General features: G+C 41.6%; 254 protein-coding genes, 1 tRNA gene and 2 other annotated features (2 of these 257 running past the window's edge). Of the genes, 200 read left to right on the top strand and 55 right to left on the bottom strand.

Annotated elements, in window-relative coordinates; genetic code table 11:
* The 7 genes from BK582_RS12075 to BK582_RS12105 all read left to right on the top strand — a co-directional run.
* A protein-coding gene (locus BK582_RS12075; RefSeq protein ID WP_139368239.1) for a respiratory nitrate reductase subunit gamma crosses the window boundary here: on the top strand, window positions 1-499 show its end. The gene continues 650 nt to the left of window position 1, outside the view; the window shows 499 of its 1,149 coding nt (coding positions 651-1,149); its start codon lies off the left edge, out of view; it ends in the stop codon at window positions 497-499.
* On the top strand, window positions 496-2,622 hold the full coding sequence (gene fdhF, locus BK582_RS12080; RefSeq protein WP_078595282.1) for a formate dehydrogenase subunit alpha: 2,127 nt from the start codon (window positions 496-498) through the stop codon (window positions 2,620-2,622). Before BK582_RS12075 ends, fdhF begins: the two co-directional genes overlap by 4 nt.
* Window positions 2,623-2,646: 24 nt before the next feature.
* Window positions 2,647-3,189, top strand: coding sequence for a 4Fe-4S dicluster domain-containing protein (locus BK582_RS12085; RefSeq protein ID WP_078595283.1), 543 nt, complete (start codon window positions 2,647-2,649; stop codon window positions 3,187-3,189).
* Window positions 3,190-3,223: 34 nt separating this feature from the next.
* A complete protein-coding gene (locus BK582_RS12090) occupies window positions 3,224-3,763 on the top strand; it encodes a Rieske 2Fe-2S domain-containing protein (RefSeq protein ID WP_078595284.1) in 540 nt (179 codons plus the stop codon).
* Window positions 3,756-4,007 carry a hypothetical protein gene (locus BK582_RS12095; protein WP_078595285.1) on the top strand — a complete coding sequence of 84 codons (252 nt, stop codon included), beginning with the start codon at window positions 3,756-3,758 and terminating at the stop codon, window positions 4,005-4,007. Before BK582_RS12090 ends, BK582_RS12095 begins: the two co-directional genes overlap by 8 nt.
* Before the next feature lie 42 nt (window positions 4,008-4,049).
* Window positions 4,050-5,345, top strand: coding sequence for a NarK family nitrate/nitrite MFS transporter (locus BK582_RS12100; RefSeq protein WP_078595286.1), 1,296 nt, complete (start codon window positions 4,050-4,052; stop codon window positions 5,343-5,345).
* A 341-nt stretch (window positions 5,346-5,686) separates the two neighbouring features.
* Entirely contained in the window at window positions 5,687-6,397 is a 711-nt protein-coding gene (locus BK582_RS12105) for a Crp/Fnr family transcriptional regulator (protein WP_078595287.1), read from the top strand.
* A gap of 83 nt (window positions 6,398-6,480) precedes the next feature.
* Here the strand turns inward: BK582_RS12105 and BK582_RS12110 are convergent, their stop codons facing one another.
* A complete protein-coding gene (locus tag BK582_RS12110) occupies window positions 6,481-7,029 on the bottom strand; it encodes a hypothetical protein (RefSeq protein ID WP_078595288.1) in 549 nt (182 codons plus the stop codon).
* A 219-nt stretch (window positions 7,030-7,248) separates the two neighbouring features.
* On the opposite strand from BK582_RS12110, the gene BK582_RS12115 reads away from it, so the two are divergent.
* The 8 genes from BK582_RS12115 (at window position 7,249) to fabF (ending at window position 13,637) form a co-directional block, all read left to right on the top strand.
* A complete protein-coding gene (locus tag BK582_RS12115) occupies window positions 7,249-7,971 on the top strand; it encodes a YwiC-like family protein (RefSeq protein WP_078595289.1) in 723 nt (240 codons plus the stop codon).
* Between the two features lie 118 nt (window positions 7,972-8,089).
* Window positions 8,090-8,269, top strand: coding sequence for a YjzC family protein (locus tag BK582_RS12120; RefSeq protein WP_078595290.1), 180 nt, complete (start codon window positions 8,090-8,092; stop codon window positions 8,267-8,269).
* Window positions 8,270-8,457: 188 nt separating this feature from the next.
* Entirely contained in the window at window positions 8,458-9,234 is a 777-nt protein-coding gene (locus tag BK582_RS12125; protein ID WP_078595291.1) for a hypothetical protein, read from the top strand.
* A 182-nt stretch (window positions 9,235-9,416) separates the two neighbouring features.
* On the top strand, window positions 9,417-9,590 hold the full coding sequence (locus BK582_RS26980; RefSeq protein ID WP_167553095.1) for a hypothetical protein: 174 nt from the start codon (window positions 9,417-9,419) through the stop codon (window positions 9,588-9,590).
* 158 nt (window positions 9,591-9,748) lie between these two features.
* Window positions 9,749-10,708 (top strand): BMP family ABC transporter substrate-binding protein, encoded by a 960-nt coding sequence (locus BK582_RS12130; RefSeq protein WP_078595292.1) that lies wholly within the window; start codon window positions 9,749-9,751, stop codon window positions 10,706-10,708.
* 42 nt (window positions 10,709-10,750) lie between these two features.
* On the top strand, window positions 10,751-11,086 hold the full coding sequence (locus BK582_RS12135; RefSeq protein WP_078595293.1) for a hypothetical protein: 336 nt from the start codon (window positions 10,751-10,753) through the stop codon (window positions 11,084-11,086).
* A gap of 327 nt (window positions 11,087-11,413) precedes the next feature.
* Window positions 11,414-12,346 (top strand): beta-ketoacyl-ACP synthase III, encoded by a 933-nt coding sequence (locus BK582_RS12140; protein ID WP_078595294.1) that lies wholly within the window; start codon window positions 11,414-11,416, stop codon window positions 12,344-12,346.
* Between the two features lie 52 nt (window positions 12,347-12,398).
* Window positions 12,399-13,637 (top strand): beta-ketoacyl-ACP synthase II, encoded by a 1,239-nt coding sequence (gene fabF / locus BK582_RS12145; RefSeq protein ID WP_078595295.1) that lies wholly within the window; start codon window positions 12,399-12,401, stop codon window positions 13,635-13,637.
* 56 nt (window positions 13,638-13,693) lie between these two features.
* On the opposite strand, the gene BK582_RS12150 is transcribed toward fabF, so the two are convergent.
* Window positions 13,694-14,413, bottom strand: a complete 720-nt coding sequence (locus BK582_RS12150; RefSeq protein ID WP_244895380.1) for a Crp/Fnr family transcriptional regulator — start codon at window positions 14,411-14,413, stop codon at window positions 13,694-13,696.
* Between the two features lie 275 nt (window positions 14,414-14,688).
* Here BK582_RS12150 and BK582_RS12155 point away from each other — a divergent pair, with 275 nt between their 5' ends.
* The 4 genes from BK582_RS12155 to BK582_RS12170 all read left to right on the top strand — a co-directional run bounded on the left by BK582_RS12155 (window position 14,689) and on the right by BK582_RS12170 (window position 18,697).
* The gene (locus BK582_RS12155; RefSeq protein ID WP_078595296.1) at window positions 14,689-15,498 is read left to right on the top strand and encodes a DUF2268 domain-containing putative Zn-dependent protease; all 810 of its coding nucleotides are present in this window, start codon (window positions 14,689-14,691) and stop codon (window positions 15,496-15,498) included.
* A 170-nt stretch (window positions 15,499-15,668) separates the two neighbouring features.
* The gene (locus BK582_RS12160) at window positions 15,669-15,866 is read left to right on the top strand and encodes a YuzI family membrane protein (RefSeq protein ID WP_331249377.1); all 198 of its coding nucleotides are present in this window, start codon (window positions 15,669-15,671) and stop codon (window positions 15,864-15,866) included.
* Window positions 15,867-15,943: 77 nt separating this feature from the next.
* Window positions 15,944-16,702 (top strand): YjbA family protein, encoded by a 759-nt coding sequence (locus BK582_RS12165; RefSeq protein ID WP_078595298.1) that lies wholly within the window; start codon window positions 15,944-15,946, stop codon window positions 16,700-16,702.
* 399 nt (window positions 16,703-17,101) lie between these two features.
* On the top strand, window positions 17,102-18,697 hold the full coding sequence (locus BK582_RS12170) for an IS1182 family transposase (RefSeq protein ID WP_078593299.1): 1,596 nt from the start codon (window positions 17,102-17,104) through the stop codon (window positions 18,695-18,697).
* A 191-nt stretch (window positions 18,698-18,888) separates the two neighbouring features.
* Here the strand turns inward: BK582_RS12170 and trpS are convergent, their stop codons facing one another.
* Together trpS and BK582_RS12180 are read right to left on the bottom strand one after the other, a co-directional pair.
* Entirely contained in the window at window positions 18,889-19,878 is a 990-nt protein-coding gene (gene trpS, locus BK582_RS12175; RefSeq protein WP_078595299.1) for a tryptophan--tRNA ligase, read from the bottom strand.
* 53 nt (window positions 19,879-19,931) lie between these two features.
* Window positions 19,932-20,102: a binding site (T-box leader), on the bottom strand.
* A gap of 126 nt (window positions 20,103-20,228) precedes the next feature.
* Window positions 20,229-21,308 carry a YkvI family membrane protein gene (locus BK582_RS12180; RefSeq protein WP_078595300.1) on the bottom strand — a complete coding sequence of 360 codons (1,080 nt, stop codon included), beginning with the start codon at window positions 21,306-21,308 and terminating at the stop codon, window positions 20,229-20,231.
* Window positions 21,309-21,524: 216 nt separating this feature from the next.
* Between BK582_RS12180 and BK582_RS12185 the strand changes: the two genes are divergently transcribed.
* Together BK582_RS12185 and BK582_RS12190 are read left to right on the top strand one after the other, a co-directional pair.
* Complete coding sequence (locus BK582_RS12185) at window positions 21,525-22,676, top strand: dicarboxylate/amino acid:cation symporter (protein WP_078597981.1); 1,152 nt, start codon at window positions 21,525-21,527, stop codon at window positions 22,674-22,676.
* Between the two features lie 103 nt (window positions 22,677-22,779).
* On the top strand, window positions 22,780-23,337 hold the full coding sequence (locus tag BK582_RS12190; protein WP_167553096.1) for a peroxiredoxin family protein: 558 nt from the start codon (window positions 22,780-22,782) through the stop codon (window positions 23,335-23,337).
* Window positions 23,338-23,430: 93 nt separating this feature from the next.
* Here BK582_RS12190 and BK582_RS12195 read toward each other — a convergent pair whose 3' ends face one another.
* Together BK582_RS12195 and BK582_RS12200 are read right to left on the bottom strand one after the other, a co-directional pair.
* Entirely contained in the window at window positions 23,431-24,435 is a 1,005-nt protein-coding gene (locus tag BK582_RS12195) for a sodium:calcium antiporter (protein WP_078595302.1), read from the bottom strand.
* Between the two features lie 304 nt (window positions 24,436-24,739).
* Window positions 24,740-25,291: an HD domain-containing protein gene (locus tag BK582_RS12200; protein ID WP_078595303.1), complete on the bottom strand. Its 552-nt coding sequence runs from the start codon at window positions 25,289-25,291 to the stop codon at window positions 24,740-24,742.
* Between the two features lie 350 nt (window positions 25,292-25,641).
* On the opposite strand from BK582_RS12200, the gene BK582_RS12205 reads away from it, so the two are divergent.
* The 4 genes from BK582_RS12205 (at window position 25,642) to spxA (ending at window position 28,751) form a co-directional block, all read left to right on the top strand.
* Window positions 25,642-26,853: a putative glycoside hydrolase gene (locus BK582_RS12205; protein ID WP_078595304.1), complete on the top strand. Its 1,212-nt coding sequence runs from the start codon at window positions 25,642-25,644 to the stop codon at window positions 26,851-26,853.
* Window positions 26,854-27,156: 303 nt separating this feature from the next.
* Entirely contained in the window at window positions 27,157-27,714 is a 558-nt protein-coding gene (locus BK582_RS12210; RefSeq protein ID WP_078595305.1) for a GNAT family N-acetyltransferase, read from the top strand.
* 98 nt (window positions 27,715-27,812) lie between these two features.
* Window positions 27,813-27,941, top strand: a complete 129-nt coding sequence (locus tag BK582_RS28080) for a hypothetical protein (protein WP_255243554.1) — start codon at window positions 27,813-27,815, stop codon at window positions 27,939-27,941.
* A gap of 408 nt (window positions 27,942-28,349) precedes the next feature.
* Window positions 28,350-28,751, top strand: a complete 402-nt coding sequence (gene spxA / locus BK582_RS12215) for a transcriptional regulator SpxA (protein ID WP_078595306.1) — start codon at window positions 28,350-28,352, stop codon at window positions 28,749-28,751.
* A 69-nt stretch (window positions 28,752-28,820) separates the two neighbouring features.
* Here spxA and BK582_RS12220 read toward each other — a convergent pair whose 3' ends face one another.
* Window positions 28,821-29,504 carry a YjbE family putative metal transport protein gene (locus BK582_RS12220; RefSeq protein ID WP_078595307.1) on the bottom strand — a complete coding sequence of 228 codons (684 nt, stop codon included), beginning with the start codon at window positions 29,502-29,504 and terminating at the stop codon, window positions 28,821-28,823.
* Window positions 29,505-29,834: 330 nt separating this feature from the next.
* Between BK582_RS12220 and mecA the strand changes: the two genes are divergently transcribed.
* Window positions 29,835-30,491: an adaptor protein MecA gene (gene mecA / locus BK582_RS12225; RefSeq protein WP_078595308.1), complete on the top strand. Its 657-nt coding sequence runs from the start codon at window positions 29,835-29,837 to the stop codon at window positions 30,489-30,491.
* An 85-nt stretch (window positions 30,492-30,576) separates the two neighbouring features.
* Here the strand turns inward: mecA and BK582_RS26490 are convergent, their stop codons facing one another.
* Window positions 30,577-30,816: a hypothetical protein gene (locus tag BK582_RS26490; RefSeq protein ID WP_139368240.1), complete on the bottom strand. Its 240-nt coding sequence runs from the start codon at window positions 30,814-30,816 to the stop codon at window positions 30,577-30,579.
* 502 nt (window positions 30,817-31,318) lie between these two features.
* Here BK582_RS26490 and BK582_RS12230 point away from each other — a divergent pair.
* Window positions 31,319-32,536: a competence protein CoiA gene (locus BK582_RS12230; protein WP_078595309.1), complete on the top strand. Its 1,218-nt coding sequence runs from the start codon at window positions 31,319-31,321 to the stop codon at window positions 32,534-32,536.
* A 209-nt stretch (window positions 32,537-32,745) separates the two neighbouring features.
* Window positions 32,746-34,560, top strand: a complete 1,815-nt coding sequence (pepF, locus tag BK582_RS12235; protein WP_078595310.1) for an oligoendopeptidase F — start codon at window positions 32,746-32,748, stop codon at window positions 34,558-34,560.
* Between the two features lie 633 nt (window positions 34,561-35,193).
* On the opposite strand, the gene BK582_RS12240 is transcribed toward pepF, so the two are convergent.
* From BK582_RS12240 to BK582_RS12255, 4 genes are all read right to left on the bottom strand, one after another.
* Entirely contained in the window at window positions 35,194-36,114 is a 921-nt protein-coding gene (locus BK582_RS12240) for a ClpXP adapter SpxH family protein (RefSeq protein ID WP_078595311.1), read from the bottom strand.
* A gap of 30 nt (window positions 36,115-36,144) precedes the next feature.
* Window positions 36,145-36,525 carry a globin domain-containing protein gene (locus BK582_RS12245; RefSeq protein ID WP_078595312.1) on the bottom strand — a complete coding sequence of 127 codons (381 nt, stop codon included), beginning with the start codon at window positions 36,523-36,525 and terminating at the stop codon, window positions 36,145-36,147.
* 249 nt (window positions 36,526-36,774) lie between these two features.
* A complete protein-coding gene (locus BK582_RS12250; protein WP_244895381.1) occupies window positions 36,775-37,452 on the bottom strand; it encodes a lytic transglycosylase domain-containing protein in 678 nt (225 codons plus the stop codon).
* Window positions 37,453-37,547: 95 nt separating this feature from the next.
* Entirely contained in the window at window positions 37,548-38,147 is a 600-nt protein-coding gene (locus BK582_RS12255) for a CYTH domain-containing protein (RefSeq protein WP_244895382.1), read from the bottom strand.
* A 242-nt stretch (window positions 38,148-38,389) separates the two neighbouring features.
* Between BK582_RS12255 and BK582_RS12260 the strand changes: the two genes are divergently transcribed.
* From BK582_RS12260 to BK582_RS12275, 4 genes are all read left to right on the top strand, one after another.
* The gene (locus BK582_RS12260) at window positions 38,390-38,779 is read left to right on the top strand and encodes a UPF0738 family protein (RefSeq protein WP_244895383.1); all 390 of its coding nucleotides are present in this window, start codon (window positions 38,390-38,392) and stop codon (window positions 38,777-38,779) included.
* 76 nt (window positions 38,780-38,855) lie between these two features.
* Window positions 38,856-39,491 carry a GTP diphosphokinase gene (yjbM, locus tag BK582_RS12265; protein WP_078595314.1) on the top strand — a complete coding sequence of 212 codons (636 nt, stop codon included), beginning with the start codon at window positions 38,856-38,858 and terminating at the stop codon, window positions 39,489-39,491.
* 24 nt (window positions 39,492-39,515) lie between these two features.
* The gene (locus BK582_RS12270) at window positions 39,516-40,310 is read left to right on the top strand and encodes an NAD kinase (RefSeq protein ID WP_078595315.1); all 795 of its coding nucleotides are present in this window, start codon (window positions 39,516-39,518) and stop codon (window positions 40,308-40,310) included.
* Window positions 40,311-40,312: 2 nt separating this feature from the next.
* Window positions 40,313-41,221 (top strand): RluA family pseudouridine synthase, encoded by a 909-nt coding sequence (locus BK582_RS12275; RefSeq protein WP_078595316.1) that lies wholly within the window; start codon window positions 40,313-40,315, stop codon window positions 41,219-41,221.
* Between the two features lie 491 nt (window positions 41,222-41,712).
* Here BK582_RS12275 and prpE read toward each other — a convergent pair whose 3' ends face one another.
* Window positions 41,713-42,450 carry a bis(5'-nucleosyl)-tetraphosphatase PrpE gene (gene prpE / locus BK582_RS12280; RefSeq protein WP_078595317.1) on the bottom strand — a complete coding sequence of 246 codons (738 nt, stop codon included), beginning with the start codon at window positions 42,448-42,450 and terminating at the stop codon, window positions 41,713-41,715.
* A gap of 647 nt (window positions 42,451-43,097) precedes the next feature.
* Between prpE and fabI the strand changes: the two genes are divergently transcribed.
* A complete protein-coding gene (gene fabI, locus BK582_RS12285; protein WP_078595318.1) occupies window positions 43,098-43,877 on the top strand; it encodes an enoyl-ACP reductase FabI in 780 nt (259 codons plus the stop codon).
* 391 nt (window positions 43,878-44,268) lie between these two features.
* Window positions 44,269-44,622: a DUF1360 domain-containing protein gene (locus BK582_RS12290; RefSeq protein WP_167553098.1), complete on the top strand. Its 354-nt coding sequence runs from the start codon at window positions 44,269-44,271 to the stop codon at window positions 44,620-44,622.
* 103 nt (window positions 44,623-44,725) lie between these two features.
* On the opposite strand, the gene BK582_RS12295 is transcribed toward BK582_RS12290, so the two are convergent.
* Complete coding sequence (locus BK582_RS12295) at window positions 44,726-45,379, bottom strand: hypothetical protein (RefSeq protein ID WP_078595320.1); 654 nt, start codon at window positions 45,377-45,379, stop codon at window positions 44,726-44,728.
* Window positions 45,380-45,550: 171 nt separating this feature from the next.
* Window positions 45,551-46,231 carry a BMQ_0737 family morphogenetic spore coat protein gene (locus tag BK582_RS12300; protein ID WP_078595321.1) on the bottom strand — a complete coding sequence of 227 codons (681 nt, stop codon included), beginning with the start codon at window positions 46,229-46,231 and terminating at the stop codon, window positions 45,551-45,553.
* 182 nt (window positions 46,232-46,413) lie between these two features.
* Here BK582_RS12300 and BK582_RS12305 point away from each other — a divergent pair, with 182 nt between their 5' ends.
* From BK582_RS12305 to BK582_RS12310, 3 genes are all read left to right on the top strand, one after another.
* A complete protein-coding gene (locus BK582_RS12305) occupies window positions 46,414-46,938 on the top strand; it encodes a hypothetical protein (RefSeq protein ID WP_078595322.1) in 525 nt (174 codons plus the stop codon).
* A gap of 132 nt (window positions 46,939-47,070) precedes the next feature.
* Window positions 47,071-47,208 carry a hypothetical protein gene (locus BK582_RS26985; protein ID WP_167553099.1) on the top strand — a complete coding sequence of 46 codons (138 nt, stop codon included), beginning with the start codon at window positions 47,071-47,073 and terminating at the stop codon, window positions 47,206-47,208.
* A 78-nt stretch (window positions 47,209-47,286) separates the two neighbouring features.
* Window positions 47,287-47,535, top strand: a complete 249-nt coding sequence (locus tag BK582_RS12310; protein WP_078595323.1) for a hypothetical protein — start codon at window positions 47,287-47,289, stop codon at window positions 47,533-47,535.
* A 181-nt stretch (window positions 47,536-47,716) separates the two neighbouring features.
* Here the strand turns inward: BK582_RS12310 and BK582_RS12315 are convergent, their stop codons facing one another.
* Window positions 47,717-49,099, bottom strand: coding sequence for an MFS transporter (locus BK582_RS12315; protein ID WP_078595324.1), 1,383 nt, complete (start codon window positions 49,097-49,099; stop codon window positions 47,717-47,719).
* A gap of 282 nt (window positions 49,100-49,381) precedes the next feature.
* Between BK582_RS12315 and BK582_RS12320 the strand changes: the two genes are divergently transcribed.
* Window positions 49,382-49,714: a metal-sulfur cluster assembly factor gene (locus tag BK582_RS12320; protein ID WP_078595325.1), complete on the top strand. Its 333-nt coding sequence runs from the start codon at window positions 49,382-49,384 to the stop codon at window positions 49,712-49,714.
* Window positions 49,715-49,787: 73 nt separating this feature from the next.
* Here BK582_RS12320 and BK582_RS12325 read toward each other — a convergent pair whose 3' ends face one another.
* The gene (locus BK582_RS12325; RefSeq protein WP_078595326.1) at window positions 49,788-50,141 is read right to left on the bottom strand and encodes a winged helix-turn-helix transcriptional regulator; all 354 of its coding nucleotides are present in this window, start codon (window positions 50,139-50,141) and stop codon (window positions 49,788-49,790) included.
* A 121-nt stretch (window positions 50,142-50,262) separates the two neighbouring features.
* Between BK582_RS12325 and BK582_RS12330 the strand changes: the two genes are divergently transcribed.
* The 30 genes from BK582_RS12330 (at window position 50,263) to BK582_RS12485 (ending at window position 73,492) form a co-directional block, all read left to right on the top strand.
* Window positions 50,263-51,102 (top strand): STAS domain-containing protein, encoded by an 840-nt coding sequence (locus tag BK582_RS12330; protein ID WP_078595327.1) that lies wholly within the window; start codon window positions 50,263-50,265, stop codon window positions 51,100-51,102.
* A gap of 158 nt (window positions 51,103-51,260) precedes the next feature.
* Window positions 51,261-51,620, top strand: a complete 360-nt coding sequence (locus BK582_RS12335; RefSeq protein ID WP_078595328.1) for a hypothetical protein — start codon at window positions 51,261-51,263, stop codon at window positions 51,618-51,620.
* Window positions 51,621-51,903: 283 nt separating this feature from the next.
* Entirely contained in the window at window positions 51,904-53,568 is a 1,665-nt protein-coding gene (locus BK582_RS12340) for an AMP-binding protein (protein ID WP_078595329.1), read from the top strand.
* Between the two features lie 579 nt (window positions 53,569-54,147).
* The gene (locus BK582_RS12350) at window positions 54,148-54,981 is read left to right on the top strand and encodes a hypothetical protein (protein WP_078595331.1); all 834 of its coding nucleotides are present in this window, start codon (window positions 54,148-54,150) and stop codon (window positions 54,979-54,981) included.
* A gap of 19 nt (window positions 54,982-55,000) precedes the next feature.
* Window positions 55,001-55,840, top strand: coding sequence for an SAF domain-containing protein (locus BK582_RS12355; RefSeq protein ID WP_078595332.1), 840 nt, complete (start codon window positions 55,001-55,003; stop codon window positions 55,838-55,840).
* Window positions 55,837-56,964 (top strand): CpaE/TadZ family protein, encoded by a 1,128-nt coding sequence (locus BK582_RS12360; RefSeq protein WP_078595333.1) that lies wholly within the window; start codon window positions 55,837-55,839, stop codon window positions 56,962-56,964. Before BK582_RS12355 ends, BK582_RS12360 begins: the two co-directional genes overlap by 4 nt.
* Before the next feature lie 26 nt (window positions 56,965-56,990).
* Window positions 56,991-58,337 (top strand): TadA family conjugal transfer-associated ATPase, encoded by a 1,347-nt coding sequence (locus BK582_RS12365; protein WP_078595334.1) that lies wholly within the window; start codon window positions 56,991-56,993, stop codon window positions 58,335-58,337.
* Window positions 58,334-59,266 carry a type II secretion system F family protein gene (locus BK582_RS12370; protein WP_078595335.1) on the top strand — a complete coding sequence of 311 codons (933 nt, stop codon included), beginning with the start codon at window positions 58,334-58,336 and terminating at the stop codon, window positions 59,264-59,266. Before BK582_RS12365 ends, BK582_RS12370 begins: the two co-directional genes overlap by 4 nt.
* Window positions 59,267-59,269: 3 nt before the next feature.
* Window positions 59,270-60,211: a type II secretion system F family protein gene (locus BK582_RS12375; protein ID WP_078595336.1), complete on the top strand. Its 942-nt coding sequence runs from the start codon at window positions 59,270-59,272 to the stop codon at window positions 60,209-60,211.
* A gap of 82 nt (window positions 60,212-60,293) precedes the next feature.
* Window positions 60,294-60,527 carry a hypothetical protein gene (locus tag BK582_RS12380; protein WP_078595337.1) on the top strand — a complete coding sequence of 78 codons (234 nt, stop codon included), beginning with the start codon at window positions 60,294-60,296 and terminating at the stop codon, window positions 60,525-60,527.
* Between the two features lie 81 nt (window positions 60,528-60,608).
* A complete protein-coding gene (locus tag BK582_RS12385; protein ID WP_078595338.1) occupies window positions 60,609-61,001 on the top strand; it encodes a TadE/TadG family type IV pilus assembly protein in 393 nt (130 codons plus the stop codon).
* Window positions 60,994-61,791, top strand: coding sequence for a pilus assembly protein TadG-related protein (locus BK582_RS12390; RefSeq protein ID WP_078595339.1), 798 nt, complete (start codon window positions 60,994-60,996; stop codon window positions 61,789-61,791). Before BK582_RS12385 ends, BK582_RS12390 begins: the two co-directional genes overlap by 8 nt.
* 46 nt (window positions 61,792-61,837) lie before the next feature.
* A complete protein-coding gene (locus BK582_RS12395) occupies window positions 61,838-63,262 on the top strand; it encodes a hypothetical protein (RefSeq protein WP_078595340.1) in 1,425 nt (474 codons plus the stop codon).
* A gap of 15 nt (window positions 63,263-63,277) precedes the next feature.
* Complete coding sequence (locus tag BK582_RS12400) at window positions 63,278-63,589, top strand: hypothetical protein (RefSeq protein ID WP_078595341.1); 312 nt, start codon at window positions 63,278-63,280, stop codon at window positions 63,587-63,589.
* Between the two features lie 30 nt (window positions 63,590-63,619).
* Window positions 63,620-64,474, top strand: coding sequence for a hypothetical protein (locus BK582_RS12405; protein WP_078595342.1), 855 nt, complete (start codon window positions 63,620-63,622; stop codon window positions 64,472-64,474).
* 36 nt (window positions 64,475-64,510) lie between these two features.
* Entirely contained in the window at window positions 64,511-64,822 is a 312-nt protein-coding gene (locus BK582_RS12410; RefSeq protein ID WP_078595343.1) for a hypothetical protein, read from the top strand.
* Window positions 64,823-64,887: 65 nt separating this feature from the next.
* A complete protein-coding gene (locus BK582_RS12415) occupies window positions 64,888-65,178 on the top strand; it encodes a hypothetical protein (RefSeq protein WP_078595344.1) in 291 nt (96 codons plus the stop codon).
* Between the two features lie 203 nt (window positions 65,179-65,381).
* Entirely contained in the window at window positions 65,382-65,684 is a 303-nt protein-coding gene (locus BK582_RS12420; RefSeq protein WP_139368242.1) for a hypothetical protein, read from the top strand.
* Between the two features lie 45 nt (window positions 65,685-65,729).
* On the top strand, window positions 65,730-66,587 hold the full coding sequence (locus tag BK582_RS12425; RefSeq protein ID WP_078595346.1) for a hypothetical protein: 858 nt from the start codon (window positions 65,730-65,732) through the stop codon (window positions 66,585-66,587).
* A 186-nt stretch (window positions 66,588-66,773) separates the two neighbouring features.
* On the top strand, window positions 66,774-66,932 hold the full coding sequence (locus tag BK582_RS26990; RefSeq protein ID WP_169910989.1) for a hypothetical protein: 159 nt from the start codon (window positions 66,774-66,776) through the stop codon (window positions 66,930-66,932).
* Window positions 66,933-67,079: 147 nt separating this feature from the next.
* A complete protein-coding gene (locus tag BK582_RS12430; RefSeq protein WP_078595347.1) occupies window positions 67,080-67,370 on the top strand; it encodes a hypothetical protein in 291 nt (96 codons plus the stop codon).
* Between the two features lie 86 nt (window positions 67,371-67,456).
* Window positions 67,457-67,768 carry a hypothetical protein gene (locus BK582_RS12435; RefSeq protein ID WP_078595348.1) on the top strand — a complete coding sequence of 104 codons (312 nt, stop codon included), beginning with the start codon at window positions 67,457-67,459 and terminating at the stop codon, window positions 67,766-67,768.
* A 65-nt stretch (window positions 67,769-67,833) separates the two neighbouring features.
* Entirely contained in the window at window positions 67,834-68,124 is a 291-nt protein-coding gene (locus BK582_RS12440) for a hypothetical protein (protein WP_078595349.1), read from the top strand.
* A 1,433-nt stretch (window positions 68,125-69,557) separates the two neighbouring features.
* Window positions 69,558-69,848 carry a hypothetical protein gene (locus tag BK582_RS12450; RefSeq protein ID WP_078595351.1) on the top strand — a complete coding sequence of 97 codons (291 nt, stop codon included), beginning with the start codon at window positions 69,558-69,560 and terminating at the stop codon, window positions 69,846-69,848.
* A 584-nt stretch (window positions 69,849-70,432) separates the two neighbouring features.
* Entirely contained in the window at window positions 70,433-70,720 is a 288-nt protein-coding gene (locus BK582_RS12460; protein ID WP_078595353.1) for a hypothetical protein, read from the top strand.
* 44 nt (window positions 70,721-70,764) lie between these two features.
* Entirely contained in the window at window positions 70,765-71,052 is a 288-nt protein-coding gene (locus tag BK582_RS12465; RefSeq protein ID WP_078595354.1) for a hypothetical protein, read from the top strand.
* An 815-nt stretch (window positions 71,053-71,867) separates the two neighbouring features.
* On the top strand, window positions 71,868-72,152 hold the full coding sequence (locus BK582_RS12470; RefSeq protein ID WP_078595355.1) for a hypothetical protein: 285 nt from the start codon (window positions 71,868-71,870) through the stop codon (window positions 72,150-72,152).
* Between the two features lie 148 nt (window positions 72,153-72,300).
* Window positions 72,301-72,591 carry a hypothetical protein gene (locus BK582_RS12475; protein WP_078595356.1) on the top strand — a complete coding sequence of 97 codons (291 nt, stop codon included), beginning with the start codon at window positions 72,301-72,303 and terminating at the stop codon, window positions 72,589-72,591.
* 42 nt (window positions 72,592-72,633) lie between these two features.
* On the top strand, window positions 72,634-73,089 hold the full coding sequence (locus BK582_RS12480) for a hypothetical protein (RefSeq protein ID WP_078595357.1): 456 nt from the start codon (window positions 72,634-72,636) through the stop codon (window positions 73,087-73,089).
* 13 nt (window positions 73,090-73,102) lie between these two features.
* Complete coding sequence (locus tag BK582_RS12485) at window positions 73,103-73,492, top strand: hypothetical protein (protein ID WP_078595358.1); 390 nt, start codon at window positions 73,103-73,105, stop codon at window positions 73,490-73,492.
* A gap of 148 nt (window positions 73,493-73,640) precedes the next feature.
* On the opposite strand, the gene BK582_RS12490 is transcribed toward BK582_RS12485, so the two are convergent.
* A complete protein-coding gene (locus BK582_RS12490; RefSeq protein ID WP_078595359.1) occupies window positions 73,641-73,736 on the bottom strand; it encodes a YjcZ family sporulation protein in 96 nt (31 codons plus the stop codon).
* A 218-nt stretch (window positions 73,737-73,954) separates the two neighbouring features.
* Here BK582_RS12490 and BK582_RS12495 point away from each other — a divergent pair, with 218 nt between their 5' ends.
* Together BK582_RS12495 and BK582_RS12500 are read left to right on the top strand one after the other, a co-directional pair.
* Complete coding sequence (locus tag BK582_RS12495) at window positions 73,955-74,701, top strand: sulfite exporter TauE/SafE family protein (RefSeq protein ID WP_078595360.1); 747 nt, start codon at window positions 73,955-73,957, stop codon at window positions 74,699-74,701.
* A 106-nt stretch (window positions 74,702-74,807) separates the two neighbouring features.
* The gene (locus BK582_RS12500) at window positions 74,808-75,410 is read left to right on the top strand and encodes a YpjP family protein (protein ID WP_078595361.1); all 603 of its coding nucleotides are present in this window, start codon (window positions 74,808-74,810) and stop codon (window positions 75,408-75,410) included.
* A gap of 24 nt (window positions 75,411-75,434) precedes the next feature.
* On the opposite strand, the gene BK582_RS12505 is transcribed toward BK582_RS12500, so the two are convergent.
* A complete protein-coding gene (locus BK582_RS12505; protein WP_078595362.1) occupies window positions 75,435-76,160 on the bottom strand; it encodes a nucleotidyltransferase domain-containing protein in 726 nt (241 codons plus the stop codon).
* Between the two features lie 179 nt (window positions 76,161-76,339).
* On the opposite strand from BK582_RS12505, the gene BK582_RS12510 reads away from it, so the two are divergent.
* From BK582_RS12510 to BK582_RS12530, 4 genes are all read left to right on the top strand, one after another.
* Window positions 76,340-76,543: a hypothetical protein gene (locus tag BK582_RS12510; RefSeq protein ID WP_169910991.1), complete on the top strand. Its 204-nt coding sequence runs from the start codon at window positions 76,340-76,342 to the stop codon at window positions 76,541-76,543.
* 16 nt (window positions 76,544-76,559) lie between these two features.
* A complete protein-coding gene (locus BK582_RS12515) occupies window positions 76,560-76,853 on the top strand; it encodes a spore coat protein (RefSeq protein WP_078595363.1) in 294 nt (97 codons plus the stop codon).
* A gap of 226 nt (window positions 76,854-77,079) precedes the next feature.
* On the top strand, window positions 77,080-77,700 hold the full coding sequence (locus tag BK582_RS12525; RefSeq protein ID WP_244895384.1) for a peroxiredoxin: 621 nt from the start codon (window positions 77,080-77,082) through the stop codon (window positions 77,698-77,700).
* A gap of 81 nt (window positions 77,701-77,781) precedes the next feature.
* The gene (locus BK582_RS12530; protein ID WP_078595366.1) at window positions 77,782-78,402 is read left to right on the top strand and encodes a spore coat protein; all 621 of its coding nucleotides are present in this window, start codon (window positions 77,782-77,784) and stop codon (window positions 78,400-78,402) included.
* 115 nt (window positions 78,403-78,517) lie between these two features.
* Here BK582_RS12530 and BK582_RS12535 read toward each other — a convergent pair whose 3' ends face one another.
* Window positions 78,518-79,453: an acetamidase/formamidase family protein gene (locus BK582_RS12535; protein ID WP_078595367.1), complete on the bottom strand. Its 936-nt coding sequence runs from the start codon at window positions 79,451-79,453 to the stop codon at window positions 78,518-78,520.
* A 144-nt stretch (window positions 79,454-79,597) separates the two neighbouring features.
* Here BK582_RS12535 and BK582_RS12540 point away from each other — a divergent pair, with 144 nt between their 5' ends.
* The gene (locus tag BK582_RS12540) at window positions 79,598-80,797 is read left to right on the top strand and encodes a M14 family metallopeptidase (protein ID WP_078595368.1); all 1,200 of its coding nucleotides are present in this window, start codon (window positions 79,598-79,600) and stop codon (window positions 80,795-80,797) included.
* A gap of 70 nt (window positions 80,798-80,867) precedes the next feature.
* On the opposite strand, the gene BK582_RS26995 is transcribed toward BK582_RS12540, so the two are convergent.
* A complete protein-coding gene (locus BK582_RS26995) occupies window positions 80,868-81,026 on the bottom strand; it encodes a hypothetical protein (RefSeq protein ID WP_167553103.1) in 159 nt (52 codons plus the stop codon).
* Window positions 81,027-81,328: 302 nt separating this feature from the next.
* Window positions 81,329-82,183, bottom strand: a complete 855-nt coding sequence (locus BK582_RS12545; RefSeq protein WP_078595369.1) for a hypothetical protein — start codon at window positions 82,181-82,183, stop codon at window positions 81,329-81,331.
* Window positions 82,184-82,368: 185 nt separating this feature from the next.
* Here BK582_RS12545 and BK582_RS27650 point away from each other — a divergent pair, with 185 nt between their 5' ends.
* From BK582_RS27650 to BK582_RS12575, 7 genes are all read left to right on the top strand, one after another.
* Entirely contained in the window at window positions 82,369-82,509 is a 141-nt protein-coding gene (locus BK582_RS27650) for a hypothetical protein (protein WP_218190723.1), read from the top strand.
* A 152-nt stretch (window positions 82,510-82,661) separates the two neighbouring features.
* Complete coding sequence (locus BK582_RS12550; protein ID WP_078595370.1) at window positions 82,662-83,834, top strand: LL-diaminopimelate aminotransferase; 1,173 nt, start codon at window positions 82,662-82,664, stop codon at window positions 83,832-83,834.
* Window positions 83,835-84,015: 181 nt separating this feature from the next.
* Window positions 84,016-84,531, top strand: a complete 516-nt coding sequence (locus BK582_RS12555; protein WP_078595371.1) for an acyl-CoA thioesterase — start codon at window positions 84,016-84,018, stop codon at window positions 84,529-84,531.
* 171 nt (window positions 84,532-84,702) lie between these two features.
* Complete coding sequence (locus tag BK582_RS12560) at window positions 84,703-85,746, top strand: ABC transporter substrate-binding protein (RefSeq protein WP_078595372.1); 1,044 nt, start codon at window positions 84,703-84,705, stop codon at window positions 85,744-85,746.
* Between the two features lie 164 nt (window positions 85,747-85,910).
* Window positions 85,911-86,924: a FecCD family ABC transporter permease gene (locus tag BK582_RS12565; protein ID WP_078595373.1), complete on the top strand. Its 1,014-nt coding sequence runs from the start codon at window positions 85,911-85,913 to the stop codon at window positions 86,922-86,924.
* Complete coding sequence (locus BK582_RS12570) at window positions 86,917-87,951, top strand: FecCD family ABC transporter permease (protein ID WP_078595374.1); 1,035 nt, start codon at window positions 86,917-86,919, stop codon at window positions 87,949-87,951. Before BK582_RS12565 ends, BK582_RS12570 begins: the two co-directional genes overlap by 8 nt.
* A gap of 208 nt (window positions 87,952-88,159) precedes the next feature.
* Complete coding sequence (locus tag BK582_RS12575; RefSeq protein ID WP_078595375.1) at window positions 88,160-88,972, top strand: ABC transporter ATP-binding protein; 813 nt, start codon at window positions 88,160-88,162, stop codon at window positions 88,970-88,972.
* A 115-nt stretch (window positions 88,973-89,087) separates the two neighbouring features.
* On the opposite strand, the gene BK582_RS12580 is transcribed toward BK582_RS12575, so the two are convergent.
* Window positions 89,088-89,570, bottom strand: a complete 483-nt coding sequence (locus BK582_RS12580) for a hypothetical protein (RefSeq protein ID WP_078595376.1) — start codon at window positions 89,568-89,570, stop codon at window positions 89,088-89,090.
* A gap of 17 nt (window positions 89,571-89,587) precedes the next feature.
* Window positions 89,588-89,908, bottom strand: coding sequence for a DUF2325 domain-containing protein (locus BK582_RS12585; protein ID WP_078595377.1), 321 nt, complete (start codon window positions 89,906-89,908; stop codon window positions 89,588-89,590).
* A gap of 323 nt (window positions 89,909-90,231) precedes the next feature.
* Between BK582_RS12585 and BK582_RS27810 the strand changes: the two genes are divergently transcribed.
* The 17 genes from BK582_RS27810 to BK582_RS12655 all read left to right on the top strand — a co-directional run bounded on the left by BK582_RS27810 (window position 90,232) and on the right by BK582_RS12655 (window position 100,316).
* A complete protein-coding gene (locus tag BK582_RS27810; protein WP_244895385.1) occupies window positions 90,232-91,461 on the top strand; it encodes a coiled-coil domain-containing protein in 1,230 nt (409 codons plus the stop codon).
* Complete coding sequence (locus BK582_RS27815; protein WP_244895386.1) at window positions 91,458-91,688, top strand: 3D domain-containing protein; 231 nt, start codon at window positions 91,458-91,460, stop codon at window positions 91,686-91,688. Before BK582_RS27810 ends, BK582_RS27815 begins: the two co-directional genes overlap by 4 nt.
* A 69-nt stretch (window positions 91,689-91,757) precedes the next feature.
* On the top strand, window positions 91,758-91,883 hold the full coding sequence (locus BK582_RS12595; RefSeq protein ID WP_078597989.1) for an SDR family oxidoreductase: 126 nt from the start codon (window positions 91,758-91,760) through the stop codon (window positions 91,881-91,883).
* A 151-nt stretch (window positions 91,884-92,034) separates the two neighbouring features.
* A complete protein-coding gene (locus tag BK582_RS12600) occupies window positions 92,035-92,310 on the top strand; it encodes a hypothetical protein (RefSeq protein WP_078595378.1) in 276 nt (91 codons plus the stop codon).
* 901 nt (window positions 92,311-93,211) lie between these two features.
* Complete coding sequence (locus BK582_RS12605; protein WP_420841227.1) at window positions 93,212-93,673, top strand: hypothetical protein; 462 nt, start codon at window positions 93,212-93,214, stop codon at window positions 93,671-93,673.
* Window positions 93,674-93,747: 74 nt separating this feature from the next.
* Window positions 93,748-93,948: an XtrA/YqaO family protein gene (locus BK582_RS12610; protein WP_078595379.1), complete on the top strand. Its 201-nt coding sequence runs from the start codon at window positions 93,748-93,750 to the stop codon at window positions 93,946-93,948.
* Window position 93,949: 1 nt separating this feature from the next.
* Window positions 93,950-94,585, top strand: coding sequence for a hypothetical protein (locus BK582_RS12615; protein ID WP_078595380.1), 636 nt, complete (start codon window positions 93,950-93,952; stop codon window positions 94,583-94,585).
* Window positions 94,586-94,708: 123 nt separating this feature from the next.
* On the top strand, window positions 94,709-95,170 hold the full coding sequence (locus BK582_RS12620) for a hypothetical protein (protein ID WP_078595381.1): 462 nt from the start codon (window positions 94,709-94,711) through the stop codon (window positions 95,168-95,170).
* A complete protein-coding gene (locus tag BK582_RS12625) occupies window positions 95,097-95,576 on the top strand; it encodes a hypothetical protein (RefSeq protein WP_139368244.1) in 480 nt (159 codons plus the stop codon). Before BK582_RS12620 ends, BK582_RS12625 begins: the two co-directional genes overlap by 74 nt.
* Before the next feature lie 85 nt (window positions 95,577-95,661).
* Complete coding sequence (locus BK582_RS27000; RefSeq protein ID WP_169910993.1) at window positions 95,662-95,820, top strand: hypothetical protein; 159 nt, start codon at window positions 95,662-95,664, stop codon at window positions 95,818-95,820.
* A gap of 12 nt (window positions 95,821-95,832) precedes the next feature.
* On the top strand, window positions 95,833-96,159 hold the full coding sequence (locus tag BK582_RS12630) for a hypothetical protein (protein WP_078595383.1): 327 nt from the start codon (window positions 95,833-95,835) through the stop codon (window positions 96,157-96,159).
* Between the two features lie 13 nt (window positions 96,160-96,172).
* Window positions 96,173-96,598: a DUF722 domain-containing protein gene (locus BK582_RS12635; RefSeq protein ID WP_078595384.1), complete on the top strand. Its 426-nt coding sequence runs from the start codon at window positions 96,173-96,175 to the stop codon at window positions 96,596-96,598.
* Window positions 96,599-96,764: 166 nt separating this feature from the next.
* Entirely contained in the window at window positions 96,765-97,037 is a 273-nt protein-coding gene (locus BK582_RS26495) for a DUF1385 domain-containing protein (protein WP_139368245.1), read from the top strand.
* 54 nt (window positions 97,038-97,091) lie between these two features.
* Entirely contained in the window at window positions 97,092-97,439 is a 348-nt protein-coding gene (locus BK582_RS12640; RefSeq protein WP_078595385.1) for a hypothetical protein, read from the top strand.
* A gap of 84 nt (window positions 97,440-97,523) precedes the next feature.
* Window positions 97,524-98,162 (top strand): hypothetical protein, encoded by a 639-nt coding sequence (locus BK582_RS12645; protein WP_078595386.1) that lies wholly within the window; start codon window positions 97,524-97,526, stop codon window positions 98,160-98,162.
* 78 nt (window positions 98,163-98,240) lie between these two features.
* Window positions 98,241-98,969, top strand: coding sequence for a phage terminase small subunit (gene terS / locus BK582_RS12650; protein ID WP_078595387.1), 729 nt, complete (start codon window positions 98,241-98,243; stop codon window positions 98,967-98,969).
* A gap of 486 nt (window positions 98,970-99,455) precedes the next feature.
* Window positions 99,456-100,316 (top strand): hypothetical protein, encoded by an 861-nt coding sequence (locus tag BK582_RS12655; RefSeq protein WP_078595388.1) that lies wholly within the window; start codon window positions 99,456-99,458, stop codon window positions 100,314-100,316.
* A 298-nt stretch (window positions 100,317-100,614) separates the two neighbouring features.
* Here the strand turns inward: BK582_RS12655 and BK582_RS12660 are convergent.
* Window positions 100,615-100,690 (bottom strand) — tRNA-Val (locus tag BK582_RS12660).
* Window positions 100,691-101,482: 792 nt separating this feature from the next.
* Between BK582_RS12660 and BK582_RS27555 the strand changes: the two genes are divergently transcribed.
* Together BK582_RS27555 and BK582_RS12670 are read left to right on the top strand one after the other, a co-directional pair.
* Window positions 101,483-103,003, top strand: coding sequence for a hypothetical protein (locus tag BK582_RS27555; protein ID WP_139368246.1), 1,521 nt, complete (start codon window positions 101,483-101,485; stop codon window positions 103,001-103,003).
* 251 nt (window positions 103,004-103,254) lie between these two features.
* Entirely contained in the window at window positions 103,255-103,950 is a 696-nt protein-coding gene (locus BK582_RS12670) for a response regulator (RefSeq protein WP_078595389.1), read from the top strand.
* Window positions 103,951-103,953: 3 nt separating this feature from the next.
* On the opposite strand, the gene BK582_RS12675 is transcribed toward BK582_RS12670, so the two are convergent.
* Entirely contained in the window at window positions 103,954-104,151 is a 198-nt protein-coding gene (locus BK582_RS12675) for a hypothetical protein (RefSeq protein ID WP_078595390.1), read from the bottom strand.
* A gap of 120 nt (window positions 104,152-104,271) precedes the next feature.
* A complete protein-coding gene (locus BK582_RS12680) occupies window positions 104,272-104,844 on the bottom strand; it encodes a phosphatidylglycerophosphatase A family protein (protein ID WP_078595391.1) in 573 nt (190 codons plus the stop codon).
* A 302-nt stretch (window positions 104,845-105,146) separates the two neighbouring features.
* Between BK582_RS12680 and BK582_RS12685 the strand changes: the two genes are divergently transcribed.
* The 4 genes from BK582_RS12685 (at window position 105,147) to BK582_RS12700 (ending at window position 108,412) form a co-directional block, all read left to right on the top strand.
* On the top strand, window positions 105,147-105,662 hold the full coding sequence (locus BK582_RS12685; protein WP_078595392.1) for a YjcG family protein: 516 nt from the start codon (window positions 105,147-105,149) through the stop codon (window positions 105,660-105,662).
* 3 nt (window positions 105,663-105,665) lie between these two features.
* Window positions 105,666-106,091, top strand: coding sequence for a GNAT family N-acetyltransferase (locus tag BK582_RS12690; protein ID WP_078595393.1), 426 nt, complete (start codon window positions 105,666-105,668; stop codon window positions 106,089-106,091).
* A gap of 857 nt (window positions 106,092-106,948) precedes the next feature.
* A complete protein-coding gene (locus tag BK582_RS12695) occupies window positions 106,949-108,124 on the top strand; it encodes an MGDG synthase family glycosyltransferase (protein WP_078595394.1) in 1,176 nt (391 codons plus the stop codon).
* A 51-nt stretch (window positions 108,125-108,175) separates the two neighbouring features.
* Window positions 108,176-108,412, top strand: coding sequence for a hypothetical protein (locus tag BK582_RS12700; protein ID WP_078595395.1), 237 nt, complete (start codon window positions 108,176-108,178; stop codon window positions 108,410-108,412).
* Between the two features lie 205 nt (window positions 108,413-108,617).
* On the opposite strand, the gene BK582_RS12705 is transcribed toward BK582_RS12700, so the two are convergent.
* The 8 genes from BK582_RS12705 to BK582_RS12740 all read right to left on the bottom strand — a co-directional run bounded on the left by BK582_RS12705 (window position 108,618) and on the right by BK582_RS12740 (window position 114,820).
* Complete coding sequence (locus BK582_RS12705) at window positions 108,618-109,751, bottom strand: bifunctional cystathionine gamma-lyase/homocysteine desulfhydrase (RefSeq protein WP_078595396.1); 1,134 nt, start codon at window positions 109,749-109,751, stop codon at window positions 108,618-108,620.
* A complete protein-coding gene (locus tag BK582_RS12710) occupies window positions 109,748-110,677 on the bottom strand; it encodes a PLP-dependent cysteine synthase family protein (protein WP_078595397.1) in 930 nt (309 codons plus the stop codon). The genes BK582_RS12705 and BK582_RS12710 overlap by 4 nt, the downstream gene beginning before the upstream one ends.
* A 9-nt stretch (window positions 110,678-110,686) precedes the next feature.
* Complete coding sequence (locus BK582_RS12715; protein WP_078595398.1) at window positions 110,687-111,160, bottom strand: S-ribosylhomocysteine lyase; 474 nt, start codon at window positions 111,158-111,160, stop codon at window positions 110,687-110,689.
* A 13-nt stretch (window positions 111,161-111,173) separates the two neighbouring features.
* Window positions 111,174-111,821: a class I SAM-dependent DNA methyltransferase gene (locus BK582_RS12720; RefSeq protein ID WP_078595399.1), complete on the bottom strand. Its 648-nt coding sequence runs from the start codon at window positions 111,819-111,821 to the stop codon at window positions 111,174-111,176.
* A gap of 423 nt (window positions 111,822-112,244) precedes the next feature.
* Window positions 112,245-112,994 carry an oxygen-insensitive NADPH nitroreductase gene (gene nfsA / locus BK582_RS12725; RefSeq protein WP_078595400.1) on the bottom strand — a complete coding sequence of 250 codons (750 nt, stop codon included), beginning with the start codon at window positions 112,992-112,994 and terminating at the stop codon, window positions 112,245-112,247.
* 110 nt (window positions 112,995-113,104) lie between these two features.
* Window positions 113,105-113,440: a YppG family protein gene (locus tag BK582_RS12730; RefSeq protein WP_078595401.1), complete on the bottom strand. Its 336-nt coding sequence runs from the start codon at window positions 113,438-113,440 to the stop codon at window positions 113,105-113,107.
* A gap of 16 nt (window positions 113,441-113,456) precedes the next feature.
* Window positions 113,457-113,885, bottom strand: coding sequence for an Hsp20/alpha crystallin family protein (locus BK582_RS12735; RefSeq protein WP_078595402.1), 429 nt, complete (start codon window positions 113,883-113,885; stop codon window positions 113,457-113,459).
* 248 nt (window positions 113,886-114,133) lie between these two features.
* Window positions 114,134-114,820: an ATP-binding cassette domain-containing protein gene (locus BK582_RS12740; RefSeq protein WP_078595403.1), complete on the bottom strand. Its 687-nt coding sequence runs from the start codon at window positions 114,818-114,820 to the stop codon at window positions 114,134-114,136.
* Between the two features lie 325 nt (window positions 114,821-115,145).
* Between BK582_RS12740 and BK582_RS12745 the strand changes: the two genes are divergently transcribed.
* From BK582_RS12745 to BK582_RS12770, 6 genes are all read left to right on the top strand, one after another.
* Entirely contained in the window at window positions 115,146-115,571 is a 426-nt protein-coding gene (locus tag BK582_RS12745; RefSeq protein ID WP_078595404.1) for a universal stress protein, read from the top strand.
* 95 nt (window positions 115,572-115,666) lie between these two features.
* Window positions 115,667-116,782, top strand: a complete 1,116-nt coding sequence (locus tag BK582_RS12750) for a mechanosensitive ion channel family protein (protein ID WP_078595405.1) — start codon at window positions 115,667-115,669, stop codon at window positions 116,780-116,782.
* Window positions 116,783-117,081: 299 nt separating this feature from the next.
* The gene (dapD, locus tag BK582_RS12755) at window positions 117,082-117,801 is read left to right on the top strand and encodes a 2,3,4,5-tetrahydropyridine-2,6-dicarboxylate N-acetyltransferase (protein WP_078595406.1); all 720 of its coding nucleotides are present in this window, start codon (window positions 117,082-117,084) and stop codon (window positions 117,799-117,801) included.
* A 20-nt stretch (window positions 117,802-117,821) separates the two neighbouring features.
* The gene (locus BK582_RS12760; protein WP_078597992.1) at window positions 117,822-118,949 is read left to right on the top strand and encodes an N-acetyldiaminopimelate deacetylase; all 1,128 of its coding nucleotides are present in this window, start codon (window positions 117,822-117,824) and stop codon (window positions 118,947-118,949) included.
* A gap of 581 nt (window positions 118,950-119,530) precedes the next feature.
* The gene (ltrA, locus tag BK582_RS12765; protein WP_078597867.1) at window positions 119,531-120,769 is read left to right on the top strand and encodes a group II intron reverse transcriptase/maturase; all 1,239 of its coding nucleotides are present in this window, start codon (window positions 119,531-119,533) and stop codon (window positions 120,767-120,769) included.
* Window positions 120,770-121,136: 367 nt separating this feature from the next.
* The gene (locus BK582_RS12770) at window positions 121,137-121,391 is read left to right on the top strand and encodes a YkuS family protein (RefSeq protein WP_078595407.1); all 255 of its coding nucleotides are present in this window, start codon (window positions 121,137-121,139) and stop codon (window positions 121,389-121,391) included.
* Between the two features lie 218 nt (window positions 121,392-121,609).
* Here the strand turns inward: BK582_RS12770 and BK582_RS12775 are convergent, their stop codons facing one another.
* A complete protein-coding gene (locus tag BK582_RS12775) occupies window positions 121,610-122,452 on the bottom strand; it encodes a mechanosensitive ion channel family protein (RefSeq protein WP_078595408.1) in 843 nt (280 codons plus the stop codon).
* 265 nt (window positions 122,453-122,717) lie between these two features.
* Between BK582_RS12775 and BK582_RS12780 the strand changes: the two genes are divergently transcribed.
* The 4 genes from BK582_RS12780 (at window position 122,718) to BK582_RS12790 (ending at window position 124,665) form a co-directional block, all read left to right on the top strand.
* A complete protein-coding gene (locus tag BK582_RS12780; protein ID WP_078595409.1) occupies window positions 122,718-123,263 on the top strand; it encodes a peroxiredoxin in 546 nt (181 codons plus the stop codon).
* Window positions 123,264-123,366: 103 nt separating this feature from the next.
* The gene (locus BK582_RS12785; protein ID WP_078595410.1) at window positions 123,367-123,813 is read left to right on the top strand and encodes a redoxin domain-containing protein; all 447 of its coding nucleotides are present in this window, start codon (window positions 123,367-123,369) and stop codon (window positions 123,811-123,813) included.
* 1 nt (window position 123,814) lies between these two features.
* Window positions 123,815-123,976 carry a hypothetical protein gene (locus BK582_RS27655; RefSeq protein WP_218190724.1) on the top strand — a complete coding sequence of 54 codons (162 nt, stop codon included), beginning with the start codon at window positions 123,815-123,817 and terminating at the stop codon, window positions 123,974-123,976.
* 23 nt (window positions 123,977-123,999) lie between these two features.
* A complete protein-coding gene (locus BK582_RS12790; protein ID WP_078595411.1) occupies window positions 124,000-124,665 on the top strand; it encodes a potassium channel family protein in 666 nt (221 codons plus the stop codon).
* Between the two features lie 105 nt (window positions 124,666-124,770).
* Here BK582_RS12790 and rnjA read toward each other — a convergent pair whose 3' ends face one another.
* The 4 genes from rnjA to BK582_RS12810 all read right to left on the bottom strand — a co-directional run bounded on the left by rnjA (window position 124,771) and on the right by BK582_RS12810 (window position 128,615).
* Window positions 124,771-126,435, bottom strand: coding sequence for a ribonuclease J1 (gene rnjA, locus BK582_RS12795; RefSeq protein WP_078595412.1), 1,665 nt, complete (start codon window positions 126,433-126,435; stop codon window positions 124,771-124,773).
* Between the two features lie 2 nt (window positions 126,436-126,437).
* Entirely contained in the window at window positions 126,438-126,647 is a 210-nt protein-coding gene (locus BK582_RS12800) for a DNA-dependent RNA polymerase subunit epsilon (protein ID WP_078595413.1), read from the bottom strand.
* A 709-nt stretch (window positions 126,648-127,356) separates the two neighbouring features.
* On the bottom strand, window positions 127,357-127,938 hold the full coding sequence (gene def / locus BK582_RS12805; RefSeq protein WP_078595414.1) for a peptide deformylase: 582 nt from the start codon (window positions 127,936-127,938) through the stop codon (window positions 127,357-127,359).
* Window positions 127,939-128,429: 491 nt separating this feature from the next.
* Entirely contained in the window at window positions 128,430-128,615 is a 186-nt protein-coding gene (locus tag BK582_RS12810) for a hypothetical protein (RefSeq protein ID WP_078595415.1), read from the bottom strand.
* A gap of 218 nt (window positions 128,616-128,833) precedes the next feature.
* Between BK582_RS12810 and BK582_RS12815 the strand changes: the two genes are divergently transcribed.
* The 5 genes from BK582_RS12815 (at window position 128,834) to lpdA (ending at window position 134,928) form a co-directional block, all read left to right on the top strand.
* A complete protein-coding gene (locus tag BK582_RS12815; protein WP_078595416.1) occupies window positions 128,834-129,484 on the top strand; it encodes a YkyA family protein in 651 nt (216 codons plus the stop codon).
* A gap of 564 nt (window positions 129,485-130,048) precedes the next feature.
* Complete coding sequence (gene pdhA, locus BK582_RS12820; RefSeq protein ID WP_078595417.1) at window positions 130,049-131,137, top strand: pyruvate dehydrogenase (acetyl-transferring) E1 component subunit alpha; 1,089 nt, start codon at window positions 130,049-130,051, stop codon at window positions 131,135-131,137.
* Between the two features lie 3 nt (window positions 131,138-131,140).
* Window positions 131,141-132,118, top strand: coding sequence for an alpha-ketoacid dehydrogenase subunit beta (locus tag BK582_RS12825; RefSeq protein ID WP_078595418.1), 978 nt, complete (start codon window positions 131,141-131,143; stop codon window positions 132,116-132,118).
* A 90-nt stretch (window positions 132,119-132,208) separates the two neighbouring features.
* Window positions 132,209-133,519, top strand: coding sequence for a dihydrolipoamide acetyltransferase family protein (locus BK582_RS12830; protein WP_078595419.1), 1,311 nt, complete (start codon window positions 132,209-132,211; stop codon window positions 133,517-133,519).
* Between the two features lie 2 nt (window positions 133,520-133,521).
* Complete coding sequence (gene lpdA, locus BK582_RS12835; RefSeq protein ID WP_078595420.1) at window positions 133,522-134,928, top strand: dihydrolipoyl dehydrogenase; 1,407 nt, start codon at window positions 133,522-133,524, stop codon at window positions 134,926-134,928.
* 336 nt (window positions 134,929-135,264) lie between these two features.
* On the opposite strand, the gene BK582_RS12840 is transcribed toward lpdA, so the two are convergent.
* Window positions 135,265-135,657 (bottom strand): YbbN family protein, encoded by a 393-nt coding sequence (locus tag BK582_RS12840; protein ID WP_078595421.1) that lies wholly within the window; start codon window positions 135,655-135,657, stop codon window positions 135,265-135,267.
* Between the two features lie 385 nt (window positions 135,658-136,042).
* Window positions 136,043-137,560, bottom strand: coding sequence for a glycine betaine uptake BCCT transporter (locus BK582_RS12845; protein WP_078595422.1), 1,518 nt, complete (start codon window positions 137,558-137,560; stop codon window positions 136,043-136,045).
* Window positions 137,561-137,904: 344 nt separating this feature from the next.
* On the opposite strand from BK582_RS12845, the gene BK582_RS12850 reads away from it, so the two are divergent.
* The 4 genes from BK582_RS12850 to BK582_RS12865 all read left to right on the top strand — a co-directional run bounded on the left by BK582_RS12850 (window position 137,905) and on the right by BK582_RS12865 (window position 140,308).
* Window positions 137,905-138,825: a polysaccharide deacetylase family protein gene (locus BK582_RS12850; RefSeq protein ID WP_078595423.1), complete on the top strand. Its 921-nt coding sequence runs from the start codon at window positions 137,905-137,907 to the stop codon at window positions 138,823-138,825.
* 238 nt (window positions 138,826-139,063) lie between these two features.
* Entirely contained in the window at window positions 139,064-139,516 is a 453-nt protein-coding gene (locus BK582_RS12855) for a hypothetical protein (RefSeq protein ID WP_078595424.1), read from the top strand.
* A 133-nt stretch (window positions 139,517-139,649) separates the two neighbouring features.
* Entirely contained in the window at window positions 139,650-139,949 is a 300-nt protein-coding gene (locus BK582_RS12860; protein WP_078595425.1) for a DUF3055 domain-containing protein, read from the top strand.
* Between the two features lie 227 nt (window positions 139,950-140,176).
* Window positions 140,177-140,308, top strand: coding sequence for a GapA-binding peptide SR1P (locus BK582_RS12865; RefSeq protein ID WP_078595426.1), 132 nt, complete (start codon window positions 140,177-140,179; stop codon window positions 140,306-140,308).
* Between the two features lie 125 nt (window positions 140,309-140,433).
* Here BK582_RS12865 and BK582_RS12870 read toward each other — a convergent pair whose 3' ends face one another.
* On the bottom strand, window positions 140,434-141,930 hold the full coding sequence (locus BK582_RS12870) for an aminotransferase class I/II-fold pyridoxal phosphate-dependent enzyme (protein WP_078595427.1): 1,497 nt from the start codon (window positions 141,928-141,930) through the stop codon (window positions 140,434-140,436).
* 352 nt (window positions 141,931-142,282) lie between these two features.
* Between BK582_RS12870 and BK582_RS12875 the strand changes: the two genes are divergently transcribed.
* Window positions 142,283-142,591, top strand: coding sequence for a UPF0223 family protein (locus BK582_RS12875; RefSeq protein ID WP_420841228.1), 309 nt, complete (start codon window positions 142,283-142,285; stop codon window positions 142,589-142,591).
* A 296-nt stretch (window positions 142,592-142,887) separates the two neighbouring features.
* Here BK582_RS12875 and BK582_RS12880 read toward each other — a convergent pair whose 3' ends face one another.
* Window positions 142,888-143,508 carry a YktB family protein gene (locus tag BK582_RS12880; RefSeq protein WP_078595429.1) on the bottom strand — a complete coding sequence of 207 codons (621 nt, stop codon included), beginning with the start codon at window positions 143,506-143,508 and terminating at the stop codon, window positions 142,888-142,890.
* A 182-nt stretch (window positions 143,509-143,690) separates the two neighbouring features.
* Here BK582_RS12880 and BK582_RS28225 point away from each other — a divergent pair, with 182 nt between their 5' ends.
* Together BK582_RS28225 and BK582_RS12890 are read left to right on the top strand one after the other, a co-directional pair.
* A complete protein-coding gene (locus BK582_RS28225; RefSeq protein WP_331248432.1) occupies window positions 143,691-143,987 on the top strand; it encodes a hypothetical protein in 297 nt (98 codons plus the stop codon).
* Between the two features lie 281 nt (window positions 143,988-144,268).
* Window positions 144,269-145,057 carry an inositol monophosphatase family protein gene (locus BK582_RS12890; protein ID WP_078595431.1) on the top strand — a complete coding sequence of 263 codons (789 nt, stop codon included), beginning with the start codon at window positions 144,269-144,271 and terminating at the stop codon, window positions 145,055-145,057.
* Between the two features lie 78 nt (window positions 145,058-145,135).
* Here BK582_RS12890 and BK582_RS12895 read toward each other — a convergent pair whose 3' ends face one another.
* On the bottom strand, window positions 145,136-145,330 hold the full coding sequence (locus BK582_RS12895) for a DUF5325 family protein (RefSeq protein WP_078595432.1): 195 nt from the start codon (window positions 145,328-145,330) through the stop codon (window positions 145,136-145,138).
* 168 nt (window positions 145,331-145,498) lie between these two features.
* Between BK582_RS12895 and BK582_RS12900 the strand changes: the two genes are divergently transcribed.
* The gene (locus tag BK582_RS12900) at window positions 145,499-145,843 is read left to right on the top strand and encodes a YlaH-like family protein (protein WP_078595433.1); all 345 of its coding nucleotides are present in this window, start codon (window positions 145,499-145,501) and stop codon (window positions 145,841-145,843) included.
* A 144-nt stretch (window positions 145,844-145,987) separates the two neighbouring features.
* On the opposite strand, the gene BK582_RS12905 is transcribed toward BK582_RS12900, so the two are convergent.
* Window positions 145,988-146,194 (bottom strand): YlaI family protein, encoded by a 207-nt coding sequence (locus BK582_RS12905; RefSeq protein WP_078595434.1) that lies wholly within the window; start codon window positions 146,192-146,194, stop codon window positions 145,988-145,990.
* 242 nt (window positions 146,195-146,436) lie between these two features.
* On the opposite strand from BK582_RS12905, the gene BK582_RS12910 reads away from it, so the two are divergent.
* Complete coding sequence (locus BK582_RS12910) at window positions 146,437-146,892, top strand: pyridoxamine 5'-phosphate oxidase family protein (RefSeq protein ID WP_078595435.1); 456 nt, start codon at window positions 146,437-146,439, stop codon at window positions 146,890-146,892.
* A 149-nt stretch (window positions 146,893-147,041) separates the two neighbouring features.
* Window positions 147,042-148,412, top strand: a complete 1,371-nt coding sequence (locus tag BK582_RS12915) for a PhoH family protein (protein ID WP_078595436.1) — start codon at window positions 147,042-147,044, stop codon at window positions 148,410-148,412.
* Window positions 148,413-148,484: 72 nt separating this feature from the next.
* Here BK582_RS12915 and BK582_RS12920 read toward each other — a convergent pair whose 3' ends face one another.
* Window positions 148,485-148,976 carry a hypothetical protein gene (locus BK582_RS12920; protein ID WP_078595437.1) on the bottom strand — a complete coding sequence of 164 codons (492 nt, stop codon included), beginning with the start codon at window positions 148,974-148,976 and terminating at the stop codon, window positions 148,485-148,487.
* Between the two features lie 89 nt (window positions 148,977-149,065).
* On the opposite strand from BK582_RS12920, the gene glsA reads away from it, so the two are divergent.
* From glsA to pyc, 3 genes are all read left to right on the top strand, one after another.
* A complete protein-coding gene (gene glsA, locus BK582_RS12925; RefSeq protein ID WP_078595438.1) occupies window positions 149,066-149,992 on the top strand; it encodes a glutaminase A in 927 nt (308 codons plus the stop codon).
* A gap of 201 nt (window positions 149,993-150,193) precedes the next feature.
* Entirely contained in the window at window positions 150,194-150,481 is a 288-nt protein-coding gene (locus tag BK582_RS12930; protein WP_078595439.1) for an Fpa/YlaN family protein, read from the top strand.
* Window positions 150,482-150,745: 264 nt separating this feature from the next.
* Window positions 150,746-154,192 carry a pyruvate carboxylase gene (pyc, locus tag BK582_RS12935; protein ID WP_177344642.1) on the top strand — a complete coding sequence of 1,149 codons (3,447 nt, stop codon included), beginning with the start codon at window positions 150,746-150,748 and terminating at the stop codon, window positions 154,190-154,192.
* Window positions 154,193-154,505: 313 nt separating this feature from the next.
* On the opposite strand, the gene BK582_RS12940 is transcribed toward pyc, so the two are convergent.
* Window positions 154,506-155,414, bottom strand: coding sequence for an IS3 family transposase (locus BK582_RS12940; RefSeq protein WP_078592736.1), 909 nt, complete (start codon window positions 155,412-155,414; stop codon window positions 154,506-154,508).
* Window positions 155,415-155,443: 29 nt separating this feature from the next.
* The gene (locus BK582_RS27660) at window positions 155,444-155,752 is read right to left on the bottom strand and encodes a helix-turn-helix domain-containing protein (protein WP_139368201.1); all 309 of its coding nucleotides are present in this window, start codon (window positions 155,750-155,752) and stop codon (window positions 155,444-155,446) included.
* A 276-nt stretch (window positions 155,753-156,028) separates the two neighbouring features.
* Here BK582_RS27660 and BK582_RS12950 point away from each other — a divergent pair, with 276 nt between their 5' ends.
* The 7 genes from BK582_RS12950 to BK582_RS27010 all read left to right on the top strand — a co-directional run bounded on the left by BK582_RS12950 (window position 156,029) and on the right by BK582_RS27010 (window position 162,441).
* A complete protein-coding gene (locus BK582_RS12950; protein WP_078595440.1) occupies window positions 156,029-156,472 on the top strand; it encodes a Dps family protein in 444 nt (147 codons plus the stop codon).
* A gap of 710 nt (window positions 156,473-157,182) precedes the next feature.
* On the top strand, window positions 157,183-158,118 hold the full coding sequence (cyoE, locus tag BK582_RS12955; protein WP_078595441.1) for a heme o synthase: 936 nt from the start codon (window positions 157,183-157,185) through the stop codon (window positions 158,116-158,118).
* A gap of 66 nt (window positions 158,119-158,184) precedes the next feature.
* Window positions 158,185-159,216 carry a cytochrome c oxidase subunit II gene (coxB, locus tag BK582_RS12960; protein ID WP_078595442.1) on the top strand — a complete coding sequence of 344 codons (1,032 nt, stop codon included), beginning with the start codon at window positions 158,185-158,187 and terminating at the stop codon, window positions 159,214-159,216.
* A 28-nt stretch (window positions 159,217-159,244) separates the two neighbouring features.
* Window positions 159,245-161,077: a cytochrome c oxidase subunit I gene (ctaD, locus tag BK582_RS12965; RefSeq protein ID WP_078595443.1), complete on the top strand. Its 1,833-nt coding sequence runs from the start codon at window positions 159,245-159,247 to the stop codon at window positions 161,075-161,077.
* 3 nt (window positions 161,078-161,080) lie between these two features.
* Window positions 161,081-161,704, top strand: coding sequence for a cytochrome (ubi)quinol oxidase subunit III (locus BK582_RS12970; RefSeq protein WP_078595444.1), 624 nt, complete (start codon window positions 161,081-161,083; stop codon window positions 161,702-161,704).
* Window positions 161,705-161,708: 4 nt separating this feature from the next.
* Entirely contained in the window at window positions 161,709-162,059 is a 351-nt protein-coding gene (locus BK582_RS12975) for a cytochrome C oxidase subunit IV family protein (protein ID WP_078595445.1), read from the top strand.
* 238 nt (window positions 162,060-162,297) lie between these two features.
* Window positions 162,298-162,441 (top strand): hypothetical protein, encoded by a 144-nt coding sequence (locus tag BK582_RS27010; RefSeq protein WP_169910995.1) that lies wholly within the window; start codon window positions 162,298-162,300, stop codon window positions 162,439-162,441.
* A 43-nt stretch (window positions 162,442-162,484) separates the two neighbouring features.
* Here the strand turns inward: BK582_RS27010 and ytvI are convergent, their stop codons facing one another.
* Together ytvI and BK582_RS12985 are read right to left on the bottom strand one after the other, a co-directional pair.
* A complete protein-coding gene (gene ytvI / locus BK582_RS12980; protein WP_078595446.1) occupies window positions 162,485-163,543 on the bottom strand; it encodes a sporulation integral membrane protein YtvI in 1,059 nt (352 codons plus the stop codon).
* 227 nt (window positions 163,544-163,770) lie between these two features.
* Window positions 163,771-164,124 carry a YugN family protein gene (locus tag BK582_RS12985; protein ID WP_078595447.1) on the bottom strand — a complete coding sequence of 118 codons (354 nt, stop codon included), beginning with the start codon at window positions 164,122-164,124 and terminating at the stop codon, window positions 163,771-163,773.
* Window positions 164,125-164,309: 185 nt separating this feature from the next.
* Here BK582_RS12985 and BK582_RS12990 point away from each other — a divergent pair, with 185 nt between their 5' ends.
* From BK582_RS12990 to BK582_RS13025, 8 genes are all read left to right on the top strand, one after another.
* Window positions 164,310-164,738, top strand: a complete 429-nt coding sequence (locus tag BK582_RS12990; protein WP_078595448.1) for a CBS domain-containing protein — start codon at window positions 164,310-164,312, stop codon at window positions 164,736-164,738.
* Between the two features lie 225 nt (window positions 164,739-164,963).
* Entirely contained in the window at window positions 164,964-166,163 is a 1,200-nt protein-coding gene (locus BK582_RS12995) for a CAP domain-containing protein (RefSeq protein WP_139368248.1), read from the top strand.
* A gap of 78 nt (window positions 166,164-166,241) precedes the next feature.
* Complete coding sequence (locus tag BK582_RS13000) at window positions 166,242-166,685, top strand: YlbD family protein (RefSeq protein ID WP_169910997.1); 444 nt, start codon at window positions 166,242-166,244, stop codon at window positions 166,683-166,685.
* A 21-nt stretch (window positions 166,686-166,706) separates the two neighbouring features.
* The gene (locus tag BK582_RS13005) at window positions 166,707-166,946 is read left to right on the top strand and encodes a YlbE-like family protein (RefSeq protein ID WP_078595450.1); all 240 of its coding nucleotides are present in this window, start codon (window positions 166,707-166,709) and stop codon (window positions 166,944-166,946) included.
* 293 nt (window positions 166,947-167,239) lie between these two features.
* A complete protein-coding gene (locus BK582_RS13010) occupies window positions 167,240-168,901 on the top strand; it encodes a DNA repair helicase XPB (protein ID WP_078595451.1) in 1,662 nt (553 codons plus the stop codon).
* Window positions 168,883-170,424 (top strand): hypothetical protein, encoded by a 1,542-nt coding sequence (locus BK582_RS13015; protein ID WP_139368249.1) that lies wholly within the window; start codon window positions 168,883-168,885, stop codon window positions 170,422-170,424. The genes BK582_RS13010 and BK582_RS13015 overlap by 19 nt, the downstream gene beginning before the upstream one ends.
* A 46-nt stretch (window positions 170,425-170,470) precedes the next feature.
* On the top strand, window positions 170,471-170,911 hold the full coding sequence (locus BK582_RS13020) for a YlbF/YmcA family competence regulator (protein ID WP_177344644.1): 441 nt from the start codon (window positions 170,471-170,473) through the stop codon (window positions 170,909-170,911).
* 77 nt (window positions 170,912-170,988) lie between these two features.
* Window positions 170,989-171,264 carry a YlbG family protein gene (locus BK582_RS13025; protein WP_078595453.1) on the top strand — a complete coding sequence of 92 codons (276 nt, stop codon included), beginning with the start codon at window positions 170,989-170,991 and terminating at the stop codon, window positions 171,262-171,264.
* Window positions 171,265-171,464: 200 nt separating this feature from the next.
* On the opposite strand, the gene BK582_RS26515 is transcribed toward BK582_RS13025, so the two are convergent.
* Complete coding sequence (locus tag BK582_RS26515; RefSeq protein WP_218190725.1) at window positions 171,465-171,779, bottom strand: hypothetical protein; 315 nt, start codon at window positions 171,777-171,779, stop codon at window positions 171,465-171,467.
* A 393-nt stretch (window positions 171,780-172,172) separates the two neighbouring features.
* Here BK582_RS26515 and rsmD point away from each other — a divergent pair, with 393 nt between their 5' ends.
* The gene (gene rsmD / locus BK582_RS13035; protein WP_078595455.1) at window positions 172,173-172,730 is read left to right on the top strand and encodes a 16S rRNA (guanine(966)-N(2))-methyltransferase RsmD; all 558 of its coding nucleotides are present in this window, start codon (window positions 172,173-172,175) and stop codon (window positions 172,728-172,730) included.
* A 21-nt stretch (window positions 172,731-172,751) separates the two neighbouring features.
* Entirely contained in the window at window positions 172,752-173,234 is a 483-nt protein-coding gene (gene coaD, locus BK582_RS13040) for a pantetheine-phosphate adenylyltransferase (RefSeq protein ID WP_078595456.1), read from the top strand.
* An 81-nt stretch (window positions 173,235-173,315) separates the two neighbouring features.
* On the opposite strand, the gene ylbJ is transcribed toward coaD, so the two are convergent.
* On the bottom strand, window positions 173,316-174,536 hold the full coding sequence (gene ylbJ / locus BK582_RS13045) for a sporulation integral membrane protein YlbJ (RefSeq protein ID WP_078598000.1): 1,221 nt from the start codon (window positions 174,534-174,536) through the stop codon (window positions 173,316-173,318).
* A gap of 109 nt (window positions 174,537-174,645) precedes the next feature.
* On the opposite strand from ylbJ, the gene BK582_RS13050 reads away from it, so the two are divergent.
* Both BK582_RS13050 and BK582_RS13055 read left to right on the top strand, forming a co-directional pair.
* Window positions 174,646-175,425 carry a patatin-like phospholipase family protein gene (locus BK582_RS13050; RefSeq protein WP_236939164.1) on the top strand — a complete coding sequence of 260 codons (780 nt, stop codon included), beginning with the start codon at window positions 174,646-174,648 and terminating at the stop codon, window positions 175,423-175,425.
* A 1-nt stretch (window position 175,426) separates the two neighbouring features.
* Window positions 175,427-176,485, top strand: coding sequence for a SepM family pheromone-processing serine protease (locus BK582_RS13055; RefSeq protein ID WP_078595457.1), 1,059 nt, complete (start codon window positions 175,427-175,429; stop codon window positions 176,483-176,485).
* Window positions 176,486-176,635: 150 nt separating this feature from the next.
* Here the strand turns inward: BK582_RS13055 and BK582_RS13060 are convergent, their stop codons facing one another.
* Window positions 176,636-177,874 (bottom strand): nucleotidyltransferase, encoded by a 1,239-nt coding sequence (locus BK582_RS13060; RefSeq protein ID WP_169910999.1) that lies wholly within the window; start codon window positions 177,872-177,874, stop codon window positions 176,636-176,638.
* Between the two features lie 373 nt (window positions 177,875-178,247).
* Between BK582_RS13060 and BK582_RS13065 the strand changes: the two genes are divergently transcribed.
* From BK582_RS13065 to BK582_RS28085, 4 genes are all read left to right on the top strand, one after another.
* The gene (locus BK582_RS13065; protein ID WP_078595459.1) at window positions 178,248-178,754 is read left to right on the top strand and encodes a YceD family protein; all 507 of its coding nucleotides are present in this window, start codon (window positions 178,248-178,250) and stop codon (window positions 178,752-178,754) included.
* 48 nt (window positions 178,755-178,802) lie between these two features.
* The gene (gene rpmF / locus BK582_RS13070) at window positions 178,803-178,976 is read left to right on the top strand and encodes a 50S ribosomal protein L32 (protein WP_078595460.1); all 174 of its coding nucleotides are present in this window, start codon (window positions 178,803-178,805) and stop codon (window positions 178,974-178,976) included.
* 586 nt (window positions 178,977-179,562) lie between these two features.
* Window positions 179,563-180,306 (top strand): enoyl-CoA hydratase/isomerase family protein, encoded by a 744-nt coding sequence (locus BK582_RS13075; protein ID WP_078595461.1) that lies wholly within the window; start codon window positions 179,563-179,565, stop codon window positions 180,304-180,306.
* Window positions 180,307-180,512: 206 nt separating this feature from the next.
* Window positions 180,513-181,067, top strand: coding sequence for an RsfA family transcriptional regulator (locus BK582_RS28085; RefSeq protein WP_078595462.1), 555 nt, complete (start codon window positions 180,513-180,515; stop codon window positions 181,065-181,067).
* A gap of 102 nt (window positions 181,068-181,169) precedes the next feature.
* On the opposite strand, the gene BK582_RS13085 is transcribed toward BK582_RS28085, so the two are convergent.
* A complete protein-coding gene (locus BK582_RS13085) occupies window positions 181,170-181,652 on the bottom strand; it encodes an N-acetyltransferase (protein ID WP_078595463.1) in 483 nt (160 codons plus the stop codon).
* A gap of 179 nt (window positions 181,653-181,831) precedes the next feature.
* Here BK582_RS13085 and BK582_RS13090 point away from each other — a divergent pair, with 179 nt between their 5' ends.
* The 44 genes from BK582_RS13090 to BK582_RS13305 form a co-directional block, all read left to right on the top strand.
* Entirely contained in the window at window positions 181,832-182,725 is an 894-nt protein-coding gene (locus BK582_RS13090) for a ketopantoate reductase family protein (RefSeq protein WP_169911001.1), read from the top strand.
* The gene (locus tag BK582_RS13095) at window positions 182,722-183,123 is read left to right on the top strand and encodes a DUF3397 domain-containing protein (protein WP_078595465.1); all 402 of its coding nucleotides are present in this window, start codon (window positions 182,722-182,724) and stop codon (window positions 183,121-183,123) included. The genes BK582_RS13090 and BK582_RS13095 overlap by 4 nt, the downstream gene beginning before the upstream one ends.
* A 110-nt stretch (window positions 183,124-183,233) precedes the next feature.
* A complete protein-coding gene (gene bshC, locus BK582_RS13100; protein WP_078595466.1) occupies window positions 183,234-184,859 on the top strand; it encodes a bacillithiol biosynthesis cysteine-adding enzyme BshC in 1,626 nt (541 codons plus the stop codon).
* 459 nt (window positions 184,860-185,318) lie between these two features.
* Window positions 185,319-185,750 carry a division/cell wall cluster transcriptional repressor MraZ gene (gene mraZ, locus BK582_RS13105; RefSeq protein ID WP_078595467.1) on the top strand — a complete coding sequence of 144 codons (432 nt, stop codon included), beginning with the start codon at window positions 185,319-185,321 and terminating at the stop codon, window positions 185,748-185,750.
* A gap of 25 nt (window positions 185,751-185,775) precedes the next feature.
* Complete coding sequence (rsmH, locus tag BK582_RS13110) at window positions 185,776-186,708, top strand: 16S rRNA (cytosine(1402)-N(4))-methyltransferase RsmH (RefSeq protein WP_078595468.1); 933 nt, start codon at window positions 185,776-185,778, stop codon at window positions 186,706-186,708.
* A gap of 15 nt (window positions 186,709-186,723) precedes the next feature.
* A complete protein-coding gene (ftsL2, locus tag BK582_RS13115) occupies window positions 186,724-187,089 on the top strand; it encodes a cell division protein FtsL (RefSeq protein WP_078595469.1) in 366 nt (121 codons plus the stop codon).
* A gap of 36 nt (window positions 187,090-187,125) precedes the next feature.
* On the top strand, window positions 187,126-189,366 hold the full coding sequence (locus BK582_RS13120; RefSeq protein ID WP_078595470.1) for a penicillin-binding protein: 2,241 nt from the start codon (window positions 187,126-187,128) through the stop codon (window positions 189,364-189,366).
* Between the two features lie 184 nt (window positions 189,367-189,550).
* The gene (locus BK582_RS13125; RefSeq protein ID WP_078595471.1) at window positions 189,551-191,488 is read left to right on the top strand and encodes a stage V sporulation protein D; all 1,938 of its coding nucleotides are present in this window, start codon (window positions 189,551-189,553) and stop codon (window positions 191,486-191,488) included.
* Between the two features lie 82 nt (window positions 191,489-191,570).
* Window positions 191,571-193,037, top strand: coding sequence for a UDP-N-acetylmuramoyl-L-alanyl-D-glutamate--2,6-diaminopimelate ligase (locus BK582_RS13130; protein WP_078598004.1), 1,467 nt, complete (start codon window positions 191,571-191,573; stop codon window positions 193,035-193,037).
* Complete coding sequence (locus BK582_RS13135) at window positions 193,037-193,708, top strand: UDP-N-acetylmuramoyl-tripeptide--D-alanyl-D-alanine ligase (protein WP_078595472.1); 672 nt, start codon at window positions 193,037-193,039, stop codon at window positions 193,706-193,708. The genes BK582_RS13130 and BK582_RS13135 overlap by 1 nt, the downstream gene beginning before the upstream one ends.
* 150 nt (window positions 193,709-193,858) lie before the next feature.
* Window positions 193,859-194,845 carry a phospho-N-acetylmuramoyl-pentapeptide-transferase gene (mraY, locus tag BK582_RS13140; RefSeq protein WP_078595473.1) on the top strand — a complete coding sequence of 329 codons (987 nt, stop codon included), beginning with the start codon at window positions 193,859-193,861 and terminating at the stop codon, window positions 194,843-194,845.
* Window positions 194,845-196,206: a UDP-N-acetylmuramoyl-L-alanine--D-glutamate ligase gene (murD, locus tag BK582_RS13145; RefSeq protein ID WP_078595474.1), complete on the top strand. Its 1,362-nt coding sequence runs from the start codon at window positions 194,845-194,847 to the stop codon at window positions 196,204-196,206. The genes mraY and murD overlap by 1 nt, the downstream gene beginning before the upstream one ends.
* A gap of 78 nt (window positions 196,207-196,284) precedes the next feature.
* Window positions 196,285-197,382 (top strand): stage V sporulation protein E, encoded by a 1,098-nt coding sequence (gene spoVE / locus BK582_RS13150; RefSeq protein ID WP_078595475.1) that lies wholly within the window; start codon window positions 196,285-196,287, stop codon window positions 197,380-197,382.
* A 398-nt stretch (window positions 197,383-197,780) separates the two neighbouring features.
* Window positions 197,781-198,689, top strand: a complete 909-nt coding sequence (murB, locus tag BK582_RS13155; RefSeq protein WP_078595476.1) for a UDP-N-acetylmuramate dehydrogenase — start codon at window positions 197,781-197,783, stop codon at window positions 198,687-198,689.
* A 271-nt stretch (window positions 198,690-198,960) separates the two neighbouring features.
* A complete protein-coding gene (locus tag BK582_RS13160; RefSeq protein WP_078595477.1) occupies window positions 198,961-199,743 on the top strand; it encodes a cell division protein FtsQ/DivIB in 783 nt (260 codons plus the stop codon).
* Window positions 199,727-200,449, top strand: a complete 723-nt coding sequence (locus BK582_RS13165) for a DUF881 domain-containing protein (protein WP_078595478.1) — start codon at window positions 199,727-199,729, stop codon at window positions 200,447-200,449. The genes BK582_RS13160 and BK582_RS13165 overlap by 17 nt, the downstream gene beginning before the upstream one ends.
* Before the next feature lie 4 nt (window positions 200,450-200,453).
* Window positions 200,454-201,152, top strand: coding sequence for a DUF881 domain-containing protein (locus tag BK582_RS13170; RefSeq protein WP_078595479.1), 699 nt, complete (start codon window positions 200,454-200,456; stop codon window positions 201,150-201,152).
* A gap of 1 nt (window position 201,153) precedes the next feature.
* Complete coding sequence (locus BK582_RS13175; protein ID WP_078595480.1) at window positions 201,154-201,531, top strand: small basic family protein; 378 nt, start codon at window positions 201,154-201,156, stop codon at window positions 201,529-201,531.
* Window positions 201,532-201,665: 134 nt separating this feature from the next.
* A complete protein-coding gene (gene ftsA / locus BK582_RS13180) occupies window positions 201,666-202,970 on the top strand; it encodes a cell division protein FtsA (protein WP_078595481.1) in 1,305 nt (434 codons plus the stop codon).
* A gap of 46 nt (window positions 202,971-203,016) precedes the next feature.
* Window positions 203,017-204,165: a cell division protein FtsZ gene (gene ftsZ / locus BK582_RS13185; protein WP_078595482.1), complete on the top strand. Its 1,149-nt coding sequence runs from the start codon at window positions 203,017-203,019 to the stop codon at window positions 204,163-204,165.
* Window positions 204,166-204,447: 282 nt separating this feature from the next.
* The gene (gene spoIIGA, locus BK582_RS13190) at window positions 204,448-205,359 is read left to right on the top strand and encodes a sigma-E processing peptidase SpoIIGA (RefSeq protein ID WP_169911003.1); all 912 of its coding nucleotides are present in this window, start codon (window positions 204,448-204,450) and stop codon (window positions 205,357-205,359) included.
* Between the two features lie 30 nt (window positions 205,360-205,389).
* On the top strand, window positions 205,390-206,109 hold the full coding sequence (gene sigE / locus BK582_RS13195) for an RNA polymerase sporulation sigma factor SigE (protein WP_078595484.1): 720 nt from the start codon (window positions 205,390-205,392) through the stop codon (window positions 206,107-206,109).
* A gap of 34 nt (window positions 206,110-206,143) precedes the next feature.
* Window positions 206,144-207,019 carry an RNA polymerase sporulation sigma factor SigG gene (gene sigG / locus BK582_RS13200; protein WP_420841229.1) on the top strand — a complete coding sequence of 292 codons (876 nt, stop codon included), beginning with the start codon at window positions 206,144-206,146 and terminating at the stop codon, window positions 207,017-207,019.
* 427 nt (window positions 207,020-207,446) lie between these two features.
* Window positions 207,447-207,722, top strand: a complete 276-nt coding sequence (locus tag BK582_RS13205; protein ID WP_078595486.1) for a YlmC/YmxH family sporulation protein — start codon at window positions 207,447-207,449, stop codon at window positions 207,720-207,722.
* Window positions 207,723-207,969: 247 nt separating this feature from the next.
* The gene (locus BK582_RS13210) at window positions 207,970-208,653 is read left to right on the top strand and encodes a YggS family pyridoxal phosphate-dependent enzyme (RefSeq protein ID WP_078595487.1); all 684 of its coding nucleotides are present in this window, start codon (window positions 207,970-207,972) and stop codon (window positions 208,651-208,653) included.
* Between the two features lie 28 nt (window positions 208,654-208,681).
* On the top strand, window positions 208,682-209,116 hold the full coding sequence (locus tag BK582_RS13215) for a cell division protein SepF (RefSeq protein WP_078595488.1): 435 nt from the start codon (window positions 208,682-208,684) through the stop codon (window positions 209,114-209,116).
* Between the two features lie 29 nt (window positions 209,117-209,145).
* On the top strand, window positions 209,146-209,409 hold the full coding sequence (locus BK582_RS13220) for a YggT family protein (protein ID WP_244895496.1): 264 nt from the start codon (window positions 209,146-209,148) through the stop codon (window positions 209,407-209,409).
* 17 nt (window positions 209,410-209,426) lie between these two features.
* Entirely contained in the window at window positions 209,427-210,203 is a 777-nt protein-coding gene (locus BK582_RS13225) for a YlmH family RNA-binding protein (RefSeq protein ID WP_078595489.1), read from the top strand.
* A gap of 162 nt (window positions 210,204-210,365) precedes the next feature.
* Window positions 210,366-210,872 carry a DivIVA domain-containing protein gene (locus BK582_RS13230; protein ID WP_078595490.1) on the top strand — a complete coding sequence of 169 codons (507 nt, stop codon included), beginning with the start codon at window positions 210,366-210,368 and terminating at the stop codon, window positions 210,870-210,872.
* Window positions 210,873-210,969: 97 nt separating this feature from the next.
* Window positions 210,970-211,201, top strand: a binding site (T-box leader).
* Between the two features lie 129 nt (window positions 211,202-211,330).
* The gene (gene ileS / locus BK582_RS13235) at window positions 211,331-214,090 is read left to right on the top strand and encodes an isoleucine--tRNA ligase (RefSeq protein WP_078595491.1); all 2,760 of its coding nucleotides are present in this window, start codon (window positions 211,331-211,333) and stop codon (window positions 214,088-214,090) included.
* A gap of 756 nt (window positions 214,091-214,846) precedes the next feature.
* Window positions 214,847-215,308, top strand: a complete 462-nt coding sequence (gene lspA / locus BK582_RS13240) for a signal peptidase II (protein WP_078595492.1) — start codon at window positions 214,847-214,849, stop codon at window positions 215,306-215,308.
* Between the two features lie 2 nt (window positions 215,309-215,310).
* Window positions 215,311-216,228 (top strand): RluA family pseudouridine synthase, encoded by a 918-nt coding sequence (locus BK582_RS13245; protein WP_078595493.1) that lies wholly within the window; start codon window positions 215,311-215,313, stop codon window positions 216,226-216,228.
* A 278-nt stretch (window positions 216,229-216,506) separates the two neighbouring features.
* Complete coding sequence (gene pyrR, locus BK582_RS13250) at window positions 216,507-217,052, top strand: bifunctional pyr operon transcriptional regulator/uracil phosphoribosyltransferase PyrR (RefSeq protein ID WP_078595494.1); 546 nt, start codon at window positions 216,507-216,509, stop codon at window positions 217,050-217,052.
* 154 nt (window positions 217,053-217,206) lie between these two features.
* A complete protein-coding gene (locus tag BK582_RS13255) occupies window positions 217,207-218,523 on the top strand; it encodes a solute carrier family 23 protein (protein WP_078598008.1) in 1,317 nt (438 codons plus the stop codon).
* A gap of 213 nt (window positions 218,524-218,736) precedes the next feature.
* Window positions 218,737-219,645, top strand: a complete 909-nt coding sequence (locus tag BK582_RS13260; protein WP_078595495.1) for an aspartate carbamoyltransferase catalytic subunit — start codon at window positions 218,737-218,739, stop codon at window positions 219,643-219,645.
* Window positions 219,629-220,930: a dihydroorotase gene (locus BK582_RS13265; RefSeq protein WP_078595496.1), complete on the top strand. Its 1,302-nt coding sequence runs from the start codon at window positions 219,629-219,631 to the stop codon at window positions 220,928-220,930. The genes BK582_RS13260 and BK582_RS13265 overlap by 17 nt, the downstream gene beginning before the upstream one ends.
* A complete protein-coding gene (gene carA, locus BK582_RS13270) occupies window positions 220,927-222,021 on the top strand; it encodes a glutamine-hydrolyzing carbamoyl-phosphate synthase small subunit (protein WP_078595497.1) in 1,095 nt (364 codons plus the stop codon). The genes BK582_RS13265 and carA overlap by 4 nt, the downstream gene beginning before the upstream one ends.
* Window positions 222,014-225,226: a carbamoyl-phosphate synthase large subunit gene (carB, locus tag BK582_RS13275; protein WP_078595498.1), complete on the top strand. Its 3,213-nt coding sequence runs from the start codon at window positions 222,014-222,016 to the stop codon at window positions 225,224-225,226. Before carA ends, carB begins: the two co-directional genes overlap by 8 nt.
* Window positions 225,223-226,002 carry a dihydroorotate dehydrogenase electron transfer subunit gene (locus tag BK582_RS13280; protein WP_078595499.1) on the top strand — a complete coding sequence of 260 codons (780 nt, stop codon included), beginning with the start codon at window positions 225,223-225,225 and terminating at the stop codon, window positions 226,000-226,002. The genes carB and BK582_RS13280 overlap by 4 nt, the downstream gene beginning before the upstream one ends.
* Window positions 225,999-226,928, top strand: coding sequence for a dihydroorotate dehydrogenase (locus BK582_RS13285; protein WP_078595500.1), 930 nt, complete (start codon window positions 225,999-226,001; stop codon window positions 226,926-226,928). The genes BK582_RS13280 and BK582_RS13285 overlap by 4 nt, the downstream gene beginning before the upstream one ends.
* Window positions 226,910-227,629 (top strand): orotidine-5'-phosphate decarboxylase, encoded by a 720-nt coding sequence (pyrF, locus tag BK582_RS13290; protein WP_078595501.1) that lies wholly within the window; start codon window positions 226,910-226,912, stop codon window positions 227,627-227,629. The genes BK582_RS13285 and pyrF overlap by 19 nt, the downstream gene beginning before the upstream one ends.
* A complete protein-coding gene (gene pyrE, locus BK582_RS13295) occupies window positions 227,626-228,267 on the top strand; it encodes an orotate phosphoribosyltransferase (RefSeq protein WP_078595502.1) in 642 nt (213 codons plus the stop codon). The genes pyrF and pyrE overlap by 4 nt, the downstream gene beginning before the upstream one ends.
* Window positions 228,268-228,273: 6 nt before the next feature.
* Window positions 228,274-228,930, top strand: a complete 657-nt coding sequence (locus BK582_RS13300; RefSeq protein ID WP_078595503.1) for a class I SAM-dependent methyltransferase — start codon at window positions 228,274-228,276, stop codon at window positions 228,928-228,930.
* Between the two features lie 357 nt (window positions 228,931-229,287).
* On the top strand, window positions 229,288-230,686 hold the 5' portion of the coding sequence (locus BK582_RS13305) for an ABC transporter ATP-binding protein (RefSeq protein WP_078595504.1). It continues 353 nt past the right edge of the window; the window shows 1,399 of its 1,752 coding nt (coding positions 1-1,399); its start codon is at window positions 229,288-229,290; its stop codon lies off the right edge, out of view.

Genomic DNA, 230,686 nt, shown 5'->3' on the forward strand with positions numbered 1-230,686 from the left:
AATGACAGTAACAGGTCTCGCCCTAACAGTTTCCTATAAACTGCTAAGCGGCTGGATGCACCCTGAACTGGCGCTAATTCACCAAATTACGGTAGTAGTTTTCCTTGTATACTTCCCATTCGGAAAACTGTTCCACCTGCCGATTCGTCCAATGGCAGCAGCAGTGCCGATGAACTATCAGGAAGTTGTTAAGGTAGACACGAAAGAGTGTGCCGGCTGCGGCGAGCTGTACTCAAACGATGATCAAATCGCTGATGTGCAGCAAATCCTTGGCAACCAGGCATTTGATCTGGAAATGGATAACGGCAACAAACCTTCAGACTATTGTACAGCTTGCCGAAGGATGATCAGAGTAATGGATCACCTGAATATGAAATCCAAATTCGGAAAAGTCAGCGGACCTGTACAAACAAACAATGGAATTCATGTGCCGGGCTTTGGACGGGAACGGTCGGAAGAATTTTATAACCAGGCAGTAAAGGAGGAAGTTAAATCATGACAGAATTTGTTGTTAAACCAGGAGTTAAAAACATCCAGAATAAAGGTGAAAAACTGATCACCACTCACTGCTGTTACTGTGGTATGCAGTGCGGTATGCATATAAGAGTAAATGAAAAGTCAGGGAAAGTGGTAGGGGTAGAACCGAGATATGACTGGCCCGTAACGCTTGGGAAGATGTGTCCTAAAGGTGTAACTGCTTACCAGACAGTAGACCACGAAGAAAGAATTAAAACGCCTTTAATTAAGAAAAATGGAAAGTTTGTTGAAAGTACATGGGAGGAAGCACTTGATCTCATTGAAAAGAATTTCAAAAGGCTTCAGAATGAGCACGGAAAAGATGCCCTCTCTGTATTCGGCGGTGTATCGATGACAAACGAAAAATGCTATCTCGTTGGGAAATATGCAAGAGTAGGATTAGGAACGAGGTATGTAGATTATAACGGAAGATTCTGTATGTCCTCTGCTGCGGGAGGCTTCATGAAAACTCTGGGAATTGACAGAGGTTCAACACTGCCATGGCCGGAAATCGAGCATACTGACTGTTTCTTCATGGCAGGAAGTAACACCGCGGAATGTCACCCAACATCTATTCAGTGGCTCTGGAAGGCAAGGGATAAGGGAGCGAAAATGATCGTTGCTGATCCGAGGGAAACACCAACTGCTAGAATCGCAGATGTGCACCTTGATTTAAGATCAGGAACAGACTCAGCTTTAGCAAACGGAATTATGCACCTTCTTGTCAGAGAAGGATATGTAGATGAAACGTATGTGAATGAAAGATGCAACAACTACGAAGAGCTAAAAGCGTCAGTAGCTAAGTTTACTCCTGAATATACGTCTGAAATTACAGGAGTTGCAGTAGAAAAAATTATTAAAGCAGCACATATTTACGGACAGTCCCCTCGTTCGGTCGTTATGTTTGCACGAGGTGTTGAACAGCAGAAAAAAGGCGTTGATAACGTAAGCCTTTATACTTCCATGGCTCTCCTCAGAGGCCAGGTCGGAAAATTTGCTTCCGGTGTTGCAACCTTTACAGGACAAGGGAACGGACAGGGCGGCCGCGAGCATGGCCAGAAGGCAGACGCTCTTCCAGGCTACCGTAAAATCGACAACCCGGAACATGTTAAATATGTGTCCAGCGTTTGGGGAATCGATCCGTCAGAAATGCCGAAAGCAGGAGTTTCAGCTTATGAAATGTTTGATGAAATTCAAGCCGGCAGAATTAAAGCAATGCATGTAATCTGCAGTAACCCGGCGGTATCAGCACCAAATAACAATTACATCTGGGATGGTTTCAACAAGCTGGACTTCATGGTAGTAAGCGACTTCTTCCTCTCTGAAACAGCCGAATTTGCAGACGTAGTACTGCCGGCAGCAACATGGGCGGAAGATGAAGGAACAACAACAAACCTTGAAGGAAGAGTAATCAGGATCCGTAAAGTAAAAGATCCGATTGGCGAATCAAAACCTGACTGGGAGATTATAAACCTGATTGCAGAAAGAATGGGCAAAGGAAAGTACTTTGGCTATAAAAACGTACCGGAAATCTTTGAAGAATTCCGCTTAGCATCTAAAGGCGGTAAAGCAGACTATTATGGAATCACTTATGACAGAATTGAGAAAGAAGACGGAGTTTTCTGGCCTTGTCCTTCCGAGGACCACCCGGGAACACCAACAATGTTTATCGATAAATTCGGAACACCAGACGGAAAAGCGAATCTTGCAGCAGTAGAGTGGGAGGAGCCAGGAGAAGTATCTGATATCGAGTACCCTCACACACTTACAACAGGACGTGTCGTATTCCATTATCTTTCAGGTACACAAACAAGAAGAACGAAATTCCTTATGGAACAATGTCCGGAGCCATATGTAGAAATGCATCCTGAGCTTTCAACCAGATATAACATCCAGGATGGTGATAACGTACTTCTTACCACGAGAAGAGGATCTATGACAGTGAAAGCAAGACTTACAAAAGCGATCAGAGCGGACCATGTGTTTATTCCATATCACTGGGGCAAAGAGCTTTCTGTAAACCAGCTCACTAACCCGGCTCTCGATCCAACATCAAGAATGCCAGAATTTAAAGTATGTGCCGTCAATCTCAAAAAGGTGAACTAACAGAAGCTGGAGGAGGAAACATTCATGAAAAAAGTAATGTATTTAGAATTTGAACGCTGTATCGGGTGTAGATCCTGCCAGGCTGCCTGCAGAGAATGTGGCGGTCATGATGCAAAGGAACGTAACTACGTTGAGTATATCGACTTTTTTGAAAGCAGACAGACATTTCCGATGATGTGTATGCAGTGTAAAGACCCGGCATGTGCCCGAGTATGCCCTGCAAATGCGATCCAGATCACAGAAGAAGGCGTTGTACTCTCGGCTATGGAAGAAAAATGTATCGGCTGCCGAAACTGTACATTCGGCTGTCCATTCGGAATTCCGAAGTTCGATTTTGAAGAGAACAAGATGTACAAATGTGACATGTGTTATGACCGTACGAAGCATGATATCGCTCCAATGTGTGCGTCCGTATGTCCAAGTGATGCAATTCGATTTATCGACCATGAGGAAATGATGGAATTACGGAGAAAGAGAACACAGATGAACTTGATCGAAGGCAAAAAGCCTTCTGAAAATGATAAATGGCAGTACGTACCGGAGTTTTTCGGAGTCTATTCAGACTGAAGTACCGGCTAAAATTCGGAAAGGGGTGGCAAACATGTCAAATGATTGCCCGAAAGAAAGAGGAAGACACGGAAAGAAATCAAAAAGTGATATGGTGAATCTCACAGAAAACATCGAGCAAAAGGATGATATGACTTTAAATCGCCGCGCATTTTTAAAAACAGCAGCGGGAGCCTCTATGGCTCTCGGGCTGGCTACTGTCCCATTCAGCTTAAGAGCGATGGTAGGGCTTGCCGAGGATGACACCGAGCATGTGGAAATTATTCAGCTGGACCAGCTGCCACGTGGAGAATCAGTAACATTTAATTATCCTACAGATAACGACCCTTCTATCCTTGTTCATACAAATGACGGAGAACTTGTAGCATATAATTCAGCCTGTACTCATCTAATGTGTCCGGTTTTCTACGAAAAAGAGAGTGAGACTTTGCTTTGTCCGTGCCATAAAGGATATTTTGACCTGAAAAGCGGCCACCCAATTGCCGGTCCCCCGCAAAGGGAACTTCCGCTAATTGAAGTTGAAGTAATTAACGGAACAGTATATGCCACAGGGAGGCAGTACCGCCATGGGTAAGAAAACGTGCTGGGGGATAATATTTGTAACCATCGCAATCAACGTGGTTATGCTGCAGTGGACAGTGGAAGCCTGGCTGGGGAGAGAATACGAGATTACTTTAGTTTATTCCGGCATCGCTGTTGTTTCAGCATTCATTGCATTTTTTACTCTGCTTCAGTGGAGAAAGCTGGAATATAATACAGGCACTGAAAAAAAGCCTGATTCATCTGGTCAGTCTGGGGAGACAGATCAAGCAGTTTAACTCAATAAACTCAATGAACTTTGAGTTAATGGAGGGAAAATTATGGGGGCTATTAAAAAATGGAATCCTGAAGATGAACATTTCTGGGAAACAGAAGGGAGAGGCCATGCAAGAAGGAATCTGTGGGTATCGATTCCAGCTTTGTTTCTGGCCTTTGCCGTCTGGCAAATCTGGTCTGTAGTAGCTGTAAACTTAAATGATGTAGGCTTTGCCTTTACGGAGCGTGAGCTCTTTCTGCTGGCAGCTCTTCCTGGGCTGACAGGAGCTGCACTGCGTGTAATATATACCTTTGTCGTACCAGTTTTTGGAGGGAAAAACTGGACTGTAATCAGTACTGCATCATTGTTGATTCCATCAATTGGTATTGGTATCGCGGTTCAGAATCCGGAAACTTCTTTCACGACAATGGCTATTCTCGCAGCACTTTGCGGTTTAGGTGGAGGAAACTTTGCTTCAAGCATGTCTAACATCAGCTTTTTCTACCCTCTGAGAGAGAAAGGGACGGCACTGGGCCTTAACGCAGGGATCGGAAACCTGGGTGTAAGTGCTGTTCAGCTTCTGGCACCTATCGTTGTTACGTTTGCTCTTTTTGGAGCTTTTGCAGGAGCGCCTCAATATTTAGGGGACGGAACACCAGTTTATATGCAAAACGCTGCTTTTATCTGGGTGATACCAATTATCCTGACTGTAATCGCGGCAATGTTAAAAATGGATAACCTTCCAGGAACGAAAGCATCTGTAAAAGAACAGATGGTTATTCTGAAAATGAAACATACATGGATTATGACATGGCTTTATGTAATGTGCTTTGGTTCATTCATCGGGTATGCGGCAGCATTCCCGCTGCTAATCCGTACTGAGTTCCCTGAAGTTAACGCAATGGCATTTGCTTTCCTTGGTCCGCTTATCGGAGCCCTGATACGCCCGGTCGGCGGCTGGATGTCTGACAAACTTGGCGGAGCGTTCGTTACGTTCTGGGATATCATATTAATGATCGCGGCGACATTCGGTGTTATTTTCTTTTATAACGCTGGTAATTTTACAGGCTTCCTGATCATGTTTATGGTCGTATTTATGGCAACAGGTATTGCTAACGGTTCAACATTCCGTATGATTCCGTTTATCTTTAAAAAGCCAAAAGAAGCTGCGGCTGTTATTGGCTGGACTTCAGCAATCGGCGCATTTGGTGCTTACCTGATCCCGAGTATTTTCGGATGGTCTATCGATACTACAGGAGCTGCAAATCTTGCTCTGTATATTTTCATAGCTTATTATGCTGTAAGTCTGGTGATCAACTGGTATTTCTATTCCAGAAAGAATGCGGAAGTGAAGTGCTGAGGAATGTTAACTGCAAGGCGGTCCAAATGAAAAGGGACCGTCTTTTTCCATGTCTTTGTACGGAAGGGAAAAAGAGAGGGTAACAGGAAACAGAGGTAAAGCAGATCTGAAATTTCTATGGCTGCTGTGTAGGGGAAACATTCATAATATCTTCAAATAATAACCACTATATCCTATGAAAACAGTGATAATATTAGTATCAGAAGGAAGAAAAACGTAAAACGAAAAGTAAAGGTTCCTGTTTACTGCAGAGGATACAGCATTGAACTAAATCACATACGGGTCATGACTGGCGCAATATGAGTATAATAAAATTTCTTTAAAGAAAGCGGGTTTTCTCCATGGAAAAAAAACAATTGGAAATGAAAAGGTTTTTTAACGAAATTTCTGAAGAAAACCAGAAACTGCTCCTTACTTACGGGTTGGAAATAAAAGTAAAAAGCGGTACTTTCCTTTTTTATGAAGGAGATTATCCTGATCACGTTTATTTAGTCAGATCTGGTAAAGTACGACTTAGTAAAATGACTGCAGAAGGAAGAGAATTTTCCGTTCACCTGAAACAGCGGGATGAGCTTGTAGGTGAAGTTGGGCTGTTTAATGAAATGGCAATCAGTGTAAGTGCTGAAGTTATTGAAGATGCTGTTCTGGTAAGGTTTGACCGGCATACCCTTGAGGCTTTGTTCAGGGAAAATGGAGAAATTGCAGTGGCATTTATGAAATGGTTTGCCCGTCATACCCAGTCCACGCAGGCGAAGTTCAGGGATTTAATCTTATGCGGAAAAACAGGGGCGTTCTATTCTACCCTGATCCGTTTCAGTAATTCATATGGGATCCAGAACGACGACGGGATTTTAATTAATGTACAGCTTACTAATCAGGATATAGCCAACTATATTGGCACTACACGGGAAAGCGTTAACAGGATGATAAATGATCTGAAGAAAACAAACATTGTTTCTATGAGAGAAGGGCATATTCTCCTGCATGATATCCAGTTTTTAAAGGACTATCTTCATTGCGGTGATTGTCCTGTGGAGATTTGCACCATATGATCGCCTGGTGAGGCTGCGACTAAAGAGAAAGAACATCGAACAGGAGATAATTCCCTTGTTCGATGTTTTTCTAAAGCCAGGAATTATTGCCATGTAGTTACCGGAAGGATCTGCAGGTCGTCACCGTAAAAAGACTGTTCTCCTGAAGTCGTAACAAGTGTACAGCTGACAACTTTCACTTTGTCACCTTCTCTGGCTCTGTCAAGGGTAAGCAGAATTCCTTCACCCATAATCTCATCACCGTGTTTTACTGCAACCTTCTGGCCTTCAAGGGTCTTATGCCGTGCATCGTCGATAAACTCTGCCCAGCTGTTAAAGCCGTGGTAAATGAACTTTTTGTTGCCGTCTTTATCGTAACCAAGGTGAGCCTCACTGTCGTCAACTTTACCACTGACCTCACCGGCTATAGTTTCTATTATCCTGTTTATCTGGATGCAGTCTTCCATGGTAACTTCTTCAGGAAATGTCAGATTAATTTCCTTGTCTGCAGGCTGATTAGTTAATACCAGCGGACCGCCTGCCTTTGGAGAAAGTTTTAATGAATAACGGTAATTATCATATTTAAAACCCAGTGCGGAGAGAATTCCGTACAGCATTTGTTCACCTGAATAGGATATTTTTACTTGCAGCATTCCAATTCTCCTCTCATTTTGTTACTGAATTCATAATAACAAAGAAACGATTTTTGCACTGTGGGAAAATTCACATACAAGAACAATTATAACATGAACAACTTGTGAATAATTTAAAAGGGCATTTAAAAGTGTGATTCTGGTCACTTTACAGCTGTGCCAGGTTGTTTACAATATAATTAAAGATATATTACTGCGAAGAGAAAGAAGTGGTCACTCATGAAATGGTATATACCTCGGGAGCACGGGGCGTGGGCGATGCTGATAGTACCCTACTGGATAGGAGCTGCAATCAGTGGTCTTCACTGGGCCCATTTTGTGTTTTTTGCTGGTTTATTTGCAGCTTACTTTGCCCAGGCTCCACTGCTGACTTATATTAGAAACCCAAAGCATAAAGATGTATGGCCATCGTTTTTTATTTATATAAGCGCCGGACTGCTGTTAACCGTACCATTTATCATAAATAATCCGGCCCTTTTGCTGATCGGGCTTGCGATACTGCCGTTATTTCTTCTGAATATTTATTTTGCCAGGACGAAGAGGGAAAGGTTGTTTATAAATGATCTGATTGCAATTATCGCTCTCTCGTCTCTGCTGCTGATGGCATACCGTCTTACTGAGCCTGCGCTGCAGCTGGAAGCGTTTTTTTATTTATTTGTAACGGTTTTATTTTTTACAGCAAGTGTTTTTCATGTGAAGTCTCTTATCAGGGAAAAGAAAAACCAGGCTTTTCACAAAAAATCTCTCATCTATCATAGCCTGGTTGTAGCAGTTCCGTTACTGATGCAATTGTTTTTCGTCTCAGCTGCCTTCCTTGTAAGCCTGCTGAAAACATTGTTCGTGCCGAAAAAATACCTGCGCCGTCCTATGCAGATTGGGATTGTTGAAATCGTCAACAGTGCTTTGTTTTTTATAATTATTGTAGGGGCTTATTATATGTAAAGCATTTCTGGTTCACCGAACGGCTTTCCCTTTCTTGGACAGGGATAATTTCCCCTTTGCCGGGCATTTTATATAAGGACGTCATTAAGATGCAGGATAATCAGAGAGGTGAAAAAGAATGGGCCAGAGCAGGCATTTTAAACCAGGAGACAAAGCTCCTAACAACGGATTTTATGTAGAAATTGGTGAAACAGAAAGTATGGTAAACGACCCTCAGCAAATACATCTGGAGGCTGGAGAGAGATTTCCGGAAACAAAGAATAAAGACAGAATCTGGACCTATAAAAGAAAACCGTGAATTACGCAAGGAAGCCGGAGGCAGCAGCCCCGGCTTCCGTTATGGACGAGAATAATCATCCCGGTATGGCTTACTAATCTGCGGTATCTAATCTAATTATTGTAAAACAGACATATATATATGAACAACCTTCCAAAGGATTGAATACGTTATTATGAGGCTTAAGATTTATTTAGAGAGGGATGGTCATGTCTATTAGTCTGCGCCATATAAAGATTGAGAATGTAGAATGTCTGGTCCATCTCCCAGCACGGCCTAATGGATTCGGGGTGCTTATTTTGGGGGACAGAAACCATTATGTAGAGGGTGGAATAAGTTTCTGGCAGCAGCATACTGCGAGAAAACAGCTGCTGCAGAGTTTGGTTAATGAAGGGTATACAGTGTTTTATTCAGGGATTGGAGAAATGCACTGGGGCAGTGATAAGTATATGGCTTTAACAGATCGCCTGATCCGGCATGTACTGAAAAATGAAATTCTGAACAGAAAGATACACATTCTTGCTGAAGGGATGGGGGCGCTGTTAGCGGTCCGGCTGATGGTTCGGTCACCGGACAGTCTGCGGTCAGTAACTTTGTTTAATCCTTGTCTGGATTTGGATAAACATTTAAGCGAAGAAAAAATCAACCGCTTTTTTTATAAAAGGTTTGTGAAGGAACTGGTAAACGCCTACTGTGTTAAGGAAGAAGAAGTGAAGGAAATATGCGAAAAAAGGACAAGGGAAATGAGTGAGATCCCTTTTCATATCCCACTGAGAATTTTTCAGCTCATATACCAGGCTCCATACTCGCCTGATGTTCATGTGCGCCCTTTTATAAAAGAACGGAACGACAAACAGAAGGATCTGGCAACGACTTTTTATATGCCTGGAAAAACGATCGAACAGTTTACAAAGCAATTACTCATATTCCTGAAAAAATATGAAACCACTTCAATAAAATTGGGTTCTGTCAGAGAAGAGGGTTGATTTTTTAACATTTAACATAAAGGTGTTGCAGAGAAGCGCGGGACGGCTGAGGGAAGCGGGCGTCCGGCAGTGAAACTCAGCATCATAGTTTAACAGATCCTGAGATGAACTAAAGCTTGTTATTTTCATGCACGTCTGTAATGATTGTAATTAGCGTTTTTTCATGAAAGGAGCGGCAAATTTTGAAAGCTGTTTATGGAGTTATTATCTTTTCTGTTATATGTCTGATTACATTTTTTATTCTGGAATTGTTAACCGCTTTCGACCAGGTTGTCAGCGTGTTGATGGCAATTTGCGCCGGGATTCTTGCTGAAATTATATTTTATAAATACAGGCAGAGGAAGGACAGTACATAATCCACCTTTGCCGCGTTAAAGAAAAAGAGGATTTTTTCTTTCGGTTGTCGAATATAAAATTTTGGTTTGAAAGATTAGTATAATTATGAAAAAAGAATGAATGGCCAATCTTTCAGCCTCAGGTTTTCAATGGAACGCAGAGGAGCGTGTCAGTTATAATGAAATATTGGATAATTTACTGCTTATCAGTGATTTTAATGGCGGGCGGCTGTGCCGGGACTTCTGTGGGAGCACCAGAAAAGGCGGCACTGCTGCTGCCGCACCCAATAGACGACCAGGGCTGGAACAGCAAAGGGTACCAGGGAATACTAAATACACAGGCAAACCTGGGTATGGAAATTTTCGTCAGAGAAGATATCAATAGAAGAGAGGATATCCTGTCTGCTATTGATGAATTTGCAGAGGATGATGTCCGGCTGATATTTGGCCACAGTATTACATACGCTGATTTGTTTATGGAAGTTAAGGATGACTACCCGTCGGTTCATTTTGTAAGTTTCAACGGTGAGGTGGAAGGGGAAAATATTACGAGCCTCCATTTCGAAGGATATGCAATGGGTTATTTTGCAGGGATGCTGGCAGGAGAAATGACACAATCAAATAAGCTAGGTGTGATAGCTGCCTTTCCATTTCAGCCGGAAGTACAAGGATTTGAGGAAGGGGCAAAGTTCCAGAATCCGGATGTTGAGGTAGATACTCAGTATATGGATAGCTGGATAGACGAAGGGAAAGCAATCAGAGCTTTTAATGTGATGAAAGATGCAGGGGCCGATGTATTTTATCCTGCGGGCGATGGCTTTCATATAGCTGTTATTGAAGAAGTTAAAAACGCCGGTTTATTTGCAATTGGTTATGTCAGTGACCAGATTGATCTTGGGGAAACGACTGTACTCACCAGTACAGTTCAGCATGTGGACAGGCTATATGAATTTGTTGCGGGACGATATCTGAATGGAGAACTTGATGGAGGAAACAAGTATTTCGACTTCAAAGACGGTGTAATCAGTCTTGGGAAGTTCAGTTCAGAAGTACCGGAGGAAACTGTGCTGATGATTGAGGATGCAGTGGAATCCTACATTGACACCGGATTGCTTCCCCATGAGCGAAACAGCCAGTAACAGTAAGGAAGAAATAACTACGTAAAGAGTAAGGAGGATACAATGCCTGAAAAAAACAAAGCGGTTCAAAAAATGGCCCAGAGAGTATTAGAGGGTTATGATGCAGTACATAAAAGGGAGTATCAGAACGCCAAAAAGCTGCTTGAACCTTTGAGAAACTTTCTTCATCAGGAAACGAAGCCCAATGTGATTTTCTTATCATACCTAGCCATCGCTCAAATAGGTTCGAAAGATGTGGACGAATTTTTAAACACATATGAGGAACTGCAGAAATTTGAGCCGAAAAATGAAAAAGAGGCTGCTATTAAAAAGAGGGTAGATGAGATGTTCGAAGAGCTGATGAGTTCTATTGAAAAAAATAATGGAGAACAAACCTAATTTAAATTTTTCCCCTGCATGTGGATCCGCACTGCAGGGTTTTTTATTACAGTTAGAGTTTGATTAGAAAGTTAGTGTAAGAGCGTCCAGCATGCCTGAACCGTGGAAAAACATATTGGACAGGTAACGCAAGAAGGTTCCACCATAACCGAACAGACCAAATTTTTACAGAAAAGTAACACACCGCAATTACATATGTTTGATTATCAGCCAAATATAATCGGATAATCTGATATTGTAAAATCAGGATTGCAATTTTTTTAGCACTAGGTCATAATAATAACTATAAAAATTTTAAAATAAGCTATGAACTGAGGAGGAAACACTATGGGGGCAGGAATTATCGGCATGGGGAAATACGTTCCTGAAAATGTAGTTACAAACGCCGATTTAGAGAAGAAGCTGGATACATCCGATGAGTGGATCCAGACCAGAACCGGAATTAAAGAACGAAGAATAGCATCTGATGATACAGATACCTCTCACATGTCCTACAGAGCTGCTAAAGAAGCGATTGATAACGCGGGAATATCTCCGGAAGAGCTGGATCTCATTCTTGTAGCAACAGTTACTCCGGATCAGCCGTTCCCTTCTGTGTCTTCCATGCTGCAGCATCAGCTGGGCGCCAGGAATGCTGCTGCAATGGATGTAAGTGCGGCCTGTGCCGGATTTATATACGGACTGGTAACAGCCAAGCAGTTTATTGAGTCTGGAAGCTGTAAATATGTCCTCGTAATCGGTACAGAAAAACTTTCTAAAATTACTGACTGGAGTGACAGAAACACTGCCGTTTTATTCGGTGACGGGTCCGGGGCGGCCGTTTTAGGAAATGTTTCTGACGAGCGGGGGATTATCTCTTTTGAACTTGGAGCCGACGGCAGCGGAGGAGAACATATTAAACAAGAGGAATTTCTGAAAATGAACGGGCGGGAAGTTTTCAAATTTGCTGTCCGTCAAATGGGGGAGTCCTCCATGAATGTGGTTGAAAAAGCCGGATTATCCAAAGAGGATGTAGATTTTCTTATTCCTCACCAGGCAAACATCCGCATTATGGAATCAGCCCGGCAGAGACTGGATCTCCCGCCGGAAAGAATGTCCAGAACAGTGGAGAGATACGGAAACACCTCCTCGGCATCGATACCTTTATCATTAATGTATGAGCTTGAACATGGTAGAATCAAAGACGGAGACCTCATTGTTTTAGTCGGATTCGGCGCCGGGCTTGTCTGGGGCTCAGTGGCAATGAGATGGGGACGTTAATAATTAAAAATTGAAGCAGTTTTGCCAGTGCAATTGAAGGGAGACAGGAAACATGGAAAAAAGAAGAGTTGTAATAACCGGACTCGGGGCAGTGACCCCTCTCGGGAATAGTGCAAAAACTACCTGGGAAAGGCTTATAAACGGCGAATCAGGTATTAATAAACTATCGAAATACGAAGAAGCTGATTTTCCTACGAAAGTAGCAGGAGAAGCACTTGAATTTGATCCGGCTGAATTTATTGATCCGAAAGCAGCCAGAAAAATGGACCGTTTTACGCAGTTTGCAGTAGCAGCTTCATTAATGGCTGTGAAAGATGCAAATCTCACAATAGACGAATCAAATGCTGAACGTACGGGAGTGTGGATTGGCTCGGGAATTGGCGGAATGGAAACATTCGAGAAGCAATTCAGAATGTATGAGAAGAGAGGCCACCGCAGAGTAAGCCCGTTTTTTGTGCCTATGATGATTCCTGATATGGCTTCAGGACAGGTGTCTATTACTTTAGGAGCAAAAGGTGTCAACTCCTGTACAGTGACTGCTTGTGCCTCCGGTGCAAATTCCATTGGAGATGCATTTAAAGTAGTGCAGCGTGGCGATGCAGATATTATGATTACTGGTGGTGCTGAAGCTCCTATCACTGAAATGGCATTTGCAGGCTTCAGCTCGGCGAAAGCGATGTCCACTAATCCGGATCCTGGAAATGCGAGCCGCCCTTTTGATAAAAACAGGGATGGCTTTGTAATGGGAGAAGGTTCCGGTGTGCTGGTTATTGAGTCACTGGAATCCGCACAAAAACGCGGGGCAAGGATTTATGCAGAACTGGCTGGGTATGGAGCTACTGGCGATGCCCATCATATTACTGCTCCGGCTCCCGAAGGTGAAGGTGGAGGAAGGGCGATGAAACAGGCCCTTGAAGACGCAGGAATGCGACCTGAGGAAATAACTTATCTGAACGCCCATGGAACAAGTACGGAATACAATGATAAATATGAAACAATGGCAGCCAAAAACGTATTTGGGGAGCATGCATATAATCTTGCAATCAGCTCTACAAAATCAATGACCGGCCATCTTCTTGGAGCTGCGGGAGCGGTTGAAGCCTTGTTTTCGGTTAAAGCAATAGAAGAAGGAATCATTCCGCCGACCATTAACTATGAGACTCCAGACCCGGAATGTGATCTTGATTATGTGCCTAATAAAGCAAGACAGCAGGAAGTCAAAGCGGTAATGAGCAATTCTCTTGGCTTCGGCGGCCACAATGCAACATTAGTTTTCCGCAAATACGAATAGACAAACAGAGCCGGTCAGGATGCATCCTGACCGGTTTTTTTGCGTGTTCTCCGTTCTTATGAAATTGTGCATCTCTCCAGAGGGCATCTTTCACAGTGTAAATGTTTCCTGAGAAAATCGATATCTTTAATTAAAATACAGCCTTTTTTCACAGAAATAATATTGCTTCGTTTTAAGTCGTTCAGCATCCGGTTTACTGTTTCTCTGCTTGTGCCCGTAAAATGGGCCAGATCCTGGTTTGTCAGCTTCCAGTTAATAAGAATGCCAGTCTGCCTTTCCTCCCCATATGAATTGGCGAAACGAATGAGGATGGAATAGAGAGCGCCAGTTTTTCCGTATAAAAGGAGGTCGGAGAATTTCGCCTGGGTCAGCTGAGTGTTTCTTGCAAACAATTTAATGAATGCAGTTGCAATTTCTCCATTCTGAGAGAATAATGCTTCAAGGCTTTTCCTTTCAAACTTCACAAGAACGGCATCACTAACGACTTCTGCAGTCATGCTGCAGCTCATATCATTAAAAAGACTGAACTCCCCGGCTATGTCACCCTCTTGTTTTTGATGTAGAAAAAACTTTTTATTTTCAATCGTCATTTTACTTAAGCGGACAATTCCTTTTTGGATAAGGTAAATATATTTTGCCTCTTCACCTTCATAAAACAATGTTTGCCCCGCACGTGCTGTCATTTCCTTGCCGTGAATAAGCAGAATGTGCTGGTTTTCCCTGGAAAGCTGATGAAAAAAAGGTGCGTATTTCGCCTGGTTTTTGACTTCACTCAAAATTATTCCTCCTCCCCGTATATATATCGGAACCTATTAATTTAGTCCAGCATAGCATAATTATAAGTGTATAAAAGTGAAGAAACTCACACCTCATTTGCTGGAGGGAAATGGTCGTTGTTAAAGGAATTCAATGTGGCACCGAGGTTACTGGAACCAAAGTGCCAGGATAATTCCGCGAGTAAACAGGAGAAACCACCAGAAATACAGAGAAATAAACACGGAGCCATGGTCCCATGTTCTGCCTGACAAATCTTTGAACAGGAGTGAAAGAAATGCCCATTATTGATCCGCAGGGATGGGGAAGGGAACTCTTTAATAAACAAGTAAATCAAACAAAAAATGATCCACACAGGAATATCCCAATCACTGCATTTCCCTCTTTGCTGAGAAAAGACTGGCTTTCCTTGTTGTACAAACAAGGGATGCTGCCTGCAGGAGAACGTTTTAAACAGGAATGGCAAGAGTGGGAAGAACAGGTTCCTATGAAATTACTGCAGGAAAAATATATAGAATATAAATCTTTGTTTGAAGGTCCGGAAATAGATGTGTATCTCTTCCCTGTGAACACGTCAGACAGGAAATTCATGAAAACGATGAAGGGGAGAAATGGTCTGACGTTCAACAGTTTTATCTTTCTTTTTTTTCATAAAGATATCGCTCCCGAAGAACTTTCCGCTCTTCTGCTCCATGAGTACCACCATGCATGCCGGCTTGACTACCATCATCTGAATGAACAGAATATTTCCCTGCTGGAATCCATGGTTATGGAGGGGCTTGCTGAAACAGAAGTGAAGAGAATTGTTGGCGAGGAATACGTTGCCCCCTGGATGACAATGTACGACCAGGAGTTCCTGAAAAGATGGTGGGAGAGGAAAATTAAAAATAAACTCAATATCATTGGTAGGAAGAGGCAGATGCAGTATCTGTACGGTGGCAAGTATGGCTTCCCAAAATGGCTGGGGTACGCCATCGGATATAAAATTACCGAAAGTTATATAGCAAATAGGGGTTCCCAGGACCATATAAGCTTTGTGAAGAAGACTGCTGAGGAAATATACAGAGGTTCAGATTATGTCCAGTAGCCTGCTGTAAATATTCCAGCAGTCTTTTTTCTGCTTTTTTTCAAATCTAAGGGAGAAGACCTTCTAAAAAAGTAGTATATCAGGTTCTTTTTTTCGGAAAGAGAATCATAAATATAACTATTAACCAAATGGACAAGGAGGGAGGAAGGAGGGGGAGAAAGTTGGCAAGAGTGTTTTTTCTGCTTGTAGGATTTGGACTTGCTGTGCTCGGAGGAGTAAGTCTTGTAGCCTATTTAAATCTTCTTACAGTAGGTTTTTCGCTCAGGGAATACGGGCTGTTTCTTTTGACACGGCCGGAATTATATATTTTTTTATCAGGTCTGGTGCTTATATGGTCCATAATATATTTCCCCTTGCGAAAGAAGTGAAAAAATAGTGGAATAAACTGGTTTTCACCTGCCCATACTGTTCATATAAATGAATCGTGCAAGGGGGTTAAAAGTAAATGCTCCATATGCGGGATGTATGGGTAAACTGGTTTGAAGGTGAAGAAAACGGCTACAACGTCTGCGAATTTTTTGAATGGAAAAAAGAAGACAGGATTGAACTGCTTGATCAGGTAGCTGTATTAAAAATCAATGAAGATCTTTTCGACTACATTGAAAATAGTCTTCAGGAGCTTCCTGAAGAACTGCTGGCTGACGTGTACAAACAAAGTTTTGTTCGAAGAAAAAGCCAGCGGGTAGAGCTGGAATATTGTTTTTTAGCTACTGACGGTAAGAGAAGTATCGTAGTGGATACAATTGGTTATGTCACACCTGTAAGGAAGAGCAGGATGGTTCCCAGGCAGGAAGAGCAGCTGTTTAATCTGATTGCTTCAGAGCCTGTAAGAGAATACTATATTGATTATCTTGAGTGCGAAAAACAATACCATATTTTATCTCCGGAGCCACAGCTTATGAACGGACTGATCAGGAAAGAAAGGCAGCTCAAGCAACTGTTGTTCATGGCGCTTGACCAGTTATACAGTGAGGCAGAGCTGGCAGAAATGAGATACTGGTATACCGAGTGGGCCCCTGAAAAATACAGAAAGATTAATGAGATGGAGCTAAAGGAAGCCTGGCATGGTTTATACGATGAAATTAAGAACGGATGGTCCAAAAAGCATGAAGAGTACTGTTATACGATGATTAAAGGCCAGCCTTTTTTCGAAAAATTATGGGAGCTTCAGCAGGATGAGGCGGCAAAGAAAAATGTGAGATAAGATGTATATAAGAGGTGCGTCATAGTATAAGCAGTGGTACCGTGGAAAAAAATCGTCATTACTGATGAAAAAACATATTTTATCAGCAGCATAAAACTGCAAACAACAACGAGGGTGTCCCAAAAGCCTAGCTTTTGGTGACACCCTCTTTCTTTACCAATTAATTGAAGTAAATGTAATTAGTTCGCTCGCATCGCTCTCGGCGGACGCGTTCCCCGGGCAACGCTTCAGCCTCCTCGGGAAAAACGCCCTGCGGGGTCTTCAGCCGTTGCTTTTCCCGCGGGAGTCGCCGCCTGCCGCTCTTTCGAGCTATTTTAATAAAATTGAAAAATAAAGAAATCGCCCCATTTGGTATAATTAAAGCACCACACCAAAACCATACCAGGAGGCGATTTCTTTATGAAACATGATCATATTTCTTTCCAAGATTATAACATGGATCAGCTGTATTTACCAATGGATCTTGAAGTAGAAATCCCAACCCATCACGTTTGTCGCATTGTCAATCGAGCCGTGGAAGAACTCGATAAGAATATTCTCTATCGGTGTTATGACGGGGGCGGACGTCCTCCTTATCATCCGAAAATGATGTTAAAAATTATCCTCTATGCCTATACACAGAAAATCTACTCCTCCAGACAAATCGCAAAACAGCTTAAGGAAAATATTTATTTTATGTGGCTGGCTCGCCACCAACAGCCGGACTTCCGCACCATTAACCGTTTTCGCTCCGAGAAAATGAAAGAAATTATCTATGAGATTTTCTTTTCTATCGTGGATCTCCTTCGGAATCATGGTCTCGTAAAGTTAGAAGACTACTTCCTTGATGGCACCAAGGTTGAAGCTAACGCCAATAAATATACGTTCGTCTGGCGAAAAGCCACCGAGCGCTACGACAGCCAGCTCAACGAAAAGTACCATAAGATTATGCAGGGTATAGAGAAGGTGATCCGGCAAGACGAGGATCACGCAGGAGAGTTGGACGAACAAGAGAAACTAGCGGCTGACCCAATCACTTCAGCTGACATCAAACAGTCCATTACTGAACTCGAAGAGAAACTGGATGAGGCACCACAAAACCGTGAGGTTAAAAAGGCGAAGCGCCTTCTTGAAAAGGATCTCCTTCCACGAAAAGAAAAATATGAGACGCAAAAAGAGATTCTGAACGGCCGAAACAGTTACTCTAAAACCGACACTGATGCGAGTTTCATGAGAATGAAGGATGACCACATGCGTAACGGCCAGCTTAAGCCAGGCTACAATGTACAGACAGGGACAGAAAACCAGTTTATCACCGGATTTAGCCTTCATCAGCGAGCTGGAGATCCAGGCTGCCTGAAACCACACTTCGATTTACTGGAAAAATACGGTCGCCGACTTCCCAACAACCTGATCGCCGATTCAGGCTATGGAAGTGAGGAAAACTACTCCTTTTGTAAAGAGAAGAAGATAGAAGCCTATGTGAAATACAGTACACTGGATAAGGAACAGACCAAAAAGTTTAAAGATCAGATCGGTCGGGTGGAGAACCTCCAATATGATGAAGAGGAAGACGAGTGGAATTGCGCTAATAATAAGCGTCTTACGTTTCAGTATAATTCTAATCGAAAAACAGAAAACGGTTATACGACGATCAAACGTGTTTACCGGTGCGTGGATTGCCACGGCTGTCCTTTCCAGGAAGTATGCGCTAAAGGAAAAGATACGAAAACGATTAGTGTGTCTATGAAGAATCAGGAACAGCGAAGGCAGGTTCGGGAACGGCTTCAGACAGAAACAGGAAGTCAGCTTTACCGGCGGAGAAAGTGTGACGTAGAGCCGGTTTTTGGACAAATTAAATATAACCGAGGCTTTAATCGGTTCCATCTGAGAGGCCTTTCCAAAACGACGCTGGAATGGGGTCTTCTTTGTATTGCCCATAACTTTCTAAAATGGGAAACACATCTGAGGTTGAAGGAACAAAAAGAAATAAAAAGAGAGCCAAAGGCAGGGTAAGAGGCCTTCGACTCTCGAAAAATTAACTAAAAAAAGCTTACAAAAAGAGGCTGTCCTTTAAAGATCGCAATTTAGCGACCTTTTGGGACAGCCTCGTTATTATTTATATTGTCTTGTTTTACAGTAATATGTTGACTGTGGGTGTCATTCATATAGCGGAAGGAGGAACCACTACCAAAAATTGATCTTTGTTACCTTCTTTTTCTGCCAAGCCCCATTGCTCTCTCTGCTTTCTCAAGCATTTTTCGTGCTGTACGGCCCGCTTTTTCAGCACCATAGTCAAGGGCTTTATCCAGTTCTTCCGATTCAAGGAGTTCGAAATACCGCTTCTGAATAGGAGCCAGCACGGATACTACAGCTTCTGCTGTATCGGCTTTGAAATCACCGTATCCTTTCCCGGCATATTTTTTCTCCAGTTCTTCGATTGTTAAGCCGGAGCAGAGAGAGTAAATCGTAAGCAGGTTTGAAACTCCTGGCTTATTTTCTTTATCGTATCTCACTTCATTTTCTGAATCAGTAACTGCACTTTTGATTTTCTTAACGATCTGCTTTTCATCATCGAGCATAGAAATGAAGCTTTTTGGATTTGGGTTCGACTTACTCATTTTTTTCTCAGGATCTGTTAATGACATGATCCTTGCCCCGACTTTTGGAATCTTAACTTCAGGAATTGTGAAAATATCATTATATTTTTTGTTAAACCTTTCAGCAAGATCCCTGGTGAGTTCCAGGTGCTGCTTCTGGTCTTCGCCTACTGGCACAATATCTGTTTTGTATAGAAGGATATCTGCTGCCATCAGTGGGGGATATGTTAATAATGATGCGGAAACAGCCTCTTTTCCCTCTGATTTATCCTTAAACTGAGTCATTCGCTCAAGCTCGCCAATATAGCTGGCACACTGCATGATCCAGCCCAGCTGGGAGTGCGCTGGTACTTCTGACTGGATAAACAATGTAGACTTCTCAGGGTCGATTCCCACAGCTAAATAGAGTGCAGCAAGGCTGCGAATGTTTTTACGCAGCTCCATGCGGTCCTGAGGGACGGTGATAGCGTGCTGGTCTACAATACAAAAATAGCAGTTATTTTCATTCTGAAGTTCTACGAAGTGCTTCATAGCACCAAGGTAGTTGCCCAATGTTAATGTTCCGCTTGGCTGAATTCCTGAAAATATTGTTTTCATTTTTCTCTTTCCTTTCCGTTTTAAAAATAAAAAAGCCCATTCGCCCCCTATTGCGAAGGGACGAATGGACCGCGGTACCACCCTTATTATCTTACATAAGTAAGATCACTTTACAAAAAAGCTCCAAAGCCCAATTCCAATATACCATGGTACTTGTTCACACCAGCCACAAGCTCTCTGAAATCCAGCGGGTAATTGTACTACATCTTTATCATTGCTTTTAATATTAATTTTTTTATCATTATATATATTCCTTCACCGAAATGCAAGATACACTAAAAAATCATCCGGATAATAAAGGAAATGTTAGCCGGCAACAAAACAAAACACCTTATCTTACTACCCTCTGCTTAATTTGCTTGTTTAATCTTCTGTTCTGCCTTAGCTGCTTTTCTCATTCTGAAAGGAGTAACAATCAGAACCGCAATTAATATTAAACCGAGATAGCCAATAAGCGGATAGAAATAGGCAACCAGATCAGTGAATCCGACAAAGCTTAGTATGAAACCGATCAGCATAGTGCCAGCGAAAAATACTTTAAATTTCTTCGTTTCCATTTCAGTAAACCTGGCAGTAAAGGAGAAAAACATGCTCAAGGCCGTATTGAATATCATAGCAAAGATTACTATGGACATAACCGTTCCTAAAACAGGCGACAGATTATTGACAATTGCGAGCATTGGCATATCAGCACCTCCCACTTGTTCCACTTTAGAGAACATAGCGAGATTACTTAAAAGAATCAGAACCCCAAGTCCTAAACCACCTAATAATCCGCCAAACGCTGCGGTTTTTCGGTTTACTTCAGCCCCGCCCATAACGAGAGCCATGGAAGCTCCTACCGCAATATTAAAGGATACATAATTGATGGCGGAGATGAACCAGTTTGGCAGTGTGGTAGAAATCTCTCTTGCAGCAGGATCCAATTCGTTTAATGAACCGTCTGCACTAATAAAACTATAAACAGAAATAATTAATACAAATATTATGAGAAAAGGAGTAATACCTCCAATGGTATTTACAACTCTGTCTACTTTCATTGTTCCTGCCAGAAATACAAGCAGGGTCATTAATATAGTTCCTGCTACAACCGGCAGTCCAAATTGCTGATTCAGGTTGGAACCTGCTCCTGCTATCATAACTACACCTACCCCAAACAGGGTAAATATTAAGACGTAATCAATGACTCTCCCTAAAAGCTTTCCGCTGATCTGATAAATTACTTCCTTGTGGGAGGTCGTCTTTGTTTTGCTCCCAATCCAGACGAGAAGCATGCCTGTATAAGCAAATAAAGCAGTCGCAAGAACAGCACCAAGAATTCCCATTATCCCAAAACTGGTAAAGTACTGGAGCACCTCCTGCCCGGAAGCAAAGCCTGCTCCTACAATAACCCCGATAAAAGCGCTTCCAATAATAAATGAATTTCTCATATGAATCCTCCAATAATATTTTTTCACTATAACATCTTAGCAGGTTAAGCTGATAGAGTGCAAAAAAATATTCTCATAATAAGAATTTAGTATAAATTCCGAATATTTTAATATTTTCTAAATATATTGCTATTTTATTGAATAGGAGGCATGATAGTTTTTAGAAAAGTACAAGCCTTACTTTTAAAAAAAAAAAAGAAAGACGGGGGGAATTTTATGAAACTTATACTGAAGCTTATTGCAGGTATTGTCGCAGGTATTATTATCGGTCTTACACAAATCGAATTCTTAACAAGACTGCTGCTCACTGTTTCTGACATCTTCGGGCAGTTTATCGGCTTTATGATTCCTTTAATTATTTTATTTTTTATCGCATCCGGAGTATCACAGCTCGGAGGAGAATCAGGAAAAATGGTTGGTTATACAGTTGGTCTGGCTTATACTTCCACTCTCCTGGCAGGAATTGCGGCATTTATTGTTGCTATAACTGTGATGCCATTTATTTCAGCAGGAGGAACTCCACCGGAAGAGGGAGGCGGCCTTGAAGCTTTTTTCTCCTTTGAAATCGCTCCTCTTATGGGTGTCATTACCGCTTTAGTGCTGGCATTTGTATTTGGAATCAGTATGGCGAAACTTCAAAGCGGCATTCTTATTAAAGTTTTTGACGAAGGTCGGGCAATTGTTGAGTTAATTATCAGGAAAGTAATCATCCCATTCCTGCCTGTGTATATTGCGGGTATATTTGCCGGACTGGCAGCGGAAGGGACTGTATTTGAGACATTACGAATATTCGGTCTGGTTCTTGTTACGGCGATAGCGACCCACTGGGTGTGGATCATTATTCAGTATACTGTTGCCGGAACAGTGACAAAGCGAAATCCATTTGCTCTTATTAAGACAATGCTTCCGGCTTATTTTACGGCATTAGGAACAATGAGCAGCGCGGCTACTATTCCTGTAACACTCAGACAGGCAAAACAAAATAAAGTGCGGGAAGAAGTGGCGAACTTCAGTGTTCCTCTTGGTGCTACAATCCACTTGTCTGGAAGTGTTATCACGATTGTGACATGCTCTGTTGCTGTAATGTCAGTACTTGACGGATACAGCATTCCTTCAATTTTTGAAATAATTCCAGTAATCGCAATGCTTGGTATCATTATGATTGCTGCTCCAGGCGTTCCTGGGGGAGCGATAATGGCTGCTCTGGGAATACTTACTTCCATGCTTGGCTTTTCGGAAGCGGCTATCGGTCTGATGATTGCTTTGTATATGGCTCAGGATAGTTTTGGAACAGGGGCCAACGTTACTGGAGATGGAGCAATCGCTTTGCTGGTAGATAAGATAGTAACGAAGAAAACAGCAGCGTAAAAGGGAATACCCCATTAAAAAACGAATACTGCTGAATGGCAGACAGTAAAAGATTGTACTGCTGGTCCCCCCTGATGCATAACATGTAGCAGGGGGGATGTTCGTGTTCAGTAAAAGAAAACTGCAGTTGTTTGCATTGTTTTTTATTTTATCAGCAGCGGGTGCTTTCTATATGAATTCGTCCCATGACCTTGCACTTACCCAAAGGACGATGAGCGAGGTTGCGGGAGGATCGGAAAATGGTGATAAAGCACCTGATTTCGCATTAAAGAACCTTGCTGGCGAAACAGTGGAGCTATCGGGATTTTCAGGGGAAAAAGTAATGCTTTTGTTTTTTACTACCTGGTGCCACGTTTGTGCTGAACAATGGAATGAACTGGATTTAGCTTTGTCTGAAGGTCTGATGGAAAACATAAACATAGTTGCGGTTAACTTAACGAAGGAAGAACAAAGTAAAAACAATGTTTTACAGTATGCGGAGTCACTGCCGTCAAGTAATGTGACAGTGCTTATGGATGAGGAAGGTGCAGCTCAGGAAAAATATAAAGTTTTCGGTGTACCTACCGTCCTGTTAATTGATGAAGAAGGGATTATTGATTCCAGACTTCACTCACTCACAACGAGAGAAGATATTTCGGGAAAAGCTTTTTTTCAAAAATAATGTATCAAAGTAAAGCCGCGTGTTCCTTAAAGGAACCGCGGTTTTATAGTGTCTTATCAGCTGCATTTAAGACAGTATGGTAAGTGGAAGGGATTAGAAGGTGAAAATCAGGTAACTGGAAATCCCATATAGTAAAATCAGTAAAATCGAAGGAAGGGCATAACCTTTGTGCGGTGCCTTTAATCTCCAGAACATAATTGCCCCAAGCACAATAATGTTTAAGCCGATCACCGCCAGGGCTGTCACAGCACTAACCGGGCTTGCGACTGAAAGGATACTGCCGCCTCTGTATAATACATCAGCTAATACAAGGATCAGCAAATTGAATATATTGCTCCCGAGAATGTTTCCTACAGCCAGGTTGTAATTCAGCAGCTGAATGGCGACCAGGACAGTAACAACTTCAGGAAGTGATGTAGCACCTGCTATCAGGAAACTACCGACAAAGCTGGAGCTTAATCCTGTAGCAGCAGCAATAGCATCACCTGAAAGTGTCAGCAGAGAGCCGGAAGCGAATATTATCGCGGCTGCTATAGCAAAACCGATTTTTGCCCTTTTAACTGAAATTGCTCTTGTATGATGAGACTCCACAACTTCAGCAGCTTCCGAAGCGGCTGCTTCCATATGTTCTGCCGGAGAACCGGCTCCGGAGATTGTTCTCATACTAATAATATAAAAGATTACGAGTAAGTAGGACTCAATACCAATCCCAAGAAAAACTACCCCGCTTGGAGTAAGGATGGCGACAAGAATAAAAGCTGTTAACCCCAGGCTGATAAAACCTGTCAGAAGATGGCTGCTTTGTATCTGGCTCATCATCTGCTTTTTTCTGTACACCACATCGAAGACCGCAAGAATCAAAAGATTGAATAGGTTACTTCCAAGTACATTACCTACAGCGATATCAGGATTGTTCAAAAAGACCGCAGTAGCACTTGTTGTTACTTCAGGCAATGAGGTGGCACCAGCAAGAAGCAGGGTACCTACCATCATACCTCCGAGAGAAGTTCTCTCGCTTAAAACATCAGCATAGGATGAGAGTTTTACAGATGCCAGCACAGTGATTAAAGCTGCAGCAGCAAAAATTACATACATCATGGACATCGTCTCCTTTTTTTGACAAAAAAACAGACCTTTTCATGAAATGCCCCTTTTAGATAAAGGAAAAACATTTCATAAAAAGGTCTTGCGTACTTTGCGCTATCTGCAAAGCTTAATGAACCGAGCAGTAACCTGCTGAAATGACGATTCATTAACCTGAACGGTCGCTACTCCCCTTTTTACAAGGCAGTTTATTTGGTTGTTATTAATCTATCATTTTGTTCCTTGCAAGTCAACTAAAACTTGTTGCTGCAAGTACATGGTTTTCTGGAAGTCCCCTGAAACAGGGGGGAGGAAGGGATTACGAAGCAGGCTGGCCCCGCCCTTCGCTGGTCCTCCTCGCAGACAGTTTCTCTTCAGTTTTTGCATCAAGGGCATGGAGGCGTGTAATGGCGCTTTCTCTGCTTATTTTTTTATAATGATGATGGCCGCCAGGTTCCTCGTCCGCTTTGTCAGCCATAGCCACCACTTTTTGCAGAGGATTAAGCTGGAGATGGCCTTCAGGAAGGTATGAATCAGTATGAAGAAGGATAGCCAGGGCGATCTGCTTTGCGTTAACAGGGTGCTCTCCAAGACGAATGAGCAGTTTATGAGCCCGCTCGGCACCTTTAATAGCATGGATATCATTTTCTTTATACAGGTTGTAATCCCATTTCCCGTTTCTGTACCAGGTGTAATGTCCCATATCATGCAAAAAAGCTGCTTTTACAGCTAAATCTGGATCCGTGTTGAACTCTTCGGCAAAATCAAGCGCGTACTCAGCCGTTGAAATAGCATGCTCCATACCGGCCCGGGAAACATACTTCTGGCAGATTGGGTGTTTGTATATTTCCAGTAAGCTGACTCTTTCCACTTTTATCTCCTCCTTACTTATTTTATAGATTCCTTATCCTAAAAAAGTATATTGTTCAAGATTATAAGGAGAATCATTGACAAAGTCAATATATATTTTCATTTACCTTCCTGAAAATATTAAAACCCCTGATTTAATACTTGGAAGAAACTATTGAAGGAAGGGAATTTAGGAGTCAAATGGCATTGGTTAAATAATAATTCCCATGTATAATTGGGAGCATATAATAAAAAGCGCCACTAACTGGAAAATCAGGTTTAACAATTAATAATTTGTGAAAATAGGATAAAGACAGGAGTTTGCCTGATTGCAATAGTAAAAATATTACATAATAAAAGGTTGTGAAAACATTGGGGAAATTTCAAATAATAGGTGGTCTGGCTGTGCTCGGGGCAGCATTTTGGACACTGCAGTCAGGAGTTGCGGCTGATGAGGAAGGACCGCGTACAGCATATGAGCATCCTGGCAAAAGCACAAATTTGCAGGAGAGAGAATGGCCTGACCGTGTAGCCAGATTCACTTTTGATTCAGGCTATACATTCGAATATCCTGATGCAGTTCGAGGAATTTATGTAACAGGGCATTCAGCAGGCGGAGGCAGGTTTGAAAATCTGGTGGAATTTCTAAATGATACAGCATTGAATTCCATGGTAATAGACATAAAAGAGGATCACGGATATTTAACTTACCGGCCGGAAGAAGATAACCCTTATTATGACATTTCACAGAGAATGATAGCAGACCCTGAAGCAATGATGGAGACTCTGGAAGAAAACGAAATATATCCTATAGCCAGAATTGTTGTTTTTAAAGATAGTGTTCTGGCAGAGGAAAGACCAGATCTTTCATTTACACAGGATGGCGAAGTATGGAAAAACAGAAGAGGGGAAGCATTTGTGAACCCGTTTCTGGAAGAGGTCTGGGAATATAACGTGGATATAGCCATAATGGCAGCGGAAATGGGTTTTCGGGAAATCCAGTTCGACTACGTCCGTTTCCCTGAAGGATTTGAAAACAGGGATGATATTCTGGATTATGAGGTAGGCAATTATACAGACGGGGAAGATAACGTACAAAAACGTGTGGATGCAGTGACAGACTTCGTTGCTTATGCGAGGGAACGTCTTGAACCCTATGATGTAGATGTTTCTGTTGATATTTTTGGCTATGCAGCAACTATTTCTGAAGCGCCGGGCATAGGGCAGAACTTTACACGTATCTCTGAGAATGTGGATGTTATCAGTTCTATGATATATCCGAGCCACTGGACACCTCATTTCGGCCTGGACAAGCCTGATTTATATCCGTATGAACTCGTTGATGCATACGCTCAGGTGGAAAATGAAGTACTTGGACAGCTTGATGAACCACCAGTATCCCGGCCATGGCTGCAGGACTTTACAGCGTCCTACCTTGGATCAGGTAATTATATACCGTACGGGGTGGAAGAAGTGGAAGCTCAGATCAGGGCTTTATATGAAAACGGAATAGATGAGTTCCTCCTTTGGGATGCCGGCAACAATTATACAAGAGGTGTGGATTACCTGCTGGAGAATGACTGATCTGTTAAAAAACAGCCGGCTGAATAACCGGCTGTTTTATGCGTTAGAAACACAGTACCCAACAGCGAGTCTTCTTTAATTTTCACAGATCTTACATTTTAATACATACGGCAGTATATGACAGTAATTTTACGAATGAACAGTCTCATTGTTAATATGTCTGATTTGTTAGTCTCCTTTAACATATATGACCGTCAGGAAATGTTTATCATTTTTTTGAAATTGCATATAATAAAAGTATATAAGTGGATACGCGTACAACAATAAGATGCGGCAATTAAAATTGTGGAGGTTCTTGGATTAATGAATTGGTATGAAAAACTAAATCAGTATTTTCCTGTAGAAGAAATGAAATCAAAGGAGCATATGGAACTGCTTTTAAAAGAGAAGAAAGGGATATATAATAAGGATGAAAGTGAAAATCACGTGCTTATGTATGTGGAAATGGAAGATTTTATCTTTATTGATTATTTATTTGTTTCAGGAAAAGCACGTGGCCAGGGGATAGGTAAAAAGCTCCTTGATCAACTGAAGAAAAAGGGGAAACCAATTATACTTGAAGTGGAACCAATTGACTATGAAGACTCTGATACACAAAAGAGGCAGAGGTTCTATGCAAGGGAAGGATTCAGTCATGCGCAGTCGATCGGTTACCGGAGACGTTCTTTAGATACAGGGAAGGTCAATGAGATGGAAATCCTGTACTGGTCTCCGTCAGATGAATCCGAGGAAAGTATTTATGAAAAAATGCGTCACACGTACGAAAATATTCATACGTATAAAGATACAGAACTTTACGGAGAATCTTATGAAGATACAGATAAAGTTTTAACATTTAACGAAACAGAGGCCACTTCTTAATTATCTGGTGACCAACCTGCCTGATAATACAGGCAGGCTGGAATATAGATGCATGTATGATGTCTTTCCAGAAAACACATGAAAGGAGCGTGTTTTATATGAAAGGCAGTACGAAGAGAAAGAAGTTAAAAAAAGGCTTATGGAAAGACTTGCTGAAGCGAAAGTGGGATGAAGTGAACCGACTTCCGAACAGGGGACCAGTTTCCCAGTCCAAAACCATCGCCTGAATACAGGCTGCCCTGAGATAAGGGGCGGCCATTTCTTTCGTCTTAGGACTTATTGATAATTTAGCGGGACAATTGATAATGGATGCCGCTCCTTGTGAAAAAAAGTACAATTTTTTTCTTTTTTGCGAAACCTTTAACCACCTAATAACGTATAATATAGGTGAGGATAAAAGGAGTAAATCGTTTAAAAATTAATATTTTTATGTTTATATTTTTCCGAAGCGGGGTAATAGCTAATGTAGGCTGAAAAATACATACTTGTTCTGAATGCAGAATTTTATTTAGAAATCGCCTCTGTCCAAATTAGAATAATTATTGTATAATAAAGTTTGTAACTATTTGCCCATACTAATACACTAACATACAAGCTTCTCTATTTGATAACCTATAGAAGGGAGAATTCGCTTTATGGTTACATTATTTACATCCCCAAGCTGCACATCCTGCCGGAAGGCAAAAGCATGGCTGCAGGAAAACGATATTGAATTCAAAGAAAGAAATATTTTTTCGGAGCCCCTGACAGTAGAAGAGGTAAAAGAGGTTGTCAGAATGACGGAGGACGGAACTGATGAAATTATCTCTACCCGTTCAAAGGTATTTCAGGAGCTGGAAGTAGAACTGGATGCTATGCCGTTACAGGATTTATTTAAACTAATCAGCGACCATCCCGGTTTGCTGAGACGTCCGATCATTCTTGATGAAAAGAGAATCCAGGTCGGGTATAATGAAGCAGAAATCCGCCGGTTTTTACCGAGGAAAGTACGTACTTTCCAGTTGCAGGAAGCTGCTAAAAAACTGGTTAACGAATAAAGAGCGGCCTTCCACGGCAGAATGTGGAAGGCCCTTTGTTTTTGTATTCTGATATAATTTAAGAGAGAACTACTTTCTGAGTGTATGAAACCATTCGATCCCTTTAATCTGGTTGTATAGCCAGCCGAACGCGAGAACGGATAAGACAAGGAAGATAAGAAAGACAGTTGTATGGATGCCGGTCTCATAAAGGAAGCTGTAGAAAAAAGGTTCATGCAAAATCATTTTCCCTGATGTATAAATAAGAATTGCGGCACCAACATAGATGATCCATGAAAATCGGTTCATTAAATATAAAATAATTTTGCTTCCCCATATAATTATTGGAATTGATATTAACAAGCCAAGCAAAACAAGCAAACCATCTCCTCCTGCAGCACCTGCTACAGCGAGCACATTATCAAAGCCCATGACAATATCGGCGATAACGATTGTTTTAATCGCTTCGGTTAATTTAGCTTCACCAGTGATATTATGATCCTGTTCTGCATTAGTGAGCAGGCGAAAAGCAATCCATAAGAGAAGTATTCCTCCAACTGACATTAAATAAGGAATGGCGAGCAGCTGCACAGCAATCATGGTAAGTACTCCTCTTCCCGCTATCGCAAGCAAAATGCCAAGTATGATTGCTTTATTCCTGAGATGGGGAGGCAGTTTGCGGCACGCTAAGGCTACTACAATGGCATTGTCCCCGCCAAGAATAATATCAATTCCGATTATAGTTAAAAGGGAAATAAGAAATTCTGAGCTCAAAAGTTGATTCCTCCTTGATCATACAATAAAATAATAAGTACTTTTAATAATTCGTCATTCAGGTGAAGACAAATAAGGAATCTCATTTATATATATACAAGCTTTAACTTTTTAAGAACATTTCCTATTAAAATTGCTCTTTTAAGCAAAAAACAAATTAGTAAAAAATTCAGACAGAACTATTTTCTTTCGCCGGCTAATGACTTAGAATAGGATATAATAAATAAAGATTATCTTTTAATGGATTGGGGTATTTATAACTCCAAAGTAACAATGAGGAAGTTGTTCTCCAAATTAGATTGGCAGATTCTCTTGAAAGGGTGAGAACACATGGAAATAGAACGTATAAATGAATCAACAATCAAGTTTTACATTACGTATAATGATATAGAGCGTCGTGGATTTGAGAAAGAAGAAATATGGTATAACCGTGAGCGTGGAGAAGAGCTTTTCTTTGAAATGATGAATGAGGCTAACGATAAAGAACAGTTCGAGATGAACGGGCCGCTGTGGGTGCAGGTGCACGCATTAGATAAAGGTCTTGAAATAATTGTAACCCGTGGACAGATGAGCGATGGCAATGTGAAGCTGGAGATTCCGATGGAAGACGAGGAAAAGGATGATATGTCTATGGATAACAATATTGTCGACATGCTTGATAATAATTTCAAGAAGGATAAAGACGGCGACCTTCTCAAGGATCATTCACTGAGTGTCGTATTAGGCTTTAAAGATCTTGAAGATGTCATTTCCTTAAGCCATACATTTGATGAGGATGTGGAAACAAGCTTCCACAGTTTTGAAGGAAAATACTATATATATGTTACTCTTGATGAGAAGTACACAGACGAGGAACAGGATAATATGCTTAGCAGAATGCTTGAATTCGGTTATGAATCAGATATTACAATCCATCGCATTTCTGAGTATGGAACTGAAATCATTGCAGCCGATGCCCTTGAAAAAATAAGAGAAAAGTTCGCATGAAAATAAAAAGCCTCAGCATACCACCTAAATGGTAATGCTGAGGCTTTTTTTACATATTGGCTTTGTTAATGGCCACGTTGATTTTTTACACTGTGTTGATTGCAGCTAAAGGAGGCGAGACTGTCTCTTCCTCTGTCAGCGTATCTTCGAAGAGTATCCTCGAGACAAATCGACACATTAGCGGCGAAGTAACGCTCTTTGAAGTAATGCCCGAGGCAAATAAAACACTGTGAAATCGAACGGAGTGAAGATTAAGCAGATGTTGTGCTTTTGCCTGAGGTGCAAGCGAGTCTCCTGTAGTGAAAATCAACATGAAAGTTTTCATAGTATTTTTCCTGGAAGTTGATTCGCCGGAGTGAAACTTCCAATGTACAAATATAAGTGTGCATTTTTATATTAACATCATTCCATAGCGGGAGTGTAAAACGTAAGAGTAAAATAAATGGAGTTTTTTCCGGCTATTTGCAGACTGGAGGTCGTTTCGGGGTGATATAAGTGGAAGTTTTCCGGTTATGCGAAGAAAAATCTCTCATTATAACATTTTAAGAGTGAATAAGCGGAATCGCTCCGTTTATTTAAGCTCTTTTTACACCAAAATTATTAAATAACCGAAATTATTACGCCTAATTATTAAATCGGATGCTTAACATAAACCCAAGAGCTGGTAAGTGCAAATTCTCTTTATTCTGGAGGCGGATTGACCATGTTTAATTTAAAGATTAATAATCGCACTCACACCAGCGCTGTATGTTCTGTTGCTGAGGAATATTTATTGAACATACGTTCTCTTTTGCTGTATAATCAGTTAAAAAGGGGGTGAAGCACCCATGTTTACGGCTTACCGTGAGAGTGGTTCCCCGATTTCTCTGTATTCCAAAAGATGGAGCAGAGAAGAGCTGGAACTGGAACGGAGCAGAACAACTTTCTTTTGCGGGGCCTGTAAAGGGCGGCTGATTCTGAAGCTTGGCAACACCCAAGCCTGGCATTTTGCCCATCATCCGGACAGTGTGTGCACCCATAACACCCGCAGAGAAACAGACGTACATATTAAAGGGAAACTTCTTCTGATGAGATGGCTTCACAAGCACGGTTATCATCCTATGGAAGAGCATTATATTAAGGAGATTAAGCAGCGCCCTGATATTCTTGTTCAAATGAAAGACAAAATGATCGCCTTTGAACTTCAGCGGTCATCCCTCTCCAGCGAGGTGTTCATGAAACGCCAGAGCAGCTATTTAACGGCCGGTATAGAAACCGTCTGGGCCGGATTGCCTCCTCCGCAGATGAAGTTTTACGGAGTGATCCCCTCAAGACAGCTGGATAATCTTCTTATAAGAGATCTTCCTTTCAAACACTCCATTTACCTCGATATTCAGCATGAAAGATGGCTTTTGTTAACAGATTTTATGTATCTTTCTCCAAAGAAAGTCTTCGTGATGCCCCATTTTATCTCTCTGAGCAAACCACCAGCCTGCATTGTAAATTTAAACGATAACACTTCACATTTGCCTAAATATCTAGATATTTATCTCGGTTTGTGGACGAAGCAGATCCGAAAGAAACGACTGCATATCTATCCATCTTATACTCCGGTTGAAAAAAGAATGTACCGAATATTCCAGCAGCACAGGCTTAACCTCAATTACTTCCCGGCTGTAGCAGCCCTTCCGCTTAAAAGTAATTTTAATTTTTTTACCGCGCCATATTGGTGGCAGTCATGGATTATACTTACTATAATTAATGGTAAACCATTAAACAGTGTCGTCAGGCTTTCTGAAACAGCTGAATTACTGTATCAAGAAGTTAAATCGGGTTGCTTCCATACAAGGCCATTCGGCGTCCATCCTAAAGAAAAAACAAGAGAATCGGCAGGAGAATTCCTTGAGGCTCTGACATTGTTTGGAGCTGTGGTGCAAACCCATCCAGGGGTATACAAAATAAAAAGGCATATTAATCTTAACAAACAACTGGACACACTATGTAATGATGATGAATATGTACTTAACAAAATTAAAGAAAGGCTGTGTAAAAATAAAGTATGGTAATTAGTGAAAAGGAAGAGGAATTGAAAGGAAAAAATAGAACTATTAAAGATGTGATTTGTAACAAGCTGGTAATAAGCCTGCTTCCATGAAATACATTAATCCTTTTATACTCAGGATTTATTGGCGCGAGCAGGAAGCCATATCAGGACAATTCTGTCACATCCTTAAGAATTACAGAATCATATTTTTAACTACTCCGGAGGTGCCTTATGTCAGGTAAAACGAACACTTTACCAAAGCGAAATGAAATACCAAAAGAACTAACATGGGATCTTGAAGATATTTATAAAACAGATGCCGATTGGGAAAAGGAATTCAGTGAAGTAAAAGAAATGCTTTCAGGGATTACTGACTTTAAAGGAAGGCTCGGGGAGTCAGCAAAGGTACTTTATGAAGCGCTGCAATACCAGAATGAAGTTTCCAAAAAACTGGGGAAAGTCTATACATATGCTCATATGCGTTATGACCAGGATACTACTGATTCTTTCTACCAGGGGTTAAACGACCGGGCAAGCCAGCTGGCTACACAAGTTTCTCAGGCTGCGTCATTTATAACTCCTGAAATACTTGCCGTGGAGCAGGAAAAAATCGAGAGTTTCCTTAAGGAATATCCTGACCTTGAGCTGTACCGCCACCTTCTTGAACTGTTAAATAAGCAGCGTCCACATGTGCTCAGTGAAAAAGAGGAGTCCCTTCTTGCTCAGGTTAGTGAAGTAACTGCCAGCCCTTCCAACACATTTGGCATGCTTAATAATGCTGATATGAAGTTTCCGGAAGTGAAAGATGAGAATGGCAATGACGTGGAAATCACTCATGGGCGCTATATCCGGTTTCTGGAAAGCAGTGACGGAGAAGTAAGAAAAAACGCTTTTAAAGCTGTTTATGATACTTATGGCAAGTATAAAAACACGTTCTCAAGTACTCTGAGCGGGAACGTTAAGAAGAATATTTTTAACGCAAGAATCAGAAATTACGAATCATCCCGCCAGGCTGCATTAAGCAAAAACCATATTCCTGAAGTGGTATACGATCAGCTTGTATCCACAGTGAATGATAACCTGCATTTACTTCATAAGTATGTGAAAATCAGAAAGCAGGCACTTGGACTGGATGAACTTCACATGTATGACCTGTATACACCGCTTGTGAAAGAAGTGAAAATGGAAATACCTTATGAAGATGCAAAGGAGCATGTGAAAAAAGGAGTTGCTCCTCTGGGTGAGGAATATGTTTCTATTGTAGAAGAAGGATTCAATAATCGCTGGGTAGACGTAGAGGAAAATGCAGGTAAACGAAGCGGGGCATACTCTTCCGGAACATATGGAACAATGCCGTACATTCTAATGAACTGGCAGGATAATGTAAATAACTTATTTACACTGGCACACGAATTCGGCCACTCGGTCCACAGTTATTATACGAGGAAGCATCAGCCATACCCTTATGCTAATTATTCCATATTTGTGGCCGAGGTTGCTTCGACATGTAATGAAGCCCTGCTGAACGACCACCTTTTAAATGTTACAGAAGATAAGCAGGAAAAACTATATTTGCTTAACCATTTCCTTGAAGGTTTCAGAGGGACGGTCTTCCGCCAGACAATGTTCGCAGAATTTGAACATACAATCCATCAGAGAGCAGAAAACGGAGAGCCTTTAACACCGGACCTGTTAAGTGAAATTTATTATGATCTTAACAAAAAGTACTTTGGGGATGATATCATTATTGACGAAGAGATTGCACTGGAATGGGCAAGGATCCCTCATTTTTATTTTAATTTCTATGTATATCAGTACGCTACAGGGTACAGTGCTGCCACAGCACTTGCTAAACAGATTCAGGAAGAAGGAGAGCCTGCTGTTGAGCGTTATCTTGAATTTCTGAAAGCGGGCAGCTCTGATTATCCTATCGAAGTTCTGAAAAAAGCTGGGGTCGATATGACTTCACCGGAACCTATCAAACAGGCCTTTGCTGTTTTTGAAGAAACCCTCAACGAGCTTGAGACATTACTATTTGAAAAGTAAAATATAAAAAAGAGTGTCGGTCTGGCAGGAATATGGGACCGGCACTCTTTTTATGGTCTTTGAAGTGAACTAAAAATAAGGTGTTCATTTAATTGAAAAGTTGTCCGGGAGTTTCTTGAACATCGATTTTAGTCAGGAGCGGAATCCTTTAAACCTGTGCCGCTCGTTAAACAGATGAATCAGTATGGTAATGAAAAGGAAGAGCAGCGGGAAAGCTATCAGTTTTGGAAAGAGATTTAAAATACTGAGGATAACTAAATAAAAACTCGCTGCAATCCCGGTCATGGTTAAAATTAGTAAAATGACCACTTGCGGCCCTCCTTCATACATAGTAATACAATCTATGCTTGTCAGATTCTGTTATTACCATTTGATATGTGAAAGAAATGTGAAATATACCTGAAAACTATTGTGGCTGTTTAGCCAATTTAGTAAATTTAAATGTAAGGAACATTTTGATACATAAAGAAAACTCGCCGATTGGCGAGCCTTAAGGCAAAGACAGAGGCATAGTTGCACTTATAACTTGGTCAAAAAGATTTTCACTGCGTCGAATTAACTTCATCGCTAAATATTTTATACTTTCTTAAGTGTAAAAAACCGGCTGATTTTTGTCAGCCGGTTAATTCTCAATTAATCAATATAGCGCCATAGCGTTCCGTTTTTTACGTTGATCTTTTCAACCTTCTGCCTTAGTTTTAATCGCTTCATCTGCCGTTCAACTTCTTCAAGTGTCCAGTCAAAAACAACACTGATTTCCTTTGCGGCTACTAAGGTATAGAATTGGAGAAAACTTTCTAAAGACATGGGTGGGCATTTTTCGAGTTTTTTCCCGAGCATTTCCTCCATGATACTTACATAAATATGGTAATCATACAATCCTGAAACCTTTAATCCCGGTTCATTAACATCGTCGTTAAAGAAGACCAGTGTAGGTACTGTAGTAACATCCATCTCTTTAGTAGTCTTCACGTCACACTGAAATGCTTTTGAAGCACTCTGTGAATTTAAATCGTTTCTGAATTCGCTAATGTCCATTCCCTCAACTTTTTCTGCACATTCAATCAGAACGTCTTCATCTGCGATATTCTGCTTATTAAGAAAGAGGGCTTCTCTCAGGCTTCTTAAATATTTAGAACCAATAGCTTTTCCCTGCAGTTCTGCCGCTTTTACAGCCAGGAGAGAAGTATAAGGGGTAATCAGCGTATTTTCGTTCCAGACATCACCATCACATGGCATGCCGGTTCGGCTGGCTGTTTCATTATACTTTCTTGCCCGTTCACGCAGCTGGGAAGCTTTCTTCGGCCCGTAAGTTTTATTAAATGTCCTCAATTCACTCCCAAGATAAGTTCTCAGAGTAAAATATGGGGAATACTCCATCTGGAGCTTTTTGATTATAGGTTCCAGTGCCCAGCATTCAGGACACAGGGGATCTATAAACATATATATTTCCAGTGGTTTCTTTTTCTTGTCGGATATATAAAATGAAGATGGCTCTGAAGGACAACAGAGGCCCAATTCGTCACAAATATAATTAATTTCTTTTGCTGACATTTCTGTTCCCTCCTTCTTACAGAGAGCATGTTACTCCTGGGTATTTACCATATGCCTGGCAGTATATGACAGACGGCTGAAAAACTGTGATCTGAGCGGCTCTTCAAGTTCGGTATCAACCATAGCCTGGGCCATACAGGAAAGCCAGTCCTGAGCCCGTTCCGGTGTTATTGGAAAAGGCATGTGCCTTGCCCGAAGCATCGGATGCCCATGTTCTTCGGTGTACAATTGGGGACCTCCGAGGAACTGTGTCAAAAATTGTTTTTGTTTTCTGGCTGTTTCTGTGAGGTCCTCTGGAAACAACGGTGCTAAGTCCGGATGTTCTCCTACAAGCTGATAAAAACGGTCCACTAACTTGTACAGTTGTTCTTTACCGATTAACTCATATAAGGTTTTTTGATTTTCACTCATATTATTTCCCCGCATTGTCATCTAATAATAAATAATTAAACTCTCCAGTACAACTATTTAACCTTAATTATTTAAGTCTTATTGTAGCAAGCATAGCTAAGACCAGCAACAAATGTGATTCGGAGTACTGATCTTCGGAGTTATAACAACTGGATTAATTAGTCTTTGGGTGCGGCAAGCCTCAGGTTAGGTTCCCTATTAGACATAAACGAAAAGCACACTGCTGACTTTTCAGCAGTGCGCTAATAATTAAACAAAAGATGATCTTAGGGAATGATAGCTGTTAAGAACTTTTGGCACGTAATTCTGGGTTTCTCTGAACGGCGGGATCCCGCCATAACGGTCCACATTGCCTGGCCCGGCATTATAAGCGGCAAGAGCGAGAGAGGTATCGCCATTGTACTTATCAAGCATCGCTTTCAGGTAACGAGTCCCGCCTTCAATGTTTTGTTTTGGATCAAAGCTGTCTTTTACCCCAAGGCCTCTGGCAGTTTGAGGCATTAGCTGCATAAGGCCTCTCGCCCCCGCATGGCTGACAGCCTGAGGCCTGAATCCTGACTCTGCCTGAATAACAGCGTAAATCAGATGTTTATCAACCCCGAATTTAGCTGAAGCCTCTTCAATATATGGAAGAAAAGCTTTATCTCGCTCTGTCCGGCTCATCATGTTCACAGGAGCAGCTGGCTGAGTGGAATTCTGTTCAGCTGCTGCCGGGCTTCGCGTTGATGCACCTTTCGGGGGCTGCTCCACAGCCTTCAGGCTGTCCTGTACAGCTGTTGTTAAATTGTTATTCATAAGTGCTGACGCCATAAAACTATTGAAGCTGTTTTCCGAAGGGGGCGCAGTTGAGAGTCTGGCAGCTTGCTTTTCCCCCCAGGAACGAAGAACCTGCCATTGATAATATTCACTGAACATGTTTGTTTTCATACTTTTTCTCCTTATAACGATTTAGACTGGAAAAGCAGCTGAGGGATGGAAAACGTGCCGGCATCCACTTTTCAGAGACGGCAGCGGCGATGTTTCTAATCCCTGCGAAGCTGCAGGCTTCTCTCATAAAATCGTTCAATTTTATTCTTTGTTTTCCTCTGAGGGATACCATAATCATTCAGAAGCCGTTTAAATGCAGCTTCGCCAGCCGTTCTTGCTGAAGTTTCAAATTCCAGTTCATAGTCAACTTTGCCGAGGTATTCACTCTTATCAAGTACGATTAAACCATCCGGCTCATGTATTTCAAGCCGTTTTGTGGAAAGTTCTCCAATGTAATTAAATTGGGCTTCTGATACGGAAGTAAGCCTGCGAATTTGTTCTGTCACCTGGCCTTGCGGAATATCACCAGTTTCCATTGCATTGATGGCTTCCGTTTCTGTGCATTTCTGGTGGGTTTCTAACAGACCATCCGGATGTGGTTCCTTAAGGGTAAGAACATATTCTCCGCCTTTTTTACGGATTCTTAAAGCGCTTTTGTGTTCCTTTAAAAGCATGTCTGCTGTATCAAAGTAATAGTTAACCTGTTTATTTGCTGTTTCACTTCGAATTTTCAGCTGTTCCAGGAGAAGGTTATATTCCTGTTCTGTCAGAAGGTTTTTAAACTCAATTTCTATTTCCTGGTGCAATTTTTTCACCTGCCGGTCGCTTTATGTAGTCGGGTATTGCCGTATTCTTCAGAGTATTGCCGGAAAAGTATTTTTCATGTTAAATATATTATTTCACAAGCTATTTTTTTTGACAATATGTCTTAAGTGCCTCATTATTTTTTAAGCGCATTTTTACCCACTGAATTAAAGGGGTCATAATCGCTGATACCTAAAAATTATGATAAACTAAATATGGATTTATTAACGCAGTTATGCTGGAGGTAGTGACAATGATCTCATTAGAAGTTAAAAAATTAGTTAAAGAAGAGGCGACTTTAAAAGTATATGTAAATACAGATGATAATACAGAAAAGCTGGAGGAATTAGAACCTGAAGGCCAGATACTGGCAGATTCAGACGGAAAGGCATTCGTATATTTACTGGCAGACAAAGAGGGATTCGCGCATCTGCGATTCCCTGAACAAGTTTGGAGCGATCTGTCCGTGGAAAGGAAATCCACCCCGCCTGTAAAATTACAGCTCGGCCAGAATGAAGCTGTTGAACTCCCGGAATTCTGGAACGAATTAAACAGTCTGCTGGAAAATATCCAGGGAAACAGCAACTACGGGCCGGAAATGGTAGAAGCTGTAGAAACGATTTTTGAACTGGACATGGAGTAATCTTTGTATCAGAAGAATTAAATTGTATGTTCAGTCTGCTGATTGAAGCAGAATCAAAAGCTTGGTGGTGATCTCCTTGAAGGACTGGGATGCTATGCTGGCTCCTTACAAACAGGCTGTTGATGAACTGAAGATAAAGCTGAAGGGAATACGGGAGCAATATCAGTTATCATCAAAGCATACGCCGATTGAATTTGTAACAGGCCGCGTTAAGCCTGTTTCAAGCATACTGGAAAAGGCTAAAAGAAAAAATATACCTGTGGATAAGCTGGAAGAAGAAATGCAGGATCTTGCAGGAGTAAGAGTTATGTGCCAGTTTGTAGGTGACATAGACACAGTTGTAGAGCTTATTCATTCAAGAACGGATTTTGAAATAGTTGAAGAGAGAGACTACATTAAACATAAGAAAAAGAGCGGATACCGTTCCTACCATATTGTGCTCAGATACCCGGTTCAAATGATTGAAGGCGGAGAAAAAAGGATCCTGGTAGAATTGCAGATCCGCACACTCGCAATGAATTTCTGGGCTACCATAGAGCATTCTCTTCAATATAAATATTCCGGTAAAATACCTGAAAAAATTGAAGAGCGCCTGCAGCGGGCGGCGGAGGCCGCTTTCAGGCTTGACGAAGAAATGTCCCAGATTAGAGGAGAAGTACAGGAAGCCCAGAAAATTATTTCCCGCAAGCAGCAGTCGATACGAAAAAACTAATAAACAGGAAGGGATGCACATTTCATGAGGTTTACAGTCAGGTCAAGAGGGGACCATGATTCCAACATGATCTCACAAAGAATTAAAAATTATCTGCTTGAATTCAGTCTGGAGTTCGATCCCGAATCCCCGGAGATTGTTATATCAGTAGGTGGAGACGGAACCTTGCTGGAAGCCTTTCATGAATATACACACCGGCTTTCAGAAACGGCGTTCGTCGGTGTGCATACAGGGCATCTCGGTTTTTATGCAGACTGGCAGCCGGAAGAAGTTGAAAAGCTGGTAATCCATATCGCTAAAACCCCGTTTAAAGTTGTTGAGTATCCGGTACTGGAAGTCATTATCCGCCATAACGGAGAACGGAAATCGGAAAGGTTTTTAGCTCTTAATGAGTGTACAGTTAAAAGTATGGAGGGTTCCCTCGTGATGGATGTGGAAATAAAGGGGGATCTTTTTGAAACTTTCCGGGGAGACGGCTTGTGTATTTCCACTCCATCAGGTAGTACAGCGTATAATAAAGCACTTGGGGGAGCGATATTGCACCCGTCTCTGTCCACGATTCAGATTGCAGAGATGGCTTCTATCAACAATCGTGTGTACAGGACTGTCGGTTCGCCGCTCGTCCTGCCCCAGCACCACACATGCCTGCTGAAACCGAAAAATAATGTGGATTTTCAGGTGACAATTGACCATCTTACGTTATTGCAGCAGGAAGTGAAATCCATCCAGTATCGTGTCGCTGAAGAAAAAGTCCGCTTTGCAAGATTCCGGCCGTTTCCATTTTGGAAGAGGGTAAAGGAATCCTTTATCGCTGAATAACAATGAAAGGGATTACTCTTCAATGGAAAGCAGGGGCTGAAGAGGATGGACAGCTCCTGAAAACTTTTCTTCGCGAAAAAAAAGGAATTTCTAAGAAAGCACTGGCAGATATAAAATTTAAAGGCGGGGATATCTCTGTTGACGGCAGGCACGTAACAGTCAGGCATGTCCTTAAAGAAGGGGAGGCTATTCAGATAATCTTTCCGCCCGAGAATGTCAGTGAAGGGATAGTTCCTGTTGACAGAGAACTGGATATCGTATTTGAAGATGACCATCTGCTAGTGATAAATAAACCTCCTAATTTATCAACCATCCCTTCCAGGGAACACAGAGAGGTATCACTTGCAGGGGCGGTAGTTCATTATTATAAAAAGCATAATATCCCTTCTACTTTTCATGCAGTTAACAGACTGGATAAGGATACATCCGGCCTTATGCTTGTAGCAAAGCATCGTCATGTGCATGATTTATTTGTGAGAATGCAGATGAGACAGAACATAGAACGGACATATACTGCCCTTCTGGAAGGGAAGCTGGATAAGGATGAAGGGACTATTGATCTGCCTATAGGCAGAAAATCAACTAGCATTATTGAACGGGAAGTAACTCCTAACGGACAGGAAGCTGTGACCCATTATAAGGCAGAACGGCTTTTTTCAGAGGCTTCGTTAGTCAGTATTAACCTGGAGACTGGAAGAACTCACCAGATTCGCGTCCATTTCAGCCATCTTGGCCATCCGCTGGCAGGTGATACTTTGTACGGCGGAACCAGGAGACTTATTGGAAGGCAGGCGCTTCATTCTTCAAAAATAAAATTCCTTCACCCAATAGAAAACAAAACCCTTGAATTTTCCACTCCGTTATTTTCAGATATGGAGTATGCCATAAAAACTCTTGAAGAAGGTAATTAAAAAAAACAACGGCCGATTGCCGTTGTTTTTTTGGTTTGTTTCGTTCAAGTGTTGCCTTTCATACGTTGAGACTAGTGAAAGTTCCGTTTCAATTCCAGAAAGGGCGTGATTCATACGTTGAGAGCGGCGAAAATTCAGTTTCAATTCCAGAAAGGGCGTGATTCATACGTTGAGAGCGGCGAAAATTCAGTTTCAATTCCAGAAAGGGCGTGATTCATACGTTGAGAGTAGTGAAAGTTCAGTTTCAATTCCAGAAAGGGCGTGATTCATACGTTGAGAGCGTCGAAAGTCCAGTTTCAATTCCAGAAAGGGCGTGATTCATACGTTGAGACTAGTGAAAGTTCCGTTTCAATTCCAGAAAGGGCGTGATTCATACGGCATCTCAATTCCTGCAAGCACGTCTTCCGGGCCTGGAAAGTAGGAGTACACCACGCCATCTCAAATCCTCCGCAATCCCTTTGAAGGGAACCCTCCCCCTGCCTCATAACTTTTTAAGGATCCACCGGACGGAACTTTTCTTCAATAAATGCCTGTTTTGAAGGTACAGAGACAACTGTTTTTTCAGGCCAGCGGTACGCGGATAATTTATTCCCGAAAACGCAGCCTGTATCAATATTAATCGTACTGCCTATCTGACGTGGTTCTATTACAGGAGTATGTCCATAAACGACAGTACAGTCATAATCATATTTAGAAGCCCAGTCCCTCCTGACAGGTCTGCCGTCGGGATGTTTTTCTCCGGTAATATCTCCATAAAGTACAAAGGTCTGAACCCGTTTACCCTCCTTGCCTATGTCATTAGGGCGGATACCTGCATGAGCTACAATAAGCTGCCTGTTATCCAGCACCTGGTATAACGGAGCATTCTCGTAAAGTGTCCTGAACATAGAAGAGACATTCCTCCGTTCTTTATTACTTAGAGCTTCCAGTTCAGCTACAGTCGTTTCCAGCCCATGGCTGATTACAACCTTTCTCCCTAAGAAATAACGGTATAGTTTATTACAGTGGTTTCCAGGGCAGTACAGCGCTTTTCCGGAATTTACCCACGGTGCCACAGCATATATGACCGCAAGAGAATCAGGTCCCCGGTCAGTTAAGTCTCCCAGAAACACCGGAATTCTCCCTTCAGGATGGCGGATATCCCCGTCCTTTAGTTCATAACCCAGTTCTCTTAAAAGGTCTTTCATTTCCTCAAAGCATCCGTGAATATCACCAATAATGTCATACAACTTCAATCACCTCATTTTATTTTGACATGGGGAAGAGTTTTTGAATGATGGGATGCGTGTGTTATTTCGGGCATCCAATGAATTGAATGCAGGCTGACGAATGTATTACGGGGGCTAACCCAGCCGCCGGAGCTTCTGCCTTCTTCCTGGATTTGTGAAAGCTGCCCGCCTATAGCAGCTGAAAACCAGATCGGCAAAAAATAATCGGACGAGAAATAGTATCATAATAATTTTATAACAGGACCATCCTTGATGTAAAAACAACTATCATAAAGCTAAACTACTTTACAAAGAGGAAGACACTAAAAAAGTAACATGCCTCAATTTCTCAATTACATCTCATGTTATCGTTTTAGTTATCGTGTTCATTATCCCCGTTATTTTACACAGATTGCGGCTGAACATTCTTCCGATTGTATTAGTTTTGCTGGAATATTCGCCTTGTGGTACTTCTTATATTAGACCTTCTATGAGCAGAATTTGTTGAAAATGCATTTTTAATAACCCTGAAACATTCCGGCTTTTTGTATATACGGAAATTGTCCAGTTGATTAATGACAGAAGACGATTGACGGATTACTTTTCTCCCGTTAAAATTAGTACCAAGTACTAATAACAACGTATAAGAACTTGAGGAGGAAATGTAAATGAAAATTGATTTAAGTAATCGTACATACGTAATCATGGGTGTTGCAAATAAAAGAAGTATTGCCTGGGCAATCGCCGAATCATTATCAAAAGCCGGCGCAAGGCTGATTTTCACTTATCAGGGAGAGAGACTGGAGAAAAATGTCCGCCAGCTTGCAGAAACGCTTGAAAGGGAGGATTATTTAATAATTCCATGTGATGTAACAAGCGATGAAGAAATTGATAAGGCTTTTACAGAAATAAAAGAAAAAGCAGGGGAAATACATGGGATTGCACATTGTATCGCATTTGCAAAAAGGGAAGAAATTGAAGGGGAATATTTAAATACAACGAGAGATGGTTTCCTCCTTGCTCAGAATATTAGTGCATACTCACTGACTGCAGTTGTAAAGGCGGCTCGTCCAATGCTTGCAGAAGGCTCCAGTATCGTAACGATGACTTATCTCGGCGGAGAGCAGGTCGTAAAGAATTATAATGTGATGGGTGTAGCGAAAGCTTCTCTTGATGCGAGCGTAAAGTATCTGGCGAATGATCTCGGTAAAGAAGGGGTAAGAGTCAACGCTATATCTGCCGGACCGATCAGAACACTGGCTGCTAAAGGAATAGGGGGCTTCAATGAAGTACTTCATGAAATGGAAGAAAAAGCACCGTTAAGAAGGACAGTTTCCCAGCAGGAAGTAGGAGATACAGCATTGTTCCTTGTAAGCGATCTGGCAAGAGGGATTACAGGTGAAATCCTTCATGTTGACGGAGGATATAATACGATTGGATTAATGTAAAGAAGATATTGCTATAGAACACAGCGGCTGAAGAGTATTTGGTCACTGTGTTTTTTTATTGCCGTTATCGACTAAAAGGCGGGCTGGGAATATTAAGCAATTCATGGAAAAACGTAGTTATTCACCAAATTCTTATCTCACATTATGTCTTATTAACATACATATAAGTAGAGGAGTTCCTGTATTTATCCCGATGTAACCGTCCGTAAAACTCCCGCCTCAAAACATGAGTGGAAGCGAAAATGTTTAGGCGGGAGATAACGGACGCTAACATCCCGATTAGTTCAACTACCAATTAGTGGGAGATGAATACCGCCCCACTGATTGAAGGTTCACTTTATAGATTTTACTCTGGGCTGCAGACTAAATAATGAATGTAGGTGAGAGGAACATGGCTGTAACTGTTCTGGAGTTTACTATTTTTGCTTTAGCTGTATTCAGATTCACTCATCTGATTGTATATGATAGTATACTCGAAACCGCAAGAGGGCTTATTTTGAGATATGAGACCCAGATGAATGATACAGGAGTAGAGGAAAAATATATTGTCCTTGCCGAAAAGGGCTGGAAAAAATGGGCTGGTGAGCTAATAACATGCCATTGGTGTACTGGGTTGTGGATCAGTTTCTTCCTCTGGGGAGGCTATAAGTTTTTTCCTCCTGTATTTCACCCGGTTATATGGATTTTCGCCGCTGCAGGGGCAGCCTCTGTCATTCATACGATTGTCTTAAAGTATTTTGAATAAAACTCAGTTTTAAAAAGGCTGAGCAAATCCCCCCTCTGTTTTCTGTTACAGTATAGCCAAAGAAAAAAGCCTGCCTGGAGGACAGGAGCACTAACTGCACGGTTTATAAATAGACAGATATTGAATTGACGGCAGGTATGCCGCCCTGATGATCGCGTGAATAGAAAAAGCCTTCAATTAAATAATGAGAAAACTCTTCAGTAAGCTCCATTGAGATATTAAAGTTTCTGAATCTCCCTTTTTCCAGCGGCTTCAACTCTTTTAGGTGGAGGGGTTTTAGCCAGTGCTCTCCCCGTTCTTTCACCCATTCTTTCTGAATGTATACCCATTCCTCTTTTAGTTCGGATATCTTATCATGAATATTATTGTGGGAGGTAACCTTCCCGCCAACAAAAACTTTTGAAACAGGCTTTACACGAAGGCAGATGACAGGATCTCTGATACTTTTATCTGTCAGATTCTGAAAAGTAAAATGGCCGATGATGTCAATAGTCCGGTCAACCTCTGTTTCCTTCTCAAGAAATACAGCACTGCTGAAATAGGAAATTACCGGGGAAACTTTTTTTTCCAGTTCGGAGAAGGCCGTTTCCTGTTCCATTACTTTTTCTGGTTCTGATTTACTATAATACTTCCTGGATAATCTGGATAGTTCCCGTTTATATTTAGTGAGTTCGGAATGGTAATGGAGCAACTTCTGGTTCAGCTGGTTTATTTTATCCTCTTTATTTTTAATGAGTTGTTTGTACCGGTCTCCCATAATAAAAGCCCCTTTACAAGTTACTGAATACGTATATATAAAAATATGTATGCAAAAAGATCACTTATAGGATAAAAAAATAAATCAGATTGATGAGTGGCATCAATCTGATAATAGAATAAGCTGTAGGAATTTCCTCGTTTCTCCTGACCGCCATTTCTTAGTGAAATTTTAATGGTCAGGGGGGAATATTTCAGGGCACTGCGGAGGATAAGTGATATCTGGGCAGACTCTTTCTACAATTGGAGCTGCTATATCTTCTCTAGGCTTACAGAGTCTTCCCTCAACTTCAAGCTTCACTTCAGCTTCCGCCTGTACTGACTGGCAGATAGTCAAGGTTAAGGCCAGATCGAGGAAGTCGCCGTTGTTGCAGCATACGACCCCGGTACCGAAAAAGTCGTAAATATGGCATTTTACATCTGTACCTTCAGGGGCGCACAGCAAAAATCTTTCAAATATGCAGAATGGAACCGGTTCAGAAACACATACTACCGGGCCATTTTCATCTTCCCTCAATTCAACTGAGAAGAATCCCTGCTTTTTGATTTTTACAAGCTGAAGCTCTATTCCCAGTTCTTCTACGAAGATGTCTTTGCGGGTGCCTACCTCGCGGCATTCTATTTCATCAAGGGGAATTACATTACCCTCTGAATCTGTCGGCACTACAGAGACGAAGAAATCTTCACCATCGTCAATCAAAGCACAAGGATCATTATTGGGAGTACCATTGCAGGTGAATGCAAGGTCCGCCAGCCCGGTTTTGCCGTTGAAAGTATAATCTTTATCTACTTGCCTTGTTACCCAGTCATAAACTTTAGTGACCCGGATACAAAGATTCTCTAAGTCGGACATTCTTTTATCATCCTTTCACTCGTGTTTGTTCCTTTATTCGGGACTACTTCATTGTATGAAGAAAGGAAAAATTTGTGCAAAATCCCACTTTGAATTTGAGACTATGGGCTTGACTTTGGAAAGTTTCCGCTCATATGGACATAAGATGATAAAAAGGGAGTGAAACGTAAAGGGGGAAGAGGATGAAGCAGGAACGGATGACAACAGTTCAGCTGAAGCAAAAAGTTATTCACCTGAGATCAGAGCTTCATAAATATGAGAAGAAGGTTAAGGACTATGAAGAAAATTATCATTACCGGCTGCTGGAAGACTTGAAACAGAACAATGAAGAGTTAAGGCGGAAGAATGAAACAGCTGAAGAACAAATGAAAAGGTTATCGGATGAAAAAGAAAGACTGCAAAGTGAGAATGAAGAATGGCGCAATAAATATAAGGCTGCTGCAGATAAAATAAATGTGCTGACAGAGAAAGGAATTCTTCTGAATAAGCAGCTGGAGGAAACGCTGCAGGATAATGTACTGCTAATGGAAAAAATAAAGAAGTATGAAGAGAGAAGTTCAGCGTTTCTGCCGTTGCCAGAAGAGAACAGAAAGGCAGGCGTACAGAGGAAAAACAGGGAGGAAGGGGAAGGGAAGACAAGAGCAGTAAAAGATGACTGGTTTATCAGTAATCTTCATACGCAGCAGAAAAAAAATAAAGACACTTAAACGAATGAATTTCATAATTATGAAATTCATTCAAACATCTAAGATTTAATGATAACTTCGGCATAGACAGGTGTGTGGTCACTAACTCTTTCCTTACATACCATATTGGTAAAGGGGAAAGGAGATTAAGTGATGAAGCTTGAACGTCCAATTATACTTTCACAAAATAAGAAAAAACAGGTGAATAATCACCTTAAGGCTAAGGAGACCATAAAAAAGATTCAAAGAAAAGGATGCGGCTGCGGGAAAAAGCTGAAGAAAAAAGAATAATTCTCAGCTCCTGTCCCTTTCAGAAGGTTTCGGCTGACGTGAAAAGGGGAATTATAAACAGGAGAAGAGGTGATCGCTATGGGTTATATCCCGCCAGTCAAAGATGAACAAATGATTATCTATGGCAGCCGCCAACAGAAACATTCATCCCTAGTCGCTCCAGCTGCAGAGGTACAGCGTGCTGAGTTCTACGAAGTACTAAGAAACAGGTCCCGTTGTGGCAATTTCTTTGAAAGAAACGTGGTAAAACAACAGTTAAGACGAAAAGCGAAAGAATGTGAAAACACCGTCACAGGAAAAGGGTCGCATATTGACATTTCCGTATAAATATTCAAAGGCTCCCGGGACCATCCCGGGAGCCTTATTTTGCACTTTAAGTGGGAAAATTTAGCGAAGAAGCTGATTCGCCGCAGTGAAAATTCTTATTACCAAAGTTATAAGTGGAGCAACAATGCCTCTGTTTACGTCTTAGGCTATTCAATCTGCGAGTTTTCTTTTACTGACCTGACTATTTATGTTTTTCAGCAAAGTTTTTGAATATTGTTCTGAAAATAAATAAAGTAAGCACAGCCAGAATGGAAAGACCAATAAATAAATTAGCATAGATCGTTGCCGAACCATTTTGTGCTACAGGATTTAAAAGTAATGTTACATTTTGAAGATCAAGGATGGCTCCAAACACTGCGCTTGCAATAGCTCCGGCGAGAAAATTCAATAAATTGAATAACCCTATGCCTACGCCGGTGCGTTTTTCAGGAATCACCTGTGTCAGTATATTAGCAGTCGAACTCTGAATCAGCGGGAAGGCGATATACTGCACAAGGATACACAGAGAAATAATCCACGGAGGAACACCAATAAAAGTTGAGACAAGAAACGACCCTGCCACAACGAATAAAAAGGCGAACTGAACAACGGGATAACTTCCGTGCCTGTCAATCAGTTTTCCGCCAAACTGGCCGATAATCCCTGCCGCCATGGCACCAGGGAACAGAAGAAGGCCGATTTCCACTGTACTTAAAGAATATATATCCCTTGCCATAATCGGAACAACGAAAATCATGCCGAACATAGCTATAGTTCCGAGAAAACTCGTCAGGATAGTGAAAGCATAATAAACATTCTTCAGCATTGCCGGATCAATAAAAGGATCTTCATACGTGTACATACGCCAGGCGGAGAGAACTCCTGCAGCAGCTGCAGCTAAGAGGGCAATAAAATTGAGTGATGTAACAAAAAGTAAAAATGCCGATATAGTTATGGCTATAAGTACAGCCCCTAATATATCAACTTTGCCAGTCTGCCTTTTTTCTTCTTCAGGGAGCCATCTTCTTAAAAATGGCAGAGCAATGAGTGACAGTACAGAAAAGATGAAAAGAAACCGCCAGTTAAATGCTCCTCCAACTAAGCCTCCCATGATTGGGCCAAGGCCGGAAGCAAAGGCGACTGTTGAAGAAACAATCCCAAAAACTTTACCTCTTTCACCTGGCATAAACCTGGCCGGTATTATAAAGGAAAGGGCAGGGATAGAGGCTCCTCCCATTGCCTGAAGAACTCTTGCTGCGAGAAGGGTCGGATAGTTAGGGGAAAATAAACCTAATGCGGCCCCTGAAGCAAACAGAATGATTCCTGCTGTCAGCAATGTTTTGATAGGAAACAGATCCGCCAGTTTTCCATACATTAAAGAGCCAATGGCAAACACTAATATATATCCGGTCATTACCCAGCTTACTTGAGAGGGGAGCAGATTGAATTCTTCTGCTATGTCCGGTATGGCAACATTGAACATTGTACCGTTCATGACTGTAAAAGTAAGGAGGATACAAATTAAGAGAATAAGGTTTTTTCTTTCACGCTTATCAAGTTTCTTATGGACAGGCTGTTCTTCCATAATAAGCCTTCTTTCTATTTAGGTTTCTGCCATTAAAGAAATGACGGAAAAGAAGTAAGTTACCCGCCGCAGAATAAAAATATTTCGTATGTAGAAATATATATAATCATATTAGAAATATTCCTTTGTTTTGTCAACTGAGGATAATAGGAACTGCCTGCCTCATTAGAGAAACGGCATGCTTTCCGGAAAATTACTTCAATCGTTCATGAAGTTAGTATGAGCAGAAAACTGTTTTAAAAAAAAGAAGTTTGTTAAATTAAATGTAAAGGAGGGGTTAACATGGCAGACGATAAACAGGAAATGAAAGACAGGGTTTATGCTGAACTTGAAAATGTTATTGACCCTGAATTAGGGGTCGATATTGTTAATCTTGGGTTAATATACGATGTGGATCTGGATGAGAAAAATAATGTAAAAGTAACGATGACTCTTACTTCTATGGGGTGTCCATTAGCCGGGACAATTGTATCCGATATTAAACGGGCTTTAAACGACCTGCAGGAATTCGGGGAAATAGGCGAAGTGGATGTAGATATTGTATTCAGCCCGCCGTGGGATAAAAGTATGATGTCCCGCTATGCAAAGATAGCTCTTGGAGTAGCTGATAACTAATTAATGAAGCTGTGAACGACGATACTGCCGCCAGTATCGTCGTTTTTTTTGTTTCGGAGGAGAGGAGATTAATTCAGGACAGCTTCATGTTTTCCTCGTTATCATATTCTTTTTTCCTGTTTTTCCTGTGTCTGTGTCCCCATTCTGACATATTCAGCAGCAAGCCCTCCAGGGTTTTACCATAAGAAGTTAATGAGTATTCAACCTTCGGGGGAACCACTGGATAGGATTTCCTCTCAACAAGGCCTTCTTCTTCCAGTTCTTTCAGCTGCTTGATCAGTGTCTGGTGGCTGACGTCTGGCAGCCTGCTCTTAAGCTCACTGAAACGAAGCGTTTTATTGTCCAGCTCCAGCAGAATTATAGCTTTCCACTTTCCGCATACTACTTCAAGTGTTGTATTTATATCCTTCATCCTTTCAACTTCCATTGCATCAACCTCCTAAGTCTAAAATAATATACTACTTACACTCAGCCTGTATCTGTGCCACACTTATGTTAAACCTTTTCATGCTGGTTAAACGTGATGTAAAAAGGAGAGTTTATACTGAATGACTACCTTTAGTGGGAACGATAAAATTCAGGACTTCCTGGAGGAAATGTTTTCCTCGAGGGGAACGGTTATAAAAACAGCGACCGAACGGTGTATGGATCAGGCAGAAGATATTTATTCGGACATGCCGGAAAAGGAACATTTTATTGAAGAGACAACCAATATTCTGGCAGAGCACTTGTTGTCCGGGAAACCGGCAGACAACACAGATCAACTGGACCAAGAAACAATACATAAACCTGTCCATCTGTCCCACACAGTCCTTTTCGCCAGAATGATCACTTTTTCTTATATTACAACCGCTTTCTGGATGTTGTATAAAACAGACAGTAAACTTCAGCAAAAATACTTCCTTACTGTAACGGAAGCTATTGAGATTAATCGACTAATTACAGCAAGTACCAGAAAAATAATGAGCGAAAGTATTTTCTTCAAAGACACACCTGGAACTTCCTCTGTTACTGATTCAGAGAATACCCTACTGGTTATTCCTCTTACAGATGGAACAGCTCTTTGCCCTGTTACATGCGGGTTTAATAGCGGCGAAGCCGGCGGAATGCTGAAGGAAATCCTCCAGATCAGTAAGGAAAAACGAATAGGGCATCTTATTCTTGAGTTTTCAGGTATGGAGGAAGTGAATGACAAAAGTGCTGCCGGGATATTAAAAGTAATAAGAACTCTTAAAGTTCTTGGTGTAAATGTTTCTCTCACTGGTATACAGCCTGAACTGGCCCAGTCTGCCGTACTGCAAAATCTTCCTTTTAAAGGCCTGTCCGTGTTCCCTGACATAAAGAGCGCATTGCTCAACACACCAGAGAATAATTCAGCTCATAGTTGATCTATACCCTTTGAGGAAAAGAAAATTCATTCTCATATACTTTCTCACATTGTTTTAAAAGTTTCCCATATAAATCAAACAGAAAGACTCCCTCTTAGTTAACATATTAGTGATATAATGTTAGAGTTATGAAAACAGATTAACTAAGGGTGAAGGAAATGATAAATGAAACAACGTTAACAATTTCTTTAATCATCTTAATGTTGTTTATTATGGCAGGCATTATATATTTATTTTTTGTGATTATGGAACGTTTAAAAATTAACAGAGTAACTGCTCTGTTCTATGCTTTTTTACAGGCCTCTGTAAGTATAATTATTGCAGGGGTGGTCTTTCAGTGGATTTCTCCTCTTACAGATCCCGCAGAGCTTCATTTTCATCACTTGCTCAATTACAGTTTTTACCCGGTGATTGGCTGGAATGTATTCCTTGGTATAGTCGCAGTTGTTTTTCTATTAAATGGAGCAGTTCACCATCTTATAAGTTATAGAAGTTCGAAATTGAAATACAGAGATTAGATAAAAAAAGCAGAGCTGACAATAAACGGTTCTGTTAACAGGTGAATACTTATTATATTGGACATGAATGGGCGTATAAATTGGTATACGTCTTTTTTTGGTCGCTAAAAAGTTGCTGATTCTGAATAAAATTCTTTAGCGAATAAATAAAATTTAACCGCGAGTAATTCAGAATATTTTTAATTACTTTTAAATTTGTAATAATTAATTTATAATACCTTTATAACCCAGCTAACTGAGCGGTTGCTCAGTCAGGTAAATCTCAATTTAAAGGGGGATAAGCATGGCAGACGAAATAAAACTGACTATGGGCAAGCTTTTGGAAGCGGTTTCAAAAGAGAGTCCTGACCATGATGCAGTAGTTTATCCGGACAGAGGACTCAGGCTTTCCTACAAGGAGTTTGATCAGCTCGCCCGTGATGCAGCAAAAGGGCTGATGAGCCTTGGTATTGAAAAAGGAGAACATGTAGCCGTCTGGGCCACGAACCGCCCGGAATGGGTTACCACGCAGTTTGCCACGGGAAAGATGGGAGCTGTACTCGTAACAGTTAATACAAGCTATCGTACTTCAGAGCTTGAGTATCTGCTCAGACAGTCAGACTCCACAACTTTAATATTAATGGAAGAATACCGTGATGCTTCATATATTAATATGCTTTATGAAATAGCCCCGGAGTTGAGAACTTCAGAACCAGGCAGGCTGACTTCAAAAAAACTGCCTAAACTGAAGAATGTGATTGTACTCGGCGAGAATCGTTACCCTGGAATGTTTCACTGGGAAGATTTACTTGAGCGTGCAAGTCAAACATCTGATCAGGAGCTAGATGAGAGAATGGACAGCCTTCACTTCCTTGAGCCCATCAACATGCAGTATACTTCAGGAACGACAGGTTTTCCTAAAGGTGTAATGCTTACACACAGTAATATCATTAACAACGCAAGAAATGTAGCGGAATGCATGAAGCTCACTAAAGACGACCGGCTATGTATACCCGTCCCGTTTTTTCATTGCTTCGGCTGTGTAATGGGGACACTTGCATGCGTTACAGTAGGGGCGACTATGGTGCCGGTACAGGAATTTAGGCCTGCGGATGTCCTGAAGGCGGTGGAAAAAGAACGGTGTACCGCTTTACATGGTGTTCCTACGATGTTTATTGCAGAACTGAATGATCCTGATTTTAAAAAATATAATTTGTCATCTTTAAGAACAGGAATAATGGCAGGATCCAACTGTCCTATTGAGGTGATGAAAGGTGTAGTAAATGAAATGGGGGCGTCAGAGATTACTATCGCTTACGGGCAGACAGAATCATCCCCTGTAATTACTCAGACAAGAACGGATGATCCACTCGAACTTCGCGTTTCCACGGTTGGACCGGCGCTGCCAAATGTGGAAGTAAAAATCGTTGAGCCGGGGACAAATAAAGAGGTCCCAAGAGGAACACAGGGTGAATTATGTACAAGAGGCTATCATGTAATGAAAGGCTACTATAAGAATCAGGAAGAAACAGACAGGGCGATTGACAATGACGGCTGGCTTTATACTGGAGACCTGGCAGTCATGGACGAGAATGGCTACTGCAAAATTACAGGAAGACTGAAAGACATGATCATTCGTGGCGGAGAAAACATTTATCCAAGGGAAATTGAAGAATTTTTATACCAGCATCCTAAAATTCTTGATGTACAGATTGTAGGAGTTCCCGATGAGAAATACGGAGAAGAGATAGTTGCCTGGATCCGGCTGAAGGAGGGGGAAGAAGCTGCAGAAGAAGAGATTAAAGAATACTGCTATGGTAAAATTGCCCGGTATAAGGTTCCAAGATATATAGCATTCTGTGAGGAGTACCCAATGACAGCATCCGGAAAGATCCAGAAGTTCAAACTGAGGGAAAAGTCCATTGAATATAAAGATAAGGCGGCAGAAAAAGAGCAGGCCGGGAGTTAATAAGACAGCCGATAATATAAGGGAGCTGGCAGAAGGTTGGTTAGTCTGCAGCTCCTTTTTTTGTACTACAATGTACATTTACGGTTATACATGGAATTTTACTATGTGAATGCAGCAGGCAGTGCCAGCTGTATTTTTTTGATAGAGAAAACAGTCTGTGTAATAAGGGAAAAATTTGGAAAATAAACTAGACTTTTTTTGGGAAAACGCCAGTGTCGAAAAAACAGTACTTAAGTCATGAGCATATTTTGTTGACAGACTATTTTTTTCTTCTCCAAATAGAGTTAACTGTAAAAATTTATGATATTCCATAAAATTACTAAATAGATCAGCTGGAAAAGTAAAATGGGAAAAAAGGCCTGTGATTCATTTTGAATTCCTGGATTTATTATTTTCAGCAGGAAAGTGTGGGAAAGTCGGGACTTTTTATCTAATGCAGAGGATATGAAGTTATTTGTAAAATGTGACAGATTTGTGATAAAAAACACTATATAGAACTCCCGAATAGCTGAGCTGAGGGACGGTAAAATATTCTAGCTGCGTACACAGGAGAAAATTAGTACATAAGGGCGGATAAAAATGAATTATTTAATCGATGAAAGCATTTTTTTGCATCTTGATGGCTTTTCCTGGAATGAAGGAAGACAAATATCGGTCCGGGAAGACAGAACGGCTGAATCAAATTCGCTAAGCAGTATAATAGCGGGCTACCAGGGGTCGGTTTTTCCACGTCCATTTAAATTCAGGAAATTAACCACACAAGAAGAGCTGCAGTATTTTACAGAGTATTTCAAAGAGCAGGCTGTTAAAGGTCCTGTAGTTTACATATACGATCCTGCAGTCACAGGGGCTGAGAAGCTGTTGAGAATCAGAAACTGGCTCCTTCCTGAATACAGGCTTATACCTGTGGCAGTACGGGAAGGCTTCCAGGCTATGGATGCTGTCAATATTACACAATATTTAGGAACTTTGGCTGCCGACCTTGGAGCGGAGAATATTACTTCAAAGGGGACAGCTGAGTATCTTAATAAGCATCTTTACAGTAGTAAAGCGTGGCTTATCATACCATATAAGAAAATTACAGTTTATGAGAAAAAAAGGAAGACAATGCAGAAAGACAAGCAATTTAAAACTTTTTATATACACGAGTACACACCAGAAACTGGCAGCTGGAAGGTGGCAGGAAAAGGAAAAATAAGTGACCTGTGCGAGGAAGTACTTAATAATAACAGGGATAATGATTTTGCTGCTGTATGCAAGGGGTGTGAACTTGAAAATAAGGCAAACGTTAAAAATTCAATTACAGTACCAAATAGTAATTTGCCTGTAAATGTTCCATTCGTACAGCTATTGCCCTTAAAAATGAACATTACAGAAGCACAGCAAGTAAAGAATTGTAGTTTAGCAGAATGATAACGGAGATGAAGAACCTATGATTGATGCGAAACGAAAAGCAATGATTTTTTTAACTATAGCATTTATTTTATCTGTTGTTACCAGTGTGCTCGTTCTGAACGAAGTAAGATCCGCGCAGGATTCTCTCGGGGAAAGAACGAGTGTAGCTGTCGCCGCTTCCAATATTCAGCCGTACTCTGAAATTAATGCTGATATGATTGAGTGGGTGGAAATTCCTCAGGCAGATGGCTTCACATCTTTTATAAGAGATTTAAGTGATGTACAGGACGCAGTTACTATTGTCCAGCTCAAGGAGGGAGACCTTCTCACACACAATATACTCCGTTCAGCAGCAGATATCCCCCAGGACCACAGAATCGTCTGGCTTAATGCTACTCCTAACGTAGTGATGGACCAGGCGGTTGCTGCTGGAGACACAGTGGATATCGTTGTTACATACACCTCTGAAGAAACAGATTTAACAACCACCCGTGTATTTGAGAATGTAGAAGTAATCCAGCGTGATCAGGGCAGTGAAGAGACTGCAAATATTAAAATATCCTTGCACATTAATGATGCAGAGCAGTTTATCCATTTTCAGAATACTGCTGATTCCATTCGTGTTCTTCTCGCTAACCAGATTCAGCAGACGGAAGATATACCAGCCGAGGAATCAGAATCTTCCGAACAGGAAGAGTCTGCTGAAGCAGACGAAGAAACTCCGGATGAAGAGAATAACAATGATAACAATGAAAACGATGAAAATAATGATAATAGCGATGAAGAAAACAATGATAATAACGATGAAGAAAAAGATGATGACGAAGACAATGAAGACAACGAAGATGAAGATGATGAAGGCGAGGATGAAGAATGATGAGTGCCATGCGTGCCCTGACAGTTATACCTGACAAAGAATTGGAGAACAAGCTGGAAGAGTCTCTTGAGCAGGCGTCTGTTACTGTTGTCAAAACAGATGAATGGAACGATGACTTAATCAGCCATCGGTACGATGTGGTATTCATAGATGAAAATATATTGAAAGAGCAAAGTAATCTGTGGAACGTTTCAGGAACATTTTTTATAGCTGTGGCAAGAGAAAGGTCATACGAGGCTTTGCGGTCTTATCTGAAACTTGGAATCTATGATGTTGTGGTCATTAATGAAGAAGAAGACAGATTGCAGGATTTAGTTAAACATATAAAAGATAAAATCGAGCACGGCGAAGCAGCAAGTGCAGCGAACGACGGAATGATGGATAAGGGAAAAGTTTGTGTTTTTTACAGTTCTAAAGGTGGGGCAGGAAAAACACTTCTTTCTGCAATGACTGCACAGTGCCTCCAGACGCAGCACGATAAAAAAGTCGTCCTCATTGACCTGAATGCCCAGTTCGGCGGTATCGAGGTTACATTCGGTCTGGATCATCCACGTTCCTATTATGATCTGAAGCCTGTGCTTCAGGAGCTTGCGATTCATCATATTAAAAATGTGGCTGTTACCCATGAAGAGACAGGCATTGATATCATACTCGGCCCATCTGTACCGGAACATGCGGAAGACATAGAGGACGAGCTGGTCTCCAGAATGCTGAGAGTATGTAAAGAACATTATGACTATGTCATTGTGGACATGCCGAGCGGCCTTTCCTCCCTTAGTTTTACAGGGCTTAATGAGGCTTCCCATATATATTATGTTTTGAATCCTGACAGTCTCAGTTTAAGAGTTTTGAAACATACTCTAACTTTGTTTGACAGATTTCAGCTTGGGAAAAAACAAGGGTTTTCCATCATACTTAACAGAACAGACGACAAAGACGAGATGACGGAAAAGGACGTCAGGAAGATCATTGATGCTCCCCTGGATGGTGTCATCCGGTCAGATTATTATGGTATCCAGCCAATGCTGAACATGGGAATACCATTTTTCCTCAGTAACGGTAAGAAAGCTAAATCCAAAGTTACGAAGGATGTTCAGCGCCTCGTCAGCAAAGTACTAGTTTAACCAATAAAAATGGATAGGTGATCAGCATGTCATCATGGATTCAAAAAGCAGGCATTAAACCTGGCACCGCCGTTTTATCCTCAGCCGGAGCCGAAAACATCCGGGACCAGGAGGTGGACCGCTGGGTACGGCATTATAAAAACAGGCTTATTAAAGAGGCTGACCTTGCTTCTATTACTGCACTGGAACCTATGGAAAGGAAACAGACAATTGAGCGGCTCATCTCCGCGATGATTGAAGAAGAGCGGGTTATCATTCCCTCTCAGGTAATGCAGGAAATCATTAAGCAGCTCATCAATGAATCTGTAGGCTACGGCCCACTGGAAGCTCTTCTTGAAGATGATGAGATTACGGAGATAATGGTCAACGGCCCGAAAGCGATTTTTATTGAGAAAAAAGGGCGCCTGGAAAAAACAAATGTCCGATTTAAAGATGAGAATCATATCCGGCATATTATTGACAGGATTATTGCTCCGATTGGGCGCAGAATTGATGAGAGTTCTCCAATGGTTGATGCCAGGCTTCATGATGGAAGCCGGGTAAATGCCGCTATTCCTCCTGTCAGCCTTGATGGGCCGGTAATATCTATCAGGAAATTTAAAAGAGACCCTTTTGCTATGGAAGATCTCATTCAGTTTGGTTCCTTCCACCCTGTGATGGGAGAGTTTCTGAAAGCATTGGTAAAAGCAAAATGTAACATTCTCGTTTCCGGAGGGACGGGCAGTGGAAAAACAACACTTTTAAATGTTCTCTCTTCAGCCATACCTCCCGGGGAAAGAATAGTCACGATAGAGGATATGGCAGAACTGCGGTTTAATTACGATAACCTCGTAAGAATGGAAGCGAGGCCTCCGAATATGGAGGGCACAGGCGAGATAGCTATTGGCCATCTCGTAAAGAATGCACTGCGGATGCGGCCTGACCGGATCATTGTCGGGGAAGTCAGGGGCACGGAAGCTCTTGATATGCTGCAGGCAATGAACACCGGGCATGAAGGGTCGTTAACTACGGTACACGCCAACTCGCCTAAAGATGCGCTGGGAAGGCTGGAAGCTATGGTAATTATGTCAGGTCTTCCTCTTTCTGTAGACGTGATTCGCGGATATTTTGTGGGAGCGCTGGATATTATTGTCCAGAGTGAAAGGCTAACAGACGGTAAACGCCGGCTCGTAAATATTTCTGAAATCACCGAGGATAACGGGAAAGTTTATCTGAAAGACATTTTTCGTTTTTCTAGAAAAGGAACAGATGAACTTGGAAGAGTACTGGGTGATTTTGAAGCGACTGGCTATATACCCGAGGCGTATCAAAAGATCAGATCCTTTGGATTAACACTTTCCGATGACATATTTAAGGAGGGGACGCTGGAATGAACCCTGCCGTTATTTCACTTAGCGCCACCTTCTTTGCTTTTTCCGTCTTCTTGTATTACTACGTAATGGGTAAGCAGGCAAAAAAATCTATTAAACGTGTTAACAGCTGGTTTCATACTGAGGAAGAGAAGAAGAGGAAAAGTTTCATCTACTTGTTTGGCGACCGGTTTGATTCCTCCGAGATTTCCGAGGCACTGAGAAAGAAGCTTATGCAGGCAAATCTGCCGATTAAAGCATCTGAATACGCTGCTGTATGTATTCTCATCTTTGCAGTGCTGTGGTTTGTTTGCCACTTTCTTCTGCAGCTGCTTTTTCCGCTGGACATGGTACTGGCTTATATCTTTGTCTGGGCAGGTTCGAAAATATACTTAAATTCCCGCAAAGATAAACGAGCCGCGGATTTCAACAAGCAGCTTCCGGAAATATGCAGGATGATGAGCAACACGGTTAAAGCAGGAATGACGCTTCACCAGGGGGTGGAGCTGGTAGCAAAGGAGCTGCCTGCGCCTGCAGGGGAAGAATTTAATGAATTAAATCAGGAGCTGAATCTGGGTGACAGCTTTGATGAGGCCATGGGCAGACTTTCTCAAAAAATTGCCAGTGAGGAACTGAAGATTTTTGTCAATACAATCTCGATTCAGAGAAGGGTTGGGGGAAATCTTGCTGAGGTGCTTAGTATTATGGCCGACACCCTTGAAGAAAGGGAGCGTGTCAATAAAGAAATTAACACACTAACTGCTGAAGCGAAGTATATTGCTTTTTTACTGCCCATCCTTCCGGTTTTCATGGTCATCATGATGAATGTGGTTATACCGGGTTTTCTTAATCCATTATTCACCCCGTTAGGCCTGATTCTTATTGTTATATTCGCTGCCCTTCAGTTATTTGCTTTTTTCCTGATAAAAAAGATAACAAGGATAAGGGTGTAGCCTATGAGTGAGAATTTTATAACGTTTATTACTTTATTAGTTGGCATTATCCTTCTCTTCCTTCTGGCCGCGTTTATTTATATCTGGCTTTATGTGGCAAAGAAACAGAAGCTCGTGGAATATGCAGGTGAAGGAGAAGAAAAGAAAAAAACAAAAGTTTCCCTGAAAGAAAGGGTTGGCAGGCTGTTAATCAGAGGGGGTGAATATGTAGGGCCCACTGCAGTTAAATACCCGATGTTTGAGAACAGGGAACAAGATGAAAAACTTCTTGCTTATGCTGGATATCCAATGGGAATGAAACTGGAAACTTTTTACGGACTCAGATATCTCCTTGGTTTTGGAAGTTTAATAGTTTTCTGGCCATACCAGCTAATGGGTTTGCCGTTTGGTTTTCTTCTATTAGTAGTAATGCCTTTCGCAGGATTTCTCTTCCCTAATGTATGGATTCGCATGAAGGCGAAAGATCGGCAGGAAATCATTAGCGTCAGTATGCCGGATTTCATGGATATTGTAAGCATTTCTTTAAGAGCCGGTGCTTCACTGGATGGAGCGTTAAGGCAGGTTTCAGAAAAAATGGATGGTCCCTTAAGCGAAGAGATCAGCAGATTCACGAGAGAGACAAGCCTTGGTGTACCGAGAAGAATCGCTTTTCAGGAGCTGCTGGAAAGGAATTCATCAAAAGAGCTTGAAAATCTTGTGACCTCTCTTTTGCAGGGAGAAGAGCTTGGTGTACCGATTGCACAGACGTTCAACGTGCAGGCTAGTGACCTGAGGCAGTCCAGAGGTTTCAGAGCAAAGGAAAAAGCGGCGAAAGCGAGCCCTCAGATTACCCTTGTGACAACTTTTTTTGTTGCTCCTAGTGTCTTACTCCTCATAGTAGGGATGATGGCGCTGAATCTTATTTACAACCCTGGGGCGTTTGGGCTTGATATATTATTCCGTTAACAAACTGGGCTGAAGCCAGCAAACAGGCATGTTGTTAATAATTAACTTCAAATATTATATTCTTTTAAAGGAGAGATTCAAAATGATGGAAAAAATTTATGGAAAAATTACTGAAACATTGAGTGGAACCCAGGAACAGTTCAAAAAGACGATGGAAGAGGAAAAGGGTGCCTTATCTCTGGAGTGGGTTGCGATCGGACTGCTTGTAATCGTGTTTGTCACTGCAATTATCTCTGTCCTAGGGGACGACCAGCAGATTGGCGGGAAAATTATCGAAGTTATAACAGGATTCCTGGACAACCTGAATGCATCATAATTCTGGGCGGGGGGAGTCTTTCCTGGCTTACGAAAGACTCCCGCTGTACTGTAACTAGTAGACTATATCGAGGTGGGTCCGATGAGAAAAATCATTAAACGGTATACAGGGAATGAAAAAGGCTCACAGACTATCGAGTTTGTGGCAATTTTTCCTCTTTTAATATTTGCTATTTTCTTTGTATGGCAGGTATCGCTTGTTGCTTACGCCCTTGTGGTCACGGAAGCTGCAGCAAGGGACGGTGCCAGGGCAGCAGCAGTGGAGGGGGATTATGTGCAGGCAGTAGAAAATTCCGCGGTTGGACTTCAACTCGCCGGCACTCCTACCCGGAGTATTGGCTCTTCCGGTTACGGAGAGGAAGTCACTGTTACTGTAGTGACAAAGGTGCCATTCATCCAGATGCCAATATTGAATAATCTAGATCAAAATATTACAAGGTCTGTCACTATGCCCTACGAAGGGGAGAGTGACTGACTGGACTCTTCCAGGTGCTGATAAGGAGAGGGTGCAGGTGCTGAGGCTGAAAAATGAAGATGGAAGTACGACCACTTTTGTTTTGTTTATATTAATTGGCGCGATTTTTTTAAGTTTCGTGTTTTTGGATTTTTTCTCTACTTTTGCAAATAAGCGGATCAGCCAGTCAGGTGCAGATGCAGGGGCCCTTGCGGCTGCAAGGGAAGCGAAATTAGCCTATGAAGAGGAACTGCGTATAGAAATACTCGATGAGCTGGGTAATCTTGAGGAAGAAATTGATGAAGAATTGGAAAGGCGAATTGAGGAATTGCTGGAGCAAAATGAAGAAGATGAAAATGAGGATGAAGAAGCAGAAGAAATAGAAATTGATGAAGATGAAATCAGGGAAGAGATTATTTCGGATTGGGGAATTCCAGATTCTATTGTTGAAAGGCTCGAGAACCATTCAGCAGAACTGGAGTTTGAGGAAGCGGCAGCCTTCTTTTTTCATAATGATGATGTTATTATCACCCAAATCATGTGCCGAGGAATTAATAACAGATGGAATGATATTGACAGTGCCGCGAAATATTATGCAGAAAAAAACGGTGCTGTAAATGACGCTGAAGATGATATTGTCGTTAGATTTCCTTATAACGATGAATTTAAAATACAGGTATACACCAAGAGGAACCCGACCTATATCACCGTAGACAGTGGAAATCTGGAAAACAACAATGTTTATGCCCAGGCAGCTTCTTCTGTATCACTGCTTGATGGATTTGATTTCGTAGTCAGCGCATGCCACTGATAACGAAATAATTGAAAATGACTCAAGTGAAGGTTGGGTGACTCATATGTATGTAAGTAATCAAATGATGAAAAAAATAAATTTTTGTTCCGTTATATTATTTTGTATCAGTATAATTTTTATTACACTTGGAAGCACTGTGCCTGCACAGGCAGACGACGATTTCGGCATTATCTTCCCGGAAAGCAAATCAAGGCTGGTGGATACGGATATAGAAGATGAGTCAGGTTCGTGGGGACCGGACGGACCAGGGGGATTCTTCCCTGGAGGAATAGATAATGTTAACCCGCCTGGCACTCCTGACCCCGATGCGGGAGATCCCGGTTCGGGCCACCCTGGGCATTCAGGCGATCCTAATCATCCGGATTATGACGACCGAAGCTTCTGGGAAAGGCTCCGTGATTTCGGTAGAGATCTTTGGGACGGGGCTGTAGAGGCGGGAAGAGATTTAGGAGAGCTTGCAAGCGATACCTGGGATTATATAACTGACCCTGACGGCCTCCGGGCAGATGCAGCTTCCTTCGGCGAATGGCTGCTGGATGGATTTGTTGATACCATGAGTTCGGTTGGGGAATGGTTTGGTGATGCATGGGATGGTTTTAATAATTGGCTGTCGTCAGTTGGTGGATTCTTCTCAAACGCATGGGAAGCATACTCAAATTGGGTAAATGAGAACCTAACTCTGGTGCATTGGATAATTACAGGGGGTCTGGTGATTATTGGGGCGATTGTTTTTATAATTGCTGCTCCGATAACTACAATTACTGGTCTGATTATCGGGGCTGGCCTTCTTGCTGTATCAGCTATTTCCGGTATCATTTATGCAGCAAAGTATGCAGGTACTGAAAACTTCAGCATATGGAATGCTGCTTTATGGGTTGGCCTGCCATTGCTTGGCTTCGGTGGAGTTAAGCTTTTCGCAGGCGGACTGTTAACCAGAGGCCTGGCAAGTGCTGGAGGAATAATGGGAAAGGCTTTTGTAATACCTGCCTTCGTTGATATGGGATTCAACTTATTTTTTAATTTAGATAGTATGACATTTGGTGAAATACTCTTTAGTGCAGCTACTACTGGTTTAATGGGAATGTTTACTCTTGGATTAGGGAAGGCAGTTTTAGCAATGCCCACTATTAGAAAAAAAGTAGGCACTCTCCTGTTTGGGGGTGTTCTTGGAGGCAGTGGCAACTTCATACTTAGTGACTATATGGGTGAAGCAGGTCTTAGTGATTTCCTAACTGGAGCTGCCTTTACGATGGCATTCTCTTTAATTGTTGCTAAATATATACCTAAGGAACGACAGGAAGGTGCGTATGAGTATCTAATTGAAGGAGCACAAAAGGGTATAACGGAATTTTACAACAAGGTGAAAAGCTGGTTTGAAAAACCACCGGAAGACAAAAAAGCTATACAAGAAAACACTCATAAATTTCAACAGGAAAATAATTTCGAAAATAAATATTATGGACCTTAGGAGGAACGTCATATTTTGAGTAATAAAAAATGGAACTACTTAACTATTGGCAGTATACTATACGTTATTATTGTAGGATTTAGTATTAAGTTTTTATATGATAATGACTCTACCAGGCATATAGGGGCTCTTTTTGTATCTGACTGGGGACTTCCGCGTATTATTTATGGCATTACAATATTAATTGCAATATATTTAGTTATGCTGAGGGTGGTAAGAGATTCCGAACCGAATAAGCAAGTAACTAGAAAAACTTTTGTAAAGGCGGTTTTTGCAACTATTGGAATGTTCCTGTTCGTAATGGGAGCTCAGTCACTGAGATCATAGGTTTAAAAACTTGAGCAAGGAGTGTGCAATATGAATGCATTATCATCCCGAGACCAAACAGATGTTACTGGGAAACAGAAAAGTAAATGGGATATTCCTGCCAAACTGCTTGTACTGAGTCCCCTATCCTTTATTTATCTTAACATTCAGCTTAGAAAAAGGAAGTACAAGGTATTTGCCATATTATATGCGATACCTTTATTTCTATTTTTTTCGATGCTTCTATTATCTCCAACAGTTAACCACGATGGTTTCTCTGCTTTATTAATTTTGACAGGGATCAGTTGGTTTTTTAGCAGCCTAGTCTCATTTTTTCATGTTTCCAGGGTGAAGCATGAATTTGGTGAGGAAATTAATAAGGCAGCTTCGAAACGAAAAGTGGAGCTGGTTAAAAAGTATTTTTCAGACGATGAAGAAGTTATCAGAAATTGGATCATGTCAGCTAAGGTATCCCATTATAAAGACAAACGCCTTGGGCGGATTTGGTACATCACTATTAATAGTCTTTTAGCTTTTCTGGTTTTCTTCTTTTTTACTCACCCTTACTATTATTTTTTCCTGGCAATGAATACACGGTCCAAAGAATATTTTAAAATTGGCATTAATAGGTTGGCAATTAAGATTTTCCTTGTAATTGGGGCAGTACTGGCTGTCAGTGTTCAGAATATGCTTCTTGGCATCTTTATAGCTGTATCGGCTTTCTTTTTTATTTATAACTGGATGGCTGCTGTTGTACATTATCTTACTTTACGAAAAGAAATCATGCTGAAAATATCCATGATCATGGTACTTAACTCACGAGGGATTTATATTAATGATTTTGACCGCAAATATCATTCCTTTTACCCCAATATCAAGTATCCGGAGATCAGGGATGATGTTTAGTTTCTCGAAAATAAAGAGAATTGGTGATCATATATTATGTCTAATAAAGGGTGGAACCAGCTAACGCTAGTTAGCAGTTTTTATGTGATTCTGAGCATTTCAATTCTGAAGCTGTTGCATGATAATCAATCTACAAGATATTTAGCTGACCCGATTATTGGAGAATGGGGCATTCCTAAAATTATATTTGGGATCACCTTATTAGCAGCACTTTATTTTATTATGCTAAGAACCACAAGAGACACAGAACCGGATAAGAAAGTAACCAGAAAAACCTTCTTAAAAGCAGGGGTAGCTACAATTGGCATGTTCCTGTTTGTCATGGCAGCACAATCGTTAAGGTCATAATTAGCTTTGAAATATTCCTATAAGGTGCTAATAATAAGGGATTTTTAGGATCGGACGGTGAGGAGATGTCTGACAAAGCATGGGGAAGATTACAGGCAATAGTCATTGCCTTTATGATTATATTTGGATTATCTTTTATTTGGTATATGGAAAATAACGAAGAAAAGGCTTCAGCAATCCTTTTGAATAATACATGGCTTATCTTCCTAATAATCGGCCTAATTATTATCATGCTCTTTTTAATGGTCTTTGCTGGGGTTAGAAGACAAATGGGAGAAGTTAATAAGAAAACATTTTTAGTAAGTTTTCTTATCTTACTTGGTTTTAGCTTTTTCTTTGCAATTACACGCCTGTAACATTGGAGAAAATTCTTATAGGGACGACTTATGTTTTGAGAAGGATAGCTTAAATTAGCGATGCAAACTAACCTTGGCAAGGAGGGAAATAGTGAGAAGAAGTGATGGTAAATTATCTAAGAATAGTACGGCAAAGGGAGGCAGTTTTACTAAGTTTCCCGACATCATCAAAGATAAAGCCACACTTGTTTTGCAGTAAGTTTATGGTTATGACCGATAATAAATGGAATGTTCTAACGCTTGTATGCGCGTTGTATATACTTATTGGCACGTTAGGAATGAAATTAGTATACGATAATGAAAATACACGTCATATTGCAACACCCTTCCTAGAAGGCTGGGGGATTGGAAAGATAGTATATTATTCAACGTTAATGGGTGCTATGTATTTAATAATATTAAGAACTACGAGAGATTCAGAGCCGAAAAAACAAGTTACCAGAAAAACATTTATAAAAGCGGCTTTTGCAACAGCAGGCGTGTTTTTATTTGTACTGGCAGCCTAGGCAATAAGATCATAAACTTTTGATTATGGTAAAAGAGGGATATTTATGAATACAGGTTTGTTACGCGAGGAGAACAAAACATTGAGCAGTGAATATAAGAGATGGACTATTCCTGCACTTTTACTATTCTTTAACCCACTCACATTTATGTATTTAGGTGTGCAGCTAAAGAAGAAACGGTTTATGTTTTATGCGTTGTTTTATTCAATCCCTCTATTTTTATTTCCTGTATTTTTTATTAATGGGGCACTTGCGGGGCAGATGCAGCCAGTCATCATTCTTCTGATAATTACATGTTTGCTTAGTACTTTTATTGCTTTAATACATACCTTCAGTTTAAAACGTAAATATAGTAAATTACTGAAGCAAACAATTCATCACCGACGAGTTGAAATGATTAAAAACATCTACTCAAAAGACGAGTCTGTAATTAGATCCTGGCTGGATCGTTCCAGGCCAAGTTATTTTGCTGATGAAAAGGCCGGAGACAGATGGTATAAAATGATTGTTTTAGCGCTGAGCATAGCAGCTTTCATTCCATTTTTGTTTGCATTTTATTATTTTGCGCTTGCCTTGTTAACGAGATCCGGAAAGTACTTGAAGTATTTTCTTACCGCAGGCGCGCTTAAATTGTTTGCCCTGGCACTATTGCCTTTGACATTTGCAGCAGGAGGAATTGCACTTATTCCCGTACTTCTTTTTGTAATCTACCTTCTACTATTCTTCTGGCTTTTCAGCATTGTTCATCTCCTGGCATTAAAAAAAGACATAGTATTATCAGCCTCTTTAATTATCGTACTTAATTCTAAAGGGGTTTATATGAATAAGTTTGACAAAGGTTTCAATAAAGTATTACATCGTGCAGATCTTCCCCGTCTCCCTGATATAAGGCATGATATTTGAGATGTTCTTTTGTGTTGAGGAGGTGCAAGCAAGATTAGCAATAAAAAATGGAACTACTTAACTATTGGCAGTGTATTATACATTCTTATTATCGGCAGTACAGCAAAACTTCTCTATGATAACGAAAGCACGAGACATATTGGAGCCCACTTTGCATCAGGATGGGGACTTCCCCGCACATTATTCGTGGCAACTATATTAACCGCGGTGTATCTTATTATACTCAGGGTTGTAAGAGATGCTGAACCGAATAAGCAGGTAACTAGAAAAACTTTTGTAAAGGCGGTTTTTGCAACTATCGGCATGTTCCTGTTTGTAATGGGTGCTCAGTCGCTGAGATCATAGGTTTCTAAATATGGTCAAGGAGGGTTCAAGGTGTACGTACTGTCATGCCGGAACAAAACAAATGTAACTTATGAACAGAAAAGTAAAATTGTTATTTATGTTAAAAACTAATAAATAGCGGTATTTTTAAGACCGGGTGGTGAAGCCATGTCTGACAAATTATGGGGGCGAATCCAGGCAATAGTCATGACCTTTGTAATTATACTAGTATTGTCATTTACATGGTTTATGGAAAATAACCAAGAAAAAGGTACGGAATTCCTCCTTAATAATACTTGGGTATTAATTTTAGTGATGTCATTATTGGTTGTGATGGGTTTCTTAATAATATTCGCCGGAATCAGAAGACAAATGGGAGAAGTTAATAAGAAAACATTTTTAGTAAGTTTTCTTATCTTACTTGGGTTTAGCATTTTCTTTGCCATTACACGGCTATAGCCATTAGAAAGTCCATAAAGGGATTTAAGAGTTTGAGGGTGCCGATGGCCTAGAGATAAATACTATGGTCCATGGGGGGAATAATTTTGAATAATAAAAAATGGAATTACTTAACGGTAGGTAGTGTTTTATATATCCTCGTAATCGGCCTAACTCCTAAAATACTTTATGATAACGAAAGCACTAGACACTTGGGGGAGCACTTTGCTTCGGGTTGGGGCTTTCCTCGTACTGTATATTTATTAACTTTATTAACCGCGGGATATTTACTTATATTAAGAGTAATAAGAGATGCTGAACCGAATAAACAAGTAAGTAGGAAAACTTTTATAAAGGCGGTTTTCGCAACTATTGGCATGTTCCTGTTTGTAATGGCTGCACAATCGTTAAGGTCCTAATTAGCTTTGTAGTATCATATTAGCGCTAATAAAAAGGGACTTTTTTAGAATCGGACGGTGAGGAGATGTCTGACAGAGCATGGTGGAGATTACAGGCAATAATCGGTGCTTTTATAGTGATATTCGGATTATCAATTACATGGTATATGGAAAATAATGAAGAAAAAGGTGTGGCATTCTTTTTAAATAATACGTGGCTGATTTATCTCATAATTAGTATTATGATAATCATGCTTTTTTTGATAATTTTTGCCGGAGTTAGAAGATACATGGGAGAGGTTAATAGAAGAACCTTTTTAATAAGTTTTCTCATTCTGCTTGGGTTTAGCTTTTTCTTTTCAATTACACGGCTGTAATTATGGAGGAAAACCGTATAGTAAGCACACTTGTTCTGCAGTAAGTTTCTGACTATGACTGATAAGGAATGGAAGCCCCTTACATAAATATTATATTGTACTTTGCAAATAGGATCGTTTGAAATGAAATTAGTTTACCAGAATTAAAATACCCATCATATTGCCACACCGTTCCTAGAAGGTTGAGAGAATAAAAAGAAAATTTTTTATTTACTTTCACTGGCAATATTACCAGAATTGATGAAGGAGAAGATAATGAGAAAGAAGACTTGGTTAGTTATACAACTCACTTCTATGCTTCTACTTTTTGGGGGATGCCTTTCCATTGTGTATTTCTCGAATGAACACGCTTCATTCTTTAGAGAAACTCTGTTACAAAATCATTTTCTGGTAACGTTCCTACTATTAATTTTTTTAGGGATGGGATACCTCATTATAATAGCAGAAGTTAAGATTAGAACTGGTAAGATCACAAAAATGAGCAGTTTAATTACAATTGGAGTCCTTTGTATTTTTTTCTTGATAGCTTATCTCAGTGACTGATATGGTCTATATTACAAAGGAAACGGTTCCTCTAATTGAAAAATTATAATTATTTAATGGCTCCCTATATTGAGGAGGTGTAAGCAAAATTACCAATAAAAAATGGAACTATATAACAATCATAAGTTTTATGTATATTCTCGTTTCAGGCGTAACCATAAAACTATTATTTGATAATGAAACAACTAATCGTCTGGTAGAGCCATTAGTCATTGGATGGGGGCTTCCGCGGATATTATATATAATCACAATTTGGATTTGTGCTTATATCTTAATGTTGAGATTAACCAGGGATATGGAGCAGAATAAGAGAGCAGGACCCAAAACTTTTGTGAAAGCCGTATTTGTTACAGTGGCAATGGTCTTATTTGTAATGGGAGCTCAAGCGCTGAGGTCTTAAAATTTAAGTGATTAGTCAAATAATAAAAGAGAAAGAATATAAAGGAAGCGTCTAAGAATCAATATGCTAATTTAAAACATAAAATTTATATTATGGTCATAGGGAAACAATATGAGTGACAAACAATGGAATATAGCGACACTTATTAGTGTGCTTTATATATTTGTGGGTGGAAGTATTATAAAGCTCATGTACGATAATTTAAACATAAGATATCTGGTAGAACCTATTTTAGTAGAATGGGGCGTGTATATCGGATAATATTTGGTTTGACACTATTATCTGCCATTTATTTTATAATTTTAAGGACCACACGAGATACTGAAGAAAACAAAAAAGTTACCAGAAAAACATTTATAAAAGCGGCTTTTGCAACAGCAGGCGTGTTTTTATTCGTACTGGCAGCACAATCGGTAAAGTCATAATTAGCTTTGAAATATTCCTATTAGGTGCTAATAATAAGGGATTTTTAGGATCGGACGGTGAGGAGATGTCTGACAAAGCATGGGGGAGAATACAGGCAATAGTAATTGCCTTTATAATTATATTCGGATTATCATTTACATGGTTTATGGAAAATAACGAAGAAAAAGCTTCAGCAATCCTTTTGAATAATACATGGCTTATCTTCCTGATAGTCGGCTTAATGATCATCATGGCATTTTTGATAATCTTTGCCGGAGTTAGAAGGCAAATGGGAGAAGTTAATAAGAAAACATTTTTAGTAAGTTTTCTCATCTTACTTGGCGTTAGCTTTTTCTTTTCAATTACACGGTTGTAGCGAGCATATTATACACATTACCAAAGTGTCTTAACTAAGACTGGCAAGGAGAGAAGCTATATATATATTGCACATAAATAGAAGTGGGTTTATTACTTTTATTACTTTCCACTCAACTTTATTCAGATTTAAGGAGAATGTGAATGACAAAAAAGGCCTGGTTAGTTTTACAACTCACTTCTATGTTTCTGCTTATCGGGGGAGGCTTTTCACTTGCGTATTTCTCTAATGAATATCCAGTGTTATTTAGGCAGACTCTGCTGCAAAATCACTTATTGGTAGTGTTTTTGATATTTATCCTTTTAGGACTGGGTTATATTATGGTAATAGCAGAAGTTAGGATTAGGACTGGCAAAATCACAAAAACGAGCAGTGTAATAACTATCGGTGTTCTGTGTTTGATTTTCTTGTTAGCTTATACAAGTAATTAATTTTGACAGGTAATCACGAAGGATTGGTTATCTGTACTCTATGTCTATCTTTGATAAGGCATAATTTTAGATGAACTTATCTGTGGTAAAAAACTATAAGGGAAGTGAGCAGGTGGTTCCATTCACATATATAACCAGCAAAGGGAGAAGGATATGACAAAGAAGACCTGGTTAATTTTACAAATTGCTTCTATGATTATATTGATCACAGGTGGCATTTCATTTATATATTTTGGCAATCAATACATGGATGAATTTGGAGAAGTTCTGTATGGTAATTATATGTTAGTAGCACTGATGATAATAATCGGGATAGGTTTAGCTTTTATCATGATCATAGCCGAAGTCAGACGCAGGACAGGGAAAATAACAAAAGAAAGCAGTTTACTGACCCTCGGTTTATTATGTTTTTTAGTGTTTTTAGCGTATTTAAGCGTGTAGCTAAACCATACTTCTTTGCGAAAAATAAAAGGGAGTTTGCATTTATGAGCAGAAAAAAGTGGTTAACTATACAAGTCTCATCTATGGTCTTATTTTTGTCACTTGTTTTGTCACTGGCCCATTACGCCAACACCTACCCAATAGCTACAAGGGATCTTTTCTACGGAAATTATGCAGCAGCATTTCTTGGCTTTTCGATTACCATTATCTTGGTTTATTTAGCAATAATTGCAGAAGTGAAAAAAAGAAATGGCCAAATAAATTTAAAGGGCAGCTTACTAATCATTGGATTCATTTGTTTAATAATTATTCTTGCAGTTTTAAATGCTTAATAAGCAGAAATGACGAAATTATACTTATTACTTTAGTTCTTTTTATAATCTGCTATTGTTAACTTCTGCGAGAAATAGGACTTAATTCTAAAGCATTCCTGTAACCAGGATTGATAAGGTTTTGATAAAGTATTACATCCTGCAGATATTCCACGGCACCCTGATATAAGGCATGATATTTGAGATGTTTTTATGTTGAGGAGGTGTATGCAAGATTAGCAATAAAAAATGGAACTACTTAACTATTAGCAGTGTATTATACGTTATTATTGTAGGATTTAGTATTAAGTTTTTATATGATAATGATTCTACCAGACATATCGGGGCTCTTTTTGTATCTGACTGGGAGCTTCCGCGAATTATATATGGCATTACAATTTTAATTGCAATATATTTAGTGATGCTGAGGGTCGTAAGAGATTCCGAACCGAATAAGCAAGTAACTAGAAAAACTTTTGTAAAGGCCGTTTTTGCAACTATTGGAATGTTCCTGTTTGTAATGGGAGCTCATTCCCTGAGATCATAGGTTTAAAAACTTGGGCAAGGAGTATTACTTTTGAGTTTTAAAAAATAAAGAGCCCTCTTGGTATTGTGTTATGTTATGAGTGTCCAAGCTGCTCACGATTACATAACGACCCTGGAAGGCCTCAACGCAGCAGCAGCGACCTTCAGTGAGCCGCTGCTGGATGGATATGCGACTCGGGGGATGACCTGGTTGTAAAAAGTATTCCTTAAAAATAAAGTTAGTTCTACAACAGACTCCGGATCGAAATTTACACATAAAATATTATTAAATATCAAAGGGTGCGGATTGCATGAATGATAAAACCTGGGGTAGATTTCAATTATTATCTTTTTTGCTGATAGTCACTATGGTTTTTTTGTTATTGTATGTCGGCCCTCAGTACCCGGTGGTAGGTGAGACCTTACAGGGCAATTACATTTTAGCCGGACTTTTGATTCTTATTTTCATTTGTTTATTATTTATTTTAATAATAGGAGAAGTTAGAAGAAGAGTTGGTCATATATCAAAGGAAGCAAGTTTAGTTACTTTAGCAGGCATATTAGTGCTGGTGATACTCGCTTATACAAGCGTGTAATTAAAATTATTAAGGGATTATTATCCGCAGGTTTATGCAGGTATATGGACTAAGAAAAACTTAAATGTTCTTAATAGGTTATTAGTATAAGTAGCTTTCAGGTAATTTTTTTATTGGTTAAAAGCAAAAGGGGGAGGGGGGAATTTAATTGAACAACAGGAAATGGGCTATTATACAAATGGTTTCGCTGGCACTGCTTATTGGGGGAGGGTCCATATTTATGATTTATGCAGAGAGAAACCCTGGGCAAGCTGCAGACCTGCTTCATGGTAACTTTCTCCTTGCCTTCCTTCTCATTTTACTGATCCAGGCGGGAATTTTTATCCTCATATTTGCTGAGGTCAGAAAAAGGATGGGGGAAGCCAGTAAACAGGCTTTTGTTGCTGGCTTTTTCGTAGTTGGGCTTGTACTATTTATAACTTTTCTGAGAGTAAACTAAAATCCACAGCATTTAAGGTCATTTTAAGAGGAGGCGATTCATTTGAAACTAAAGGATTTATGTATAATATCTTCAGGAGTTCATCATAACCCGGGCTCTGATAAACCACATCTTGTCCGTTTTACCATTGATTTTAAGAGCAGGAAATTTCAGAAAGTTGCATTGTATTACGCAGTCAGCTATGATAAAAACTTTTGCTGTACAGAAAAATTGTTTTATAAGTGGCGGTCTAACAAGTATTCTGTAAACATACTGCCTGTAAAAAACGAAGAAGAAGAGGAGAAGCTGGCTCACTATGGTAATTACAGAATAAAGAATTCCATGCTGGATTTTGTACTGGCTGGTAAGTGGGAATGGGAGTTTGGTAATAAAGAGATGGCAGAAGCTGCAGCTGCAGCAGGAGTCAAAAGGCTGGAGCGTGAGCTTAATAACTTCATCAATCTCGCCACTTTTAATAGACGAATAAAAAGTGTAACGCCTAAGAAAATCGATCTGTAAGGGGGAGATTCAAATGGAAGAAGTTTTTCGGCTTGATGTGAAAACAGAAATAAACAATGAAAAAGACAAGCCGTATGATGTGAATTTCTTATTAACATATGAACATGCAGCAGTTGAGGAATGCTTCACGAAGGACGCTGACCTTTTTGAAAACTGGAAATTCACAGCAGAAAAAAGAAAGTCGAGTCCCGACAGCAGAGTTAATTTTACATACGACGAAAATGCATCACCTTTTTCCGATAATGGGTTAAGCGAACTTTTACTTAATAAAAGCTGGAGGTTATCTTTTGAGAGTAAAGAGATCGCAGAAGAAGCTGCACTTAGAGGAAAACAAGAGCTTGAGGACTTTTTGCAGTTAATCTGGGATTCTCTCAAACTTCGTTTAGCAGAAGAATTGGCATAAGAAGACCATTGCCGTAACTCAGAGAGAAGGGGGGAACGTAGTGACAGTGAGCGACCTGTCTCTTTGTCCCTCAGGTAGTCTTACATTTCACTGAAAAAAGGGCGCCCAGGAGGCGCCCTTTAAGGAATTTGCTTTTGGTAAGCTCAGATTACCAAGACCAGACTGAAGCACCGATGATTACCAGCAGAATGAAGAGAACCAGAACTAAAGCGAATCCAGCTCCAAAACCAGTGTGTCCGTGCATAATGCAAACCCCCTTTCCTTTTCAGGGATAGTACAACTTATGTAAAGAGAAGCAAATATGTGTAGTTATTTTGTTGAGAAATAGTATATATTGCAAATCATATACTTTTTCAGGTCATGCAGATGGTTATAAGGTGGAAAAGGATAACCTATGCAAGCTGCCTCAGGTACAGTATATCTTTGGTGGGGAATGACTTAAAAAGTGGCAGGAGGAGTCATATGCTTGGATTAGACACTGGAGAATTTTTAATTGTTCTATTATGTGCTTTACTTATAGGGCTTGCCAAGACCGGTCTCCCTGCACTTGGGATTCTCGTAGTTGCAGCAATGGCGACTATTTTTCCAGCGAGAGATTCTATAGGAATTGTGCTGCCTATGCTTATCGCTGCAGACCTCATAGCAGTGGTTTACTACCGTCACAGCGTCCACTGGAAAACTCTTTTTTCACTCGTTCCATGGGTAGGTGGAGGTTTAATCGCCGGATTTATTCTGCTCTTATTCATAACAGCGAGCCGGCCCATCGAGGTTATCCTAGGTGTAATAGTGCTGGTGATGGCCGCCGGTCAGATGGCAAGAGAGAAGGGCAGGACAAAATGGCTGGAAAATATGCCGAAGTCAGGGAGCTTCAGAGGTGTGATAGGTACACTGGCAGGTTTTACAACGATGATTGGAAATGCTGCCGGTCCGATTATGTCCATTTTCCTCATCGCTATCAACCTGCCGAAAAAAGTATTTATTGGTACCGGGGCTTGGTTTTTTCTTGCCGTAAATCTCATTAAAGTACCACTATATATTTGGCTCACGTTAATAACCTGGGAGACTGTTCTGTTTAATCTGTGGCTCGTTCCGGTTATACTTGCAGGAGCTTTTCTTGGAATCAAGTTTCTGCCGTTGATTCCCCAGAATAAGTTCAATACGGTAATCCTTTTTCTTGCTGCTGCGGGAGGAATCCAGCTGCTCTTATAAGTTTCTTTATAATACATGAATTTTCACAATTTTTATTAATAAGTCTCATAGATTTTTTCTTCTGGCATGTTACAATTAAACTAGTAAACCAGAGGGAGTTTTTACTATGAAACTATGGCTGAAAAAGTTTTCCGTTGTTCTTATTACATTTATAACCCTGGGAACATTCATACCACCTACATATCTGGATGCACAGGCAGAAAACAATGACGAAATCTTATCCTCGGGCAATGGTGAGGACTCTAAAAACGACCTGACTGGAGCCCACGATACGGGAGATTCAGTTTCAGAAAGCGGCGAGCCGGCCACTGAAGATTATGTCGTTGCCCTGACTGAGCTTGCCAAAGAACAGACTATTGAAAAATTAGGTCCCCGTATTATTAAAAACGTAGAAGAGGAAGTTAACTCTCTGATTCTTCCTAATATAGAAGAAGTGCTGGGCATGATTCTTACCGAAGCGGGAGAAGAAGTTCCTTATTACGTGATAACGGAACAGCCTTCCGGAGGATACGGAGAAAAGATCTTTAATGTATATGACTACCGGTCCGGTGATGATATAGCGAGGTTTCATGTACGCCGGGATAACCGCCCCCGGGACGGATACTGGTTTAATTTCCACTACCATTTATATACTGATAATTTCGAAGAGCATTATGAGCTTGGAGAAGTTTACTGGGATAAAAACACACCGCCAAAATGGATGTCGTAAAACAGGGACCTGGTCCCTGTTTTTTTATTTCTTCCCCATACTGAAGCCGTCAAACAGGCGCCCGCCGAATGGAGCTAACACATTGTCTGTAAGATTTATTATTTTTTCTTTATTGCCGGTTTTATAAAATACATCAAAGGCTTCCACGAAAGTGCTGGTGAAATCTTTATCATAATTACTTAAAGCCCGAACGATCCACTTAGAATCTCCAATCCATTTTCCATTTGTCCTCAAGACGAATTCATGAATCCAGTCTGCAAGCGTGCTTGCTATAAATAGTTCTTCCCCTCTGTCTGATGCCCCAATAAAATCCTCAAGCGCGTCAGTAATAAAGTACCGCTTTAAATAAATTTCCTCCGGAGCCCAGGGTGCGGGCCCTTTTTTCATTAAATGTTTTGCTTCACTTTTAATAATACTGACAATTCCTTTATCGATGAGCACAATCCCTTCAGCAACCATATGGGGGTGGGTAGGCTTTGCTATTTCACAGTCGTCCTGAAAAAACTGTTTATAGGATGTTAAATTATGGGCAAATACTTCCACCGGCCAGCCATTAAATATCAGGGCTTCTCTGTAAGGGGAGGGAACAGCATTATCAAATACAACAATATCAAGGTCCGAAGTCTTAGTAGCCGTTCCTCTGATAACACTTCCGGCGAGGATAGCGCCCTGGCAAAACGGATAAAAATGCTGAATAAATTGCTGGGCGGTCTTCACTGCTGACCTTCGTTTATTATTATTTTGACCCAATGTGTCTGTCACCTGCTTTTAGTTTAATTTAAGGGAATGCCAACAACTAAAATATATGAGAAAAAGAGGGGATAATAACCATTAACTGGTTAATTGGTTTTATTGAAATAATCTTCATAGGATAATTTCTGGCAGAAATTAAATAATAAGTAAAAATAATATACCGGAGGTGCAGATAATTGGCTGGGCTGACAATGAAGGAACTTGCATTTATTGAAGATGAAATAAGAGCCGAGGAAATAACTGCGAAAACAATGAACTGGTGTGCATCCCAATGTAATGATATGGAGCTGAAAACAGTGCTTGAAGAAATTGCCGAACAGCATCAGTTAAGGATTGCCGAACTCTCTCAATACTTTAACCGAGCTGGTAAATTACAATAAGGAAGGAGGGCAGAAAATGCCGAACAATATGGAAGGACGGGGGCTGACTGACAGGGAAATGGTACAACTGTGTCTGGAACTGGAGAAAGGGCGGTGTCGCAGCCTGAGTAACACCATGCTTGAAGTCAGCCACGAACCGCTGCGGAAAATATATGGACAATGTCTGGAAAGCTCCAGCGATGGCCATTACCGGCTGTTTAACCTGCTCAATGATAAAGGCTGGTATATGACAGAAGCAGCAACTGCCGCCCAGATAGGGAAGGTGCAGGAGCTTATGCAAAACAATCTGCACCCTGATGACCAATTTTAACAGCAGCAGAGGATCCCTTTTTGGGGATCTTTTTTGCACTTTAAGAAAGTATAAAATTTTAGCGATGAAGTTAATTCGACGCAGTGAAAAATTTTATTGCCAAAGTATAAGTGCAACTACGCCTCTGACTTCGATAATCGGCGAGGTCTCTTTATTGTTTTCACATCCTAAAATACGAAGAATAAACATATCAATGAAATAACGGAATGCAAGGAGGGCGATACCAATGGACTGGCGGCAAAAAAAGATATCTGCAGAAGAATTATCTCCTGGTACCCAGCCCTGTTGTCCATCCAGGGACGATTTTGCACCTGTTTTTACAGCGGAAGCTTTTGTAAATAATCAAATTGTTACCATTAACCTTCAGCAGCTCCTTGGTAAATGGGTAATCCTTTTTTTCTACACCGGTAACTTTACTTTTGTCTGACCTACTGAACTGGCAGCAGTTGCTGCTTTATACCCTCAATTGAAGCAACAGAATGCAGAAGTACTTGGCATCAGTACCGATAGTGTATATGCCCATAAAGTTTTTAAAGAGACTTCGCCTTCCACGGGTGCCGTGCAGTATCCTCTTGTAAGCGACCGCAGCCACCGGATCAGTAAAGCTTACAGGGTGCTGGATGAGAATACGGGAGCAGCATACAGAGCAACTGTTATTGTTAATCCCTCGGGTGTAATTGTACTAAAGTCGGTTTACCCGAAAGAAATCGGGCGCAACAGTTACGAATTACTAAGGGTGATACAAGCTTTGAATTATGAAGCAAAAACAAAATTGGGAACACCGGCCAACTGGGTGCCTGGTAATTCCGGCATTGTTTCTGATACTGAAAATATTGGGAAAGTTTAATCTTGCATGTTCCAGGTGCCTTTGTCCAAACTAATCGAGGGGCTTATTTATAACCCACAATATATCCGGAGGTTAAAACCAATGAATTATGCAGCCCACGAGCTATTAGAAACTTCTGAGGCACTACGGACAAAAGCAGCTGAAATTGAGCAGCACAGCATGTTTGCGAATCAGTGCAAAGACCAGAACTTACGGAATATTTTAATGAAGCACCAGCAGCTGATGATCACTGCATATCAGCAAGGCGTAAATTTATTAAATGGAAAAGGAGCTCAGGTAACACATCAGACTCCTGATTTTAATATGCATGGGAACCCTGGCATGCATCACCAGATAAGCATGTCTGCCCCGAGGACTGAAACTAATGCCCTGTCAGACCAGACAATTGCCACTTTAGCCTTAAATACGCATAAAACAGGCTCTGTAATGGGAATGCAGTGGGCAAATGAATGTGTGGATACACAGCTTCGCACATACCATGTCAATGGAGCAAACTTATGCCAGGAAATGGCGTATGAAATTTGGGGATGGATGAATCAGAATGGATATTATCAGCCTCCTGCTTTCAGTCAGGACCAGACGACACAGATGGCAGCTATGTTCCAGCCAATGACTGGCCAGTACCAGCAAAAACAGCCAGGGATGGGAATGCCGAATCTTGGAGCGCCGATGAATAATCAGGGACATGGTATGCAGCAGTAAGTATATAGAAAAGCACAACAGGTTTTATTTTGCACCTGTTGTGCTTTGATGTTAAAACGGACTTGTTTTTTCAGGGACAGGCCAGGGGGTATCTTCTCCAGGATACCCCCTGTTTTTATCTCACTGCCCCAAACGGGAGGACAGCGTGTACTCCTTTAGCACCGTTTACAACCTGGGTGATCCTTAAGTCTACTGCTACGCTTGCAAGGGCAGTGGCTTCTGTTCTGCTCACATTGTACAGTTCCTGTATTAAATCCATCATTTCATACAACGCAATTCCAGTTGCCTCGTTTAAATCTTCATGGAAACCAAATGTTATCCAGCCGGAAGGTGTTTTTGCCCTGGGATAACTCAGCTTCATGTCTTCTCTGACTGTTAATGTGACGTCCACATGATCCATCGGACACTCAATGGCAGTTCCGGAAATTTCCCCATCTCCTTGAACAGCGTGTCCATCGCCAATGGAAAATAATGCTCCCTCTGTATAGACCGGCAAAAACAATGTGCTTCCTGTTACAAGCTCTTTACAGTCAATATTTCCGCCGCAGTTTCTTGGTGGAGGAGTGGGATGCATTCCCGGCTGTTCCGGTGCAACTCCAAGGAGCCCCATAAAAGGCTGGAGAGCAACACGGAATTCCTTTTCACCCATTTTGCATTTTCCTGTCATGCTCTCTGAGTCCAGTTCCCAGTCCACTTGAAGTCTTTCTTCGTCAATTATCCCGATCTTCTCATTCTGCCAGTTTTTATTACCTCCAGCCCAGTTCCTTCCATACCAGCCCGGTTTTATCTCATTAAGCCGCACCTCAAGTACTGTTCCTGGCTTTGCTCCCCTTACAGCTACCGGCCCAAGGACAGGGTGGCCCCGTTTTTCCTCGTTCTGTCCTGAGTTATATTCAAATCTTTCGGTATCTTTAGAGGGGGAATAGCCCCATTGAATATCAGGTGTAGTGAGATGGAGAGAATCGCCCGAGTTAATTGTCAGGACAGGTTTATATTCATTACTGAACGAGCCTTGTAAGTTTTCTGAACGTAGTTCCAGCTTATGTATCATAGTAAGCCTCCTCTTAGTTTATCTATTGGCATATTAACTATTGTACCAAAACTCTTAGCGAAGACTAGGTCCAGTGAAATTTCTTTAATAGAGGATTTAATAAAGAAACTGCACATACACTGTAAAAAAACGTGGGGGGATTAAATGAGAATCCGTGTACGGAGAGGAGATACACTGTGGTTTTACAGCAGGTTGTTTTCCATTCCCTTAAATCTGCTGATGGATTCGAACCGTGATGTAGACCCAGCAGGGCTTCAGCCGGGGCAGGAAATAAGAATACCTGGTTACGTAACAGCCAGCCAGCAGGTTCAGGCAGGTAATACGATATGGCAAATTGCTTCGCGGTACAATATTCCTCCAGAGTCACTGTACTTATTAAACCCTGGAGTCAATCCTGCTAACTTAGCTGTCGGCAGCATCCTTATTATTCCGGTAAGAGTGACATGGCGGGTAGTTTCAGGAAATAGGAACTACGATTCTCAGGCACTGGTTAATGAACTTCGTCAACTGGCGCAAATTTATCCGTTTATTGGTACTTCCGTTTTTGGCAGCTCGGTAATGGGAAAGAACTTGTTTGAAGTCACTGTTGGCAATGGACCGAAGCGAGTCCATGTCAATGCTTCCTTTCATGCAATAGAATGGATAACAACTCCGGTACTTATGACCCAGCTTAATGATTATCTGCTTGCACTCACCAATGAACAGCCAGTAAGGGGGCTGTATCTGAACCGGTTTTATAATGAAGCACAGCTTTCGGTCGTTCCTATGGTGAACCCTGATGGTGTGGATCTTGTGTTGAACGGTCCTCCTGCAGAGGAGCCATTTCGTTCATCCGTCATTTCAATTAATGGGGGAAGCCTTGACTTTTCAACCTGGAAAGCTAATATTCGCGGGGTGGATTTAAATAACCAGTTCCCGGCCATGTGGGAAGAAGAGAGGGCACGTAAGGAAATTTACAGCCCGGCACCGTTCGATTATCCCGGGGAAAGTCCATTGTCGGAGCCAGAGGCTGTTGCGATTGCCGGCTTGACGAGAAACAGAGAATTTCATCGTGTATCAGCATATCATACTCAGGGAAAAGTAATTTTCTGGGGTTACCAGGGGCTTGAACCCCCGGAGTCACGGACAATTGTAAATGAGTTCTACCGTGTGAGTGGTTACCGTCCGATTCAGTATGTAGAGAGCTTCGCGGGGTATAAAGACTGGTTTATTCAGGAATGGAGAAGACCAGGATTTACGGTTGAATTAGGAAGAGGAGTTAACCCGCTTCCCATTACTCAATTTGACGAAATGTATGAAGAAACACTTGGAATCTTTCTTGCTAATCTGTATTTGCCTGTCTGAGCAAAAAAGAGGTACACGGCTTCGTGTACCTCTCTCAGACTAACCAGCTTTATATAGGGCGTCTCCAGCCTTAGCGTTTATCCAGGGATTTTTCTGCACTATACTGTCTTTGCGGATTCATATGAGAAATCGCCTCTTCCACAACAATATCCGCACGCTTCGCTTCCCTGTCTTCTTCCCTTGCTCTTCGTTCTATCAGCTCAATATCTTTCGGTGAATTTTCATTCATGTTAAAGCCTCCAGTGTGTTTATTTTCGTATCATATAATGTTTTGTTTTTAATATAACCTGTTTGAGGTTATTGAAAACCACTTTTTAATATATCGGAAAAGTTTTTGAAGAGTAATATTTTTGGTGCGAGGCGGTGGAGCGGCTCTTTTGGGATTGATTGTGAGGAATAATAAAAGATTTATGCAGGAAAAAAAAGAGCCGGAACATTTCTCCGACTCTCTTTGTTAACTAAGTTACGTACCCTGAGTTTCTGATTATTGTATCTCAAGTAACGCAGGAGCTTGCAAGATAAAATTAATGATTAATCAATTTTTGTCCACGTGCCGGATCTTGTAGTTTCGAATCCGTAGTCACTTGGTGAAATCTCAACGATAACGGAGCCCTCGATAATATCATTAGAGATAATATTGTCTAATTCCCCGTCGAATCCGCTTAATCTTGCCCAGTAGCCCCCTGAAGCATTATCGTTTCTGTACTTTCCAGGTTCGATATCCACTCCTACTAAGTACTGGCCGTCCCCGAATTCTGTAAGGAGTTCTCCTTCATAATTATCATCAATCAGTATCCATTCACCAGAACCTTGTGAACTGAAAGCCTCATCAGATTCTTTAATTTCAACATATGCAGGGCCTTCAGGAAGTCCGTTGCTCAGAATATCATCAAGCTCACCGCTGTATCCGGCCAGTCTTTCCCAGTATGTTATGCTGCCGTCATTTCGGTATAAACCAGGCTGTATTTCATCTCCAACGATGAACATACCTGATCCAAAACTTACATAATCTGCTGTTTCAGGCTCAATTTCCTCTTCTTCAACAACAGTTTCTTCATTATTGTTTTCATCTGTCTCAGGTTCTTCTTCCTCAGCAGCTTCGTTGTTTTCATCGCCAGCGTTGTTATTGGAGTTGTTAACGGCGTCTTCGATGTTTTCCTCGTTTTCGCTGTTATTATTGTTGGCGTTGTTGTTTTCATTATTGTTATTATTCTCGTTATCTTGAGGTTCGTTTTCCTCCGAGTTATTGTTATCCTCTGACTGAGAGGTTTCCTCATCCTCCCCGCCAGTGGCAATGGCTGCAGTAATAAAAAATGCGACGATTGCAATAAACCACCACTTTTTATAAAATGGCTTTTTCTTTTTTGTTGTTTCCTGTTCATACATAACTGAACCCCTCCTTATTAAATTGTTATGAAACTTCCTTATCACTTAGAATAAGTCGACAATGTACTAAAAACTATTGAACATCACCAGTGATTTGACAGAGCTGGAGACAAATGTCTGCAAAAGGGAAGCAAGATGCTCTTAACAGAGAAATCAAAACGGATGAAATTATAAAATATTAGCGTATGAAGTACAAAATTCTGTTAAGGCAAGTGGTTAAGCAGGAAAGTGTCTTTATGTACGGATCCGGTGAAGAAAGACCGATGCTCTCTAATCGATCAGGAGTTTTAGCCTTGTCGAAGACCCTTCGGGGATGCAGAAGTTAATCTTATTATACTATCAAATGACTATTAAAGACATCGTTTTCAGATATAGAGAGTATGTAGTTTTTGGCAAATTTTGAATGAAGAGCATACTTGTTCATTCTATATCCTGTTATAATTAGTGTAATTTACATTTTACAAAAGAGGTGAAAAAATTGGAGATTCGACTTTCACAAAAAATGAGTAAATTCGGTACGTCAATTTTCTCGGAGCTGTCAAACTATAAAAAGCAGAAGGTGGAAGCAGGTGAGGAAATAATAGATTTAAGTATCGGGAGCCCGGACCTTCCGCCACCATCTTTTGTCATGGAGGAACTGGCCCGGCAGGTTAAAGACCCTTTAAATTATGGCTATTCTTTAACTGGTACATTCGAGCTTCATAAAGCTGTCGAGGAATATTATTTTAAGGGGAACGGTGTGTCGCTGAATGCCCGGAAAGAAATTATCATTACGATGGGCTCCCAGGACGGGCTGGTTCATTTGCCAATGGCAGTAGCAGATCCAGGAGACGTGGTGCTTGTCCCTGATCCAGGCTACACAGCTTATGAGGCAGGCATTTCTCTTGCAGGAGCACACCCATATTTTATGCCGCTCAAGGAAGAAAATAATTTTCTGCCTGATCTGGCCAGAATCCCGGAAGAAATCCTTCAAAAAGCGAAGCTGATGATTTTAAACTTCCCGGGAAACCCGGTACCAGCTTTGGCTTCTGTGCAGTTTTTTGAAAAAGCCATAGAAATTGCTAATAAATACAACATTATTATTCTTCATGATTTTGCATACTCGGAACTTTATTACAGTGAAAAACCAGTCAGTTTTTTATCTGTATCCGGAGCGAAAGAAGTGGGGATAGAATTTAACTCTTTTTCTAAAAGTTTCAACATGGCGGGATGCAGAATAGGTTATGCTGCCGGAAATCCCTCAATCATTGAAGGTCTCGGCAGACTCAAGTCTAATTTAGATTATGGTGTATTCGCACCGGTCCAAAAGGCCGCAGCTCTGGCTTTGAGAAACGCATCCAGTTTCAGCAGTGCATTACGGGAGATTTACAGTCAGAGAAGAGATGTGCTCGTAAAGGGGCTGCAGGAAGCAGGGTGGCATGTAGAACCGCCAGAGGCATCTATGTTTATCTGGGCTAAAATTCCTGAGAATGAAACATCCACTTCATTTACATATAAACTCCTTGATGAAACAGGAATTGTCGTAGTTCCAGGTAATGCTTTCGGGGAAACAGGGGAAGGTTATGTAAGGATTGCCCTTGTTCAGAAAGAAGAAGTGTTAAGAAAAGCAGCAGAAAAGCTAAAGAATAGTAAAATGTTTATCCCGATGTAACCGTCCGTAAAATCCCGCCTCAAAAGAGGAGTGGAAGCGAAGATGTTCTTTATGCGGGAGATAACGGACGCTAACATCCCGATTGGTTCAACTAACAATCAGTGGGGGATGAAAAACCCCCCCACTGATTGAAGGTTCACTTTATGCATGTGTAATGTATTTCAGCAGGAAGGGGAGCATTATGAATAAGAAATATATCCGCCAGTCGAGAGTAGTACAGACGGATCTCGTACTGCCGAATGATACGAATAACCACAACACATTGTTCGGTGGTGTGTTAATGAAAAAGATGGATGCAGTGGCAGCTATTTCAGCAAGGCGGCACTGCCGTACGGATGTTGTAACGGCCTCTACAGATTCGGTAGATTTTTTAGCACCAATTCACCCGACAGACTCCATCTGTCTTGAATCGTTTGTAACGTGGACAGGGAGGACATCTCTGGAAGTCTTTGTTAAGGCAGTTGCTGAAGATTTACTATCCGGAAACCGCCGGATCGCAGCAACAGCTTTTTTAACCTTTGTAGCCCTGGACGAAAATGGCAGCCCATCACAGGTTCCTTCCGTGGTTCCGGAAACGAAGGAAGAAGAGTTTTTACATAATACAGGTGGAGAAAGGGCAGAAAACAGAAAAAGAAGACGAAAAAAAAGTGAGGAACTTGCTTCGTATATGACAATAGACAAACCATGGGATTCGTAACAAATAAAAGAAACCACCTGAATTGGGTGGTTTCTTTTTACGTTAAAACTGTTTGAGATGTTTAAATATTGGAGATTAACAAAAAAACTGTGTTGACTTTTAAAACACATGCATTATAATTCTAATTGGGAGTGATAATCAATCTCAATTAAACAAGGAGGAGACAACAATATGCTAAAAGTTACATATCCATTAGGTGGAAAGAAATTATACTTAATACTTATAATGTTATTTCTCTCGTTAATTATTTTGTCTGGTTGTGGAGATCAGAACGAACAGCCAGCAGGCAATAATGAGAACGGCAACAATGCTGCGCACACTGAACCGGAGGAAAATGAGGCTGGTGAAAACGAAGAAACAGCTCAGGAAACAAGAGAAATTGCACATGCGATGGGAACATCAACGATTGAGGGAACACCAGAGAGGATTGTGACTCTGTACCAAGGTGCGACAGATGCTGCGGTTGCATTTGGAGTTAAGCCCGTTGGTGTAGTCGAGTCATGGGTCCAGCAGCCAGTTTATGATTATTTGAAAGATGAACTGGAAGGTGTTGAAATTCTGGGTGATGAAAACCAGCCTAACATTGAAGAAATAGCAGCATTAAACCCTGATCTTATTATTGCTTCAAAAATGCGTCATGAAGAAATATATGACCAGCTTTCACAAATTGCTCCAACTGTTACTCACGAGACTGTATTCGAATTTAAGGAAACAGTAGAACTAATGGGAGAGGCAATGAATATGGAAGAGGATGCAGACAGATTACTAACTGAGTGGGACGAAAGAGTAGCTGACTTCCAAACTAAAATAGAAGAAGAATTAGGAAACGAGTGGCCCCTTAACGTCTCAATTCTGAACTTCAGAGCAGATCATGCAAGAATATACTTTACAGGGTTTGCCGGCTCGATTTTAAACGAACTTGGTTTCTCAAGACCAGAAAACCAGCAGAGTGAAGAATGGGGAATAATGCTTAACGATAAAGAAAGTATTCCCGAAATGAATGCTGATGTATTCTATATCTTTAATGAAGAGGATGAAGCTGTTGAAAGGACTTTTGAAGAATGGACCAGCCATCCACTTTGGCAAAATCTTGATGCAGTGCAGAACGATCAGGTTTATATGGTAGATGAGGTAACATGGAATATGGCTGGAGGAATTATCGCAGCCAATATGATGTTAGACGATATATACGACAGATTTGATTTAGAGCAATAAAGGTTACGAAGCAAGGGCTGGAGGGGGTGATTTCTCTCTTCCCTTGCTTATTTGTTGCAGCGAAAAAACAGGTAATATAGAAATTCGCATACTTTGTGCTGCTGAAGTATATGCCAGCAAAGATAGAGTCACGTTGATTAAAAAGTAATGAAAAGAGGAAAAAAATGAAAAAATTATTTTTCCGGCTGCCTAAAATAGCTATTCTTTTTATTTTTTTTATTATATTTCTAACTTCATTTATGTTGAGTATCTCTGTGGGGAAAACAGCAATTCCTGTGTCTACAATTATTGAAGCGTTTATTGATTATGATGAAACAGTTACTGAACATATTATTATTACAACTTCCCGTATATCCAGAACAGTTATAGCAACGGTTATAGGAGCAAGTTTAGCTGTTTCCGGCGCTCTTATGCAGGCACTGACAAGAAATCCACTGGCAGCCCCGGATATTTTCGGAATAAATGCTGGTGCGTTATTTTTTATTGTCTTTTCTTCTGTATTTTTATCGATTGCTTCTTTAGTTCATTATATGTGGATAGGATTTCTTGGAGCAGGAATAGCTGCTGTTCTTGTTTACTTTCTTGGTTCCCTTGGGAGGGACGGACTAGCTCCGGTTCGGATTGTTTTAGCAGGTGCTGCAATAACAGCCTTGTTTGTTTCGTTTACTCAAGGAATTTTAGTGCTTAGTGAACAGAACCTGCAAAGCGTACTTTTCTGGCTTGCCGGGTCGGTAGCAGGGAGATCTATAGAAATGCTTCTGCCAATATTGCCTTTTATGGCTGCCGGTTTAATTGGAGCACTGTTGTTAGGAAGATCGGTAAATATCATGATGTCTGGCGAGGATGTTGCAAAAAGTCTTGGGCAGCGTACCGTCCTTACTAAAGCCGTAATAGGAATCATAATAGTCTTTTTAGCCGGCGGGTCTGTTGCGATTGGCGGAGCTATTGGATTTATTGGCCTGATTGTGCCTCATATAGTCAGAGGCATTATAGGTATTGATTACCGGTGGGTTATACCCTTCTCTGCTGTAACAGGAGCGACTATTTTACTTTTGGCAGATGTAGCAGCGAGATTGGTGATAATGCCGCAGGAAATGCCGATAGGGGTTATGACTGCTCTGATAGGAACTCCATTTTTTATCTTCATCGCAAGAAAGGGGCTCTCAAGAAATGGGTAAATTCACTATTCGAAACAAGTCAGACTCAGTCTCCTTTCAGGCTGATAAGCAATCAGCAGCAGTGATTTCTGTATTAGCAGTAGTTACTTTGTTAGTGTTTCTGCTTTCTTTATCAGCAGGAAGTGCATGGATATCTCCCTTAAAGGTAATAAAGCAGCTTACAGGGAGTACAGCAGAACATGATTTTGTTATTAATACTCTCAGGCTTCCGCGGACATTGCTGGCATTTTTGGTTGGAGCAGCATTAGGGGTCTCTGGTCTTATTTTACAAGGTATTGTAAGAAACCCGCTGGCTTCTCCTGATATTATTGGAATAACCGGAGGAGCTTCCGTAGGGGCAATCATCTTCTTAGTCAGTTTCGCAGGACAGATAAGTATAAGCTGGCTTCCTTTAGCGGCTATTACCGGAGCTGGTGCAGTTTCTGTGATGATTTATATTTTATCGTGGAAAAATGGAGTTACACCTATTCGTTTAATCCTGATAGGGATAGGGATAGCTGCCGCTATGAACGCATTAACCACTATGATGATTGTACTTAGTGATATTGCAACAGCAGGCAGAGCATATCTCTGGATGACAGGAAGCATTTATGGGGCAAACTGGAGTGATGTGTACGGGCTGCTTCCATGGGTTGTCGTTCTGATACCTGTTACGATTTTCCTTGCCAGAACGGTTAATGTGAAAGAACTGGGGGACGATGTAGCTCGTGGCCTTGGTGTAAAAGTACAGTTGTTTCGCTTTCTGCTGTTATTTATCAGTGTTGCTTTAGCTGGCTCTGCAGTTGCCTTTGCCGGAGGGATAGGCTTCGTAGGGTTAATAGCTCCCCATATTGCCAGAAAACTAATAGGAGCATCCTTTGCCGCCCTAGTACCAGCTGCAGCGCTGACTGGCGGTTTGATTGTTACTTTGGCGGATGTAGTGGCGCGTACTGCTTTCTTGCCGTCAGATCTTCCGGCAGGCGTTTTTACTGCTGGAATAGGTGCACCGTTCTTCATTTATTTGTTATATAAAAACCGCAATTTGTAACAGATATTGTAGTTGTAGTTTATTATCTCCTCCAGGTACTGTAAAACAAAGTGCGTTTAAGTATTTACTGCTTTTTAAGAGCCCTTCAAGCTTATTGACAATGATTCTCAATTAAAATACACTTAAGTGAGCGATATAAATAATTAATTAGATGAAATATATGTACTTCTGATTACAGGAGTGTTTGCATTGAAGGGAGTGTCAGAGTATGCGTGGTATAGAAGCGAATGCCCTCAGTCTTGCGTATGGGGAAGCCTTAATAATCGATAATCTGGATATAAAAATACCCAAGGGGGAAATTACCGTTTTTATTGGTGGAAATGGCTGTGGAAAATCCACATTATTACGGTCGTTAGCGAGATTACTTAAGCCTAAAAGCGGTTCAATACTCCTGGACGGATTAATGCTTAATAAGATGGGGACAAAAGACGTGGCAAAGCAGCTCGCGATCTTGCCTCAAGGACCTGATGCTCCTAAAGGGCTGTCTGTGCTCCAGCTCGTCAAGCAGGGAAGGTACCCTCACCAAAACTGGCTGAAACAATGGTCAAGGGAAGATGAAGAAAAGGTAAATAAAGCCCTGGAAGCTACACAAATGACAGAATATGCAGAACGGGAAGTTGATTCTTTATCAGGGGGACAGAGACAGCGGGCCTGGATAGCTATGGTGCTTGCTCAGGATACAGATACGATATTGTTAGATGAACCTACCACATATTTAGATATGACTCATCAAATAGAAATACTTGATTTGTTGTTTGAATTAAACGAAAAAGAAAAACGTACAATTGTTATGGTGCTTCATGATTTGAATCTGGCTTGCAGATATGCTCATAACATTGTGGCAGTCCAGGATAAGAAAATATTTGCCCAGGGTAAGCCGGAGGAAGTCATTACCTGCAATCTTGTAAAAAAAGTATTTAAAATGGAGTGTCAAATTACAAAGGACCCGTTATTTGGAACTCCGTTATGTATACCATTCGGCAAAGGCCGGTGTATAGCTGAAGTTGGGGCAAGTAATTAAAGTATGGTGTTTTAAGCTGGAAAGTCATAAACTTTCCAGCTTTTTAATATTGGAAAAATTATATTTCTATCTGTACATAAAATGGGGGAAACATGCAGCATTAAAATGCATCCTATTATTTGTTAGGAAATTCTTTAAAGAAATAATAAGTCTTTGCTTCTCCATCCTCTAAACAATAAAGATAGCATGTGCAATCAGCCGGATAAACAGAGGCTAATCTGTTTTGAAGGCTCCTGATAAAATCATTGTTCTGTTTAGTTTCGGTAGAGACGAAAGCCCACGCTTCGTGTGCTGAATTCTCATTTTCGCCTGTGAATATGTAAACCCCATCCACCTGAATCAGTTGTTTTAATTCAAAGCATTTTAACTTTGAATTAATTTGGAGCGTATAATCCATAATAGGGAATATCTTCAAAAGAAAATCCCCGGATGAAGTAAAGAGCTCAGGAATGAAAGGAAAGCATTCCTGATAAATAATATCTAATACGGTACTTTTTTTCATGCTGTTTTCAGTAATGATCTTTCTCATGCACTGATTAATGAGATCCTGAATAGTACGGTCTGGTACAGAGGGAGTAATATGGGGTTTATTTAACATATATTCACACCTCGTATTTAATCTGACTTTGATAAGAATGGGCAATGTTTACAAGCTTGTTCACTTGAAACTATTGTCTTTTGTATAGCACACCAGGATCTCCTGGAAAAACAAACAGGAATCTCTCTTTTTTCAGCACGCTCTTTCACATTCTTTGCCAGGTTATGGCTGATAAAATCAGTTAAAATGAGAATCAAGTCTGTATTCTCGGGAATTTTCTTTGTAAGCATTTTTTGTTTTCTGCCGTCTATATGATGAATCTTCTCAAAACCTATATTTTTCAAATGTTTTGGGATCGCCCCTAATTGGTCTCCTCCAAATATTAATAAAGAAGCCATGTCAAAATCACCTGCCAATTAATATTGATAATCATTATCAATTAAATTATAAAGGAAAAACGGGTCGTGTTACAACAGGTAAAATTAATAGAATTGTGACAAATAAAAGAAAATTAATTTTACCAGTTTAAGGAATCTACCATCCTGGAATTTAACAACGGAACTTTACATAACAGCTACCAGGATGGCAAATTATTTCGGTTCTATTACAAAGAGACAATAATTCTTTTACAAGAGTGTTACATGCGTAAGGTACTGATCGTTTCTCTGCTATTGTAGATATATTCATAGACGGACACTAAAAACTCTTAGGGGGAGACAGTGTGCTTAAAAAATTCATAGCAGTTTTGATGTTCTTTGGAGTATTTTATGCAGCGGGAGTCGGCGGAGTTTTCGCCACGGAAAAGTATGAAGAGGAACAGGAACAAATTCAGTCAGAACGGGAAGCAATTCAGTCTGAACTGTCTGAGGCGGAAGTAAGGCTTGTTGAGTTAGTTCAGGAGATGGAAGAACTAAACAGTGAAATTTCCCAGCTTGATGATATCATTGGGAAAAACGAGCAGAGAATCGAAGAAATAGAGAACAATATTAAAAACAATGAAGAAGAGATTAAAGACCTTGAGGCAGAAGTGGAAAGGCTGCAGAATGATATTGATTACCGTACCGATCTATTAAGGGAACGGGCGAGAACATATCAGCATAGAGGTGTTGATACAGCTACATACATAGAGGTTGTTCTGGGATCTGAGAGTTTCGGCGACTTTGTGAGCCGTGTGGTTAGTATTACGAGAATTGCAGAAGCTGATGATAACTTTATAACTCAGCTTGAACTTAACCAGGAGGAACTGGTTCTGGTTCAGGGCCAGTATGAAGATACGCTATACAATCTTGTAAATCAGGCAATCGAGCTGGAAGAAATTCACGAGCAGTTAGAAGAACAGCGTGACAAAACTGTTCAGTTGAGAGACCAGTCAAAAGCAAACGAAGCGGAACAGGAAAAGCTCATTGGCCAATTGATGAAGGATGACAGAGATCTGGCTATACAGGAAGAAGATATCCGGAAACTTATTGAGGAAGAAGCCCGTCTGCAGGCCGAAAGAGAAGCTGAATTAGCAGCCCAGGCGAAAGCCGAGGAAGAAGCGGCTAAGAAGAGAGCGGAAGAAGAGGCAGCAGCTCAGGCAAAAGCTGAGGAAGAGGCAGACAGAGCTCAAGCGGAAGAAGAAAAAGCTCAGGCAAGTGCTGCACAGGCAAAAGCTGAGGAAGACAAGGCAGCTAAGAAAAAAGCCGAAGAGGAAGCAGCAGCTCAGGCGAAAGCCGAGGAAGAAGCAGCTAAGAAGAGAGCAGAAGAAGAAGAAGCCAGGAAAAAGGCTGAAGAACAACAGGCTAAAAAGGAATCGGGCAGCAATAACTCAGAACAAGTGAGCAGATCAAATTCAGGTTCCAGTTCTGGCAGCAGCCAAAATAATTCGTCAGGTTCAAACTCTGACAGCGGCGGCTGGAGATCATTCTCAGCAACTGCTTATACTGCAAGCTGTAATGGTGTTCAGGGGTGACTCGCACAGGCATTGACCTGAAGGCAAACCCTAATGCAAAAGTAATCGCCGTTGATCCAAGCGTGATCCCTCTCGGATCCCGCGTAGAAGTGAAAGGTTACGGCACATTCCTCGCAGCTGATACAGGCGGAGCGATAAAAGGCAATAAGATTGATATCTTTATGCCAAACCGCTCTGACGCGTTAGCCTTCGGGAGACGCTCTGTGGAAATACGAGTAGTAGATTAAGAAATAATAGAGTTATTATATGACGGACAGTGCCTCTGCACTGTCCGTTTTTACTATTCAGCAATGTGAATAAAGTGTTTAAGATATGCGGAAAATCAGGAAATCGTAGATCTTGTTTACTTCCTTGCATCGGAAAAAGCCAGTTTCATAACAGGAAGTATTTATACTGTCGATGGCGGTATGCGGGCAATGTAATGAAAGACTTCAGTCTTTCCTGTAATATACTTCATGAAGAAGGTACATCACATTGGCTGATGTTCCTTTTACAATGGCTTTTAAATAAAACTCTCTCAGGCTAATAAATTCCTCCCATTCTGTCCATGCTGATGGTAGAGGATGTGAGGAAATGTATATAAAAAACGCTGAGTTATCGGATATAAATTTATTAAAAAAGAATCTCGATCTGACAGTTTCCATAAAATATGAATCAAGAGATAATCCTGAAAACATTAAAGGAATAGTCGTTCTTAAAAAACGCTTCCAGGATGAAGGGGAGTGGACCGTTTCTGATATTCTCGTCTGGAATGATAAAAACCACAGATTTGAAATCATTACTGGTTTGTATGCACCTTCGTTGATAGAAGAGCTGAAACAGATGGCGCTGGAAAAACTAACAGTCTGAGGCGCTTATGTTTTTTGGCAATATTCCACATAAAAAGATGCACAGCCAGCGGGGAGAGACGCAGGTTGTGCATTTTTTCTTTATGAGATTTTCGAATGAAATAATAATTTTTTTTGGCACGCAGATCCAACCTTGCTTCTGGTTGTTCTCCATTTTTCTATCTCCCGCTGTATATCCTCGTCTACCTCCTGAAACCCTTTTTCCTCCGCATACGCCTTTACCTGGTCGCTAATATACGCAAACTTTAATAAAGACAGGGGAAATCCGGCACGATATCGATACTTTCCGGAGCAGTAAATATAAGCCTGCCAGCTTCTTTGTTCCTTTAGTAATTAATATCTCTTCATTAAATCTAGACGATTTATCTTTATATATAATTACAGCGCCTATTTTCTTGGCTATAAGATGCATATCTAAATCAGTTGGTGTTTTACCTCAATTGAAATAAAACAACTCTTATGTAATCTTCAAAATGAGCATACAAATTAGGAGCACCCTCCGCCTAAATGATACGTACGTAGGTGTACAAGTTACACCTTAATGAGAGTTCTACTGTCCATCAAATAATAATCATGCCTCCAAGAAGACGGCGTTTACTCAGACAAGGGCGAGAAAGTTTACGATTTTAATTTCAAAAAGGAAGTAGGGGTTAATCAATGATTAAGCAAGCAATGGAGTATGTTGTAGGGCATAGTGAACCAAACGTTTTTTAAGAACCTGGTGTGTAATTCTCGGATAAGCAGCTGCACTTAGTCGAGTGGCCAACAGTCTATGCACTAACTGTAGGCAGCCTCTCAGGATTAGTGGATTACGTGAAATCCTGCTTTGATTTAGATGAAAAGTCATGTTGCATGTAAAGAGCCCGGAATCTGTTGAGTGTTTCTCCCCAGTAAACGGAGAAATGAAACGGAATAAATGGGTTAAAGCAGAGGCCTGGATCCCTGAGTTTCGATTTGACCGTTTCTACGATGCAGAGACTTTTAATATCAAGCTGCAATCTACGTTTGTTAAGAATGAAGACCGGGACATTATGCTAAAAGTGGTTGGAAACATCAAGGAAGAGAATGTGGCCTCAGTTGGCGATGATGGGACAAGCCAGTCTGTAGTTGCGAAAACAGGGGTAGCAAGTGTAGGAAATGTTAAAGTACCTAATCCTGTACTTCTTGCACCGTACCGTACATTCGTCGAAGTGGAACAGCCAGAAAGTGAGTTTGTATTCCGAATGCAAAGTGGCCCAACGTGCGCTCTGTTTGAAGCAGATGGAGGGGCTTGGAAGATTAAGGCGATGCAGAGGATTAAGGAATATTTAGAGGAAGAGTTAAGAGAGAAAATTGACAGCAAGAAATTATACATTATTGGTTAAATAAAAAAACCGCCCCTCTCAGGACGGTCAATCGCTAAGTAAATTATATCATATTCTGGGAGGGGACTTTATAAATGAGACTGAAAAATATAGAAATTAATCCTCAAACTGGTAAAATGGAGATAGATACTACAAAATACGACAAACCCGTTGTGATACTTATATCAGGTGGAAAAGCTCGGGAAACATTTCTGCCGGATCACGGTGAGACTAAACTTGTTACACATCAGGGACAGCTGAAACGGGTGAGGTTTGATGAGGGGGAAGATTTTTAATATGGTAAATGAGAGTGTTTCAAAAATAGAATTACTTGGTTTTACATTTTTATCATTAGGATTTATTATTCCGGTTTTTGTTAATGGACAAACAGGAACCGAATATGCACAGACGGCAGCGCCGTTTTTATCAACAGCAGCCTTTCTGCTGCTTTTTTCAGCAAACAGAATGCAAAAAAATGAACTTAAGTTACAACGTGAAGAACTAGCTTTACAAAGAAAAGAGTTAACCGAGACTCGTGAGGTTTTCAAAGAACAAGAGTATACAATGAAACTACAACGAACAGAAAATTCATTCTTTACTATCAATAAATATAGAATCGATATAATAGAGTCTATTAGTTATTTTGAAAATTTTAAAGGACATTTCGCAATGGGCGTTATAAGTGAATCTGTAAAAAACGATCCAGATGATTATGAAAATTTTAAACATATATATGATAGGTATGTTAAGTGTTTATATTCAATGATATATCTAATTGATAATAGTGAATTAAAAAGCAAAGATAGAGATCAATTATTTGAAACTTTACGGCTTCAGATGACTTCTGATGAATATGAATTTATAGATGATTTTATCCAGAATAATGAGTCTGAAATAGAAATTAATGAGAAATTAAAAAAGTATTTTAATTAGTTATATATTAAAAAAATGTTCCTACCATTTCTACTGTAGGGCGTTAAGAATTCAGGTTATAAACCGTTTTTCTGGCGTTCACATGGGATTGGACAGGGATAAGTTGGTGGAGGGGGAAGAGTTTTGAGTAAGAAGAATAAAATAAATAACATTAAAACAATTGTACAAAATGCGAATGGCAGTAAGAGTATAAGAAAAAATTTATATAATGAGCGGTCTCTAGAAGAGAAAATTAAAAATAGAAACAATAAATTCTTGCTTGGATTAGGCAGTTTTTTTGCTCTTTTGGTAGGATATATTGTTGTTTTTAATTTTGAGAGTTACCAGCTAGATATGACTACATTGTTAACAGTTTTACTAGCGTTTTTTTCGATTTATTTATCATCTATCTTTTACTTTAAAACAACAGAACAGAGTAATAAGTTTTATGATAGATCTTATAATCATACACGAGATATTGCAAATACATTATCGTCTATGGAAGGTAAATTTTGGGAAGCCTTAAAAAATATTGAAGGGAATAGCAGTAGACTTAACCAGAGATTTGATACTCTTCATTTGGTTAATGCAGGGACTCAGGATTAGTATTTTAAAAGAAATAAACGAAAGCATTGAGAGTCTAAAAAAAGAAATTGAAGAAGGAGAAATCTCAACCGAAGATGTAAAAAAATATGAGGAAATTTTTAATAAATTACAAAAAGAAAATAACGCACTGACAGAAAAATTAATAAATGAACGTGAAATTAATGAATACAGCTTCGATAGATTAGTTAATATATTTAAATTAATTACAAAAAATGTTTCAAAAACAACTCTAAGTAATGCAAGTGATCAAGACTTACGTAATTTACTTTGGAAGGAGATAATGGAAAAAGTAGAAACTGAGGATATTATCAGATTAGCTGAAAACGGGATACTAGATGAAAGAAAGTACGAATTTACTGTCTCAGGTTTAAAGATGTTTAAGAATTATATTATGAAGAAATTATAAGTTCTACCAGCAAACTGGAGGACGCTAAGAATGACGGTTCATACCGTTTTTCTGGCGTCCTCTTTTTATTTGAAAGGGGAAACAAATGAGAAATCTAAAAACCGAAATGAAGCGATTGAAAAAGCAGCAGCAGAAAAAGAAGTCTAAGAAGAAAGAGGAGCTTACAGATAAGGATTGGCAAGAGTTAATGGGTGCGAACAGACCGATATATGAACGCCGTGGCGGTGCAATAAGACAAAAATAAGGAGGGCTACTCATGAAATGCGTATATGATGAAAAGCTATTCTGGCTTGAAGGGACGCCACTTGAGATTCAACTGAGAGAGCTGTTCTTGTATAAGACTGGTTTTAACATAGATCGATTAATAGAAGCTATAACAGAAGCAGCTGCGGTAGTTAGGGAGATAGTCGAAAAAGCTGTTTCCGCTTTTAGACAAGCATTCGCAGTTATAGAAGAAGTTGTAGAAAAGGTAGAAACGGATAAACAGGTTAAAGCCACCTGGCATGTTCCCCGGAAGCTCAACATGCACAGCCAGGTCATTGACCGCCGTCCAAAATTCGTTCATATCAGAAATAGACTGTGAGGGAGAGAACCGTATGTCAAAAATACAGATAAAGAAAGTTACTTTTAAAAATATGGAGTCTGAATGGCGCAGTTATCACCAGACATTGAATGAAATTAATCTTCTCAGACAGGAAATAATGAACCCTTATCAGGAAGATCAGGACGAGAATGTTGGCGGTGGTAGATCCGGATTTATCTCCAATCTAACAGAACGAATTGCAACCAGGCTGAGTACAAACAAGCAGCTTAAGTACTTGAACGAAATAGCCGGTTCCATTGAACAGGTATATAATGCCCTTCCGGATAACTACAAAAAATTAGTCAGGTTACGGTATTGGGGAACTAAGGAATTGACCTGGGACGGAATTGCTGCTGAATTGCATGTTAGTAAAAGACAAGCAATGAGGTGGAGGGATGAAATTATCCAGGCAACTATTGAAGTGATGGGATGGAGATAAAACATGTCACTATCATGTCACTTTTGAGCTCTAAAAATGGTTTATTATGGTAGTGTGTGAGGGGGGAAGGCGCGGTTAACCAGCACACGCATAGAGAGATTTATTATAAAAATTTACTATTTCTTTGCCTTACTTTTGTTACTATACTAAAAGTGAGGTGAGTATTTTGAAATGGGAAAAATGTATTAGGTGTGGCAGTAATCGTGTAATTAGTCGGTCACCAACAGGTTGTTTGGGTATTGGCTTTTTTCTAGCTCTACCTTTTTTTATAACAGCAAATCATATTGGTGAGCCTACTCTTTTAGGAAATAATGACGAAAGTAATTTCTTAAGAGGAGCTATTGGTATCTTAATCCTGGCTATTTTGGTTATTTACTTTGGTAGACAATTGTACTGTAAAGATTGTGAATTGAGATGGAAACCATCTAAAAATAAATAGCAGGAAATAACTTCCTTTCTGTCGAAAAATGAAAGGCAGGAGGGAGGTGAAAATATGTATGCAAATAAGTTTGCTGAGTTGTATTCTACCTCATATGGTGGAGAAAAAAGAATTAGTGCAAAATATCAATTCGGGAAATTGTCAAGAGTAGAATTACACGGCCGGGTATTAGATTTAATCGAGAATATAAAAAAAGACAACTCAGTAGTTAACATTTATCTATATGAAGATGGTTTGCAAAAGAAATATCATAACTGTTATTGTAGGATTCAATGGGCTGATAAAAATGCCAAGTATGTTCCTGGCATATCAGAAGACGAAATAATTCATGGTGATATCTATATTAAGTGGATGTCTATGCATGATTCATTTAAGAGATTAATTGAAAAAGAAGAGGAATAACTTATTAGCACCCAATGAGGTGCTTTTTCTTTTGCAGGAAATAACTTCCTTTCTGTCGAAGTATCAGGAAAAGGAGGAGATATTATGGATGATATTTCAAGTCAAATGATTGAGATTTTAATAAATCAAAACAATCAATTTCAGAGTACTTTACAATTCGCGGTTAATGCAATTATAACAATTCTAGTTATTTTTCTTGGTGCTCAATTTTTCACCTTGAGGAGTCATAAGAAAGATGAATTAGAAAAAATTAAGTCGGAGATTATATTAAATTTGCAAAATAATTATATAAGTAATCTAAGAGAGGAGCTAAGGAAAGAATTAAAAGAAGAAATAGAAGAAGAGCTTGCTAACGATGTTTCTAGAAAGCTAAAAGAAATAAACCGAAATATAACAAGCTTAGAATTCGAAAATAAAGATAAAAATAGACAAATTGAGATTATAAAAATTGAATTAAAGATCTTAGAAGGAGGTTATTGGACCATTGAAAAAATTCATCTGAATGCATTATTTGCCTACACAGATGCAGGTAAAATTAGTCTAGGGGAAGAAGGAGGTTATGGACATCTAGAAGATATAATAGAAAAAATTGATAAAACACTAGATCACCTGGACAAAATAACATCCTACCATAAAACATTTGTGCAAGAAATGTTAAATAAATTGCCTGACAATTTTAAAACAAGTAAAGAAGCTCTGGAAAACAAATTACTTGGAAAGTAATAATGAGTACCTTTAAGGGTGCTTTTTCTTTTGCTCCAAAACAAACTCAATTGATCGCTGGGGGTGGGTGATGATGTAGTGGCTGAAAAATATATAAATGCTGAGAAAGATTACGTCAAAGGCATGAAATATAAAGACATTGCCGAGAAGTACGGAGTCTCTCTCAACACAGTGAAGTCCTGGAAAAAGCGTTATGGCTGGTTTAGAGAAAAGGGTGCATACAAAACAAAAAGGGTGCACACAAAAAGCAGGGGTGCTCCAAAAGGAAATATTAATGCCAAGGGTAATTCTGGTGGTGCTGCTCCATCTAAAAATGCCAACGCTGTTAAGCATGGATTGTTCTCCAAGTACCTTCCAGAAGAGACTATGGAGATCGTCGAGCAGATCGAGGACATTTCCCCTCTTGATATTCTCTGGATGAACATCAAGTTGCAGTTTGCTCAGATAATGAGGGCGCAGCAAATCATGCATGTAGTAGATAAAGAGGAAATGATTAAGGAAATTAAGAAAGAAAAAGAAAGCTTGGGAGATACTTCAAGTAGTTCAGAAACAGAATGGGAGTTTCAGTTTGCTTGGGATCGCCAGGCTACCTTTCTTAATTCCCAAAGCCGAGCTATGGGAGAGCTCCGCAGCATGCTTAAGCAGTTTAAGGAAATGGCTGATTACGATGATATGCGGATGCTGGAAGCTGAAAAAATGAGGGCTGTTATCGATAAAACTCTTATCCCTCATTATACGAACGTTAGTTCGTTTATGGAAGTCATTTATTATTGTCGATATATAACTAGTGAGTTAAAATTTAGGTAAGGAAGTCATTTAAAGTGAAAAGCCGGCAAATGAATTTGATCAAATAAATTTAGTGGGGTGTAATATATTTTTACGCATCCTCAATTATTATCATGTCCTTACTTTTGATAAAAAAGATTATTCCTAATAGAGGAGTTAATTAAATCGAGAGGATATTTATGTTATATTGATTCAGATAAGAATTCTGGAGTTAAAAACAAAAGATATGAAAAATATCTAGGGATTAAGCAAGATGCATATTGTTTACATGCACCTATATTAGATGAGCTCCCTAATATAGATGATTTATTAAAGGAGATCCCAGGTAGTGGAAATTTAAAGTTTGATCATAAAATAACTTGGCCTGAAATAGAAAATTCTAAGGCAGCTAAGGAATATAAAGATACAGTTGGCATCCAGGATGATTATGAAACCTCAATTAATATTAATTATAACGATAAAAGTATAAAAATAATTCCTAGTATTAATACTATTGAATCTAAATTAATGGACCAAGCTCTTAATTTAGATAATGTTTTTGAAAGGGTTAATCGGGAGTTTATAGCAAAAGATTATATTCTTAACAACCATCGACGCTTTACATTGCCCCCGTTTCTTGCGAAATTTAATGATAAATATATAGAGCCAATTATTATAGCAAATGTTTATGAAGTAGGAATGCTTACACTTCAGGTTATTTTTCCGATAGAATATAGTAAAATTCCGAAAGAACTCCCTGTTAAACCATTGGATATTTCCTTTGAGAGTATCGACTATTATAAACTTTTAAAATCATTTAAGACAAAAGATTTTTACGAAAAAGACACTTTAAGAAATCAGGCTGTCCCCGAAATTATTCAACGTTATATTTTACATCTTGAAAAAACTTGTCAGTCGGTTAAGTTTACTAATAATAATTTTTCTAGAGCTACCTGGATGCTTTGCGATTTAAAAGAAAATCAATATGTTAACCATGAAGAATTTATTAAAGAGAATAAGAATTATTATGTAGCACATGTAAAAAATGCACCTCGAGAGTATGTGAAGGCACTTTCAGAAGAAAGAAAAGATGAGATAATTAATCAATACGAGGTAAATCGAAAGAACAGTCGATTTATTTTATCTAAAACAGGTAGTGTTCTTAGTTTGGGGTATATGGATATTAAAGAGGCTGTTGACAATATAATAGATGATGCAAAAGTAGATACAGATACAGATGAAGAGGTTAAAGAAGTAAAAGCAAATTTATATAAGGAATTATCGCTTGAGTCTTTAATTCATATGTATCGCTTTTATGAATTAGGAGTTATTAAATATTTTTACTATAGAGCAATTAAGGAATTGTATTTTTTTATGTTAAGAGATTAATGTTAGTCCAAGAAAAAACTATAAGGGGTAAATCACTCTTCCAACTAAAAAGGATATTAAAATTGTAAACTATTTTAATAGGAGGAATAAAAAATTAATCCATTTTCAAAAGGAAGGAATTCGTCCTACAACTAGTTCCTTCCTTTTATTTATATATTATAAAAGTAAAAATTCTTTTCTCTTTTAAAAAATAACTAAATTGGTCATCAATTGGTCATCAATTTAATAAATTCTCGAAAAACCCTAAAAATGGCATAAATAAAAACCCTTATATATCAAGGGTTTGATGGTGTTTTTATGGTGACCCGTACTGGGCTCGAACCAGTGACCTCCACCCTGTCAAGGTGGCGCTCTCCCAACTGAGCTAACGGATCATTTTTTCTATGGCGACAATTAATAATATATACGATATAAACTGGAAAGTCAAGTGAAGTTTTATTAATAAAAATCCTTACTAAAGTGTAAAGTAATCCGTTTTTTAATGTGCTTCTCTTAAAAGATATATAAAAAAGTGAAACTCGTCAATTTTGGCGAGTTTCTTTATTAGGAGTAGAAAACTTTATTTATAAAATCTCGCTTTCTTGGAAAAGGGGTCACCGTAATGGCATCAAAACACGGTTTTCGAGATAAATTCCATTAAATATGATGTCTGTCCTTCCTTTAGTAATCGTAAAGGTAAAATAAAGAGAGATTTTTCGGTTACATGCAGCTTGAAGCTAGTTTAGGGGTGATATAAGGGGAGGTTTTCCGGTTATGCAAAGCAAAAATCTCCCGTTTTCGAATTTTTTGAGCTAATTTGCGGAATATCTACGTCTATTCATTAAATAGGGTACTTCACCTGAATTTCAACCGATAAGTGCAAACACTCCTGATTCTGCCTTGGGAATCAACACTTTGTATCGACCAGTTTAGAAGTACCCGTTCACGGAACTCTTTGGCTAAAGCAAAAGGCCTCATTTGTTGGTCTTAAAAAGATCATAAATATTTCTTAGTTTGGTCATAGTTTGGTCATTTTTCTGGATTATAGTGAAATGCGTGCAGAGAAATCCTGTACATACGCTCGTTGGTAAAAGGAGGTTGTTGTATAGCTAACAGCAATAAACTGGATAACAAATGAAAGTTTACTTTGTTCGTGGAAACACTTACTTTTAGAGGAGGATTACAAAATGGTCGAAGAACGTAATCAGAAAAAAGAAGAACGAAAACGAAATAAGAAGGCAGTGCCATTTGTTTTATCAACATCTATGTTAGCAGCAACTTTTTTAGCAGCAGGTGCTCCTGTTTCAGCTGATGAGCACGATGCAGAAGTGAAAAACCATGGTGAGATCGTCTCTTTAGTTGCTGAAACAATTCCTGGCTCTCCTGAAAAAGGATATATTATGGATGAAGTCTCTCAAGGCAACTATGAACTGGCTCAGGAAGCGCTTAGCGAGTATTTAGACGAGGAAGAAATTGTAACTATTCTTCCAGTTGAGGAAGCAAATATAGACGAAGCAGAGCAAGATGCAGAAGAAGATGTTGAAGAAGTAGCAGAAGAGCTTGTAGCTGCTAATCATGGTGATGTTGTATCTGCGGTAGCAGAAGTTCTTCCTGGAGGCCCGGAAAAAGGGGAAGTTATGAGCCAAGTGGCTCAAGGTGACTATGAGTTAGCTGCGGAAGTTCTGGGTGAGTATGGGGTAACACTAGTAATTGAAGAAGATGCAATTGAAGAAGACGCAGCAGAAGATGTAGTAGAAGAAGATGCAATTGAAGAAGATGCCGCAGAAGATGTAGTAGAAGAAGATGCAATTGAAGAAGACGCAGCAGAAGATGTAGTAGAAGAAGATGCAATTGAAGAAGATGCCGCAGAAGATGTAGTAGAAGAAGATGCATCTCTTGATGAAGATGAAATTGTTCAGGATCTTATTCAGCGCTATCAGTCTATCTTTGACAGTTATGATAACCTGTTAGATTATAAAGAACAGTACATTGTAGATTACTTACAATCTATAGGCGAACTTGATGGTACCGAAACAACAGATGAAGTAGAAGAAGAAATTGCACCTATCGTTGAAGGTATTGAAGAAGAGTTAGCAGATGCAGTAGAGGAAGATACAGTAACAGAAGAAGAGGTAGAAGAACTTGTAGCTACTAATCATGGTGATGTTGTATCTGCGGTAGCAGAAATTCTTCCTGAAGGCCCGGAAAAAGGGGAAGTTATGAGTCAAGTCGCTCAAGGTGACTATGAGTTAGCTGGGGAAGTTTTGGGTGAGTTTGGAATAACACTAGTTATTGAAGAAGACGCAGTAGAAGAAGATGCAACAGAAGAAGACGCAACAGAAGAAGACGCAGTAGAAGAAGACGCAGTAGAAGAAGATGCAACAGAAGAAGACGCAATTGAAGAAGAAGCGGTAGAAGAAGATGCAACAGAAGAAGACGCAATTGAAGAAGAAGCAGTAGAAGAAGATGCAACAGAAGAAGATGCAACAGAAGAAGACGCAGTAGAAGAAGATGCAACAGAAGAAGACGCAACAGAAGAAGATGTATCTGAAGAGAATAATGGAGTTGAAGCTGCAGTAAATGCAGATGCAGAAGCAGATACAACTATTAAAACTAACGGTTTTAATTTCCAGCCATATAATCAGTTAGTTCAATCTTATGAAAAAGTGAAAGATGCTTATGCAAACTTCATGTCATTTCTTAGGTAATACCTTTTGAATAAAATATTCCATTTGTGTGTTTAATTATAATCTCGAGCCCTGGTGAGTCACTGGGGCTCTTTTTTTTTATGCCACAGATTGGTTTAACTTGGGAAATTAGAGTGAAAAATATCCTGAAATAATAAATTATATTTAATATTACATAAAGCTTTTGTCTCTTTGCAGTCTTATAACAGCCTCAAAAAACAATGATCTTCCGAAAGTTAAATTGAACGGATTAGTAAAAGAGGTGTATAAAAATGTATAAAGTTTTAGTTGCGGATGATGATGATAATATTCGTGAAATAATAAAATATTACTTTATGAAGCACAAAATGGAAGTTAGAGAAGCAATTACAGGAAAAGGGGTGCTTGAAGTCTTGAAAACGTTCACTCCCGATGTCATTCTTCTTGATGTTATGATGCCTGAGCTGGATGGTTATGATGTTTGTCGTGAAGTAAGAAAAAAATCCGATGTTCCAATTATGATGTTAACTGCAAGAGACGATGAGGTTGACCGGGTGCTTGGGTTAGAGCTTGGAGCTGATGATTATATTACAAAGCCATTCAGTCTTAGGGAACTAATAGCCAGAATTAAAGCCATTTATCGCAGGATGGAGCCTTCTGCACCAGAAAAAGCGAGAAAAAGAGAAGAATACTTATATAATAATGGGAGCTTGAAAATTGACGTTAACAGGAGAGAAGTGATCGTTAAAGGAGAAGCGGTTAAATTAAAGCCTAAAGAATTTGATTTACTTGTTCACCTTGCAAAAGCTCCAGGGCATGTCTACTCAAGGGAAGCGCTGCTTGAGCAAGTATGGGGGTATGAATTCATTGGCGATATCCGTACAGTAGATGTGCATATTAAAAAAATTCGTAAAATGCTAAAGAAATATAATAATGATGTTCTCGAGACTGTGTGGGGTGTAGGTTATAGATTTCAAGAAGGGTTATAGACTTTACTCGTCGTATGTATATCTTACAACATAACGATTATCTTTCAGTTTTCGTATTTCCACACATGGACCAATTTCATAACCGTTGATCCAGTTATCTTCTATTTTTGCTTTTAAGCAGTCTGCCTGAAACTTAGAAGTAAATATTTGCTTCAAATAAATCCAGCGCGGCTTTTTGATTACGGGCTGCGGACTTTGCATAACGTGTTCACCTCAAAGTTTAATTTGCAATAACTGATGAAAAGAATATCACTATCTGGAAGATTAATCAAGAAACACCCCCATGAACTTAGTTCACAGGGGTGCTGGCATTTTTTGTAATTATCCAATTCGCTCTTCCCGGTCTTTATCGATGATTTCTTGTTCCTGCAGCTTTTCCTGGCGGTCTCTCAGCCTGTGGGCGAGACGGCCGGAAGCATTCGCTGCGATACTGCAGACGAGGTCATCGAGGAAGGTGTTAACCTCTTCACCTTTCTTCGTATCCAGCTCCTTGATGATTCCTACTTTTTCTTTATCAAGGTAACCGAAAGTAGTAACAGCAATACTTCCGTAGCCAAATACAGAACCGAAGGCGATCGTTTCATCTACTCCGAAAAGCCCTTCATCGGATTCAACAATTTCCTGCAGGGGCTGGGAAAGCTGTTTTTTTTCAGCAAGTTCATCCAGCTCAATTCCTACTAGTACTGCATGTTGTATTTCGCGCTTTTGCAGCACTTTGTTTACACTGTCCATGCAGTCTTCCATGTGTAAATCTTCATTAAAAGGGAGCTGCAGATCGTAAACGATTTGCGCGATTGACTCAATTGTTACGCCCCGTTTTTCTAATTTATCTCTTGTAGCCTGCTCGACTACATCACTTCTTACTGGTACTCTCTCTGGTTTTCTATCTCCCATTAAAATTCACTCCTTGGTACGACTTTTACGAAAGTTCGCTCTATTATGCCATTTTACCACAACTATTTTAAAATAGCGCTGGTCTGAAACTTGAATTCCCTTTAGCGGGAAAGACTAAACTTTCAGGGAGCGTTAACGAATAGCTGCTTAATTTTTGCAAAATCGTGAAGGTTTTTTTATAGTTAATGTAGAAGGTAAAAAAAGAGGTATCAGGAAAGACCGGAAAAATAGAATAAATTAAAAATTTTTGCCGGCTGTATTAACGTATAAACTCATACAGCTGCAATCAAGGAGGGAATTAAATGAGATACGGGATTGCTGCTTTTCCGTCAAAAAAATTACAGGACATTGCGAACTCTTACCGAAAACGATATGATTCTCATTACTCTAAAATCCCGCCTCATTTGACGCTGAAAGAAGCTTTCGATGCGGATGAAGAGGAAATGAAAGAGTTAGTAAAATATATACGCCAGGCTGCAAGAGAAAGCAGTCCGTTTGAAATGTGTGTGTACAAGTTCAGCTCGTTCCACCCTGTTACAAACACTATTTATATGAAAGTAAAAACAAATGAGGAACTTCTTGCTCTGCATGATAAGCTGAACAGCGGGCCGCTGGCTCAGGAGCAGCAATATACTTTTGTGCCTCATATAACAATCGGCCAGGAACTTGATAATGATGAGTGTTCCGATGTGAGCAGCAGGCTCAGGCTGGAGAGTCTCGACCATAAAGAAACAATCGACAGATTCTCTTTACTCTATCAGCTGGAGAACGGAACATGGACCGTTTACGAAACGTTCTTATTAGGAAAGGAAGTATAAATTTTGGAAGTACGGCTCGTCACGACAGAACAGGAATTAAAAGATGCCTATGAAGTCAGAAAAGTTGTCTTCGTAGAAGAGCAAAACGTGCCTCTCGAAGAAGAAATGGACTCTCATGAAAATGATTCTCTTCATTTTGTAGTGTATGATGAAGGGGAAAGTATTGGCGCGGGCCGTTTTCGGATTCTTGAAGGTTTTGGCAAAGTGGAGCGGATTTGTGTACATCCATCCCACCGCAAAAAAGGTGTCGGCGAAAAGCTGATGCGAAAAATAGAAGAAGCTGCAAAAGAGAATGGGGTAGCTGAAATTAAGCTGAACGCCCAGACTCACGCAGAGGCTTTCTATAAAAAAATTGGTTACACAACTCACTCCGACGTGTTTATGGATGCGGGTATCCCGCATGTAGCAATGAAGAAACAGATAATGTAAAGATAGAGACGGCTGATTTATTTAAGCCGTCTTTTTTTAATGATTCGAGAAAAAAGAGTTGGAGCGGTAACGCAAGAAGCTCTCGCGTACCCGCTCGGGAGAAAAAAGAGTAGGAGCGGTAACGCAAGAGGCTCTCGCATGCCCGCTCGGGAGAAAAAAGAGGTAGAGCGGTAACGCAAGAAGCTCTCGCGTACCCGCTCGGGAGAAAAAAGCGGTAGAGTGGTAACGTAAGAAGCTCTCGCGTGCCCGCTCGGGAGAAAAAAGCGGTAAAGAGGTAACGCGAGAAGCTCTCGCGTACCCGCTCGGGAGAAAAAAGCGGTAAAGAGGTAACGCGAGAAGCTCTCGCGTACCCGCTCGGGAGAAAAAAGAGTTGGAGCGGTAACGCAAGAGGCTCTCGCGTACCCGCTCGGGAGAAAAAAGAGGTAGAGCGGTAACGCGAGAAGCTCTCGCATACCCGCTCGGGAGAAAAAAGAGGTAGAGCGGTAACGCAAGAAGCTCTCGCGTACCCGCTTGGGAGAAAAAAGCGGTAGAGTGGTAACGTAAGAAGCTCTCGCGTGCCCGCTCGGGAGAAAAAAGCGGTAAAGAGGTAACGCGAGAAGCTCCAACGTTCCCGTTCTTCTGCCATATTTCAAAGTTCGGGCATGCGAGCCGCTACAGCTTACCATATCTACCCTAATTTTCTTCCATTCGAGCACACAATCCCCCTTATACTTCAAGCCATCTGCTAATGCTTGCCAGAATAAACTTTAAAAATCCAGAATTGTCTCTCTTCCCGCTGAATATTCCTGTAATAGCTCCTATGCTTGGCCGAAAGCCTTTGTGCATACTAACCATACAATGAAGATGGAGTGTTGCAGATGAGCAGGAAATTACTGATTTTCTCTGTTTCCGTAGGAGAGGGGCATAATCAGGTATGCAGAGCATTGCAGGAAGAATGGGAAGAGCATGGGGGAGAAGCGGAGATTATTGATGTTTTCTCTCTCGTGGATACTGAAACTGCGTCGAGGCTTAAAACTGCCTATTTCATATGTATTAAGAAATTCCCCCTGTTATGGGACGGAGTTTACAAAATGACCGATCTTCAAAGAATAGGAGAATTCATTCAGCCTTTATTGAAATTCTGGTGGGGGAAGCAGCTCCAATTTTTAAGTGACAAAGAATGTACATGCATTGCAGCTGTTCATCCTCTTGCCACACAAGTCGCGTCACTCATGCTCCAGCAGACAGAGCACAGGAATATCCCCCTATATTCAGTGATCACTGATTTTTCAACTCATAAACTTTCATTAACAAGCTGTGTTTCCGGAGTCTTTCTTAGTGAAAAGGAAGAAGCAGCAGAACTTCAGATGGCGTATCCACACTGTCGTTTTTACCCATACGGAATCCCTGTGAAAAAAGTATGGGAGGAACAAACTGAAAAACAGCTGATAAGAAATAAACTGGGGATCAGCAGCGGGAAACGAGTTTTGGTCGTATCAGGGGGAGGAGAAGGACTGACCCCTGAGAAAAAAATAAAAAAGCTGCTGCAGAAGGAACAGCAACCGTGGGAAGTTTACCTTTTCGGAGGGAAAGTTAATGAACAGAAGCCATGCAGACAAATTATTAATGGAGGATCTGTTCTCGTTTCCAAACCATTCACTTCTGACTATGTAGATTATGTAAAAGCGGCCGATTTAGTTATCTCGAAGCCGGGTGGTGTATCAATGGCGGAAGCTGTCTCTTCGAACGTTCAAGTGGGGATAATATCTCCTCTTCCAGGGCAGGAAAAAGAAAACCGGAGAGTATTAGCCAGCTATAATAGTGTCCATATTATTAACAGGAGAACATTATTGTCACATATCCTTAATAAACCTGATAATAGGCCGGTCTTCCAAAAAGGACGAGGGAATTCACGCAAACAAATTGTTCAGGTTATGATTGGTCAGGAAGTATATACACCTGCAAAAGCAGAGAACGGGGCTGAAGAGTTTTCGGAAAAATCAATGATTTTCCAATTGGGTGACACTTGCCAGCTCGAGGAGAATAAATTATAATAAAAAGAGAACATAAGTTCGGTTATCTTTTATTAAAGGAGGGATAGCAGGATGGAAGGTGTTCTGCGGAAAGCGCTATCCGGGAGGTATCCTGTTGTATTAATGTACCTTTCGGAAAAAGGGCTTATTTCAAAGCGTGTTGTTTCGGTGGAAAAATTTGATGACCAGTGGGTTCATGGGTACTGCCATCTGAGAAAGGCATACAGGAGATTTCAAGTGAAGAACATCCTTGCAGTCCTGCCTGCCTCATCAGAAAGAAGCAGCAGCAGAAATGCAGAAAAGCTGTAATGGAATTACAATAAAAAAAGATGGCAGACCTCTGCCATCTTTTTTGTGTCCTGATTTTTAAGGTTTTATTGGCGGGTCGCCGATAAAATCAGTATTTCGCCAATAAAATCCTATTTTCGCCGATAAACACTCAGGTTTCGCCGATAAAATCAATTTTTCGCCGATAAACCAAGCCACGCACTGCAATCGCCTCTGATTTTTACGCTCAGCGGTCAAGTGCTTGTCTTAAGTCTTCGATTAAATCTTCCGCATCTTCAATTCCTACAGAGATTCGGATTAATCCGTCAGTAATCCCTAGTTCGAGGCGTCGTTCCCTTGGAATAGAAGCGTGCGTCATTTTTGGAGGAAGGCTGATCAAGCTTTCTACAGCACCGAGGCTCTCTGCCAGTGTGAAGAATTTAGTTTTCCTCAATACTTCTTCCGCTCTTTCACCGCTTCCTACATCAAAGGATACCATTCCGCCGAAACCAGTTGCCTGGCTCAGGTGAATCTCACGTCCAGGGTGGTCTTCCCGTCCTGGATACCAGATCGTTTCAATGTCGTCGCGGTTTTCCAGGAACTTCACTATTTCTTTCGTATTCTTCTCTGTCTGTTCCATACGAAGGCCCAGAGTTTTAATTCCGCGAATTAGCAGCCATGAATCCTGCGGCCCTAACACTCCGCCAGTGGAATTCTGCACGAAATGAAGCTCTTCAGCAAGCTTCTGGCTGTTTACTACAACTAGTCCGGCAACAACGTCACTGTGCCCGCCAAGATATTTTGTGGCACTGTGCAGCACAATGTCAGCTCCAAGATCGATAGGGTTCTGGAAATATGGTGTGCTGAATGTGTTGTCTACGATGAGAAGGAGCGAATTCTCGTCAGCAATTTCCTTCATCACACGAATGTCAGTAATCTTCAGCAGGGGATTTGTCGGTGTTTCAACGTAAATAGCCACCGTATTATCCTTGATCGCTTCCTTCACTTTTTCAGGGCTGCTCGTGTCCACAAAGTCTACTTCAATATTGAAACGGTTCATCACTTTAGACATGAGGCGGTACGTCCCCCCGTACACATCATCTGTGAAAACAACGTGGTCCCCGCTTTTGAACATATTCAGGATTGCTGATATAGCAGCCATCCCGGAGCCGAAAGCGAAGCCTGCGTGGCCGCCCTCAAGATCACGAATCAGTGCTTCAAGTGCTTCACGGGTAGGGTTTCCTGTACGGGAATACTCGTACTTGAAGTTTCCTACGCCATTTTGCTTGTACGTGCTTACCTGATATATTGGTGTGGATACTGCACCAGTGAATTCATCTCCGACTATACCTCCGTGAATGAGCTGTGTTTTCTTTTTCATGTTTCATCCGTCCCTTCGTATATGCCTGTACTTAAATACCGCTCACTGCTGTCTGCAAAGACTGTGACAATGTGAGCGCCTTCCTTAGCGGTTTCCGCTTCCCTCATCGCTGCAGCAAAGGCAGCTCCTGAAGAACTTGCGGCAAGGAGGCCTTCTTTCTTTGTGAGTTCAAGCACCCATTGGAATGCTTCTTTATCAGTTATCGTGTGAATGGAATCGAAAAACCCGGTATCCATATAATCAGGGAGAAATTCCATGCCGATTCCTTCCGTACGGTGCGGCCCTGATTCTCCCCCGTTTAAAATAGATCCTTCAGGTTCAACGATGGAGGTCTTCACTGAAGGAAGCACTTCCTTTAAATATCTGGCAGTTCCCATAAATGTTCCGCCAGTGCCGGCTCCTGCCACAAAAACATCCACTTTGTTATCAAGGTCCCTGACAATTTCCGGTCCTAATCCTTTATAGTAGGTTTCCGGATTGGCCGGGTTGGCAAACTGAGAAGGGGAGTAGGAGTCAGGGATTTCCTTAAGAAGTTCCTTCGTTTTTGCAATAGCGCCTTTCATACCGTCCTCAGTAGGCGTATTTACAACTGTTGCCCCAAGTGCCCGCATCAAAGTCTGTTTTTCCTGGCTGAACTTTTGAGGAACGACAAAGATAACTTTTATTTCTGTTCCTACAGCAGCGAGGGCCAGGCCGATCCCAGTATTTCCGGCGGTTGGTTCAATGAGCGTGCCGGAAGAGCTGATCCGGTTATTATCCACCGCTTCCCTGATCAGCTCCTGGCCGAGCCTGTCTTTGACACTTCCGCCTGGGTTGAAAAACTCCAGTTTAGCAAAGATTCTCGCTTTATTTGGAATTTCAATATTTGTTATTTCAAAAAGTGGTGTATTACCGATTAACGAGTGGATTCCCTGGTAGATTGTCATAACGCTCACCTATGCTTCTTCAGCAAAAACGGCAGTCCAGCCATCTTTCTGGTCGAGCATATCTTTCGCCAGCTCCTTCGCGCCTTCAAGAGAATGGGAAGCAGCCCAGCCGCATTGTACTTCATTGCAGGCTGGAACTTCATCTGCTTCCAGCACATCTTTCAGTGTTTTTTCCACAAGCTCCAGCACGTTTTCCACGTTGTCATCGTTAATGACTGCGAGATAGAAGCCGGTCTGGCAGCCCATCGGACTAATATCAACGATCTGGGAATGATGGTTTCGGCTGAATTCCGCCATCATATGCTCTAAAGAGTGTAGTGCCGGCATTTTCATATGCTCTTTGTTCGGCTGTTTAAAACGGATGTCATATTTATAAATCTTGTCACCTTGCGCGCCTTCTGTTACCCCTGCAAGGCGGATATACGGAGCAGCCACCTTCGTATGGTCAAGATTGAAACTTTCTACATTCATTTTCTTAGTCATAATACATTCCTCCTTAGTGATTTTCGCGCTTAACCGCCTCAAGGATCCAGACGAATTTATTCATGGAGGTAAAACTCACCTCAAAACCGGCATCTTCGAAAATAGAAGCCATTACCGGCAGAGTGGTGTAGTATTCTGTCTGTAAATCCTCCGCTAAATTAAAGAACTGGCGTTTTTGCGCGTCCCGGATAATTTCCTGTTTTCGGTCTTCATTCATAAACATTGTATCAGCGAAAACGACTTTTCCGCCAGTCTTTAGTATATCCGCATAAATAGCAGCCGCTTTTCCTTTTTCTTCGTCTGTAAGATGATGGAATGCGTAGCTTGAAACGACGGCATCCACCGGTTGTTCAGGCTCGGGAAAAACGAGAAAGTCTCCTTCTACCACTTCTGTTTCTTTAAGCTTTCTGTTTGCGGCTTCCCGCATCTTATCTGAAGGTTCCACACCCATAACTGTCTCCGCTTTTGCTGCTAAAAATTCAGTCAGATTTCCTGTTCCGGTCCCAAATTCAATGACATGACCATTTACTCTGCTGGCAACTTCCTGCAGAATCTGCCCGTAATTTTCAAATACATCTTTATATTCTTCATCCATACCTGCCACTGTGGAGTCATAAGTTTCTGCCCAACGGTTAAACAGATCAACGAATTCTCTTCCCATGATTAGTCACTCCTTAGAATTCATATAAAACTCATTAACTTACTCGGGATTAACTTTCTATATTTTATCATATGCAGCGCTCCACAGCAATGCCAAGAAAACAAAGCTGTAGTAATTTATATACCCGATTTATCCCGATGAAATCGTCCGTAAAACTCCCACCTCAAAACTTGAGTTGAACCGGTGAAGTTTAGGTGGGAGATAACGGATGCTAACATCCCGATTGGTTCAACTAACAATCAGTGGGGGTTGAACAAAACCCCCACTGATTGAAGGTTCACTTTATGAAATTAAAAAATAGCCCTGGAATTTGTGGCATTCAGCGGGAGGAAGAAAAAAGTTCTTACAGAAAATAAAAAAACTGCCGCGTAACAAGACAGCAGAAGGCTGCCTGTTTACTCCGGACAGTTTTGTCTTTAAGGGCTAGTTTTTCATAAATCCTTTGCTTTGAACAAACTCCATCATTTGTTTTCTTTTTGCGCTGGACAGCATGCCAGCCATCTGGCCAGTCCAGGTGTCGGATCGCTTTCCATCGGTTCTTTCGCGGTAATATGCCGCCACCGTTTCGTTGTATTCATGGAGCTGGCTGATCAGCTTGTCTTCTGATTGAATATAAGTTTCTTCATGATATACATTTTCAAATGGCAGTCTTGGTTTTTGAGAACCCTCAGATTCCGGAACGCCAACAGTAAGGCCGAAGAGAGGAATTACATAGTCAGGAAGTTTCAGAAGATCTGAAACTTCAGCGATATTGTTTCTTATTCCGCCGATATAGCAGATACCGAGGCCCATAGACTCAGCAGCGAGTGTGGCGTTTTGTGCTGCAAGTGCTGCATCAATAACAGCAACCATAAATTTTTCAGTCGACTGCAGAGCTTCTGATACATCCGTGTTTTCCATTTTTCCAATGAGTTCATGTCTTTGAAGATCCGCACAGAATATAAAGAAGTGGCCGCTGTTTTCCACATAAGCCTGTCCTCCTGCAAGTTCCGCGAGTTTCTGTTTTGTTTCGGGGTTCTTCACGCCGATAATCGTGTAAGCCTGTATGTAACTCGAAGTGGAGGCCATTTGTGCAGAGGATACAACTGTTTTTATTTGCTCGTCGGTGAGCGGGATATTTTTAAATTTTCTGATCGACCTGTGATTTAAAATTGTTTCAATGACATCATTCATCCCAATTTCTCCCCTTGTTGTTGTTTTATTTCATTGTAGCATAAGGGGGAGAAGAAATTAAAAAACGGGCACTGCCCGTTATTCATATAAAAAAAATAATGAGTCTGTTTTTAATTTTTAGTGCTGAAAAAACTTCCTACTTGTTTTACGAGGGGGCTGATCTGATTTCCAACTTTAACTACCTGGTCGATGGTAGTGGAGGCTTTATCAAAATCGAATTTGCCATCCTTTGTTTTAAACGCAGATAAGATGCCAGCTCCAGGTCTTGGAGGTTGTGGCTGGCCCTGTGGGTAGTTTGCTCCTCCTGGGCGGCTGTTCGTTTGCTGGCCGTTGTGAGCCTGGTATGGCTGCTGCCAGTACATACCTTGTGACTGATATGGAGGATACATTGGCGGCTGATTTACAGGAGGCCGGCCTGGCCGGCCGTGGTTAGGTGGATAATACATTATTTATTCCTCCTTATTAATCAATTGGGATTCTTTTACGTTTATTCGGGATCCTGATCTGCAGTACTCCATCTTTCAATACAGCTTTAACCTCTGATTCGTTTACAAGAAAGGGAAGCTGTACAACTCTTTCCGCTCTCTGGAATCTGCTGCTGTGCTTAAATGTGTTTTGAATATCGTCCTTTTCCTCGGTGATCTCTTCGGATTGTACGGAAATTTTTATATAGTTCTGGTAAATATCCAGGCCAATCTGGTCTTTTTGCACACCTGGAAGTTCAGCCTCAATAATATATTCTTTTTTCGTTTCATACTGATAAGTGGGAATGAACCTAGGCGCTTTTATATGCTTTACTGTATCCTGAAAAAAAGAATCAATTGACTGCAGTAAGTCTCCGAAAGGTCTTTCCTGAAAAGGGAGTAAAGGACGTTTCTTTTCTTCGCTCATGCTTATCACCTCACATATCAATTCACTACATCGTATGTAATGAAGAGGGATGGCGAATAGGCAAAAGCACAGTTTTTCAGAAAAAAACTTTGTTGGGCGGTTTGTTTATTAAAGGGAAGTAAACCAGATTGAGCAGGGGGAAATACAAATGAAAAAAGCTGTATACATTCGCCAGATGTACACAGCTGAATTATGGCTTTCCCGGTATTTACTGAAACTAATATTGTTCTGTTATACCTCATTTGAAATTACCCTGCGGCTTCCTGCACCTCCACGAGTTTGCGGTTTTCCAGTCTGAGTAATCGATCTGCCTTCTTGATAATCCCTGGATCATTACTGACTGCAATTACCGTGGAACCATTGGATCTTGCAAATTGAAACATTCCTCTTATAACTTCTTCTCCCTCAGGCCCTGACAATCTCTTTCCAGGTTCATCAGCAAGAATAAGCTTTGGATTTGTCATGAAGATTCTCCCGATAGTTGCGAGGATCTGTTCTTTGGAAGTCAGCCCTTCCAGTGTTTCATTTACTGATTCTGATGAAAAACCAAGCCCTTCGAGAATTCTGTGGGCCTGTGCCTCTTTTAAAGGATAATCCGCCTCACTTCTGTCCGTTCCAAGAAGCAGGTTTTGTTTTACAGTCAAATAAGGTAATAAACATCCTTCATCGGTTACAAGGCCAATGTTCTCCAGCCTCCATTTCGGGCGTTCTTTAATCGTTACCAGGTTTTGTCCGAAAACTTCCACCGTGCCTTTGTTTGCTGGTGTCATAGCCGCTATCATATGAAGCAATGTAGACTTGCCCGTTTGTGAACCGCCTGTTATAACGACTACCTCACCTTCGTTCACTTGCAGATTCATATTCTCGAAAAGAATATTCATTTCCCCGTCGGCTGAAAAGCGTTTAAGTACATTGGATAAACTGACAATCCCCATAAACAACCTCCCAAAAGATTTTTTCACTGCTGTACACGTAACCTTAGTCCCCTTATGAGTATTTAACCATCAATAAGCAGAAATTGAAAGCGCTTTCTTTGTTGAAAAATGACAGTTTTGTTACAGTTATCTTTTTATTCAGAATTTTCCGCTGGTAAGTACTATGTTATTCCTGAATGCCTATAACATATGCAAAATTTTTTGAGGCGGGTAAGTTTTATTTTTCTTTAAAAAAGGTACAATGCATTTATCCCGCTATAATCGTCCGTAATACCCCCTCAAAACATGAGTGGAAGCGAAGTTTATTGAAAGGAGTGCTGGTATAATGATAATCGTCCCTGTTGATGGTTCTTCCCATGCTCTGAAAGCAGTAGAAACTGCAGTGGAGATGGCAGAAAAATATACGGAACCCCTTTTAGTGCTCAATGTTCAGCCTGAAAAGGAGAAATTATTCTCCGGGGAGGACCCTGGAGACGAGAGGTGGCTCGCCGAGAAAGAGGCAAAGGGCCAGGAAGTGATGAAGTCCGCGGCAGAACTGGTGAATGAGAGAGTTCCATATGAACAAAAAGTAAGGATCGGTACTCCTTCAATTCAGATAACGGATGAAGCTGCAGAACAAAAAGCACGGTGTATCGTTATGGGCTCCCGGGGAAGCGGACCTTTTGTCAGTGCCATTCTTGGAAGTGTCAGTTACGGTGTACTTCATCTGGCTCAATGCCCTGTAATGGTAGTTCCTGACAATATGAACTAACCACTCTCTAAATAATAGAGAGTGCTTTTTTTATTCACCGTTAGTGTTTATACTGTTACTTGCGGGAGGTATTGTCTTAGAAAGGAGCAAACAAGATGAACGAAACAGACTTCGAAGAAATATTAGAAGAGATAGAAATAGCCTTTACCTGGACAGAGTTTGGGATCGCTGTAGGGATAGTTATTTTATTTCTCATCTTCCGAAAGATATTTACTACATATCTTTTTAAGTTTATTCTCATGTTTTCGAGAAAAGCTCATGCTGATGTGTTAACAAATGTGCTGCTGGCCTTTGAGCGGCCTTTAAGAGCTTTTTTCTTTATCATTGGTATTTATATAGCACTCGTATATTTGCCGCATGGTGACAATGTAATGAATTTAATAGGGTTAATTTACAGGTCCCTGATTGTAATTCTTGTTGCCTGGGGATTGTTCAATTTAACCAGCCCAAATTCTGCAGTGTTTACCAAGGTAGGCAAAAGGTTCCACGTGGAAGCTGATAATATTCTTATGCCATTCCTTTCAAAGCTGCTCAGGTTTGCGATCATTGCGATGGCATTAAGTATTATTGCAGCGGAGTGGGGGTATAACGTCTCTGGTTTTGTTGCAGGTCTCGGTCTTGGAGGGCTTGCTTTTGCACTTGCGGCCCAGGACTCTCTGAGCAATTTCTTCGGGGGGGTTGTCATTATAACCGAAAAGCCTTTTAAAATTGGCGACTGGGTCAGCACACCAAGTGTGGAAGGAACAGTAGAGGATATTTCATTCCGCAGCACAAAAATCCGGACCTTCTCACAAGCTCTTGTTACAGTTCCAAATTCAACTTTAGCTAACGAACCGATTACAAACTGGACAAAGATGGGCAAACGGGAGATTTCTATTAATATGGGCGTGACCTTCTCTACTCCGAGAGAGAATATAAAGCGTGCAGTAGAGAGGATCAATGACTATCTGCAGGATAATCCGGAAATTCACCAGGAACTGATCATGGTTCGTTTTGACAAGATAGAAGACAGCAGTTTAAATATTTTTGTCTACTGCTTTACTAATACGACAGCATGGACAGAATTCCTTGAAGTAAAGGAGAGAGTAAACCACTACATTCTTCAGGTGCTCGAAGAAGAAGGAGTTCAAATCGCTTTCCCTTCTCAAAGTATCTATGTTGAAAACGCAGGTAATATAGAAGGAAGTGCTAAAAAAGGACTTGAGGGTTAATTCCTCAAGTCCTTTTTAAACATTTATTAACTGTGGCGGGATTGCAAGGCTTTTCACCTGTTATGGAAAATAACGGTATGTTTTTTCCATAATGCTTATTTTTCAGCTTCATCCCCTGATAATCATATTATGGACAGTTAAGAAGTTATTATGCAATTGGGAATCACGACCGGGTATCCGCTTAACAAAACAGTTAGAGATAAATAATGGTATATCCAATCGCCTTGATTGCATTTTTCGCCCTGAATGTCTATTATTAGTATGTGTTTAAACTGATAGCTGAAAGGATGAATATTATTATGAAAATGATGGATGCAAACGAAATTATCAGCTTTATCTCAAATGCTGAGAAGTCAACACCTGTAAAGGTACATATAAAAGGCGATCTGGATGGGATCGACTTTGGCGAGAACACAAAAAGCTTCATTCAGAACGGAACAGGCGTCCTTTTTGGCGAGTGGAAAGATATTAACGAAGCCCTTCAGGCGAATGAAGGTAAAATAGAGGACTTTGTTGTGGAAAATGACCGACGTAATTCTGCTATCCCGCTGCTTGATATGAAAAATATCCGCGCTCGTATAGAGCCAGGCGCAATCATCCGTGACCAGGTGGAAATCGGTGATTCTGCAGTAATTATGATGGGCGCTTCCATTAACATTGGTTCTGTAGTCGGTGAAGGAACAATGATTGATATGAACGCTGTACTCGGCGGAAGAGCAACAGTAGGCAAGAACTGCCACATTGGTGCTGGAGCGGTACTTGCAGGTGTTATTGAGCCGCCATCTGCTAAGCCAGTTGTCGTTGAAGACGGTGTAGTAGTAGGAGCAAACGCTGTTGTCCTTGAAGGGGTTACTGTTGGAGAAGGCGCAGTAGTTGCTGCAGGCGCAATCGTAACAGAAGATGTTCCTCCAAACACAGTAGTAGCAGGTACACCAGCAAAAGTTATTAAAGAAATCGATGAAAAAACTAAAGGGAAAACTGAAATCAAACAGGAACTCCGTAAGCTGAACGAGGAATAAAAATGGCCAGCGAGGGACAGATGTTTGATACAGCTCCTTTTATAAAAATCAGGCGTGATCTTCATCAAATTCCGGAATTGGGCTTTGCCGAAAAGAAGACGCAGGACTATTTATTAACTTACCTGCGAAGCCTTCCTTCGGCTAATCTGGAAATTAGAACATGGAAAACCGGTATTCTTGTAAGAGTAAAAGGGAGCGATCCTTCAAGAACGCTCGGATATCGTGCTGACATAGATGGTCTGCCGATGGATGAGGAAACAGGCCTTGAGTTTTCCTCAAACCATGAGGGAATGATGCATGCCTGCGGTCATGATATTCATATGAGTATTGCTCTTGGGGTGCTCAGTTATTTCGCGGAAAACCAGCCGAAAGATAATCTGCTCTTTATATTTCAGCCGGCAGAAGAAGGGCCTGGCGGAGCCAAGCCAATGCTTGAGTCTGAAGAATTTAAGGAGTGGAAGCCTGACAGCATAGTTGCACTGCACATTGCACCCGAGCTCCCTGCAGGAACGGTATCTACGAAAACCGGCCTGTTGTTTGCTAACACGAGTGAGCTCTTTATTGATTTAAAAGGGAAGGGCGGACATGCCGCTTTTCCTCATCAGGCTAACGACATGATCGTTGCCGCAAGCCATCTCGTTACACAGCTGCATACCGTTGTTTCAAGGAATGTTTCGCCATTAGACTCTGCAGTTGTTACTATCGGTAAGATTACTGGCGGGACAAAGCAGAATATCATTGCCGAAACAGCCAGGATTGAGGGGACGATCAGGACGTTATCCATTGAGTCAATGGAGCTTGTGAAAGAGCGCATTGAAGCGCTTGTTAATGGAATTGAGGCAGGCTTCAGCTGTTCTGGTAATATTGATTATGGCGCAAATTACTGCCAGGTTTATAATAATCATGAGATAACAGAAGACTTCATTACCTTTGCTGAGTCTTCCCCTTATATTACGTTTAAGCCGGCAGAGAAGGCGATGACAGGTGAAGATTTCGGATATTTCCTTGAAGAAATACCAGGTTTCATGTTCTGGCTTGGAGCCGATAGTGAATTCGGCCTTCATTCAGCAAAGCTGAACCCAAGTGAAGGCGCGATTACTACCGGAATCAGCCTGCTGATTGATTATTTTAATAAAACAGCAGTGTAAATGTAAGCAGAAAAGAGGTGTAAGTACCTCTTTTCTGCTTTTTGTGTGCCCGGCATGTGCATACGCTTTAGGGTTCAAGTCCCGAACAGTGAAGGTCGTTGTAACTGCTAGCTAAAGGCAAGGGTGTCCGGGGCGACTCGGAATCTGAAGGAAGCCGGAGGCAAATCTCCGACCCGAGGAACACGAATCTCATACAAGGCTGTCTGGTCTGGATGAGGCTGCAAAACAAGTCAAAGTCCTAACGACCGAAGGATCCGGCAGTAAATGAGGCGGGTATATGGAGAGGAAGTTTATGCACTTACCCGGGGAGGTCTGACAGGAACGCCGTACAAATGCGGTAACTGATTCCAGGAGGAATCACTGAACTGTCAGAAGTCAGCCGAAGCCATAGTACCACAGATTTCTAGATTTTGTGGGAAGGGCTGAATCATGAAAAGAGTGCTCATCCACCTGCGTACGTATCATTCGATGACACAGAACATACCAGCTTGCCTAGGAAGCAGAGGTGAATCCCTCCAGGGCTTAGGAAGCGTGGAGAATGATACCACACAATGGAAAGGAAGAGCCACGTGGAGGTTAATGTGATGTTGGAAGAGATATTACACCGAGACAATTTGAATAAAGCATATCTCAAGGTAGTCCAAAATAAAGGGAGCCAGGGCGTTGACGGCATTACCACTGCGGAACTGAAATCCCAGATCTCCGAAGAATGGTCTGCCATCCGCCAGGGGCTCTTGTCGAGAACCTACCAACCGTCACCGATCCGCCGAGTCGAAATCCCGAAACCGGACGGGGGTAAACGGAAGTTAGGGATCCCGACTGTCATGGACCGTCTGATCCAGCAATCCATTAATCTCTACCTTCAACGAATCTATGATCCGACATTTTCTAAGAACAGTTACGGTTTCCGCCCGAAACGACGAGCCCATGATGCCGTGTTGAAAGCAAAACAGTATATCAACGAAGGGTACACATGGGTGGTCGATATTGATCTGGAGAAATTCTTCGACAAAGTGAACCACGACCGGTTGATGCGAACGTTAAGTTACCGTATTAGCGACAGAAGGGTGTTGAGCATCATCCGGAAATACCTTCAGGCAGGAATCATGGAAAACGGATTAGTTAGGCAAAACGACATGGGGACTCCCCAAGGGAGTCCATTAAGCCCGCTTCTCTCAAATATTGTCCTGGATGAATTGGACAAAGAACTGGAGAAACGGAGTATTCGCTTTGTCCGCTATGCGGACGACTGCCAGATTTACACGGGGTCAAAGAAAGCCGCAGAGCGTATCCGAAAGAACATGATCACCTTCATTGAAGATAAACTGAAGCTAAAGGTAAATCGGGAAAAGAGCGCGGTAGACCGTCCGTGGAAACGAAAGTTCCTGGGTTTCAGTTTCACAGCTTCTTCTAAAGGAAAAGCGAAAATAAGAATACACAGGGAATCAATCCAACGGGCAAAAGGTCGAATCCGTGAGATTACTTCCCGAAAGAAAAGTATTCCTATGGAATACAGAATTGGCAAGCTGAACCGGTTTATCGTCGGCTGGAGAAATTATTTCCGACTGGCGGAAACACCCTCGGTATTAAAGGAATTAATGAAGTGGATAAGAAGAAGACTTCGAATGGTACGATGGAAAGAATGGAAGAAACCGAAAACAAAAGTCAGAAACCTAATCGCCTTGGGAGTATCGAAGCAGAAGGCTTATGAATGGGGAAACACAAGAAAAGGCTACTGGCGAGTCGCCTGTAGCCCAATTCTCCACCATACGCTTAATGACGCCTATTGGCGCAGGATGGGTTTGAAATCGTTGATATAACGTTTGATTTTCATGAAACCGCCGTATACGGATCCGTACGTACGGTGGTGTGAGAGGTCGGGGGTTAGTCACCCCCTCCTACTCGATTGCTGTGACGAGGGGTGGGCTATTCTGGAAATCAGGGTTTTCATTCTCGAAAGGAGCGGTTTTATTCCCGAAAACAGGTCATTAATTCTCGAACGGGAAGCTAATTCTCGAGGCAGCCTAAGCGGTACGTCATATGTAAAACAAGGCTCATTTTCCCCCTCGAAGAATAGACGTAGAAATTTTGGTCATCTTATATTATGTAAGCAGGGATAAACTTGTTGTTCATAAAAACGGACGAGTTTTTTTCCTCACCTTTTAACCGGAAAAAGGAGGGTCTATGATGGCCAGAATTGGAGTTGAGCAATCATTAACGAACGTTCAGCAGGAGCTGGAAGCAAGAGGTCATGAAGTTGTACAGCTTCGGCAGGAGCAGGATGCTGCAGGCTGTGACTGCTGTGTTGTTACAGGTCAGGATGAAAATATGATGGGAATTCAGCAAACAAGCATTGAAGGTTCTGTAATTAATGCTCATGGCATGAACGCACAAGAGATATGCGAGGCAGTGGACAGCCGCCTAAATGGGGGCACACAGTAATACCACAGCACTCAGGAAAAAAACAGTTTCCTGAGGACGTTCCTTGTTCCGATGAGAACAAAGGAAAGGGAAGCCTGGTCAATGCAATGCCCTTGTGCCAGTTTATCTTCAGACAGATATTTTTTTAATGAGAAACGCCGCTATACATTTTTACATCAACCCCATAGGAAAAGCTGTCCAGTAACAAATTTACCGGACAGCTTTTTAACATATCAGTTTTATGCTTTTTCTTCTTTATGGATATATACCTGGTGTGGGAAAGGAATTTCGATGTTATGGCTGTCCAGCGCTTCTTTTATTTCTTTGCGAAGCTTTCTTTCTACAGCCCATTGTTCCATATTTACAGTTTTAGCGATGACTCTTAAAACAACATCGCTGTCACCGAGACTTTGAACTCCGATTACATGAGGCCCTTCCACAATTGTTTCATCTTCAGAAGCGATACGGTCACATACTTTCTGTATAACTGAAATAGCTTCATCAATATTTTCATCGTAACCAATACTGATATCGGCTATTGCCTGCATATTCGAGCGGGAATGGTTGCTGAGAGTGCTGATTTCCCGGTTTGGTATGAAGTGGACAGTGCCGTCAAATCCTCGGATTCTGGTGTTACGCAGCCCGACTCCTTCCACTATGCCATCTATTCCTGCGACGGTGACATATTCATCTACCTCAAGCTGCCTTTCCAGGAGAAGAAAGAAGCCTGTGACAACATCGCTCACCAGACCCTGGGCACCAAAACCTATAGCAAGCCCTAGGATACCTGCACCAGCGATTAATGCAGAAACGTTGTAATTAAATATATCGGCAATAAATATTACCAGCATAAAGCCGAGAACATATGAAAAAATATTCAGCGATAATTTTTCCAGAGTTCTTGCTCTTCCGGCTGACATGCCGCGTTGTCCGCCCAATCGGTTAAAACTGCTTGAAATGAATCTTTTCCCGATTGCCCTGATAATTAAGAACACGATAAGAATAAGTATAATTTGCAGGGCCGCAGTTGTAATTGCCACACTGATTCCAGCCCAGTCGATCCTTTCCAGCCATTCGTTCATTTGTTAAACTCCCTTCAAGAAAAGTAATTCACAACCTGATTATAGAGTTTATCATAAAGCAGCAACTGACAAAACTAAACAGAATTAAACAAATTAATTTCTCACGTGCAAAGACCTCTATAATTACGGCTAACCAGAATCCTATTGTTTAAACATCAGATATTTGGCCATATTAATAGGGTGTGCAACTATTAGTGAATTATTTAGTTTTAGCTAGTCTCATAAAAGCTTTAATGTAAACAAAGTAAAGGCGGAGGGATTACATATGTCAGACAAACGTATGGTTGCAAAACAAGCTCCACGTTTTGAAATGGATGCTGTAATGGCGAACAAGGAATTCGGAAAAGTAAACCTTGAAGATATTATGAAGGAAGACAAGTGGACAGTTCTTTTCTTTTATCCTATGGACTTCACTTTCGTATGCCCAACTGAGATCACTTCGATGAGTGACCGTTACGATGAATTTGAAGATCTTGATACAGAAGTAATAGGTGTATCCACTGACACGATTCACACGCACCTGGCATGGATCAACACGGATCGTAATGACAACGGACTCGGCGAATTGAAATATCCTTTAGCTGCGGATACTAACCATAACGTTTCCCGTGAATACGGTGTGTTAATAGAAGAAGAAGGAGTAGCCCTTCGCGGATTATTCATTATCAGCCCTGAAGGAGAATTAATGTATTCGGTTGTTAACCATAACAACATCGGCCGTGATGTAGATGAAACACTGCGTGTGCTTCAGGCCTTGCAAACAGGGGGCCTTTGCCCGGCAAACTGGAAGCCTGGGCAGGAAACTCTTTAATCACTGAAATGCCCTGGTAAGAGGCCTGACAAGAGTTTGTTGGGCTTTTTGCATAGTCAAATTATCACGGTGAAATGAAGTTAAACGATAGAGGTGAACAATCATGAAATTAAGAACTCCAATGCCTGAACTTGAAGGAGCAACTACGTGGTTTAATGGAGAAGTAAGCAAGTCTGATTTAATGGGAGGTAAGCCAACCTTAATCCACTTCTGGTCGATCAGCTGCGGGCTTTGCAAGGAAGCAATGCCTGATGTAAATGAATTTCGGGATAAGTATAAAGACAAGTTAAATGTTATAGCTGTGCATATGCCCCGTTCTGAAAAAGACCTGGATCTTGATGAAATTAAAAAAGTAGCAGATGAGCATGACATAGTACAGCCTATCTTTGTTGATAACCAGCATAAACTGACTGATGCTTTTGATAACCAGTACGTTCCAAGCTACTATGTTTTTGATGAAGAAGGCCAGCTGAGGCACTTCCAGGCAGGCGGGGGCGGAATGAAAATGCTGACAAAGCGTGTAAACCGTGTCCTTGGAATAAAAGAATAAAATGATTTTAACAACACTGTTTCGGAATGATAACCGGAACAGTGTTTTTTTAATGAAATTGGTATTCGGTAAAAAAGCTGAAGAAGCTGTATTTCAGCGTAAATCTGTAGCGAGGATTATAATGATGGGAGTGATAATCTCAATGGAAGGTAAAATTGTATAATCATTGTTCAGGGGGAAAGCAAAATGAAGAAACAGTACGCGGTGATAGGACTTGGCAGGTTTGGAGGGAGTATTTGCAAAGCACTGCTGAGCCACGGGGTGGAAGTGCTTGCGATTGACAGAAGTGAGGAGAGAGTAAATAAATTTGCTGCTATAGCTACGTATGCAGTAGTAGCAGATGCAACAGACGAAGCGACATTGAAGAACCTCGGTATCCGGAACTTTGACCATGTTATAGTAGCTATTGGAGAGGATATTCAGGCAAGCATTCTTACTACATTAATGTTAGTGGAACAGGGAGTAAAACACGTCACAGCGAAAGCTCAGAATGATTACCACGGGAAAGTGCTTAATAAAATTGGGGCGCATATGGTCGTACACCCAGAGCGTGATATGGGGGTTAGAATTGCCCATAATATTATTTCTGAAAATGTTCTTGATTATCTGGAGATCTCTGATGAATACAGTATTATAGAATTGAGAGCGGGCAGGAAAATAAATGGGCGATCACTTGTGGAGTTAAACGTACGCGCAAAGTACGGATGTAATATAGTAGCTATAAAGCGGGAGGGAGACATCAATGTTTCTCCTCTGGCAGATGAGATAATTAAAACGGGCGATGTTGTAATTGTTATTGGTGCCGATACAGACATTAACAGACTGGAACGGGCATGGTTTGACAACGAATAATCCTTCTTGTTCTTTTTTCCGGAACAATCAGCCCCTGCAAATAGAAAGGGCCCTCACCAAAGGTGAGGGCCCTCCTGTTTTAATGCAAGGTTGCCAGCCGATATCTTAAATTTCCATAATAATCGGCAGAATCATTGGTTTACGCTTTGTTTTTTCATAAAGGAATGGTCCCAGCATGTCCGTAATTTCATTTTTAATTTCAGACCATTGAGTAGTTTTTCTTTCCATCATTCCGTTAAGATGGTCAGCGAGCTTTTTCTGAGCTTCGTTAATCAGATCTCCGGATTCTCTCATATAGACAAAACCACGGGAGATGATATCAGGACCTGCTTCTACTTTAAATTCCTTCATATTCAGGCTTACCACTACGACAACAAGGCCTTCCTCTGAAAGGATACGGCGGTCCCTGAGAACAATATTTCCAATGTCTCCAATTCCGTTTCCATCTACGTAAACAGAGCCTGATGGAATCTTCCCTGCAAGGGTTGCTTCACTTTTATCGAGAGCCAAAACATCGCCGTTATCCATAATAAAACAGTTTTCCTCAGGAATGCCACAATCCTGCGCAAGTTTTGCGTGCATTTTAAGCATGCGGTATTCTCCGTGCATTGGCATGAAGTATTTAGGCTTCATTAGACGGAGCATTAACTTTTGCTCTTCCTGGCCGCCGTGCCCGGATGTATGAATATCATTCAGGGAACCATGAATTACGTCTGCTCCTGCACGGTAAAGCTGGTCAATAATACGGCTGACGCTAAGTGTATTACCAGGGATAGGAGAAGAAGAAAATACAACTGTATCTCCAGGTATTATCTGAATCTGGCGGTGAGTTCCGTGCGCGATCCTTGAGAGAGCTGCCATAGGTTCGCCCTGGCTTCCTGTACAAAGAATCGTTACCTGGTCAGCAGGGAGCTTATTCAGCTGGGAAGGCTCTACAAACGTACTCTTTGGAGCTTTTATATATCCCAGTTCCAGACCAATATTTATGGCTGATTCCATACTGCGTCCAAATACAGCAATTTTCCTGCGGTATTTAACGGCCGACTCTACAGCCTGCTGCAGACGGTAAATGTTAGAAGCGAAAGTAGCAAATATAATTCTTCCTTCCACTGAACGGAAGATCTGGTCTATACTTTCTCCGACTTTACGTTCAGACATTGTAAAGCCAGGCACTTCACTGTTCGTACTGTCGGACAGAAGACACAGTACACCTTCTTCTCCTATTTTAGCCATCTTAGTTAAGTTTGCAGGCTCGCCTACAGGAGTAAAATCGAATTTAAAATCACCTGTTTGAACGATGTTGCCAGCAGGAGTTTTTACAACGATACCATATGAGTCCGGAATGCTGTGGGTAGTTCGGAAAAACGAAACAGAAGTTTTCTGGAATTTTATAATTCCATCTTCGTTAATTTCTCTAAGCTGAGCCTTTCTCAGTAAACCATGCTCTTCCAGCTTGTTACGGATCAGCCCGAGAGCAAGTTTACCACCGTATATAGGAACGTTTATCTCTCTGAGCAGGTAGGGGACACCGCCGATATGATCCTCATGTCCATGAGTGATAATAAGACCTTTAATTTTATCTTCGTTTTTAACTAAATAAGTGTAGTCAGGTATTACATAATCGATACCTAAAAGCTCTTCTTCAGGAAATTTTATACCTGCATCGATAATGATAATTTCATCCTGAAACTGCACTGCATACATATTTTTGCCGATCTCGCCCAGTCCGCCCAGAGCGAAAACACCAACTTGATGATTTTTAACTTTCATAATTACACATTCTCCAGTTTAAAGTTTTCATGTTGCTGTTCGTAAGCTAATGCTTCGCCTTCCAGCGGCGTAACAAATTCAATATTAATCTGGCGGTCGGCAAGTTTTTTACGAACGTCCTCTTCTGTTTCTGCCTCAAGATACATAGCTTCTGTCTTCTCTCTTACAGGTACTTCTGTAAATGAGGTTTGGTAAAATACTTTAAAAATCATTAAATCCCTCTCCTTATTGCTTTTTTTTGTAATGGCTATGTTAGTTTTATTGCTGATCAAAGCAGCGGCCAGCCGTTTCGCGCCAGGCCAGGAGTATACGATTACGCAGATTTCTCCGGCTTGTCTCTTTTTAAATCTGCGGTTGCCCGCTTATGATTAACCGGCTGAACCTTGAGCCAATCAACAAGAAACTGTAACAACGCCTTTATATTAATTAATACATTAGGATCATTTATTAATTAAATGGTGTTCCCTCTCGTAATAACTGTCCTAAGTATGTTATCCCCATTTTTGCTTATTGTATAAACGACCGATCAGTATTGTGAAAAAATTATATTTTCATGGAGAATCCTTCTTTCAGGTGTACAGAAAGAAGGATCTGGACATTCATGCATATAATTTTTTCGGGAGTAAATCCCGGCAGCGTTTTAATATTCGTTCTCTCCACCTTTTCAACATTTTAAACCCTCCTTCAATCTTATTCAAGAGTAAGGCATCTTTTTTAGGATAGTATTTGCAAAAAATAAGATGAAATTGAAGGAAAAGTATGGGAAAGGGTTTAAATCAATGCCCGAGGTAAAGAAAACACTGCGAAATCAAATGGAGTGAAGATTAAGCAGATGTTGCGCTTATGCCTGTGGTGCAAGCGAGCGTCCTGTAGTGAAAATCAACAATTACAGTTAATAGAGCTTTTAAAAAAACGGCTCCCTTATGTGAAGGGGCCGTCAAAATCGTTCCGCTTAATAATTTCATTAGGAGGAAGAGGCTGTTTATAAGGATCATCTTCTTCGATTCTGTCATAAAACATAATTCCGTTTAAGTGGTCAATTTCATGCTGGAAAACAATGGCAGGGAGACCTTTTAGTCTCATGCGGACTGTCTCACCTTCATGGGAAACTCCCTCCACTTTTATACGGGAATATCTTGGAACAATCCCGGGTACATCCCGGTCTACAGAGAGGCATCCTTCGCCGTTCTCGAGATAGGTGGTTTCAATCGAGTGGCTGATAATTTTAGGATTATAAAGGCCAATGTCAATTAACTCATCATTATGGTCCGTTACCCGTACAGCTATCATTCGCTTGCTTACATTTATCTGTGGAGCAGCCAGTCCCACCCCTGGTCTTAAATCATATTTTTCGGCTGTTTCCGGATCCTGGCTATGTAGTAAAAACTCCATCATTTCTTTGAGAGTCTGCTGGTCCTCAGGCGAAGGTGGGATTACAACTTCTTCTGCACGTTTACGTAGGGCAGGATGGCCTTCTCTAATAACATTTTTCATTGTCAGCATAATAAATAACTCCTTCCGGCTGTGTATGAATATAAAGTGAAACCTTCAATCAGCGGGGGCATCCCCCACTGATTGTTAGTTGAACCAATCGGGATGTTAGCGTCCGTTATCTCCCGCCTAAACATCTTAGCTTCGCCTCAAGTATTGAGGTGGGAGTTTTACGGACGGTTGGATCGGGATAAAAGTTTTCTTCTTTATACACTATTTGGTTTTCTTCATATTGGCATTATTTATCTACCAGGCTTTTTATTTTGATATTTATTTCTGTTTACAGGCAGCGTCCGGATTATCATTGACACAAAGAAAACAGCCTTGCTCCTGTATCTTTCCCCGGTTAAATTAAGCGTTATTATTATCTTATAGCAAAAATCTAAAAAAGAGAAGAAACGAAAACATTTTTTGTTAATAAGCATTCCCATTCTTAAGAACTGCTGAAAATATGGGCGGAGCAATTTTCATATGGTGAAACTGACTCCGCCCCATTAAAGAAGTCAGCGGGGCGTTAGTCTGGCTGCGCCGACCAGTATAAATAAGATAAACAAAACAACAACGATTGCTATAACAAACCCGGCACCCCAGCCGTAACCAGGTGCCCTATACCCACCGTACGCAGGAGCTCCGTAGCCATGCCATACAGGGGGCGGAGGGAGATGGTGGCCTCCAATGCACGTGTTCATAGATGAACCTCCTCGTATAATTAGTCAGAGCATTGTTTTTACTGCTATTCTATGCACGTATCCCGTCTGTGAGTGGATAAACACCCAGACTGGCTGTTCAAATGGTAAGACAATGAAAAAAGAGTGACTTGTTTACCTAAATTCCTTGTAAAATTGCCCCACATAAGATAGTTTTTTAGTAGGATAGTTATTGAGGGAACCCTGAAGGAGGAAGTAAATTGAAAAAAATCAGCATGATGGTTTCGGTATTATTACTTATTTTATTTTTAACGGCTTGCGGAGGAGAAGATCCTGCAGAATTAATGTTCGGGCATCTGGAAGAGGCTGTGCAGATTGAAAGAGCTGTTGAGGAACATCAAGAGCCTTTAACCGAAGCTGAAAACAACGAATATGAGCTCTATGAAGAAATGCTGGAAACTTCTGACTTGGAGGAGCTGGAAGAGTTATCCCGCCAGGCTGTTGAATCCGCTGAAAACAGACAAGCCCTTATTGAAGAAGAGAGAGAAATAATCGAAGAAGCATATGAAGAATTCCAGCAGGCAGCGGAATATGTTTCTGACCTGGAAGAAGAAGTGAGGTCACAGGCTGAGAGTATGATTGCAACTATGGAATCCAGATATGAGGTTTATCAGGAGCTGTATGAGGCTTACACTTCAACTATTGAGATGGACATCCAGCTGTATATGATGGTTTATGAAGAAGAGCTGACTGTAGAAGAACTGCAGGAGCAGCATGATTCTGTAAACAGTTATTATGAAGAGATTAACGACCTGAACGAACAGTTTAATGAATACACTGTAGCTTATAACGAAGAAAAGCGTGATTTTTACGAAGCTGCGGGTTTAGAGGTAGTTTTTGAAGATGCCTGATAAATTACTCTTTTCCCCGTTAAGGGACCGGAAATAAAATAATGCTTATTTAAAGCCAGCGTACAAAATGTGCGCTGGCTTTTTAAATGCATGAAATCCGTACCTTACGCTAAACTGTAAGATACTAAAAAAAAGAAAGTAGAGTCTCTGCATCTGTGCAGACAATATACAATCTATTTTATATAACAGATGATATTTTATTAATATAACAGATAGATTGGGCAGGTGTTCCAGTAAGCTGTATGGCAGGAGAGAAATCTTTAAAAACGGGTTTAAAATAATTGACTTATATAAAAATCGTGGTTAAACTTATCATCGTAGAGGGAATTGTATCAGTTATTTTGCAGAAAAAGTAATACAGTTTATACCGCGTTCGATTCAATTGCTATGGTTAACGGGAAATTCGATCGGGTATATAGTGTTTAGAGACTGTTTTTTGGACGATCTTACTCACATTGTTTCCCATCAGAATGGGTACCCTAAACAATGGCAAAATAAGATACTGAAAAATTATTTATTAAGTAATGGCCCATTGCGAGAAGAAAGGAAGAGGTGAATTGATTCATGGAAAAAACTAAAGTAATACAGGATGTAGAAAGTCAATTCGAAATGTTCCAGATCCTGAATGAAGAAGGCGAAATTGTAAACGAGGAAGCAATGCCTGAACTATCTGACGAGGAACTAAAAGAGCTTATGTCACGTATGGTTTATACGCGAATCTGGGATCAGCGAGCTATCTCTTTAAACAGGCAGGGACGTCTTGGTTTCTACGCTCCAGTAGCTGGACAGGAAGCATCAATGCTCGGTTCTCAGTTTGCGCTGGAAAAACAAGACTGGATTCTGCCGGGGTATCGTGATATCCCACAAATTGTTTATCATGGAATATCTCTTGAGCAGGCTTTCCTGTGGTCACGGGGGCACTTGAAAGGCGGTCAAATGCCTGAGGGTGTAAACGTAATGATGCCTCAGATCATTATCGGTGCTCAGATTACCCAGACAGCAGGTGTTGCAATGGGTCTTAAGCGCAGAAGCGACAACGCTGTTGCTATCACATATACAGGGGACGGCGGTGCATCCCAGGGTGACTTCTATGAAGGAATCAACTTTGCGGGAGCCTATAACGTACCAGCTATATTTGTGGTGCAAAATAACCGTTTCGCGATTTCTGTACCGGTAGAAAAGCAATCTGCTGCTAAAACAATCGCTCAGAAATCTGTTGCTGCAGGAATCCACGGCGTTCAGGTAGATGGAATGGATATCCTTGCTGTTTATGCAGTAACAAAAGAAGCCCGTGAACGTGGTCTTGCCGGCAACGGGCCAACTTTAATTGAAACTATGACATACAGATACGGCCCGCATACGATGGCAGGGGACGACCCTACACGTTATCGTACATCCGAGCTGGATGATGAGTGGGAAAAGAAAGATCCGCTCGTTCGTTTCCGTAAATTCCTTGAGGGCAAAAACCTCTGGTCTGAAGAAGACGAAAACAAAGTAGTGGAGCAGGCTAAGGAAGATATTAAAGATGCTATTAAGAAAGCTGATGGAGCTCCAAAACAGAAAGTTACAGACTTAATCGATATTATGCATGAGGAGCTTCCACACAACTTAAAGGAGCAAATGGAAGAATATAAAGAAAAGGAGTCGAAATAAGCTATGGCGCAAATGACAATGATCCAGGCAATTACAGACGCAATGCGTAACGAATTAAAGAACAACGAAGACGTTCTTGTATTCGGTGAAGACGTTGGTAAAAACGGCGGTGTTTTCCGTGCAACAGAAGGGCTGCAGAAGGAGTTTGGAGAAGACCGCGTTTTCGATACGCCTCTTGCCGAGTCAGGAATCGGCGGCCTTGCTGCCGGACTTAGCGTTACTGGTTTCCGTCCGGTAATGGAAATTCAGTTCTTCGGCTTCGTATTTGAAACATTCGATGCGATTGCTGCCCAGATGGCACGTATGCGCTATCGCTCCGGCGGGGTTTACAACTCTCCGGTTACAATTCGCTCTCCTTTCGGGGGTGGAGTTAAAACACCAGAATTACACGCTGACAGCCTTGAAGGTCTGATGGCCCAGACTCCTGGTGTAAAGGTAGTAATACCATCCACTCCTTACGATGCAAAAGGGCTGCTGATTTCTGCAATCCGCGATAATGACCCGGTTGTATATTTAGAGCATATGAAACTCTATCGTTCTTTCCGCGGAGAAGTTCCTGAAGAAGAATATACTATTCCGTTAGGGAAAGCTGATGTGAAGCGGGAAGGTAAAGATCTTACTATCGTTACGTATGGCGCGATGGTTCATACTTCCCTGAAAGCAGCGGAAGAGCTTGCAAAAGAAGGAATCGAAGCGGAAGTTATTGACTTAATGACAGTCAGCCCGCTTGATATTGAAACAATTATAGCTTCTGTAGAAAAAACTAACAGAGCAATCGTAGTTCAGGAAGCACAGAAGCAGGCAGGAATCGCTGCTAACGTTGTGGCAGAAATTAACGAACGTGCGATCCTTAGTCTTGAAGCGCCAGTGCTTCGGGTTACTGCTCCTGATACTGTATTTCCTTTCGCATCTGCAGAGGATACGTGGCTTCCAAGCTATAAAAACGTTGTTGAAAAAGCAAAGGAAGTTATTAACTTTTAATTAAAGACTGAAAAGGCGAGCCCTTTTCAGTCCTCATTATTTACTCAGACACAGACTAGAAGATATTCCAATGAAACGGAGGCGTTAATCTTGGCATACGATTTCAAAATGCCTGATATTGGTGAAGGTATCCATGAAGGTGAAATTGTTAAATGGGAAGTAAAAGAAGGCGACGAAATAAAAGAGGACGACGTTCTTTGTGAAGTTCAAAATGATAAAGCAGTAGTGGAAATTCCATCTCCTGTAGAAGGAACCGTTAAGAAAATCCATATTGATGAAGGTACTGTAACAACTGTAGGTACTGTTATTATCACTTTTGAAACAGACCAGGAACCTCCTGCAGATGCTCACGGCGGTGGTGACGATGAAGCGGAGACAGCAGGCGGGGAAGACACTCCTAATAAGGCGGAGGAACAGACACCTGCACAGCCTGCAGCTGAGGCAGAAGCTGAGGTTGAAGAGGTGGATGAAAATGCACGTGTAATCGCGATGCCTTCCGTCCGTAAATATGCCAGAGAAAAGGATGTAAATATCCGTAAAGTAAAAGGAAGCGGTAAAAACGGCCGTGTAATTAAAGAGGATATTGATAGCTTCCTTTCAGGAGATACAGCTCAGGCTGCAGAAACAGCGGAAGAAAAACCAGCACAGGCAGAAAAAGCAGAGAAGAAGCCGGTTACACCATACAAGCCTGCAAATGCTGAGCTTGAAACTCGTGAAAAAATGTCAGGAATCCGTAAGGCGATCTCTAAAGCTATGGTTAACTCCAAGCACACAGCGCCGCATGTAACATTAATGGATGAAGTAGATGTTACTGCATTAGTGGCTCACCGTAAAAAGTTTAAAGCTGTAGCACAGGAAAAAGGAATCAAGCTGACTTATCTTCCATATGTGGTTAAAGCACTGACTTCTGCTTTACGTGAGTACCCAATGCTAAACACATCTCTGGATGACTCGACAGATGAAATTGTTCACAAACATTATTATAATATCGGTATAGCTGCTGATACAGAAAAAGGCCTGCTCGTACCGGTTGTTAAAGATAGTGACCGCAAATCAATCTTCTCAATTTCTGATGAAATAAACCAGCTGGCTACGAAAGCCCGTGAAGGTTCCTTATCAGGTGAAGAAATGAAAGGTGCTTCATGTACAATCACAAACATCGGTTCTGCAGGCGGACAGTGGTTTACTCCGGTTATTAACCACCCTGAAGTAGCTATCCTTGGAATTGGCCGTATTGCAGAAAAAGCGGTTGTACGTGATGGTGAAGTGGTAGTTGCGCCAGTACTTGCCTTGTCATTAAGCTTCGATCATCGTATCATTGATGGTGCAACAGCACAGAACGCGCTAAATCATATAAAGCGTCTGTTGAATGATCCACAATTAATTGTAATGGAGGGGTAAGAATGGTAGTAGGAGATTTTCCAGTAGAAGTCGATACACTCGTCGTAGGCTCAGGTCCAGGGGGCTACGTAGCAGCAATCCGTGCTGCTCAGCTCGGACAGAAAGTAGCCATAGTTGAGAAGGATAACCTTGGAGGGGTTTGTTTAAACGTAGGATGTATTCCTTCTAAAGCACTTATTGAAGCAGGCCACCGTTTCCATAATGCTGGTCATTCATCCGACATGGGTATTACTGCAGAGCCGGTTCTTGACTTTTCTAAAGTTCAGGAATGGAAGCAGTCTGTAGTTAAAAAGCTTACTGGCGGAGTTGAAGGACTTCTTAAAGGCAACAAGGTTGAAATTATTAAAGGGGAAGCATATTTTGTGGACGAGTCTACTGTGCGTATTATGGACGAAAAGAGTTCACAAACCTATAAATTCAACAATTGTATTGTAGCTACAGGATCCCGTCCTATCGAGCTGCCTGCTTTTAAATGGAGCGACAGAGTACTGTCCTCTACAGGGGCACTGAACTTGACTGAAGTTCCTGAAAAGCTTGTTGTTATCGGCGGAGGATACATCGGAGTAGAGCTTGGATCTGCATATGCTGATTTAGGTTCAGAAGTTACAATTCTTGAAGGCGGAAAGGCTATCCTTCCTGGGTTCGAAAAACAAATGAGCCAGCTTGTTGCTAAGCGCCTTAAGAAAAATGGCGTAACTATTGTAACTGAAGCATTTGCACAAGGTGTTGAAGAAACTGCTGACGGTGTTAAGGTAAAAGCTGAAGTTAAAGGCAAGGAAGAAGTATATGAAGGTAACTACCTCCTTGTAACAGTCGGCCGTAAGCCTAATACAGAGGAACTGGGTCTTGAACAGGCTGGTGTAGAGCTGAACGAGCATGGATTTATTAAAGTGGATAAGCAGTCACGTACTACTTCCAAAAACATTTATGCTATCGGCGACATCGTTCCTGGCCCACAGCTGGCGCATAAAGCATCTTATGAAGGGAAAGTAGCTGCGGAAGCCATTTCTGGTGAACCTTCTGAGATAGACTACAACGCTATTCCGGCAGTAGTATTCTCTGCTCCTGAATTAGCGACAGTTGGTTTAAGTGAAGCGGAAGCGAAAGAAGAAGGCTATGATGTAACTGTAGCCAAATTCCCGTTTGCTGCAAATGGACGCGCCCTTTCATTAAATGCAACAGATGGATTTATGAAGATGGTTACTCGTAAAGAGGACGGACTTGTTCTTGGAGTACAGATTGCAGGAGCTGGTGCTTCTGACATGATCTCTGAAGCAGGACTTGCAATTGAAGCAGGCATGACTGCTGAGGATCTTGCGCTGACTATCCACGCACATCCATCACTTGGTGAAATAACAATGGAAACTGCAGAGGTTGCCTTAGGCATGCCTATCCATGTAGTAAAATAATTAGAAAGCCGGCAGAACTCTGCCGGCTTTTTAACACTAAAGCAGCATGGGAATGAACAGACTAAATCTAATGATTTGGTCTGTTCATTTTTTCTTATACGTCAGTGCGTTATTCCCTCACGAGAGGTTCATATTGAAACATTTTCAAACAAACAAGAGAGAGGATCCTCATTCCTTGAATAGGGTAAAAACGGATGATTACAAGGGATAAACAGGGCAATAGCGGAATGAAGATCTGCAAACAAACCTCCCACTACAAAAGGAAAGTCAAGTTGAACAGGGCCACAAATAAAACGCCTGGATAATAAAATCCAGGCGTTGTTAATTTGCTATTTTTTATTGTGGATCAAGTTGTTCTTCCAGAAGGGTTAATATCGTATTAGAATTTTGCGCACCTTCTACCTGTACGACTACTTCCGAGTTATCAATTACAAGCAGGGCAGGAAAGCTCTCAATGTTAAAAGCGCTTCTAAGGTCGTTATCATCTGAATTAACTATATCTATACTGCCAATTAAGTCAGGATAATCTTTCTTAAAATCAAGCAATGCGTTAAAATAACTATTTTCATCTTCAATATAGTCATCATCTGAAAACAAAAGTGTTATTATTTTATCTGCGGAGCCGTCAAGGAAAGCTGCGGCGCCGTCTGGGGGAGCCGCCTGATGAGATTCACAGCTCGCTAATATAAAAAAGGAAGATAGCAGTATATAAACAACAAATTCCTTCATACTCTTCATCCTTTCAACTCAGTAGTTCGATATACAGCCAGCGGTTTTCGCTTAAATGTATAATAGCATCATTTAGAGCTGAAAAGATGCTCCGTAACACAACTGTTATATAAATGAAAGGTATGAGATAAACAGAAATGATAAGTAAAAAAAGACTGCAAATGGCAGTCTTTTTACTAGATAAGAAAGTATATTTTCCAGCGAAAGTTGTCTAGCTCCAGCGCGTGCGAGCTAGAGGCCGCTTCAGGCAGCTACTGCCTGAGTTTGCATATCTGCTGCCTTGCGCCGAGTAATCGCAGGAGCACTTGAAGCCAAAGATCGGCTTCTGTCAGTGTCCTTCAGCGCTTATCGCCCGTGACTATGGCGCTTGTGCTTTTCTAATTAGTTACTCATATTTTTTTACTTTACGCGGGGGTATTTTTTCCGCCCTCAGTGCCTTGACCAGACTAAAGATCATGAAGATCATAATAATGGTAAAAGGGAATGCCGCGATAATTGATGCGGTCTGCAGTGCAGCCAGGCCGCCTGACCAGAGCAGAACAGCTGCGGTTAAGGATTGGACAATCCCCCATACGAATTTAACATTATTAGGAGGGTTTAGTGTCCCGTTTGTCGTCTGCATTCCAAGTACAAAGGTTGCCGAGTCTGCTGATGTAATAAAGAATGATGCGATTAGCAAGACTGCAATCCCGGACATAATAAGGCCGAAGTTAAATTGCTGCAATACAGCGAACAAAGCAAATTCCTCGCCGCCGCCAGCTTCCATTATTCCAAGAATATCTACTCCTTCTGTCTGAAGGCTGATTGCTGTCCCACCAAACACAGAGAACCATAATGCTCCAAAAACCGCGGGCACCGCAATTACCCCAATTACAAATTCACGGATAGTACGTCCTTTGGACACACGGGCGATAAACGTTCCAACGAACGGAGCCCAGGCAATCCACCATGCCCAGTAAAAGATCGTCCAGCCTTCAACCCATGTAGCTTCAGGGTTAAACGTATCAAGCTGAAAACTCATTCTGACGAGATTCTGCAGATAACTTCCTAATGTCTGGGTGAATGAGTTCATAATGAGGTTTGTAGGTCCTGAGAATAGTAAAAACAACATTAGCAGCCCAGCAAGGTATATGTTTGTTTTACTCAGGATTTTAATACCTTTATTCAGCCCGGTCTGGGAAGAGATCATATACAGAACTGTAATCACAGCGATAATCGTGAGCTGAAGAAATACGGTATTTTCCAGATTGAACATATAAGACATACCGCCGCCGATTTGTGCTGTACCAAAACCAAGGGAAGTCGCTACACCGAAAATAGTGGCAAATACAACGATTACGTTAATAGTTGTACCGATTCCTCCGTTAATTCTGTCTCCAAGGAGCGGCTGGAACGCAGCACTTACAACTCCTGGAGAGTCCTTTCTGAACTTAAAGTAAGCGAGTACAAGGGCTACTATGGAATATATTGCCCATGGATGAAGCCCCCAATGAAAAAATGAATATCTGAGGGCGACCCCTGCAGCTCTCTGGTCTCCGGGTTCCACACCCTCAGCAGGAGGCGGGTACATAAAGTGGTTGATCGGTTCGGCCGCGCCCCAGAAAACGAGACCGATCCCCATACCAGCTGTAAACAGGAAGGAAAACCAGGTTAAATAATTATACTCCGGCTCTTCGTCCTGTTTTCCCAGCTTAATCCGTCCCCAGGGACTGACGATAAGAAATAGTGCAAACGCCAGAAAGCCGGTTGCGGCGAGCAGATAAAACCAGCCAAATTGGTTTGTTAAAAATCCTTGAATTTCTGTTGTGACAGCTTCCATGTTCACAGGGGCAATGACACCCCATAATATAAAAGCAACTGCGATAGCCAGTGAAATATAAAATACTGGAGTTAATTTCTTCATACAAATCCACCTTTCATCTTGCTGGAAGTTCTTTTTCCGTATCATAAGGGTCTTTCCACACAGATAGACAACAGTGTGTATTATCCTAAACTTTTCGGTTTAATTCAAGGATTATGTACCTATTAATACTCGTTTAACCTTACCCAATATAAAATATTATCAAACAAAAAGGCCTCGACGCTTTATCTTAGTTAATTGTTTGTTGAAACCTGGGAGTATATGCATAAAAAAGAAGCATCCCTATGAACATTGTCACGTTTTCACTGGTGGTGATGTATGATAGAATTTCAAGTAATGGTTTTGCCTGGCTACATATTTAATACAGTCTATGAGGAGATGATCCGATGAAAAGAATTATTACATTAAGTTTATTATCAGCTCTTGCATTAGTTTCTGCTGGCTGCGCACAGGAAGAAGCTATGAATGAGAATAATGAGACAGAAGAAGGGGAAGAGACGGAGCTGAATAATAATGAAGATAATAGTGAGGTACCAGTTTCCGATGAAGGAAATGATGAAAATAATGAAGTAAACAATGAAGTAAATGATGAACAGGCGGCAAATGAGTCAGAGGAAGAAAACAACAATGCAGCCGAAGAAGCCTACCAGCCGGAAGAACCTTTATATGAGGTTGCCGGGGCAGAGAGTAATTTTATTGTCAGGCCGATAGAAGGCTCAGGAGCTGACGAAGAGGTTGTGCTTCTTACTATTGACGATTCCTTTCTGTCAGCTAATTTTCAGTATGCTCTGGAGATGGCTGAAATTCTTCAGGAGCATGATGCTAACGCCATCTTTTTTATAAATGGACAGCTCTTATCTTCCGAAGAAGAGCAGGACAGACTTCGGGAGCTCCATGAGATGGGAGCAGAAATAGGAAACCATACGATGCACCACCATAACCTCTCAGAGTTATCTGAGGAAGAGCAAAGAGAAGAAATTGTACAACTTAACGATATTATTGAAGAGGTAACTGGGGAAAGGCCGCGCTTTTTCAGAGCACCATATGGAGTTAACCCGGAATATACTCAGCAAGTAGTGGAAGAAGAGGGAATGCAATGGATGAACTGGACATATGGCTACGATTGGGAGCCGGATTATCTTGAGGCTGAGCCGCTTGCCGAGATAATGGTTGAAACCCCGCTTCTGGGAAACGGAGCAAATTTGCTGATACATGACCGGGAGCATACGAAAGATGCACTAGCCGACATTATCACCGGATTAAGAGACAAAGGATATGAAATAGTTGACCCTGCATTAATTAAGTGAAAATCTTCTTGTGTACTGGCCTTCTTAAATTTGCGCGTTTAGTTAGTTTTTTCAATTGAAGTGTTATAAAAGTATGTTTTAAAATACATTAAATGGCGCAGGAATAAGCCCTTTGGTTTATTTTTCTGTTTTTACCTAAATACGACAATTCTGGTCAAATTCCTCTGCCAGCGTATGTTATAATGTATAAAACCATCCAACAAGAATGTGTCAAAAAAAACAGGTGGTGAGGGAGCATATGGAAAAATCAGATTTTCTGGATGAACTTAGACTTAAAGTAGGATTAGCATTTGATTATGCAAACAACCATGAAGACTTCTTGAAAAAGGTAGTTCAAACTCTTTATTCCATAGTGGGGCACCAGTGTATGATTACTGTTTACGAACCTTCTTCTGATGCTGGTCTGAAGAAGAGGTATGTGCTCGGCAATATCGAACAAAGCGGTAAAACTGATTTCCCTGGAGAAGGCTTTTTGTCTGTATGCGGTATTCCTTCTTCATTAGTTTTTACGAAAGATGGTATCCAGACGATCGCAGCCCCTGTTATTTCTTTCGGAAACGTAGAATATGTACTGGTTTTTACAGTTTCAGAACAGAGTTATTCCTTAAGCAGACAGGATTATGTGTTTGTAGATGAACTTGTCAGGTTTATCGGAGCAAAACACGAGGTGTTAAGAGGAAAGAAGAAATAATAGTAAAAGCATAATAATTTATATTAAGCCTGGGTTTACTGGGCTTTTTCTTGTGTAAAGAGCATATACTTTGCATAATAGAGAATATTGTTTTATAATTTAAAATATTCAGTAATCTAAGGAGGGATATCTTATGGAAAGTTACGAGCTGCTTTACGACAAAACAGAACGGGTAAATGTTAATTTTGTTGGTATGACTACTGAAAGTGCCCGCTATGATTTCGGTATCACGTATACGAATATGTTTTTTGGCAAGCCGCTTATAACATGTATGCAAACTGGACGTTCCTTCCTTTTATGCGCTGATGATATAACCGATGTGGAGCAGATTGAAAGGCTGTTTAAAGTAGACCCTTACGAAGCAGAGGCTCTTGCGGAATTTTTTAAAGATGTTCTTCCGGTTACAGGACTGCAAACACAATATGCAGAATAATTTACACCCTCTTCAGGGTGTTTTTTTTATCCCGCTTTTTTAATGATGCTAATATTAACCGGACTCTCTTCCTGTTTTGAGGATTAATCAGCTAATGTTATATAGTTAATAACATAATAAATTTTAATTATGATACATAATTAACCTTGACTTTATAAATGTGACATACTAAAATGGATTTAAGGATAAGATAAGCGCTTACAAAAAATCAAAGGAGTGTGTCATACATGGGAAGCATTGTATGTCAATCTTGCAACCAGGTAATTGATTATTATGAGGCGGAAAAAGTGCATGTTCTTTACGGAAAATGCTGTGAAGAGTGCGGGGAAAGCAAAAAAGAAGAAACTATGGAATTATAAAAATGTGGAGCTCTCTTAGAGAGCTCCGTTTTATTTTGCTTTAGGAAAGGATAGTATCAGGCTTACCAATCAATCGGTGAGTTTTCTTTATGGCGTTTTTCTTAATAGACGTACGTGAATCTCGTCTATTCTATTGCTTTTCGCTCTCTGATTACCCGAATGGACTGGAGGGTAAAATCTTCAGGTCCCTGAACCGGAAGGCCGGCCTCGATATTTTTCCAGATATAATTTAAATTCTCATTATCAATAATTTCACCAGGTATTAATATTGGAATACCTGGAGGATAGACCATGACGAACTCAGCACTTATTCTGCCTGCTGAATCTCTTAAAGGGATAACCTCGGTTTCAGAGTAAAATGCGTCCCGTGGCGAAAGAGCAAGGGTGGGAATACTTGGTACAAAAACGTTAATTCTTTTATCCTGTTCATGCTGTTGCTCGTTTTTCTCCAATTGCTGACGGGAGAGTTCACTCAGAGCGTGGACAAGAAGGTTGGTTTCTTCTTCTGTATCACCTGCAGTAACAATACATAGTAGATTGTATAAATCAGAAAGTTCTACCTCTATATTGTAGTTCTCCCTTAACCACACTTCTGCATCATACCCTGTTATGCCGAGATTTTTAATAGAAATAATTAATTTCGTCGGATCCATATCGAATATAGCTCTTTCATTCAGGAGCTCTTTTCCGGGGGAGTAAATTCCTTCAATTTCGTTAATTTCAGTTCTTGTTTTTTCCGCGAGCCTGATTGCTTCGCTAATCCGTTCAGCTCCATTAATCACCAGATTCCTTCTTGCTGCATCGAGGGATGCGAGCAGGATATAAGAGGTGGAAGTAGTGGTAAGCATACTAATTATGCTTTGTACCCTGTTCGGTGAAATAAGGTTTCCCTGTATATTCAGAACAGAGCTTTGTGTTAAAGATCCACCAAGCTTATGAACGCTTGTCGCTGCCATATCAGCTCCTGCCTGCATCGCTGACATGGGAAGGTCTTCGTGAAAGTGGATATGGACACCATGGGCTTCATCTACAAGTACGGGGATGTCAAAAGAGTGGGCTAGTTCCACAATTTCTTTTAAGTTTGCAGCAATCCCGAAATAAGTAGGATTAATTACTACAAGACCTTTTGCATCAGGATGGGCGTTTAAAGCTTTCTCCACTGCATTAACTGTAATGCCGTGGGAAATTCCGAGCTGGCTGTCTATTTCCGGATGGATAAATATTGGTGTCGCTCCGGCAAAGACGATTGCCGAAGTAATTGATTTATGAACGTTTCTCGGTACGATTATTTTTTCGCCAGGACCGCAAACACTCATTATCATCGTCATAATCGCTCCGCTCGTCCCCTGTACAGAAAAGAAGGTATAATCAGCGCCGAAAGCTTCTGCCGCCAGATGCTGCGCCTCTTGTATCATGCCTCCGGGATGATGCAGGTCATCAAGGGGTGCGATATTTATCAAGTCCAGTGATAAAGCGTTCTCCCCTATAAAATCACGAAACTGTTCGTCCATTCCTTTTCCCCCTTTATGTCCGGGGATGTGGAACTGAACCGGTTTTTGTTCAACATGTTTTAAAAGTCCATCAAGCAACGGCGTAGTCTGCTGTTCCGGATTTTTTTTCATACAAATCACCTCTCACCTATGCTGCTGTTACTGTTACTGCTTCACGACTAATACTCTGTTTTGTTTATCCCGATGAAACCGTCCGTAAAACTCCCGCCCAAAAACATGAGTGGAAGCGAAGATGTTCAGGCGGGATAACGCACGCTAACATCCCGATTGGTTCAACTAACAATCAGTGGAGGATGAATAAAACCCCCACTGATTGAAGGTTCACTTTATCCTTTTGCTATTCAAGTAAGAGTATACTTTTTTGAGATAAATAAAACCTCATGTTATGTTCATAGTATAAATATTTACCCTGATGATAAATAAGCTACACAAAACAAAAAAAGTATACCAGAACGAACAGCTGTTGGGAATAAAATTTTTCAGAGGTGATATGATGAAAGACGAAAATATTTCAATACCTATATCAACGGATTGGTCCAAGGAAGAAATAATTGATGTTGTGAATTTTTATGAAGCTGTTGATCAGGCCTACAGGAAAGGGACGGACCGTGATACTCTGCTAACGTTATATATGCGGTTTAAAAAAGCTGTCCCGGGAAAATCGGATGAAAAAAGAGACTTTAAAGAGTATGGGAACCAGACTGGCCAATCTCCATACCACGCAGTAAAAAAAGCCAGAGAAGCAGAGGGCGGCACGATTATTAAAATGTGATTGTAATTTTATCAAAAGTAAATAAAAAAGGCCTCAAGTCAGGAAGCCTTTTTTATACTATAAAATTTTAGCAACGTAGTCGTCTCGACGCTGATTTAATTTTTAGGATTATAGTATAAGTGCAATTATGGCAATACTTCGCCTTTTAAGGCTTGGCTTGCCAAGTTTTCTTTATAAAATAGAAAAACCTAAAAGCGAAAAACTGTAAAAATGGCCCGGTTCAATTTGAACTGAGCCATTTTATTTATTCTTTTATAAAAAACATATTAACCTTTTACAAAAACCTTTTGATGCAATTAGTTCCTCATAGATAATTTATAGAGCGGTGCCAGTGTTTCAAATGTTTCCCGTGCAAAATTAAGGAATTTCTCCCCATCCTGTAACAGGGGATCGTCGGCCTTAATTTGCCGGCCGATAAGGAATTCTCCTTTTTTTACATCCCGAAATCGTGTCAGGGCCTTTTCCAGGTCAATAGTTTCAAGAGATTCAGCATCCTTTTTCATATGATCCTGTGAAACCATAAACTCCTGTGGAATATTTTCTGTAATGGAATCCATATTGTCGAGAAAGCGGGAGCCTATTTCCTGTTTGTCCGGCATCTCGTAAATATAGGCAAGCCATAAAAATACGTGGTCATCAAAGAGTCCAATTTGAAAATGAGGATGTTTTTTATATCCCCGCTTATCATGACAATAAGCGGACCAGGTATCTGCCGGCGGGTTTACTTTTCGCCGTGCATGACGGGCAATATGTAAATGCATGTCATATCCCGTATAAGAAGACAGATCCTTGCTTATTTCATCGCTGATTGCCTGGAATTTCGGCTGTATACGCTCCTGGATAGCAGCCATTCTTTCCTCGAGACCTTCTATTGCAAAAGTGTCAAAATCCTGCTTTGTGAAGCCTGAAAAACTCATTATTTCTCACCTCTTTATATTTACCGACATTTTACCACATTATTTTTTTGAAGCAAAAGACTATGCCCAAAAGCACGTAACAAGGTTTAAAATTAACAAAGCGGTGGAAAAGAAGATAACAATAATACAGATATAGAAAATTAAGAGCAAGAAAAACGTATCGAATTCGATGCTTGGCACATATGCTGTATTACAAAAACCTCGTGTTTGTACACGTTGTATATGAGAGAATAATCGAGTTTGCTTTAGTCTGTGACAGTTATTATGAGGCTAAGAAAAGGGGTGTAAAAATGGAGAAGGTCATTCAAACCTTAAAAAGAATAGACGGGGAAAAAAGAATTCCTGTGCTGAAAATGGAAATTGACTATGAACTCCAGACACTATACGATGCGCTTCAGGCCAATGAAGAAGGCCAGATTAAAGAAAGCAAACAGAAGCTTGAGCGCCTCCGAAGTGAATTAATTCACTTAGAAGCATAAATATTGATTCAAAGTGGACCTTATAAGGGTTCACTTTTTTTGCACACACTATAGAAAATCATACAATTCACAAAGGAAGCAGTCTCGGAGCAGGTGAAATATTAAGGATGATAGTAATAAGCTTCATAAGGCAATTCATCGCCTTGTAAGGCTTGAATTGCGAGTTTTTTTTATTAGCGGATAATTGCCGTATAAGCCGCAAGTTGTTTGCGGTCAAACAAATTGTTATGTTATATATAAATGATCAGATGGTGGTACAGTTGACTTAAGGAGGAGCTTATATGAGCAGGATTGACCGGAAGGAATTGTTTAACACAGCAACTGACTGGACGAGGGAAGCTGGTGAGTACATAAGAAAAAAGATGAAAGAAAGTTTCTCTGTAAATACAAAATCAAACCAGGATGATCTTGTCACAGATGTGGATAAAGGGGTAGAAAATTTCTTTGAACAGAAACTTTCCGATAAGTTGCCAGATCATACGTTGATGGGTGAAGAAGGAACCGCCGAATCGGTAAAAAATCTTGATGGAACCGTCTGGATACTTGATCCCATTGACGGAACGATGAATTTTGTACATCAGGAGAGCTTTTTTGCTGTTTCTCTGGGAATATTCGAAAATGGGGAAGGGATTATCGGCATTGTATACGATGTGATGAATAACGAAATGTTTTCCTGCTTAAAAGGGGAAGGGGCATACGTTAACGGACGGAAATTACCTGAGCTGAAAGAGGTCCCTGTCCACGAATCAATATTAAGTTTTAATTCCGGCTGGATACTGAAAGACCGGAGGCTGGAGAAACTTGTAAAAGAGTCCAGAGGCACCCGTTCATACGGTTCAGCAGCTCTGGAACTGGCTTATGTTGCAGCAGGGCGTCTCGATGCGTATATCAGCTTTAATCTGGCTCCGTGGGATATAGCTGGCGGGTATGTACTAATAAAGGAAGTTGGGGGAACAGTCACAAATTACGAAGGTAAAGATCTGGATTTCCTGAATAAAGGAACTCTTCTTGCGGCCAACCCATATATCCATAATAATATTCTTTCACTCATACATGAATATGACCAATAAGTATAAACAGGAGTCCGCCTGAAAGGGCAGCTCTAATTATGGAAGGTGTAAAAGTCCCTCCATAATAAAAGGACGAGCTCAGGCTCGTCCCTCTTTTTCCTGCTGTTTTATTTTATGTTTAAGAGTAAACCCTGTTCCGACAGAGAACAATGCCAGTAGTATTGCTGAGACAACAATAAGGGTACTCTTTTCTGCAAGTCCTACTCCGATCCCAATCATACCCGCTGTTCCTCCGAGAGCGAGAAGAAAGAAGCGCCAGTCAAATGAATTCATTTTAAAACCTCCTCCTGAATATATTAACCTAATTATTCATTTATTTAAAGACAGATAAACCAATTTTTGCTGGTGATCTATATTAATCAGTGGCAAATATATGCTATAATAATTACGGTTTGTTTATCTTGTGTACTTTGAAACAGAAGTAAATCTAGGAGTGAAGAAATGATCTTGGGAACTGTAAATTCCGGAAGCGCGCCGAATATGAGCCCCATGGCGGAACTTGTAGGAGCAACTGATCCGGAAAACTTTTTATTCGCTTATGTCGTTTTGTATATTATTTTAAATGTTATAACTATAGTCGTTTTTAATCTTGGGTTTGCCCGAAAACTGCCTGTACTGAAGTTGGCGGTTGTCTATATTTTAATGCTTTTTGGTAATATTTTTATGACCTTTCTGGCATTATCTCTCCCAATTATTGAATCATTATTTGTAGCCGCTCTGATTCTTGGCGTTTATAAAATTCAGCTGAAGCGGTATAAAAAAGAAGAAGATTCAACGACTGACTGATAACTGAAATAAAGATTAAGCACCTGATGTGTCCGGTATTCCGGCTGCAGCAGGTGCTTTCTTATAGTTAAACTATATATTACAACTGCAGTCATAAGGAAAACCGCCTAAAAACAATACATGGCATAAATGTGCAGCGTGTTTTTAGAAAACCCATTCATCTTTTTCTTTGTCGTCAGAGTACTGGCGGAAGCTGCCAGTTTCCTTTCGCTCATTCGTCCGGGTTTCAATTCTGTCATAGCATGTCTGGCACATATATGTGTGAATCGGCCTGTTGCGCAGTTTCTTTGCTAATGGTGAATAATCATTAATATTCTCGATCACATCGCATAATACACACTTAACCCTCATACTCCACCTCTTTACGTTTATATTAACTAATGATTATTATAGCACGATTCATGTCGTTAAGAAATCTATACAAAGAGTGACTGGGGTGAGCGAAGCGAGATTTTGATTCTTTGTATGGAATAGTTTTATTGAAAAGAAAATACAGGTATAGTATTAATTATAAAGTGAAACTTCAATCAGGGGGTATTTGATCATCCCCAGCTGATTGTTAGTTAAAGGAAGATTAAAAGGAGGAACGTGCCATGGCTAATCGCGTAGAAACGAAACTAACTGAAGAACTGCTGCCATTACTAAAGCAGGAGCATTATATTAATGTGGCTACTGTAGACCATGAAACCGGGGGAGCAAATGTGAATGCTGTCTCCTGGGTATACGCAACAGATGAAAATACAGTCCGTTTTGCGGTTGATAAGAGATCACGCATCGTAGAAAATATACGTAAGCAGCCACTCGTTACATTGTCCTTGATTGGAGCCGGCTCTACATATTCCATTGCCGGAAAAGCATTCGTTGCAGAGGAAAAACTTGAAGGAGTACCATTAAAGCTGGCCCTTTTAGAGATTAAAATAGATGAGGTGCGGGATGTAATGTTTTATGGTTCCCGAATTACTTCAGAGCCTAAGTATGAAAAAACTTATGATAAAGAAGCAGCAGACAAACTTGACAGACAGGTAATGGAAGCTATTAAGAAAGCGTGACTGCATAATATGTTGCGCGCTTTCTTTTTTTGATAAAAAAGTGTTAAAAAAACAGTGAGGTCCCGAGTGTTCCGGTGATAAAACATTCGGTCATGGATAATGTCCATTTAAACGTCTAACCACCCTTTCAGCCACATACATTATAGTAAATGAAAAAAGAAAACTTTTTCATTGCAGGAGGCGAGAGGTTGAAAAAGCGAATTTATATTTTAGATACGAACGTTTTGCTGCAGGACCCCCTTGCTATCTATGCATTTGAACAAAATGAAGTTGTTATTCCGGCTGTGGTTCTGGAAGAAGTAGATTCAAAAAAAAGGAATATGGATGAAGTAGGCAGGAATGCCAGACATATTGCAAGGCTGCTTGATGACCTTCGGGAGAAAGGGAAATTGCACATTGGTGTTCCGCTCATTAACGGAGGGACCTTCAGAGTAGAATTAAATCACCGCTCTTTCGGGAAAATGAAAGATTATTTTCTGGAGAGCAATAATGATAATAGAATTCTCGCCGTTGCACTTAATATGAGTTTGGAAGAAGAACAAAAAAAGTCCGGAATAAAAGTAACGCTTGTAAGCAAAGATGCCCTCCTCCGGGTAAAAGCTGATGCTCTTGGGATTCATGCGGAAGATTTTTTAAGCGACAGAGTTGTCCAGTACGACAGAATGTACGCCGGGTACAGAGAGATATACCTCCCATCCCGTATGCTGGACCGTATTTATGAAAAAAAAACTATCAAGGTGGAAGAAGCAGGGGTCGAAGGATGTTTTCCTAACCAGTTTTTTATTCTGAAGGACGAGATCAATCCTTCTAAATCAGCTTTGTCTTCAGTCAGTAAAAATGGGAAGATGCTTAACCTATTTCTGGCACACGACGACACCATCTGGGGCATCAGGCCGAGAAACGTCCAGCAGAAGATGGCTGTGGAACTTCTTAACAGAGATGACGTACCGCTTGTAACCCTGGCAGGAAAAGCTGGAACGGGGAAGACCCTGCTGTCACTGGCTGCCGCTTTATATCAGACGGAAGACCTGCAGAAATACAAAAAGATTCTTGTGGCAAAACCTGTAGTTCCGGTTGGAAAAGACATAGGTTTTCTTCCAGGTGAAAAAGAGGAGAAACTCCGTCCCTGGATGCAGCCTGTATATGATAATCTGGAGTATTTATTTAATACGAAAAAGCCGGGAGAGCTGGAACAGATTCTCGCAGGGATGGGGTCGATTCAGGTAGAAGCACTCACTTATATCAGGGGGAGGAGTATACCTGACCAGTTTATTATTATCGATGAAGCGCAGAACCTGACAAAGCATGAGGTCAAAACGATCCTTACGAGAGTAGGGGAAAGAAGCAAAATAGTGTTAATGGGCGATCCTAAACAAATTGACCACCCTTATCTGGACGAATATACAAATGGTCTTACCTACGTAGCGGAACGCCTGAAACATCTAGCCGAAACAGGGCATATCAAACTGGAAAAAGGGGAACGTTCCGGACTTGCCCAGATGGCGGCTGACCTGCTGTAAGATAAAGAAACCTCCTGCAGTGTGCTGACAGGAGGTTTAATGTTTACAGACAGTCAAACAAGGAAAAATAAATTAAACGATTACAATTTTGTTAATATGCGTAACCGGGTTGTCTTTATTTGAGCCATCCCCGTAATAAAAGTGTACAGGTCCATTTCCTTTAAGAGGTTTACCTTCTTCTGAAAAACCAATGATTGCTTCATTAGCTTCCTGCAGGGTACAACCAAAATCTTCCCCTTCACTGCGTTCGAAAACCACCGTTTGAGCATCAGATGAAGGTGAGGCATTTTTCAGAAATGGAGCAAAGGGAACGCCGAAAGACTTTTCCGTAAGATCCTTTCTGCTTACTTTTACATTATTACCCTTAGGCAGAGCGTCAGCGCCCTGGCTGCGGTGAAGATTCCATGCTTCCGCCATATTTTTCTCTTCTCTTTCCTGATGGTTTAAGTATTCCTGGGAAAAATACGTCTTAAGATCAACTTTTCTTTCGTCAAAAATCCAGACACCTGGATCAATAGTAATAGTATGTTTTACATTACCTGAAATAGTGAGAATACTGGACAAAAAACAACTCTCCTTTCTTTACAATTTACAGTATAGAGTCTGCAGCACAATTTGTCACGGACCAGCAGCTTTACTAAGGAGGCACTACTATGATTTGCAATGATCGGGAAACACTTCGAGTAATGGTTGAAGAAGCAAACAAATTAACGAAGCATGGTAAAGTGGCTGATTATATTCCCGCTTTAAAAACAGCAGACAGAGACGCACTTTCCATTGCCGTTTATGAAGAAGGAACCTGTGCAAGCGCAGGAGACATTCAGGAAAAATTTACACTGCAGAGTATATCGAAAGTCCTTTCACTGGCACTTGCTCTTATGGACAACGGCGAGGAAGAAGTTTTTTCCAGAGTTGGCATGGAACCAACGGGGGACCCATTTAATTCGATCATCAAGCTGGAAACCCATTCCCCTTCCAAGCCTCTTAACCCGATGATTAATGCCGGGGCTCTTTCTGTTACATCGATGATTCACGGCGGGAGTGTAGAAGAAAGGCTGGGAAGGCTGCTCACCTTTATTCATGAGCTTACAGGAAATCCATCGATCAGTTACAATGAGAAAGTTGCCAAATCAGAATATGATACAGCAAACTTAAACAGAGCACTCGTATATTTTATGAAGCAGCATGGTGTAATTAATGAAAACTCTGAGACACTTCTTGAGTTGTATACGAAACAATGTGCGATAGAAGTAAACTGCGAGGATCTAGCCAAGATTGGTTATGTCATAGCCAACGAAGGTCTGCATGCAGAATCTCAGCGCCCTGTCATTCCTCTTCACATTGCCCGGATTTTAAAAACTTTTATGGTTACCTGCGGCATGTATAATGCTTCCGGTGAGTTTGCTATACGTGTTGGCATACCGGCGAAAAGCGGGGTTTCAGGAGGGATAATGGCTTCGGTGCCACATCGGGTCGGGATAGGCATATATGGCCCGGCACTGGATGAGAAAGGAAATAGTGTTGCAGGCATGCATCTTCTTGAAGTATTGTCTCAAAGATATGACCTGAGCATTTTTTAGTCATTACTGGCTAAACGATGCTGTATTCAGCAGACCCTCAATACAGAAAACCATCCTCAATACTCTTCTGGAACAGACTTTTAAAAACTTTGTCGATTTTAAAACTATGTTTGTTTATTACCATCTATTGCTTTTTTACCGTGAAAAAGCTAATATAAGATAATAGGAGAAGTTTTTACACATTGAGGAGGAGGGATTCCTTTGTCAGTTGAAACCCTACCCGGACAGAGTGAAAAAGCATATGCTCTTCTTAAGGAAGACGCTCAGAAGATCCTAAAACTTATTGAAGTGCAGATGGAAAACTTAACTATGCCGCAATGTCCTCTTTATGAGGAAGTTTTAGATACACAAATGTTCGGTTTATCAAGAGAAATAGATTTTGCAATTCGTCTGCAGCTCATTCAGGAAGAAGAAGGGAAAAAAATTCTGGATGGTCTGGAGAAAAAGCTGACTGCTCTGCATGAAGCTAGTACAGGAAGAAAACGTTAATAATTTTTAATACGAAAACCAGCTGCCGATGAGGCAGCTGGTTTTTTTTCGCCAGTTCAGTGAAGGCAGCCGGGGACAGGCTGCAGCATATTTTCATTTTGTCGAAATAAAGACTATTTTAATACATTTATACATATTTGTTTTTGCTAATACGTGAAATCGTCTCTCGTAGATGGTATGATAAGCATAAGTTTTCAAAAAAATAGAATAACTTATTAGTTTTTACAGTCTGGTGTTTTATCGGCCGAAGGAGGAAATGTGAAAATGATACGTTTAGAAAAAATCAATAAAGTATTAGTTGCTAACCGGGGAGAAATTGCGATCAGAATCTTTCGGGCATGTACAGAATTAAATATCCGTACAGTAGCTGTCTATTCAAAAGAAGACAACGGCGCCTACCATCGTTATAAAGCTGACGAAGCTTATCTTGTTGGCGAGGGAAAAAAGCCGATTGATGCATACTTGGATATTGAAGGCATAATTAAAATTGCGAAGCGTAACGGAGTAGACGCGATTCATCCTGGATATGGATTTCTTTCAGAGAATATTGAATTCGCAAGAAGGTGTAAAGAAGAAGGGATTATTTTCATCGGCCCTGACACAGAGCACTTACGAATGTTCGGGGACAAAGTAGAAGCTAGAAAAACAGCAGTAGCCGCTGATATTCCTGTAATCCCAGGAAGCGATGGTCCAGTTTCTTCATTAGATGAGGTGAAGAAATTTACTAATGAGCATGGTTTCCCGATTATTATTAAAGCAGCGCTGGGGGGCGGAGGACGAGGAATGCGAATCGTTCGCTCTGCAGACGAGCTGAGTGAAGCATTTGACCGTGCCCGTTCAGAAGCAAAAGCTTCCTTTGGAAATGAAGTTGTATATGTAGAGAAATTTGTAGAAAATCCTAAGCATATCGAAGTGCAGATTCTCGGTGACCACCATGGAAACCTTGTTCATCTCTATGAAAGAGACTGTTCCGTTCAGCGGCGCCACCAGAAAGTTGTGGAAATTGCCCCTAGTGTTTCCTTAACAGAAAAAGCAAGGGAAGATATTTGTAACGCTGCTGTTAAGTTAATGAAAAACATCGATTATATTAACGCAGGAACAGTAGAATTCCTCGTAACAGACGATGAGAAGTTCTATTTCATTGAAGTTAATCCGAGAGTACAGGTAGAACATACAATTACTGAGATGATTACTGGAATTGATATTGTTCAGACACAAATACTGATAGCAGATGGAAAAGAATTACATAGTGACGAAATTGGAATACCATATCAGGAAGACGTAACCGTACACGGATACGCTATCCAATCCAGGGTTACAACTGAGGATCCGCAAAATCAGTTCCTTCCTGATACAGGGAAAATTATGGCATACAGAAGCGGGGGAGGATTTGGTGTCCGGCTGGACGCAGGAAACGGGTTCCAGGGAGCCGTAATTTCACCTCACTACGACTCCTTGCTCGTGAAGGTTTCCACATGGGCTCTGTCCTTTGATAAAGCAGCCCACAAAATGCTGAGGAATCTCAGAGAATTCCGTATCAGAGGAATAAAAACAAACATCGCATTTCTTGAAAACGTAGTTCAGCACCCTAAGTTTCTTAACGGAGAGTATAATACGTCTTTTATTGATAAAACACCTGAGCTCTTCGTTTTTCCAAAAAGGAAAGACAGAGGAACAAAAATGCTCTCTTTTATTGCTAATACAACAGTTAACGGTTATCCGGGAATCGGTATTAAGAAAAAGCCAGTGTTTGAACAGCGGAGAGTTCCTCAAGTGGATTACTTTCAGGAAATGCCGGCAGGAACTAAGCAGATTCTTGATCAGCGCGGTGCCGAAGGACTTGCAGCCTGGGTGAAAGAACAGAAAGAAGTGCTTCTTACAGATACTACTTTCCGGGATGCTCATCAGTCGCTTCTCGCCACCCGTGTGCGTACTACAGACCTGACAGAAATTGCTGAACCGACTGCAAGGCTTCTTCCGGATTTGTTCTCCATGGAAATGTGGGGCGGGGCAACATTTGATGTTTCCATGCGTTTCCTCCACGAAAATCCATGGGACAGACTTATTCAGCTAAGGGAGAAAGCTCCTAATGTATTATTCCAGATGCTTCTCCGCGCTTCAAATGCGGTTGGCTATAAGAATTACCCTGACAATTTAATTGAAGAGTTTGTTGAAAAGTCTGCCGAGGGCGGTATTGATGTTTTCCGGGTATTTGACAGCCTTAACTGGGTAAAAGGAATGGTTCCGGCCATTGAAGCAGTCAGAAAATCAGGAAAAATAGCTGAAGCGAGCATTTGTTACACAGGAGATATTCTTGACAGCAGCAGAGATAAATATGACCTGAATTACTATTTAAAAATGGCCAAAGAGCTTGAAGGAGCTGGAGCTCATATACTAGGTATTAAAGATATGGCAGGGCTGTTAAAACCACAGGCAGCGTATGAGCTTATTTCTGCTTTAAAAGAGACGGTAAATATCCCTATCCATTTGCATACTCATGACACGAGCGGCAACGGGATATATACCTATGCCCGTGCAGTGGATGCAGGAGTGGATATTCTTGATACTGCTATCAGCTCCATGTCAGGGCTCACAAGCCAGCCAAGCATGAATTCTCTCTACCATGCATTAAAGGGGCATGAGCGCCAGCCGAAACTGGATATTGCCAAAACAGAACAGCTTAACAGCTACTGGGAAGACACGAGAAAATATTACCAGGATTTCGAAAGTGGTATGAATGCTCCACATTCTGAAATTTATTTCCATGAGATGCCTGGAGGACAATACAGTAACCTGCAGCAGCAGGCGAAAGCGGTAGGGCTTGGAGACCGGTGGGATGAAGTAAAATCTATGTACCAGAAGGTTAATCATTTGTTTGGCGATATCGTGAAAGTTACCCCATCTTCAAAAGTAGTGGGTGATATGGCACTCTTCATGGTGCAGAATGATCTTAATGAAGAAACAGTTTATGAAAAAGGAAGAAGCCTTGATTTTCCTGATTCAGTTATTGAATTCTTCCAGGGGTATATTGGCCAGCCGTATAAAGGCTTTCCTAAAGAGCTGCAACAAATTGTACTTAAAGGGAGAGAAGCGATTACTGACAGGCCGGGGGAGCATTTAGAACCAGTTAACTTTGACCAGATCAGGGAAGAGCTTTATCATAAACTTGGCCGTCAGGTAACAAGCCATGACCTGATTTCCTATGCCCTGTATCCTAAAGTCTATCTTGATAATGAACAATTTACAGAACAGTTTGGCGATGTATCTGTGCTTGATACACCAACTTTCTTTTACGGACTCCGTCTCGGGGAAGAAGTCAATATTGAGATAGAGCAGGGGAAAACATTGATTGTTAAGCTTGTTTCTGTCGGGGAGCCTCAGAAAGACGGAACGAGAGTAATTTACTTCGAACTTAATGGACAGCAGAGGGAAATAGTCGTTAAAGATGAAAATGTAGAATCACTCGTAGCGCAGAAAGTGAAAGCGGATAAAAACAATCCGAAACATATTGGAGCTACAATGCCTGGTACAGTAGTAAAAACACTTGCTGAAAAAGGCGACAAAGTGAAAAAAGGCGATCATCTCATCATTACAGAGTCTATGAAAATGGAAACAACAGTCCAGGCTGCGGAAGACGGGACAATAAAACAGCTTTACGTGTCAAACGGCGAGGCAATCCAGGCAGGAGACCTGCTTGTGGAATTTGAATAAAATGTAATGGAGTGGAAGTAGCTGCTTCCACTCCTTTTAATGTTTGTGCTGTCTGCCTGTTGCATGTATATTGGCGGATCGCCAATATACATAGGGATTTCGCCAATATGATTTGATTTTCGCCAATAAACGTCGGCATTCCGGTTTGGCCCCTTCAATTTAGACACCTACTGCTCACTTTTAGGTAGTCACTTCTTCACCTTTCGAAGGATAGTTGATTGCGCGCAAGCATCAAGCCAACACCGCTTGACCCTTACGCTTAATCAACTGCTGGGTAGTTAGGTGAAGAAGAGGAAAATCACTCCCCTTGGTTCTATAAGTTAATTATTTGTGGACAGTTTCCTTTGCTATATAATTTATAGAACTTTGCCGGCGATAAATATTTTAGGCTTCCATGGTAGCGCCGGTTATTATAAAAATCCATATACTCATCAATCCTGTAATAGGCTTCTTCGAAGCATTCAAAACGGTAACGTTGGTAACACTCCCTTTCGATGACGCTATGGAACGATTCAATATAGGCGTTTAAATCCGGTGATTTGCTTGGTATGCGTTCATGATATAGGTGTTGATGCTCACAAAATCTGCCAAAATGTTCACTGACAAATTGTGGGCCGTTATCTGTACGAATAATCAACTTCGAAGAAGTCTCACTTTCATAGTGAATACCGCGTCTCAATAACGCCCCTTGAAGCATTTTCGTAATGTTTGTTGCTTTACATTCTGGACCGCGATAGTATCCAACGATACACCGGTCATATACATCAATAGCACTAGCTAGAAAAACGAATCGTCCACTACCTTCAATCGAGCCATACTTTATATCCACTTGCCAAAGCTGGTTAGAAGCTGTTATCGTGTGCTGCTTCGCCAACCTTCGAGGATACTTAGATTTTCTTCGCTGAGGTAACAGAATATTTAACTTTTCACAGAGGCGATAGACCTTTTTAGGGTTTATTACCAACTTATGTTGGTCTTTAAGGTAGTTGGTGAGTTTTCGGTATCCGTAGATACCTTCCTCACCCTCTACAGCTTCCATTAGGAATTCTTCAATCTGCTCATCAGATATTTTTATACCAGTCTGAGCCAAGGAAAATCCTGGTACTGGCCGGCCCTGGAAGGACTCTTCTGTGACCTGTTTATTTTTTTGATGGTAATAATACAACGAACGTTCCACGTTTAATGCTCTTGTAGTTCTAGTTACTGGAAAACCGTCTTTCACCCACTCCTCGATTTCTTTTAGCAGGAGGATTAGAGGAACTCGTTTTTTTTTATAACATTCTTGAGCATGGCAACTTCCAACTCTTTTTCGCCTAATAGAAGCATCGCCTGCTCATATTTCTTTTGAAGTTCCTCCTTTGTGGGGTTATCGGATAAACCCGTTGATCCTTCGGTTTCCATCACGTCACGAACTTCATCTTCGTAAAGTTTGAACCAATTCCTAAGAGTTTCTCTGGATATTCCAGCCTTTCTGGCGATAGAGGTATAATTCCCAGTCTCCAAGGCCATGCGAACGTATTTCTTTTTTACATCTTCAATAACATCAATTCTCTTAGCCATTCTGTACTTTCTCCCTTTTTTAAATCATTTTTGCCATCATCTAGGTGTTTTCATAACCTGTATATGGTGTCTAAATGATTAAGGGGGCTTAAAAGATTCCGCCAATAAAAACTTTTTTCCGCCAATAACTTAACCTTTCTCTCGCCTGGTTTTCGACAAGCGCTTATCATTTGAATAAGCTTCAACTTTTTCGTTATACTTATGGAAAGGTTGTTTTCCGACATCCTTTTTGGGGAATAAAAATTACTGACAAAACAAATTGGGAGTTGATTGAAAATGGCAAATGAAAAAACAACTGAAATTCTTAACAGGCAAGTAGCTAACTGGAACGTACTGTTCGTTAAGCTACATAACTATCACTGGTATGTAAAAGGTGTTAACTTCTTTAAGCTTCATGAGAAATTCGAAGAACTTTACAACGAAGCAGCAGGCCATATTGATGAACTTGCTGAACGCCTGTTAACACTTCAGGGGGAACCTGTTGCATCTATGAGAGAGTTTCTCGAAATTGCGACCATCAAGGAAGCTCAAGGGGAAAGAGCTTCTAAAGATATGGTGAAAGTTCTGTCAGATGACTTTACGCAGTTAAGTGAGGAACTAAATAGCGATATTGAAAATTTAGAGGAAATGGGCGACGAAGCAACTGCAGATATGTTAATTGCGGTTAGACAGTCTGTTGAAAAGCATAACTGGATGCTCAGGTCTTTCCTTGAAGAATAAAAATCCGGAAGGGGGGCGGCCTAAAAAAAGGCAGCTCTCCTTTTCTCTGTGGAGCAGATTTCGTACCTGGGCGTCCATCCGCATGTTCAAAGTATCTGTTGTTAGTTCACAATAGAGCATATATAGTGACCCTGACCTATATTCAGGAAAAATGGTGATTTTAGGAATTTCTCATGCATTTTTTTGAATACATAACGAAGCATCGAAATATAAGATAATCTTTGATTAACAACTTCATTTTAATGAGCTTCAAAGGCTCCAGCGTCAGAATTCCCCACACAGAACCCTTCAACATGGACGTTGTATAAAATTCAAAATAATCACTCTATTCTGAGACATGGCTGTTCAGAAAAGAAAAGCAAGAAATTATGACATTTACCTTTATTTTTCTTAAAAAGATTATTAATATTAGTATAGTGATTATGGTAAAATGAAAATTGTGTCAGTGTGGAAGTTATATGCAATCCTTTTTAAGTGATGAAAATCACTGATTGATGACTTATAATGTGATTGTAGGTCAAAGGCACAGATGCAAACGGACTATTTTTATTTTTAGGAAATAATTTTCTTCCATAAATCTGAGCGTAGTAAACGCTAAAAATATCGTCCGTTTTTTTACCATGGAGATAATAAAGTGATAATGCACTTTATTAGACTTATATTTATAATCATGCTTAGATTGTAATAAGTTTAAAGGGGGGGTGAAACGAATGAATAAATCAAGTGCACTGACATCGAATGAGGCTGTGGAGAGTAATGAATTCATTGGAAATGAGGCAGGGAAGGTAACGTGGAAATCCTATCTGGCTATTTCTAAAACGGGAATTGTAATGTCAAACCTCATTACTACTTTCACCGGGTTGTTTTTAGCTGCTTACTATACAGGTACTACAATAGGCAGCGATCCGCTAAATGCCTTATTTGCTTTATTGGGGTCTGCTTTTATTTTAGCTGGGGGATGCGCATTAAATAATTATATTGACAGAGATATAGACCATTTAATGGAACGTACGAAAGAAAGACCATCCGTAAGCGGGGAATTATCAGGAAAACAGGTTTTCACATACGGGCTTGGAATATCAGCCGCGGGGACAATACTTCTGGCTATGGCGTCAATGATGGCTGCTGTAATCGGTGTTGCTGGCCTTGTCATTTATGTGGTGTTATATTCCATGTGGACAAAACGGACAACAACGCTGAATACGATAGTTGGAAGCTTTGCCGGTGCAGTACCGCCTCTTATTGGATGGGCAGCGATTGATCCGGGCTTAAGCCCAATTGCATGGTCGCTGTTTTTAATTATGTTTATATGGCAGCCGCCGCATTTTCTTGCACTCGCAATGAAACGGGCGGATGAGTATAAACGAGCGGGAATTCCAATGCTTCCGGTAGTGGCCGGGTTCGACATTACGAAGCGCCAGATTGTCTGGTATATTGCTGCTCTGATTCCAGTTTCCCTTACAGTGGCACATTTTGGGGTTGTGTACACTGTTGCCGCATCCTTGCTCGGAATCGGCTGGCTGGTCCTTGGAATAGCTGGCTATAAATACAAAGATGATTTAAAATGGGCAAAGCAGATGTTTGTGTATTCTTTATATTACTTAACGATCTTGTTTGTACTTATGATTATCGTACACATGTTCTAAGGAAATATCCTTTTTTGAATATGAATTATTATTAACTTAAAGACAGAAAGAGGGGTTTGTGACGAGATGAAGTATTTGTGGCGTTTACTTCCATTATCTTTCATCTTGCTGATGGCTGGTTGTGGACAACAAAACTTGTCTGCGCTTGACCCGCGTGGTCCTGTGGCAGAAGAGCAATTCTCATTAATAATGTTAAGTTTGTATATCATGATCTTTGTGATGGTTGTTGTCTTCAGTATTTATGTGTTTGTACTTATCCGTTTCCGTGAGCGGCCTGGTGACACACATATTCCTAAGCAAGTCCACGGTAACAGAACACTGGAAATAGTTTGGACAGTTATACCAATTCTATTACTCCTTGCGCTTGCCGTACCTAACGTAATGACAACCTTTACATTAGCAGATGTGGAACCAACAGATGATTCACTTGAAGTAGAAGTAACAGCTCATCAGTTCTGGTGGGAATTTGAATATCCTGAATATGGCATTGTAGCAGGTCAGGACATGTATATTCCTACAAACACAAGAATTAATATTAACCTTGAAGCAAGTGATGTAATCCATTCCTTCTGGGTTCCGGCATTAGCAGGTAAACAGGATAACGTTCCTGGTATTACAAACTATATGTGGTTTGAAGCTCCTGAAGAAGGCGTTTACATTGGTAAATGTGCTGAGCTTTGTGGAGAAGCCCACTGGCTGATGGACTTCCGTGTTATCGCTGTAGATCCTGACACTTTTGATACATGGGCTTCTAATATGGCTGCAGAAGATGCAGGCGAGATGCAGGAAGATGCAGGAGAAGTTGCTGTTCAGGGAAGAGAAGTATTTGAACAAAGCTGTATTCAATGTCATGCAGTTGGAGATGAGGGTGGAAATATCGGCCCTAACTTAACTAACTTTAGCGAACGTGAAGTTATTGCAGGATTCCTTGAGTATGATGAGGATAACGAGAATCTTAGAGCATTCATCAGAGATTCCCAGTCTGTGAAGCCTGGAAACGGAATGGATGTAGCGTTCCCTGAAGATCAGATTTCCGATGAAGAAATGGACGCACTAATTGAATACTTAAATGGACTAAGTGTATTAGATGAAGAATAAGGTTTAACAGTTAAGGGGGTAAAACGACGTGTCATATGCGGAGGCTCAGAAGAAGAGCGTGTTATGGGACTGGCTGACTACAGTCGACCATAAAAAAATTGGTATTATGTACTTAGCCGCAGGCGCATTTTTCTTCACCATCGGTGGAATAATGGCATTATTAATGCGTGCTCAGCTAATGTTTCCAAATTCGTCTTTAATACCAGCGCAAACGTTTAATGAAATATTAACGATGCATGGTACAATTATGATTTTCCTGGCAGCTATGCCATTATTATTTGGTTTTATGAACTACATTGTTCCACTGCAAATTGGGGCCAGGGACGTGGCATTTCCATTTTTAAACTCACTTGGTTTCTGGTTGTTCCTTTTTGGTGGAATATTTGTAAACTTAAGCTGGTTTTTAGGCGGAGCGCCTGATGCCGGCTGGACATCCTATGTACCGCTTGCAAGTCACTATTCAGGAATCGGTCTTGATTTCTTTGTACTCGGTTTGCAGATTAGTGGTCTCGGAACATTAATCGGGGGGATTAACTTCCTCGTAACAATTATTAACATGCGTGCACCAGGTATGAGTATGATGCGTATGCCATTATTTACATGGAATACTTTTGTTGCATCTATCTTAATCCTGTTTGCTTTCCCTGCATTAACTGTAGGATACTTACTGCTTATGATGGACCGTATTTTCGGATCCAACTTCTTCGTTGTAGAAATGGGCGGTAATGTTGTCATCTGGCAGCATTTATTCTGGATTTTCGGTCACCCGGAAGTTTACATTCTGGCTCTGCCTGCATTCGGAATTTTCTCTGAAATTATTCCTACGTTTTCTAAGAAACGTATTTTCGGTTACACTGCGATGGTATTCGCTACAATGCTGATTGGTTTCTACGGATTTATGGTATGGGCCCACCACATGTTTACAGTTGGATTAGGTCCGGTAGCTAACTCTGTTTTTGCTATTGCTACAATGGCGATTGCTGTACCAACAGGTATTAAAATCTTTAACTGGCTTCTCACCATGTGGGGCGGCCGCATAAAGATGACGACTGCCATGCTGTGTGCAGCAATGTTTATTCCTACATTTGTTATGGGTGGGGTAACCGGGGTTATGCTTGCTGTAAGTGCAGCTGACTACCAGTTCCACGATACTTATTTCGTAGTAGCCCACTTCCACTATGTTATTGTAGGTGCTACTGTTTTAGGTTTATTCGGTGGAGCGTTCTACTGGTGGCCTAGAATGTTTGGTTATACATTAAATGAAAAATTAGGAAAAGCTTTCATTATCTTATTCCTGATTGGATTCCATTTAACGTTCTTTGTTCAGCATTTCCTTGGATTATACGGAATGCCTCGACGAGTGGCGTCCTATCTTCCTGGACAGGGATGGGATGGCATGAACCTTGTCAGCTCATCAGGAGCTATCTTTATGGCGGCTGGTTTCCTGCTGTTCATCATCAACATCTTTGTCTCAATGAAAAACAAAGAAACAACTGGAGACCCATGGGACGGCCGTACTCTTGAGTGGACGATCCCGTCACCGACTCCGGAATATAACTTTGCACAGACTCCATTAGTTCGTGATTACGATGCATTCTGGTATGAAAAATATCAGGGAGACGGGAAGATTAAAGCGGCAGAGCCTCTGGGTGATATTCACATGCCTAACGGTTCAATCCTGCCAATAATTATTTCATTTGGTTTATTCGTAATGGCCTTTGGTCTCGTCTATCATACATGGATCGTGGCAGGTGCAGGTCTTCTAATAGTCTTTGGGGCGATGTTTGTAAGGTCTGTGAAAGAAGACCACGGATATCATATTCCTGTTGAAGAAATCACAAAAGATAAAGGAGGTAAGTAAACAATGGCAGAAAATCATACCGTTGAACAGCACAGCTTACCTCCAAACCCTGAGAAGGCGACCCTTGAAGGAAAAAATAAATACATGGGTTTCTGGTTCTTCCTCGGGGGAGAGGTTGTCCTGTTTGCCAGCTTATTTGGAACATATTTAGGTTTGAGAAACAGCACTGCAGGCGGTCCCGGACCATCGGACCTTTTCCACCTGGACCTCGTGTTTATCATGACTATGCTGCTTTTAACAAGTAGTTTAACGTCAGTATTTGCGATTATCTCTATGAAGAGAGGTAATTATAAAGGTTTGCTTGCATGGATGTGGGTAACAGTACTATTAGGACTCGGGTTCCTTGGGTTCGAGATTTATGAATTCTGGGATTACACAGTAAACTACGAATTAGGCTTTACAACGAGCGCATTTAGTTCGGCATTCTACACTCTTGTAGGTACACACGGTGCCCACGTAACTTTTGGTATTGGCTGGATTATCGTACTGCTTATCCGTTACGCTAAGACTGGTCTCACACTTACAAACGCACCGAAGTTCTATACGGCTACATTATACTGGCACTTCATTGATGTAGTTTGGGTATTTATCTTTACAGTCGTTTATCTCATGGGAATAGGAGGGTAATAAAATGGCAGATCATGGTATGGATCCAAGTGCTCCGTTAACCGGAGAACCTTCAAAGAATACGAAGCGAAAGTTGAGAAAAGAAGTTAAGACTCAAATCATTGGTTTTGTTCTTGCGCTTTTCCTGACTTCTATATCTTTTATTTCGATTGCAAGTGATGCGATTCCGGCAAGCTTTGCCATTCCGTTTATCTTTATGCTGGCAGTAATTCAGGTTGTACTCCAGCTCTACATCTTCATGCATTTAAACGACCGTGGTAATGCATGGCCAAATGCTATGATTTGGTCTGCAGTAGTAGTTGCCATTCCTTCAGTTGCGGCTTTAATGCTGCTTCTTGGAATCACTAAGTGGTAATCGGTAACATATGAAGCCAACAATTAAAACAAAAAATCCTCTGAGGCTGCTTTAAAGCTCCTCAGAGGATTTTTATTTACTGCTTTTTTGATTTTAGCCTGGTTGAAGACATAAAGAAGGGAACACAGCTGTGCCGCGTGTTCCCTTTAGTATTATTCAGGAAATTATAAAAGTTTTATTTTGTGGAAAAGTCGTCCAGCTCCAGCGACGAGCGTTTACATCACGAGTATGCTTTGAGTTGTCTCGACGGATACACTTCGAAGCACTTCTGGAAGAGGAAGAGACAGTTACCGAGGTCACTTCAGGCCTTTTCAGAAGCCAAAGAGCGGCTTCTGTCAAAGTCCTTCCAGTGCTTGGACCTGCGATTACTCTGTCCAGGTAAAGAGTGTCGCTCGTGACCAAAGTGGTTGCGCTTTGGTTCTTATTTAAAACTTCCAATTCAGTTTTATGATCCCTGCTTCTCTGGCGCTTGTAAATAAGATTACAATGAGCGGTCCTAATATAAAACCTAGAATACCGAGCAGCTGAAGCCCTAAATATAAGGAAATCAGTGTAGCTAATGGTGACAGCCCTATATGATGTCCCATTACTTTCGGTTCAACTGTCCGCCTGATAGTGAGCAAAACTGCCGCCAGGATCAGCAGCTGGATTGCCAGCGCAGTGTTTCCTGCGATGATATGGTAGCCAGCCCATGGAGCAAGAACAGCTATAGAGCCGATGATCGGGATGAAATCAATAACCCAGATAATTATAGACATAATGACGGCTACTTCCGGGGCTATAAATAAAAGGCCTATTAATGAAACGACAAAGATAATGATACTTACAAGAAACTGGGCCTTGAAAAAGCCAAAGATCACATATGAGAGACGGGAAGACATAAACTTAACTTTTTCAGCTGTTTTCTCCGTCATATACCCAAGGACTTTTGTTTTCAGTCTTGGCAGCTCAAGAAGGAATAAGTACAGAGAAATCAAATAAACAAGAAAAGAAATTAAGTATGCCGGAATACTCATCAATATGTTGGTTACAGCGCCAATAATATCAAGATTTTGAAGATTGTTCCGTAAATCGAAAAGCATGGTTGTAACTACGTTATCGATATCGTCAACAATTTCAGGAGAGTATGCATCAAACTGAACCCTTAAATTCTGCAGGAAAGTATTCCAGGCGAGATTGATTTCATTAATTGTATATGGAAGGTTTTCAACAAATTGATTCAGCTGGGTCATCGCTCTCGTCAGTAAAAAGTATCCTGTAAACGACAACAGGAGCAGAAACAGGATAAACACAATAAAAACGGCTAAATTTCTGCTTAATTTAGCTCTTTCAACAATAGCAGTTACAGCTGGGGCCAGGAAAAGAGCAGTTATGAGCGCTACAATAATTGGTACAGAAACCGGAAGAACAAAGTATATAACAAGGGCAAGAATAATAAGCCCAATCACAATCGTAGAATACTTTTTAACTGTGTGAGATGTCAATTTAACGCTCCTTTCCATAGGTGGTTAGTATATATATTATATTATGAAAATGTAAGTAATCATAGTGGGGGTAAAATAAATCTTCTTTTTAAAGAACTGGATGAGAATTATGTAATCAATATTTGTAAAGGCTTCAGGGCGAAAAAAAGCTTCCGATTATCATTTTATCTTAAAAATGATAGAATCGAAAGCATTGTGTTTCATCCCTTCGGACTTATGTACAACCGTTAAGCGATAGCTTCAGCTTTTACTTTTTCTGCAATTGCTTTAAGCTTTTTGTTGCTTCTGTCCACAACATTTTTAGGGAAAACTTCATCATATTCTACTCCGTGCGGGTAATAATGTTTCCCTAAAAGAACAGTCAACAATTTAACTTTTGAATGAAGTGCCGGAATCTCGCCCTCCACTGCATACCCCTGTACGCGAAGATAGTAAATTTCTTCATCCTGGACTTCCATTTTATAATCGAAGGTAATTCTCTCGTAATCGTAGGCGGAATGGAACCCAGCACTTTCCATTATATCCTCCAGTGCCTGGTATTCAATAACAAGTCCCTCAAGTCCTGTGTTTTCAAATTTCATTAATTATACCTCCTGCTAAAGCATTTTGTCTCTTTCTTATGATATTACGAAATTCACCGGGATGCAACGAAATATGTTTAGTGAGTTATTCTGGTGGTATTTATAAGTGTACGGTTCATTAATGTTTTTAGTAAAACAGTTTTCGTAAGTTCTTTTCCAAAACCTTTTGACGAGGAGGGACATTTATGAAAAAATTAGAGGATGTTATGACCAGACAGGTGGATTATTGTGAGCCTGATAATAATTTATATGAAGCGGCAGTTAAGATGAAGAAGGATGGTGTAGGGGCTATCCCTGTTTGTAAGGACGATAAAGTGGTAGGGATGGTTACTGACAGAGATATTGTTCTTAGAGCTGTTGCAGAAAAGAAACCTAATTCAACACAGGTCTCTGAAATTATGACTGAAGATATTCTTACAGCGAGCCCCGATACTTCAGTTGATGAAGCAGCAAAATTAATGGCAGAAGAGCAGGTGCGCCGGCTTCCAGTGGTTAAAGATGGGAAGCTGGAAGGTATGTGTTCCTTAGGTGATCTTGCTGTGCATACGTCCACCGAAGACGAAGCTGGTTATGCTCTGTCCGAGATTTCGGAGGAGCCTAAGTATCACCATTAATTAGCAGGTAGAACACTTCTTAAAAACAGAGGATGCAAAAACGGCCCCTCTTTCTAAAGAAGAGCAGGGCCGTTTATTATTAAAGTTATTTACTCCTGGAGACCCACTCTTATATCAGTTTTTTAAGTTTTTATCTGCTTTCTGAATCTATAATCGGAAAAAGCTGAAGGAACTTATAAACATATACTCGAATATAATTAAAGAAAGAAACGGAAGGGGAAACATATGAGAGCAGTTATATACTTACTTGTAATGATTACAGCAGTCTACGCCTTCTTTGTATACATAAACAACGGGTCAATAGAAGAACAGCTTGACAGACTGGATATTGTTTTAATCGAAAATCACGATAATGAAAATACCCCGGGACAGGCTCAGGAGGAAAATGGAGATGAACCGACAGATCACGGGGATGAAGCACTTGAACCTGATAATAATACTGAGCTGGCTCTTGAAGAAAATAATGAAGAACTAAGGGAAGAGCGAAATAACACGGAGACGGAGTCTGAACAGGTTGAATCACCGGAAAGCGACGACAATTCCACTGATCCTGTGAAGCTGCATAATCTAATTGGAGAGGACAGCAGTGAAGTAATAGAATTGTACGGAAAACCAGACAGAGTAGACCTGTCACAGTATGGATATGACTGGTGGATATACAGAGATACTCCCTATCTTCAGATAGGGGTGAAGGAGGGTAAGATAGTTACTGTTTTTACAAATGATCCGGAAGCTGAGACAGAATTATTGAACGTTGGGGATACTGCAGCCATTGCTGAAGAGGAATTTACATTCGAAGATACAGTATCGTTAAGTGGATCATTTACTTCTTACCAATTTGAGCTTACTGCTGAGGATTTAGAAATGAGGCCGCTTGCAGAACTTGACGGTGTCTGGATGCAGCTGTATGTTGATAATTTTGAAAGAACAATTTCTGCAGTCAGATATATGGATCAGGAAACTTTGCTGCTTCACCGCCCATATTCTATTGTTTACAGGGGGGAATTACCTCTGCCTGACGAGTTGTCTGATGAAGAGTGGGCGGAAGTTCAGGAGGGGCAGGCAAGGCAGATTTTTGACTCAACGAATAAAATACGGGAGCGGCATGGGCTGACTGAGCTTGAATGGGAGGACGACACAGCCTATGTTGCTTATCTCCACAGTAAAGATATGTTCGAGGACGAATATTTCTCTCATACTTCTCCAAATTATGGTGAGTTACAGCACAGGCTTGAAGCTGGGGAAGTAAATTTCTGGACGGCAGCTGAAAATATTGCAGCTGGCTATGTAGATGGATTAGCAGCTGTTGAGGGATGGCTGAATAGTGAAGGCCACAGGGTAAATCTCCTTAATGAAGAATTTACCCACCTCGGTGTCGGTGTATATCAGGATTTTTACACCCAAAATTTCCTGGTTCCCCGTTAAATTGGGCGCACCTATATGCTGAGAACCGGTATGATGTAGTATGAATATACTGGTTTTTTGACTAAGAGGTGGTATAAAGTGGGCAAGTCAATCCATCCGGACATTAAGAAGTTTAAGCTGTTCGTCAAGAATCATCCTTACGTATTAAGAGATGTGAAAGCAGGAGAAAAAAGCCTCCAGGATCTTTATGAGGAATGGGCACTGTTTGGTGAAGAGGACGATATTTGGGAAACTTACAAAACGGATGAGGATGATCAACAGGAAGAAGAGAAAGAGAGCAATGAAGCTGGAGATGAGACAGAAGCAGAAGAGGAAGAAACTGGCGGTGAAAAAAAGACTGCCCAGGATTTATTATCTATGCTAAAAAAAATGAACCTTAATGACCTCCAGGGCCATCTTTCTCAGTTCAGCGGCGTTCTCGCATCCGTTCAGGAGCTTTTGGAACAATTCAGGCCGGGGCCCCCTTCCCAGAATAGTGGAGGCGGGGAACAAAGGCAGCCGTTTTCTTACACGGACGATTAACCAAGGGGAGGTAGCGCGCTGGTGAGGAGCGATGTTCTTCAGTACATCCGCAGCAAGCCTGAGCTTCACAAGTATTTAAGATATAAGCCTTACTGGTACCGGAAGCTGGGCAGAGACCCGGGGTTAATTTCCGAAATGGAGAAGGAAGCGAAATACTTCTTTGGTAAGACGTTCCCTCAGCGGATGGACCGGCTGAATAATAATATGAATATGGCGATGATGTTCCTTGAAATGATGCGAGGGTTTGCAGCACCTAAGTAGGAGGTTTTCCTCCTGCTTTTTTTGTGTTTATAAAGGGGAGCGTAACGTGTCCCCGAGGTTCCAGGAACCGGTGTTCCTGGAACGAAGGTGCCAGGATGAACCGGCGAGTATACGCGCGAAAACGTGTTGAAAAGGGAGCACATAAAACGAGCCCGGAGGTATCTGGAACCCAGTGTACCTGGCACTAATAGCTTGCCAATCAACAAAGCACCATGAAAAAATAACAGACTCTGCAAATAAATGAATATCCTTCCTTCTGAATTGAGAAATTAACAGATAAGGAGGGGATTCACATGCATAATACTGAATACGGAAAGCCATTAACTATACAGGATAACGGAATAATTTTTCTGAGGCCCAGCCACCCTGAAAGCAGAATCGTTCAGCCTTTTCTCAGTCAGTTCTCACAATTAATTAAAACCCCTGAAGGGCTTCATATATATAAACTCTCTTCATTTTCTGTCTGGTACGCTTTAGAACTTGGAATAACAATTACTGAAATAACCAACTTTCTGGCGGCTTTTTCGCAAGGAGAAATTCCAGAAAAAATCATTCAGCTGCTTGGCCAGTGGGGTGAGAGGGCGGGGGTTCTGAGTATGAAGAGTCTTTCAAAGCGAGGCCCATGCCTTGTATCGGCTAAAGATGAGCTTCTCGAAAAACTATTTCCGGAAAGAAAGAGTGAAGTTTTTACATGTGAGTCAGGCGAAGCTTTGACTGTTTCTTCTGAGGAAAGAGGAGAATTAAAAAGAATCCTAATGGAAGAAGGTTACCCTGTAGCTGATCATCTTGGGATAGATAAAGGAGAACGGCTGAAGTTTAAATTTCAGGAGGAGATTAACTTGCGTCCGTATCAGACGGAAGCAGCAGAGGCATTTCTGAGAAATAATGGAGGTAATGGGTTTATCATCCTTCCGTGTGGCTCGGGAAAGACAGTAACTGGTCTGGGTATTATGGAAAAAGTGAAAGAAGCCACGTTGATTATAGTGCCGAATGAAACAGCGCTCCGGCAGTGGAGAAGGGAACTTCTTGAAAAGACTACGTTAACTGACAAGGAAGTTGGAATTTATACAAGTGAAAGGAAAGAAGATAAGCCAGTTACGATTACTACGTATCAGATGCTGACTTACCGAAATCCACGGACTGGTAAATTTCCCCACTTCCAGCTTTTTTATGAAAGAAACTGGGGCCTGGTCATTTATGATGAAGTACATTTACTTCCTGCTCCTTTGTTTCGTATTGTTTCAAATCTTCAGGGGAAAAGGCGGGTGGGATTAACTGCGACTTTTGTGAGAGAAGATGGTAAGGAAAGAGATATTTACAGTCTTGTAGGGCCAAAAAAGTTTGAAATCAGCATGAAGGAACTGGAAAATAACGGCTGGATAGCACAACCTGTATGCAGGGAAATTAAAGTACCTTTTTCAGAAGAGCAATGGGAGAACTATTTGAAACTGAAGAAACGGGAACGGTTCCGCTATGCCAGCGAAAATGAGCGGAAATTGGCTGTCCTTGAACAGTTAATAAAGAAACACAGAAATAGTCAGCTCCTTATTATCGGGCAGTATATCGCTCAGCTGCGGCGAATTGCCGAGCAATTTCAACTCCCGCTGTTAACAGGGCAGATGAAGCAGGCTGAGAGAGATCAGCTGTATACCAGGTTCAGACATGGTGAAGTTCAGGCACTTGTTCTCAGCCGTGTAGCGAACCTGGCTGTGGATCTCCCGGATGCACAGATTGCTATACAGGTGTCAGGAACTTATGGATCCAGGCAGGAAGAAGCCCAGCGAATTGGACGGCTGCTTCGTCCTAAGAAAGACCAGGAACCTGTAGTTTTCTATTCCCTGGTTACCCCTTCCACTCAGGAAGAAGATGTCGCCAGTCACCGGCAGCTTTTTATGGCAGAGCAGGGATATATCTATGAAAAGGAGGAATGGAGCCAATGTTCTATGCTGAGCTGAGTAATAACATAGAGAGCGCTTATGCAGCTGAAGAAAAATGGGGGAACATACCTGACTATGAAAGAAAAGTATTAAGATGGCTGGCAACGCTGCCGGACTTGGATAGAAAAATTGTTGATAAAACAGGAAGTGCTGTACACGGCCCTTACAGATATCATCAGGCATTGTGCCGGCTTATACAATCAGAATGTATTTACCTGCTGAAAACAGAGGGAGCGGAGTATTATTGTATACCAAGGGAACTGGACCATTATATTTTTAACCAATTTTTCAGTTGGGAAAAGCCTTCCGCAAATACTGTTTACTTTGATATTACTTCCTTTTTGTTTAACTTCCTGCTTTTTGTCAGCCGCCGTATCGGATCGGAACATAAACGAAGTCCCGATAATAACAGAGGGCTTATTTTTAATGAATTTGACAGCGTTTTTTCTGAAGAGTTGAAAGAGATCAGCAGAGACCCCGGTAAGCTGATTCAATATTTACGGTTTGGACCTGATAGTATTGCTGAGCACTTTGCAGGAATTTACCTGCGGGAAAAGGCTGTAAAAAAAGATATGAATGTAAAGCCTTTGCTGTATGGGAACGAAGCACCGGCCTCCCTATTCAGATCGTGCGGGGAGTTAACAGAGCTTCCTTTTTTCACATCTGTTATGCCTGAGGCAGCACTGCACATGTTCCGGAATTATTTCGACAGTTCTGTTAAGGGGATTCCTCTGCCTGACAATGAATGGCTGTTCCCACTAAATACAGAACCATCACATTTATTTATACTTCTAACCTTCAGCGATTTGGTAAGTACAGGCCAGATGCTGCATATAAAGTTTACCGAGAGCAGTATAAAGGAAGGTGAGAGGGTGTTTACGGACCCATCCCCATTCTGGAATGAGATCCTCAGTAGTTTTGCTTATGACAAGGCTGTACTGGACGAACTGGAGAGACTGGCTAAAAAGAACGCATCAGTAGTAAATAAAGGTTCATTTGTTTATTTTAAAATAAATTCTTCCTCTATGAGGAATACGCTCATGAAAAAGGCAGTTATGAATGTGGGCAAGGAGTTCGTTATTCAAGCTGAGGAAGGTATTTTTATCGCCGCAGAAAAAGCAGCAGTATGGGAGGAATATCTGGAACAGGAAGACATCTCCTTTACCTGCGACAGAATAGAAGAGGCTGCAGAGCGAAAAGAGCTGGAAAAACCCTTTACAGCAGGCAAATATGAAGATGTTCAGCTTGACGAGTGGAAGGGAGCCAGACGGATTCCGGAAGCCTCTTTCAAACTCACAAGTTACCGTGAGAATATGAAAGCGAGGATGATCCGCCAAAGCCAGGCGTTAAAACTTCCGGTCATTATCGAATTAAGCGATGGTTCGCAGATTGTCGAGGAAGTAAAAACATTAAAGTACCAGACGGAAGAAGCCGGGATTGAAACATACAGCGGAAGGAGTCTTTCTCTGGCCCATATACAGCGGCTGGCTATTACACATCCAGGAAGTGAAGAAACTGGAGAAAACCTCAGGAGTAATTAGTGATTGCTGTAAATTCATGTTATAATGCAATTGTGGAGGTGATGGTGTGATCACATCAATGACAAATGCAGATATACTTGAGGAAACTTATTCCTTTGGCGAGATAATTACTTCTTCTGAAGTATTCCATATATATATGAAAGCAAAGCAGCAGCTTGAGCAGGATAAAGAGGCTCAGGAGATGATCGGAAATTTCCGGCATCTGAAGGAAAAATACGATGAAGTTCAGAGATTCGGAAAATACCATCCTGATTTCAAAACCGTTACTAAGGATGTCAGGGAAGCAAAAAGACAGCTGGACACCCACCCATCCATCGCTGATTTTAAAAAAGCGGAGAAGGAACTGGAGCAGCTCCTGGGCGAGGTTAGTATGATTATTGCAGATGCTGTCTCTCCAAACATTAAAGTACCATCTGGTAATCCTTTCTTTGATCAGGGAGGCTGTGGAGGCGGCTGCGGCAGCGGAGGCAGCTGCGGTTGCAGCTAATACAGGCGGGAGTTTGTAAAAACTTCTAAATTATGCTAGTATTATTGAATATTAAGAAAATTAAAGGGGACATACCAATGGTTGCAAACCGGGTTGGCTTAGCTGTGTGGATACAGTCTTTAAAACAAGTCAAACAGCTCAGAAAATATGGAAATATACATTATGTCTCAAAAAAGATGAAATATGTAGTAATGTATTGTGATGAAGATCGGTCAGAGCAAACGATGGAAAAACTCCGTTCCCTTCATTTCGTAAAAGAAGTTTCCATATCTATGAGACCATGGATAAAAACAGAGTACCAGAACTCTGTACCTGAAAAAGAAAAAGAATTTGATTACAAAATGGGAATTTAAGCTTTCAACTCTGTTGGAAGCTTTTTTCTGTTTCTGGTGAATCGATTTCCACCTCAGGCGGACGCGTTCTGCGGGCACGGCTTCAACTAATTTTTTCCGGCAGAACGCCGTCAAAAATGGTTTTTCAGCTTTTCATGCTATTCCCGCAGGAACGAGCATCTTCTTCACCGCAAATGCATCGAGTTGTCTCGACGGATATTCTACGGAGCTAAGCTGGCAAAACTCTTTTTGCGACGAGTAACCGCAGGAGCAAAACTCTTTTTGCGACGAGTAACCGCAGGAGCAAAACTCTTTTTGCGACGAGTAACCGCAGGAGCAAAACTCTTTTTGCGACGAGTAACCGCAGGAGCAAAACTCTTTTTGCGACGAGTAACCGCAGGAGCAAAACTCTTTTTGCGACGAGTAACCGCAGGAGCAAAACTCTTTTTGCGACGAGTAACCGCAGGAGCAAAACTCTTTTTGCGACGAGTAACCGCAGGAGCAAAGGAAGAGACAGTCACCGTCTTAAGCTGCAATCCAAAAGTAATGATCGTCTTTTTTTTATTCAAAGCCTATATATGAAATTCAATCGGTTACCAAAAAAAATCCCGCAGCACTCATGTCTGCGGGCTGCCTTACAGCAGCTGAAAAAGGGTACGAAGGGTTCCCTTATTCGTTTCTGCCAAGGCTATGGGAGAGGAGAAACCGGAGGAAGAACTTATGGGGAAACGTAAGTCTTCTCCGCGGTTGTCAGCAACAAATATTGTTGCTACCTTTATTATGGACCAGTTATGTGAGATTATACCTCCTGCGAAACAGTAAGAATCTTCAAATCATTTTTCCTTTTCCCTTCTATAATTTCACGTTTTTCTTTTTTTATGGTAGGATATTAAGGGCGAAAAGCAAAAAAATTACCAGGGTGAAAACAAATGAGGGTAATAAGCGGAAAATATAAAGGTCTGCATATAAAAGCAGTTCCTGGCCAGTCAACAAGGCCAACAACAGATAAAGTAAAAGAGGCTATCTTCAATATGGCAGGACCTTATTTCGAGGGAGGAACAGTTCTTGATCTGTATGGAGGCAGCGGGGGTCTTGCCATTGAGGCATTAAGCAGAGGCATGGATGAAGCAGTGATTGTGGACCGGGATAAGAAAGCAGTGGAAACAATTTACTCTAATCTGAAAGCCTGCGGGATACCATCCGGGGAAGCGAGTGTCTTCAGGAACGAAGCTTCCAGGGCACTGAAAGCTCTTGTGAAAAGGGAAATCCAGTTTGATCTTATTTTTCTCGATCCTCCTTATCTGAAGCACAAACTCCCGGAAGAGCTGGAGTTTATCGGGAAGAACAATCTCAGCAGCAAAAACGGCACCATCGTCGTGGAGCACTCAGTACAGGTGGCTCTTGAAGACTCATACGAAACATTGTCTCTAACAAGAGAAGAACGATATGGCGATACAGTAATATCCATCTACAGGAATGAAGTTTAAGAAATAAGGAGGGCATTTTCTATGGCGAGCATTGCAGTCTGTCCCGGAAGTTTTGACCCGGTTACACTTGGTCATCTGGACATCATAAAACGAGGTTCCAAAGTATTTGATAAAGTAATCGTAGCAGTACTTAATAACAGAAGCAAGCAGCCTCTTTTTACTGTTGAAGAACGTATTGAGCTGCTCAGGGAAACTACAAGAGACATCCCAAACGTGGAAGTGGACAATTTTAACGGGCTTCTTATTGATTATGTAAAAGAGAAAAATGCAAGCGCTATAATTAAAGGTTTGCGTGCAGTATCCGATTTCGAATATGAACTGCAAATGGCCTCAATTAACAGGAAACTCGATGAAAATGTGGAAACGTTCTTTATGATGACGAATAATAAATATTCTTATTTAAGTTCGAGCATTGTAAAAGAAATTGCGAAATACGATGCTCCGGTCGGTGATCTTGTACCCGATGCAGTAGAAGAAGCATTGAAGAAAAAGTACATAAAATAAGCATGTAAAAAGGCCGGGGTTTCCCGGCCTTTTTGTATATTTCCAAGTATGGATAACAGGAATCCGGCCGCGCTGCATTATTCATTTTTTCGCAGCGGGTAGTCTGTACAGGAAGCTTATACACCATAAGGCAAGAGCTGTTAAGGTAATGACACTCCCCCACTGGAGAAGCCAGTGATAATGCAGGACAAAGAAACGTTCAATCCCGGCTGTCGTGCTTAATACAGGCAGATGATCGCCAGAAAATGCAGGTTCGTGATATAAAAAGTCAAATAATATAAATGTTAAAAGGGAGGCTGTGAAACCATGGAAGCATCTTGCCAGGAAAAAAGGTTTAAATCTGATATCTGTTTCCGCAATGATGCTTGCCACCTGGGCCTGGACACTAAATCCGTTAAAAGCGAGAATAAAGCTGACCACAACAGCCTGCTGAAGGAGCAACGCACTGTTTGTATTACTGATCATCTGGCTTCCGAGAGTGATTTCGAAAAGTCCTGATAAGAGGCCTGTACTTAGTTCAGGAGGCAGCTGGGCAAAGCTCAGAATTATAAATATGCCGAAGCTTAAAATGCTGGATATGTGTACTACCTCGAGAATTCTGTGAAGTACAGAGAATAGAATAATAAAACCACCGATCATCAGCAATGTCTGTATAGAGGAATGTACCGCGTCTCCCATCATTTTTCCGAATGGGCGTTCATCTTTCAGGCGTTCTTCATGCATAAGCTTTAGAGCGTAAGAAAGGGAGAAATGGGATTTTTCTTCGTTTCTGTTCTGCGAATTATCCCCATAAAACCTCATAGCCAGGCCAACGATTATATTTCCTCCATAATGAGCCGCTGCTAACACTATTCCAAGGGCAGCATCATGAAAAAAGCCTACAGCAATAGCTCCGAAAATAAACAGCGGATTGGAAGCATTAGTGAAAGAGACAAGTCTCTCTCCTTCAATCGCAGTTATTTTTCCTTCCTGCCGAAGCCGTGCAGTAAGCTTTGCGCCAGCAGGGAAACCTGAGGCAAGCCCCATAGCCCATACGAATCCTCCTGCGCCAGGGACACGAAACAGCGGTCTCATCACAGGTTCAAAAAAAGCCCCGATAAAGGAAACAACACCAAATCGAATGAGAAATTCAGATATAATAAAGAAAGGCAGCAACGAGGGGAAAACCACATCCCACCACATTGACAGCCCATTGATGGATGCTTCGTATGCTTCTTTCGGGAAGGCCATAAATGACAGTGCCAGAAAGATGCTTGTGCCGCTGTACATGATAGTCTTAAGCAGTGAGGCACTCACTTTCATTCACATACCCCATTTCCAAATAAATCATAAACTTGTCCTTAGTCAAATATACGTAGTTATAGAGACTTTAGACCATGCAATATGGCTTTTTAAAAAGGAGTGGGGACAGGTGGGACCTAAAATCGGCTTGGCTCTCGGTTCAGGGGGCTCCCGGGGATTTGCCCATATAGGGGTATTAAAAGCATTGAAAAATGCCGGGATCAAAGTGGATTATATTGCCGGCAGCAGTATGGGGGCGTTAGTCGGTGTTTTATATGCGGCGGGGTATACTCCTGATATACTGGAAAAAATGGCTCTGCAGTTTCGGAGAAAGTTTTTTCTTGATTTTACCGTGCCTAAAATGGGATTTATTAAGGGTGACAAGATCAGGCAGGTGATTGGAACACTTGTAAACAACAGGACTCTGGAACAGCTGGATCCAAAAACCGCGGTTGTCGCAACAGATTTGATGAAGGGAGAGAGAGCTGTTTTTACAAGCGGAGACATATCTCTTGCAGTGAGGGCAAGTATCGCCATACCGGGAATAGTAATTCCCCAGGAGATTAACCGAAGAATATATGTTGACGGCGGTGTAGCGGACAGAGTTCCAGTTTCAGTTGTAAAAGAAATGGGTGCAGATATTATCATTGCTGTGGACGTATCGTATTTTGACATGGAACCACAGATCACTTCCATATATGATGTCATTATGCAGAGTATGGACATTATGGAAAAAGAAATGATAAGATATCGTGAAATTGAATCAGATGTAATGATCAGGCCAATTTTATCCCATATTAAGTCGACTCAGTTTACAAATGTAAAGGATATCATTCAAAATGGAGAGAAAGAGACATTAAAACACACAGAATTTATCTGCAGGAAGATCGAAGAGTGGAAGGAGTCCTAGAATGTACGAAGACAGACGGCGCGGTAACCGCAGCGCATTGAAATGGATTATATTAATTGTAATAATATTAGCAATAAATTTTTATCAGCTTCCGTATTACTTTACCGTACCCGGTGATGCTAAAGTGCTCTCCGAGGTAATTGATGTAGAGGAAAGGCACGACTATGAAGGTTCCTTTATGTTAACTACTGTAAGAATGGGACCGGCAAACGTTGTTAATTATGTCTGGGCTCTCGTTAGTGATGAGCGTGAACTGATTCCTGAAAATCAAATCAGGCCAGAAGGTGAAACCGATGATGAATATCACCACCGGCAAATGATGCTTATGTCCAGTTCTCAGGAAGTAGCCGTATATGTAGCATATAACCATGCCGGAGAGACAGCTTATTTTGAAAATTACGGTGTGATCGTAACAGGCCTCGTTCCAGCTATGGACGCAGAAGAGAAACTGGAAGCAGGAGACAGAATTATTGAAGTTGCAGGAGAAGAAGTGCTGGAAGCTGAATCCCTGCTAAATGTTCTTTCTGAATATGAAATTGGCGATACAGTAAGCATGACAGTGGAAAGAGGGGATGAAACGCTTGAAGTTGATCTGGAAGTCATGCCATTCCCTGAAGACCTCGACCCTGAAGGAGAACGGGGCGGAGTTGGTATTTCCTACCCGGTAACAGACAGTGAATTAATAAAGGACCCTGAGATTTCGATTGACACGGATACTATCGGGGGGCCCTCTGCAGGACTGATGTTTTCTCTGGAAATTTATAACCAGCTTCTGGAAGAAGATATTACGAAAGGCTATGATATTGCAGGTACCGGCTCTATAGATCTGGAAGGAAATGTAGGAAGGATCGGCGGGGTGAACCAGAAGGTTATCGCTTCTGACAATGCAGGTGCTGATTTCTTCTTTGCACCAAGCGAACAGGGGATTGAGCAGTCCAACTATGAAACTGCCCTGGAAACCGCGGAAAGCATCGGAACAGAAATGGAAATAGTCCCGATAGATACTTTTGAAGAAGCACTTGAATTCCTTGAAAATCTTCCATTGGCAGGAAGCCAGTAAACCATTATATAAAAGAGGCTCTTATAAATAAAACGCCCGGATTTAATTATCCAGGCGTTTTGTTTATTGTTTCAATTTTATCTCCCTGTTTTATAGCACATGTGTCTATTTGCACATCGGATCCTCATTCCGCCATAAACGGAACTGGCACTAAGTAAGAAAGGTTTCTGTCTTCTTATCAAACTGTACAGGGACAGCTTTATACTCTTTTTGTAAGCCCCCCTTAGGATGAAAGGGGAGGGAATGTATTCTTGCGGCTAAAATATCTTTTTCCAGCACAGGATGATTCATCTCTGCCGCTCTTGAGACGAGAGGGACAGGCAGATTTTTTTTTACAGAAGAAAGGTGGCGTCTTCCTTCACCTGTCATTCCCAGCACCCTGATGTAAGGGGGATTAAGGGGTTCACAATACTGTTCCATAAACTCCTGCTCCGTATTTAAAAGGAGATGTACGAGTAGCCGCTGCAGCCGGGTCCAGGTATACCTTTTTGTCTTTATTGCTTCCATAAATTCCGTGAAGCTCCCGGTTTCTGACACTGCTTTTTTTAATCGGTGTTCAAGGCCCTCACTACAGTCATATAATCCGGCGAGACGTTCGGGAGGTTCTGACAGAATTTTGTACTGGAGATATGGAAAATACAAATCCCAGTGAGCAAAAGTGCCGAAGTTATTTTTGAAATCCGCCAGTTCACGGAAAGTGGCGTCTGGTATATAGCTCTTAATTCCCTGCAGATCTCCGTCTTTATCAAACAAACTGCCCCTTATTGCAGTTGCGCTGGCAATAGGGTTTTCAGGAAGGGAGGAATCATGGTACTGTGCCTGCAGCCTGTGGACTGTTTCAGGAATAATTTCTGCCCCGAGCTTACTGATTGCTTTTATGTAATGGTATCCTAGTATGTTGTTTGGTTTGCTGAGATCTACGATTTCTTCTTCCTTAAAAAGGGTATGGAAAGCTGTAGAAAATGCTTTAGGGTAACTCATCCCCTGTTTCAGGTGAGCTTTCATCAGCTGGTCCAGCTCAGCTTTATGTTCATTAATTTTGTTTACAGCATTGTAAAAGGGCTCAACGGACCCGTCTTCACTGCCAAAACAAATCCGGTTTGCTCCCAGGCTGTTTAGGATTGCTACAGCGCCATCTGAAAATATTTCGGCCTTCTGGACCGAATATATATAAGGAAGTTCAATCACCAGGTCTGCTCCGCCTTTTAGTGCCATTCTTGTACGGGTCCATTTATCGGTTAATGCAGGTTCACCCCGCTGCAGGAACGATCCGCTCATCACAGCGATAGTTATATGTGCGTCCGTTTTCTTCACAGATTGCTGAAGATGGAACAGATGGCCATTATGAAAGGGGTTGTATTCCACAACTACCCCGAGAACATTATTCATGAAATCACTCCTTTGCCGGTGGGTGAGAATGGGGAAAAATTTTCCGAAGTATTCATACACTAAATGTAACACAGCCGCGTACCTGCTTGTATTAAAATATCTTCCTTTGACCATTCTATACAGAAGCAGCATATTTTCATACCTGGATGGACTTCAGTTTTCCTGTAAAAAGGCAAGTGTTGTCTATGGAGGTCTTCATATGTTATTCTATTAGTTGCGCCATGCTTTTCCAACAGTCTGAAAGGCGCGTATGAGATGAAAAAATACAGATGTCCGTTTGAATAATATTTACTGGTACTCTTGTAAAGAATTTACCTTGACAAAAGAAAAATCAAAATATATAATTACATTTGTTGTCTTGAGGTGAAAACCTATGAAATGGTCGATTCAGCAATTGTTGGCCTATAAAGAAAAAGGTTTAAACATCAATGAAACTGTTGATGTCGGCAGTATTAAAGAAATAGACCGTGAAATTCGTGATATTGCTCCGGTTAACGTAACAGGCGAAGCTTATTTTACCAATAACTCGATTACTTTTCAGCTTGTAATCGAAGGCAAGATGATCCTCCCCTGTGCAAGAACGTTAAACGATGTGGAGTACCCTTTTGATATTGAAGCAACTGAAATTTTCAAGTTGAATGATTGGGCCACCTTCGATGAAGAAGAGGAAGTTCACGAATTGAAAGATAATCAGGTTGATTTGCTGCCTTACGTAAAAGAAAGAATTTTGCTAGAAAAACCAATGCGTGTATTCAGTGACGCAGAAGAAGGTCCAGCTCCTGCCTCTGGTAAAGGATGGGAGTTGCAAACAAAAGAAGAGGAATCTCAAAAAATTGATCCTCGACTGAAAGAACTGGAAAAGTTCTTTGATAAGAAATAACATGTTTGAAACTTCAGCATGTGAATGATCTCCAAGGAGGTGGGACTCGTGGCAGTACCTTTTAGAAAAACAAGTAAGACTAAGAAAAGAATGCGCCGTACACACTTTAAACTTCGTGTACCTGGTATGGTAAAATGTCCTAATTGTGGTGAAATGAAACTTTCACACCGTGTATGTAAAGAATGCGGATCATACAAGGGCGAAGATGTTGTAAACAAATAATTTACACAGACAGGAAAGCTTATGGCTTTCCTGTTTTTTTGTACTTATCTTTACCTGCAATAGCGTCTCGCATATCCGCTCGAGAGAAAATTAGGTGCAAGCGGTAACGCGAGAGCGTCTCGCGTACCCGCTTGAGAGAAAATTAGGTGCAAGCGGTAACGCAAGGGCGTCTCGCATACCCGCTCGAGAGAAAATTAGGTGCAAGCGGTAACGCGAGAAGTTCTCGCATACCCGCTCGGGAAAAATTATGCGCAAAGCGGTAACGCGAGAGCATCTCGCATGCCCGCTTGAGAGAAAATTAGGTGCAAGCGGTAACGCAAGAGCGTCTTGCGTACCCATTTCAGAAAAATTATAGACTAATAACGCAAAAGTACCCGCTGGACCAGAAAGTGCTCATACATTACAGGCATACCACCAGCTGAAGAAACAAGAACCCTCAGTTTTAAGAAAAATCATAACCTCATGTGTTAAAATCAAAATAAAAGACTTCATGTATTAAAGAAATTAGTTACATAATTTCCTGCTAACACAAATCTAACTGGAGTTTACAAGCTTCAGGAAACAGCACAATAGGAGGAACAGAATAATGAAAGTTATAGCGAGAAAACGATCGGAAACAACAGCTGAAATAGTTTTAAATCGTCCTGAAAAGAGGAATGCCGTTGATTTCGAAGTAATTGAAAGCCTTTCCAGGCATCTGGAAGAATTTAAACATGACGAGAAATTAACTGTACTTCTAATAAGAGGGACTGGTGACGCTTTTTGCGGCGGAGGCGATCTTGGAAGCTTTCATTCTCTTTATTCTGAAGAGGAAGCTTTATCAATGCTCCGGCCGATGAGTGAAGTATTGAAACAAATCGCTTCGTTTCCTGTAATTACGGCAGCGTATTTAAACGGGACAGCTGTTGGGGGAGGTGCTGAACTGGCGGCTGCTGCTGATTTTCGTTTTTCAGGCACAAACGGAAAGGTTGCATTTATTCAGGGGAAGTTGCATATTGCTACCGGCTGGGGAGGGGCTTCACTTCTTAAAATGAGAGTTGGATACGAAACTGCGCTTGAAATGCTCGGTACAGCGAGGCTGTATACGATGGAAGAAGCGGAAGCAATAAAGTTTGTATCAAAAAAAGTGGATTCTCTCGAAGATATTGACCAATGGTGTTCCCGGTGGCTGGATGCTAAAGTCGTCAGAGAGTACAAAAAAACGTTATTTCCGGAGCCGGAGAGAGAAAAATTGTTTAAATTAATAGACAAAGAAGTAGAAGCTTGTGCAAAGCTATGGGTGTCAGAAGAACATCACGAAGCTGTAAAAAAATTTCTTAACAAAAATTAGAGGACTGCCGTCAAGATAAGGGTTAGATTTAACTGCTTGCCTACCTGGGTTGCGGCCGGGTAGTTCTTCTTTTTTTTCTTTTATCCTTACTATCCAGAAGGATGTCCTGACCTGATATGGTTCATACTAAATAAGGACAATGATTCTATCTTTTCTACTAATTGCATACATATTAAGGGAAAAAACAAAGAAGGAGGGATGATTTATTGGTCAGGCAGGATGCATGGAATCAGGATGAGGATCTGCTGCTGGCTGAAGTGGTGCTCCGGCACATAAGAGAAGGAAGCACTCAGCTTTCGGCGTTTGAAGAGGTTGGCGACAGACTGTCACGTACTCCGGCGGCATGCGGATTTCGCTGGAATTCTACAATAAGAAAAAAATACGAATCAGCTATCCAGCTTGCGAAAAAACAGCGTAAACAAGTTAAAAAGAATGGGCTGGCGGAAAAAGTAAATATTTTAAAAACGGAACATGTACAGAATGGTGAAGCGGAAGGGGAAGAAAAATCCCTTGTGCAGCTGCTGGATGAAGTAATTCAGATGCTTTCTGAGAGAAGGGAAAAAATACGGTCTCTTTATGATGGAAGCAACGTGGGACCGGGGAAAAGTATACAAAAAATAAAAGAAGAAAATGAGAAATTGCAAACAGAGCTTGCACGGCTAAAACAGGAACATGAAATTGTTAAAAATGACTATCAGTTAATGATCAATGTAGTAGAACGTGCTGCTAAACGGACACACGCTCAGGTTTCAGCAAAATAATAAGCATCCACCAACTTGTTGGTGGATGCTTTACTTTTTTCTTTTCGCAGTATCTACTTTTGGTACGACGGCCTCCGCGATGGAGGAACTCCCTGATTACTCCTATTTGGCTGAGTGTTGTTCAGAGACCCCTTCAGGGAACCAGACATAAGGGTTTTCCCCTCGGTCTCTCTCTTCTACATAAGAAAGAGGTTCGAAGCCCATTTTTTCCCAGAAGGCGTCGGAGCGCTGTCTTGCATTGGTTTTAACTGGAAGTCCAAGGCTTTTTGCGAAATCTACCAGGTTCTTCCCAATCCCTTTACCCTGGTATGCGGGAAGGACTTCGAGTTTCCAAAGCTCGTAATAGTCCTGTTTTGGGTCAAAATATTCGTCAAATTTCTTGTCTATTTTATATAAGCTCATTCTGCCGACGAGCTTGTTACCGAAATATACTCCGTAAAAGGGAGACTCGCTGTCATTTTCAATAATATTGCCCTCGAGGTCTTCCTTCATTGACAGCTCCTGCTGTCCATATTCCCGGAAATTCTCGAATTCTTCTAATGTTTTAAAGTTTACATGTAAGCGGACAACCTCGTAATTTTCCATGAATACCCCTCCACTGCTAGATCGTATTTTGACAATGAAATAATGAAAAAATAAATTATCTATATATTATTATAATTTAAAAAAGCTTAAAAAGAAAATAAATATAATTTATATGCTCTGTCAATATATAGTTATATGCTAAAATAATTACAACTAAAGACCTTATGGGAGGTGAGGAGTTGAGAATAGCAATAATCGGCGGAGGGGCTGTGGGGCTGCTTACGGGAGGGTACCTTTCTTTAAGCGGGCATCATATACATATCATTACGAGGACGGAAGAACAGGCCGATATCCTTAACAGTAAGGGGCTTAACCTGGAAACCGGGAATGGGGTTGAAACCGTATGTGTTAATGCAGAGCACCATGCTTCCGCCGAATATATGGATTGTGATTTATGGATAGTTACTTTAAAGCAAACGGTGCTTGATAGTTTTCTGGCAAAATGGCGGGATGTGGAAGGGCTCCCTCCTGTATTATTCCTTCAGAATGGCATGGGCCACATGGAGAAAGCAGAAAAAACACTTCGCTCCAGCCTGTATGCGGGGGCGGTAACTCACGGAGCTCTGAAAACGGGGCTTAATAGTGTTAAACACACCGGTAAAGGAGATATACATATTGGGCTTTGGCGAGGCTGTAAACTGGACCTCGCAGCTCAGCTTACTATACCTGATTCCTTTCCTGTATACGAGACCGGGGACATACAGCTAATGCTGAAAAGGAAACTCCTTGTTAATCTCTCTGTAAACCCGCTCACTGCTCTTTACAGAGTGAAAAATGGAGAACTGCTGGAAAACCCGGAGTGGGCGAAAAATGTAAAAGCGGTTTTTAGCGAGGGAGTCAGTGTACTGGGGCTTGATGAAAAAGAATGGGATAGAGTGGAAGCCGTTATTACACGGACGGGAGAAAATGAATCCTCTATGCTAGGGGATGTAAAAAGCGGGAGGAAGACAGAAACAGAAGCAATTACCGGTTATATAATGCAACTTGCGGCGGAGCGAGGCCTGGAAATGCCTGTAACGTCGTTTTTACACAGATCAATTACAGGTATTCATGGGAGAGGAGATACAAAGTGAATAATATTAGCGAAATATTCGCTGTAATTGCGGCGACACTTGTTACTATTCCGTTGCTCGGTTTGTATTTTGTTTATTTAGCTGCTGTAAAAACTACAAGAAATAAGGTTTTCTCTTTAAAACTGGCGGTTGACTGCACGGCTCTGTTGTTTATGGCGGCTGTTTATTTTCTGATTCTGGAAATCTGGGGTGTTCATCTCCTTTGGGTATTTATACTTTTTTTTCTTGCTTCAGCTGTTATTTTTACAATCATGCACTGGAAAGTATATGAAGATATCTATATCAGGAAGGTTATAAAAGGAGTGTGGAGATTTCAGTTTTTTGTATTCCTTCTGGCCTATTTTGCGCTTATTCTGTACGGGATGTTTACCAGCATTTACGCTTTCGCTGCAGAGTAAGCAGGAACGTTGGTAGAGACCCTGAAGTCTGATATAATGAAACAGATTATTGCGTGAGACGAAATAACTCCTCTTCACCATCATGACTAAGTGAAAGGTTGAATGAATAAATGAAGATAGAAGTGAAGGAAATTGACTCGCAGCCTTTTATAGGAAAATACATAAATAACGATCCGGAAATACTGGAATTCTATGATTACCCATTAACAGAGGGAGGCAGAACCGAGCGCCTGAAAGAACTTAGCTCCAGAAGATTTAATCGACAGTCACTTGTGAAAGTGCTTCACAGCTTTAATAAAAGATATACTGATTGTGAGAATACCTTCCGGCAAATTAGCCGTCTGGGGGAAAAGGATGCAGTTGTAGTAGTGGGCGGACAGCAGGCAGGATTATTAACAGGTCCCGTATACACGGTAAACAAAATACTTTCCATTTTGGCGGAAGCTGAAAGGCTGGAAGAAAAACACGACGTTCCGGTTATACCCGTCTTCTGGATAGCTGGGGAAGACCATGATATAGATGAAGTGAACCACTTTTATTTTCCGGACAGACAGTCATCCAGAAAGTTCGTTATTCCGGAGAAAAACAATGTGAAAATCCCTGTATCCAAGAGGAAGATTTCCCGCGAAGAAGCAGAACGGCTTATTAATGAGGCACTGAGATGCCTTCCTGAAACAGAATACACTAAAGAATTATACAGTTCTCTGTTAGATGAATTTAAAGATGAATTTACATATGTAGACTGGTTTGCACTGCTGATTCACAGGATTTTTGAAGGAACGGGCCTGGTCCTGATGGATTCAGATGATTCTGCTATCAGAGAAATTGAAAAACCCTTCTTCTTGAAGATGATAAAGAATAACGACGCGATCAGGGAAGCATTTTACGAAGGGGCAAGTACATTTGAAAGAGCCGGATTTGGAACTCCAATAGAAAAAGATCTCCATAACTCTCATATTTTTATTCATGAGCAAGGCCAGAGGTATCTCATGGCAAATCGGGGCGGCCTGTTCCATGAAAAAAATGGCGAAAAAAAATGGACAACGGAAGAGCTGTTGGAAATATGCAGCAAGGAACCATGGCTGTTCAGCAACAACGTTGTTACCCGACCTGTCATGCAGGATATGCTTCTTCCTGTTGCGGCTTTTATTGCAGGCCCAGGTGAGATGAAATACTGGGGAGTGCTGAAGCAGGTGTTCAGCAGCATGGGAATAAAAATGCCGCTCATTTATCCGAGAGTGCACATTAGCTTCATTACCCGCAGAGTGGAGAAAAACCTTGCTTCCATACAACTGTCTCCGGAAACAGTGCTGAAAAATGGTGTCCGGGAAGAAAAGGAAGCATGGTTCAAGGAAAAACAAACGATAAACGTTGAAGAAGTTTTCAGCAAGGCGGAAGAAAAGCTCGACCAAACAATGGATGATATTTCTGCTGCTTTCCCACCTGCAGGGCGTGAAGCGGATCACCTTCATAAAAAGCATGCCGCGATAGCCGCGGCTGCTCTTAACAGGTATAAGAATGACATGGAGAAGCTGATTCATAAGCAGCATGAAGCTGTGCTGATTAAATATGATGAGACAGAATCAGAGCTTAAACCTGATGGAAACCTCCAGGAACGTCATTTAAATATCTTTCCATACCTGAATATGTATGGAACTGATTTATTGCTCAGAGTCCTTAAAAATATAAGAAAGCAGAAAGACGTAGCGGGAAAACATTTGTTTGTTTATCTGTAAAAGATTCCGCAGGGGGGCGCGTGGGTAACATAAGTAGTTAAAGCAGTGTACCCTCCCTGGATCGCAAGTAGTTTCAATGCTTTGGAGAAAATCGAGGATATGCTGATAACAGAACGGGGAACCGCTGCACCACCCAGAAGTACCCTTTTACTAGATTTATCGGAACGAGGAACCGTTACCCCACCATCGCCACCCTTTTTTCATTGGGGGGTCCCCCACCATTGACCACCTTTTTTTCAATGTGGAGGATCTCCCCGCCGTCGACCACCTTTTTATCAATGTAGAGGATCCAAAATCCCCTTACTGTTTTTAAACTTAAAAGTGTAAGTGTACGAAAGAAAATTCTGCAGCCTGCAGGGTTTTCTTTTCTTTTTTTAACTTTTTTTCATTTCCAAGTGGTTTATAGTGGGGGGATGTGGTAAATTAGTGTTATAAAGTGGGGATAGGAGGTGGAGTTTCATGTTCATGGGCGAGTATCATCATAATATTGATGAGAAAGGCAGGATGATTATCCCTGCAAAATTTCGCGAAGAACTTGGAACCACCTTCGTCGTTACAAGGGGAATGGACAAATGCCTGTTTGTTTATCCGGAACAGGAATGGAAACAATTAGAGCAAAAGCTTAAAACGCTCCCATTTACAAAAAAAGATGCGAGAGCGTTTACGCGTTTTTTCTTTTCCGGAGCTGCTGAATGCGGACTTGATAAACAAGGAAGAGTAAATATAGCGCCAACTTTGCGTACATATGCCAGTCTTGAAAAAGAATGTGTTGTAATCGGGGTTTCCAATCGGGTGGAAATCTGGAGTAAAACTATTTGGGAAGAATATTTTGCGGAATCTGAGGAATCCTTCGGAGAGATTGCAGAAGGTATAGTGGATTTTGAACTGTAATACTCACAGACAGGAGGAAATGTATTTGTTTGAACATGAAACGGTTCTTAAAGAAGAGACAGTGAAGGGCCTGAATATAGATCCTGGCGGGGTCTATGTCGACTGTACCCTCGGGGGAGGGGGACACAGTGAAAGGATTCTCTCTGAGCTTGGTGATAATGGCAGGCTGATCGCTTTCGACCAGGATGAAAAAGCGTTGAGTTTTGCAAAAGAACGCCTGGCACCGTATAAAGACAAAGTTACCTTTGTCCATAGTAATTTTGAACACCTTAATGAGAAACTGGACGAACTTCATATTGATAAAGTGGATGGGTTCGTCTTTGATCTTGGAGTTTCGTCCCCTCAGTTTGATGAGCCGGAAAGAGGTTTCAGTTACCGGTTTGACGCTCCTTTAGATATGCGGATGGACCGGGGGCAGTCTCTGTCTGCATACGAGGTAGTAAATGAATGGGCCTTCGAAGATCTCGTACGGATTATTGCCAGATACGGGGAAGAACGGTTCGCAAAACAGATTGCAAGAAAAATTGAAAAAAGGCGGGAAACTGAACCGGTGAAAACAACTTTTGAGCTGGTTGAAGTTATTAAAGAAGCTATCCCGGCACCAGCCAGACGGAAAGGCGGACACCCGGCTAAGAGGACATTCCAGGCGATCAGAATCGCTGTAAATGATGAATTAAATGTTTTTGAAAAAGCTTTAAATGATGCAATTAACAGGACAGGCTCAGGAGGGAGGATAGCAGTAATAACCTTTCATTCTTTAGAAGACAGAATATGCAAGCAGGTATTTAAACGGAGAAGCACTCCGGAGGCGCTGCCGAAAGATTTACCTGTAATTCCTGAGTCGTTTGAACCGGAACTGAAATTAATAAACAGAAAACCTATACTTGCCGATGAAAAAGAATTAGAAAAAAATAATCGGGCATCTTCTGCTAAGCTGAGGATTGCTGAGAAAAAATAACCGGGGGTATGAAATATGAGTCCACTTGTACAAAAACAGGCTCCATACACTTCTGTCCAGCCGCAGCGAGAGAGAAGAACAGTAACAAAAAGGGTTTATAAAGGGAGAGTTACAAAGGGAGAGAAGCTAATTTACATAGTGGCTTCTGCAGCTTTTGTGTTTGCCCTGTGTTTAATTTTATCTAACTATGCATCCATTTATATGACGAACCACGAAATCCAGCAGACTGAGGTTGATATCAGCCAGCAGACGGGAGTCAATGAATCGCTGAGCCTGCAGGTGATGGAACTGTCTGATCCGGAACGTATTTTATCCGAAGCTAAAGACATGGGAATGGTTCTGAATGAGGAGAACGTAAGATTTACCCACCAGAATGAATAATTTTATCAGCAGGAGTTTTGAATGGGGGCAGGGTGAATGGAAGAGAGAAAGAGCCCTTTAGTGACCAAAAGAGCGCTGTTCGTGTTTTTGGTAGTTATACTCGGAACAGCGCTACTTTTTACAAGATTTATTTATATCCAGGCTGCCAAGGAAGTTCAGGGGTATGATTTGCAGGAGATTATTGAACAGCGATGGTCCCAGACGAGGGTTCTGGAGGGGAAGCGAGGAACTATTTTTGACAGAAATGGGGATGCCCTCGCAGAAGAAGTTACCTCCTACTCTGTAGTTGCTATTCTTGATGAAAGATATAGCGACAGAGTGGAGGACCCTGCTGAGACCGCAAGAAAGCTGAGCACTGTACTCGATATTGAACAGTCTGTTATTGAAGGCTACCTCACTTCGGGTATTGAGAACGGTCGGGTGCAGGTCGAACTTGGTCCTAAGGCAAAGTTTTTAAGTTATGAAACGAAAGAAGAAATCGAAGCACTTGAGCTGGCAGGAATTCAGCTGAGGACTGACCCGAGGAGGTACTATCCTAAACAAATGTTTGCTTCCCATATTCTTGGCTATACAGAACGTGATATGTCTGAGGCGAGAATGGGTCTTGAAAGCAGCCTGAATGATTATTTACAGGAAGAAGAAGGCAGCATTTCCTATCAGAAAGACGGCAGGAACCGCAGGCTTCCAAACGCTGAGGAGATTATTGATCCCCCGGAAAATGGGCATGATGTTTATTTGACACTGGATACGCGAATCCAGATGGCAATTGAACAAACAATGAATCAGGTGGAAGAAGAGTTCAGTCCGGAACGGGTGATGACTGTAGTTGCAAATGCGAAGACCGGTGAGATACTCGGCATGTCCAACCGTCCCAGCTTCAATCCGAACCAGTATGAGTCCATTGAAAATTACACCAACTATAATATTTCGTCCAGGTTCGAACCTGGCTCTACGATGAAAATATTCACAGTTGCTGCGGCAATTGAAGAAGGTGTATATGACGGGGATGCTTTATTCAAGTCAGGTTCATATGAACTTGGTGACCACTCGATAAGGGACCACTATAGAGGAGGGTGGGGAGAAATCACTTATGATGAGGGCTTCCGGCGTTCATCTAACGTGGCTATGTCCATCCTTGCCCTGGATAAACTTGGTCCTGAAAAGTTATATGAGTATATAGACAAATTTGGATTTAATGCACCTACCGGGATTGAACTGCCTAATGAAGCAAACAGCCAGATTGCCAGGCAATGGCGCAGTGACGCTGCTACGACTTCTTTTGGCCAGGGGAGTGCTGTAACACCAATTCAGCAGGTGCAGGCAGCTACAGCAATTGCGAATAATGGAACGATGATGAAGCCTTACGTTATTGACAAAATAGTGAATAGCGACAACGGAACAGTAGTTGTGGAAGGAGAACCGGAAGCTGCAGGTAATCCTGTTTCTGAGGAGACTTCCCGTCAGGTGCTTGAGCTTATGGAAACAGTTGTTTCAGATGAAGACGGAACAGGGAGACCTTATGCAATTGAAGGATTTAATGTGGCGGGAAAAACCGGTACGGCTGAAATTATTCGTGAGGACGGTCCAGGGTACATGACCGGGCACGGTAATTTTATTTATTCCTTCCTGGGCATGGCGCCTGCAGAGGACCCTGAAATCATTGTATATGTAGCTGTCGACCGTCCGAAACTGGATCTTGATGAACCTGGGAACCTTCCTGTTTCAATGATATTCAAATCGGTAATGAACCAGAGTCTTCAGTATTTAAATATCGCTCCTACAGAAACAATTGGAAATAATGAAGATGAGGCAAATATTCTTGAAGATTTCACAGGATCAGTTGCAGAAGAGGCTGAAGAGCACCTTACAGATGCTGGTCTGAAACCCATTCTTATCGGAGAGGGTACTGAGATTACAGGGCAGTTTCCTCGTCCGGGCATAGGAATTCTCAACGGAGAAAGAGTTCTGTTAATGACCGATAGTGAAGAAATTCTTATGCCTGACATGGATGGCTGGTCTCAGAGATATTTATTTGCATTCCAGGAACTTACCGGAATTACTGCTGAAACATCCGGTAATGGATTCGTTTATTCCCAGACTCCAGACCCTGGCACAAGCCTTGCAGGTGCTGACCGGATTAAGGCTGCTCTTTCTGTCCCTGGGGAAAGGGAAGAAGAAGCTGCTGAGGTACCGGAAGAATCCGGGGAAGAAATTGATGAAGCTGATGAAGCCGGGGAAGATGGTAACGAGGAAGAAGAAGAGTTTTTCATGGATTAGTGAAGCTTTTTAAATTACGTATATGCATGTAAAAAACAAAGGACAGGTTCTATCCTGTCCTTTGTTTTCATATGTCTGAACCAAGCCGGAGTGTTTTTACATTCAATATCCTGTAAAAACTGCCGCAGTAGTTTTCTCCGTGCAGGAGAGGAAACTAAAATTTGCCCATAACGGGAGGTTCGGTATGAAACGTGTATCCAACGTAACAGTCAGAAAAAGACTTATTTTAGCCTTGTGTGCTGGTCTTGTCGTTTTCATGGTTATGATAATAAGGCTCGCTTATGTACAGCTTGTAATAGGAGATGATATCTCATCCCGGGCAGAAGACTCCTGGAGCCGTAATATCCCCTTTGAAGCGAAAAGAGGGGAGATTCTGGACCGGAACGGAATACCGCTTGCAACTAATATAAGTGCACCATCTGTATTGGTAGTGCCCCGCCAGATAAAAGAGCCGGCAAAAGTGGCAGGGGAGCTTGCCCAGGTATTAACGATGGAGGAAAAAAAGGCGTATGAATTAGTTACAAAAAACGCTTCGATCGTGCGAATGAATCCTGAGGGCAGAAAAATGAGCAATGAACTTGCGCAGAAAGTCAGGGATTTGAAGCTGGACGGTGTTTATATTGCCGAAGATAATAAACGCCATTATCCATTTGGGAAGTACCTGTCCCATGTACTGGGGTTTGCAGGAATTGATAACCAGGGGCTGACAGGCCTGGAGCTCTATTATGATGAACAGCTTTCTGGCCAGCCAGGGTTCGTTTCCTTCTACTCAGACGCTAAGGGGAGAAGAATGCCGAATTTAGCAGACGAGTATACAGAGCCGGTGGACGGCCAACACTTAAAATTAACAATCGATACAAGGATTCAGACGATAATAGAAAGGGAACTGGATATTGCAGAAGCTACATACAATCCTGACGGAGCAATGGCGATTGCAATGGACCCGAAGACAGGAGAAATTCTCGGCATGTCTTCCCGCCCTGATTACGATCCGGAACGGTTTAAAGAAGTACCTCCGGAAATATACAATCAGAATAAGCCGGTCTGGAGCCAGTACGAGCCAGGATCTACTTTCAAAATCATTACGCTTGCTGCCGCCCTCGAGGAAGGAAAAGTAGATCTTGATAAAGATAATTTCCACGACCCAGGGCATATTGAAGTTTCTGGCCACAGGCTCCGCTGCTGGAAAAAAGGCGGCCATGGTTCTCAAACTTTTCTTGAAGTCGTCCAGAACTCATGTAACCCTGGTTTTGTTGTTTTAGGTGAACGCCTTGGCAAAGATACGTTATTTAAATATATTAATGATTTTGGGTTTGGAAGCAAAACAGGCATAGACTTGCAAGGTGAAGGGAAAGGAATACTGTTTGACCTGGAAAATGTGGGACCACTGGAACTGGCAACCACTGCATTTGGCCAGGGGGTGTCAGTAACTCCCATACAGCAGGTTGCTGCAGTTGCTGCAGCGGTTAATGGCGGTAATTTGTATCAGCCTTACCTTGCGAAGGAGTGGGTTAATCCGGCCACAGAAGAAGTGATTGCCAATGCCTCGCCGGTATTGAAAAAACAGGTTATCTCTGAGGAAACCTCTGCCGAAATCCGGAGAGCTCTTGAACACGTGGTAGCTAAAGGCACAGGAAGAGGTGCTTATGTAGATGGCTATCGTGTTGGAGGGAAGACAGGTACTGCACAGAAAGCGCAGGGCGGAAGATACCTGGAAAACAACCATATCGTTTCCTTTATCGGTTTCGCCCCTGCAGATGATCCTCAGATTGTTGTCTACGTTGCCGTGGACAACCCGAAAAACACGGTCCAATTCGGTGGGACTGTTGCTGCGCCGATTGTAGGGAATATTATGGAAGATGGCCTTCGTGCCCTTGGTGTTGAGAGAAGAGCGGAACAAATAGAGAAAGAGAGAATGTGGAATGACGAACCTCTTGTGGAAGTTCCGGATCTTATCGGAAGAACAATGAAGGACATCCATGAAGCTTACTATGAGCTGAAGCTTGATGTGGCCGGAGAAGGCAAGGAAGTACTTGTTCAGTCTCCGGAACCGGGGGTCAGAATAAAAGCTGGTTCGGTAATAAGAATATATATGGGTGACAAAAAAGAAGAGGAACAGTAAAATGAAAGTTATGAGTTAAAAATGCTCCCCTATGTTAAAACAGGGGCAGCAGGTGAACAGGCAGGAAAGAGGGATGAAAATGATGCAGTTAAGCAAACTATTAGGAAGACTTCCTTCCTATGAGACTAAGAACAATGAGGATCCCCTCATTAAGGAATTATATATGGACTCCCGGGAAGTTACTGAAGGGGGGCTTTTCTTTTGTATTAAAGGTTATACGGTGGATGGACACGATTATGCACAGCAGGCTGCTGAAAATGGCGCTTCAGCCATAATAGCCGAAGATGATATTACTGTCAGCGTTCCGGTAATTAAAGTGAAAGATTCAAAAAGGGCAATGGCTCTTTTATCGGCAGCATTCTATGGCTACCCTACAACGAAGCTCCATCTGATCGGCGTAACAGGAACAAACGGGAAAACAACGGTAACCCACTTAATTGAAAAAATCCTTACAGATCATAAAATAAATACCGGAATTATAGGCACGATGTATATGAGGTATGCAGGCAAAGAAGTGACCACTCAGAACACAACACCTGAATCTCTCACTTTACAAAAAAGTTTTGCCAGTATGGTGGATGAAGGTGTGGAGGCAGTGACGATGGAGGTTTCTTCCCATGCTCTGGAGCTCGGGAGAACACACGGTGCCCAATTTGATGTGGCTGTTTTTACAAATTTGTCGCAGGACCATCTTGATTTCCATGAAACAATGGATAATTATGCCAGAGCTAAAGGTTTGCTTTTTGCACAGCTTGGAAACGGCTATGAAGAAGGAAGGCAGCCTAAAGCAGTAATTAATGCAGATGATAAAATGGCAGGATTGATTCAGACCATGACTGCTGCCCCTCTCTTAACATACGGTATTGATAATGATGCGGACATGAAAGCAGAAAACATAAGGATAACAGAGCGCGGTACCACTTTCGATCTGAGTATCGGGGAAGAACGTGAGGAAATCACATTAAAGATGACAGGGAGATTCTCTGTTTATAATGCACTCGCAGCGGCAGCGGCATCGTATGTAACCGGAGTAGGCATGAAGACTATTGCTGGAAGTTTATCGTCCGTGGAGGGTGTCGCAGGAAGGTTTGAAAGAGTGGATCTCGAAGAAGACTTCCATGTAATTGTCGACTACGCCCATACACCAGACAGCCTTCAGAACGTGCTAGAGACGATCAGGGAATTTGCGAAAGGCAAGGTTTCGGTTGTTGTTGGCTGCGGTGGTGACAGAGATAAAACAAAAAGGCCTCAAATGGCAAAAATTGCAGAACAGCTGGCCGACTTTGTGTACTTAACTTCTGATAACCCTCGTTCAGAGGACCCTGCGGATATTATTGAACATATGAAAGCGGGTATAACCGGTACTTCTTATACAGTAATTGAAAATCGCAGGGAAGCTATTTTTGAGGCAGTCCACAGAGCAGAAAAGGATGAAATTATCCTGATTGCCGGGAAAGGCCATGAAACATACCAGACAATAGGCAAAGTGAATTACCATTTTGATGACAGAGAAACTGCAAGGGAAGCGGCTGCGGAGGCACGACCGTAATGAAAGGCTTCAGAGAGATGGCAAGAGATTATCTTATTGACCTGGAGCCTGTGGTAATTGCTGTAACCGGAAATGGGAAAAGAACGACTGTTATTAAGCTGATTGAAGTGATGATTAAAAACCATTTTAAAACAGAAGTGACAGCAGGCAGTGTGTCTGACCCTGCCGCTGCTTTTCTGTCCCTTCTTCAGCTCCCGGAGGCAACAGATGTATATATATTTGAAGCGGATCCTCAGGACGAGGAAACAGCCGCTGAGCTTTTTCAGGTTCTGCAGCCGGGTTTCAATGTTATTACAGGAGTATCCGGAGGTACGGGTGACAGTGAGAGTAATCAAACGAAGAGTGTCATTTCCCTGGCTGAAGATTTGATGAAGGCTTCCGCAAGTCTTATTTTAGACGGGGACGATCCTCTCCTTGACCGGAAATGGAAGGCAGACGCTGTCAAAGCGGGTTTTTCAGATGGCTGTCTCTTTAAGATACATTCAGTGGAAGAGACCAGTCCAAATAATAGTGAATTTTCAATTGAAGGTATCAGGCTTCGGTTTAAAATAAACAGTTCTGAACCACACCATATTAAATGTGCTGTATATGCTGTTGCCGTCTGCGTGCATTTGGGCCTCCCCGCAGAGGCAGCCGCAGAGGAGCTGGAGAGGTTTTCTTTTTCCGGATAGCCCGAGCGTCCTGAAACGAAAATTTACAGCAGAGTTTAACAAAGCATTCGAAAAAAAGCAGAGCCCGCAGAGACAGAGGCCTGTATTTTTGAGGTGACTATCACAGAAACACCGGGTTCAACCGGCGCAGTACAGAAAGGAGTTCCTGTTATGCTGGAACAAGGCTTGTTATATACATTAATATTATCTTTTTTCATAACTGTAGTTATTTCACCAATTTTTATACCTTTTTTAAGAAGGCTGAAATTCGGCCAGAGTATCAGGGATGAAGGCCCGAAATCCCATCAGAAGAAAAGCGGAACACCAACGATGGGCGGTATTATGATCATGTTTTCACTTATTATTTCCGCTTTGGTTATCGCAGGATTCTTCCATTCTGTAGATGTGGAAATTCTTCTTCTTATTTTTGTTACTTTTGGTTTTGGTCTTTTAGGTTTTCTTGATGATTTTATAAAAGTAGTTAAGAAAAGAAACCTTGGTCTTACTTCGAAACAAAAGTTTCTTGGCCAGGTAGCAATTGCTGCAATCGTTTATGCAGTATTGCTTTTTCAAACGGATCTCTCCACAGAAATCATTGTACCTGGAACCGGATTTTCTCTTGATATAGGCTGGCTTTATCTTCCTTTAATTATCGTCATGCTTGTAGGCGCATCTAATGCGGTCAATCTCACAGACGGGCTGGACGGCCTTGTTGCAGGGACGTCGGCAATTGCTTTTGGCGCCTTTGCTATCATTGCGTACTCCCTGTCTTTATATACCGTTTCTATCTTTTCAGTTGCGGTAGTGGGTGCGGTCTTAGGATTCTTAGTTTTTAATGCACATCCGGCAAAAGTTTTTATGGGTGATACCGGGTCTCTTGCCCTAGGCGGAGCACTGGCAATGATTGCAATTCTGACAAAAATGGAACTGCTTCTGATTGTGATTGGCGGAGTTTTTGTCATCGAAACTCTCTCTGTTATCATTCAGGTAATAGCGTTTAAAACTACAGGTAAGCGGGTATTTAAAATGAGTCCTCTTCATCACCATTATGAGCTGTCCGGCTGGAGTGAATGGCGTGTTGTTGTTACATTCTGGCTTGTAGGATTCCTGCTTGCAGTAATCGGCGTTTATTTAGTTTACTTAGAGGTGTTCATCTAATGATAAAGACAACAAAATTCCAGGGTAAAAAAATTCTTGTACTCGGTCTTGCAAAAAGCGGAACGGCTGCAGCTGAACTCCTGCTGGATCTGGGAGCAGAAGTTACAGTGAACGACCGGGAGCCTTATGAGAAAAATAAAGAAGCACAGCAGCTGAAGGAAAAAGGAGCTAACGTCGTATGCGGATCCCATCCGGTGGAGCTTGTTCATAATGAGCTTGACTATGTCGTGAAAAACCCGGGTATCCGGTACGATAATCCTCTTGTGTCAGCTGCCGAACAGAAAGGGATACCTGTTATAACGGAAATGGAACTTGCTTATAAAATAAGTGAGGCAGAAATTATCGGTATCACTGGTTCTAACGGAAAGACAACAACTACCACTTATTTATTTGAAATGCTTAGAGGAGGAGAACGAGAGCCTTTAGTAGCAGGCAATATTGGTGAGGTTGCCTGTGAGGTGGCACAGAGAGCTACCAGTGAAAATATAATGGTAACGGAGCTTTCCAGTTTTCAGTTGCTGGGGACCAGGGAATTCCGTCCAAAGATATCTATTCTCCTGAACATTGTTGAAGCCCATCTTGATTATCATGGTTCTATGAGTGAATACATAGAGGCAAAAGCAAAAGTGTTTGCCAATCAGAAAGAAAATGATTTCTTTATTTACAATGCTGATGATGAGACGGTAAGCAGGCTCGCTGAACGCACCCCTGCCAGAAAAGTCCCTTTTTCAACGAAGACTGTTATAGAAGAAGGGGCATGTATCAGGGATGGCTGGCTTGAGGTGTTCGGCGAAAAACTTATCAAAGCAGAGGAAATGTCGCTTCCTGGGGAACATAATATTGCAAACGGCCTTGCAGCAGCGGCAGCAGCTTATTTATCAGGTGCCTTAAAGGACAGAATTAAGGATGTACTGAGAACATTTACCGGTGTTGAGCACCGTCTCCAGTTTGTAACGGAGTACGAAGGAAGAAGCTTTTATAATAATTCAAAAGCAACGAATGTACCTGCCGCCATAACCTCTTTGAAAGCATTTGAAGGAAAACCGGTTGTATTAATTGCGGGCGGCCTTGACAGAGGCGTTCCATTCACCGGGTTGGTACCGTACTTAAGAGAGAATGTGAAAGCCGTTATTACTTATGGAGAGACAGCTGCAAAGATAGCAGAGGCAGCGGCAGAGGCAGGTGTGCCGGCAGTGGTAAAAACTTCGGTGCTTTCTGAGGCAGTGTCTGCAGCATACGCCCATTCCTCCTCAGGTGATGTTATTCTTCTGTCTCCTGCGTGCGCTTCCTGGGATCAGTTCAGGACCTTTGAAGAGCGGGGAGACCATTTTGTTAATGCTGTAAAAAACTTAATACAGTAGTTGTCATGTTTGTCCCTTCTATTCATAAAGATAGGTAATAGAGAAGTATTTACTTAATGGAAACCGAGGTGTTCTCTATTGCCTAAAACAAAATCTGCACCTGATATCTTACTAATTGCAGCTACAGTCTGTTTGTTATCAGCAGGTCTGATTATGGTGTACAGTGCAAGTGCTGTCTGGGCTGAATATAACTTTAATGACAGCTTTTTCTTCTTAAAACGGCAGTTGTTTTTTGCAGTGCTTGGTGTGGCAGCCATGCTGTTTATGATGAATGTGGACTACTGGACATGGAGAAGAATGACAAAGGTGCTCGTCATCGTCTGTTTCCTGCTCCTTATAATTGTGCTTATACCAGGAGTAGGGCTTGTGAGGGGCGGGGCAAGAAGCTGGCTTGGTGTCGGAGCTTTTTCTATCCAGCCCTCTGAATTTATGAAGATGGCGATGATTTTTTATCTTGCTAAATTTTTATCCGAAAAACAAAAACATATTACTACAGTGAAGCATGGGCTGATCCCTACACTTGGGCTTGTTATTCTGGCATTTGCCCTTATTATGCTGCAGCCTGACCTTGGAACCGGAATGGTAATGGTACTTACAGGGGTAGTTATGATATTTACCGGAGGAGCCCGGATAAAGCATTTCGTTTTTCTGGGGCTGCTTGGCCTGGCAGGCTTAACGGGACTAATTCTTTCTGCCCCGTACCGGCTTCAGAGGATCGTTTCCTTTCTCGATCCGTGGCAGGACCCTTTAGGGAGTGGTTTTCAGATCATCCAGTCTTTATACGCTATAGGTCCAGGCGGGTTGTTAGGCCTTGGGCTTGGTGCCAGCAGGCAAAAATATTTTTATCTCCCGGAGCCTCAGACGGATTTTATTTTTGCAATTCTGGCGGAAGAACTGGGGTTTCTTGGAGGAGCATTTGTACTTGCCTGCTTTGCGGTTCTGCTTTGGAGAGGTCTCCGCATTGCTTTGTATGCCCCTGATTTGTACGGAACTTTTCTTGCAGTGGGGATTATTGGCATGATCGCTATTCAGGTAATGATAAACATTGGAGTAGTAATCGGGCTGATGCCGGTTACCGGGATTACGCTCCCACTTCTGAGTTATGGAGGTTCTTCTCTTACTTTGATGCTTACATCGATAGGCGTTTTGCTTAATATAAGCCGCCATATGAGATAAGTGCCATAATGCGGTCCTTTTTGCTTCTGCTTTTCAGCAGTTGCTTTTTTGTTTGCTATTGAAAAAACCTTCAGATTATAGTCATCAGGACACTAACTTTTGCGCTATAATAGTAAGAGACAGGAAATGTTCTTTTCCCGGGGAGGCTGCGGCGTTGCCCGCAGCAAAGAAGACACAGTGATTACGACCGAAGGGAAGTAAGAGCTGATGTCGCACTTGTACTCTGGAGTGAAAGCGAGTTCGTGCAGAGCTCATCTACACCCCTTATTTAATAACAATGTTAATGAGGAGCAAAAGTAATACTCATAAATTTGATAATATTCCAACTCAGCCGTATTGGATTTTATAAAATAATGAAATAAACAACCTGGTTAAAACAACTTTTGATGGAGGTAATGATGGAAAAGCTATTAAAGAAACTGGAAGAACTTAATGTTGGGAAAATAAAAGAAAATGAACCATTAAAAAATCACACAACGTGGAAAATCGGCGGTCCTGCCAGAATTTTTTACGAGCCCGACACAGCGGAAAACCTGCAGACTGCCATGAAGGAGATTATTGCCTCCGGTGTGCCTTGGCTCGTAGTAGGAAAGGGCTCGAATCTGCTCGTTTCTGATAAGGGAATAAATGGTGTCGTAATTAAATTTGGTGAAAACTTCGCTCATTATGAAATTGAAGATGATAAGCTTTTAAGAGTAACCGCCGGATACTCTGTAATTAAACTAACTACCCTGATCAGTAAGCAGGGATATTCGGGATTCGAGTTTGCGGGAGGTATTCCGGGGACGATTGGCGGAGCTGTTTTTATGAACGCCGGGGCTCATGGGTCAGATATATCAAAAATATTAAAAAGAGCACTTATACTTCTTCCTGACGGGAGTTTTAAATGGTACACAAATGAAGAAATGGACTATTCCTACAGAACGTCCCGCCTGCAGAAAGAGGCAGGAATTTGTGTGGAAGCTGAATTTAACATCAAAAAAGGCGACAAAGAAAAGATTACAAAAGAAATGCAGGCTAATAAAGATTACCGGAGGGAGTCGCAGCCTTTTAAACACCCTACGTGCGGTAGTGTATTCAGAAACCCTCTCCCTAAATATGCAGGAAGGCTTATTGAAGAAGCAGGTCTGAAAGGATATTCCGTAGGCGGGGCCCAGATTTCCGACATTCATGCAAACTTTATTGTTAACAATGGAGACGCGACAGCAAAAGATGTTATGGGTCTGATTAAACACGTACAGACTACTATCTATGAGAAATTCGGCGTCAAAATGGAAACGGAAGTTGAACAGGTAGGGGATAATTAACATTGCAGCGCTACTGAAATATAGATAATGGAACAGCTTAGGCTGGCGGGAAATAAGTGTAGTTTTCTGTCAGCCGGATTTTCCGGCAGGAGGCTGTTATCCAGGCTGAGGAGAACAGAGCTGGTGGGTAAAAGCGGATGACATAGTTAAAGTTTATTTCTGCTGCGGCAAAAATAAACAAAAGGTGGACAAGTTTTTTAAATTTTTGTCGATTAGTGTAAAAATCAGGTTTTCTCAAACTGCGCCATGCTATACAATGGAGGAAAGACAGATGAATGATAAAAATATTGTTGAGTTAGAAGAAAGAATTCCAACGTTAAAAGAGCGCCGGCGTCAGAGGGCAAACCGCAGAATGATTTTGTATGTCTCTGTTTTCTTCCTGTTAATGACACTTGTTGCTTATTTTCAGTCTTCCTTCAGCCACGTAAGAGCAGTGGAAGTGAGCGGGGCACAGTATGTGCCGGAGGACTGGATTGTTGAAAACTCTGACTTGATTCCGGAAGTAAGCATGTGGCGTTTAAACAGCGAGGAAGTTGTCTCAAAACTCCTTTCCCATCCTCAAATAGCTGAAGCTGAATTATCCCGTCAGTGGCCGAACACAGTAGAAATTATTGTAGAGGAATATGACAGGGTTGCTTATATAAAGGAGAAAGAGGAATTTTTTCCATTACTTGAAACGGGAGAACTGCTGACTGGGGATATATCCCTTTCTGTATCTCCGTATGACGCGCCAATATTAGTTGGTTTTTCCGATTCAGAACTCAAAGAGCAGATGGCGGAGGAACTTTCTTCTGTTTCTGACGCAATGAAAAACAGAATTTCTGAAATTCACCTGTCTCCTGCCGAAAACGATCCGACAAGAGTTATAGTTTACATGAATGACGGATTTACGGTACATTCTACGGTCCGCAGGTTTTCTGAAAGGATAGCCCCGTACCCTTCAGTAGTTGAACAGCTTGAACCAGGCAGCGAAGGTATCGTTCATATGCGTATGAACCCATATTTTGAAAGTTTTGAAACGGGGGAGGAAGAAGAAGGTGAGAGTGAAGGGTAAACATGTAATTTTTTCGTTTGTTTTATTAGTTACCGGGTTTATCGCCGCGCTAAGCTACCAGTTTGCTAATGAAGCAAACGAAAGCCAGTCTTCTTCCGCATACTTATCCACTTCCCAATGGAAAGCGGAGGACGAGCTGAGAAATAAAATTCTTGGTGAACAGGAAGCAAATAAACAGCTTGCAGAAGAATTGCGGGAAATCCAGGCGCATATTTCTGAGATCGAGGAAGAAGCGGCAAATAACCAGCGAAGATATTTTAATCTTGTAGAAGATATAGAAAGGCTCCGTATGGTCACAGGGACAGTAGGGGTGGCAGGTGAGGGAATAAGTATAACTCTTCACGATGCAGACTACATACCTGACGGGGAGAATCCGAATAACTATATTGTCCATGAACAGCATATTCAGAAGGTTATTGATGAACTGCTGGTGACAGGTGCGGAAGCAGTGGCTGTTAATGGCTTTCGGATAAGCCACCGTTCTTACATTCAGTGTATAGGACCGGTAATTGAAGTAGATGGAAGAGTTTCTTTTGCACCCTTTGAAGTTACTGCGATAGGGGACAGTGAAACATTAAACAGCGCATTGAACATGGCCGGAGGTGTTGCAGACCAGCTGGTTAGTGAAAATATTGATGTGAGGATTGAAAAGCAGAGAGAAGTGGTGCTGGAGCCATACTACTCCGATACTGCTGAAAGCGGGTGATAGCGTGAAAGGGCGCATATATACATTTACTATAGTCACTGCTGTCCTCGGTTTTATGGTCGCTGTCCAGTTTCAAAGCACGAAAGAAGTGGAAGTGCGTGATACGAGAAATATAATGGAACTTCAGCAGGCCCTGACCAGTGAAAAAGAAAGGCAGCAGGAGCTGAATGAGGAGATTAAAAAGCAGCTTGAACATCTCTCTCAGCTCCAGCAGGGGGGAGACGTTGAAGAAGTTATGGCTTCAGCAATGGAGGAGTTAAAATACAGAGCTGGACTCACAGAGGTGAGCGGGCCTGGCGTTATACTGGAAATTTCTCCTGTTTTCGATGAAAACTTTGACGGGGGGCCCATAAGATCTGTTCCACCGTATCTGCTAAGAATGCTGATTAATGAATTAAATATTAACGGCGCCTCTGAAATTGCTATAGCCAGCCAGAGAGTAGTTTCTACTTCTGCGATCAGGGAGGCAAACGGGGTTACATTAATCAACAGCAGCCGGGTTACCCAGTTCCCCTTGAAAGTAAGGGTAATTACTGACGATCCGGAAAGGCTCCATTATGCGATGATGTCTTCCTCCTCAAGGGAAATGTTTTCTTATGAAAATCTGTCACTCGAATCAAGCACTGTTACAGAGTTAGTTTTGCCAGCGTATGATAAACCAATGAGAGTGCGCCATATGGAACTGATAAAGGAGGATTCTTAAAATGTGGCTTCCTGTCATGGGGCTTTTAATCGGTATCCTCCTCGGGCTTTTTACTGAATTCAGAGTTCCTGATCAGTATTCAAGTTACTTGTCAATCGCTGTACTTGCAGCACTTGATACTTTAATAGGAGGAATAAGGGCGCATCTGGAGAACGTTTTCGAAGATAAAGTTTTTTTAACTGGTTTTTTTACTAATATCCTTTTAGCTGCGGGTTTAGCTTTTCTGGGTGTCCATCTTGGTGTAGACTTATATTTAGCTGCCGTTTTCGCTTTTGGAGTAAGGCTGTTTCATAACATAGCCTTAATCAGAAGAATTCTGCTGGATAAATGGCTGGAAAAGCGTAAAATAAAGAAAGAAACGCAGGATGAGGAGATTTAACTTCAGTTTTCGGTTAAAATCCGCCGAAAAAAAGAGGGAATGGGAGTTGAATGTTGAATACATTTCATAACTCTCTTATGATTCATATGTTATGCTAGTAGATAGAATTGAATGCAGGTAGGAGGTGCCAGCCAATGAACAACCATGACACATACGTAACATTAGATATCGGCACATCATGTGTTCGCGTTGTTATCGGTGAAATGATCAATGGAACGCTGAACATCATTGGAGTCGGAGAAACAAACTCTGATGGAATCAAAAAGGGTTCCATAGTGGATATAGATGCTACAGTCCAGTCAATAAGGAATGCAGTTGAAAAGGCTGAAAGAATGATAGGTCTTTCCATTCAGAATGTTATTGTTGGAGTAACAGGTAATCATATACAATTGCAGCCTTGTCATGGTGTTGTTGCCGTATCCAGTGAAGACCGGGAGATAGGGGACGAAGATATTACAAGAGTAATAGATGCCGCGCAGGTGGTATCAATCCCTCCCGAAAGAGAAATTATTGACGTAATACCAAAGCAGTTTATTGTAGACGGGCTGGACGAAATCAATGACCCCCGTGGCATGATAGGCGTCCGTCTTGAAATGGAAGGAATAATAATTACTGGTTCCAGGACAATGTTACATAATGTACTGAGATGTGTTGAGAAGGCAGGGCTGCATGTGGCAGATATTGCGCTTCAGCCATTAGCCGCAGGTTCAATAGCACTCTCAAAAGATGAAAGAAGCCTGGGAGTGGCTCTGATTGATATGGGTGGCGGTTCCACGACTGTTTCCGTTTTTGAAAATGGAACTCTCCAGGGTACTAAGCAAATACCTGTTGGCGGAACCCATATTACGAATGATATTTCCGTTGGTTTGCGTACTTCTACAGACGAAGCGGAGAAAGTGAAAATTGAAAATGGACATGCTTTTATTGAATATGCCTCCGATGATGAAACGTTTGAAGTTTCGGAGATTGGCAGCGACCAGAAGCAGGAGTTTTCACAATGGCAGCTTGCTAATATAATTGAACCAAGAATTGAAGAAATTCTCCAGCTTGCTCTGAAGGAAATTCAGAGAATGGGATATTCGGAACTGCCGGGAGGATACGTTCTTACTGGTGGTACAGCGAAGGTTCCGGGTGTACTTGAACTTGCAAGAGATGTACTGCAGAAAAATGTCCGTATTGCGATACCGGATTACATAGGCGTTCGGGAGCCACAGTATACAAACGGGGTCGGCCTGATCACCTTTGCACACAGAAACATCAGAATTCAGGGTAAGGAAGTTGCTTCAGGAGTAAGCAACATCTCTGAAGCGGACAACCAGGTTGAGACGAAGGAACGAAATGAACGCAAGGAAAAATCAGCCCCGAAAAAGAAACAGCCAAAGGAAGGGCCTGGAGTCAAGAAAAAAGTATCGAACTGGTTTAAAGTATTTTTTGAATAGAACACAAATTTGTTTGGTGAACCATGATGGATTGGGGGAACAAAAAATGTTGGAATTTGAAATGGATTCAGATCAACTAGCAACAATAAAAGTTATCGGGGTTGGCGGCGGCGGAAGCAACGCTGTTAACCGTATGATTGAAAACGGTCTTCAGGGTGTTGATTTTATAGCTGTTAACACGGATGCTCAGGCACTGAATCTTTCGAAGGCTGAAACTAAACTGCAATTAGGCGGCAAACTTACAAGAGGTCTCGGTGCAGGTGCAAATCCTGAGGTAGGAAAAAAGGCTGCTGAAGAGAGCCGTGAGCAAATTGAAGAAGTACTTAGCGGAGCGGATATGGTTTTCATTACTGCCGGTATGGGAGGCGGAACCGGTACTGGTGCAGCTCCTGTAATTGCTGAAATAGCAAAAGAGCTTGGCGCATTAACAGTTGGGGTTGTGACACGCCCGTTTACTTTCGAAGGAAGAAAAAGAATGACTCAGGCAGGCGGCGGTATCTCCTCTCTGAAGGAAAAAGTAGATACCCTGATCGTTATTCCAAACGACCGTCTTCTTGAAATTGTGGACAAAAACACTCCAATGCTGGAGGCATTCCGTGAGGCAGATAATGTTCTCCGCCAGGGTGTACAGGGTATTTCCGACCTTATTGCTGTTCCGGGACTGATTAACCTGGATTTTGCTGATGTGAAAACAATTATGAGCGAAAAAGGTTCTGCTTTAATGGGAATCGGTGTAGCTACTGGTGAAAATAGAGCTGCGGAAGCTGCGAAAAAAGCAATTTCATCTCCTCTGCTTGAAACATCAATTGATGGAGCCCAGGGGGTATTAATGAATATTACAGGTGGAGGAAACCTCAGCCTGTTTGAAGTTCACGAAGCTGCTGAGATAGTTTCAACAGCATCTGACAGTGAAGTGAATATGATCTTTGGATCTGTTATCAATGAAAACCTTAAAGATGAAATAGTAGTAACAGTAATTGCAACAGGCTTCGATGATAAGCCGGCTGAAAAGCCTGCCCCGAAGCGTCAGCCTTCAACGATGCAAAGGAACAAACCTTCATCATCAATGAGGCCGGAACCTCAGCAGGAATCCTCCTCAAGCCAGCAGGCTCCTCAAAAGCCGCAGCCTGTTGAAGATGAACATGATACGCTTGATATTCCTACGTTCCTGCGCAATCGCAGGAAAAGAAATTAAATTTTACGCAAATCTGCTGAACAGAAGAGAGCAACCCGGTGATACTCGGGAAGCTCTCTTTTTTTTTTGTGGCTGAGAAAATATTTTTCTCCAGTATATTTTAATCTCCGGATAAATCACCCTTCATAGTAACCTGTAAATCTACTGAACTATTAAGCAGCATGCGTGACAAGATGAAAGAAAAACAGTCAAAATAAGTAGCTGATCTCTGGCAAATAGTGACAGACTTAAATAATTCCATAAGCTATACTTAGTTTCAAATTCCATTGGATGGTGGCTGTTTTGCACATTTATCTTGATATTATCTGGCTGCTAAACTTTTTGATAGACCTGATGCTATTAATATTGACTGCCACTGTATTAAAAAGAAAAGTAAGTAAGCTTCGTTTATTTTTTGGAGCATTGTTCGCATCCATATATGTTTTAATTCTTTTTACCCCTATGGAATCACTAGCTGTAAATCCGCTGATTAAGGTTTGCTATTCTCTTGTCATTGTTTATCTGGCATTTGGTTTTCAACGCTTAAAACACTTTTTACAGGCTTGGTTCATGTTTTATTTCGTAAACTTTGCAGCAGGAGGTGGACTACTTGGACTGCATTTCTTTCTCCAGGCGGACACTGCTTTTGTAAAGGGAACTTTCGCAACTTACACAAGTGGTCTAGGATCCCCTGTAAGCTGGCTGTTCGTTGTTCTTGGTTTTCCGATCGTTTACTTTTATTCGAAACAGAGACTGGAAGCAGTTGAAACTGAGAAGATGAAATACGAGGAGATTTATCCTGTTACAGTAAAAGCCGCGGGTATGACTTTTCATTTAAAAGGCTTTGTTGACAGCGGAAACCGTCTGGAGGACCCTGTCACCAAACGCCCTGTAATGATTATCGATATGAACGAAGCGGGTGATCAGTTTCCTGCGTCTGTTGTCCGTTTCGTTAGTAAATCAGATCTGACATACGAGGAACTGCCTGAACCGTTCGAGGGGAAGCTCACATTACTTCCGTACAGAACTGTCGGTGAGACACAGCACTTTATGTGGGCTGTCAAACCGGACAACGTTACTGTCTATGAAAGAGGCCGGTCTTATAATGTAAAGCACGTGCTGATTGGTATGAGCAACACGAGGTTATCTGACCGACAGGATTTTAATTGTTTACTGCACCCTAAGATGATGCAAAAGAAAAAGCTGACTTCATAAACAGTGCAATTTACTAAAGGGGGAAGCAACATGAAGAAATGGAAAATGAGGCTGAGGCTGTGGTGGTACCGTATTTTAATCAAGCTCAGGATTAAATCTGATGAAGTATTTTACATAGGCGGGAGCGAAGCACTCCCTCCGCCTTTAACAAAGGAAGAGGAAGCAGATCTGCTTGAACGGCTGCCAAACGGTGATGAGGCGGTCCGCTCCATTCTTATAGAACGTAATTTAAGGCTGGTTGTTTATATTGCGAGAAAATTTGAGAATACAGGGATTAATATTGAGGATCTCATCAGTATTGGAACAATCGGTCTGATAAAGGCGGTTAATACATTCGATCCGGAAAAGAAAATTAAGCTTGCTACTTATGCTTCCCGCTGCATAGAAAATGAGATACTCATGTACCTGAGGAGAAATAATAAAATAAGATCCGAAGTGTCCTTCGATGAACCCCTGAATATTGACTGGGATGGAAATGAACTATTACTCTCGGATGTTTTAGGAACAGAAGAAGATATTATCACGAGAGGTATTGAAGACAAGGTTGACAGAAAGCTGCTTGTTAAAGCATTGGATACACTGAATGACAGAGAAAAGCAAATCATGGAACTTCGTTTTGGACTGGCTGGGGGGGAAGAAAAAACACAAAAAGATGTAGCGGATATGCTGGGAATCTCACAGTCCTATATTTCCAGGCTTGAAAAACGAATCATAAAAAGGCTCAGAAAAGAATTTAATAAAATGTTATAGTTTTTTCATTGATATAACAGCCTTTGCCGGTTAATTGATTTTTTTAAACTGGAAAGACTGCATAATTTTCCCTCCCGGGGAGATACTGATTTTTGAACATCAGCTCCTGGTGGGAGGGAAAGCATTGACTCGAAATAAAGTTGAAATCTGCGGTGTTGACACATCAAAGTTACCGGTGTTGAAAAACAAAGAAATGAGAGTGCTTTTCGAACAAATGCAGAATGGCGATATTACTGCACGGGAAAAGCTAGTAAACGGAAATCTTCGCCTAGTCCTGAGTGTTATACAGCGGTTTAATAACCGGGGCGAGTATGTGGATGATTTGTTCCAGGTTGGATGTATTGGGCTTATGAAATCCATCGATAACTTTGACCTTGGGCAGAACGTAAAATTCTCCACGTATGCCGTCCCAATGATTATCGGTGAAATCAGACGATATTTGAGGGATAACAATCCAATCAGAGTTTCAAGGTCACTAAGAGATATTGCCTACAAGGCTTTACAGGTCAGGGACAGTCTTATGAGTGAGAAAACAAGAGAACGTGAACCGACAGTTCAGGAAATTGCTAAGGTGCTGGATGTTCCGAAAGAAGATATTGTCTTTGCTTTGGACGCTATACAGGACCCTGTTTCATTATTTGAGCCTATTTATAACGATGGCGGAGATCCTATTTATGTGATGGATCAGATCAGCGATGATAAACAAAAAGATGTTCAGTGGATCGAAGAAATTGCTTTAAAGGAAGCAATGATCCGACTTAATGACCGTGAAAAGCTTATATTAAACATGCGATTTTTTCAGGGTAAAACGCAAATGGAGGTCGCTGATGAAATAGGGATCTCCCAGGCACAGGTTTCCCGCCTGGAAAAAGCGGCGATTCAGCAAATGAACAAGCACGCCAAGGAATAGAGGAAATTAAGATAATGGTGCGAGGCCTTCTTCTGTACAGGCAAAGACAGAAGAAGGTTTTTCTGTTTACTAAAGAAATGGCTTTGTTAAAGAGCGATGTTGACTTTTTACATGTGTGTTGATCATAGCGAAGGAGTTTAGACTGTCTCTTCCTCTGCCAGAGTAGCTTCGGAGAGTATCCGTCGAGACAAATCGACGCGTTTTCGGCGAAGTAACGCTCTTTGAAGCAAGGCCTGAGATAAAGAGAACACTGTGAAATCAAACGGAGTGAAGATTAAGCAGATGGTGCGCTTATGCATGTGGTGCAAGCGAGCGTCCTGTAGTGAAAATCAACATTTGAGTTTAACAGAGCTAAAGAAATAAGGAATTGAGAAATAAGTTGAACAAGGGAGGCATAGAATGTAGAGAACAGGGGGGAGGAAGCTGTATGCTGAAAATTTCTGATATCCAGTCCAAGGATATAGTAAATCTCGCGGACGGAAAACTTCTTGGCCATATTACAGATATAGATATTAATCTGGAAACAGGGAAAGTAGAAGCAATTATTATTGGCGGAGGCCGGATGATGGGGTTCTTGAACCGGGAGCAGGAAGTAACAGTTCCCTGGAAAAATATCGTTAAAATTGGATCAGATGTGATTCTCGTCAGAAATCACGGCCCAGGCCAGACAGGCGGATCATCGAGTGATCAGGATAATGATTAAAACCTCTCCTTTACAGGCAGAGGTTTTAATTTTACTTGCGGCGAGAACCACCATAGGGCCTTCAGCAAAAATATCAACAGCAAAATATAGCATAAATTAAAAAAATGTAAGTTTAAAACAGGATTTTGTAGAAAAAAAAGCCAGTTTCGCTTTATTTTCATTGCCTGAAGGCAAAAGTTTCATTATGATTATTATATGTATATCATTAAGTACATATTATGTTCAGTTTATTGGAAGGAGTATCAATGTGTCTGTAAAAGATCGTTTAACAGAAATAGAAAAAGAAATTGATGCAGCCTGTGAAAGATCAAACCGAGAAAAGAAAAATGTTAAAATAATCGCAGTAACTAAATATGTTTCCATGGAAAGAGCAAAGGAAGCTCTCGATGCAGGGGTCGCTCATCTTGGTGAAAACAGGGTGGACGAAGGTGTTGAAAAATGGGAAACTCTTGGCGAAAGAGGGACCTGGCATTTTATTGGCAATCTGCAGTCGAAAAAAGTAAAACATATGATAAACCAGTTTGATTATATTCATTCTCTCGACAGACTATCACTCGCTAAAGAGATTGAAAAGCGCGCCCCGGAAAATGAAAAGGTGAAATGTTTTGTACAGGTAAATGTTTCAGGTGAAGAAACAAAAGCAGGGCTTAAGCCAGAGGAGACCATCTCATTTATCAGGGAACTTGCTGAGTTTCCTTCCATTGAAGTCACAGGATTAATGACAATGGCTCCATTCGTGGAAGACGCGGAGGAAGTCCGCCCCTATTTCAGAAAACTTCGGGAGTTAAAAGAGGAAACTGAAGCACTGGAACTGCCTCATGCTCCATGTCATGAACTATCCATGGGCATGTCAAATGATTATGTTGTAGCTGTGGAAGAAGGAGCAACATTCGTCCGTATTGGTTCGGCACTTGTAGGCAAGGAAAAATAATCTCAAAAGAAACGCTGAGGTGAAACAAATGAGTATGAAGAGGAAGTTTAAAAAGTTTTTCGAACTGGAAGACGAATATACTGAAACAGAAGAAGAAACAGACGATTTTCCTGAACAGAAAGATTACAGGGAAACAGAACAACACGCACCTGCCCGCTTTGAAAAGGAAAAGAAAAATGTAGTCAGTCTCACCAGTATTCAGAATCAGGCAAAGGTAATGCTCCTGGAACCACACAGTTATGATGAAGTTCAGGAAATCGCCGACCATCTGAAAAACCGAAAGAGCGTGGTTATTAACCTTCAGCGCCTTCCACGGGAACAGGCTAAGCGAATTGTGGATTTCATCAGCGGAACTGTATATGCAATCGGTGGAGATATTCAGAAGCTCGGAATGAATATTTTTCTCTGTACTCCGGATAATGTGGATGTAACTGGCTCAATCTCCGAAATGATGCAGGAGTAAACATACTTAAAAGAAGGTGAGCAGCTTTGATAGGAACAATTGAATCATTAGTTTTGATGGCAATACAGATTTACTTAATACTCTGTATTATTTATATATTTATGTCATGGTTTCCGAACGCGAGGGAAACTACTTTCGGAAGAATGGTAGGCCGTCTGGTGGAGCCGTATCTTCAGCCATTCCGGTCAATCATCCCACCTCTTGGCATGATTGATATCTCACCTATTGTGGCTATTCTTTCCCTTAATTTTGCCATGTATGGTGTTGGGTTTATCTTTGACATGCTGCGCTAGAAACAGGAGGAAATAAATTGAGTTTATATGAACATTACCGAAAAGAAGAGCACCCATTCGTAGACCAGGTACTTGAGTGGAAATCCATCGCCTCTGATCAGTTCCGTCCCAAGCTCACAGATTTCCTTGACCCCCGCCAGCAGGAAATTGCTATGTCGCTGATTGGGCAGAATGATGACATCAGAATTTCTTACTGGGGCGGCCAGGACCAGGCGGAAAGAAAACGGGGACTGCTTTACCCGGACTACTTTGAACCTGGAAACGGGGACTTTGAGCTATCTGTATATGAAATTAACTATCCGGTGAAGTTCGCACAGCTTGAACACCGAAAAATTCTCGGTGCTTTGATGAACGTAGGCCTGAAAAGAGAAAAGTTCGGTGATATTTTAACGGATGGGACAAGGTTTCAGGTGATCCTTGCTGACGAGGTTGCCGATTTTGTAACTTGGAACTTTACATCTGCAGGAAAAACAAAAGTTTCTCTGGAAAAAATTTCAAATGAGAAAGATATTATCCAGATGGAGCAGGAGTTTTTATTTTCCGAAGCCACGGTATCGTCTCTTCGCCTGGATACAGTACTGGCGGAAGCATTTAATATATCCCGTTCTAAAGTTAAACCTTTCGTACAGAACGGCGATGTGAAACTTAACTGGAAGACAGAAGAAGACCCAAGCAGCCAAGTGGAGGTTAAGGACGTCATCTCTCTCAGAGGCAAAGGCAGATGCCATGTCGTTTCAATAGATGGACAGACAAAGAAAGGGAAATGGAGAATAACCATAGGTTTTCCCCGTTAATTTGTCGGCACAGCAGGAAGGCAGCACAAGCATGTCGAAATTATACATACTATAAACTATGTACTTGCTGTTTTTACAGTTTAATTCAGGCGGGAGCGATACAGTCTCTCCTTTCACAGCTTTTTTAGCCTAGCATAATAAACTAACTGGAGGTGGCAGAACATGCCTTTAACACCATTGGATATTCATAATAAGGAATTCACCCGCGGCTTTCGCGGTTATGATGAAGACGAAGTAAACGAGTTTCTTGACCAGATTATCAAAGACTATGAATTAGTAATTCGTGAAAAAAAAGACCTGGCCGATCGTGTCAATGAGCTGGAAGAAAAATTAAGCCATTTTTCTTCCATTGAAACTACGCTTAATAAGTCTATTCTCATTGCACAGGAAACAGCTGAAGATGTGAAGCGAAGCGCAGATAAAGAAGCTAAGCTCATAATTAAAGAGGCAGAGAAAAATGCCGACCGCATAATAAATGAATCACTCTCTAAATCAAGAAAAATAACTCTTGAAATTGAGGAATTGAAGAAACAGGCCTCCGTCTACCGTACGCGCTTCCGCATGCTCCTGGAAGCACAGCTGGAAATGCTCAGTACAGATGACTGGGACGACCTGAGCAAAAGCAATGAGGATGAGGAAGAAGAGTCATACGAGAATGTTAACGGGTAACTTGACGCATTGATTGCAATTGTCATATACTTTAGTAAGATTTTTTAATTTGCTATACTTATTAATTACTTTATATCTGGGTAAACTGGAATTTATATGAAAAACATTGACAGGGACAGTACATTTGCAATACTTCTCCAGCGAGTCAGGGACGGTGAAAGCCTGACGAAGCAAGCAGATGGAAAATCACCCTTGAGTTGCGCACTGAACAGTTTTTTTGCTTAGTAGGCTGTGCCGGCTGATTTCACGTTAAGAAATCCTGAGTGAACAATCTTTATAACATGATTGTTTATGAGGGTGGTACCGCGGGTTTCCTTCTCGTCCCTTACAGGATGAGGAGGTTTTTTTATTTTCCAGGCTCTGAAGAAAATCCGGGGTCAGCTATTTTCCTGTAACCTGTCAAAAATAGCTGCCGGACAAACTTTAAAACAATTGAACATAAAAGGAGGAAGCGGCAAATGGATTACAAAGACACGCTGCTTATGCCGAAGACAGAGTTTCCTATGCGCGGAAACCTGCCTAATCGGGAACCAGGAATGCAACAGGAATGGGAAGAACAAAAGATATATGAGAAAGTACAAAACAGAACGGAAGGGCGCCCTCTCTTCGTACTTCACGACGGACCGCCGTATGCTAACGGGGATATCCACATGGGCCACGCCCTTAATAAAGTACTAAAAGATTTCATCGTCCGTTATAAATCAATGGCAGGCTTCCACGCTCCGTACGTCCCTGGATGGGATACTCACGGACTGCCAATCGAAACAGCTCTCACAAAGAAGGGGAAAGTCGACCGAAAGAAATTAAGCGTCGCTGAATTCCGCCAGAAATGTGAAGAATACGCTCTGGGACAGATCGACAGCCAGCGGGAGCAGTTTAAACGTCTCGGTGTGCGCGGCGACTGGGAAAACCCCTATGTCACTCTTCACCCTGAGTATGAAGCACAGCAAATTAAGGTTTTCGGTGAAATGGCCAAGAAGGGATATATTTATAAAGGCAAAAAGCCTGTCTACTGGTCTCCTTCTTCTGAATCAGCATTAGCGGAAGCGGAAATCGAGTACCAGGACAAACGCTCTCCGTCTATCTATGTAGCTTTCGAAGTTAAAGACGGAAAAGGCGTTCTGGAAGGCGACGAAAAATATGTAATCTGGACAACTACCCCATGGACGATTCCGGCAAACTTAGGAATTGCTGTCCACCCTGAGCTGGACTATGCGGTTGTTAAAGTCAGCGGGGAAAAATACATTGTTGCCCAAGGGCTTCTTGAAGACCTGGAGAAAGAGCTGGAATGGGAAAACCATGAAGTTCTGAAAACCTTAAAAGGTTCTGAGCTCGATAAAACTGTTGCTAAGCACCCGTTTTATGATCGTGAATCACTGGTTATGCTTGGAGAGCATGTAACGCTTGAAGCAGGAACAGGCTGTGTCCATACTGCACCTGGTCACGGGGAAGATGATTACATTATCGGCCAGAAATACGGCCTCGATGTTTTGACTCCAGTCGATGATAAAGGTGTCTTTACTTCTGAAGCGCCAATGTTCGAAGGTCTTTTCTATGATACAGCAAACAAACCAATCACGGAGAAGCTGCAGGAAGTGGGAGCTCTCCTGAAACTTAATTTCATGACTCACTCTTATCCCCATGACTGGAGAACGAAGAAGCCGGTAATTTTCCGGGCGACTTCCCAGTGGTTTGCTTCTATTAAAGATTTCCGCGAAGATCTTCTTCGTGAAATCAACGGAGTGAACTGGATACCAAAATGGGGCGAAACAAGGCTTTATAATATGGTCCGTGACCGGGGAGACTGGTGTATTTCCCGCCAGCGCGCGTGGGGAGTGCCGATTCCGATCTTCTACGGGGAGAACGGCGAGCCAATCATTACAGACGAAACAATTAACCACGTCTCTGAACTATTCCGTGAACACGGCTCTAACATCTGGTTTGAAAGAGAAGCGAAGGACCTTCTACCGGAAGGGTTTACGTCTGAACACAGCCCGAACGGAACCTTTACAAAGGAAACAGATATTATGGATGTCTGGTTTGACTCTGGATCATCCCACCAGTCTGTTCTTGTAGAAAGAGAAGATCTGCAGCGGCCGGCGGATATGTACCTGGAAGGTTCAGACCAGTACCGTGGCTGGTTTAACTCTTCTCTGTCTACAGCTGTAGCTGTAACTGGAAAAGCTCCGTATAAATCTGTTTTGAGCCACGGTTTTACGCTGGACGGCGAAGGCAGAAAAATGAGTAAGTCTGTAGGTAACGTTATCGTACCTGATAAAGTTATGAAACAGCTTGGAGCGGATATTCTCCGCCTCTGGGTAGCTTCTGTTGATTACCAGGCTGATGTGCGTGTTTCCGATAACATCCTGAAGCAGGTTGCTGAAGTGTACAGAAAGATCAGAAACACATTCCGTTTTATGCTTGGAAACCTGCACGATTTTAACCCGTCAGAAAACACAGTAAGCTATGAAAATCTTTCAGAACTTGACCGATATATGCTTGTTAAGCTGAATAATCTTGTTCGTGATGCGAAGAAGGGCTATGACGAATACCAATTCGCCAATGTATATAACAAAGTACACAACTTCTGTACAATAGAGCTCAGCTCTTTCTATATGGATATTGCCAAGGATACTTTGTACATCCAGCATGCAGACCATCCTGACCGCCGCGGCATTCAGACAGTAATGTATGAGACACTAGTTGCGCTTACAAAGTTAATGTCACCAATTCTTTCCCATACAACAGATGAAGTATGGAAGCTCGTCCCTGGAGTGGAAGAAGACAGCGTCCAGCTGACAGACATGCCTGAAACAAAAGAGTTTGACAACGCCAGCGAACTTACTGACAAGTGGGATTACTTCATGGAAGTTCGAGACGATGTGCTTAAAGCATTAGAGGAAGCACGCAAAGACAAAGGAATTAAGAAAAGCCTGGAAGCAGAAGTTCAGATTTTTGCTGAAGGAAAAGCGAAAGAACTCCTTGAAAATATTGAGGGACTGAACAAACTGTTTATTACTTCCAGTGCTAAAGTTGCCGCAAAAGACGATGCACCTGCAGAAACAAAAGCATACGATCATTTATCGGTAAACGTAGTATTCGCTGAAGGAGAAAAATGCGAACGCTGCTGGGTTGTATCAACTACAGTCGGAAACGATGATAGACACCCAGCACTCTGCAGCAGCTGCGCTGACATTGTAGCTAACCATTACGAATAAATTTTGAAAAAAACTGCACTGCATAGGTGCAGTTTTTTTGTGTTCGGAAGTGGGGGTTAGGCGGTTGGAGGCGAATGCGGGTAGGTGGTGAGGGTTAACCTTAACCATTGAATCAGGGGTCGGGATTTCGGCAACCTGGCACCTGGGTTCCTGGAACCAAAGTGCCAGGATAAAAACGTGAGTAAACAGGAGTAAATGTGCGGAAAAAGAAGCAGATCAACGTGGCACCAACGAACCCGGTACGAGCGAACCCGGTACATAAGTGCCAGGATAAAAAAGTGAGTAAAAAGGAGTAAACGGTCGAAAACAGAAGCAGATCAACGTGGCACCAGTGAACCGGGTACGAGCTAACCGGGTACGCAGGTGCCAGGATAAAAACGTGAGTAAACAGGAGTAAATGTGCGGAAATGGAAGCAGATCAACGTGGCACCAACGTTCCTGGAACCGGGGTACCTGGAACCAAAGTGCCAGGTTAAAAACCTGAGTTAACACCAGTAAACCGGCGAAAATGAAATCTTCCCTACCCGAACGCAGTCAACCAGATACGACACACCAAAAACTAATATAACACCGAAACTAGGGAAAGATATTTTCACAAAGCAGACGCCTTAAAATTAAACGCCGTCTGCATGAGAATTCTCCCTCACCCGCTAAAATAAACCAAAAATAAAAGCAGCCTGCCTATATATCAATTGTTTGTGCAGGCCCTGTATGCTAAAATGCATAAGGATATATGTTTTGAATGGGGGAGAATACGTGATCTTTTATTTAATTGCTTTTATTGTTTTAGTAATAGATCAGTTTACGAAATGGCTCGTAGTACAAAATATGGAAATAAGAGAAAGTATACCGGTTATTGAAGGGTTCTTTTATCTTACCTCCCATAGAAATGCCGGGGCGGCGTTTGGGATTCTTCAAGGGCAGATGTGGCTCTTTTATATTGCTACCATCATTGTAGTAGGAGTAGTTGTCTATTACATTCAGGTGTATGGAAGGCAAAACCGTTTGTTCGGAATTTCTCTGGGCCTTGTTTTAGGCGGAGCTATCGGGAATTTTATTGACCGTGTACTTTTCGGCGAAGTTGTAGATTTTCTTGACGTATACATTTTCAATTATAATTACCCTATTTTTAACGTGGCTGATTCTGCCCTTGTAGTCGGGGTGATTATGTTGATTATCCATGTGATAAAAGAAGAAAAAGAGCAAGGGAAGTCATAAAAATGGAAACTTATTTTTTGAAAGCAGAAGCCGGCGGGGTGCGAATTGATAAATTTATCTCAGATCAGTATCCGGACTGGTCCCGTTCTCTCATCCAGCAATGGATAAAAGACGGGCATATTAAAGTAAACGGAGACACAGTAAAAAATAAATATAAAGTGGTCGCAGGAGATAAAATCGAAATAAATGAACCAGAGCTCGAGCCTCTTAATGTAGAAGCGGAAGAGATGGATCTTGATATTATTTACGAGGACTCCGATGTGCTTGTTGTAAACAAGCCTCGGGGGATGGTAGTACACCCGGCTCCTGGCCACTATTCAGGAACATTAGTGAACGGGTTGATGGCTCACTGCAGTGATCTGTCAGGAATTAACGGAGTAATGCGTCCAGGCATTGTCCACCGTATCGATAAAGATACATCAGGGCTTCTCATGGTTGCCAAAAACGACCTGGCACATGAATCGCTGGTGGAACAGCTGAAAAACAAGACGACAAAACGGAGGTATTACGCCATTGTTTCCGGTATTATCGCTCATGATAAAGGAACGATTGAGGCGCCTATCGGAAGAAATCCTGACGACAGGCAGAGCATGGCAGTGACAGAACTGAACAGCAGAGACGCTGTGACTCATTTTCATGTAATCGAACGTTTCTCCAAACATACACTGGTAGCATGTGAACTTGAAACTGGCAGGACCCATCAGATCAGGGTGCATATGAAATATATTGGCTTTCCGATTGTTGGCGACCCGAAGTACGGGCCGAGAAAGAAACAAAATGATTTTCCAATCGAAGGGCAGGCCCTTCACGCAGAGATGCTCGGTTTTATACACCCAAGGACAAAGGAAGAGATGGTGTTTCAGGCACCGCTTCCTGAAGACTTTGAAAACTGCCTTGAGATTTTAAAGAAAACCAGTTGACATTTTTCGCAGCAAGTGTGATAATAGCTGAAGAATCAAATACGGATACCTTTAACTACAGTCCCGTGAGGCTGAGAAGGAAACACACTTTATAGAGAAAGTGTGCCTGGAATGTGTTTATTATGCCCGGAGTGTATATTCCGGCCTGGATAACACAAGCAGACCAATCCCTCTCGCTGAATAACGGTGAGAGGGATTTTTAATGGCATCTGCCAGGTAAAGGGAATCCAGACATAATTTTTACTAGAAACCCATCATGCAGCAGAGGAGTGGGAAACATGTCGAAAGCGATTATGGATGAACAGGCGATTCGCAGGGCTCTTACAAGGATTGCTCACGAAATAATCGAAAGAAATAAAGGTATCGATAATTGTATCCTGGTAGGGATTAAAACGAGGGGAATTTATCTTGCACAGCGCCTGGCTGAAAAGATTGAGCAAATCGAAGGTGAGGCTATTGAAGTAGGGGAAGTGGACATCACGCTTTACAGAGATGACCTCACAACGAAAACACAGGATGATGAGCCGGAGTTGAAAGGAACAAGTATTTCAGCTGGAGTGGATAACAAGAAAGTGATCCTTATTGACGATGTGCTTTATACAGGCAGAACAGTAAGAGCAGCGCTGGATGCGCTTATCGACCTGGGCAGGCCCGAACAGATACAGCTGGCAGTTCTAATCGACCGGGGTCACCGGGAACTCCCAATCAGACCTGATTTTATCGGAAAAAACGTTCCAACTTCCAAATCGGAAGTTGTGGAAGCAAAGCTAAATGAAGTGGATGGAATCGATGAAGTAAAAATCACACAAAAAACCTCCCTTTAATACAGTCCCGTGAGGCTGACAAGGGGTATACTCCTCCCGGACCGGAGCAGGCCTTCTAAAAGAAGTCTGTGCATACCGGCATGCGGAAGCGATGTTGCCTCTTTGTCTGCAAAGAGGTTTTTTGATGTCCAAAATAGCTGGAGGAGGAATTAACATGAAACAAAAAACAATTGAGGTAAACGAAATTCCACGTCTTGATAAATGGATTATATTGAGCATTCAGCACCTTTTCGCTATGTTCGGCGCTACGATTCTTGTACCGCTTCTCACAGGTTTAAGCCCTGCAGTAGCGCTTGTATCCAGTGGTCTTGGAACACTTGCATATCTCCTTATAACAAAAGGCCAGGTGCCGGCTTATCTCGGCTCTTCGTTCGCTTTCATTATGCCGATTATAGCGGGTATGAGCATCGGCGGGCCTGAAGGAGTAATGATCGGAAGCTTCTTTGCCGGATTACTGTACGGAATTGTAGCGGTAATCATTAAATACACAGGAGTGCGCTGGCTGATGAACCTCCTCCCGCCGATTGTTGTAGGTCCGGTTATCATGGTTATCGGTCTGGGACTTGCAGGAGTCGCGATCGACATGGCGATGAACGACCCTTTGACTGAAGCATACAGCGGCACACACTTTGCTGTAGCTCTTGGGACATTGTTTGTCACTATTATAGCGTCAGTGTTCTTTAAAGGATTCTTTGGACTTATTCCAATCCTGATTGGAATTGTAGCAGGTTATACAATCGCCTATACCCAGGGGTTGGTTGACCTGACAGCAGTAAGGGAGGCAAACTGGATACAGGCCCCGGATTTCATCATCCCGTTCGTCACATACAGCCCGTCATTTTCATGGGAAATCTTCCTGATCATGGTGCCGATTGCAGTAGTAACTTTATCTGAACACATTGGGGATCAAATGGTATTAAGTAAAGTAGTCGGCAGAAACTTTGTGGAAAAGCCAGGTCTGCACCGTTCCATCTTCGGTGACGGGATTGCGACGATTATCAGCTCGTTCCTTGGCGGACCTCCGAACACCACATACGGGGAAAATATCGGGGTTGTAGCACTTACAAGAGTATTCAGCGTCTACGTAATCGGAGGAGCTGCAGTGACAGCGGTACTGTTCGGCTTTGTCGGAAAGGTTTCGGCTCTCATTACGACGATACCTACAGCGGTAATGGGTGGTGTATCAATCCTTCTGTTCGGTATCATCGCATCAAGCGGATTAAGAATGATGATTGATAACAAAGTGGACATCGGTAAAAAACGTAACCTGATCATCTCTTCAGTAATCCTTGTTATCGGGATTGGCGGAGCATTCATCCAGATCAATGAAAACATTCAGATCGCAGGAATGGCTCTTGCTACAGTGATTGGGATTATCCTTAACCTTGCTCTTCCTGGCAGAGAGAAAGTCGCAGACCCGGACGAGATTTTTGAAAGTGAGACTAAAAAGCAGGATAGAGAAGCAGCTTAATATGAAATCATCCTTTAACTAAGTCCCGTGAGGCTTGGAAGGGTGAACACGATGCTGAAGGACAGGGGGGCATGGATAGCCCCCTCTTCTTTAAGCATATCGTTCTGCGGAAAGCAGAACAGTGGGCACCCTGAATGTATAAAATCAGGGTGCTTTTTTATACCCTGAACTTCCAGACGGTGAGAAATCCAACAGTTAGGAGAGGGTCGAGATATGAAACACTTAAGAACATTAAATGATTTAACGATTAATGAGCTTGAGGATATTTTAAATATGGCAAAACAGATGGAGGGCACCTTTTTTCAGCAGCACTATCCGCCTGTGACAGTTGCAAATCTGTTTTTGGAACCGAGCACAAGAACGAAATGCAGCTTTCAGGTTGCGCAGAACGAACTCGGGCTTCACGCCATTACTCTTGACGAAAGCTCATCGAGCGTTCAAAAAGGTGAAACATTATACGATACTGTAAGAACACTGGAAGCTATAGGCTGTAAAGCGGTAATCATCCGGTCCAGCCAGAAAGCTTATTATAAAGAGCTTGAGAATATCACGATCCCTGTTATAAATGCCGGCGATGGAGCAGGAGACCACCCGACACAGTCCCTGCTCGATCTACTGACAATTCAGCAGGAATTCGTCATCTTCCAGGGTCTTGATATCGTGATCTCTGGTGATATCAGGCACAGCAGAGTAGCCCGGACGAATGCTGACATACTTAGAAAATTAGGCGCAAATGTATTTTTCACTGGTCCTGAGGAATGGATGGACCCGGCTATTACAAAAGGGAATGTTATAACCATCGACGAAGCGGTGGAAAAAGCCCATGTGATGATGATGCTCAGAATACAGACGGAGCGCCATGAAAACGAAGAAGGCTTATCGAATGAAGAATATCATATGAAATACGGGCTGACTTTGGAGAGAGAAAAAAGGATGCTTCCTGAGGCGATTATTATGCATCCTGCACCTGTGAACCGTGATGTGGAGATCGCTGACGAACTGGTGGAATGTAGCCGTTCGAGAATATTTAAGCAAATGAAGAACGGAGTATTAGCAAGAAAGGCTGTACTGGCCAGCTTACTTAATCTGAAGGGGGAAAAACAGTATGCGCACATTATATAAAAATGGATGGATCTTTAACGAAAAGGGAGAAAGAGAGACGATATCTATCGCAGTAAACTCAGAATCAGGGAAAATCGAAAGGATTTACCATGACGTATCAGCGGTTACGGAAAAATATGATGAAGCAGTTAATCTGAACGGGATGCTCATCACTCCTGGATTTGTTGACCTTCATGTGCATCTCCGTGAGCCAGGAGGCGAAAAGAAAGAAACGATTGAAACTGGTACAATGGCTGCTGCCAGAGGCGGTTTTACAACTATCGCAGCTATGCCGAACACAAGGCCCGTACCCGACACACCTGAGCACTTCACAGCAATATCTGATGCTATGAAAGAAAAAGGGCATGTGAGGGTTCTGCCGTATGCTTCCATTACAGAAAGGCAGGCAGGAAAGAATCTTACAGATATGGAAAGCCTTGCGAAACTAGGAGCATTCGCTTTTACAGATGATGGAGTAGGTGTGCAGGAAGCTGGGAAAATGTACGAGGCGATGCTTGCAGCGGCGAAAGTGAACAAAGCGGTTGTTGCCCATTGTGAAGATAACAGTCTGCTGTATGGCGGAGCGGTGCACGAAGGCGAGTTTTCAAAGAAACATAATATACCAGGAATCTTATCTGCGGCTGAATCCGTGCACATTGCAAGAGATGTCCTTCTTGCTGAAGCTGCGGGAGTCCACTACCACGTGTGCCACGTTAGTACGAAAGAGTCAGTGAGGATAATCAGGGATGCGAAGCGGGCAGGGATAAAAGTGACTGCTGAAGTAACCCCTCATCACTTGATATTATGTGAGGACGATATCCCCGGAGCAGACCCTGACTATAAAATGAACCCGCCCCTCAGAGGACGGGAAGACAGGGAAGCATTGATCGAAGGGCTGCTTGACGGAACGATTGATTTCATTGCAACTGACCACGCACCCCATACAAAAGAAGAGAAGGAACTGCCTGTTGTAGAAGCGCCGTTTGGAATTGTCGGTCTTGAAATTGCATTTCCGCTCCTTTACACAAAACTGGTTAAAAAGGGAGTCTGTGAGCTTCACGAGATAATTCAGTGGCTGACTGAGAAACCTGCAGATGCATTTAATCTGCCATACGGGAGACTGGAAGAAGGCAGTGCAGCGGATTTTACAGTGATCAATCTTGAGCATGTTGCCAGAGTTAATCCTGAAGAGTTTTACTCTAAAGGAAAAAATACACCTTTTAAGGATGAATTGCTTACTGCCTGGCCAGTTCAGACAGTGGCAGCAGGGAAGACAGCATGGAAGAATGAGGAGGTTATGTCATGAAAAGATTACTAGTTCTTGAAAATGGAGCGGTTTTTGAAGGTAGGGCAATCGGAAGCGAAAAGGAAAGTGAAGGAGAAGTAGTATTTAACACAGGGATGACAGGTTACCAGGAAATCATGTCAGATCCTTCGTATTGCGGCCAGATCGTTACGATGACATACCCCTTGATCGGAAATTACGGAATAAACCGGGATGACTTTGAAAGTATTATTCCCAATATTCACGGCCTGATCGTCAAAGAGGCTTCCGCTTACCCAAGCCACTTTCGTTCAAATCTTTCACTCGATGAGTGGCTGAAACACTTTGACATTCCGGGGCTTGAAGGAATTGATACGAGAAAACTGACAAAAATGATTCGCGAGACTGGTACGTTAAAAGGGCGGCTTTGTTCTGCTGACGCAGATACCGAAGAAATAATTTTTTATCTTCAGCAGGCGAATTTTCCGACTGATCAGGTAGAAAGAGTTTCCACAAAAACACGCTTTGTGAACCCGGGAACGAAGGAGCGGGTAGTTCTTATCGATTACGGAGTGAAAAAAGGGATTGTTAAAAATCTGGTTGCTGAAGGCTATGAAGTAATGGTAGTGCCACATAACACGACAGCTGAAGAAATCCGCCTTTTCCAGCCGGATGGTATCGTGCTGAGTAATGGTCCGGGAAACCCGCAGGATGTGCCTGAGGCAATAAAAACAGTCAGAGAATTAACTGGTGAAATCCCTATCTTCGGTATTTGCTTAGGCCACCAGCTTCTCGCATTGGCATCCGGCGCAAAGACAGCGAAAATGAAATTCGGCCACCGGGGAAGCAATCACCCAGTTAAGGACTTAAGAACCGGCCAGATTGCTATAACAGCCCAGAACCACGGGTACACTGTCCTGCCGGAAAGCCTTGCGGACACTGAGCTTGAAATAACGCATATTAACGTAAATGACGGGTCGGTTGAAGGTATCCGCCATAAAGAAGTCCCTGCATTCAGCGTGCAGTACCATCCGGAAGCTTCACCAGGTCCGGAAGATGCGAATGGATTATTCAAAGAATTTCGCCAGATGCTTAAAGATCATGCAGCAAGGAAGGGGATCATTCATGCCTAAACGTACAGATATTAAGAAAATACTTGTCATCGGTTCTGGCCCTATTGTTATCGGCCAGGCAGCGGAATTTGATTATGCCGGCACACAGGCGTGCCAGGCGCTTATGGAAGAAGGCTACGAAGTTGTTCTTATCAATTCCAACCCCGCGACAATTATGACGGACGAAACGATTGCAGACAGAGTATATATTGAACCACTTACACTGCAGTTTGTAAGCCGTGTTATCAGGCAGGAACAGCCTGACGGTATCCTGGCAACCCTCGGCGGCCAGACAGGACTGAACATGGCGGTGGAGCTTTCCGAATCAGGTCTTCTTGACGAATACGGAATCGAGCTTCTTGGTACAGATTTAAAGGCGATTAAACAGGCGGAAGACAGAGATTTGTTCCGCAGCCTTATGAATGAATTAAATGAACCTGTACCTGCAAGTGAGATTGTCCACAGTCTGGAAGAAGCAAGAGAATTTGTTGATGAAATCGGTTATCCGGTTATAGTGCGCCCCGCATACACACTGGGTGGAACTGGCGGAGGCCTTGTATACAATGAAGAACAGCTGAAGGAAATTGTAACAGGCGGCCTTAGCAGCAGTCCGGTGAACCAGTGCCTGATTGAAAAAAGCATCGCAGGATTTAAAGAAGTTGAATATGAGGTTATGCGGGATAAAAATGACCAGGCGATCGTCGTTTGTAACATGGAGAACATTGACCCTGTAGGAATACATACAGGAGATTCCATAGTAGTGGCCCCAAGCCAGACACTGACAGACAGGGAATATCAGATTTTAAGGAATTCCTCCCTGAAAATCATCCGGGCTCTCGGAATCGAAGGGGGCTGCAACGTTCAGTTCGCTCTCGATCCATACAGCGAGAACTACTTTATCATTGAGGTTAATCCACGGGTAAGCCGTTCTTCTGCCCTTGCTTCTAAAGCAACAGGCTACCCGATAGCCAAGCTGTCAGCGAAAATCGCAGTTGGTTATCAGCTCGATGAATGTAAAAACCCGGTTACACTTACTACTTATGCGAGCTTCGAGCCGGCCCTTGATTATGTAGTTACAAAAATTCCGAGATGGCCGTTCGATAAGTTTGATTCAGCAAACCGTAAGCTTGGCACCCAGATGAAAGCTACTGGTGAAGTGATGGCAATTGGGAGAAATCTTCCGGAATCTTTATTAAAAGCAATCAGATCGACAGAGGTTGATCTGCAGCACATCAGTTTTAAACAGGGAAAACATTTCAGCCATGAGGAGTTGAGGAAACGTTTAGTTGAGGCAGATGACGAGCGGTTAATTTTAACTGCGGAAGCTTTCCGCCTTGGTTATGACATGGAAGAGTTACATTCTATGACGAAAATCGACCGCTTTTTCCTTTACCAGATTAAGAGAATCGTTGATATGGAAAAAGAGCTGGCGGAAAACCCATGGGATACAGAAGTGCTCCGGGAAGCAAAAAGCCTTGGATTCTCCGACCCGGAAATCGCAGATGTATTTGGAGTTAATGAACTGGAAGTTTCCGGCTACAGAAAAGAACATAATATTGTTCCGGTCTATAAAATGGTAGACACGTGTGCAGCGGAGTTTGCCTCAGAAACGCCATATTATTACGGAACATACGAAGAGGAGAACGAGTCGGTCCTCACAGAAAAACCTTCCGTTCTCGTACTTGGTTCCGGCCCAATCCGCATCGGGCAGGGAATCGAGTTTGACTATGCTACCGTCCATACAGTGAAAGCCATCCGTGAAGCGGGCTATGAAGCAATTATCATTAATAATAATCCGGAGACAGTTTCAACGGACTTCCAGATTTCCGATAAGCTTTATTTTGAACCGCTCACAGTGGAGGATGTCATGCATGTAGTCGAGCATGAAAAGCCATTAGGTGTAATCGTGCAGTTCGGAGGTCAGACGGCGCTTAACCTTGCTTCAGAACTGGAGGAAAGAGGAGTTAAACTTCTCGGTACTTCTCTGGAAAATATGGACCGTGCAGAGGACAGAGATAAATTTGAACAAATGCTCATGGAGCTTGACATACCGCAGCCGGAAGGAAAAACGGCAACTTCTGTGACAGAAGCAGTAGGAATCGCTAATGGCATCGGCTATCCTGTACTGGTAAGGCCTTCCTACGTACTAGGTGGGAGAGCAATGGAAATTGTCTATAACGAACAGGATCTCCTTAAGTATATGGACAGGGCTGTAAAAATAAATGAAAAGCACCCGGTTTTGATTGACCGGTATCTCACAGGGAAGGAAATTGAAGTGGATGCTGTCTCAGACGGAGAAACGGTGCTGATCCCTGGGATTATGGAGCATATTGAACGAGCCGGCGTGCACTCAGGAGACTCCATTGCCGTATATCCGACACAGAATATCAGTAAAAAACTGAAAAACCAGATTATCGACTATACGATCAGGCTTGCAAGAGGATTCAATATTATCGGCCTGCTGAACATTCAGTTTGTTATTCACCGCAACAATATTTACGTGATTGAAGTAAATCCGAGATCAAGCAGAACAGTTCCGTTCTTAAGCAAAATTACTGGTGTAAATATGGCTAACATCGCAACGAAAGCAATTCTTGGAGAAAGCCTTGCAGACCAGGGATATCAAACAGGCTGCCTCCCTGAACCTGAGCAGGTATCCGTGAAAGTGCCTGTGTTCTCTTTCGCAAAACTGCGCAGTGTAGACATCACTCTAGGACCGGAAATGAAATCAACCGGTGAAGTAATGGGAAGAGATTATACACTTGAAAAAGCACTGTATAAAGGGCTGATTGCATCCGGCATGAAAATACCAGCCTATGGTTCCGTACTCTTCACTACTGCTGATAAAGATAAAGGGGAAGCCGTGGAGCTGGCGAAACGATTCCACAGAATCGGCTACCATCTGCTCGCAACGGAAGGCACAGCGAAAAGAATCGCTGCTGAAAATATCCCTGTAACAGTAGTTTCAAAGATTGGGGGAAATTCCCCTGACATGCTTGATGTCATAGAAAAGGGCCAGGCACAGTTTATTATCAACACATTAACAAAAGGAAAGCAGCCTGCCCGGGACGGGTTCAGAATCAGGCGTGAAGCGGTTGAACACGGAATCGTCTGCCTCACTTCGATGGATACTGCAGAAGCATTGCTGAGAGTAATGGAAACGATCTCCTTCTCTGCAGAAGCTGTTGGGTCGCCGAAAAAGATAAGGGAAGGTGCTGGCGTATGAAAGATGAATATCTGAAGATTAAGGAACAGAAACAGCTGGCACCGAATATTTTTCAGGTGAAGCTTCAAGGAAAATCAATCCGGGAGATGACAGCTCCCGGGCAGTTTGTCCATGTGAAGATCCAGCCCGGGATTGACCCTTCCCTCCGCAGACCATTGAGTATTGCTGATGTGGAGGCGGAAAAAGAGGAGCTGACTCTCATTTACCGTACGGAAGGCAGAGGCACGAAGCTTCTTGCCGGAAAAGTTCCGGGGGAAGAAATTAAGGTTTTCGGACCATTAGGCAAAGGTTTCCCGACAGATGCAGTGAAAAGCGGCGACACATGCCTTCTTGTGGGAGGGGGAGTGGGAATCCCGCCACTTTATTATCTTGGAAGGCAGCTTGCTGAAAAAGGTGCAGAAATTATTACTATTCTGGGCTTTCGTAAGGCAGAAGACATTTTTCTCGAAGAGGAATTTCAGCAGCTTGGCAAAGTCATTATTACAACAGAAGACGGTTCAAAGGGAGTTAAAGGGTATGTTACAGATGCAATAAATCAGCTTGCATCCAGTTATGACACTTATTATACTTGCGGGCCTAATCCGATGCTGAGAGCAGTGGAAGAAACGGCAAAGGGACCAGGTTTTGTGTCCATGGAGGAGAGAATGGGCTGCGGTATTGGCGCATGTCTCGCCTGTGTCTGCCAGCTGAAGGACCCTGGCAGTACGAGCGGCAGGAAATATCGTAAAATTTGCAGTGACGGGCCAGTATTTCCAGCGGGAGAGGTGTTAATATGAATCGTTTGCAAACAGAACTTCCAGGGCTTTCAATGAAAAATCCAGTGATGCCTGCGTCAGGCTGCTTCGGGTTTGGCCAGGAATTCGCTAAGCTTTATGATTTAAATAAATTAGGGGCGATCTGCGTAAAAGCGGTCACTCTGGACGAGCGAGCGGGAAATCCTACCCCAAGAGTAGCGGAAACCCCAGGGGGAATGCTCAATGCAATCGGCCTGCAAAATCCCGGCCTTTCACATGTTCTGGAAAACGAACTGCCCTGGCTCGAAAAATATGACATACCTGTTGTGGTAAATATCGCAGGATACGAACCAACGGATTATACAGAGGTCGCAAGGGAAATTTCCCGTGCCAAAAATGTCAGTGCCATTGAATTAAACATTTCCTGCCCGAATGTAAAGGAAGGGGGAATCGCATTTGGAACACATGCCGCCACAGCAGCTGATTTAACGGAAAAAGTAAAAGCTGTTTCAAATGTGCCGGTTTATGTGAAGCTTTCTCCAAATGTTACTGATATCGTCCCAATCGCCAAGGCAGTTGAATCTGCAGGTGCAGACGGCTTAAGCATGATTAATACGCTTCTCGGAATGAGAATCGACCTGAAAACAGGGAAGCCGGTTCTGGCCAACAAAACAGGTGGTCTTTCCGGAGCAGCTATCAAGCCGGTTGCCATCCGAATGATTTATGAAGTAAGCCAGCAGGTGGATATCCCGATTATTGGCATGGGTGGTATTTTCGAAGTGGATGATATTCTTGAATTCATGATGGCTGGAGCGAGTGCTGTAGCAGTTGGTACCGCGAATTTTATCGACCCGTTTGCCTGCCCGAATCTGATTGAAGGACTTGAAAAGCGAATGGATGAACTGGGAATTGATAAACTTAGCTCCATCACAGGAAGGAGTTCACTTCTATGCAGACAAACCCTTTAATAGTAGCCCTTGATTTCCCGGACCGGAAGCAGACAAGTGATTTTCTGAATAATTTCAACGAAGAAAAACTTTTTGTGAAAGTCGGTATGGAGCTTTTTTACAAAGAAGGGGCTCCCCTGATTGATGTGCTTAAAAATGCCGGTCATCGGATTTTTCTCGATCTGAAGCTGCATGATATCCCCACCACCGTAAGAAGAGCGATGAGCCAGCTCGCTTCTCTGGAAGTTGACCTCGTCAATGTTCACGCACTTGGAGGAATAGAAATGATGCAGGCGGCAAAGCTGGGCCTGGAAGAAGGAACCCCAGCTAACGGCAAAATGCCTGTTTGTATCGCAGTTACGCATCTGACGAGTATGTCGGAACAAGTAATGAAGGATGATCTGAATATCCAGACTCCCCTGCCTGATTCTGTGCTGAACCTATGTGGAAAAACAAAGGAAGCAGGACTGGACGGAGTGGTTTGTTCAGCTGAAGAGGCAGCGGAAATCCGCCGTAGATTTGGTGAATCCTTTTATACAGTTACACCTGGAATCCGCCTGAAGGAAGACGGGGGTGATGACCAGAAGCGGGTGATGACACCTTTTGAAGCAGCCCGTGCCGGATCGACGGCAATTGTCGTTGGGAGAGGGATTACACGTGCTGCAGACCCGGCTGCTGCATATAAGCATTATGAAAACGAATGGAGGCAGGGAAGGCTATGAAATCAGAAACTATCGCGAAAGAACTTTTAAATATCAATGCTGTTTCACTTAATCCAAAGGAGCCGTTCACATGGAGTTCAGGACTCCGTTCCCCGATATATTGCGACAACCGGCTGACGATGTCCCATCCTTCAGTCCGTGAATTAATTTCAGATGAATTTGCTGCTTTAATCAAGGAAAAATATCCGGAAGCTGAAGTGATCGCCGGTACTGCGACAGCAGGAATTCCTCATGCTGCCTGGGCAGCTGAAAGGCTTTCCCTTCCGATGGTCTATGTCAGGTCAAAAGCAAAGGGCCACGGGAAAGGAAATAAAATAGAAGGAACCCTTAAAGCGGGACAAAAAGTTGTTGTAATTGAGGATTTAATTTCAACAGGGGGATCTTCCCTCCAGGCTGCAGCGGCATTAGAGGAAGCAGATGGAGACGTTCTCGGTGTATGTTCCATTTTTACTTACGAATTTGAAACAGCAGCAGAAGCATTTATGGAGGCAGGTATACCGTCACATTCCTTGACGAATTATTCTGTTCTATTAAAATTAGCATTGGACGAAAAGAAAATTACCGAAGAGGAATATGAGACCCTTGCTAAATGGAGCAGAGATCCCAAAGGGTGGTTCAGTAAAACGAATACGGGGTGAAGCACATTGCGGAAGTTTTCAGGAAAAGAGTTTGATAATCTGGTTGATTTTTTTGACAGGATGGCATGCAGTTCGTGGCTTGTAAAAGTGCATGAAGAACTTCTTAAAGAAACAGGAACCTGGGAAGAGAAATCTGTCCTTGATGTAGGCTGCGGTACCGGGAGGCTCCTGCTTCGCGGGGCTGATTCCACTACAAAAATTTACGGAGTGGATATCTCTGAAGGGATGGTTAATCGTGCGGCTGAGTTATCGGAGGGAAAGCCTCTTTTGTACAACCCTGTTTTTAAGACAGCAGATGCGGAAAAACTTCCTTTTTCTGAAAACAAGTTCGATATTGTCCTGTCCACTTGTGTAATATTTCTACTGCCTGACCCGGAGCCTGCGCTCAAGGAGATGTACAGAGTACTTAAGCCAGGCGGTCTGCTCGCTCTCATTAATCCATCAGAAAAACTTAACCTGGAGAAGGCCCATAAGCTTGCAGAGCAGTGGCAGCTTGAAAAAGAAGAAGAAAATGCCCTTAAGCAGTGGGGCAAGATTACTGAAAAGCGGCTGAGTTTTAATGACGAAGACCTTGAAAGTCTACTCAGAAAATATCGTTTTAAACAAATTCGCCAGAAGACTTATCTTGAAAACATCGCTCTGCTAAGTTTCGGAGTAAAATAGAGGCTCTGCCTTTTTTAAGCTGTACATAAGACGAAAAAAGGTTTCCCGATTCGGGAGGCCTTTTTTGCACCAGAGGAAAGTGTGAAATTTCAGCAGCGGTCGTGCAAACTTGTTTAAAGAGGAGTAAAAAGAAGATAAACTGAAAATTCCGATTGTAACCTGTTTGATTTGCCTCAATATTCATTGAAATGGTCTTATAAAGCAAATAAAGAGGCTCGTAAAATATTTCGGAAATCGATATATTATTAATGTTACCTTTTTTTAGGTAAACTGCCTAATTTGATTTCTGAATTTTTTAAAGTTTTACTCAATCAACAGTGAAAGTATTTAACAAAAAACAGAATAGGAGGTGCCTGTATGGATACATTTAAGCGACTGAAGGAATTTTACTGGCCGTTTAAGAGTTATTTTATTGTTTCCATTCTGACCTTGCTCGCAGTGACTGGTATAACAGTAGTTTATCCGATAATTTTGCAGATAACGATAGATACAATTATTATTGGTCAGAACTATAATCTCGTTCCATATGTATCAATAGGATTTTTAGTGTTGATGGCTCTGAAAGGTGTAGCTGTATACTTTCATCAGTACTTAGGAGATCTTTTCGGCATTAAGTCCGTATACGAGCTGCGGAATGCTTTATACCGAAAGCTTCAGTTTCTGCCTTTCCGGTATTATGATAACGCCCGCACGGGGGATCTCATGTCCCGGCTCACAGCTGACGTGGAAGCATTCCGATTCTTTTTATCATTTGGGTGCGCACAGTTAATAAATATCGTAATGCTCGTCAGCCTGAGTATGGGTATCATGTTTTTCTACAGCCCGAGCCTTGCTATATTAACGCTTGGGGCTATGCCGTTCCTGGTGCTGACGGTATACCAGTTTGATAAGAAGGTTCATCCTGCGTTTACAAGCATTCGTAAATCCTTAGCCAGCATGACCACAAAAGCTCAGGAAAACATAAGCGGGATGAACACTGTGAAATCACTATCTAAGGAAAACTATGAGATTGGCCGTTTTGAAGATAAAAACAATGATTATAAAGACAAATATATTTATACAGCCGGTATCTGGGCAAAGTATTTTCCAGTTATGGAGCTCATTGGCCATATTTGTGTTGTTGTTCTTCTCGGTTACGGCGGATGGCTTGTTATCACCGGGCAGCTCAACCCGGGAGTCCTTGTCGCCTTCTTCAGCCTCATCTGGTATATTATCGGTCCGCTGATGAACCTTGGATTTATCATCAACATGTTTTCCCAGTCAAAAGCATCAGGTGAGCGTCTGCTGCAGGTACTGGACGAAAAAGAAGATATATTTGATGAGCCTGGTGCGATTGAGGCTGACCGTCTGGTAGGGCATGTGGAATTCAGAGATGTGACTCACCGTTATGACAGTGAAGATGAACTGGCACTGAAAAATATCAGTTTTGATGCTCCGCCTGGAAAAACGATAGGATTAATCGGTGCTACAGGTTCTGGTAAAACTTCCATCACTCAGCTGATATCACGTTTCTATGAGCCGAGCCGGGGAGAGATTTTAATTGACGGCCATCTACTGAAGAATTATTCCTTAAAGTCTGTCAGACATAATATTGGGGTAGTTCTGCAGGAGTCCTTTCTGTTCTCCTCATCCATAAAAGATAATATTTCATACGGAGCCCCAGATGCTTCCATGGACCAGATTATTGATGCAGCCAAGCGGGCACAGGCTCATGATTTTATCATGGATATGCCCCGGGGATATGATACTGTTCTTG

This window comes from Evansella clarkii, from assembly GCF_002019695.1.
GTDB classification, from domain to species: domain Bacteria; phylum Bacillota; class Bacilli; order Bacillales; family Salisediminibacteriaceae; genus Evansella; species Evansella clarkii.

Bases quoted from the DNA above. Each gene is read 5' to 3' on its own strand.
- fdhF (WP_078595282.1), top strand. From the start codon at position 496: ATGACAGAATTTGTTGTTAAACCAGGAGTTAAAAACATCCAGAATAAA.
- BK582_RS12085 (WP_078595283.1), top strand. From the start codon at position 2,647: ATGAAAAAAGTAATGTATTTAGAATTTGAACGCTGTATCGGGTGTAGA.
- BK582_RS12090 (WP_078595284.1), top strand. From the start codon at position 3,224: ATGTCAAATGATTGCCCGAAAGAAAGAGGAAGACACGGAAAGAAATCA.
- BK582_RS12095 (WP_078595285.1), top strand. From the start codon at position 3,756: ATGGGTAAGAAAACGTGCTGGGGGATAATATTTGTAACCATCGCAATC.
- BK582_RS12100 (WP_078595286.1), top strand. From the start codon at position 4,050: ATGGGGGCTATTAAAAAATGGAATCCTGAAGATGAACATTTCTGGGAA.
- BK582_RS12105 (WP_078595287.1), top strand. From the start codon at position 5,687: ATGGAAAAAAAACAATTGGAAATGAAAAGGTTTTTTAACGAAATTTCT.
- BK582_RS12110 (WP_078595288.1), bottom strand. From the start codon at position 7,029: ATGCTGCAAGTAAAAATATCCTATTCAGGTGAACAAATGCTGTACGGA.
- BK582_RS12115 (WP_078595289.1), top strand. From the start codon at position 7,249: ATGAAATGGTATATACCTCGGGAGCACGGGGCGTGGGCGATGCTGATA.
- BK582_RS12120 (WP_078595290.1), top strand. From the start codon at position 8,090: ATGGGCCAGAGCAGGCATTTTAAACCAGGAGACAAAGCTCCTAACAAC.
- BK582_RS12125 (WP_078595291.1), top strand. From the start codon at position 8,458: ATGTCTATTAGTCTGCGCCATATAAAGATTGAGAATGTAGAATGTCTG.
- BK582_RS12130 (WP_078595292.1), top strand. From the start codon at position 9,749: ATGAAATATTGGATAATTTACTGCTTATCAGTGATTTTAATGGCGGGC.
- BK582_RS12135 (WP_078595293.1), top strand. From the start codon at position 10,751: ATGCCTGAAAAAAACAAAGCGGTTCAAAAAATGGCCCAGAGAGTATTA.
- BK582_RS12140 (WP_078595294.1), top strand. From the start codon at position 11,414: ATGGGGGCAGGAATTATCGGCATGGGGAAATACGTTCCTGAAAATGTA.
- fabF (WP_078595295.1), top strand. From the start codon at position 12,399: ATGGAAAAAAGAAGAGTTGTAATAACCGGACTCGGGGCAGTGACCCCT.
- BK582_RS12155 (WP_078595296.1), top strand. From the start codon at position 14,689: ATGCCCATTATTGATCCGCAGGGATGGGGAAGGGAACTCTTTAATAAA.
- BK582_RS12165 (WP_078595298.1), top strand. From the start codon at position 15,944: ATGCTCCATATGCGGGATGTATGGGTAAACTGGTTTGAAGGTGAAGAA.
- BK582_RS12170 (WP_078593299.1), top strand. From the start codon at position 17,102: ATGAAACATGATCATATTTCTTTCCAAGATTATAACATGGATCAGCTG.
- trpS (WP_078595299.1), bottom strand. From the start codon at position 19,878: ATGAAAACAATATTTTCAGGAATTCAGCCAAGCGGAACATTAACATTG.
- BK582_RS12180 (WP_078595300.1), bottom strand. From the start codon at position 21,308: ATGAGAAATTCATTTATTATTGGAAGCGCTTTTATCGGGGTTATTGTA.
- BK582_RS12185 (WP_078597981.1), top strand. From the start codon at position 21,525: ATGAAACTTATACTGAAGCTTATTGCAGGTATTGTCGCAGGTATTATT.
- BK582_RS12195 (WP_078595302.1), bottom strand. From the start codon at position 24,435: ATGATGTATGTAATTTTTGCTGCTGCAGCTTTAATCACTGTGCTGGCA.
- BK582_RS12210 (WP_078595305.1), top strand. From the start codon at position 27,157: ATGAATTGGTATGAAAAACTAAATCAGTATTTTCCTGTAGAAGAAATG.
- BK582_RS28080 (WP_255243554.1), top strand. From the start codon at position 27,813: ATGAAAGGCAGTACGAAGAGAAAGAAGTTAAAAAAAGGCTTATGGAAA.
- spxA (WP_078595306.1), top strand. From the start codon at position 28,350: ATGGTTACATTATTTACATCCCCAAGCTGCACATCCTGCCGGAAGGCA.
- mecA (WP_078595308.1), top strand. From the start codon at position 29,835: ATGGAAATAGAACGTATAAATGAATCAACAATCAAGTTTTACATTACG.
- BK582_RS26490 (WP_139368240.1), bottom strand. From the start codon at position 30,816: ATGAAAACTTTCATGTTGATTTTCACTACAGGAGACTCGCTTGCACCT.
- BK582_RS12230 (WP_078595309.1), top strand. From the start codon at position 31,319: ATGTTTACGGCTTACCGTGAGAGTGGTTCCCCGATTTCTCTGTATTCC.
- pepF (WP_078595310.1), top strand. From the start codon at position 32,746: ATGTCAGGTAAAACGAACACTTTACCAAAGCGAAATGAAATACCAAAA.
- BK582_RS12240 (WP_078595311.1), bottom strand. From the start codon at position 36,114: ATGTCAGCAAAAGAAATTAATTATATTTGTGACGAATTGGGCCTCTGT.
- BK582_RS12245 (WP_078595312.1), bottom strand. From the start codon at position 36,525: ATGAGTGAAAATCAAAAAACCTTATATGAGTTAATCGGTAAAGAACAA.
- BK582_RS12250 (WP_244895381.1), bottom strand. From the start codon at position 37,452: ATGAAAACAAACATGTTCAGTGAATATTATCAATGGCAGGTTCTTCGT.
- BK582_RS12260 (WP_244895383.1), top strand. From the start codon at position 38,390: ATGATCTCATTAGAAGTTAAAAAATTAGTTAAAGAAGAGGCGACTTTA.
- BK582_RS12270 (WP_078595315.1), top strand. From the start codon at position 39,516: ATGAGGTTTACAGTCAGGTCAAGAGGGGACCATGATTCCAACATGATC.
- BK582_RS12275 (WP_078595316.1), top strand. From the start codon at position 40,313: ATGAAAGGGATTACTCTTCAATGGAAAGCAGGGGCTGAAGAGGATGGA.
- fabI (WP_078595318.1), top strand. From the start codon at position 43,098: ATGAAAATTGATTTAAGTAATCGTACATACGTAATCATGGGTGTTGCA.
- BK582_RS12290 (WP_167553098.1), top strand. From the start codon at position 44,269: ATGGCTGTAACTGTTCTGGAGTTTACTATTTTTGCTTTAGCTGTATTC.
- BK582_RS12295 (WP_078595320.1), bottom strand. From the start codon at position 45,379: ATGGGAGACCGGTACAAACAACTCATTAAAAATAAAGAGGATAAAATA.
- BK582_RS12300 (WP_078595321.1), bottom strand. From the start codon at position 46,231: ATGTCCGACTTAGAGAATCTTTGTATCCGGGTCACTAAAGTTTATGAC.
- BK582_RS12305 (WP_078595322.1), top strand. From the start codon at position 46,414: ATGAAGCAGGAACGGATGACAACAGTTCAGCTGAAGCAAAAAGTTATT.
- BK582_RS26985 (WP_167553099.1), top strand. From the start codon at position 47,071: ATGAAGCTTGAACGTCCAATTATACTTTCACAAAATAAGAAAAAACAG.
- BK582_RS12310 (WP_078595323.1), top strand. From the start codon at position 47,287: ATGGGTTATATCCCGCCAGTCAAAGATGAACAAATGATTATCTATGGC.
- BK582_RS12315 (WP_078595324.1), bottom strand. From the start codon at position 49,099: ATGGAAGAACAGCCTGTCCATAAGAAACTTGATAAGCGTGAAAGAAAA.
- BK582_RS12320 (WP_078595325.1), top strand. From the start codon at position 49,382: ATGGCAGACGATAAACAGGAAATGAAAGACAGGGTTTATGCTGAACTT.
- BK582_RS12325 (WP_078595326.1), bottom strand. From the start codon at position 50,141: ATGGAAGTTGAAAGGATGAAGGATATAAATACAACACTTGAAGTAGTA.
- BK582_RS12330 (WP_078595327.1), top strand. From the start codon at position 50,263: ATGACTACCTTTAGTGGGAACGATAAAATTCAGGACTTCCTGGAGGAA.
- BK582_RS12335 (WP_078595328.1), top strand. From the start codon at position 51,261: ATGATAAATGAAACAACGTTAACAATTTCTTTAATCATCTTAATGTTG.
- BK582_RS12340 (WP_078595329.1), top strand. From the start codon at position 51,904: ATGGCAGACGAAATAAAACTGACTATGGGCAAGCTTTTGGAAGCGGTT.
- BK582_RS12350 (WP_078595331.1), top strand. From the start codon at position 54,148: ATGAATTATTTAATCGATGAAAGCATTTTTTTGCATCTTGATGGCTTT.
- BK582_RS12355 (WP_078595332.1), top strand. From the start codon at position 55,001: ATGATTGATGCGAAACGAAAAGCAATGATTTTTTTAACTATAGCATTT.
- BK582_RS12360 (WP_078595333.1), top strand. From the start codon at position 55,837: ATGATGAGTGCCATGCGTGCCCTGACAGTTATACCTGACAAAGAATTG.
- BK582_RS12365 (WP_078595334.1), top strand. From the start codon at position 56,991: ATGTCATCATGGATTCAAAAAGCAGGCATTAAACCTGGCACCGCCGTT.
- BK582_RS12370 (WP_078595335.1), top strand. From the start codon at position 58,334: ATGAACCCTGCCGTTATTTCACTTAGCGCCACCTTCTTTGCTTTTTCC.
- BK582_RS12375 (WP_078595336.1), top strand. From the start codon at position 59,270: ATGAGTGAGAATTTTATAACGTTTATTACTTTATTAGTTGGCATTATC.
- BK582_RS12380 (WP_078595337.1), top strand. From the start codon at position 60,294: ATGATGGAAAAAATTTATGGAAAAATTACTGAAACATTGAGTGGAACC.
- BK582_RS12385 (WP_078595338.1), top strand. From the start codon at position 60,609: ATGAGAAAAATCATTAAACGGTATACAGGGAATGAAAAAGGCTCACAG.
- BK582_RS12395 (WP_078595340.1), top strand. From the start codon at position 61,838: ATGTATGTAAGTAATCAAATGATGAAAAAAATAAATTTTTGTTCCGTT.
- BK582_RS12405 (WP_078595342.1), top strand. From the start codon at position 63,620: ATGAATGCATTATCATCCCGAGACCAAACAGATGTTACTGGGAAACAG.
- BK582_RS12410 (WP_078595343.1), top strand. From the start codon at position 64,511: ATGTCTAATAAAGGGTGGAACCAGCTAACGCTAGTTAGCAGTTTTTAT.
- BK582_RS12415 (WP_078595344.1), top strand. From the start codon at position 64,888: ATGTCTGACAAAGCATGGGGAAGATTACAGGCAATAGTCATTGCCTTT.
- BK582_RS12420 (WP_139368242.1), top strand. From the start codon at position 65,382: ATGGTTATGACCGATAATAAATGGAATGTTCTAACGCTTGTATGCGCG.
- BK582_RS12425 (WP_078595346.1), top strand. From the start codon at position 65,730: ATGAATACAGGTTTGTTACGCGAGGAGAACAAAACATTGAGCAGTGAA.
- BK582_RS12430 (WP_078595347.1), top strand. From the start codon at position 67,080: ATGTCTGACAAATTATGGGGGCGAATCCAGGCAATAGTCATGACCTTT.
- BK582_RS12440 (WP_078595349.1), top strand. From the start codon at position 67,834: ATGTCTGACAGAGCATGGTGGAGATTACAGGCAATAATCGGTGCTTTT.
- BK582_RS12450 (WP_078595351.1), top strand. From the start codon at position 69,558: ATGTCTGACAAAGCATGGGGGAGAATACAGGCAATAGTAATTGCCTTT.
- BK582_RS12460 (WP_078595353.1), top strand. From the start codon at position 70,433: ATGACAAAGAAGACCTGGTTAATTTTACAAATTGCTTCTATGATTATA.
- BK582_RS12465 (WP_078595354.1), top strand. From the start codon at position 70,765: ATGAGCAGAAAAAAGTGGTTAACTATACAAGTCTCATCTATGGTCTTA.
- BK582_RS12470 (WP_078595355.1), top strand. From the start codon at position 71,868: ATGAATGATAAAACCTGGGGTAGATTTCAATTATTATCTTTTTTGCTG.
- BK582_RS12485 (WP_078595358.1), top strand. From the start codon at position 73,103: ATGGAAGAAGTTTTTCGGCTTGATGTGAAAACAGAAATAAACAATGAA.
- BK582_RS12490 (WP_078595359.1), bottom strand. From the start codon at position 73,736: ATGCACGGACACACTGGTTTTGGAGCTGGATTCGCTTTAGTTCTGGTT.
- BK582_RS12495 (WP_078595360.1), top strand. From the start codon at position 73,955: ATGCTTGGATTAGACACTGGAGAATTTTTAATTGTTCTATTATGTGCT.
- BK582_RS12500 (WP_078595361.1), top strand. From the start codon at position 74,808: ATGAAACTATGGCTGAAAAAGTTTTCCGTTGTTCTTATTACATTTATA.
- BK582_RS12515 (WP_078595363.1), top strand. From the start codon at position 76,560: ATGCCGAACAATATGGAAGGACGGGGGCTGACTGACAGGGAAATGGTA.
- BK582_RS12530 (WP_078595366.1), top strand. From the start codon at position 77,782: ATGAATTATGCAGCCCACGAGCTATTAGAAACTTCTGAGGCACTACGG.
- BK582_RS12535 (WP_078595367.1), bottom strand. From the start codon at position 79,453: ATGATACATAAGCTGGAACTACGTTCAGAAAACTTACAAGGCTCGTTC.
- BK582_RS12540 (WP_078595368.1), top strand. From the start codon at position 79,598: ATGAGAATCCGTGTACGGAGAGGAGATACACTGTGGTTTTACAGCAGG.
- BK582_RS26995 (WP_167553103.1), bottom strand. From the start codon at position 81,026: ATGAATGAAAATTCACCGAAAGATATTGAGCTGATAGAACGAAGAGCA.
- BK582_RS12545 (WP_078595369.1), bottom strand. From the start codon at position 82,183: ATGTATGAACAGGAAACAACAAAAAAGAAAAAGCCATTTTATAAAAAG.
- BK582_RS27650 (WP_218190723.1), top strand. From the start codon at position 82,369: ATGAAGTACAAAATTCTGTTAAGGCAAGTGGTTAAGCAGGAAAGTGTC.
- BK582_RS12555 (WP_078595371.1), top strand. From the start codon at position 84,016: ATGAATAAGAAATATATCCGCCAGTCGAGAGTAGTACAGACGGATCTC.
- BK582_RS12560 (WP_078595372.1), top strand. From the start codon at position 84,703: ATGCTAAAAGTTACATATCCATTAGGTGGAAAGAAATTATACTTAATA.
- BK582_RS12565 (WP_078595373.1), top strand. From the start codon at position 85,911: ATGAAAAAATTATTTTTCCGGCTGCCTAAAATAGCTATTCTTTTTATT.
- BK582_RS12570 (WP_078595374.1), top strand. From the start codon at position 86,917: ATGGGTAAATTCACTATTCGAAACAAGTCAGACTCAGTCTCCTTTCAG.
- BK582_RS12575 (WP_078595375.1), top strand. From the start codon at position 88,160: ATGCGTGGTATAGAAGCGAATGCCCTCAGTCTTGCGTATGGGGAAGCC.
- BK582_RS12580 (WP_078595376.1), bottom strand. From the start codon at position 89,570: ATGTTAAATAAACCCCATATTACTCCCTCTGTACCAGACCGTACTATT.
- BK582_RS12585 (WP_078595377.1), bottom strand. From the start codon at position 89,908: ATGGCTTCTTTATTAATATTTGGAGGAGACCAATTAGGGGCGATCCCA.
- BK582_RS12600 (WP_078595378.1), top strand. From the start codon at position 92,035: ATGTATATAAAAAACGCTGAGTTATCGGATATAAATTTATTAAAAAAG.
- BK582_RS12605 (WP_420841227.1), top strand. From the start codon at position 93,212: ATGAAACGGAATAAATGGGTTAAAGCAGAGGCCTGGATCCCTGAGTTT.
- BK582_RS12610 (WP_078595379.1), top strand. From the start codon at position 93,748: ATGAGACTGAAAAATATAGAAATTAATCCTCAAACTGGTAAAATGGAG.
- BK582_RS12615 (WP_078595380.1), top strand. From the start codon at position 93,950: ATGGTAAATGAGAGTGTTTCAAAAATAGAATTACTTGGTTTTACATTT.
- BK582_RS27000 (WP_169910993.1), top strand. From the start codon at position 95,662: ATGAGAAATCTAAAAACCGAAATGAAGCGATTGAAAAAGCAGCAGCAG.
- BK582_RS12630 (WP_078595383.1), top strand. From the start codon at position 95,833: ATGAAATGCGTATATGATGAAAAGCTATTCTGGCTTGAAGGGACGCCA.
- BK582_RS12635 (WP_078595384.1), top strand. From the start codon at position 96,173: ATGTCAAAAATACAGATAAAGAAAGTTACTTTTAAAAATATGGAGTCT.
- BK582_RS12640 (WP_078595385.1), top strand. From the start codon at position 97,092: ATGTATGCAAATAAGTTTGCTGAGTTGTATTCTACCTCATATGGTGGA.
- BK582_RS12645 (WP_078595386.1), top strand. From the start codon at position 97,524: ATGGATGATATTTCAAGTCAAATGATTGAGATTTTAATAAATCAAAAC.
- BK582_RS12655 (WP_078595388.1), top strand. From the start codon at position 99,456: ATGGACCAAGCTCTTAATTTAGATAATGTTTTTGAAAGGGTTAATCGG.
- BK582_RS27555 (WP_139368246.1), top strand. From the start codon at position 101,483: ATGGTCGAAGAACGTAATCAGAAAAAAGAAGAACGAAAACGAAATAAG.
- BK582_RS12670 (WP_078595389.1), top strand. From the start codon at position 103,255: ATGTATAAAGTTTTAGTTGCGGATGATGATGATAATATTCGTGAAATA.
- BK582_RS12675 (WP_078595390.1), bottom strand. From the start codon at position 104,151: ATGCAAAGTCCGCAGCCCGTAATCAAAAAGCCGCGCTGGATTTATTTG.
- BK582_RS12680 (WP_078595391.1), bottom strand. From the start codon at position 104,844: ATGGGAGATAGAAAACCAGAGAGAGTACCAGTAAGAAGTGATGTAGTC.
- BK582_RS12685 (WP_078595392.1), top strand. From the start codon at position 105,147: ATGAGATACGGGATTGCTGCTTTTCCGTCAAAAAAATTACAGGACATT.
- BK582_RS12695 (WP_078595394.1), top strand. From the start codon at position 106,949: ATGAGCAGGAAATTACTGATTTTCTCTGTTTCCGTAGGAGAGGGGCAT.
- BK582_RS12700 (WP_078595395.1), top strand. From the start codon at position 108,176: ATGGAAGGTGTTCTGCGGAAAGCGCTATCCGGGAGGTATCCTGTTGTA.
- BK582_RS12705 (WP_078595396.1), bottom strand. From the start codon at position 109,751: ATGAAAAAGAAAACACAGCTCATTCACGGAGGTATAGTCGGAGATGAA.
- BK582_RS12710 (WP_078595397.1), bottom strand. From the start codon at position 110,677: ATGACAATCTACCAGGGAATCCACTCGTTAATCGGTAATACACCACTT.
- BK582_RS12715 (WP_078595398.1), bottom strand. From the start codon at position 111,160: ATGACTAAGAAAATGAATGTAGAAAGTTTCAATCTTGACCATACGAAG.
- BK582_RS12720 (WP_078595399.1), bottom strand. From the start codon at position 111,821: ATGGGAAGAGAATTCGTTGATCTGTTTAACCGTTGGGCAGAAACTTAT.
- nfsA (WP_078595400.1), bottom strand. From the start codon at position 112,994: ATGAATGATGTCATTGAAACAATTTTAAATCACAGGTCGATCAGAAAA.
- BK582_RS12730 (WP_078595401.1), bottom strand. From the start codon at position 113,440: ATGTATTATCCACCTAACCACGGCCGGCCAGGCCGGCCTCCTGTAAAT.
- BK582_RS12735 (WP_078595402.1), bottom strand. From the start codon at position 113,885: ATGAGCGAAGAAAAGAAACGTCCTTTACTCCCTTTTCAGGAAAGACCT.
- BK582_RS12740 (WP_078595403.1), bottom strand. From the start codon at position 114,820: ATGGGGATTGTCAGTTTATCCAATGTACTTAAACGCTTTTCAGCCGAC.
- BK582_RS12745 (WP_078595404.1), top strand. From the start codon at position 115,146: ATGATAATCGTCCCTGTTGATGGTTCTTCCCATGCTCTGAAAGCAGTA.
- BK582_RS12750 (WP_078595405.1), top strand. From the start codon at position 115,667: ATGAACGAAACAGACTTCGAAGAAATATTAGAAGAGATAGAAATAGCC.
- dapD (WP_078595406.1), top strand. From the start codon at position 117,082: ATGAAAATGATGGATGCAAACGAAATTATCAGCTTTATCTCAAATGCT.
- BK582_RS12760 (WP_078597992.1), top strand. From the start codon at position 117,822: ATGTTTGATACAGCTCCTTTTATAAAAATCAGGCGTGATCTTCATCAA.
- BK582_RS12770 (WP_078595407.1), top strand. From the start codon at position 121,137: ATGGCCAGAATTGGAGTTGAGCAATCATTAACGAACGTTCAGCAGGAG.
- BK582_RS12775 (WP_078595408.1), bottom strand. From the start codon at position 122,452: ATGAACGAATGGCTGGAAAGGATCGACTGGGCTGGAATCAGTGTGGCA.
- BK582_RS12780 (WP_078595409.1), top strand. From the start codon at position 122,718: ATGTCAGACAAACGTATGGTTGCAAAACAAGCTCCACGTTTTGAAATG.
- BK582_RS12785 (WP_078595410.1), top strand. From the start codon at position 123,367: ATGAAATTAAGAACTCCAATGCCTGAACTTGAAGGAGCAACTACGTGG.
- BK582_RS27655 (WP_218190724.1), top strand. From the start codon at position 123,815: ATGATTTTAACAACACTGTTTCGGAATGATAACCGGAACAGTGTTTTT.
- BK582_RS12790 (WP_078595411.1), top strand. From the start codon at position 124,000: ATGAAGAAACAGTACGCGGTGATAGGACTTGGCAGGTTTGGAGGGAGT.
- rnjA (WP_078595412.1), bottom strand. From the start codon at position 126,435: ATGAAAGTTAAAAATCATCAAGTTGGTGTTTTCGCTCTGGGCGGACTG.
- BK582_RS12800 (WP_078595413.1), bottom strand. From the start codon at position 126,647: ATGATTTTTAAAGTATTTTACCAAACCTCATTTACAGAAGTACCTGTA.
- def (WP_078595414.1), bottom strand. From the start codon at position 127,938: ATGCTGACAATGAAAAATGTTATTAGAGAAGGCCATCCTGCCCTACGT.
- BK582_RS12810 (WP_078595415.1), bottom strand. From the start codon at position 128,615: ATGAACACGTGCATTGGAGGCCACCATCTCCCTCCGCCCCCTGTATGG.
- pdhA (WP_078595417.1), top strand. From the start codon at position 130,049: ATGGAAAAAACTAAAGTAATACAGGATGTAGAAAGTCAATTCGAAATG.
- BK582_RS12825 (WP_078595418.1), top strand. From the start codon at position 131,141: ATGGCGCAAATGACAATGATCCAGGCAATTACAGACGCAATGCGTAAC.
- lpdA (WP_078595420.1), top strand. From the start codon at position 133,522: ATGGTAGTAGGAGATTTTCCAGTAGAAGTCGATACACTCGTCGTAGGC.
- BK582_RS12840 (WP_078595421.1), bottom strand. From the start codon at position 135,657: ATGAAGGAATTTGTTGTTTATATACTGCTATCTTCCTTTTTTATATTA.
- BK582_RS12845 (WP_078595422.1), bottom strand. From the start codon at position 137,560: ATGAAGAAATTAACTCCAGTATTTTATATTTCACTGGCTATCGCAGTT.
- BK582_RS12850 (WP_078595423.1), top strand. From the start codon at position 137,905: ATGAAAAGAATTATTACATTAAGTTTATTATCAGCTCTTGCATTAGTT.
- BK582_RS12855 (WP_078595424.1), top strand. From the start codon at position 139,064: ATGGAAAAATCAGATTTTCTGGATGAACTTAGACTTAAAGTAGGATTA.
- BK582_RS12860 (WP_078595425.1), top strand. From the start codon at position 139,650: ATGGAAAGTTACGAGCTGCTTTACGACAAAACAGAACGGGTAAATGTT.
- BK582_RS12865 (WP_078595426.1), top strand. From the start codon at position 140,177: ATGGGAAGCATTGTATGTCAATCTTGCAACCAGGTAATTGATTATTAT.
- BK582_RS12870 (WP_078595427.1), bottom strand. From the start codon at position 141,930: ATGAAAAAAAATCCGGAACAGCAGACTACGCCGTTGCTTGATGGACTT.
- BK582_RS12880 (WP_078595429.1), bottom strand. From the start codon at position 143,508: ATGAGTTTTTCAGGCTTCACAAAGCAGGATTTTGACACTTTTGCAATA.
- BK582_RS28225 (WP_331248432.1), top strand. From the start codon at position 143,691: ATGCTGTATTACAAAAACCTCGTGTTTGTACACGTTGTATATGAGAGA.
- BK582_RS12890 (WP_078595431.1), top strand. From the start codon at position 144,269: ATGAGCAGGATTGACCGGAAGGAATTGTTTAACACAGCAACTGACTGG.
- BK582_RS12895 (WP_078595432.1), bottom strand. From the start codon at position 145,330: ATGAATTCATTTGACTGGCGCTTCTTTCTTCTCGCTCTCGGAGGAACA.
- BK582_RS12900 (WP_078595433.1), top strand. From the start codon at position 145,499: ATGATCTTGGGAACTGTAAATTCCGGAAGCGCGCCGAATATGAGCCCC.
- BK582_RS12905 (WP_078595434.1), bottom strand. From the start codon at position 146,194: ATGAGGGTTAAGTGTGTATTATGCGATGTGATCGAGAATATTAATGAT.
- BK582_RS12910 (WP_078595435.1), top strand. From the start codon at position 146,437: ATGGCTAATCGCGTAGAAACGAAACTAACTGAAGAACTGCTGCCATTA.
- BK582_RS12915 (WP_078595436.1), top strand. From the start codon at position 147,042: ATGAAAAAAGAAAACTTTTTCATTGCAGGAGGCGAGAGGTTGAAAAAG.
- glsA (WP_078595438.1), top strand. From the start codon at position 149,066: ATGATTTGCAATGATCGGGAAACACTTCGAGTAATGGTTGAAGAAGCA.
- pyc (WP_177344642.1), top strand. From the start codon at position 150,746: ATGATACGTTTAGAAAAAATCAATAAAGTATTAGTTGCTAACCGGGGA.
- BK582_RS27660 (WP_139368201.1), bottom strand. From the start codon at position 155,752: ATGGCTAAGAGAATTGATGTTATTGAAGATGTAAAAAAGAAATACGTT.
- BK582_RS12950 (WP_078595440.1), top strand. From the start codon at position 156,029: ATGGCAAATGAAAAAACAACTGAAATTCTTAACAGGCAAGTAGCTAAC.
- cyoE (WP_078595441.1), top strand. From the start codon at position 157,183: ATGAATAAATCAAGTGCACTGACATCGAATGAGGCTGTGGAGAGTAAT.
- coxB (WP_078595442.1), top strand. From the start codon at position 158,185: ATGAAGTATTTGTGGCGTTTACTTCCATTATCTTTCATCTTGCTGATG.
- BK582_RS12970 (WP_078595444.1), top strand. From the start codon at position 161,081: ATGGCAGAAAATCATACCGTTGAACAGCACAGCTTACCTCCAAACCCT.
- BK582_RS12975 (WP_078595445.1), top strand. From the start codon at position 161,709: ATGGCAGATCATGGTATGGATCCAAGTGCTCCGTTAACCGGAGAACCT.
- BK582_RS12985 (WP_078595447.1), bottom strand. From the start codon at position 164,124: ATGAAATTTGAAAACACAGGACTTGAGGGACTTGTTATTGAATACCAG.
- BK582_RS12990 (WP_078595448.1), top strand. From the start codon at position 164,310: ATGAAAAAATTAGAGGATGTTATGACCAGACAGGTGGATTATTGTGAG.
- BK582_RS12995 (WP_139368248.1), top strand. From the start codon at position 164,964: ATGAGAGCAGTTATATACTTACTTGTAATGATTACAGCAGTCTACGCC.
- BK582_RS13010 (WP_078595451.1), top strand. From the start codon at position 167,240: ATGCATAATACTGAATACGGAAAGCCATTAACTATACAGGATAACGGA.
- BK582_RS13015 (WP_139368249.1), top strand. From the start codon at position 168,883: ATGTTCTATGCTGAGCTGAGTAATAACATAGAGAGCGCTTATGCAGCT.
- BK582_RS13025 (WP_078595453.1), top strand. From the start codon at position 170,989: ATGGTTGCAAACCGGGTTGGCTTAGCTGTGTGGATACAGTCTTTAAAA.
- rsmD (WP_078595455.1), top strand. From the start codon at position 172,173: ATGAGGGTAATAAGCGGAAAATATAAAGGTCTGCATATAAAAGCAGTT.
- coaD (WP_078595456.1), top strand. From the start codon at position 172,752: ATGGCGAGCATTGCAGTCTGTCCCGGAAGTTTTGACCCGGTTACACTT.
- ylbJ (WP_078598000.1), bottom strand. From the start codon at position 174,536: ATGAAAGTGAGTGCCTCACTGCTTAAGACTATCATGTACAGCGGCACA.
- BK582_RS13055 (WP_078595457.1), top strand. From the start codon at position 175,427: ATGTACGAAGACAGACGGCGCGGTAACCGCAGCGCATTGAAATGGATT.
- BK582_RS13060 (WP_169910999.1), bottom strand. From the start codon at position 177,874: ATGAATAATGTTCTCGGGGTAGTTGTGGAATACAACCCCTTTCATAAT.
- BK582_RS13065 (WP_078595459.1), top strand. From the start codon at position 178,248: ATGAAATGGTCGATTCAGCAATTGTTGGCCTATAAAGAAAAAGGTTTA.
- BK582_RS13075 (WP_078595461.1), top strand. From the start codon at position 179,563: ATGAAAGTTATAGCGAGAAAACGATCGGAAACAACAGCTGAAATAGTT.
- BK582_RS13085 (WP_078595463.1), bottom strand. From the start codon at position 181,652: ATGGAAAATTACGAGGTTGTCCGCTTACATGTAAACTTTAAAACATTA.
- bshC (WP_078595466.1), top strand. From the start codon at position 183,234: ATGAAGATAGAAGTGAAGGAAATTGACTCGCAGCCTTTTATAGGAAAA.
- mraZ (WP_078595467.1), top strand. From the start codon at position 185,319: ATGTTCATGGGCGAGTATCATCATAATATTGATGAGAAAGGCAGGATG.
- ftsL2 (WP_078595469.1), top strand. From the start codon at position 186,724: ATGAGTCCACTTGTACAAAAACAGGCTCCATACACTTCTGTCCAGCCG.
- BK582_RS13120 (WP_078595470.1), top strand. From the start codon at position 187,126: ATGGAAGAGAGAAAGAGCCCTTTAGTGACCAAAAGAGCGCTGTTCGTG.
- BK582_RS13125 (WP_078595471.1), top strand. From the start codon at position 189,551: ATGAAACGTGTATCCAACGTAACAGTCAGAAAAAGACTTATTTTAGCC.
- BK582_RS13130 (WP_078598004.1), top strand. From the start codon at position 191,571: ATGCAGTTAAGCAAACTATTAGGAAGACTTCCTTCCTATGAGACTAAG.
- BK582_RS13135 (WP_078595472.1), top strand. From the start codon at position 193,037: ATGAAAGGCTTCAGAGAGATGGCAAGAGATTATCTTATTGACCTGGAG.
- mraY (WP_078595473.1), top strand. From the start codon at position 193,859: ATGCTGGAACAAGGCTTGTTATATACATTAATATTATCTTTTTTCATA.
- murD (WP_078595474.1), top strand. From the start codon at position 194,845: ATGATAAAGACAACAAAATTCCAGGGTAAAAAAATTCTTGTACTCGGT.
- murB (WP_078595476.1), top strand. From the start codon at position 197,781: ATGGAAAAGCTATTAAAGAAACTGGAAGAACTTAATGTTGGGAAAATA.
- BK582_RS13160 (WP_078595477.1), top strand. From the start codon at position 198,961: ATGAATGATAAAAATATTGTTGAGTTAGAAGAAAGAATTCCAACGTTA.
- BK582_RS13175 (WP_078595480.1), top strand. From the start codon at position 201,154: ATGTGGCTTCCTGTCATGGGGCTTTTAATCGGTATCCTCCTCGGGCTT.
- ftsA (WP_078595481.1), top strand. From the start codon at position 201,666: ATGAACAACCATGACACATACGTAACATTAGATATCGGCACATCATGT.
- ftsZ (WP_078595482.1), top strand. From the start codon at position 203,017: ATGTTGGAATTTGAAATGGATTCAGATCAACTAGCAACAATAAAAGTT.
- sigE (WP_078595484.1), top strand. From the start codon at position 205,390: ATGAAGAAATGGAAAATGAGGCTGAGGCTGTGGTGGTACCGTATTTTA.
- BK582_RS13205 (WP_078595486.1), top strand. From the start codon at position 207,447: ATGCTGAAAATTTCTGATATCCAGTCCAAGGATATAGTAAATCTCGCG.
- BK582_RS13215 (WP_078595488.1), top strand. From the start codon at position 208,682: ATGAGTATGAAGAGGAAGTTTAAAAAGTTTTTCGAACTGGAAGACGAA.
- BK582_RS13230 (WP_078595490.1), top strand. From the start codon at position 210,366: ATGCCTTTAACACCATTGGATATTCATAATAAGGAATTCACCCGCGGC.
- ileS (WP_078595491.1), top strand. From the start codon at position 211,331: ATGGATTACAAAGACACGCTGCTTATGCCGAAGACAGAGTTTCCTATG.
- BK582_RS13245 (WP_078595493.1), top strand. From the start codon at position 215,311: ATGGAAACTTATTTTTTGAAAGCAGAAGCCGGCGGGGTGCGAATTGAT.
- pyrR (WP_078595494.1), top strand. From the start codon at position 216,507: ATGTCGAAAGCGATTATGGATGAACAGGCGATTCGCAGGGCTCTTACA.
- BK582_RS13255 (WP_078598008.1), top strand. From the start codon at position 217,207: ATGAAACAAAAAACAATTGAGGTAAACGAAATTCCACGTCTTGATAAA.
- BK582_RS13260 (WP_078595495.1), top strand. From the start codon at position 218,737: ATGAAACACTTAAGAACATTAAATGATTTAACGATTAATGAGCTTGAG.
- BK582_RS13265 (WP_078595496.1), top strand. From the start codon at position 219,629: ATGCGCACATTATATAAAAATGGATGGATCTTTAACGAAAAGGGAGAA.
- carA (WP_078595497.1), top strand. From the start codon at position 220,927: ATGAAAAGATTACTAGTTCTTGAAAATGGAGCGGTTTTTGAAGGTAGG.
- carB (WP_078595498.1), top strand. From the start codon at position 222,014: ATGCCTAAACGTACAGATATTAAGAAAATACTTGTCATCGGTTCTGGC.
- BK582_RS13280 (WP_078595499.1), top strand. From the start codon at position 225,223: ATGAAAGATGAATATCTGAAGATTAAGGAACAGAAACAGCTGGCACCG.
- BK582_RS13285 (WP_078595500.1), top strand. From the start codon at position 225,999: ATGAATCGTTTGCAAACAGAACTTCCAGGGCTTTCAATGAAAAATCCA.
- pyrF (WP_078595501.1), top strand. From the start codon at position 226,910: ATGCAGACAAACCCTTTAATAGTAGCCCTTGATTTCCCGGACCGGAAG.
- pyrE (WP_078595502.1), top strand. From the start codon at position 227,626: ATGAAATCAGAAACTATCGCGAAAGAACTTTTAAATATCAATGCTGTT.